At 46.1% G+C, this 230,686-nt stretch carries 148 protein-coding genes (2 of these 148 cut by a window edge); 118 read left to right on the top strand and 30 right to left on the bottom strand.

Going from position 1 to position 230,686, the window contains the following annotated elements:
- Positions 1-803, bottom strand: the 5' portion of a protein-coding gene (locus ACHKAR_RS20780; RefSeq protein ID WP_159582041.1) for a PKD domain-containing protein. The gene continues 106 nt to the left of window position 1, outside the view; 803 of the gene's 909 nt are visible here — the first part of the coding sequence; its start codon is at positions 801-803; its stop codon lies beyond the left edge, outside the window.
- Positions 804-1,734: 931 nt separating this feature from the next.
- Between ACHKAR_RS20780 and ACHKAR_RS20775 the strand changes: the two genes are divergently transcribed.
- The 17 genes from ACHKAR_RS20775 (at position 1,735) to ACHKAR_RS20695 (ending at position 26,779) form a co-directional block, all read left to right on the top strand.
- Positions 1,735-4,755 (top strand): SusC/RagA family TonB-linked outer membrane protein, encoded by a 3,021-nt coding sequence (locus tag ACHKAR_RS20775; protein WP_395419354.1) that lies wholly within the window; start codon positions 1,735-1,737, stop codon positions 4,753-4,755.
- A gap of 46 nt (positions 4,756-4,801) precedes the next feature.
- Positions 4,802-6,418 carry a RagB/SusD family nutrient uptake outer membrane protein gene (locus ACHKAR_RS20770; protein WP_395419352.1) on the top strand — a complete coding sequence of 539 codons (1,617 nt, stop codon included), beginning with the start codon at positions 4,802-4,804 and terminating at the stop codon, positions 6,416-6,418.
- A gap of 453 nt (positions 6,419-6,871) precedes the next feature.
- The gene (locus tag ACHKAR_RS20765; RefSeq protein WP_159582035.1) at positions 6,872-7,609 is read left to right on the top strand and encodes a FadR/GntR family transcriptional regulator; all 738 of its coding nucleotides are present in this window, start codon (positions 6,872-6,874) and stop codon (positions 7,607-7,609) included.
- Positions 7,610-7,783: 174 nt separating this feature from the next.
- The gene (locus tag ACHKAR_RS20760; RefSeq protein WP_395419350.1) at positions 7,784-9,934 is read left to right on the top strand and encodes a heparinase II/III domain-containing protein; all 2,151 of its coding nucleotides are present in this window, start codon (positions 7,784-7,786) and stop codon (positions 9,932-9,934) included.
- Between the two features lie 7 nt (positions 9,935-9,941).
- Positions 9,942-10,313 (top strand): cupin domain-containing protein, encoded by a 372-nt coding sequence (locus ACHKAR_RS20755; protein ID WP_395419349.1) that lies wholly within the window; start codon positions 9,942-9,944, stop codon positions 10,311-10,313.
- 24 nt (positions 10,314-10,337) lie between these two features.
- A complete protein-coding gene (locus tag ACHKAR_RS20750) occupies positions 10,338-11,597 on the top strand; it encodes an MFS transporter (protein ID WP_395419347.1) in 1,260 nt (419 codons plus the stop codon).
- A gap of 27 nt (positions 11,598-11,624) precedes the next feature.
- Positions 11,625-12,392: an SDR family NAD(P)-dependent oxidoreductase gene (locus ACHKAR_RS20745; protein WP_159582027.1), complete on the top strand. Its 768-nt coding sequence runs from the start codon at positions 11,625-11,627 to the stop codon at positions 12,390-12,392.
- A gap of 36 nt (positions 12,393-12,428) precedes the next feature.
- Positions 12,429-13,184: a sulfite exporter TauE/SafE family protein gene (locus ACHKAR_RS20740; RefSeq protein ID WP_395419345.1), complete on the top strand. Its 756-nt coding sequence runs from the start codon at positions 12,429-12,431 to the stop codon at positions 13,182-13,184.
- 35 nt (positions 13,185-13,219) lie between these two features.
- Positions 13,220-13,429: a chondroitinase-B domain-containing protein gene (locus ACHKAR_RS20735; RefSeq protein ID WP_395419343.1), complete on the top strand. Its 210-nt coding sequence runs from the start codon at positions 13,220-13,222 to the stop codon at positions 13,427-13,429.
- Entirely contained in the window at positions 13,426-14,373 is a 948-nt protein-coding gene (locus ACHKAR_RS20730) for a sugar phosphate isomerase/epimerase family protein (RefSeq protein ID WP_395419341.1), read from the top strand. The genes ACHKAR_RS20735 and ACHKAR_RS20730 overlap by 4 nt, the downstream gene beginning before the upstream one ends.
- 102 nt (positions 14,374-14,475) lie before the next feature.
- Positions 14,476-16,749 (top strand): chondroitinase-B domain-containing protein, encoded by a 2,274-nt coding sequence (locus ACHKAR_RS20725; protein ID WP_395419340.1) that lies wholly within the window; start codon positions 14,476-14,478, stop codon positions 16,747-16,749.
- Between the two features lie 122 nt (positions 16,750-16,871).
- Positions 16,872-19,529, top strand: a complete 2,658-nt coding sequence (locus tag ACHKAR_RS20720; RefSeq protein ID WP_395419339.1) for a polysaccharide lyase family 7 protein — start codon at positions 16,872-16,874, stop codon at positions 19,527-19,529.
- A 65-nt stretch (positions 19,530-19,594) separates the two neighbouring features.
- Complete coding sequence (locus ACHKAR_RS20715; protein WP_395419337.1) at positions 19,595-20,464, top strand: hypothetical protein; 870 nt, start codon at positions 19,595-19,597, stop codon at positions 20,462-20,464.
- Positions 20,465-20,530: 66 nt separating this feature from the next.
- Complete coding sequence (locus tag ACHKAR_RS20710; protein ID WP_395419336.1) at positions 20,531-22,417, top strand: chondroitinase-B domain-containing protein; 1,887 nt, start codon at positions 20,531-20,533, stop codon at positions 22,415-22,417.
- A gap of 345 nt (positions 22,418-22,762) precedes the next feature.
- Positions 22,763-24,157, top strand: a complete 1,395-nt coding sequence (locus tag ACHKAR_RS20705; RefSeq protein WP_395419335.1) for a 3-keto-disaccharide hydrolase — start codon at positions 22,763-22,765, stop codon at positions 24,155-24,157.
- A gap of 2 nt (positions 24,158-24,159) precedes the next feature.
- A complete protein-coding gene (locus ACHKAR_RS20700; RefSeq protein WP_395419617.1) occupies positions 24,160-25,506 on the top strand; it encodes a Gfo/Idh/MocA family protein in 1,347 nt (448 codons plus the stop codon).
- Positions 25,507-25,579: 73 nt separating this feature from the next.
- Complete coding sequence (locus tag ACHKAR_RS20695) at positions 25,580-26,779, top strand: Gfo/Idh/MocA family protein (protein ID WP_395419334.1); 1,200 nt, start codon at positions 25,580-25,582, stop codon at positions 26,777-26,779.
- 353 nt (positions 26,780-27,132) lie between these two features.
- Here the strand turns inward: ACHKAR_RS20695 and ACHKAR_RS20690 are convergent, their stop codons facing one another.
- Positions 27,133-28,659 (bottom strand): hypothetical protein, encoded by a 1,527-nt coding sequence (locus ACHKAR_RS20690; RefSeq protein WP_159581950.1) that lies wholly within the window; start codon positions 28,657-28,659, stop codon positions 27,133-27,135.
- A 175-nt stretch (positions 28,660-28,834) separates the two neighbouring features.
- Here ACHKAR_RS20690 and ACHKAR_RS20685 point away from each other — a divergent pair, with 175 nt between their 5' ends.
- From ACHKAR_RS20685 to ACHKAR_RS20560, 26 genes are all read left to right on the top strand, one after another.
- A complete protein-coding gene (locus ACHKAR_RS20685; RefSeq protein ID WP_395419332.1) occupies positions 28,835-30,316 on the top strand; it encodes an SLC13 family permease in 1,482 nt (493 codons plus the stop codon).
- Between the two features lie 37 nt (positions 30,317-30,353).
- Positions 30,354-31,565: an aldolase/citrate lyase family protein gene (locus ACHKAR_RS20680; RefSeq protein WP_395419331.1), complete on the top strand. Its 1,212-nt coding sequence runs from the start codon at positions 30,354-30,356 to the stop codon at positions 31,563-31,565.
- 60 nt (positions 31,566-31,625) lie between these two features.
- Positions 31,626-33,134, top strand: a complete 1,509-nt coding sequence (locus ACHKAR_RS20675) for a citrate lyase subunit alpha (RefSeq protein WP_395419330.1) — start codon at positions 31,626-31,628, stop codon at positions 33,132-33,134.
- Positions 33,135-33,459: 325 nt separating this feature from the next.
- On the top strand, positions 33,460-34,389 hold the full coding sequence (rbsK, locus tag ACHKAR_RS20670; RefSeq protein WP_159581942.1) for a ribokinase: 930 nt from the start codon (positions 33,460-33,462) through the stop codon (positions 34,387-34,389).
- Between the two features lie 24 nt (positions 34,390-34,413).
- Positions 34,414-37,362, top strand: a complete 2,949-nt coding sequence (locus ACHKAR_RS20665; RefSeq protein ID WP_395419328.1) for a SusC/RagA family TonB-linked outer membrane protein — start codon at positions 34,414-34,416, stop codon at positions 37,360-37,362.
- An 18-nt stretch (positions 37,363-37,380) separates the two neighbouring features.
- On the top strand, positions 37,381-38,892 hold the full coding sequence (locus tag ACHKAR_RS20660) for a RagB/SusD family nutrient uptake outer membrane protein (RefSeq protein ID WP_159581940.1): 1,512 nt from the start codon (positions 37,381-37,383) through the stop codon (positions 38,890-38,892).
- Between the two features lie 98 nt (positions 38,893-38,990).
- Positions 38,991-40,895 carry an ADP-ribosylglycohydrolase family protein gene (locus ACHKAR_RS20655; RefSeq protein ID WP_395419327.1) on the top strand — a complete coding sequence of 635 codons (1,905 nt, stop codon included), beginning with the start codon at positions 38,991-38,993 and terminating at the stop codon, positions 40,893-40,895.
- Between the two features lie 11 nt (positions 40,896-40,906).
- Complete coding sequence (locus ACHKAR_RS20650) at positions 40,907-42,565, top strand: ADP-ribosylglycohydrolase family protein (protein ID WP_395419325.1); 1,659 nt, start codon at positions 40,907-40,909, stop codon at positions 42,563-42,565.
- Positions 42,562-44,148, top strand: a complete 1,587-nt coding sequence (locus ACHKAR_RS20645; RefSeq protein WP_395419323.1) for an ADP-ribosylglycohydrolase family protein — start codon at positions 42,562-42,564, stop codon at positions 44,146-44,148. The genes ACHKAR_RS20650 and ACHKAR_RS20645 overlap by 4 nt, the downstream gene beginning before the upstream one ends.
- The gene (locus ACHKAR_RS20640) at positions 44,141-45,745 is read left to right on the top strand and encodes an alpha/beta hydrolase-fold protein (RefSeq protein ID WP_395419322.1); all 1,605 of its coding nucleotides are present in this window, start codon (positions 44,141-44,143) and stop codon (positions 45,743-45,745) included. Before ACHKAR_RS20645 ends, ACHKAR_RS20640 begins: the two co-directional genes overlap by 8 nt.
- A 1-nt stretch (position 45,746) precedes the next feature.
- On the top strand, positions 45,747-47,297 hold the full coding sequence (locus tag ACHKAR_RS20635; RefSeq protein WP_395419321.1) for an alpha/beta hydrolase-fold protein: 1,551 nt from the start codon (positions 45,747-45,749) through the stop codon (positions 47,295-47,297).
- 12 nt (positions 47,298-47,309) lie between these two features.
- Positions 47,310-48,314, top strand: coding sequence for a GRP family sugar transporter (locus ACHKAR_RS20630; protein WP_395419319.1), 1,005 nt, complete (start codon positions 47,310-47,312; stop codon positions 48,312-48,314).
- An 84-nt stretch (positions 48,315-48,398) separates the two neighbouring features.
- Positions 48,399-49,199 carry a hypothetical protein gene (locus ACHKAR_RS20625; RefSeq protein ID WP_395419317.1) on the top strand — a complete coding sequence of 267 codons (801 nt, stop codon included), beginning with the start codon at positions 48,399-48,401 and terminating at the stop codon, positions 49,197-49,199.
- Between the two features lie 573 nt (positions 49,200-49,772).
- Positions 49,773-51,404: a beta-N-acetylhexosaminidase gene (locus tag ACHKAR_RS20620; protein ID WP_395419316.1), complete on the top strand. Its 1,632-nt coding sequence runs from the start codon at positions 49,773-49,775 to the stop codon at positions 51,402-51,404.
- Between the two features lie 94 nt (positions 51,405-51,498).
- Positions 51,499-55,668: a hybrid sensor histidine kinase/response regulator transcription factor gene (locus tag ACHKAR_RS20615; protein ID WP_395419314.1), complete on the top strand. Its 4,170-nt coding sequence runs from the start codon at positions 51,499-51,501 to the stop codon at positions 55,666-55,668.
- A 174-nt stretch (positions 55,669-55,842) separates the two neighbouring features.
- Positions 55,843-58,578 carry a T9SS type A sorting domain-containing protein gene (locus ACHKAR_RS20610; protein ID WP_395419312.1) on the top strand — a complete coding sequence of 912 codons (2,736 nt, stop codon included), beginning with the start codon at positions 55,843-55,845 and terminating at the stop codon, positions 58,576-58,578.
- 65 nt (positions 58,579-58,643) lie between these two features.
- Positions 58,644-61,772, top strand: coding sequence for a SusC/RagA family TonB-linked outer membrane protein (locus tag ACHKAR_RS20605; RefSeq protein WP_395419310.1), 3,129 nt, complete (start codon positions 58,644-58,646; stop codon positions 61,770-61,772).
- A gap of 13 nt (positions 61,773-61,785) precedes the next feature.
- Positions 61,786-63,261: a RagB/SusD family nutrient uptake outer membrane protein gene (locus ACHKAR_RS20600; protein WP_395419309.1), complete on the top strand. Its 1,476-nt coding sequence runs from the start codon at positions 61,786-61,788 to the stop codon at positions 63,259-63,261.
- Between the two features lie 40 nt (positions 63,262-63,301).
- Positions 63,302-64,789 (top strand): aryl-sulfate sulfotransferase, encoded by a 1,488-nt coding sequence (locus ACHKAR_RS20595; RefSeq protein WP_395419307.1) that lies wholly within the window; start codon positions 63,302-63,304, stop codon positions 64,787-64,789.
- Positions 64,786-65,826, top strand: coding sequence for a sulfotransferase family protein (locus ACHKAR_RS20590; protein WP_159581914.1), 1,041 nt, complete (start codon positions 64,786-64,788; stop codon positions 65,824-65,826). Before ACHKAR_RS20595 ends, ACHKAR_RS20590 begins: the two co-directional genes overlap by 4 nt.
- 10 nt (positions 65,827-65,836) lie before the next feature.
- Entirely contained in the window at positions 65,837-67,036 is a 1,200-nt protein-coding gene (gene chrA / locus ACHKAR_RS20585) for a chromate efflux transporter (RefSeq protein WP_395419305.1), read from the top strand.
- Between the two features lie 176 nt (positions 67,037-67,212).
- Complete coding sequence (gene galK, locus ACHKAR_RS20580; protein ID WP_395419303.1) at positions 67,213-68,379, top strand: galactokinase; 1,167 nt, start codon at positions 67,213-67,215, stop codon at positions 68,377-68,379.
- A 1-nt stretch (position 68,380) separates the two neighbouring features.
- Positions 68,381-69,415 (top strand): UDP-glucose--hexose-1-phosphate uridylyltransferase, encoded by a 1,035-nt coding sequence (locus ACHKAR_RS20575; protein WP_395419301.1) that lies wholly within the window; start codon positions 68,381-68,383, stop codon positions 69,413-69,415.
- Positions 69,408-70,409 carry a UDP-glucose 4-epimerase GalE gene (galE, locus tag ACHKAR_RS20570; RefSeq protein WP_395419300.1) on the top strand — a complete coding sequence of 334 codons (1,002 nt, stop codon included), beginning with the start codon at positions 69,408-69,410 and terminating at the stop codon, positions 70,407-70,409. Before ACHKAR_RS20575 ends, galE begins: the two co-directional genes overlap by 8 nt.
- A 171-nt stretch (positions 70,410-70,580) precedes the next feature.
- Complete coding sequence (locus ACHKAR_RS20565; RefSeq protein WP_395419298.1) at positions 70,581-72,863, top strand: GH92 family glycosyl hydrolase; 2,283 nt, start codon at positions 70,581-70,583, stop codon at positions 72,861-72,863.
- 4 nt (positions 72,864-72,867) lie between these two features.
- Entirely contained in the window at positions 72,868-73,839 is a 972-nt protein-coding gene (locus tag ACHKAR_RS20560; RefSeq protein WP_395419297.1) for a glycoside hydrolase family 43 protein, read from the top strand.
- Between the two features lie 188 nt (positions 73,840-74,027).
- On the opposite strand, the gene ACHKAR_RS20555 is transcribed toward ACHKAR_RS20560, so the two are convergent.
- From ACHKAR_RS20555 to ACHKAR_RS20540, 4 genes are all read right to left on the bottom strand, one after another.
- The gene (locus ACHKAR_RS20555; protein WP_395419296.1) at positions 74,028-74,408 is read right to left on the bottom strand and encodes an SRPBCC domain-containing protein; all 381 of its coding nucleotides are present in this window, start codon (positions 74,406-74,408) and stop codon (positions 74,028-74,030) included.
- A 77-nt stretch (positions 74,409-74,485) separates the two neighbouring features.
- Positions 74,486-77,938 (bottom strand): starch-binding protein, encoded by a 3,453-nt coding sequence (locus ACHKAR_RS20550; RefSeq protein ID WP_395419294.1) that lies wholly within the window; start codon positions 77,936-77,938, stop codon positions 74,486-74,488.
- A gap of 371 nt (positions 77,939-78,309) precedes the next feature.
- Positions 78,310-80,184: a helix-turn-helix domain-containing protein gene (locus ACHKAR_RS20545; protein WP_395419292.1), complete on the bottom strand. Its 1,875-nt coding sequence runs from the start codon at positions 80,182-80,184 to the stop codon at positions 78,310-78,312.
- 293 nt (positions 80,185-80,477) lie between these two features.
- Positions 80,478-84,401 carry a hybrid sensor histidine kinase/response regulator transcription factor gene (locus ACHKAR_RS20540; RefSeq protein ID WP_395419290.1) on the bottom strand — a complete coding sequence of 1,308 codons (3,924 nt, stop codon included), beginning with the start codon at positions 84,399-84,401 and terminating at the stop codon, positions 80,478-80,480.
- Between the two features lie 196 nt (positions 84,402-84,597).
- On the opposite strand from ACHKAR_RS20540, the gene ACHKAR_RS20535 reads away from it, so the two are divergent.
- The 15 genes from ACHKAR_RS20535 to ACHKAR_RS20465 all read left to right on the top strand — a co-directional run bounded on the left by ACHKAR_RS20535 (position 84,598) and on the right by ACHKAR_RS20465 (position 112,585).
- Positions 84,598-87,603, top strand: coding sequence for a SusC/RagA family TonB-linked outer membrane protein (locus ACHKAR_RS20535; RefSeq protein ID WP_395419289.1), 3,006 nt, complete (start codon positions 84,598-84,600; stop codon positions 87,601-87,603).
- 13 nt (positions 87,604-87,616) lie between these two features.
- The gene (locus tag ACHKAR_RS20530; protein WP_395419287.1) at positions 87,617-89,077 is read left to right on the top strand and encodes a RagB/SusD family nutrient uptake outer membrane protein; all 1,461 of its coding nucleotides are present in this window, start codon (positions 87,617-87,619) and stop codon (positions 89,075-89,077) included.
- Between the two features lie 19 nt (positions 89,078-89,096).
- Positions 89,097-90,314, top strand: coding sequence for a hypothetical protein (locus ACHKAR_RS20525; RefSeq protein WP_395419285.1), 1,218 nt, complete (start codon positions 89,097-89,099; stop codon positions 90,312-90,314).
- Between the two features lie 68 nt (positions 90,315-90,382).
- On the top strand, positions 90,383-92,035 hold the full coding sequence (locus tag ACHKAR_RS20520) for an FAD-dependent oxidoreductase (RefSeq protein WP_395419283.1): 1,653 nt from the start codon (positions 90,383-90,385) through the stop codon (positions 92,033-92,035).
- A complete protein-coding gene (locus tag ACHKAR_RS20515) occupies positions 92,035-93,378 on the top strand; it encodes a glycoside hydrolase family 2 TIM barrel-domain containing protein (RefSeq protein ID WP_395419281.1) in 1,344 nt (447 codons plus the stop codon). The genes ACHKAR_RS20520 and ACHKAR_RS20515 overlap by 1 nt, the downstream gene beginning before the upstream one ends.
- A gap of 64 nt (positions 93,379-93,442) precedes the next feature.
- Entirely contained in the window at positions 93,443-94,762 is a 1,320-nt protein-coding gene (locus tag ACHKAR_RS20510; RefSeq protein ID WP_395419279.1) for a glycoside hydrolase family 2 TIM barrel-domain containing protein, read from the top strand.
- Between the two features lie 93 nt (positions 94,763-94,855).
- Entirely contained in the window at positions 94,856-97,111 is a 2,256-nt protein-coding gene (locus tag ACHKAR_RS20505) for a glycoside hydrolase family 3 N-terminal domain-containing protein (protein WP_395419278.1), read from the top strand.
- Complete coding sequence (locus ACHKAR_RS20500; protein ID WP_395419276.1) at positions 97,108-99,111, top strand: FAD-dependent oxidoreductase; 2,004 nt, start codon at positions 97,108-97,110, stop codon at positions 99,109-99,111. The genes ACHKAR_RS20505 and ACHKAR_RS20500 overlap by 4 nt, the downstream gene beginning before the upstream one ends.
- Positions 99,108-101,336, top strand: a complete 2,229-nt coding sequence (locus tag ACHKAR_RS20495; protein ID WP_395419274.1) for a glycoside hydrolase family 3 N-terminal domain-containing protein — start codon at positions 99,108-99,110, stop codon at positions 101,334-101,336. The genes ACHKAR_RS20500 and ACHKAR_RS20495 overlap by 4 nt, the downstream gene beginning before the upstream one ends.
- Position 101,337: 1 nt before the next feature.
- Complete coding sequence (locus ACHKAR_RS20490; protein WP_395419273.1) at positions 101,338-102,777, top strand: carbon starvation CstA family protein; 1,440 nt, start codon at positions 101,338-101,340, stop codon at positions 102,775-102,777.
- Entirely contained in the window at positions 102,774-104,306 is a 1,533-nt protein-coding gene (locus ACHKAR_RS20485) for a sulfatase family protein (RefSeq protein WP_395419272.1), read from the top strand. The genes ACHKAR_RS20490 and ACHKAR_RS20485 overlap by 4 nt, the downstream gene beginning before the upstream one ends.
- A 4-nt stretch (positions 104,307-104,310) precedes the next feature.
- Positions 104,311-105,756, top strand: coding sequence for a sialate O-acetylesterase (locus tag ACHKAR_RS20480; protein ID WP_395419270.1), 1,446 nt, complete (start codon positions 104,311-104,313; stop codon positions 105,754-105,756).
- Entirely contained in the window at positions 105,756-107,597 is a 1,842-nt protein-coding gene (locus ACHKAR_RS20475; RefSeq protein WP_395419268.1) for a sulfatase-like hydrolase/transferase, read from the top strand. Before ACHKAR_RS20480 ends, ACHKAR_RS20475 begins: the two co-directional genes overlap by 1 nt.
- Positions 107,598-107,691: 94 nt before the next feature.
- Complete coding sequence (locus ACHKAR_RS20470; protein WP_395419266.1) at positions 107,692-110,835, top strand: glycoside hydrolase family 2 TIM barrel-domain containing protein; 3,144 nt, start codon at positions 107,692-107,694, stop codon at positions 110,833-110,835.
- Between the two features lie 226 nt (positions 110,836-111,061).
- Positions 111,062-112,585, top strand: coding sequence for a carbon-nitrogen hydrolase family protein (locus tag ACHKAR_RS20465; RefSeq protein WP_395419264.1), 1,524 nt, complete (start codon positions 111,062-111,064; stop codon positions 112,583-112,585).
- Between the two features lie 9 nt (positions 112,586-112,594).
- On the opposite strand, the gene hemN is transcribed toward ACHKAR_RS20465, so the two are convergent.
- The gene (gene hemN / locus ACHKAR_RS20460) at positions 112,595-113,989 is read right to left on the bottom strand and encodes an oxygen-independent coproporphyrinogen III oxidase (RefSeq protein WP_395419263.1); all 1,395 of its coding nucleotides are present in this window, start codon (positions 113,987-113,989) and stop codon (positions 112,595-112,597) included.
- 104 nt (positions 113,990-114,093) lie between these two features.
- On the opposite strand from hemN, the gene ACHKAR_RS20455 reads away from it, so the two are divergent.
- The 9 genes from ACHKAR_RS20455 (at position 114,094) to ACHKAR_RS20415 (ending at position 124,235) form a co-directional block, all read left to right on the top strand.
- The gene (locus tag ACHKAR_RS20455) at positions 114,094-116,511 is read left to right on the top strand and encodes a heavy metal translocating P-type ATPase (protein WP_395419261.1); all 2,418 of its coding nucleotides are present in this window, start codon (positions 114,094-114,096) and stop codon (positions 116,509-116,511) included.
- A 105-nt stretch (positions 116,512-116,616) separates the two neighbouring features.
- Positions 116,617-116,823: a cbb3-type cytochrome oxidase assembly protein CcoS gene (ccoS, locus tag ACHKAR_RS20450; protein ID WP_395419259.1), complete on the top strand. Its 207-nt coding sequence runs from the start codon at positions 116,617-116,619 to the stop codon at positions 116,821-116,823.
- A complete protein-coding gene (gene ccoN / locus ACHKAR_RS20445) occupies positions 116,771-118,957 on the top strand; it encodes a cytochrome-c oxidase, cbb3-type subunit I (protein ID WP_395419258.1) in 2,187 nt (728 codons plus the stop codon). Before ccoS ends, ccoN begins: the two co-directional genes overlap by 53 nt.
- 2 nt (positions 118,958-118,959) lie before the next feature.
- On the top strand, positions 118,960-119,151 hold the full coding sequence (locus tag ACHKAR_RS20440) for a cbb3-type cytochrome c oxidase subunit 3 (RefSeq protein ID WP_159581890.1): 192 nt from the start codon (positions 118,960-118,962) through the stop codon (positions 119,149-119,151).
- Positions 119,138-120,028 (top strand): cbb3-type cytochrome c oxidase N-terminal domain-containing protein, encoded by an 891-nt coding sequence (locus ACHKAR_RS20435; protein ID WP_395419257.1) that lies wholly within the window; start codon positions 119,138-119,140, stop codon positions 120,026-120,028. Before ACHKAR_RS20440 ends, ACHKAR_RS20435 begins: the two co-directional genes overlap by 14 nt.
- 1 nt (position 120,029) lies before the next feature.
- Positions 120,030-121,454 (top strand): cytochrome c oxidase accessory protein CcoG, encoded by a 1,425-nt coding sequence (ccoG, locus tag ACHKAR_RS20430; protein ID WP_395419255.1) that lies wholly within the window; start codon positions 120,030-120,032, stop codon positions 121,452-121,454.
- Positions 121,455-121,474: 20 nt separating this feature from the next.
- Positions 121,475-121,912 (top strand): FixH family protein, encoded by a 438-nt coding sequence (locus ACHKAR_RS20425; RefSeq protein ID WP_395419254.1) that lies wholly within the window; start codon positions 121,475-121,477, stop codon positions 121,910-121,912.
- Positions 121,858-122,592 carry a sulfite exporter TauE/SafE family protein gene (locus ACHKAR_RS20420; RefSeq protein ID WP_395419253.1) on the top strand — a complete coding sequence of 245 codons (735 nt, stop codon included), beginning with the start codon at positions 121,858-121,860 and terminating at the stop codon, positions 122,590-122,592. Before ACHKAR_RS20425 ends, ACHKAR_RS20420 begins: the two co-directional genes overlap by 55 nt.
- 152 nt (positions 122,593-122,744) lie before the next feature.
- On the top strand, positions 122,745-124,235 hold the full coding sequence (locus ACHKAR_RS20415; RefSeq protein ID WP_395419252.1) for a glycoside hydrolase family 32 protein: 1,491 nt from the start codon (positions 122,745-122,747) through the stop codon (positions 124,233-124,235).
- A gap of 189 nt (positions 124,236-124,424) precedes the next feature.
- Here ACHKAR_RS20415 and ACHKAR_RS20410 read toward each other — a convergent pair whose 3' ends face one another.
- Positions 124,425-127,079, bottom strand: coding sequence for an Ig-like domain-containing protein (locus ACHKAR_RS20410; RefSeq protein ID WP_395419251.1), 2,655 nt, complete (start codon positions 127,077-127,079; stop codon positions 124,425-124,427).
- A gap of 113 nt (positions 127,080-127,192) precedes the next feature.
- A complete protein-coding gene (locus tag ACHKAR_RS20405; RefSeq protein ID WP_395419250.1) occupies positions 127,193-131,704 on the bottom strand; it encodes a glycosyl hydrolase family 18 protein in 4,512 nt (1,503 codons plus the stop codon).
- Positions 131,705-131,853: 149 nt separating this feature from the next.
- On the opposite strand from ACHKAR_RS20405, the gene ACHKAR_RS20400 reads away from it, so the two are divergent.
- Positions 131,854-134,262, top strand: a complete 2,409-nt coding sequence (locus ACHKAR_RS20400) for an FdhF/YdeP family oxidoreductase (RefSeq protein WP_395419248.1) — start codon at positions 131,854-131,856, stop codon at positions 134,260-134,262.
- A gap of 1 nt (position 134,263) precedes the next feature.
- Here the strand turns inward: ACHKAR_RS20400 and ACHKAR_RS20395 are convergent, their stop codons facing one another.
- Both ACHKAR_RS20395 and ACHKAR_RS20390 read right to left on the bottom strand, forming a co-directional pair.
- On the bottom strand, positions 134,264-135,196 hold the full coding sequence (locus ACHKAR_RS20395; protein WP_395419246.1) for a 1-phosphofructokinase family hexose kinase: 933 nt from the start codon (positions 135,194-135,196) through the stop codon (positions 134,264-134,266).
- Positions 135,197-136,978: a sodium:solute symporter family protein gene (locus tag ACHKAR_RS20390; RefSeq protein WP_395419245.1), complete on the bottom strand. Its 1,782-nt coding sequence runs from the start codon at positions 136,976-136,978 to the stop codon at positions 135,197-135,199.
- A 225-nt stretch (positions 136,979-137,203) separates the two neighbouring features.
- Between ACHKAR_RS20390 and ACHKAR_RS20385 the strand changes: the two genes are divergently transcribed.
- The 4 genes from ACHKAR_RS20385 to ACHKAR_RS20370 all read left to right on the top strand — a co-directional run bounded on the left by ACHKAR_RS20385 (position 137,204) and on the right by ACHKAR_RS20370 (position 144,725).
- Positions 137,204-138,559: a Gfo/Idh/MocA family protein gene (locus ACHKAR_RS20385; RefSeq protein WP_395419244.1), complete on the top strand. Its 1,356-nt coding sequence runs from the start codon at positions 137,204-137,206 to the stop codon at positions 138,557-138,559.
- Positions 138,560-138,820: 261 nt separating this feature from the next.
- Positions 138,821-141,010, top strand: a complete 2,190-nt coding sequence (locus ACHKAR_RS20380; protein WP_395419243.1) for a choice-of-anchor Q domain-containing protein — start codon at positions 138,821-138,823, stop codon at positions 141,008-141,010.
- A 153-nt stretch (positions 141,011-141,163) separates the two neighbouring features.
- Positions 141,164-144,187 (top strand): choice-of-anchor Q domain-containing protein, encoded by a 3,024-nt coding sequence (locus tag ACHKAR_RS20375; protein WP_395419242.1) that lies wholly within the window; start codon positions 141,164-141,166, stop codon positions 144,185-144,187.
- Between the two features lie 319 nt (positions 144,188-144,506).
- A complete protein-coding gene (locus tag ACHKAR_RS20370) occupies positions 144,507-144,725 on the top strand; it encodes a hypothetical protein (RefSeq protein ID WP_395419240.1) in 219 nt (72 codons plus the stop codon).
- 70 nt (positions 144,726-144,795) lie between these two features.
- Here ACHKAR_RS20370 and ACHKAR_RS20365 read toward each other — a convergent pair whose 3' ends face one another.
- Positions 144,796-145,080, bottom strand: a complete 285-nt coding sequence (locus ACHKAR_RS20365) for a hypothetical protein (protein WP_159581862.1) — start codon at positions 145,078-145,080, stop codon at positions 144,796-144,798.
- A gap of 500 nt (positions 145,081-145,580) precedes the next feature.
- Between ACHKAR_RS20365 and ACHKAR_RS20360 the strand changes: the two genes are divergently transcribed.
- The 15 genes from ACHKAR_RS20360 to ACHKAR_RS20290 all read left to right on the top strand — a co-directional run bounded on the left by ACHKAR_RS20360 (position 145,581) and on the right by ACHKAR_RS20290 (position 160,179).
- The gene (locus ACHKAR_RS20360) at positions 145,581-145,880 is read left to right on the top strand and encodes a type II toxin-antitoxin system RelE/ParE family toxin (protein WP_395419615.1); all 300 of its coding nucleotides are present in this window, start codon (positions 145,581-145,583) and stop codon (positions 145,878-145,880) included.
- Positions 145,870-146,157 carry an addiction module antidote protein gene (locus ACHKAR_RS20355; RefSeq protein ID WP_395419238.1) on the top strand — a complete coding sequence of 96 codons (288 nt, stop codon included), beginning with the start codon at positions 145,870-145,872 and terminating at the stop codon, positions 146,155-146,157. The genes ACHKAR_RS20360 and ACHKAR_RS20355 overlap by 11 nt, the downstream gene beginning before the upstream one ends.
- Positions 146,158-146,459: 302 nt before the next feature.
- Positions 146,460-149,672, top strand: a complete 3,213-nt coding sequence (locus ACHKAR_RS20350) for an alpha-amylase family glycosyl hydrolase (RefSeq protein ID WP_395419236.1) — start codon at positions 146,460-146,462, stop codon at positions 149,670-149,672.
- 159 nt (positions 149,673-149,831) lie between these two features.
- On the top strand, positions 149,832-150,398 hold the full coding sequence (locus tag ACHKAR_RS20345) for a zeta toxin family protein (protein WP_255465468.1): 567 nt from the start codon (positions 149,832-149,834) through the stop codon (positions 150,396-150,398).
- Positions 150,388-150,573 carry a hypothetical protein gene (locus tag ACHKAR_RS20340; RefSeq protein WP_159581854.1) on the top strand — a complete coding sequence of 62 codons (186 nt, stop codon included), beginning with the start codon at positions 150,388-150,390 and terminating at the stop codon, positions 150,571-150,573. The genes ACHKAR_RS20345 and ACHKAR_RS20340 overlap by 11 nt, the downstream gene beginning before the upstream one ends.
- A gap of 25 nt (positions 150,574-150,598) precedes the next feature.
- Entirely contained in the window at positions 150,599-151,255 is a 657-nt protein-coding gene (locus tag ACHKAR_RS20335; RefSeq protein ID WP_395419234.1) for a DNA alkylation repair protein, read from the top strand.
- A 325-nt stretch (positions 151,256-151,580) separates the two neighbouring features.
- Positions 151,581-152,162, top strand: coding sequence for a hypothetical protein (locus ACHKAR_RS20330; protein WP_395419232.1), 582 nt, complete (start codon positions 151,581-151,583; stop codon positions 152,160-152,162).
- Positions 152,159-153,187, top strand: a complete 1,029-nt coding sequence (locus ACHKAR_RS20325) for an alpha/beta fold hydrolase (RefSeq protein WP_395419231.1) — start codon at positions 152,159-152,161, stop codon at positions 153,185-153,187. The genes ACHKAR_RS20330 and ACHKAR_RS20325 overlap by 4 nt, the downstream gene beginning before the upstream one ends.
- Positions 153,188-153,217: 30 nt before the next feature.
- A complete protein-coding gene (locus ACHKAR_RS20320; protein WP_395419229.1) occupies positions 153,218-154,144 on the top strand; it encodes an NAD(P)-dependent alcohol dehydrogenase in 927 nt (308 codons plus the stop codon).
- A gap of 87 nt (positions 154,145-154,231) precedes the next feature.
- The gene (locus ACHKAR_RS20315; RefSeq protein WP_395419228.1) at positions 154,232-154,558 is read left to right on the top strand and encodes a hypothetical protein; all 327 of its coding nucleotides are present in this window, start codon (positions 154,232-154,234) and stop codon (positions 154,556-154,558) included.
- Positions 154,559-154,663: 105 nt separating this feature from the next.
- Positions 154,664-155,254 (top strand): hypothetical protein, encoded by a 591-nt coding sequence (locus tag ACHKAR_RS20310; protein WP_395419227.1) that lies wholly within the window; start codon positions 154,664-154,666, stop codon positions 155,252-155,254.
- 243 nt (positions 155,255-155,497) lie between these two features.
- Positions 155,498-156,118 carry a hypothetical protein gene (locus tag ACHKAR_RS20305; protein WP_395419225.1) on the top strand — a complete coding sequence of 207 codons (621 nt, stop codon included), beginning with the start codon at positions 155,498-155,500 and terminating at the stop codon, positions 156,116-156,118.
- A gap of 1,094 nt (positions 156,119-157,212) precedes the next feature.
- Positions 157,213-158,151 (top strand): hypothetical protein, encoded by a 939-nt coding sequence (locus ACHKAR_RS20300; protein WP_395419223.1) that lies wholly within the window; start codon positions 157,213-157,215, stop codon positions 158,149-158,151.
- 153 nt (positions 158,152-158,304) lie between these two features.
- Positions 158,305-159,450: a hypothetical protein gene (locus ACHKAR_RS20295; RefSeq protein WP_395419221.1), complete on the top strand. Its 1,146-nt coding sequence runs from the start codon at positions 158,305-158,307 to the stop codon at positions 159,448-159,450.
- 132 nt (positions 159,451-159,582) lie between these two features.
- Positions 159,583-160,179, top strand: coding sequence for a hypothetical protein (locus ACHKAR_RS20290; protein WP_395419219.1), 597 nt, complete (start codon positions 159,583-159,585; stop codon positions 160,177-160,179).
- Positions 160,180-160,326: 147 nt separating this feature from the next.
- On the opposite strand, the gene ACHKAR_RS20285 is transcribed toward ACHKAR_RS20290, so the two are convergent.
- The 7 genes from ACHKAR_RS20285 to ACHKAR_RS20255 all read right to left on the bottom strand — a co-directional run bounded on the left by ACHKAR_RS20285 (position 160,327) and on the right by ACHKAR_RS20255 (position 169,291).
- On the bottom strand, positions 160,327-161,709 hold the full coding sequence (locus ACHKAR_RS20285) for a DUF4832 domain-containing protein (RefSeq protein WP_395419218.1): 1,383 nt from the start codon (positions 161,707-161,709) through the stop codon (positions 160,327-160,329).
- A 94-nt stretch (positions 161,710-161,803) separates the two neighbouring features.
- Positions 161,804-163,258, bottom strand: coding sequence for a hypothetical protein (locus ACHKAR_RS20280; protein WP_395419216.1), 1,455 nt, complete (start codon positions 163,256-163,258; stop codon positions 161,804-161,806).
- Between the two features lie 3 nt (positions 163,259-163,261).
- Positions 163,262-165,316, bottom strand: a complete 2,055-nt coding sequence (locus tag ACHKAR_RS20275; protein ID WP_395419214.1) for a glycoside hydrolase family 36 protein — start codon at positions 165,314-165,316, stop codon at positions 163,262-163,264.
- Complete coding sequence (locus ACHKAR_RS20270; protein ID WP_395419212.1) at positions 165,288-166,358, bottom strand: amidohydrolase family protein; 1,071 nt, start codon at positions 166,356-166,358, stop codon at positions 165,288-165,290. The genes ACHKAR_RS20275 and ACHKAR_RS20270 overlap by 29 nt, the downstream gene beginning before the upstream one ends.
- Position 166,359: 1 nt before the next feature.
- Complete coding sequence (locus ACHKAR_RS20265; RefSeq protein ID WP_159581812.1) at positions 166,360-167,178, bottom strand: class II fructose-bisphosphate aldolase; 819 nt, start codon at positions 167,176-167,178, stop codon at positions 166,360-166,362.
- Positions 167,179-167,185: 7 nt separating this feature from the next.
- Entirely contained in the window at positions 167,186-168,124 is a 939-nt protein-coding gene (locus ACHKAR_RS20260) for a carbohydrate kinase family protein (protein WP_395419210.1), read from the bottom strand.
- Between the two features lie 12 nt (positions 168,125-168,136).
- Positions 168,137-169,291 carry an SIS domain-containing protein gene (locus ACHKAR_RS20255; RefSeq protein ID WP_395419209.1) on the bottom strand — a complete coding sequence of 385 codons (1,155 nt, stop codon included), beginning with the start codon at positions 169,289-169,291 and terminating at the stop codon, positions 168,137-168,139.
- A 182-nt stretch (positions 169,292-169,473) separates the two neighbouring features.
- Between ACHKAR_RS20255 and agaR the strand changes: the two genes are divergently transcribed.
- The gene (gene agaR, locus ACHKAR_RS20250) at positions 169,474-170,256 is read left to right on the top strand and encodes a transcriptional repressor AgaR (RefSeq protein WP_159581809.1); all 783 of its coding nucleotides are present in this window, start codon (positions 169,474-169,476) and stop codon (positions 170,254-170,256) included.
- A gap of 2 nt (positions 170,257-170,258) precedes the next feature.
- Here agaR and ACHKAR_RS20245 read toward each other — a convergent pair whose 3' ends face one another.
- The 3 genes from ACHKAR_RS20245 to ACHKAR_RS20235 all read right to left on the bottom strand — a co-directional run bounded on the left by ACHKAR_RS20245 (position 170,259) and on the right by ACHKAR_RS20235 (position 175,004).
- Complete coding sequence (locus tag ACHKAR_RS20245; protein ID WP_395419206.1) at positions 170,259-172,940, bottom strand: DUF4832 domain-containing protein; 2,682 nt, start codon at positions 172,938-172,940, stop codon at positions 170,259-170,261.
- Positions 172,941-173,029: 89 nt separating this feature from the next.
- A complete protein-coding gene (locus ACHKAR_RS20240; protein WP_159581807.1) occupies positions 173,030-173,950 on the bottom strand; it encodes a PKD domain-containing protein in 921 nt (306 codons plus the stop codon).
- A gap of 190 nt (positions 173,951-174,140) precedes the next feature.
- Positions 174,141-175,004: an EamA family transporter gene (locus ACHKAR_RS20235; RefSeq protein ID WP_395419204.1), complete on the bottom strand. Its 864-nt coding sequence runs from the start codon at positions 175,002-175,004 to the stop codon at positions 174,141-174,143.
- A gap of 164 nt (positions 175,005-175,168) precedes the next feature.
- Between ACHKAR_RS20235 and ACHKAR_RS20230 the strand changes: the two genes are divergently transcribed.
- Together ACHKAR_RS20230 and ACHKAR_RS20225 are read left to right on the top strand one after the other, a co-directional pair.
- Positions 175,169-178,147: a SusC/RagA family TonB-linked outer membrane protein gene (locus tag ACHKAR_RS20230; protein WP_395419202.1), complete on the top strand. Its 2,979-nt coding sequence runs from the start codon at positions 175,169-175,171 to the stop codon at positions 178,145-178,147.
- An 11-nt stretch (positions 178,148-178,158) separates the two neighbouring features.
- Positions 178,159-179,628, top strand: a complete 1,470-nt coding sequence (locus ACHKAR_RS20225) for a RagB/SusD family nutrient uptake outer membrane protein (protein WP_395419200.1) — start codon at positions 178,159-178,161, stop codon at positions 179,626-179,628.
- Between the two features lie 106 nt (positions 179,629-179,734).
- On the opposite strand, the gene ACHKAR_RS20220 is transcribed toward ACHKAR_RS20225, so the two are convergent.
- Positions 179,735-179,932, bottom strand: a complete 198-nt coding sequence (locus tag ACHKAR_RS20220) for an SET domain-containing protein (RefSeq protein WP_159581802.1) — start codon at positions 179,930-179,932, stop codon at positions 179,735-179,737.
- Between the two features lie 262 nt (positions 179,933-180,194).
- Between ACHKAR_RS20220 and ACHKAR_RS20215 the strand changes: the two genes are divergently transcribed.
- Positions 180,195-181,007: a universal stress protein gene (locus tag ACHKAR_RS20215; RefSeq protein ID WP_395419198.1), complete on the top strand. Its 813-nt coding sequence runs from the start codon at positions 180,195-180,197 to the stop codon at positions 181,005-181,007.
- Positions 181,008-181,034: 27 nt separating this feature from the next.
- Positions 181,035-181,961 (top strand): universal stress protein, encoded by a 927-nt coding sequence (locus tag ACHKAR_RS20210; RefSeq protein ID WP_395419196.1) that lies wholly within the window; start codon positions 181,035-181,037, stop codon positions 181,959-181,961.
- Between the two features lie 137 nt (positions 181,962-182,098).
- Here the strand turns inward: ACHKAR_RS20210 and ACHKAR_RS20205 are convergent, their stop codons facing one another.
- Complete coding sequence (locus ACHKAR_RS20205) at positions 182,099-183,361, bottom strand: lamin tail domain-containing protein (RefSeq protein ID WP_395419194.1); 1,263 nt, start codon at positions 183,359-183,361, stop codon at positions 182,099-182,101.
- Between the two features lie 344 nt (positions 183,362-183,705).
- Between ACHKAR_RS20205 and ACHKAR_RS20200 the strand changes: the two genes are divergently transcribed.
- From ACHKAR_RS20200 to ACHKAR_RS20175, 6 genes are all read left to right on the top strand, one after another.
- Positions 183,706-184,134: a hypothetical protein gene (locus tag ACHKAR_RS20200; RefSeq protein ID WP_395419192.1), complete on the top strand. Its 429-nt coding sequence runs from the start codon at positions 183,706-183,708 to the stop codon at positions 184,132-184,134.
- 4 nt (positions 184,135-184,138) lie between these two features.
- The gene (locus ACHKAR_RS20195; RefSeq protein WP_395419190.1) at positions 184,139-184,459 is read left to right on the top strand and encodes a hypothetical protein; all 321 of its coding nucleotides are present in this window, start codon (positions 184,139-184,141) and stop codon (positions 184,457-184,459) included.
- Positions 184,460-184,667: 208 nt separating this feature from the next.
- Positions 184,668-185,096, top strand: a complete 429-nt coding sequence (locus tag ACHKAR_RS20190; protein WP_395419188.1) for a hypothetical protein — start codon at positions 184,668-184,670, stop codon at positions 185,094-185,096.
- 253 nt (positions 185,097-185,349) lie between these two features.
- Complete coding sequence (locus ACHKAR_RS20185; RefSeq protein WP_395419187.1) at positions 185,350-185,775, top strand: DUF1330 domain-containing protein; 426 nt, start codon at positions 185,350-185,352, stop codon at positions 185,773-185,775.
- Positions 185,776-186,181: 406 nt separating this feature from the next.
- Positions 186,182-186,547 (top strand): hypothetical protein, encoded by a 366-nt coding sequence (locus ACHKAR_RS20180; RefSeq protein WP_395419185.1) that lies wholly within the window; start codon positions 186,182-186,184, stop codon positions 186,545-186,547.
- 169 nt (positions 186,548-186,716) lie between these two features.
- On the top strand, positions 186,717-187,940 hold the full coding sequence (locus ACHKAR_RS20175) for a C45 family peptidase (protein WP_395419184.1): 1,224 nt from the start codon (positions 186,717-186,719) through the stop codon (positions 187,938-187,940).
- A gap of 198 nt (positions 187,941-188,138) precedes the next feature.
- On the opposite strand, the gene ACHKAR_RS20170 is transcribed toward ACHKAR_RS20175, so the two are convergent.
- The gene (locus ACHKAR_RS20170; protein WP_395419183.1) at positions 188,139-188,603 is read right to left on the bottom strand and encodes an SRPBCC family protein; all 465 of its coding nucleotides are present in this window, start codon (positions 188,601-188,603) and stop codon (positions 188,139-188,141) included.
- Between the two features lie 504 nt (positions 188,604-189,107).
- Here ACHKAR_RS20170 and ACHKAR_RS20165 point away from each other — a divergent pair.
- Positions 189,108-192,536, top strand: a complete 3,429-nt coding sequence (locus ACHKAR_RS20165; protein WP_395419182.1) for an alpha-amylase family glycosyl hydrolase — start codon at positions 189,108-189,110, stop codon at positions 192,534-192,536.
- A gap of 289 nt (positions 192,537-192,825) precedes the next feature.
- Here the strand turns inward: ACHKAR_RS20165 and ACHKAR_RS20160 are convergent, their stop codons facing one another.
- Complete coding sequence (locus tag ACHKAR_RS20160; RefSeq protein WP_159581772.1) at positions 192,826-194,076, bottom strand: cation:proton antiporter; 1,251 nt, start codon at positions 194,074-194,076, stop codon at positions 192,826-192,828.
- A 633-nt stretch (positions 194,077-194,709) separates the two neighbouring features.
- Between ACHKAR_RS20160 and ACHKAR_RS20155 the strand changes: the two genes are divergently transcribed.
- From ACHKAR_RS20155 to ACHKAR_RS20145, 3 genes are all read left to right on the top strand, one after another.
- The gene (locus ACHKAR_RS20155) at positions 194,710-196,230 is read left to right on the top strand and encodes a serine hydrolase domain-containing protein (RefSeq protein WP_395419181.1); all 1,521 of its coding nucleotides are present in this window, start codon (positions 194,710-194,712) and stop codon (positions 196,228-196,230) included.
- 69 nt (positions 196,231-196,299) lie between these two features.
- Positions 196,300-197,178 (top strand): polysaccharide lyase, encoded by an 879-nt coding sequence (locus ACHKAR_RS20150; RefSeq protein WP_395419180.1) that lies wholly within the window; start codon positions 196,300-196,302, stop codon positions 197,176-197,178.
- Positions 197,179-197,268: 90 nt separating this feature from the next.
- Positions 197,269-198,141 carry a hypothetical protein gene (locus tag ACHKAR_RS20145; protein WP_395419179.1) on the top strand — a complete coding sequence of 291 codons (873 nt, stop codon included), beginning with the start codon at positions 197,269-197,271 and terminating at the stop codon, positions 198,139-198,141.
- Here the strand turns inward: ACHKAR_RS20145 and ACHKAR_RS20140 are convergent.
- The gene (locus ACHKAR_RS20140) at positions 198,131-199,129 is read right to left on the bottom strand and encodes a Gfo/Idh/MocA family protein (protein ID WP_395419177.1); all 999 of its coding nucleotides are present in this window, start codon (positions 199,127-199,129) and stop codon (positions 198,131-198,133) included. The two genes, ACHKAR_RS20145 and ACHKAR_RS20140, sit on opposite strands and share 11 nt — an antisense overlap.
- 154 nt (positions 199,130-199,283) lie before the next feature.
- Here ACHKAR_RS20140 and ACHKAR_RS20135 point away from each other — a divergent pair, with 154 nt between their 5' ends.
- The 7 genes from ACHKAR_RS20135 to ACHKAR_RS20105 all read left to right on the top strand — a co-directional run bounded on the left by ACHKAR_RS20135 (position 199,284) and on the right by ACHKAR_RS20105 (position 214,884).
- Positions 199,284-200,582: a T9SS type A sorting domain-containing protein gene (locus ACHKAR_RS20135; RefSeq protein WP_395419175.1), complete on the top strand. Its 1,299-nt coding sequence runs from the start codon at positions 199,284-199,286 to the stop codon at positions 200,580-200,582.
- Positions 200,583-200,587: 5 nt separating this feature from the next.
- Positions 200,588-202,249, top strand: a complete 1,662-nt coding sequence (locus tag ACHKAR_RS20130; RefSeq protein WP_395419174.1) for a hypothetical protein — start codon at positions 200,588-200,590, stop codon at positions 202,247-202,249.
- Between the two features lie 68 nt (positions 202,250-202,317).
- The gene (locus ACHKAR_RS20125) at positions 202,318-206,484 is read left to right on the top strand and encodes a hybrid sensor histidine kinase/response regulator transcription factor (protein WP_395419173.1); all 4,167 of its coding nucleotides are present in this window, start codon (positions 202,318-202,320) and stop codon (positions 206,482-206,484) included.
- Between the two features lie 210 nt (positions 206,485-206,694).
- Positions 206,695-209,682 (top strand): SusC/RagA family TonB-linked outer membrane protein, encoded by a 2,988-nt coding sequence (locus tag ACHKAR_RS20120; RefSeq protein WP_159581758.1) that lies wholly within the window; start codon positions 206,695-206,697, stop codon positions 209,680-209,682.
- A 23-nt stretch (positions 209,683-209,705) separates the two neighbouring features.
- Entirely contained in the window at positions 209,706-211,268 is a 1,563-nt protein-coding gene (locus ACHKAR_RS20115; RefSeq protein WP_395419172.1) for a RagB/SusD family nutrient uptake outer membrane protein, read from the top strand.
- 7 nt (positions 211,269-211,275) lie between these two features.
- Positions 211,276-212,463 carry a glycoside hydrolase family 88 protein gene (locus ACHKAR_RS20110; RefSeq protein ID WP_395419171.1) on the top strand — a complete coding sequence of 396 codons (1,188 nt, stop codon included), beginning with the start codon at positions 211,276-211,278 and terminating at the stop codon, positions 212,461-212,463.
- Positions 212,464-214,884 (top strand): glycoside hydrolase family 2 protein, encoded by a 2,421-nt coding sequence (locus ACHKAR_RS20105; RefSeq protein WP_395419170.1) that lies wholly within the window; start codon positions 212,464-212,466, stop codon positions 214,882-214,884.
- An 87-nt stretch (positions 214,885-214,971) separates the two neighbouring features.
- Here the strand turns inward: ACHKAR_RS20105 and ACHKAR_RS20100 are convergent, their stop codons facing one another.
- Positions 214,972-215,385, bottom strand: coding sequence for a 3D domain-containing protein (locus tag ACHKAR_RS20100; protein ID WP_395419169.1), 414 nt, complete (start codon positions 215,383-215,385; stop codon positions 214,972-214,974).
- Positions 215,386-215,462: 77 nt separating this feature from the next.
- The gene (locus ACHKAR_RS20095) at positions 215,463-217,334 is read right to left on the bottom strand and encodes a 7TM-DISM domain-containing protein (protein ID WP_395419168.1); all 1,872 of its coding nucleotides are present in this window, start codon (positions 217,332-217,334) and stop codon (positions 215,463-215,465) included.
- A 453-nt stretch (positions 217,335-217,787) separates the two neighbouring features.
- Between ACHKAR_RS20095 and ACHKAR_RS20090 the strand changes: the two genes are divergently transcribed.
- The 3 genes from ACHKAR_RS20090 to ACHKAR_RS20080 all read left to right on the top strand — a co-directional run bounded on the left by ACHKAR_RS20090 (position 217,788) and on the right by ACHKAR_RS20080 (position 222,580).
- A complete protein-coding gene (locus ACHKAR_RS20090) occupies positions 217,788-219,764 on the top strand; it encodes an endo-1,4-beta-xylanase (RefSeq protein WP_395419167.1) in 1,977 nt (658 codons plus the stop codon).
- 71 nt (positions 219,765-219,835) lie between these two features.
- A complete protein-coding gene (locus ACHKAR_RS20085) occupies positions 219,836-222,037 on the top strand; it encodes a PKD domain-containing protein (RefSeq protein WP_395419166.1) in 2,202 nt (733 codons plus the stop codon).
- A 216-nt stretch (positions 222,038-222,253) separates the two neighbouring features.
- Positions 222,254-222,580, top strand: coding sequence for an SdpI family protein (locus ACHKAR_RS20080; protein WP_395419164.1), 327 nt, complete (start codon positions 222,254-222,256; stop codon positions 222,578-222,580).
- 85 nt (positions 222,581-222,665) lie between these two features.
- Here ACHKAR_RS20080 and ACHKAR_RS20075 read toward each other — a convergent pair whose 3' ends face one another.
- Positions 222,666-223,934, bottom strand: a complete 1,269-nt coding sequence (locus tag ACHKAR_RS20075; protein ID WP_395419162.1) for an IPT/TIG domain-containing protein — start codon at positions 223,932-223,934, stop codon at positions 222,666-222,668.
- Positions 223,935-224,220: 286 nt separating this feature from the next.
- Here ACHKAR_RS20075 and ACHKAR_RS20070 point away from each other — a divergent pair, with 286 nt between their 5' ends.
- The 6 genes from ACHKAR_RS20070 to ACHKAR_RS20045 all read left to right on the top strand — a co-directional run.
- Positions 224,221-225,432, top strand: coding sequence for a DUF4861 domain-containing protein (locus ACHKAR_RS20070; RefSeq protein ID WP_395419161.1), 1,212 nt, complete (start codon positions 224,221-224,223; stop codon positions 225,430-225,432).
- Positions 225,433-225,512: 80 nt separating this feature from the next.
- The gene (locus tag ACHKAR_RS20065; RefSeq protein WP_395419159.1) at positions 225,513-226,361 is read left to right on the top strand and encodes an SDR family oxidoreductase; all 849 of its coding nucleotides are present in this window, start codon (positions 225,513-225,515) and stop codon (positions 226,359-226,361) included.
- Positions 226,362-226,370: 9 nt separating this feature from the next.
- Positions 226,371-227,558, top strand: a complete 1,188-nt coding sequence (uxuA, locus tag ACHKAR_RS20060) for a mannonate dehydratase (protein ID WP_395419157.1) — start codon at positions 226,371-226,373, stop codon at positions 227,556-227,558.
- 82 nt (positions 227,559-227,640) lie between these two features.
- A complete protein-coding gene (locus tag ACHKAR_RS20055) occupies positions 227,641-228,969 on the top strand; it encodes a GntP family permease (protein ID WP_395419156.1) in 1,329 nt (442 codons plus the stop codon).
- 2 nt (positions 228,970-228,971) lie between these two features.
- A complete protein-coding gene (locus tag ACHKAR_RS20050; RefSeq protein ID WP_395419155.1) occupies positions 228,972-230,111 on the top strand; it encodes a glycerate kinase in 1,140 nt (379 codons plus the stop codon).
- 343 nt (positions 230,112-230,454) lie between these two features.
- Positions 230,455-230,686, top strand: the 5' portion of a protein-coding gene (locus ACHKAR_RS20045; protein WP_395419154.1) for a type II toxin-antitoxin system Phd/YefM family antitoxin. The gene runs 20 nt beyond the window's last position; 232 of the gene's 252 nt are visible here — the first part of the coding sequence; its start codon is at positions 230,455-230,457; the stop codon falls past the right edge of the window.

Here is a 230,686-nt window from a genome sequence, read left to right as displayed (position 1 = left end):
AATTCCATGGAATAAGTTTGGAACTCACCCTTAGCTGCAGTAGGGTAGCTGGTTACCGTGACCTTGGCCATGGTGTTAGCCTCCGTGATAGCCGCCTCTGTTTTAATTTCCTCAGAGAGAATATAAGCAGATACTAAGTCAACAGCTGGCTCGTCAATTACTTCAGTTGCTGCTTCGAATGTAACTACGTAAGTAGCGCCTGGAACCACATCAACTACCTGGTATGCGCCTCGCTCTGGGCCGTAAATTTTAAGACCATTGGTTTTAGTGCCATCCTCAAGCTTTTTACCGTCAGTGGTCATACCACCAGCTCTGAAGCCTTCACGTCCTGTCCAGCCATCATCTGCAGTTGGTGGTTCCCACATGTCATTGTTGGCCTGGTACATTTCATGGTCAGCAGGATACAGATCAAAATCACCATTTTCAAAAGATGACTCTGGGATAACGATTGACACTACTTCTTCAGCAGTATCTGTGTCTTCAGCTTCGCCTGTTACGGTTAGTGTTACAGTGTAGTCACCTGGTGAGGTGTAAGTGTGCACTACATTAAGCTCTGTCGAGGTGTTGCCATCTCCAAAATCCCAAGCAGAACTTACAGCGCCAGTAGACGAGTTAACGAAGGTCACCTCGAATACATCCACTTGAGCGACAAAAGACGCTGCTGCGGGTACTGGAGGATCGACTTTCTCATCTTCTCCACAAGATGTTGCGAAGGTAAGAGCCCCAAAGGCCAATATAGTTGCCGCTAGGCCTCTTGAGAAAAAGGCCGTTGCCTTCTTGCCGGATAGAAATGTTCGTTTCATAATTAATTTGAGTTTAGTAGGAAAAAAGATAATTAATGGTTCTCCAATAATTGGTTGACCAATATAGAGTATTGAAAGTTGTATTGCAAGAAATCAATCAAAATGGTGTTGAAATTCTTTTTTTAATAATTTTTATACTGTCAGCGTTGAGTGATTTGTTGAATTTTTATTTTAATGAAATGCAACAGGTTGCAGATTCTGAGGGCTTTTGGGATTTTGAATGGTAATAATTCCCTTTTCACCAGTTACTTCTTCATTCATTTGAATCCAGTATGCATTTGGTCGGGTCTTAAAATAAGGTGCCCATTTCCATTGAATTCATCCTTTTATGTGCCCATTCAGAAGAATGAAAAAGCGAATTTGCTAATTATCAATTGGTAAATTAAGCAATTTTAAATTGGTAGACCAGTTTTTGGTTAAAAAATTCTATTTTGGTAATTAATCGCTGGAGTGATCTGCTGGGCTTTCCTTTGCTCAAAGGAGTAGATAAATGCCGCGATTAAATGGGGGCGTCAGTAGTCTGGTGGGTTCGGTCACCGGGGTAACAGGGGTGTGCGTCAAAATCTAAAGAGATTGTTGGGGATTAGTTTAATATGTGCCGTTCTGGGCATATTAGACGCCTATATATCAATATAAGTGCCTTGTAAATCCAGGTTTATGGGATATAGTATTACGGGAGAGTCAATAAAAAAAGTTTGGTCGACCAATTATGAGATTTCTTAGGTGAGAAATCCCCCTGAGAGGTTCAGGAATAGTTAATTATCATATTTATAAAATAAAATGCTTTTGTGATCTCAAGACTGAATTATTTTCAATTTTCTTGTGATCTTATTGAAAATAGTTATCTTGCTCCCAAGTGCAATTGGTTGACCAATCAATTGACCGATCAATCAGTTCAATTTTTTTTTCTATTGTTTAGTTGATTTAAATTATGAGAAGACTATTACTATTGAAGATTAAGAGCAAGTACGTAGCGTTATTAGCGATGTGCTTTGTGTCGTATTTAGCGTCTGCACAAATGACTGTGTCCGGCGTTGTTGCTTCGGCCGAGGACGGTCTCGGCATACCGGGTGCTACGGTTCTCGAGAAAGGTACTTCCAATGGTACCATTACTGATGTGGATGGACGCTACTCAATTACTGTATCCGACCCTCAGACTGCTGTTTTGCGTGTGAGTTTTGTTGGGTATGTGAACACTGAGGTGCAGGTGGCTGGAAGGTCTGAGATAGATGTGTCGATAGAGATGGATCTACAGCAGCTCAATGAAATTGTGGTAGTTGGGTACGGATCAGTGCGAAAAAGTGATAATACAGGGGCATTATCTTCGATAAAATCCGAAGAATTAAACGCTTTTCCTGCGTTGAGCGCTGTACAAACACTTCAAGGCCGGGCAGCCGGTGTGCAGATTCAATCTACCAACGGAGGTGAGCCAGGAGCTAACTTCAGCCTGAAAATAAGAGGAGGAAGTTCTATCAATGCCAGTAGTGAGCCACTTAGAGTAGTCGATGGCTTTGTTGGCGGTGAAATGCCACCTCCACAGGATATTCAATCCATGGAGATTTTGAAAGATGCGTCTGCCACTGCTATCTACGGATCACGGGCAGCCAATGGTGTGCTATTGATCACTACCAAAAGTGGTGGAGAAGGTAAGATGAAGGTTGACTTCAATAGTTCTTATTCTTATCAGGAGGCCAGTGACCGTTTGGATTTGTTATCAGGAGAAGACTTCAGAGATTATATTCTGGAGGTCCTTCCAAATTATGATTACAATCCTGATGTAGATACTGACTGGCAGGACGAAATTTTAAGATCAGGTCATATTTGGAATAATCAGGTGTCTGTAAGTGGAGGGAGTCCTTCATCGAAATATTACATATCTGCTACGCATTTTGAGCAGGAAGGTGTCGTGGTGAATTCAGATTATGAGCGCTACTCGATTACCAGTAATTTGTCTTTTAAGGCATCTGAAAGGGTAAATCTCGGAGTGAATCTTTATGGTAGAAGGAGCATCCAAAATGGTGTGCTTACCCAGGAAACTACCGGAGGATCAAGTAACACAGGCGTGTTAGGAGCAGCAGCCAGGTTGGAACCTGACACACCGGTACGTGATGCAGATGGCAATTATACTCAATCCAAACTGGGAGATAATATTGACAACCCGGTAGCCATTGCCAATGGTATTGATCGTGAAAGAATTACTGACAGGTTTCAGGTCAATAGTTTTGCAGAGGTTAAGATCCTTGATTGGCTTAGTTTCAAATCTACACTGGGAGCTGGTGTTACTTCTTATAGAGAGGGCACTTTTACTTCCTCACAGCTGGGAAGAGGAGGCAATGGTGGTATCGGAACACTGGAGTTTGATAAGGCCATCAATTTGCTGACAGAAAATTACTTCACTGTAAAAAAGGATTTTGACGGACACCGAATCAACTGGGTGAATGGTTATTCTTATCAAAAATCACAGGACGAAGATCTACTGGCAACATCTAGTGACTTTGTTTCGGAGGCAGTGAGCTACTGGAACTTAGGCGGTGGTGCTACATGGCCTGCACCAAATTCAGGTACTTCTACCAGAATCTTGAAATCATACTATTCCAGATTGAACTACACTTTGTTTGACAGGTATGTTTTTACTGTCACTGGTAGATATGATGGTGCTTCTAATTTCGCTGCCAACAACAAGTGGGCATTTTTCCCTTCTGGTGCGATTGCCTGGAATATTGGTGATGAGGCTTTCCTGAAAAACTTTAACCCGATCTATTCCATGAAACTCAGGACCAGTTACGGTCTGACAGGTAATCAGGCCATTGGTGCTTATGGTTCTTTGGCAACCTTGCGTTCACAATATTCAATCAGACCAGGTGAAGGTGCGTTTATTTTGGGCACCTTGGCAAATCCTAACCTGACATGGGAGACTACTTCTCAGCTAAACGTTGGACTAGATGTTGGATTGATCGATGATAGAATCAATTTTACGGTGGATTACTACAATAAACTTACCAGTGATCTTTTGTTTGATCGCCCCATTCCATCATTTCTCGGTGTAGCAGGAACGGCCACGCAGATTCAGAATGCTGGCGAAGTAAGAAACAAGGGCCTTGAAGCCGCTATTACCACTCGGAATATACAGCGAGCAGACTTCTCCTGGACTTCCAATTTCGTCTTCTCCATGAACAGAAATGAAATAGTGTCCTTGGCCGATACGGTTGGGATTAGGTATGAAGACGCTCCGGGTCATTTCAATATAGCCACTGGATTTCAACTCCTGGAAATAGGACAGCCTGTGGGTGTCTACTACGGCTTTGTTTATGAGGGAGTGACCCAGCCAGGTGATCCTCTACTGGAGGGCTCAGATGGAAAAATAGGCGGAGAGCAGTTTGCAGACCTTAATGATGATGGAATATTGAATGACGATGATCGAAAAATCATAGGTAATCCACACCCAGATTTTGTGTGGTCAATGAACAACAACTTCACTTACAAGAATTTCGATTTGAATATTTTCCTTCAGGGTGTTCATGGTAATGATATGATGAACCTTACCAGAATGGAATTGGAATCTTTTAGAGGTACGTGGAACGTGTCAACAGCCGCGCTTGATCGCTATCATCCGATAGACAATGCCAAAGGGACTATTCCATCTGCAGATACAGACAGAACCCTTAAAGTAACCTCTCGCTGGATAGAGGATGGGAGCTATGTGCGTGTGAAGAATATTGCCCTGGGCTATAATGTGCCATCATCCTTACTTGATAAGATCAACGTTCGATCATTGAGGTTTTATGTAAGTGCACAGAATCTTTTGACATTCACTGATTACTCTGGGTTAGATCCGGAAACTGCCTACAATAATTCAACAAGTAATGCAGACTCCAACAGGAATCTGGGATTGGATTATGGTAGTTACCCTAACGTGAAAACCTATACTGTGGGTCTAAACCTGGGTTTTTAAACAATTGACAGTTGTTTTATTTGTCAGTTTCTAAATAAAAAAGATAATGAAAAGAACATATTTAAACTCAATATTATTCGCGCTGATCATGGTGTTTTCAACCATGTCATGTGAAGATTTGGAAGAGCGACCAGTGGGGACATTAAGTCCTGAGGGTCTCTTTGTATCAGTGAAGGAGTTAAAAGCCGGAGTTAATGGGGCCTATGGCCAACTTGCACGTGAGGATTTTCACGGACGTAAATTGACTCTAGCACTTCTGTTGCGTTCGGACATGGTGGGTATTGGAGATCCAAGTACCCCTACCAGACGACATGCCTGCGATCTCATGCAAATGGAACAGGACAATGGCCTGGTAAATGCATTTTGGACCGTGGGATATAGAGCCCTGGCAGCTGCCAATGAGGTGATTAATGCTAAGGATAATGTAGACGGATCAGAAGCAGAAATCAATGCAGTTGCGGCACAGGCATACTTCCTGCGTGCTTATGTACATTTTGTATATGTGCGACTATTTGGTGAAATCATCTACATGGATGGTCAGCCAATAGACGATCCATATGCCGTTCAACAGTCTTCTGTATCAGATATCTATGAGGGGATAATTGCGGACCTGGATTTTGCCAAGGAATGGCTGGCAGATATTCCAGTAGATAGATCTCATCCGGGTAAAGCGGCAGCTTATGGCATGCAGGCGTCAGTTTACATGACCAGAGCTACCTCTGAGGCGGCACAAACTGATGATTGGCAAAATGCTTTTGACAATGCCAAACACGTGATCGATAATGAAGGCAAGTATGGTGTGGCTTTAGATAATAATTTCTATGATATTTTCGCACCTGATTTCGCTTCTTCTGAGATCCTGTTCAATATCACTTTCATAGCTAATGACAATCATAACATCACCCCGGGAGAACTGGGAGGATCTAATGCGGGTACAGATCAGGTAACCTCTGTTACAGGTCCTCGTGGTGACGAAAGGTTTGCAGCGCTTAATTCAGATGCTTTTGGATGGAGTGTAGCCGTGCCGGAGCTCAGTGTGTACAATACCTGGGATGGCAGGGATTATCGTAAAGCTGTGAGCTTGGATACTGCCATTACCTATCTGGGTGAGCCAGATTACCGATTTACCGAGTGGGATGGAATTAGTCAAAATGTTGCAAGACCACACATTGCAAAATACTTCAGAGCTGTAGGAGAAGCTGGTTTAAGGACAAGCACACCTCAGGGAGCAAGTTTAAGGGATTCTAATTCTAAGCAAATCATTTTACGCTATGCTGAAGTGCTCTTAATAGCAGCAGAGGCGGCCGTAGAATTGGGTAACAACGGAGCGGCTGTAGAATATATCAATAGAGTACGGGCGCGTGCAAGAAATGCAGCCGGTGCTGGTGATAGCAAGTATCCCCCAAGTCCTGTTCCAGCCGACATTACAGGTGCTGTGACAGTTCAGGATGTGATGGAAGAGCGCAGATTAGAGCTGGCTTTTGAGGGCGTGAGATGGTATGATATTGTGCGCAGAAAAATGGGTAACGTATACAGTGGTGCTGCACCTGCTCTTGAGAATAGAGATTTTGATCCTAATGTGGATTACCTATGGCCTAAGTACTACGTAGATGTGGATTTACTGGAAGGACTTAAGCAAAATGTGGGCTACGAAGGATTGTAACACATAGAGCATTGATAACTAAAAGAGGCCATCAGAAGGTGGTGGTCTCTTTTAAGAATTCAATTTTGAAAACCACATGGTACCAGAGAATAGTAACAAAAAACAGGAATGATGAAGTTGGTTGGTATCTGAGTATGGAAGGTTCAAGATTGAGATCTGTGATGCGGAATCGAAGTACTTTTGGTAAGTTTGCGCAATGTAGTCACTAGCCATCCAATGTTTGGTTAACCAAATATTGAGGAGGAATATATCGATCGAGTTCGTTAAGTTATTTGGCTTAATGATCTGATAATGAAAGAGTAAAAAGGAGTTTTGACTTCTTTGTTTAATCGTGTGTTTTTAGGAGCTGGGGGCTAATCAGACTATGGGAAATATTTTGTTCAATTATTTTGACCTGCAATTGTGACGCTCTAAATTGGTCGACCAATTGTTGGGTACAACCGATTACTTATTATGGAAATACTTAGCAACTTTAGTCGTATTAAAATTGAAACCCCAGTTGATAAGATCATCAATCAAATCAAGGAATTGATTACGTCTGGTCAGCTGAAACCCGGGGACCGACTCCCTCCAGAGCGTAAGCTTTGCGAGAAACTTGGAGTAGGTCGTACCCACTTAAGAGATGCGATAAAGAAGCTAGAGTTTTACGGTATTCTGAAGACTTTGCCTCAGAGCGGAACGGTAGTAGGCGGAATGGGGATTACAGCTCTGGAAGGTCTTATTTCGGATGTACTAAAGTTAGAAGCTAATGATTTCCGTGCTTTGGTGGAGACCAGGGTTTTGCTTGAAGTTAACTCAGCCAAGTTCGCTGCAATGCGCCGTTCGGATGCTGATCTTATTCATATGTCGAAAGCACTGAGTGACTATGAAAAGGCCGTCTCAAAAGGAGCGGATACTGTTGAGCATGATTTAATGTTTCATTTGAAGATTGCCGAGGCGAGTAACAATACCGCTCTTAAATCTCTGATGTTGATTATATCTCCAGACATACTCACACATTTCAAGGAGAACAATATATGTGGTGGAGACAGGCCAGTATGTGCTTTGGAAGAACACTACCAAATATTTGAGCACATAGAAAGTAGAAATCCGGAATTGGCCTCTGAAACCATGGAACACCACTTACAAGATATTTTGAGTTTTTCATTGGAGCAGAGTGGGTTCATCAACGGAAAAACTAAAAAGAGTTGATCAGGGTGGTGTAGCCCGGTACTCGTGATTCAGGTGTTCCTGATGAGTGTTTGCTTCTACCATCATGGGGGCAAAAACATTGAAGTAACTAAATAGATAGTGAGATTTAAAATTTACATAACAATTGTTTTCTTCTTCATACTGTCAAAATCGGATGGGCAAACGAGCCCATCCTTGATTTTGACGAAAGACGGAATCAAAGAAATTCGTCAGGGGCTTGGTCAGGTGGCTTTATTTGACCAGACACTGGCTACTGTACAACTTGAAGTAGATGCGGAGATCGAGAAAGGGATAGATGTACCTGTACCCAAAGATTTAGCTGGTGGATATACACATGAACAACACAAGACTAACTTTTTCACCTTACAGAAAGCGGGTGTGTTATTCCAGATCACCGGGGATGAGCGATATTCTGTTTATATCAAGGACATGTTGTATGCCTATCTGGATCTATATCCTAATTTAGATCGACATCCTGCTGAGCGCTCCTATGCCAGAGGAAAGTTATTCTGGCAATGCCTCAACGATGCAAACTGGCTGGTCTATGTGAGTCAGGCTTACGATTGTATATATGAGTGGCTTTCTGAGGAAGATCGTCAGGCACTCAATGGCGGCCTTTTCAAGCCGATGGCTGATTTTCTTTCTATAGAAACGCCGCAATTTTTTAATCGAATTCACAATCATAGTACATGGGGTAATGCTGCCGTAGGGATGATCGGATTGGTCATCGATGATCAGGAATTGGTCGATCGGGCATTGTACGGAGCAAGATCAGTATCGGTAAAAGCCGGCGCTGTGGACAATGATGGTGGAAGCATTATTTCGCAAGATCAAGAAATGGGTTTCCTGGCACAAATCAACCATGCGTTCTCTCCTGATGGATATTATACAGAGGGCCCCTATTACCAGCGATACGCCATGTACCCATTTTTGATCTTTGCGGAGGGTTTGTCTAATAAACGCCCAGATCTCAAGATTCTGGCCTATAAGGATTCTGTATTGATCAAGGGGGTCTACGCCCTGCTTAATCAAACTAATTCCGCGGGTGAATTTTTCCCGATCAATGACTCACAGAAAGGTATGTCGCTGGCATCGCGTGAGCTTGTGAATGCCGTGAGCATGGCTTATCACTATGGTTCACAGGACCCCAGCTTATTGTCGGTCATAGCTTCTCAAGGTAGAGTTCCGCTCAATGATGCCGGATTTGATGCGGCTAAGGCCATCGGGGAGGGGCTTGCCATGCCATTTATTAAACCAAGTATTGAGCTCAGCGATGGCGCCAATGGATATGAGGGTGCTATTGGTATCCTCAGAGGGGGTGACCTTACACTGGTGATGAAGTATGCCAAGCATGGAATGGGACACGGACATTTCGATCGGCTGGGGTTTATGCTTTATGATGAGACTGGTGAGGTCATTCAGGACTATGGCTCAGCTCGTTGGGTTAATATTGAACATAAGGATGGGGGTGGATACCTCAAAGAAAATCACAGCTGGGCTAAGGAGACTGTTGCCCACAATGCCCTGGTAGTGAATAAGGATTCGCATTTTGATGGCAAGGTTAAGGAAGCCGATAAGACGTCTGGCACTCCTTATTATTTAGCTGCCGGTGAAAGCGTTCGGATTGTAAGTGCCAGAGAAACCAAGGCCTATGATGATGTTGAGATGCATCGGACCATGGCTATGGTTGATCTTGAGGAACTAGAGCACCCATTGGTGATAGATTTATTATCGGTACAGGCGCCAGCAGAAACCAGGTATGATTTACCACTTTATTATGTGGGTGAATTCATGTCCTCAAATCAGCAACTTCAGACTAACAATGACCTGACCCCAATGGGCAAAGAGTCCGGGTACCAGCACTTATGGGCTGAAGCGCAAGCAGACCTCACGGGAGACTTGTATAGCATGACATGGTTTAATAAGAAGAGATTCTATACCCTAACCTCCGTCATTCAATCAGGTGACCAAATGATAATGACGAGGATAGGTGCCAATGATCCTAATTTTAACCTGCGACGTGACCCGGGTATTATTCACCGCAGGACAGGAGGCAATACCGTTTTTGCCAGCTTATATGAAATACATGGGAGTTACGATTACTCTACTGAACGTCCTTTAAACCTGTTCACTTCCATTGCAGATTTAAAAGTGCTGCATCAATCAGCAGAATATGTTGTGGTTCGATTTCAATTGAACAGTGGTGAGGAATACCAACTGGCCTTTTCACTCAAAGATGAAAGCGAATCAAGTCAGCATGCTGTGAAATCAGCCAAAGGACAGTGCACGTGGCAAGGAGTTTATGAATTTAAGAAAATAAAATAATTGAGAAATGGGAAGAAAAAGCGAAAAATACATTTTAACCAAGGAGATGGAATGGGAAGAGCTTGGCGGTGGCGTCTCTCGAAAGATGCTGGGCTGGGATAATCAGATCATGATGGTACAAGTGAAGTTTGAAAAGGGAGCCGAAGGCTCACCTCATCAGCACTTTCATACCCAGACGACCTACTGCGTTTCTGGCAAGTTCGAGTTTGTGATCGATGGCGTGAAACAGATAGTTAGCGGAGGCGATGGCGTGTACATCGAACCTAACCTCCTTCATAGTGCGGTCTGTCTGGAGGCGGGAATGTTGATTGATACTTTCAGTCCGGTGAGAGAAGACTTTCTCGACGGGTCGGGGGTTTCGTACTTCGGTAATAAATAAAATAGACACATAACAAAGGATAAGATGAAGGTTAAGGGACTTAGGTGGTGGATCATTGGACTGATATGTCTGGCTACCGTAATCAATTACATTGATCGGTCGGCGCTGAGCATTATGTGGCCGAGTATTTCAGAAGATCTGGGCATGTCGAAAAATGACTATGCGCTCATTCTGAATATATTCATGATAGCCTATGCAGTAGGGCAATCAGTATCTGGTCGAATGTTTGACAAGATTGGTACACGGCTTGGGTTCATAGTATCCATTTCGGTGTGGGGCGTGGCCACCATGCTGCATGCTCTGGCCAGAGGATTGTTCTCATTTTCTGCCTTCAGGGTGCTATTGGGATTAGGAGAAGCTGGAAACTGGCCTGGGGCTGTGAAAAGTAATGCCGAATGGTTTCCTGTAAAGGAACGAGCCATGGCTCAGGGCATATTCAACGCCGGAGCAGCCCTTGGATCTGTAGTCGCACCACCTTTGATTGCCCTCCTTTGGGTTGCTTTTGGTTGGAAAGTCACCTTCATCGTGGTTGGCGCCATTGGTTTGTTGTGGGTATTGCCCTGGGTACTCGTGAATAAAGCCAAACCAAATAAACATCCATGGATTACCGAAGAAGAGAAGAAATACATACTTGCAGGACAATCAGAGGCGGACAATAATCCTTCAGCAGAAGGTTTGTCAATGAGGCAAATACTCAGCCATCGTGAATCATGGGCTGTGCTGATATCCAGGTTTTTTGTGGAGCCGATCTGGTGGTTGTTTGTAGGGTGGATGCCCATTTACCTGGCAGAGACTTATGGCTTCAATGTAAAAGAAATAGGTTTTTTCGCTTGGGTGCCATACGTAGGAGCTGCGCTGGGTAGTTTGTCTGGCGGTTATTTTGCGGGACGTTTGATGCTCAATGGGGCATCTGTAGACCGGGCAAGAAAGCTGACCATTACCATAGGCGGAGTGATCATGTTTTTGGGACTGTTGGCGACCATCCTTCTGGCGGATAGTCCACTGATTTTTGTGGTAATTGTAGCTTTCGTACTGTTTGGCTTTCAGTTTATCATTAGCAATATTCAGACCATGCCAAGTGACCTGTTCAGCGGGAAATCAGTAGGATCATTGGCCGGTTTGGGTGGTACAGTAGGTGTCTTTTCGGTCATCATCATGAACTTTCTGGTTCCTATCATTTCAGAAATATCCTATACACCAATTTTTATCATGATCGCGGTATTTGTACCACTGGGAGTAGCGTCAGTGTACTTTTTCGCGAAAGAAATTAAACCAATTGATTAGATATAAATAATAAACGAATAATTAGACATGGAAGAAAAACGAGAAAATAAAGTAGCAGTAATAACGGGTGCAACTGGAGGGATTGGTTTCGAGGTTGCCAAGAGATTAGGTAAAGATGGGTTTACTGTTGTTCTAAATGGCATCGAAGATGAAGCAGGAGCGAAGAGAGTAGAGGAACTTGCCAGCGAGGGAATCACCGCAGAATATTATGGCTTTGATGTCACAAAGGACGAGGAAGTAACTTCAAATATTAAAGCAATTGGTGAAAAGTACGGTAAAATTGATGTGCTGGTAAACAATGCTGGTGGATTAGGAGGCAGATCTCGATTTGAAGAGATGACCACTGAGTTTTACCGATTTGTGATGGCCTTAAACCTGGATTCAGTGTTTTTTGCTTCGAGAGCAGCCATTCCTTACTTGAAAAAAGGAGAAAATGCTTCAATCATCAATTACACCTCAAACGCAGGGTGGAATGCTGGTGGACCAGGAGCGGGCGTTTATGGTACATCCAAAGCCGGAGTTCATGCCATTACACGAGCGTTGGCCAAAGATTTGGCTGAATACGGAATCAGAGTAAATGCTGTTTCTCCTGGAACAATCGATACGCCATTTCACTCTGAAATCAAATCGACTAAACCTGAGGTATTTGCTTCGTGGAAGAATAATATCATGCTAGGCCGATTGGGTCAGCCTGAGGAAGTAGCGTCTGTAGTGTCTTTTCTGGCAGGTAAGGATGCATCTTTCATCACTGCTGAGACAATACAAGTGGGTGGTGGTCAGGCCTTAGGAATATAATGAAAATTGGATTGTAGCTAGCGAACCGGAGCAGGGATGATGAGTTTATTTGAGTATTTGCTCCTGGTTCTTGCTGGTATAGGCGCGGGATTCCTGAATGTGGTTGCAGGAGGAGGTTCTATGTTGACCCTACCCTTATTGATCTTTCTGGGGTTGCCGCCGGCCATGGCCAATGGCACCAACCGGATAGCAATCCTTTGGCAAAATGTGTTTGCCATAAATAAATTTAGAAGAGCCGGGATCATTGATTATCCCTACAGTATTTACCTGGGACTGGCAGCGATCCCAGGGGCGGTGTTGGGCGGGTTTTTAGCAGTTGATATCAGGGGTGAGTTGTTCACCCGAATTTTGTCAATCATCATGTTGGCGGTAGGGTTGATGATTGTGTTTGATTCCGCTCGGAAGCCAATTAGTATCCACACCGGAGGTGAAAAAAGAAGCCCATGGGTAGAGATATTGATTTTCTTTCTGATAGGGATTTATGGTGGTTTTATTCATGCGGGAGTTGGTTTTATTATCATTTTCGTGCTGGACAGGCTACACCACTATCCCATGGTAAGAATCAATAGCATCAAGGTCATTGTAGCATTTGTGTACACGCTGGCGGTGGTGATGGTTTTCATTTACAATGATTTGATTCAGTGGCGATACGGATTGACCCTGGCAGTGGGGACTTCATTGGGAGGATGGCTGGGAAGCCTTTTTTCTATCAAAAAGGGTGACAAATGGATTAAGGCATTGTTGCTTGCCACGATAGTGGTTCTGTCAATAAAGCTATGGTTTTACTATTGAAGCAGGTGAAACAGGCGACATTGTAACCTGGACTGATGGGTACTTATTCTAATGAGGACATCATCTTCACTGATTCTGGAACACAAAGCAATTCCATTATCCTCAAAGCTGAGACCCCGGGAGGAGTTATACTGAATGGTTCTTCCAAACTAAACATCTACGGTAGTTATTTGATTGTAGAAGGCTTCTTTTGGGATGGTGGAGAAGGGGAGAGCAAGAGGTCATTAGACATGATGAAGATATGAGAATTTCAAGAAGAAAGTTTTTACAAAAGTCAGGAACCGTGGCTCTGATGGCTCCTTTTTTGCCATCCCCTGTTGGCGGATTCCATCCGAATGGCTCTGACGATCCCTTGAAGGTGCATATATTTTCCAAGCATTTGCAGTTTTTAGACTTCAAAGAAGCTGGTCAGATCGCCGCAGAGCTCGGGTTTGATGGCATTGATCTGACTGTCCGTCCCAAGGGTCATGTGCTGCCAGAAAATGTGAAATCCGACCTGCCTGCAGCTATTAGGGATATTAAGCAGTCTGGTTCTACCTGTGAGATGATCACCACGGCCATTACCGATGTGAACAACGAATATGATTTGGACATCATCAAAACCGCAGCCAATGAAGGTATTGGGTTTTATCGCATCAATTGGTTTGAATATCATGCGGACAAATCATTGCAGGAGTCTATCAAAGTCTACCAGCAGAGAATCAAAGCGCTTGCCGAACAGGGTAGGCAATACGATATCATCGGCTGCTATCAAAACCATGCCGGAACAAGTATCGGATCTTCTTTTTGGGAAATAGAGCAACTGCTTGCAACCGTGGACCCTGTTTATTTTGGGACCCAATATGATATCCGTCATGCCACAGTGGAGGGAGGACTTTCCTGGACAAATGGATTACGGTTGCTCCGTGAGCGTATAAAAACGATCGTACTCAAAGATTTTCAATGGGCAAAGGTCAATGGCCAATGGGAAGCCGTGAACGTGCCAATAGGTGAAGGAATGGTGAACTTCAAAGACTATTTTAAATTATTGAAAACCTATGGTTTGAATCCGCCAGTGTCCTTGCACCTGGAATACCCCCTGGGTGGAGCAGAAAAAGGTCATTATGAAATCACTGTAGATCGAAAAATTGTTTTTGATGCGATGAAAAAAGACCTGACTACTGTCCAACAACTATGGAAAGAAGCATAAAGAACCTGAACGCGAATGATTAAATTATCTATCAAGATTGACCCAATTAATATTAAAATGATGAAGAATATACTTTTTTCACTTACGACAATTTGCCTTTTGATGAGTTGTCAACTCAAGGAATCCAATGAAGGAATCCTGGTTTCTAACGCAAAGGAGCTGCAAGATGCAATCTCAAAAGCCCAACCAGGCACCAGTATTGTCATGGCCAATGGCCAATGGGAGAATGTTGAAATTCGCCTGGTAGCAAAGGGAACTGAAGATCAACCCATCACACTTCGTGCTGAAACCCCCGGCGAAGTAATCATCCAGGGACAATCTGACCTGAAACTGGGTGGAGAATATCTGGTGGTGGATGGGCTCTATTTTACCAACGGAGCGTCTCCTTCAGAATCCGTCATCCAGTTTTTCATCAATAAGGATACCCTTGCAAATAACAGCCGTGTGACAAACTGCGTGATCAAAGACTTCAACAAAGCCCAACGGAACATGACTGACCTTTGGGTGCTGTTCAAGGGAAAGTATAATCAACTCGATCATTGCTATCTGGAAGGAAAATCCAACAGAGGACCCACCATAAGGGTGGATCTGGAAGGCAATGAAAGTATACGAAACTACCACAAAATTAATGACAACTACTTTGGTCCCCGACCACCAAAAGGGGGCCCAAGTGCGGAGACAATTCAGATTGGGAACAGTAGCACGTCCATGACACCCAGCTACACGTTGGTGGCTAATAATTTGTTTGATCGATGCAACGGAGAAGTGGAGGTCATTTCCAGCAAATCCAATTTCAATGAGTTCAGAGGCAATGTCTTTTACAAAAGCCAGGGGTCACTGGTCACCAGACATGGAAATTACTGCATTGTAGATGGGAACTACTTTATCGGTGATGAAGATTCCCCACAGGTGGGGGGAGTCCGACTGATTGGGACTGGTCACCGGGTCACCAATAATTATTTCTACAACCTCCATGGGGAGATTTTCAGAGGCCCATTGGCTATGATGAACGGAATTCGACAACCGGCTGTCAACAGATACTTTCAAGTGACTGACGTGGTTGTTGCTTACAACACCTGGGTCAATTGCTCCTCACCCTGGCAATTTGGTGTTGGATCAAATGTGGATCAGAAAGAGGTGCTGCCTCGTTCGGAAATCAGATCTGAAACGCCCATTCGGACCCTAGTCGTCAACAATGTGATTTACAATTCGGAAGGAGATGAAATGCCCATTATACGTTACGATTCCATTGATGGAATCGATTTTAAAAGCAACGTGATCAATAACCAGGGTGTGGCCTTCAGAGGCGTGAATGGTCTTGAGAAAAGGGACTTCTCCATGCGGGAATTGGAAGAAAATATTTGGGTTCCAACCAGTGATCTGTCCGAAATCCAGGCCTATTATGGGTTTGAGTTTGATCAAATCGACAAAGACCTATTCGGGAATTCACGCTCTGAAAGCAGTTCGATAGGAGCCACTAATGGAGCCAGGCCGGAAAAACCTAACATTATGGATGTGTCCAAGTACGGTCCGGATTGGTACAATCCCTCTGCTGACGATTCAGCGAAGGAAACACATGCGGTCAGTACTGCAGCGGATTTTGCCAAAGCAATGAAATCCGCGCAGGATGGCGATATAATTGAGCTAGCATCGGAGCGTTTTGAATTCAATTATTCCATGGTCATCGACAAGAAACTGACCATCAAGTCGGCGAAGCCAGACTCTAAAGTATCGCTTGTCTATGCTGGCCCTGCCGGTACCCCGGCTTTCGAAATGAATCCGAAGGGGAAGCTGACTTTGAATGCGATCATTCTTAGTGGGAGTGGGGAGAATTACGCCTTTGCTACCTTGAAAGAAAACATGTCCGGCCTTTACAATTTGAAGGTGAAGGACTGTGAGTTATCTGACTTTGATTATGTCCTTAAAGCCTACAAGTATTCGTTTTCTGAATACATCAGTTTCGAGTCTTCGTTGATAAAAAATTGTAACAACGGCATTGAGCTTTCTGCAGAAGACGATGATCGCGGTGAATACAATGCTGAAAATGTCTACATCGTGGATTGTCAATTTGATCGGGTCAATAAGAACGTCATCGATTATTACCGAGGCGGATATGACGAGTCCACAGTAGGAGGCAATTTGTTAGTCAGAGGGAGCACATTTACCCAATGCGGAGCGAGTGAGGAGAATGGGATTTTGATCAACACATACGGGATCATCAATGTGGATATTTCTGGCAATAAATTTCAGAATAACCCGGTAGAGCAAGTGGCTCGACTCTGGGGTGCCAAGAACAATTCACATGCTGACAATGTAATTACAAACTCTGGAGCGCTCATTGTTGAGGAAAATCTTCCTCTGAAGTTAATGTATTAGCAAAAGTGTTGAGATGATACGTTGGTTGATTTTTGAATCGATGATCGTCTCTTCTCAAGATTATCCAGGAGTGCCGAAAAAGGCATTTTAATACGATTTAAGTACTAGTAAATTTTTACAATATGAAAGCTACAACAACCAGGGAATCCGAATTTTCATCATCAATAGGGAATATATTCTCTTACCTGATCATGTTTGTCCTCTTACAGTTTGCATCGGTTTCAGCAAGCTGGGCCCAGGATCCTGATTTACCACCAAGTGGAAATTTTGATCTTACGGATTGGAAGATCACGTTGGAGGATCAGTCGGAAGTTCAGGAAGCTGATCTATCCAATGGTTTTGAAAGACCAGCTCAGTTTTATACAGACCCCAATACCGGGGCGATGGTCTTTAGATGTCGGAATGATGGAGAAACCGGCGGGAGCTCTTACCCCAGAAGTGAACTTCGGGAAATGCTGCGGGCTGGCAATACCAGCTTCAACACGCAGGGGATCGGCCCCAACAACTGGGTCTTCGCTTCTTCCAGTCAGGCCAATCAGGAGGCAGCCGGAGGAGTAGGTGGAACGCTGACGGCTACAGTTGCCGTGGATCATGTGTCTACCACAGGAGAAGCCGGCAAAGTTGGTCGTGTAATCATCGGGCAAATCCATGCGTCAAGTGATGAGCCGTGCAGGTTATACTACCGCAAATTGCCACGAAACACCAAAGGGGCGATTTACTTCGCTCATGAGCCTACCACCAGTGCAGAGCAATGGCACGAAATGATCGGCAGTAGAAGTGACGATGCTGCTGATCCTGAAGATGGGATTGCTCTGGGGGAGAAGTTTAGCTACGAAATCAAAGTGGAGGGCAATGACCTTACTGTGACCATTATGAGACCTGGAAAACCCGATGTACAGAAAGTGGTAGACATGACCGATAGTGGCTTTGCTGATGACTGGATGTATTTCAAAGCAGGGGTATATAATCAAAACAATTCGGGAGAGGATGGCGACTATTGTCAGGCATCATTTTTTGCTTTGAGCAATGCTCATTCAACGGCCAGTAACAAGGCTCCTACATCGAGTATCACCGCTCCGTCCAGTGGCGCAACTTTTAGTGCCGGAGAGAACATCACCATTTCAGCCGATGCCTCTGATAGCGATGGATCGATTGCCAAAGTAGAATTTTTCCACGGTTCAACCAAACTGGGTGAAGTCACTTCACCCCCCTATGACTATACCTGGAGCGACGTGCCTGCGGGGCGTTACCTCCTTACTGCCACGGCTACAGATGATGGTGGTATCTCATACACTGCTTTGGGAGTGAGTATTGCCGTCAATCCTGTAGCGGAATACAATGCTCCTTATGATATCCCAAGATTTAAGGCGTTCATTGGGGAGTGTAAATTACAGGCACCAACGAGCTCCACCATTGCCACTCAAACTCAGCTCAAGGATGGCTATACAGATGATAATTTCTATGTCGTGGACGAGGATAAAGTTGCTTTTAATCAGTCCGGATCCAGCCAGCGCACCGAACTGCGGTATCTGAACAACTGGACCCTTTCCGAAGGTGATCGTTCACTGCATGCCAGAATACATATTGTTGAGATGACCTGTGATCAGGTGACCGTGCTACAAATTCATGATGACGCCAATACAGGGAGCGGACCAAATAAGCCATTGCTAAGAATCTATAAACATCAAACCAAGGAACCAGTCAATCACCTGTGGGCTGCCATAAAAACCGATAATGAAGGTGTGAATACCACACATGTGGATCTGGGTGAAGCGCCTGCCGGATATTTTGACTGTGACGTTCGATTGGTAGATGGAAGCATGATCATTGATGTAGATGGAGCCGAAAAAGCCAATATGGATGTTTCATACTGGACATTCCCCAGCTACTGGAAAGCCGGAGTTTATCTGCAGGATGACGGGGAGGCTACTGCTTACTTCGATGAGCTGTATGTCGCTGATGGATCAGGAGGAAATGTTAATCCTGTCGTCAGTATTATTTCTCCTGAGAATGGTGCGAGTTTCGTGAATGGTGATGACATCACCATCGTAGTTGATGCTTCCGATCCTGACGGTACGCTCTCTAAGGTGGAGTTTTACAATGGGCCAACCAAACTTGGTGAGGATTCGACTATCCCTTATTCATTTACCATTCCATTTGCGGTTACAGGTAGCTACATTTTTACCGCAGTAGCTACAGACAATGAAGGAGCTACAACGACCTCTTCGGAAATCAACATTGCGGTCACTGCCACCCAGACATATACTTTGACCACTTCTGCAGTCGGAAACGGGTTTGTGAGCTACAATCCCTCAGGAGGGGTCTACGAAGTAGGAACGCTCGTGTACCTGACGGCCAAACCCGATGATGGAAATCTATTTGATTATTGGAGTGGGGACGTGACCGGGACCTCTGCACAAACGACCATCATCATGGATGCTGACAAGTCAGTCACCGCTCACTTTAGTGAGGAAGAAGTTACGCTTAGTGTTGATCCAAATACGCTCGAGGCTTCCAATCATGAGATGATTGTCTATCCTAATCCGATCCATTCCAAAGCCACCATAGAGTACAAAGTATTAAAACCTGCGCTGGTAGAATTGACGATTTTCAATGTGTCCGGCCAGAAGATTGTGAATTTGGTGAATGAACTTCAAAATGCGGGAACCCAGAAAGTGGAATGGACACCCGACAATCTGCCCAACGGCCTGTATTTTGCCAAACTGAGAATTGGCAGTGAAATGAAAACTCGAAGGCTGATTATTCAACCTTCGAAGTAGAAAATTAAGGACTTGTTTTCCCAGGGATCAAACTTTTGAGGCAAGTGAAAAGTAAATAGCCAATCATGAATGTATTGAAGATTTTAAAGAAGAAAGGCATTGGAGTTTGTGTAATCATGGCAATCATTCTGTCGTCTTGTGCTTCAGGCCCGGGCTCACCTGAAATTGTTGTTCAGGATTTGCAGATGAAAATACCGGCAGGCGAGCAGGTTTTTAAAGAGGAATTGCTGGCAGGTGAGATTGCCGAGACCAAGATTGAGCACCTCGCTTATGCAGGGCCTACCGAGCAGACCATCTCGCTTTCGGGTGAGTATGTCAGCATGTTTCTGTTTGTGAGTGGGAATGGAACCCTACAGGCTGATTCAATGGTGTACAACCTGGTGCCTGAGTCCATTGCCATTCCAATGAATGACACGGATCAAGTGCGGTTTAAGGTGCCTGAAGGGGAGGAACTTCATTTTCTACAGTTTACCAAAAGGCTGTCCGCTCAAGACATGGAGGACCTGAAGAACTTCCCTGAGGAGAATAAATATGACCTGTTTTTTACACGGTTTGAGGATTGCGAACCTTATACAGAAAAGATAAAGAGTCCGAATACCGTCAGTAGAACGGTGCTCCCTGCTGATATCGTTCCTCGTGTTTCGCTGGGAACTGTGGAAGCCATGGGGCCGGATGAGGTGGGTGCTCATGAGCACCCTATGCTTGATCAGCTGTTCTTAGGGCTATCCAATAATGATGTGGTGGTTCACGCTGATGCAGCTTCTACGGCCTTTAAGGAGTTCTCGCTTTTGCATATTCCAATTGGTTCGAGCCATTGGGTCACAGTGGGTGAGAACAAGAAGATGTACTACTTATGGATGGATTTTTTCCTGACTAAAGAAGGACAGGAATGGCTGAAAACGCACAAGCCGATGAGTACCGATAACGGTGAATAGTCTCGGGAGGACGATTCATCAATAGTGCCGAACGAATGAAAGTTACTTTTTCAAAGATTGATTAATATGCGAATTGCAGCCTTTTTAGTGATTTTACTTGTTGCGGAAGTGACGCTGGCCCAAACCAGGTACAATGTTTCTTCCCTGTCAGAATTCAAATCTGCTCTTAATGAAGCAGTGAATGGAGATTCTGTTGTTTGGAGATCGGGCAGATACGAGGATGTCTTTATGGACATCAATGTGGAGGGTCTTGTGGTTACCGCAGAGAGCTATGGGGCTGTCATCTTCACTGGGGAGTCAAAAGTGGAAATAGATGCCGACAAAGTAGTCTTGTCGGGGTTTCAATTTGTTGGGGGAGATATTGGTACGGATAATGTAATCAGAAACTGGGGGAGTGATGTGCTGATTACCCAAATCAACATTCTGGGTTATACAAGTTTTAAATATTTGATAGTTGATGAAGATTCGAGACGTACTACAATCAGCCATTGCAATTTTGAGAGCCGAATCAATCTGGCCGATCAAAACATCCTATCCATTCTGGTAGACAACGAGCCTGGTTATCACAAAATTCAACATTGCTCATTCAGAAACTTTCGGGGCAGCGGCGGTGACATGGGGGTGGAGCCTATTCGCATAGGTGTAAGCAGTCAGGCGCACCTGGATTCCCGGACCATTGTGGAGTATTGCTATTTTGAAAACTGTGACGGTGATGGCGAATTGATTTCAAATAAAGCCGCGCAAAATGTCTTTCGGTACAATACCTTCGAGAACAACACCAAAGGCGAGCTGGTGCTTCGCCACGGAGATGAAGCCATAGTTTATGGCAATTTTTTCTTGAACAACATGGGCGGTGTACGCGTGCGTGAAGGGCAGAACCACTTCATTTACAACAACTACTTTTCCGGGTTGACCAGCCGCGCCATCTATTTGCAAAACGAGTCTTCGGATCCCCTGGACTCCATCCACGTGTATTTCAATACCATTGTGGATTCTGAGGAGGTGAAGTTGGGTGGATCAGGAAGTTTTCCGCCTCAACATGTTGTATTTGCCAACAATATTTTCAGCAATCCAAAGGGTGTGATTTTTGATGACCCGACAGGGACCGAGCAATGGCTGGGCAACCTCTCTTTGGGTAGCCTGGGAATAGATCGACCATCAGGTATAAGTGATCTGGATCCAAAGCTGATTGAGAACGATAAAGGATTTTTTCAGTTGGACTCAGAGAGCCCTGCCATTGATGCCGCAGTTTCCGGATTCCCGCCCATTCCTATGATTGATGGGTTGGAGTTTGATGACTTGAAACTGGACATTATGAAACAAATCAGACCTGATGAAATTGACCAAAAAGATGTAGGAGCTTCCGAATTTCCTCATACTGTAGATGTGCAGCCCTATGCCACCACATCCAATACCGGCCCGGCTTATTCCAATGACGAGTCCATATTTTCATTATCGTCTTCTGTTGTAGGGGAGGGTAGTGTCACCTGGTCTCCCATAAAGGACACTTACCGGCTAGGAGAGATCATTACCCTCACGGCTACTCCGGCAGATGGCTACCAGTTTTCCAAATGGGCTGGTGATTTAGACGGGACTGACAATCCGATGATGATTTCTATCACTGAGGATATGAATGTTATTGCTGAGTTTGCTTTGCCTGTGACGCCACCCCCACTTGGCACAGGGAGTAAGGGTGCTATTGAAATATTCCCCAACCCGACCTGCGACCTTGTACGGCTGGTACTGCCTTCCGGTAGTCCTTCGCAGCTTTCGCTCCTCGTTTATGATGTCGAAGGTAAAATCAGGTTGTCCAGACAAATGACTGTTGTTCAGGATTATCTGGAAGTGGATGTTTCAATGCTTCCCGCAGCTATTTATTTTCTAACCCTCAGGAATGCCAGGAATGGTGAGGTGGTAGAGGAGGCTGGAATACTTAGGTTGATAAAGAATTAGATTTTCCCAATATTCTGAGGTAAAACTCGAGCCAGCCAACTCATTACCAGACTGATCCCGGGGAGTAAGAAAGCATGAGCCAGCACCCCGAATTTTACTTGTCCATCACGCGAATACCATCCCAGATTACACATCTTAGATGAAGATGGTGTGCCGCACCTGGGAGTCTGCACCGAAAGGTATGAGCAATTGAGAATTGGAAATAAAGTTAATTTCTTACCTTGACCGGAGAAATATCGAATATTTCCATTTCTGACCATGTTTTTGAGTAAAAAATCCATATTTGAATATAGCGTACATGCTAGTTTCGAAATTATTACAATTATTTAACCAGACTTATTTTATATGATGACAAAAACTAACACACTAAAAATCATACTTTCATTTTTAGTTTCGGCGAGTCTTTTCGGATGTCAAACCGAAGCAAAAGATTCCACCCCTTGGGTTGATTTGTTTGATGGTGAAACCTTGACCGGGTGGTCCAAAATTGGCGGTGATGCCACATATAAAGTAGAGGATGGAGCCATAGTGGGAACCACTGTCTTGAATACACCAAATACCTTCTTGAGATCAGATGAATTGTATGGAGATTTTATCCTGGAGCTGGAGTACAAAGTGGATCCATCGATGAACTCAGGTATTCAAATCAGAAGCAACAGTTTTGACTATTATCTCAATGGCAGTGTGCACGGGTATCAGATAGAAATTGACCCATCAGAAAGAGCATGGAGTGCAGGTATTTATGATGAGGCCAGAAGAGGGTGGTTGAATACCATGGAGAACAATCCGGAAGCACAGAAGGCCTTCAAGCAAAATGAATGGAATCATTACCGAATAGAAGCCATCGCTGACACCATTAGAACATGGATCAATGGCGTGCCGGCAGCTTACCTCATTGACGATAAAACCTCCACAGGATTTATCGGATTGCAGGTGCACAGCATCAAAGAAGATAGTCAGGAGGGCAAGCAGATCATGTGGAGGAATGTTAAAATCCTCACCTCGGATTTGGGCAAGTATGCTAAAAGCTCGCCTTTGCAGCCGGTCGTCACCAAAAATAATCTGACGATTGACGAAGAGAAGAAAGGATGGAAGTTGCTTTGGGATGGTAAAACATCCAATGGTTGGAAAGGTGCTAAGTTGGATGCTTTCCCGGAAAAAGGTTGGGTAATGGAAGACGGGGTATTATCCGTGCTGTCATCAGGCGGTGCTGAGTCCAGAGCAGGTGGTGATATCGTTACAGAGGAGTTGTTCAGTGATTTCGAATTGAAGGTGGATTTTAAACTCACTCCGGGCGCCAACAGTGGCATCAAATACTATGTAGATACGGAAATCAACAAAGGGCCGGGCTCTTCGATCGGGTTAGAATATCAGATACTGGACGATGAGCTGCATCCGGATGCCAAGTTGGGCAATCATGAAGGAAGCAGAACGGTGTCCTCTCTTTACGACCTGATTCAGGCAGATACCAACAAGCCAATAAAGCCAATAGGGGAGTGGAATACAGCTCACATTAAGTCCATTAACAACCATATTGAGCATTGGCTGAATGGTGTGAAAGTGCTGGAATATGAAAGGAAAAGCCCGGAATACAGAAAACTGGTTTCAGAAAGTAAATATGTGAAATGGAAAGATTTCGGTGAACTGGACAGAGGGCAAATCCTTTTGCAGGATCATGGTGATTTGGTGTCATTTAGAAATATTAAAATTCGTCCTTTAGATAAAAATACAGCTGAGTAATGATGAGAAAAGACAGAAGAAACTTCATAATAAAAGCAACTGCAGGTGCTGCTGGTATTGGACTGACTAGCCAGCTAAATGCGATGAGTGCAAAAAGCTATTCCAAAATTATCGGTGCCAATGATCGCATTCGTGTGGCTCTGCAAGGCCTGGGACGAAGGTTTCCGGCATACAAAGACGCGATTGCTGATAAGAACAATAACATAGAGCTCACTTATCTCTGTGATGTCATGAAAAGCCAGCGGGAAAGAGCCGCTGCGATGTTTGCGGAGGTAACAAGCGATAAGCCAAAGTTGGAAAATGACATTCGCAAAGTAATAAACGATAAAAAAGTAGATGCCATATTCATGGCCACACCTGACCACTGGCATGCACCAGGAGCGTGTATGGCGATGCAGGCAGGTAAGCACGTGTATTTGGAAAAACCATGTAGCCACAATCCAAGGGAAGGTGAGTTGCTGGTGGCTTATCAGAAAAAATATGATAAGGTGGTTCAGATGGGAAACCAGCAGCGTTCTTCTCCACAATCTCAGGAAATCATCAAAGACATTCATGATGGAATCATTGGTGATGTTTATCAAGCCATTGCCTTCTACACCAGCAGAAGAGGGGCCGTACCGCATCAAACACCCGCCAGCCCACCAGAGGGACTGGATTGGGAGTTGTTTCAGGGGCCGGCACCAAGAAGACCATATACTGATAATACCTGGGATTACAACTGGCATTGGTATGGGTGGAATTATGGTACAGCAGAGACCGGAAACAATGCCACACATGAACTGGACATTGCCCGCTGGGCACTGCAGGTGAAGTATCCGGAGCGTGTAGAGGTCAATGCAGGCAAATACCAATACAAAGACGATGGTTGGGAAATGTATGACACCATGGAAGCCACTTTTAAATTCTCAGGCAATAAGGTGATCAAATGGGACGGTCAGAGTAGAAACGGATATTATAAGTTTGGTGCTGGCAGAGGTACCATCATTTACGGATCTGAAGGTTCGGTTTTTATTGACAGAGAGGGTTACAAACTCTACAGTCTAAAGGGTGAGCTTATCAGGGAAAATCTTTCTTCGGGTACGGAAGCGGGAACTGCCCTTGGAGGAGGTGGAGACATGTCTACCATGCACACAAAGAATTTCTTTGACGCCATTCGCGGTAAAGCAGCATTGACCTCACCCATTGATGAGGGCGCCATCAGTCAGATGTTGACACACTATGCCAACATCGCTTACAGGATTGACGATGCCTACGAAGTGGATGAAAATACGGGTCGGATATACAATAGGGAGGCCATGAAATTATGGTCCAGAACGTACGAGCCCGGTTGGGAGATTAAGTCAGTTTAGGTTAATTTAAGGGTTGTTAGGGTCACCTTTGATGCTTAGTGTCAAAGGTGACTTTTTATTAAATAGTGTTACTATGAAGAGACGGGAATTTGTAATCAAAAGTGGTGTGGCGGCAGCCGGAATAGCAACTTCTACATTAACAACAGCAAAAATCATTGGCCTGAATGACGCCAACAATAAGATAAAAATAGGTGTGATAGGCACCGGATCGAGGGGGCAGGGCTTAATACCCAATATTAATAGCATTGATCATTTTGATGTGGTGGCTTGTGCGGATATTCTCCCCTTTCGCTTAGAAGAAGGGTTGAGCAAGGTGGCAGATCAGCAGGTGAAAGGGTACAGTGATTATAGAAAAATCCTTGATGACAAGGACATTGATGCCGTACTAATCGCTACGCCTTTTAGTATGCATGCAAAGATTGCTATGGATGCCATTGATGCGGGCAAGCATGTGTACTGTGAAAAGACCATGGCCAAAGGCTATAAGGATATACAGGACCTGGTGAGTGTGGCCAATCGGTCCAAAAAGGTATTCCAAACAGGTCATCAATACCATAGTTCCAGATTGTACACCCATGTAGTAGACCTGATCAAAAAGGGAGGGCTGGGCCAGATACAGGCCTTTGAGTGCCAATGGAATAGAAATGGTGACTGGAGAAGGTCTGTTCCATCTCCTGATTTGGAAAGGATCATTAATTGGAGAATGTACCGAGAATATTCCGGCGGACTATTGGCCGAATTGTGCTCACACCAATTGGATTTTGCCAACTGGGTTTTAGATGCTACGCCCAACAAGGTAACTGGTTTCGGTGGAGTGGATTATTGGAAAGACGGAAGGGAAACCTACGACAACATCCATCTGATTTATGACTATCCGGAGGGTGTCAAAGCAAAATTCACCTGCTTAACGGCCAATTCAAAAGATGATTACCAAATCAAAGTAATGGGAGATAAAGGCACCCTCATACTGAGTTATGACAAGGCCTGGTTTTACCCGGAAGGAAAACTCAATAAAGAACTGGGAGAGGTAGACGGGGTGTCCGGAGCCACAGTCTCCTGGGACGAAGGAAAGGGCATTCCCATCGTTGTGGATCATATCGAACCAAGCAAGCAGGCCTTAATGGATTTTCGGGACAACATTGTCAACAACAAAAGACCAGCTTCCAATGTCATATCCGGAGCGAAGGCCGCGTTATGTGTGCAAATGGGCCTTGATGCTATGTATGATCAAAAAATTGTCCATTGGAATCCTGATTTTGATAAGCTGGGCTGATAGCCGTTTAAATCAACTTTACCCTGCCTCAGTCATCCATTTGACGGAAGAAGATTGGTCACTACCTGCTGGGTAAAACTATTCTGATATGGAAAAATATATCGGAAACTCACTGAACTGATAGATATGTAGCCCAATGAGTTTATCAGGACTATTCGGTTGAAAAGAGGCTTCTCTTTTAAAAACCAAAAACTTCAATGTTTCCGAAGTGGCCAATAAGGGTCAATGATTCACTCTACTTCAGTCGGCGATTATTGAAAAAACAATTTGGCTATGTGTCAAGTGATTTGATTAAATAATTAATCTTGATGGATGTCAATGGCATGTAAATCACAGGTTTGTCGGGCTGACTTTTAGTGTTCCTGAGAAACCCGGTTGTTTAAGATTTCCGCCAGAGGGATTCTTCTCACCTTGCTCTCAATCCAGGCAGAGAAATCAAAGAGTCGAAGTGTTTGTTGCTCATAGACATCATGATTAATGATCTCAAAATCCTTCTTTAAATTTTCCCAAAGTCGCTTTCTTTTGACTATCGAAACCGGAAGGTTAGTCTTATTGACAAAGCTGATGATTTTCTTCTCGATTTTGTATTCTTTCCCAGCGGCATTGATGTCCCTTTTGATAGATCGGGATTCATACTTTATAAACTCAGTATCCTTCAACTCATAGAGGATCATAAGATTGACCAACCGAATAGTTCTGAAGACGGGTAGGTAAGAGTAATCTCTATTGGTGAATATGATTTTACTCAAACACTTCTTTGCTTTTTGAAAGTCCCGCAAGCCAAAATAGATCAAAGCAAGATAAAGGTGTAGTTCAGCATTGCGAGCAAGGCTTAGGAGTTGAACCTTTTTGAGTAATTTGGCATCATATTTTTTCATGAGCTGTTCACAGGATCCAAAATCACCACGATCCAGGAATGGAAAAAGCTCATATAGAAAGATTAAACAAACAACATTGGTATTGAAGCTTAGAAAGGGTGTGTCGATTTTCTCTAGTTGCTGAACAAAATGACTCATCCCCTTGTACTCACGTAAACTTCTCAAGCTATCCAGTACTCCTTCGATGGATAACACATAGTAAATGGGTGGATTAGACCATAAATGTTTATTAGCCTCGTGTAAGTTGTTGAGTTCATTGAAGGAATGAAAAGCAGATTTATAATCTCCAACACTGATCAGGTAGTTTGCCTGAAAAAGCTGATGCAGCTTGCTGATTTCAAAATTCTGAATGTTTGATGAAGAAACGATGCTCATCTCGCTTACTACCAAATCATTCAACTCGGTTTTTTGCTTCTCTGATCGAGCATTACCTCGATGAAGCATGCGGTATTTCAGTAGCTCATACAGTGCTGATTGTTGATGAATCTTTTGAATGATGCGTAAGGTCTCGCTTACCTTGAAATGCTTGTGTAATAAATCTTTTTCATCCAGCCCTGGAAAATTCAACGCAAGCTGATACTCCAACTCGAGTCTGGAAGAGATGAGCAGGGCGTAGTAATTTTCATATTTGGTGGCATTCTTTTTGACTTTTTTTAGTGTGTCAAAGCACTCCTGATACAAGGATTTCTCAAAGAGAATCCGGGCTTTTAAGATCATGTCAAATAAGGAATAGTAGCTGTCCTGGTCTTTGCGCAGATCTAGCATGGTATTCAGAAGCGTCTTATAAAGGTGGGTGGCGGAGGTGTCAAATGATGCTTTTGGGAGCTTAATTGAGAACTCTTCTTTTAGCTGCTCAGAGGTTATTTCCTTGTTAGAATCAATCAGGTCATAGAGTTGGAGGTAATATGCTCCATCAGAAGAATCGGTAGCTATCCTAAAAGCTTTCTTTTCAGGTTTCGTCATGGAGTTGACTAAGTAGATTAAGGCTTCCGATTTAATCATTTGTTGTGATTCTTGTTTTATAGTTATCAAATATTGGGAATATTCATTGTTTTATATCAACTAAAGGCTGAAAAATTAAAAATGTCAAAATTTTGAAAATGTGATTTTGAACGATTATTGATCATTTTTGAATGCTTGGATTGCATAGGTTTGATTGAATTTAAGCGGGAAAGAAATGCTATCTAAGAAATCAATTGGTGCTTTAACAGGAATGGCGGTGTTTGGAATAATCTTATTTCTCCCCACTCCTGATGGTATGAATCCAGAAGCTAAAGGAGCTGCAGCGGTAGTGGCGCTTATGAGCGTCTGGTGGATAACCGAAGCAATTCCTGTTTATGTCACTGCATTTATTCCGTTGGTGCTATATCCCTCTATGCACATACTATCGCCAGCAGAAACTGCAGCTAATTATGGGCATAATTATGCACTCATGTTTTTGGCGGTTTTCTTTCTGGCAAAGGCCATTGAAACACAAAATCTTCATAAGCGAATTGCACTTACAATTATTCATGTCTTCGGCACAAGTCGACAAAAAATCGTTTTAAGCATGATGATAGCAACAGCTTTGGTCTCTATGTGGATCGCAAATGTCACTACAGCCTTAATGATGTTGCCTATTGGTCTTTCCATCATTGGTAAGGATGAAGACGTTGAAAAGAGCAATAGATTTGCGCCGGCATTAATGCTTGCTATTGCCTACTCAGCGTCTATTGGAGGGCTTGCCACGCTTATTGGCTCCCCAACCAATATGATTTTTGTGGGGATTTTCGATAAAATGTTCCCCGAAGCTCCACCAGTTAATTTTTTTGTTTGGCTAAAGATTGGAGTCCCAATACTTGTGATATTGATCCCGGTGTTTTGGTATTTCATTATTAACTACTTTAAAATAGATGGAGACCTAAGTAAAAACCTGACAATTATCAAGGATGAGCTGGATGCATTGGGTAAAATGAGATCAGGTGAAAAAAGAGTTTTGTATATAGCAGCGGTTACCGTTTTTGCCTGGGTTTTCAAAAACGACCTAATCTTTGGTTCATTGGTTATTCCCGGATGGACTGGTTTATTTGGGATTTCTGGTCAAATACATGATAGTACCATTGCGATGGCTTCAGCTATTATATTATTCTTGATTCCGGCAGGTGACGATAAGCGATTAATAACCTGGAAGGAAGCTAGTCAGGTACCTTGGGGTGTTGTGATGATCGTAGGAGGTGGATATGCTGTGGCCGAAGGTTTTGTGTCCACAGGATTAGCCGATTGGTTAGGAGGGCAGCTTTCATTTATTAGTGGCTTCTCTTTTTTCTACATTTTAATAACTGTAATGGCCTTTGTTTTGGTTTTCACCGAATTCAATTCCAATACAGCCAGTGCTAATATTTTGTTGCCCGTGTTAGCAAGCACGGCCATAGCGGCGAGTGTTAACCCACTTTTGATAATGATTCCCGCCACAGTGGCATGTTCCTGTGCTTTTATGATGCCCGCTGCTACGGGGCCTAATACTGTGGTGCTGGCAAGTGAAAGAGTTTCAGTTTCTCAGATGGTTAAGACAGGGTTTTGGCTAAATCTGATTACTTTATTTCTTCTGACTATGATTCTATATTTCATAATCGTTCCTTGGTTGGATTTAGAAATGACTTTACCGATATGGGCAAAATAATAATGGTTGTTTTCGTAAAATTTTTAATGGGTTCAAAATGATTGCAACGGCAGGGAATAATGGTGAAAAGGACAGGTCGGACTGCTTGGTAACTTTAAAGTTGGTCCAATCTGGAGGCATCCGGATCGAGGTATTGAGCAAGGTCAATGCGCTTTATGGAGAAGACATCAGGCTTCTGTGTAAATCCATTCTTGATTTTTTCTCAATAGAACACGCGGTTCTTGAGGTATCAGACAAAGGTGCTTTGCCATTTGTAATGGCGGCGCGTGTAGAAGCAGCGATAAAGCAGTTGAAACCAACTGATGAGCAATACCTCTTGGAGATGCTGCCTGAAAGCCTATACCATACTGTAGCTGATCAACCTCGAACTACACGCTTGTACCTCCCTGGAAACACACCTAGTTTGATGATCAATGCGGGTATCCATAAGCCAGAGGGAGTGATTTTAGACTTAGAAGATGCGGTTGCTTTTCATAAAAAAGGAGAAGCACGTTTGCTGGTCAGAAATGCGCTGAGAAACCTCAGTTTCATGGGGGTCGAACGGATGGTCAGGATCAATCAAATACCTGCAGGGCTGGAGGATCTTGACTATGTGGTTCCGCATAATGTCAACCTTGTACTGGTGCCGAAATGTGAAAGTGCGGCGCAAATTCATTCAGTAAATGAAAGGATTGCCCTGATTCAAAATAAAAGGGGTACACAGCGTCCTGTCTGGTTAATGCCAATCATTGAAAGTGCGCTGGGCGTTTTGAACTCTTTTGAGATCGCAAAAGCTGCAGAAAACGTTGTGGCGATGGCCATTGGCTTGGAAGATTATGCCGCCGACATGGGGGTGAATAGGACAAACGAAGGAGTGGAGTCGCTCTTTGCTCGTGTTCAGGTAGTTCATGCATGTAAGGCGGCAAGGATACAGGCCATTGATTCTGTATTTAGTGATGTGGGGGATATGATCGCTCTGAAGGCCAATGTGCAGGCGTCAAAGGCTTTGGGTTTTGAAGGGATGGGTTGTATTCATCCACGCCAGATTTCAATAATTCGCGAAAATTTTGCGCCGAATGAAGTCGAAATTGAGGCCGCGAAAAAAATTGTTAAGGCCTTTAAAATAGCTTCTGAAAAAGGACTGGGGGTTGTTTCTCTTGGCACAAAGATGATTGATGCGCCTGTCGTGAAACGAGCAATGCAGACGATCGATCTGGCAGTTGCGCTTGGTCGACTAGAAAAAAATTGGAGCGATAAGGAATTAGAATAGCAAATTATGAAAGGTAAGGATGCAATGGTGGTGAATGCGATAGGTAGATCGGTGCCTACGTTGGTTAATGGCAAATCAGAAATACCATATAAAGGAATTGGGAAACATCGCCCCAATGGCAGAAAATTCGGGCCACTAATTTCATCTTGTGCGGACTTTCCTGCTGATGGAAACAAGCTTGTGCCTACATTAAAGCAAGCATTAGTCGATGCGGGGTTGAAAGATGGGATGACTATTTCGACACACCATCATTTTAGAAATGGGGATCTTATCGCCATTCAGATTTTTGATATTGCCGCAGCATTGGGAGTTAAGGATTTGGTATGGTTTCCATCCGCTTCGTTCGATTGTCATGCGCCTTTGATAAAGCATTTGGAAGATGGCACTATTCATCACATAGAGGGTAGTATGAATGGGCAACTTGGCAGGTTTACTACGGCTGGTAAAATGAAAGGTGTGGGGGTGTTGCGATCTCACGGCGGGAGATATCAGGCGGTTCAGGATGGTGAAGTTGAAATCGATATTGCAGTGATTGCTGCTCCATCAGCAGACTCATTTGGCAATGCCAACGGTGTGGATGGCCCTGCTGCTTGTGGGCTGTTGGGCTTTGCTCTGGCAGACTCACAATATGCAAACAAAGTGATTGTAGTAACCGATAACCTGGTTCCGTTTCCATGTGTGCCCTGGCATATTCAAGGGAACTATGTGGATCATGTTGTTCAGCTTGAACAGGTAGGAATTCCAGAAAAGATTGTTTCGGGCACCACGGCAATTACCAAAAGTCCGGATCGATTGTTTTTAGCCGAATTGACTTCAAAGTTCTGTGATCAGGTTGGGATTATTCGTGATGGCTTTTCTTTTCAGGCAGGAGCTGGAGGGACAGCACTTTCGATTGGAATTTATTTTGCTGAAATGTTAAAAGCAAAGGGAATGAAGGCACGTTTTGCACGTGGTGGAAGCAATAAGTTTCTGGTTGAAATGTTGGAAGATGGTATAGTTGAATATATCCTCGATGGGCAGACTTTCGACTTGGAAGGTGTGAAGTCAATGCGAAACAATCCGAACCATGTCAACACCAGTCCTTTCACCAGTTACAATTATCATGGTAAGGGTAATTTCGCTCAATTACTGGATGTGGTGATATTAGGTGCAACAGAAGTGGATGTGAACTTCAATGCAAATGTGGTGACACACTCTGATGGCGCTTTATTGCATGGTATTGGTGGGTGGCAGAATTGTTTATTTGCGAAGTGTACCATACTCCCAATTCCACTTTTCCGGGATCGGATTCCTGTGGTTCGTGAGGAGGTCACCACCATTTGTGGTCCGGGTGAATTAATAGATGTGATAGTAACCGAGCGAGGTATTGCGATTAATCCATTGCGCACCGACCTGTTGGATAAAGTTAAGGATTCGGGTTTGCCAATTAGAACCATTCATGAGCTCAAGGAGGAAGCCGAAAGAATTTGTGGTGTTCCTCAAAAGCAGGTTTTTGACGATGAAATTGTCGCTGTGGTAAAGTGGGTGGATGGTACCATCTTAGACTCCATCAGAAAACTGCGGAACTAAGCGTTCGTTTGCTCTTCTTCCTCACCTTCTATTTCAAGAAGGTTTGGTGTTAGTGCAGAAAATTTCAGAGTGTAATTAAGTAATTCCAGTAGTTCTAATCATCTTGTCCAATACACTCCTTTAAATTCAGAACAGTCAATGAATGCTGCTAAAACCTCTTTGTAAATGCAGAATGGCATTTTTAGGGAAATTACAAATAATTAAATGTCAGGTGATTATAATAGGAATAGTGTAATTGTAAATATGATTTTAGGGCATTTATTGACAATTTTCAATCGTTTATAATATTACCTTCACTTCAATAAGATAGATACAAACAACAAACATGGGCAATAAAAAAATTCTTGTTATCGGAAGTTGCAATACAGACATGGTAATAAAATCGGATCGACTACCTATACCAGGAGAGACGGTCATCGGAGGAACTTTCCTAATGAATGCAGGGGGTAAGGGAGCCAATCAAGCTGTGGCAGCAGCTCGTCAGGGAGGTAAAGTCACATTCGTTTCTAAAACTGGAAACGATGTGTTTGGAAAGCAATCCATCGAGCTTTATAACGCTGAGGGAATCAACACTGACTTTATATTTTCCGACGCTAAAAACTCATCTGGGGTGGCGTTGATTATGGTGGATTCTCATGGTGAGAATTGCATAGCGGTAGCTTCAGGCGCAAATGGCAGTTTGGTTCCCGACGATATTGAAAAGGCTAAAAACGAATTAGATGCGGCGGACTATGTCTTAATGCAATTAGAGATTCCCATGGAGACTGTAGAGTATGCAGCAGAATTGGCCTGGAAAAAAGGCACTCCTGTAATCCTAAATCCGGCACCAGCCAGAACCCTGTCAGACAAATTACTCAAATGCCTCTTCCTTGTGACACCAAACGAAACCGAGGCGGAAATCCTATCTGGAATCAAGGTATTTGACTTTAATAGTGCTAAGCAGGCTGCAGATATAATTAGCAACAAGGGTGTACCCAATGTGGTGATTACCATGGGTGCTATGGGTGCTTTTATCAAGGAAAACGATGAGTATTCTTTGGTGGAGGCCACCAAAGTGGATGCCATCGACACTACTGCTGCTGGTGATTGTTTTAGCGGTACACTTGTGGTTGGCCTTTCAGAAGGTAAAACCATACAAGAGGCTGTAAGAACAGCTTCAAAAGCGTCCTCAATAACTGTAACTCGCATGGGTGCTCAGTCATCCATTCCGTACCGCAATGAATTACAATTGATTGAAAACGGGCTATCTAAATAATGTAGTAATACTAAAAGAAGGACTATGAAATCACATTCTAGGCAACATTCTATACTTTTTGTTTATCTGTTTCTTGCAGTATTTGTGACCTACCCGATTACTAAAGTGATGGCCCAATCAAGTGGTGAAATCATCATTAAGGGGAAAGTTACGGATGAAACAAAAAATTCAATCCCGGGTGTCAGCGTGTATGTCAAAGGCACACAGACGGGCACAATTACTGATATAGATGGCGGCTATGCCTTATCCGGGCCATCAGAAGGGATTTTAGTTTTTTCATCGATTGGCTTTGAGACTGTCGAAGTTTCAGTGAATAATAGAAGTGTGATTGATATCCAAATGAGCGTGTCAACTCAGGCCTTAGATGAAATTGTGGTAATAGGATACGGTACAACGACTAAAAAGGAAATTACCGGAGCGGTCACCACTGTGAAGTCTGAAGATTTTAATAGAGGAGGATTCAATGATCCAATGGGCTTAATTCAGGGGAAGGTAGCAGGCTTGACCATCACCAAACCGAATGGTGCAGACCCAATGTCTGGCTACCAAATCCTTTTGCGTGGAGTGAGTACACTTACATCAGGCCAGGGACCATTGATTATTATTGATGGAGTCATTGGAGCTGATTTGAAGAACATTAATTTTCAGGACGTTGAATCATTTGATGTACTTAAAGATGGTTCGGCAGCAGCCATCTACGGCACAAGAGGTACAAATGGTGTTATCATCATCACTACCAAAGCGGCAAAAAAGGGACAGCAAGTACTGGAATACTCAGGTCAGGTTTCGGTGCAAGTGGCACCAAGAGGTGTCAGAAACTTATCTGCCAAAGAATTTAAACATGCCATAGAAACTTATCAGCCTTCTAAAACAGGTAGTCTTTTTGGTAGCGAAACAGATTGGTTTGATGAAATCACCAACGATCTTCCGGTCAGCTACCAGCACAATATTTCGCTCTCTGGAGGAAGTGAAAGTTTTTCTCATCGTACGTCCCTAACGCATAGTACTGATCAGGGATTGTTGCGAGATAATCTTTCAGAGAGGATTCTTCTTAAGACTAACATTAAACAAAAAGTATTTGATGATAGGTTACTGTTGGATTTCAATTTCACTAACAACTTAAGGAAATATAGCCCAGCCAACTACGACCTATTCAGTCAGGCATTCATCCAGAATCCTACACAGCCTGTCTATGATGATTCTGATCCGGCTACAGGAGGCTATTCATTCAAACAAGGCCTGGGTTATTACAATCCTGTTGCCATGCTGAATGAGAGAACGCGAGAGGGACAAACGAATGACATAGTCCTAAACCTTAGAGCAACACTAGAGATCACAGGTGATCTTTCCTGGAGCAACTTCATCTCAACACAAAAATCGGAATGGGAAGAGAATTCCTATAAGACGAAATATTATCCTACTATTCTCGGTATAAATGGGGAAGCAGAAATATCAAATGGCCGCAATAGTAATACGCTATACGAAAGCATGTTCAATTACCAAAAGGAAGTAAACGATCATGATTTTCAGGTAGTTGCCGGATATACCTTTCAAGAGTTCGAAATGAATAGCTCTTATGTGGGAAATTACAATTTCGATACGGATGTGTTTCTTCACAATAATATTTCTGCAGGCTCATTCTTTAGAGAGGGAAAGTCCGAAATGGGTTCTTACCAGGAATCAAGTAGGCTTATAGCTCTCTTTGGAAGACTCATGTACAATTATGATGAAAAGTACCTTGCGTCGATCTCCTTGAGAAGGGAGGGCTCATCTAAATTCGGAGATAACAACAAATGGGGGTTGTTTCCGGCTGTGAGCTTAGGCTGGAGACTGAGTGAAGAATCACTTTTCAAAAACATTAGCTGGATAAATGATTTGAAACTTAGGTTGGGTTATGGGGTTACAGGTAATCAGGATTTCAGTCCTTACAGATCATTGATTTTGTTGGAGCGCGTGGGTAGTTTGTTTTATAATCAGGAGTGGATCAATTCTTACGGTCCAGGGCAGAATCCAAACCCTGACCTGAAATGGGAGAAGAAGCAAGAGTTAAATGTTGGTGTTGACTTTTCAGTGTTTGAGCGGCGGCTCAGCGGCAGTGTTGAATATTACCTAAGAAAAACCAGCGACTTGCTTTGGGAATTTCAGGTGCCAGTCCCACCTTATTTGTACCCATACTTATTTACCAATGTTGGAACCATTAGTAATCGGGGGGTAGAACTTACGTTGAACGCTATGCTTATGAAAAGGGGCAACTTTGCTTGGAGTTCTACTTTCACCGCCAGTCACAACAAGAATTTCCTGGACAAAATTTCAAATAGCGAGTTTACGCAATCAACCTACGAAACAGCTTTTCTGGGAGGTACCATAGGCGTGTGGTCACAACGAATCAAAGAAGGGGAAGAACTCGGTACTTTTTATGGACCCGTTTGGTTAGGTGTTGATGAGCATGGTAACGACATATTTAAAAATCAAAACCCCGTTGGAGAGGTAGATAAGAGTAAGTGGGAGAAGATCGGCAGTGCTAACCCCATTGCAGTGCTTGGCTGGAGTAATGCTTTGACCTACAAAAACTGGAATCTAAATCTTGCGTTTCGCGGGGGGATCGGAGGCAAAGTGTTGAATTCTAACAGGTTATATTATGAATCCTGGACCGCCATTGGATTACGCAATATTGTACATACACAATTGGAGAACCCGGAATTTATTAGAAACGTCACCTATTCATCAAAGTATATTGAAGATGCTTCCTTCTTAAAACTGGACAACGTAACGCTTCAATACGGTTTTGACTTGAATTCAAAATACATATCCAGGTTAAGTGTATCAGGGTCGGCACAAAATGTTTTTTGGATTTCGGGTTATAAGGGGATCGATCCTGAAGTTAATCTTGGGGGCTTAGAGCCCGGCATTGACCGATTATCCTACTATCCAAGAACGACCGCTCTTACTCTGGGAGTAAACGCGACCTTTTAATTTCTAATGAATCGAATTATGAAAAAGTATACACTTACTATAACATCATTCATCTTGTTAAGTCTCCTTACAGTTTCTTGTTTCGACTTATCAGAATCCGTTTATTCCGAAATACCGGTTGATGATTTCTTCAATTCTGAAAAGGATGTTATTGCTTATGCAGGACGCGCATACGTAAAGCTTCAACCCTATCCAGAGGAGCAGCGACTCTGGTCACTCGGGCAGAATGCCTCTGATGAAATGGTCATTCCACAAAAGCATAATGGGGAGTGGTATGATCAGGGTAGATGGGAGGAGATACAAAAGCATACACTCAACAGTGCTACAGCGGGAAACAAAATATTGACCAAATCATGGGATATGGTTTTCGAAGGCATCACAGCGTGCAACGAAACTCTCTTGGTAATTGATCCAATAGAATTTGAGAATAAGGAGCGAGTGCTTGCCGAGATAAAAATTCTGCGCGCTTTCTATTACTACTGGGCCATGGATTATTGGGGTAATATCCCATTCTCTATTGATTTCAGTGAGAAAGATCCGCCACAGCAAAAGGACAGAGCGTTTGTATTTGATTTTATAGTTCAGGAGATATTGGACAATGTAGATGCAGTGCAAGATGTGCCTACGGCAGAGTATTATGGTAGGGTTACCAAAGGAATGGCCTATACCTTTTTAGCTAAAATGTATTTGAACGCTCAGGAATGGATCGGCCAAAATAAATTTGCGGAAGCCGTATTGGCCTGCGACCAGGTGATAGCATTGGGGGCATATCAAATTGAACCCAATTACTTTACCAATTTCGAAGTGCACAATGAGGGTTCGCGGGAGAATATATTCGTTATCCCATACCACCCACAGCTTACAGATGAGCATTTCTATTGGCAGAATCTGACGTTGAATTCTGCAAGTACTGCTACGTTTAACTTGGCAGGCGTGCCATGGGATGGATTCGTCTTGCAGCCAGATTTTTTCACGAAGTATTCTGAGAATGATATTCGTAGAAATTCTTTCCTGTTTGGACAGCAAAATGACATCAAAGGTGATCCGATTGTAATCGGAGGAGAGCCCTTCATATACAGTCCTACCATTCAAGATTACAATTCGAGAGGTGAGTGGGAAGGTGCGCGATGTGCAAAGTATGAATATCAGGAAGAGCTCAGCTATGACGTGGTGGATATGGAAAATGATTTCGTGCTCTTCAGATACGCGGATGTGCTTTATACAAAACTGGAAGCGCTACACCGTCTGGGGAGAGCTGGTGAATTCATTGATGATCCGGATCTTCAGTTGATTAGAACACGCGCTGGACTCACTCCTTATACCGTAGGCGATCTCACAGATTCTGAATTATTGGACGAACTAGGGAGGGAATTTGCCTGGGAAGGTCACAGACGACAAGATCAAATTCGATTTGGAGTATGGGGAAATTCCTGGTGGGAAAAACCCGCTTCAGGTACGGCTAAAAAGCTTTTTCCTATTCCTCAAAGTGCCATCAACACTAATCCAAATCTTACTCAAAACCCCGATTGATGATGAATAGAAATTTAATATTAGTAATCGCGATTTCAACCTCATTGCTATTTTCAGCGAAAACTTCGGAAGCTCAAAGCGGCTCCAAAAGTATTTCAGTGAAAGAGCTGAGGGATAAGATAGCAGGAGCTTGGGTAGGTCAGATGATTGGTAATATCTATGGTCTTCCACATGAAAATAAGTATGTGAGCGCACCCGGTGACGAAAGTAAATGGCCATATGGGTACACCAAAAATCTGGACAAGCTTAGAAAATACAAAGGAGCCTTTTCAGATGATGATACCGATGTAGAGTACATGTATCTGCTCAATATGGAAAAGTATGGGTATGAACCTACGTATGAGCAAATGCGTGAAGCCTGGATGTACCATATTCGCGACAGAGTTTGGCTCGCCAATCGTGCTGCCTTAGGTCTAATGCATTTCGGTTACACCCCACCATTCACAGGGGACAAGAATATCAATCCGCACTGGTTTCAAATTGACCCTCAGCTAATCAATGAAATATGGGCATATACCGCTCCGGGGATGGTGCAGTATGCTGCGCAGAAATCTGATTGGGCTGCTCGTATCACTAGTGATGACTGGGGTGCCGAGCCAACAGTTCACTACGGAGCAATGTACGCAGCGGCTTTTTTCGAAAAGGATATTCGCAAGCTGATAGACATAGGGTTAAAAGAGCTCCCTGCTGATGGTCGCTATGCACAAACCATTCGTGATATGATTGCATTGCACAAAAAGTACCCTAACAAGTGGCAAGATGCCTGGAAGGAGATGGCAGAAAAGTATTATGTGAACGAACCTGACCTCACCAAAACCATTTGGAATGCAAACCTCAATGGAGCATGTGGAATATTAGCAATGTTGTACGGAGAGGGTGATTTTCAACGAACCCTTGACCTTTCTTGCGCCATGGGTTTTGATGCGGACAATCAGGCCGCAACTGTTGCCGGTCTTTTAGGAATAGTATACGGTTTTGATGCGCTTCCTGAAAACCTGTACCTACCAATAGAGGGTTGGGTAAAGCCTTTTAATGACACCTATATTAATATAACGCGTCATGAATTGCCAGATGCAAGTATTGAAGATCAAATAGACAGGATGTTGGCTATGACCTTAAACCTGGTGAAAGGTAAAGGTGGAAAGGTGACAGGAGAAGCAGGGCAGGAGAAAGTGATTATTAACACCAAAGCCACTTTTGATGTGCCACTTGAGTTCTATATAGGCCCTGCTGCAGTTTTAGAGGTCAATAAAGCAGTGGACTTCACCTTCTATAGTGAGGCAAATAAAAATTACAACTGGACATTGGTCCAGGGTGATTTGCCCAAGGGTACATCTTTCGAAAAAGGGCGACTCACAGGAGTGCCTGAGATACCCGGGAAATATAAGATCACCATCCAATTGGATAATGGAAAGAAATATTTAAAGAAGGATTTTGAACTCCTGGTCCGCAATGAAAACCTGGCGAACTCAGCTAAATCGGTACTGGCAAATGTGAACACATTGAATAGAGACGTCCTTGACTCGTGTTGGACAACATTCGGTAATTCAATGTATTCTGATACTCCGGAAATTATTCGCGATGGGAAATTGAATGGTGCAGGATCAGTTTTCTATAGTTTGGCTGCCAAAGCAAAAATCCCCAAAGTGGATTATTATGGATATGAGTGGGAAGAAGATCAAGAGATAGATATGCTGGTATTTAATACTGGCGGAATGGAAGAGTTTGGTGGGTGGTTTACCTCCCTGAATGTCCAATACAAGAATGAAGAGGGAAAGTGGGTAAGCGCAGAGCGGACGAGCATTCAGCCGGGTTTACCGGATACGGATATTGTCTTCTTCCAGCCCCATTTCGCGGAATATGTCATCACCTTCAAACCAGTAAAAACTAAATCAGTCCGGATCATTGGTGATGCCATGATTCAGGATCATTGGAACAAGTACACCAAAAATGTATCGGGCTTTACGTCCATTGCCGAATTGGGTGTTTATAAATCAAAATAAAAAACAGTAGCATGAACTATATATTGAATCCAATAAGTAAAATATTTTCTCTGGTCACCGCACTTGTGTTGTTAGGTTGTGGCAGCACTACTGCACCAGCAGATGTGAAGTCGGAAGGTGTTCTGGCTGAGAGTGATTTTAGCATTTCAAAGGATGACCTACAGAACAAGATCAAAGGTGGTTGGGCAGGCCAGACCATTGGTGTGGTATATGGTGCACCTGTAGAGTTCAAATACAATGGCTCTATGATTCATGATGCTCAAAACATTCCCTGGAATGAACACTATGTGAAATACTGGTGGGATAAGAAACCAGGACTTTTCGATGATATCTATACCGATCTCAATTTTGTACAGGCATTTGAGACCCATGGTCTTGATGCTTCCGCAGATTCTATAGCCAGGCATTGGTCCAATACTGCCTACCACTTGGCTCATGCTAATCAGGCGTCTCGTTATAATATCCTGAACGGCATCATGCCACCTGCTTCTGGTCATTGGAAAAACAATCCCCATGCAGACGATATAGACTTTCAGATCGAAGCAGATTTCATCGGCTTGATGGCACCGGGTATGGTGAACGAAGCAACAAAAATCGCGGATCGGGTAGGGCATGTGATGAACAGTGGAGATGGCTGGTATGGAGGAGTATTTGTTTCCGCTTTGTACTCACTTGCGTTTATCTCGGATGAACCCACTTATATCGTTGAGAATGCCATCAAGGTGATTCCCGAAGGGACCGAATTTTATGAATGCATCAGCGATGTGATAAAATGGAAGAAAGAGTTCCCGAATGATTGGAAGCAAACATGGTTTGAAGTTCAAAAGAAATGGAACCATGATACCGGCTGTCCAAAGGGAGTCTTCTTAGGGTTTAATATTGAAGCAAAAATTAATTCAGCATACGTGGCAATTGGTATGCTGTATGGAGATGGTGACTTTTCAAAGTCAATAGATATTGCTGCCAGATGTGGACAAGATGCGGATTGCAATCCGGCAACTGTCGGTGGTGTATTAGGTGTGATGCTTGGCTATGATCGTATTCCGGACTTTTGGTTAAAGCCACTTCAGGAAATCGAAATGGATGATTTTGAAAACACCACAGTTTCACTCAACAGGGCTTACGGATGGAGTATGAAGCACGCTCTGGGAATGATTGAAAAGGCGGGAGGATCCATTGATGGAAGTGAAGTCAAAATACCTCTGGCCGAACCGATTCCGGTGGCATTCGAACAGAATTTCGAAAACACTTATCCCATAGAGCGAAATAAGATTGACGAATCATTTACGGATGAGATCAACTTCGAATTTACTGGTAATGGATATTTACTATATGGGAATATGGCCAAACGATCTAAGGTGGATGTGGCATATATAGATCGTGTTTCTAAAAGAACCTACGGATCAGAGTCATTTGGATTGGCCGAGCCAGATGATCCATATGTTGCCATTATGGAAGTGTACATAGATGGTGAGCTGGATCAAACAGTGAAGCTCCCTATGATGAATTCTGCCCGCAGATTGGAGCCCGCTTGGAAATATCAATTGACAGAAGGTAAGCATACCCTTAAACTGAAATGGGTGAACCATGATCCTAAATATGAATATAGGATTAATGATTTGATTGTCTTTTCAGAAAACGAACCATCAAGTAACCTACCGATACAATGAAAGTGAATTTATCCTATATCTGTTTAGTAGCGATTTTGCTTGTTTCAATCAATGCTTGCAAGGAGCAAAATGATAATCAAGGACTTTATTCTCAGGAGTATGCTATTTCAAAAGAGGACTTAAAGGATAAAATCCGTGGCGGTTGGGCCGGGCAAACGATAGGAGTGACATTTGGCGGACCTACAGAATTTCGATTTAAGGGCACCATGATTCAGGACTATCAAAACATAGTTTGGCATGATCACTATATCAAAGAAACTTATGAATTGGATCCCGGATTATATGATGACGTATACCTTGATTTGACCTTTGTAAATATCCTTGAGAAAGTTGGCCTTAATGCCCCCACAGATTCATTCGCAGTGGAGTTTGCCAATGAGGACTACAAGCTTTGGCATGCCAATCAGGCGGCTCGATACAATATCTTGAATGGCATCATGCCTCCGGCCTCTGGTCATTGGATGAATAACCCACATGCCGATGATATAGATTTTCAAATAGAAGCAGATTTTGCCGGAATGATGGCTCCGGGTATGACCAATACTGCATCTGATTTTTGTGACCGTATCGGGCATATCATGAATTATGGTGACGGTTGGTATGGGGGGGTGTTTATCTCGGCCATGTACACGTTGGCATACACTTCGGATGATCTTGATTTTGTCGTTTCTGAAGCACTTAAGACCATTCCTTCACAAAGTATGTTTTATCAAACAATCGCTGATGTAATCAAATGGCACAAGCAATATCCAAATGATTGGAAAGAGACCTGGTTTGAAGTTGAAAAGTATCACTCATCCGATAAGGGTTGCCCAGAGGGCGTATACAATTCCTTCAACATTGATGCGCGATTGAATGCTGCATATGTGGTAATTGGATTGCTGTATGGGCAGAAGGATTTTTTTGAAACAATGGATATCTCTACCCGGTGTGGTCAGGATTCTGATTGCAACCCTGCTACAGCGGCAGGAATATTGGGAGTGATGATGGGGTATAAAAACATTCCAGACTATTGGAAACCGGCATTGGAGGAGGTTGAAGATTTGAAATTCCCGTATATGGAGATCACACTGAATGAGGTGTATGATTTAACCTTTAAGCACACACTTCAATTGGTGGAAGAAAACGAAGGCAAGGTCGATGATGACAGTGTTTTTATAAAAGTTCAGCAGCCAGAGACTGTGCCATTAGAACAATCATTTGAAGGTATGTACCCGAGTGAAGAGAGGTACCTGCGTCAACATTTCACCGATAAAAATATCAATATCGATTTCACCGGAAACGGAATAGTGGTTCTTGGGAATGTGAATAGCCTCTGTGCTCGATCTTCCAGCGATTATGTTGCGCTATTGGATATCTACATAGATGGAGAGAAAGTGGATCAGGTCAAAATGCCTTACGACTACATTGTGAGAAAGTACGACATCTACCATAAGTATCTATTAGAAAACGGCCCTCACCATGTTGAGATAGTTTGGGTCAATAAGGATGCTGATTATAGCATATACATGAAATCAATTGTGATCTATGCAGATGCTCCGGCGAAACCGCTCAACTCTAAAAAAGTAGCATTGAATGACTAGAATGGAACGATATAGCGCAAGTCTGCCATTCATGCTATTGGTACTCATCTTGATGCTGAGCCTTTTCGGCTGCAAAGGTGAACCGATCATGGTGGATGAGCCTATTCCGTTTTCCAGATTACTTGAAAATCAAAAAATGTCAAGCCAAATTTTTAAGGTAGACATTAATTATGCAGTGCTGCTTCCTGAGGATTACAATGAATCCACTGACGACTATCCTGTTGTCTACCTATTGCATGGCTTTGGAGATAATGAGAAAGCATGGTACACCAGTGGCAGTATCAAGTACTATTCAGATCTCTACAATGATCAAATAGTCCCTATGATCTATGTGATGCCAATAGGATATAATACCTATTATGTAAATAGGTATACTGGTAGCTATCCATATATGGATATGATTACCACTGAGTTGGTGCCAACAATCGATAGCCTGTTCAGAACAATGCGGGATAAGACTGCAAGAGCGGTAATGGGCTATTCGATGGGTGGTTATGGAGCATTGATACTTCCAGCATTGAATCCGGATGTTTTCACGATCGGTGTTCCATTAAGTATGTCATTTAGGACAGACGAACAGTACATCAGCGAGCCACAGGGTGTATTTGATTACCAATGGGGGACTATTTTTGGTGGGAAAGGTGCGAGTGGTGAGGCAAGGCTTACCGACTATTTTAAGCAGCATAGTCCCTTTCATTTTTTTTCGTCTTCCAATAAGGATGAGTTTGCCGGATTGAAATTTCTAATAGACTGTGGTGATGATGAGGAGACATTGACTATTACAAATGACGCCTTGCACGCCCTGATGCGTGACAATCAAATACCCCACGAGTATAGGGTACGTAGCGGTGGTCATTCATTCGACTATTGGAAAAAATCCTATCCTGAGGCACTAAAATTCATCAGCAATTCTGTTCAGGGGATTCCGCACCCTTCTAATCCAGAGCCTGTCACAATAGGTGAGCGTATCACGAGCAGCGATTTTGAATCAGTAGAAATCTCCGGTGTTGAGATCAATATATTGAAGCCCGTGGACTATGCGACAAGTACTGTGGACTACCCGGTTGTGTATGTGATTCATGATTACGAAGAAGGTCAGCGGGAATCGAACGTTACGGAGATCTTTTCTCTTTTGCGAAATGGCATGACAGCCGGCACGCTGAAAAATTCTATGGTGGTTGAGATTCCGGTTTCTGAAAGCATTGAAAGTGATCGCATAGCGGAGATCCTCTCATATGTAGATACTCAATATCGTGCACTCACAGATAGGGCCAGCCGGGTCATTTTAGGAAACGCTTTAGGGGGGTTGCATGCTGCAAATCTTGCTGCAGAAAACTCAAGTCTATTTGGCTCATGCTTTTTATTTGACGCACAACTACAGGAAGAAGGCGTTGATCCTCAGACAGACATTTTTTATTACCTGGACATTTCGGATGATGGCGATAGCTACAGAGGCTATCATCATTTCTATGTGAAAATAAGAGAGACAGATATTGGGTATGAATATCGGGTGAGGCAAGGAGCGGAGTCCTTCCAGTCGTTTCTAAATGGTTTAAGTGAATCCTTTCCTTCGTTGAGGAAAAGTTTGAAGAATTAGTATGAAAAAGATGCATTCTATATTGATCGTTCTTTTGCTAAACTTTTCCATAGGTTTTGCACAGGAGAACTTACGAATTATCGAAGGGCTCTCGATCGAAAGCGAGATATTGGGACAAACCGTCAAGTATTCGATCATTCTTCCAGAGGAGTACCACGCTACCAAAAAATCATATCCTGTGGTCTATTTACTTCATGGTTTGGGAGATGATGAGTCTTCATGGTTAGAATACGGTCGTGTCAATCAGTATACAGATGGAGCCGTGAAGCAGGGAGAAATTCAGCCGATGATTTATGTGATGCCGCAAGGGTTCCGAAATTATTATGTGAATGACTATGCGGGTACATTCCTGTATGAGGACATGTTTATCGATGAGCTTGTTCCTTTTATTGATAATACCTACAGAACAATTCCAGACAGGGATCATCGCGCAACGATGGGTTACTCCATGGGCGGGTACGGGGCCCTCATCCTACCGCTGAAACATCCTGAGGTTTTTACTATTAGCGTTCCGCTAAGTATATCTGTTCGCACAGATCAACAATACATGACAGAAGACGCATCAGGATGGGATGATCAATGGGGGAGACTTTTTGGCGGTGTTGGTGAAACAGGAGAGAAGCGCATCACAGATTACTATAAGCAACATTCTCCCTTCCATATCTTCAAAGCGCCAAACCTCACAAAGTTTAGTGACCTTAAACTCTACATTGATAATGGTGATGACGAATATACGCTTTGCAGAAGCAATGAAGAGTTGCATATTCTACTTCGAGATCGCAATTTCCCACATGAGTTTAGAGTTAGGGACGGAGGTCATGAATTTTCGTATTGGCGGGAAGCATTGCCCAATGGCCTGCGCTTTATCAGTGATGCTTTTGATGGAAAGAAATACAGAGGTGATATAAGAGCGGTAGAGGATACTATTCCTACGAACGCTGATATAAGGATAATTAAGGAGACACAATATGAGATTGTACTGCCTGATGAGTACAGCATATCAAATCGTTTGTATCCGGTGGTTTTTTTTATTGGTGACTTCCAATCTCAAGAGAAGAAGGACATTATTGAGAAAGTCCAATATGGCATGGAGACAGGCCACTTAGCACCAATGATAGTAGCTTTTATCAATGAGGATGAGAAAGGGCTTCTTCAGACAATCATACCTAATATTGAAAGGAATTACAGAGCAAGAAGTGGCTATCGATTTCGGGCACTGATAGGCTATAACAAGGGCGGAGCAACAGCTCTGGAATATGCACTTAACCCGGAAGTCTTTACATCCTGTGTTGTTTTTGATGCGCCATTGGATTGTAGCTCCCTGGAAGAGGCATTTAGCAAGAATAAAAAGGCGCTTCACCGAACATGGTATTTCATCAATACAACAGAGAATAATCCAAATTATCAAGCCAATGGCTGTGCTCATGTTTTTTTACGTGAGGAAGACGTCTACCACGAGTATCGTGTCAGGGAGAGCACAGGAAGGGACGCCAATGATTTAGTTGGGCTCTCTGAAGCATTAAGGTTTACTCAAAGAAAAATTCACAGATAACCAAATAGACCTATGTACATTATTAGTAGTTACTCGATTGCAGTGTTCTTTACCATCATCACTATGCTGTGTTGGGGGTCATGGGGCAATACTCAGAAATTGGCGGCAAAGACCTGGCGCTTTGAATTGTTCTATTGGGATTACGTCATAGGAATCCTCATCCTATCCGTTCTTTTTGGTTTGACATTGGGAAGCACAGGTGATCAAGGTCGGGGATTTGTTGAGGACTTGGGACAGCTGAGTAGCAGCACCATCTGGAGCGCAATTATAGGAGGTGTTATTTTCAATGCTTCCAATATTCTTCTTTCAGCATCCATTTCAATAGCCGGCATGGCGGTGGCATTTCCCCTGGGTGTCGGAATAGCCTTGGTGTTGGGGGTGATAGTGAATTACGTGAGTGCACCCAAAGGCGATCCTGTTATGCTTTTCATCGGTGTGGCATTGATCATGATTGCTATCATTTTGAATGGAATTGCTTCAGGAAAAATGACAAAGGATGGTAAAAAATCATCGTCAAAGGGAATCTGGCTTGCCTTAATCGCAGGAGTACTCATGTCTTTCTTCTATCGGTTTGTTGCTGCTGCTATGGATGTCAATAGTTTTGAAGCACCATTGGCAGGATTGGCAACGCCTTATACTGCCTTCTTCATTTTTGCGATCGGTATTTTCATCAGCAATTTCCTTTTCAATACAATCATCATGAAAAGGCCCTTTGTCGGACAGCCTGTTACCTACAATGAATACTTTAAAGGGAGCTTCTCCACACATCTGGTAGGGGTAATCGGTGGATTGATCTGGGGGCTTGGAATGATTTTAAGTATTCTTTCTGCCGGTAAAGCAGGTACCGCAATATCCTATGGACTCGGACAAGGAGCTACAATGGTTGCGGCGCTTTGGGGAGTATTTATATGGAAAGAATTTAAAGGAGGTGGCAGGTCAGTGAATATGCTTTTGTTCTTAATGTTCCTGCTCTTTATTTCCGGACTTGTGCTCATCATACTGTCTGGAGGAAATTAATATAAGTATTGATGAATCAGCTTTATATGGATAATAAGTAGCGTGTATTTAAAATAATTTTTAACCCGATTAAACGATTAAATTATGAAAAAGTATCTGATGTTTATGAGTGCTATTGTACTTGGAGCTAGTACAATATTTATGAGTTCGTGTAAAGATGACGAAGGAGGGGATCCTGTCATTGTAGAACCATCATTAATTAAGACAATCTCTATTGATTATTCAGGAGGTGCTGGAGAGGAGGTTGAGTCGTGGCAATTTAACTATGACGACAATGATCGTATAGCGAGTATTGATGTTTTTTGGAATGGAGAGTCAGATGGAACAACCGTTTATGACTATTCTGTTGCCAATCAACTCACTATTACCAGAGGAGAGAGTTCAACCGTATATATTCTAAATGCTGAAGGATTGGTAATCAAGGAGCTATGGAATGATGAGGGAACCGAATGGGAAGGTTACGAATACAACTCAGATGGACAAATGATCAAGGTTGTTGAGCACTATGGTGGTGTCGATCATTTGAAGTATGACCTGGTGATTTCGGAAGGAAATGTTACCAACAGAATCCGCTACAATGATGACGGTACGGTACGAGAAGACCGTGAATTCACGTATACAATTGGTGACAACCTGAGTGGCATCCATCAAATCTATCAAGTGGACTCAGAGTGGAAAAATGTGGGCGGTACATTCGGTAAGCAGAGTGCCAAACTGGCTGATGGCTACCTTCGTAAGATTGCCGAGGATCCTTCCTCCGCGTTTACAGCAAAGTTTGTGTATACTTTTGATGAGCAAAACAGAGTCGCCACACAGACCAAAAATGGCACTAGCAGTGGCGGTCCTTTTTCAGAGTCATGGGCATATACTTATTATGAGGATTAATTACTCAACCATTACTAGCATCAATGAGGTTTGATTTGGAGGGAAGTTAATGGGATGAATGTATTTATGTTTAGTCCGGTTTATGGTTGTCATTATCCCCCAAAGTCACTCCTTTTGAATTGAAAAAAGTTCTACAAAGGATATGTAGCTACTTAATTATCGTAGTAAAGCATAGGTCCCTTCATAGTACAAAAAGCCACTCTCAGGAGTGGCTTTTTTGTTTGGGGAGCCTTATCGAGCCTATGGTCTCGTTCTAACTTATTCTGAAGTTTCCTGAAATAGTCAGCGTTTCATTTTAAAGAGGCGATCAGGTTTTTCACTTCTTTGAATTGAACTTACGCTGATCCAGGCCTTTCGCAGCCTTATGTTTCTCGCGCTCGTAGATGAGAGGGTTAAACACATGTTCACGCTGTTGACCACAATGGTATTCCAGGATTTAATATATTTATTGGATCGATCAATCCAAAAAGAAACATCCCCCCCTTATAAACGCAACACTTACCCCCTTCAATTAATGGTCAATACCCCGTTTTTTGTTAGAAATAATTTTCAACTCAATTTTAAGAAATCATCATGGGGAACCACACGCTAAACATATTCAGGGGTCATCTATATGCGTATCTCATCCTACTGTCAGGTCTATGCTTTGGACAGGTAGCTAATATTTTACCCTATCCCAATAAAATAGAATTGCTCAAGGGAGACTTTTTGTTGGATCAGACTACCGGGATCATATCTGGTAAAGAAAGCAAAGGGCTGGCTGAAGATCTGCATGTTTATCTGCAGGACGTGGGGGTGCCTGTGCTGCAGGTCAAAGCAAGTAAAAATATAGTGTTTGAAAAGAAACCGGCATTTGGTCGGGAGGAATATGAGATTAACATCCAGAAAAACGAAGTGAAACTTATAGCATCAGGTGCCACAGGGTGGTTCTATAGCATCCAGACCTTGAAGCAATTGATTCCCGATAACGTGAATTCTTCTCAGGGAGTTGTCCTTAAAAATATGCGCATAGTTGATGGTCCCAGATTTAGCTGGCGGGCGTTCATGTTGGATGAGTCCAGACATTTTCGTGGGAAAGAAGGGGTGAAAGTTCTTCTGGATGAAATGGCACGACTGAAAATGAATGTTTTTCACTGGCATCTGGTGGATGATCAGGGCTGGAGAGTTGAAATCAAGAAATACCCTCTGTTAACACAAATTGGAAGTACCCGGTCGAGTACACAGGTGGGTCCTGAAAAATATGACAGTCCTATACAAACAGGGGAGCGTCATTCCGGATACTACACCCAGGAGGAGATCAGGGAGATAGTACAATATGCCGCTGAAAGGCAAATTACTGTGGTGCCAGAGATCGAAATGCCCGGTCATGCCAGTGCCGCCATTGCGTCATACTCCTGGTTGGGGGCCTCCAAGGAGAAAATTGATGTACCCACCACCTTTGGGGTGTTCTACAACGTCTACGACGTGTCAGATCCTAAAGTTATTCAGTTTTTGCATGATGTGCTCGATGAAATTATGGACTTGTTTCCTTCTGAAGTCATTCACATTGGTGGCGACGAGGTAAAATATGATCAGTGGAAAGAATCCCCCTCCATTCAGGCATATATGGCAGAGCAGGGACTTTCAACCCCGGCAGAATTACAGGTGCATTTTACCAACAACATATCGGCTTACCTTCAGAGCAAGGGTCGTCGTATGATGGGGTGGAATGAGATTTTGGGATTGAATTTGCATCACTATCAGGATGAATCAGACACTCAATCCGACCAGGAGCTTGCCAAAGAGTCGGTGGTGCACTTCTGGAAAGGAGATCTGGCTATGGCTACCGAGGCGGCTTCTTCTGACTATGACATTGTCAATTCATTGCACTCCAATACCTATCTAAATTACGCCTACAGAAATATCCCTCTGCAGATGGCTTATGAATACAATCCAGTTCCGGATGGTCTGCAGCCCCAGTACCATGATAAGGTTATTGGCCTGGGCTGTCAGATGTGGACAGAATGGGCTCCGAGTAAAGGGCAATTGCATTATCAGATTTTCCCGAGGATTGCCGCCTATGCAGAGGTAGGGTGGACCAATGTGAAGCAAAAAGATTACACCAGATTTCTCTCCAGTTTGGAAGTGTACAGCAAAGGCTGGGAGGGGAGAGGAATTTATTTTGCCCCAATCCCGATAGCCCAGTCCGTTGAGAAAAGCAACTAGTCTAAGAATTGACCTAAGCCATATTACCTCACTTTAATAAAAATGATTATTTTATGATGTGATGAACCTGTGTGAGGGCTTAACTGAAAATGGAATGGTCACAATTGACTTGGTAATTAGCGGGATCAACAAAGCACTACAGCAAATGCTCCTTGCCTTTGGCATGGGGCTTTTTGTATTGGAGCTAGGTGCACAGCCTGATATTAATCGCATTCATACCCTTGATCAACCGGTGACCGATGTGTCCGATCTGATTCAGGATGAGGCTGGGTTTATCTGGATTGCCACTTACGAAGGGGTAATAAAGTATGATGGCTACACACTGATGCCTTTTCACCCCGTCAATGAGCCGGATCTCCATCTAAGGATTCAGGGCATTGAAGAAATTGTAAGATCATCCTCAGGACACTTGTGGATTGCCCACCAAAGGGGAGTTTCGTGCATTGATTTATCTAGTTCCAAATACGTTCTGTTTCAGGGTGTCGATGGCAGTAGTACCTACTCTCTGCTGCAGAATAAGTGGGCCTATCGCCTCACGGAGGATCAGGGTGGCGATATTTGGGTGGGCACTTTGGAAGAGGGGTTGACCAAGATATCGTGGAGTCATAACCTGGAGGATCGGCCCCTGCTAAGTACCTATTTTGAGAATTCTACCATCGAGTCACTGAAGACTTCAGAAGATGCGCTATGGGTTTCGATTAAGGATCTTGGTGTCTATAGAATGGCCTCAGACGATGTTTTTCGACACATTTGGCCCATCAGAAAGGAGAGTGCTGATGTCAAAATCCGATATTCAGATATTGAAGTAGATCAGAAAACCAAGTCAGTCTGGTTGACGTCCTGGGAGGATGGGCTGTCCCGGTTACAGATGGATACGAAGTTTTCTGAGGTACTACAGTTTCACAACTGGAAAGCCCAGGATAGTCAGCCAAGTGCGTTTTACAAGGCGGTGCGGACCAGTGATGGGATCATTTGGATCGCTTCCTACGGGTTGGGGCTCTATAACTTTGATCCGACCACTGAAACCTTCCAAAATTTCCAATACAATCGGGACAGCAAGAACAGCATCCCAAATGATATCATCATTTCACTCTTTAAGGACAGACAGGAAAACATCTGGTTAGGCACCTTCGGTAATGATATTGCTGTAGTGCATCCGGGCAGAAATCAGTTTATGAGGCCCACACTGCTCGATGATGAGGCTGATATGAAAAGCCAGAAGAGCGTGGTGTCGATAGTGGAAACCCATAACCAAACTATATGGCTAGCCACTTCACGACGCGGGGTTTACCGATCCACCTACCTGCCCAAGTCAGGCGTGCGGGAGGAATTTGAAAAAGTAAGAGAACTCTCAGGTCTGGGCCCTGTGGATTTTTTGTTCAAGGACTCCAGGGATAATCTGTGGATCAATATTTCGGTAAAGGGTTGGTACAAATACGACACACGTGAGGGGCACCTGAGTAAGATTACCTGGATTGAAAATCAGTCTGTCGACAGAATAGCCGATGCCATAGAGACTCCGGATGGTAATTTCTGGATGGCCACCAGAACGAACGGTTTACTCAAGATCAATAATCAGGAAAAAACCACCAAACGATACAGGAATATAGAGGGGGATTCTTCTTCGCTGAATAGCAATGCGGTTTACTGTTTGTTTTCCGACAGTTCAGGGCGGCTATGGGTCGGGACCAACAATGGGATAGCCGTCAAAAATATAGGAGTCGATTCCTTCGTGCGATTGCAACATGATCCTGACAATGATCATTCATTATCCCACAATGAAGTCAATCAGATAGTAGAAAGTGATGGAGTTATCTGGGTGGCTACCATGCGAGGACTTAACAAAATCTCCTACAGTTCGCCACTCGGGGCAGACCGGTTTTTGATTTATGATCAAACCGACGGACTGGCGGATGATAATATTAAATCCATCATTGCGGCAGACAATGGACAGATCTGGATGGGAACCAAATACGGAATTTCGTGTCTGCAAAAGCAGACTGAGCGATTTTACAACTTTGATCTTACAAACAACCTACAGTCATACTCCTTTAATCCCCGATCCATACTCAAAGATCGGGAAGGCTTTATTTATTTCGGGAGTATTCTCGGGCTAAACATCATTCATCCTGATAGCATTACGTTCTCGGAAACTAATTTTCCGGTGAGGTTGACCCAGTTTCGGTTGCTAAACCAAACGGTCAGTCATGGAGAAGTCATAGCTGGCAGGGTCCTCCTCGCAGATGATATCTCTCAGACTGAAAGAATTGAACTGGCCAGTGACGAGAATTCGATTTCGTTTCGTTTTTCCACCCTCAACTACAAGAGCAATCACATTGACCACTTTCAGTATAAGTTGGAGGGATTTGATAAACAATGGATCAAAACCAACAGCAACGAGGCATCATATACCAACCTGGACCCTGGAACATATCGGTTTTTGGTAAAAAAGGAATCACAGACAAGCAATAACGGGGCTGAGGTAGAAGTGATCATCCTTCCTCATTTTTTGCAATCCACAGAAGCAAGGATCATCTACATTTTGGCTTTAATAGGGATTTTGTACCTGATCCACCGGATCATAAAATCTAACAATGAGTTGAAAATAGCCAAAATAGAGAAAGCCAAAGAGCATGAACTCACACAAACCAAACTCAGGTTTTTTACCAATATTTCCCATGAGCTAAGAACTCCGCTTACCTTGATTAAAGGTTATTTGGATGAACTGGTAGTAGCTAAGGCCACAGATGTGAGATGGGGTAGCCCACTCAATGCGATCTATCAAAACACACAAAAACTCCTCATGCTTATCAATCAGCTTTTGGACTTTCGAAAGATCGAGAATGACAGCCTTGGAGTGAGTGTTTCCAAAGTAGATGTCAATGAGCAAATCGATGAAGTCATTAATTTTTTCCGCTATTCTGCCGAGCGCCAGTCCAAAAAAATAGAGTTCCACAGTGACTTTTCAGGTCAGTACTGCTGGTATGATGAAGATAAGCTGGAAAAAATTCTATTTAACCTGATTTCAAATGCCTTGAAATTTTCAGATTCCGGAGGCACAGTCAGAGTGACCCTTCTGGTGACGGATAATAAGGGGCATTTAGGCAATAAAGAAATCAAGAAAGTAATGATTTTGGAAGTGAAGGACACCGGACGAGGCATAGACAAGGCAAATCTCGAAGGAATCTTCAGGCGGTTTTATCAGGTAAACTCGGAAGGAGAAGAACACTTTCAGGGTTCAGGAATCGGGTTGGCCTTTACACAAAGGCTTGTGGAAATACAGCAGGGGATGATTTCTGTAGAAAGCGAACTCGGTCAGGGTACTACATTTAGGGTTGTTCTTCCAGCTTCCAAAGACCACATCGCAGATTATATACCAGATGAAAACATGGAACTCACCGAAGGGAACCAGCATCGTGAGCTCAATGGGTGGCCGGATCTGTTAGAAACGGAGGTGCACGAAAATGATCCAGGCGATGTTGAGCTGGTTTTTACCGTACTGATTGTTGAAGATAATGCGGAGGTTCTCACCTTGCTCAAGCGGGTATTCAATACTGACTACAGGGTCTTTATGGCTAAAAATGGTCAGGAAGGTCTCGAATTGGCCCGGGAACTCCAGCCTGATATAGTGATTAGCGATGTGGTGATGCCGATCATGGACGGGTACGAGCTATGTCGACAGTTGAAATCCAATTATATCACCTCTCATATACCGATTATTCTATTGTCAGCCAAAACCTCTGATGAACATCAGGTTGAAGGTTATGAATTTGGTGCTGATGCCTATATGACCAAGCCGTTTAACGGAGAAGTGTTAAAAAGCCATATCAAAAGTATCATTACATCTCGCAAGATTCTACGGGATCGCTTTGCGATGGAACCTCATGTGGAGCCGAAAGACATTACAGTCAATTCTGAAGATGAGCGTTTCCTCCAGCAAGCCATAGATTTGGTAGAAAACAATCTGAAAAACGAATCATTCACCACAGAGATGCTGGCGGATCAATTGAATCTGAGCCGCACTGTGCTCTTTCGAAAGATGAAGAACCTGACCGGTTGTTCGGCTAATGCTTTCATTAAAAAAATCAGAATGAAACAAGCAGCCTATTTGATAGAGAAGAATTTTGGCAACCTCACGCAAATCTGCTATGAGGTGGGCCTCAACGATGTGAAACATTTTAGAAACTCCTTTAAGGAGCATTTCGGGGTTACCCCATCCGATTATAAGGCGGGGAGCAAACCCTCAGAGCTGAATCGCAAGTGAAAACCTATTGTAAAGGCTTTGTGAAGGGATTACAGAAACATTTACCCCTTATTTTCGCAACAATGCCCCCCAGCTTTTCCCTCGTTTTTTGGCGTAGTTTGTTCGGTGAACGGATACCAAATGGTGTCTGTCTGACTCCCTCGGGAGTGACTACCAAACCAAAAAAACTAAAGTATGAGAAAGTATTTATTTTACCTCTTTTTAGCATTAAGCACTTATGGCGGTTTCGCTCAGAACACCGCCCACAATGACTGGGATTTGTTGGATAAGTCAGTTCGCCGTGGACACTGGTCCTGGCGAAATCTTGGAACCTCCAGTGCTGAGGTTCAGGATGCTTATTTGGATTTCTGTGCCAATAAGTCCATCTCAGAAGTGTACATGTATTGCATACCTGAGTGGCAGTGGTCATCTTCTCTCAAGAATGACTCTGAAATTGGATCTCTGGCTTACCAGGATTCCCTGGCGGCTTTTATTACCAAAGCAAATGCCAGAGGAGTCAAGGTTTGGGCGCTCTATTATAACTGGGCGTTCATAGAGACTGATGAGGAAGGTAATTATCTGTATAGGCCAGATGGATCTCTGATGGCCTCAGTGGATACTATGGGCAATGTGCCCAATAATGAACATATCACAGCGGCGAACCAGATCATGGATGCTGTTGGTAAATTTAATCAGCGTCATCCCAATGGTGGGTTTCATGGGGTTCAGTTTGACCAGGAGCCCAAGAGTGAGCGGTTCCATGTTCCTTACCTCGATTATTGTAAGACGGCCACTCAGAGAGCAGATGCCTGGAATGTGGTACTCAAAAGTCAGGGTGCGCGTCCGTTCTATCATTCAGCGGCACTCCGTCCATCATGGGTAAGCTATGAGACGATCACTTATGAAGGTGAAAATAATTATGTGGCTTATCACTACATAAAAAATGCTCATCATGCGGCCATGATGAATTATACCAGCAACAATAACAACTTCATCTTTTTCGGGTCAAGACTGCTACATTGGGCAGATTCCTTGCCGGGTAAAAAGTTTGTTTCCGTTGGTATAGAAACAGATGACATCCTTGGGCTGTGGGAAGGTTCTGAGTATGAAACCTATGCTGACGAGATCTATGCCGAAGATGACAATACCCGGTTCAACTTGTTTGAGTCCGACATGGACAGTGCCCGGGGGGTATTCGAGCAATATGCCTCTTTTGATCGGATAGCCATACACTCAGATGGGTACATTGCACATTGGTTTGATGGTGCAGGCATTGATAGTGTGGGGCCTCCTCCCGGAGGGACAAATTTTGTGGACCTAACTGTAGATAGTTCTCCCAATGCCAATGCTGGATGGTGGGATACAGGTACCAATCAGTCCAATTTACTGGCCAATGGCGGCTTTGAGGATGGTGACTCACCGTGGGTTTGGGGTTACCTGGGCAATGGACGTGTTTCCAGCAATGCACAAACAGGCACTTATTCTGGTAAGATAGTCTATGACAATCAAGTAGCCAGGACCGTTACAGGTCTGAAGCCCAATCAGCAGTATGTACTGTCAGTAGGTGTAAAGGCTGCGAATATCGGGTCAGTGTCTTACATCATCTTAGAAGATTATGATGGAGCTAGTGCTTATCAAAGTACCACAGTGAATGCGGGCACTACTTATCAGACTCAGTCGGTGACCTTCACCACTGGCGCCAGTGACAATTCCGTTGCTATATCAGTTTATAATGAATCTGCCGGCAATGATCTGTTTGTAGATGATTTCGAACTGACAGAGGTGCTGCATTCGCCTGGATTAGTGGCGGCAAATCTGGGTTTCGAAGAGGGTGATAGTCCCTGGACATGGGGTTACCTGGGCAATGGAAGAGTGGCAGAAAACCCGTATTCAGGCACCTATGCCGGTAAGGTCGTCTATGATAATCAGGTGATCAGGACGTTTGGTGAGTTGAAGCCCAATAGCACCTACAAAGTGTCGGCTTATCTCAAGACCTCCTCCTCGGGCGGTACGGCATACCTCATTGCCAGTGATTTTGACGGAGCCAGCTCTCAGATCAGCATCACGGCCAGCACTGACTCCATTTACAACATCTTCGAAAATACCTTCACCACAGGGGCTTCAGATACATCAGCCCAAATCTCGGTATACAATGAATCCGTGGGAAATGATTTGTTTGTAGATGATTTTGAAATAATGGAGATAGTGGGGCTCGTGGAATACCAGTTTGATAACATGAGTTTCGAAGAAGGTGATTCCCCGTGGGTTTGGGGCTATTTAGGAAATGGCCGAATTTCCGGCAATGCCCGTACTGGAACCTACGCCGGTGAGATCGTTTATGATAATCTCGTGCAGCGCACTTTTACAGGACTCCAGCCAAATACTGAATACACGATATCGGCATTTGCCAAGGCGGCTTCATCTGGTTCTACAGGATACCTGATCGTTGAGGATTATAACGGACCCTCCTCTGAATATAGCGTGACCATCAATGCCGGAACCAGCTATTCGTTAATTCAAAACACCTTTACCACTGGTGCAAATGACAACTCTGTGGTAGTTGTGGTCTACAATGAGAGTCCGGGAAACAACCTTTATGTGGATGATTTTGAACTGGTGGAAGGCTCCGGTAGCGCCCGTAATGCCGATGTGGTGCCCATTCCGTCCAAGGAGGTTGCTGCTCTCACGATTTATCCCAATCCGGCAGATAACTTCCTGAGAATTGATCTGGAAATTGAGTCCCAAATTCACGATCTTATGATTTATGACATCAATGGTAAGGTGGTTTTGATCAAAGACGGTGAGGATTTTACATCCCTCGAAGTGAATCAGGTGGATATATCAGGACTCAAAAACGGAATGTATATGGTATCCGTGATCTTGAAAAATGGCGAACAGATTGGTCGAAAGTTAGTGATCCATCGCCAGTAGAGGAAAATCAGAACTCACTAAGAACCAGCTCTGGTAAAGTCTATTGTCGATAAAATATTGAAATCATGAAAAGAAGAATACAAAATATAGTCATACCCATCAAAATGGTGCTGACCTGCATCATGTGCCTGCTGTGTGGTATAGGGTTAGCTGAAGGATTACCGTCAGTTGAGGGAGAGAAGATCAAGGTACCTGCTCAGGTGTTGGATATTTCGGTATCTGGCCGAGTAACCGACTCAAAAGGAGAGGGACTTCCTGGGGTGAGTGTGGTGGTGAAAGATGCCAGTTCAGGGACCATTACTGATGTAGATGGTAATTACCGACTCCAGGTACCAGACAATGCTGCCCTGATTTTCTCCTATGTGGGGTTTATTACCAGAGAGGTTAAGGTTAATTACAGGTCTGTAATTGACGTTGCTCTGGAGGAAAACTTACAGGAGTTGGATGAAGTGGTGGTCATCGGCTATGGTACCCAACAGAAAAAGGATCTTACAGGGGCTGTGTCATCATTGAGTGAGGAAGACTTCAATGTGGGAAGTATTTCCAGTGTGGAGCAGCTGGTGCAGGGCCGTACCACCGGGATACAGATTTCTACTCAGAGTGCAGAGCCAGGTGGGAATTTCGTCATCAGGGTTCGCGGAAATAACTCTATTCAAAACGACAATCAGCCAATATATGTGGTGGATGGCTTCCCTATGGATAACCTGGATAACAGCATCAATCCCAGCAATATCAAGTCGATAGAGGTACTCAAAGATGCTTCGGCCGCCGCTATTTATGGCACTAGAGGTGCCAATGGAGTGATCATTATCACCACCAAGCAGGGTAAATCCGGTGCAGTCAATATCGACTACAATGCGGAGTACGGTCAGCAGGTGGTTTCTAATCTGGATGCCTACGAGTTTCTAGGCACCAGGGCGTTTACAGAAAATGATAACCTCATCCAGCGTGTAAATGGTGCAATGGAGATGTATTCACCATCCAGAATAGATTCATTAGAGCAGTATTTTGGAAGCACCAATTGGCTCCAGGAAGCTTTTAGAGATGGAGCTACGGTCAACCATCAGCTGGGAATAAGCTCTGGCAAGGAGAATTCTCGGGTATATTTTTCTGCTGGATATTTCAACCAGCAAGGTGTAGTGCCCAGCACTGAGTTTTCAAGATACAATACCCGGATCAACTTAAACCAAAGGATGTTTGATGATAAGTTGACCTTTGGTCTGAACACAGGTATCACGTACACCAATACCAACTTTCTGGGATTCAATGCCAGCAACCTTCAGACAAATATTCTTAGAAATATTTTCGCTGATGCTCGTCCATTCGTCCCCAATAGACTAGATAACCTCACCGAAACGGAAATCCAACTACTGGGTGGTACCAGGCCCATTAGTCCACTACAAACGATAGAAGCATCAGACAATGAGGCCAAGTCGACTTACATCCTTTCTACTGGATTTGTGGAGTTGGAAGTACTAGAGGGGCTGAAAGTCAAAGCGCTGGGGGGCAGCCGCATGTTTAATGGCAAAGAGTATGGATACCTCTCTCAGGAAAGCCACATAGTGGCAGGCACTTTGCAGCCAGGAGAAGCTGCCCTTACTAATAACCAGTCTTATGATTTGTTGTTTGAAGGGACGATAAACTATCAAAAGCGCCTCGGTAAACATGGTTTGAATTTACTGGCAGGTTATACCAACCAAAAGGTTATTTATGAGAGTTTCAGAGCAGGAGCTCGGGATTTTACCACCAATACCCTCGGATGGAATGCCCTGCAGGCGGGAGCCATTCCCACTACGCCATCTTCAGGAACCAGTGAGCGCAAATTGATTTCCTATTTGTCCAGGGCCATTTACGATTATGATGATCGTTACTTACTGACACTTACCTTTAGACGAGACGGATCATCTAAATTTGGGGCGAACAATAAGTGGGCAAATTTCCCGGCTGCTGCCGTAGGATGGAAAGTTCATAATGAAGCCTTTATGTCCGGTCAGTCCCTGTTATCCAACCTGAAGCTAAGGGCCAGCTATGGTATCACTGGATCTGAAAGGTTTAGAGTAGGTCTGGCACAGACTCAGTTTCAGGCCAATGCCCCCGTGACCCTTGATGGCGATAATCAATCCATTGGTACGGTGCCAAGTGTTTTGGGCAATGATAACCTCCAATGGGAAGAGACAACTCAAATGGATCTTGGTACAGATATTGGCTTATTCAAAGATCGGATCGTTCTTGAGTTTGATTACTATGTGAAAAACACTGACAAGCTCATTGTCACCAAGTCGTTGCCTCCCTCACTGGGGTTTGGATCCATCATCACCAATGTGGGGCGTATTCAAAACTCTGGGGTCGAAATACTACTCTCCAGCAACAACGTGACCTCCAAAAACTTTAGCTGGGTGACAGACATCAACGTGTCTTTCAATAGCAATGAAATCAAAGAAGTACTGCTTCCTGAAGGATCAGAGTTTCTGGAAGGAGCTGAATTGAAGCCAATCGGTCAGTTGGATCGGGCACCCTACACCATTATTCAAAAAGGCATTCCCGTGAATTCATTCTATGGCTATAAAGTGAGAGGAGTGTTGCAAGAAGGAGAAACTGACGATTTACAACCATCGGCGGTTCCTGGTGATGCCTTGTATCATGACATAGATGGAGACAGTGCCATCACATCCGCCGACAGAACCATTCTGGGCCATGGTTTTCCAAAATATCTGGCCGGACTCACCAATACCATCAGCTACAAATCCTTCCAGCTGTCCTTTTTCTTCAGTGGTGTATTTGATGCCGATGTACTCAATGTCAACAGAGAGATAGGCTACAGAACCAACCGCCTGGAATCAGCTTTGGAGCGCTGGACCCCTGAGACACCCGATGGTACCAGACCATTTAGAAATCACTCAGGTCAGTTCTGGGTCAATGATGATCTGGTGGAAGACGCAAGCTTTATTCGATTGAAAAACATCTCCCTCTCTTATGACCTTCCGGTCGATAAAATGGGATTGAAATTCGTGCAAAACCTGCGACTATATGCCTCAGCTTCAAATCTATATACCTGGACTAATTATTCAGGTTTTGATCCGGAAGTGAGTGCCAGGGTCAATTCAACCACCAATTTGAACATTGGTTCAGGGGTGGATCTATATTCATACCCGCTCCAGAAGTCTTATGCAGTAGGGGTAAAAGTGAAATTTTAAAATCGTGTCAATCATGAAATGCTTAAGAATTAAAATACTATCAATATTGCTCGCTTTGACCTGCTTGTCATGCGAAAATGACCTTACAGAAGAGCTCAAGGGCAGCCTGAGTGCCAGTACGCTGGTATCAGAGTCTGACGCGAGAGCCCTGGTGGATGGTATCTATAACCAGATGCTGACCGGAGGTTGGTTTTATTACGGATCGGGTCAGATGGTCAAGCTTAATGATGGGATTACCGATGTGATGGTGGAAGGCCGAACCTCTAATCTGGAGCAATATCACTGGACCGAGAGCCATGCCGACATGGTTTGGTCATCGGCCTATGTGTTGATCAATCGAGCCAATACAGCACTGGAACTCATAGAGGGGATGGATGAGTCCAGCTTTGCCTCGGCGGATGCCAAAGCAGCATTAATGGGTGAAGCGCTTTTCCTTCGTTCACTTGCATACTTTGATCTGACAGGGCTGTTTGGTGCGGTACCACTTAGGCTGGGAGCTACCAGTGATCCAAATGAGCTTCCAAGCCGCACACCCGAAGGAGAAGTCTATGCACAACTCATCTCTGACCTGGAAACTGCAGCAGAGGATTTGCCTCCGGTACAGGATGGTGTGGGCAAGGCCACTCGTGGTGCTGCCCTTACCCTGTTGGCTAAGATTGCGTTTCGTCAAAAGGAATGGTCTTCCGCAGAAGGGTACATTGATCAGGTGATCGATCTTGGAGTTTACGATTTGTTTGAGGGGCAGTATGGAGCGCTTTTTTACGAATCAAACAGAAAAGATAATGAGTTTATTTTTGTAGTGATGTCCCTGGGTGCGGAGTACAATAAGTCCAATCACCATATCAAGTTTTTTACCCCTTGGGGCTATGATACCGGATGGTCAGAGACGGGTGTCCCCCTCCAAATCTACAACATGCTAGACCCCTCAGATGCAAGAAATGATGTGATAGAGAATGACTTGTCAGGAGCTTACTACGCTTATGTTCGGGATTATGGCACTGCCGCAGATTGGAAAGGCTTTGCCCTCCTCACCAAATACAGTGGATTTCGCCGGGATGTCACTGCACCTAATAGCATATGGGCCAATTACGCATCTTCGGCCCTTAACCAGCCGGTGTTCAGATATGCGGATATACTGCTGATGAAGGCTGAGGTAGAAAATGAGTTGAATGGCCCCACGGGAGTTGCCTACAATGCGATCAATGCAGTGCGAAATCGAGCAGGATTGGAGGGCTTGCCTACTGGGCTTGATCAGGGAGCATTCCGAACGGCCATTTTGAATGAAAGAGCGCTCGAGTTGGTCGGAGAAGGCCATCGCAAGGATGACCTCATTCGACATGGAGTGTTCGAAAGTACCATGACCCAATATCTGGTGGATCAGAATTATCCCAATCCCGTGACCGTCACACAGGACTATCGGGTGTACCCAATTCCACGACAGGAGTTGGACCTCAACCCTAATATGGAACCCAACCCGCTAAATAAATAAACCAAAACAAGGAGCCCCGACAAGGGGCTTCTGCTGTACCATGCTCAGTAGACTATATATTTTCGCTTTAGCCCTGTTGATACTTGCCTGCGCCCGAAGAGGTGAGGAAGGGGTGTGCTTTATACCTCATGAGATTGGCACTATAGAAATATATCAACGACCGGATAATTCTCTCCGTGTCGGAATAGATGTGCAGACCAATCCAGGCAAAGATGTCTACGTGACCTATTGGGAAAAGTGCGATTCTCGTTTGGAATGTAATGACAAGAAGTACTACTCAGACCTATCCTCAGCAGACACCCTTCATCACCTCGTGTTGGTGGTTCTTAAGCCTGCTACCACTTATGAATTCCAGGTGGTGGTGCAAGATGAGCTTTGCAAGACACTGAGCAGCACCTACGAGTTCACTACCAACCTCCTCTCCCCCTGGGTTCCGTATTTCCCAAAACCAGATAGCATGAAGCAGGTATCCTTTTCTGGGTATGTGGCTTTTCAGGCCAGAAAGGATCAGGGGTACCTCCTGATGATCGACGATACCGGCGAACTGGTGTGGTATCAGAAAGCACCAATGAATGTGAAGGTTTCCAAATACACATGGAAGAATACTTTCTTGTCTATCCTGAGTGACGATACGCTCCGTTTTTCTTCGGGCAATCACATCGCAGAGGTAGGCTTGGATGGAAATGTGCTGTTTGAGGTAGAGAAAGGTGAAGGGGCTTTTAATAAGACAGTTCATCATGAGATTGATTTCGATGAGAATGGGAATATCATGAGTCTGACTTATGAGCAGGAGGTTGTGGACCTCTCTTCAGTAGGAGGAGGGAAGCAAGACATAGTTCGTGGTGATGGTATTCTTATTTATGATCCTGTCAAAAATGAAAAGGTATGGGAGTGGTCCGTTTTCGACGTATTTTCCCCACTTGACTATGCCAATATTTTGAATGAACGCGGAGATTGGTTACATGCGAACGCCCTGGTGAAAGACACCCTCGGGAACTACCTCATCTCCTTTCGAAACTGTAGCCAGATTTGGAAAATAGATGGAGTAACCGGCGCGCTCATTTGGAGGTTGGGCAGAGGAAGTGAAGATTTGTTCCTTCCTGAAGATTTCCTGTTCAATGGTCAGCACAATATTCATTTTGATACGGAGGGTTACCTTGTGATTCTGGACAATGGAAACAGGCATGCTCAACCCGGGGTAAGAAACGCAAATCCCGACTACCCAGCCAGATCAAAGCCGGTTTCCAGAATGCTCACACTCCACATAGACGAGGAGACCCGAAAGGTAGATGTTGTGGGAGAAGTAGTGTTCCCAGAGGTGTATATGACAGAGTCTCAAGGCAGTGCCGGGAGAATTTCAGATGAACTTGTACTTTTCAATAGCTCCACCAAGAATATCCTCTCTTTTGTTAATTCGAAAGGAGAGGCTCTGGGGAGTCTGCTACTGGAGTATCCGTCTTATCGGGCACAGTATATTCCGGATTTGAACCATTCAAAAGCTTATGTGAATAAATTTATTGAAGAATGACTAAAGACAAAATAATACCTATTCAACTGATTGGAACACAAAGATCTGGGTCCAACCTACTCAGGCTTATGCTCAATCAGCTCACGGAGATCACTGCACCGCATCCTCCGCATATATTGAAGACCTTTGTGCCATTGATGGATCGATATGGAGACCTTTCCATCAATGTCAATTTTCAAAATCTGATCAACGATGTATGCAAGTTTGTAGAGTTAAATCCGGTAAAGTGGAATGATTTGTCTCTTGATCGGGATCTTATCTTTGACCAGCTTCAGCATTCCAGAAACATATATTCCCTTTTCGAACACATCTATGCAAGATATGCATCTTCCAAGGGAAGCAGGTTCTGGTGCTGTAAAAGTCTGACGAATGTTCATTTCGCTGAGGAACTGCACAGCCACGGAATCAAACCGTATTATATCCACCTTTATCGCGATGGTCGTGATGTAGCTTTATCATTTAAAAAAATCATGGTGGGTGAAAAACATACTTATCACCAGGCGAAAAGCTGGAAACGTGATCAGGACCAGGCGCTCGCCATAGGAGAGAAGCTGGGGTCTGAGCGGGTGATCAGGGTAGCTTATGAAGATCTCATCACCAATCCTGAAGCGCAACTCTCCAGAATTTGTGCCTTTTTGCAGATCCAATTTAAGCCACAGGCCCTTGACTACTTCTTGTCAAGAGATTCGCAGGAAACTGCTTTGTCGGGCAAAATGTGGCAAAATGTCACCAAACCTGTGCTTCGTGGCAATATGTGCAAATACTTAAAGGAGTTGCCCAGGGAAGACGTCCTTATTTTTGAGGCAGTGGCTGGTACTACACTTGACCGACTAGGGTATCCACTTCATTATGGTGACACAGCCAGAGCGGTTACTTTTTCAGAAGTTGATTTGATCAACTTCGATCGGGAGAATGAGTTTCTGAAGAAACGGGCAGTGGAGCACTCGGATCCACTCGATAGAGCTAAAAGAATGCCACAGGAGCAACTCCTCTCACGGATCAAATTGGCTTTTGAGCCGGTCCCTCTAACTGATTAACCAAGCTCCTTTGAACCAACTCTCAGAAAGACGAATAAGCCTGTGGCAGCTATTGATTTCCGTTCTAAAAGTGGGGAGTATATCGTTTGGTGGATATATGGCACTGGTTTCCATTTTACGTGATGAGCTGGTAGACCGCAGGCGGGTGTTGAAAGATGAAGTGATTATGGATGCAGTGGCACTAGCTTCTATTTTTCCTGGCCCCTTGGCTGTCAATATAGTGATATACGTTGGTTATAAGCTGAGGGGAAAAGCGGGAATGCTCATTGCCTTTACCGGTATCATTTTACCTGCTTTCGTGTTGGTTTACATACTCACCTACCTCTATTTCGAATATGGAGATGTCCTCAATGTAGAACCCATCTTTAAAGGAGTCATGCCGGCGGTCGTTGCCATTATCCTATCCGTGGCTATTAAAATGACCAAATCGCACATCAGACACAGGGTGCAGGTGCTATTACTACTGATTTCTATTGCGACTTTGTTGACCTTTACCGGTTTCAAAAACATCATTGTACTCGTGGCAGGAGGAGCCATTCTAGGCTACTTATTTTTTCGGCATGAGGTTCAGGGTTCTAATGATTTGAATGAAATACCGGTCTCACGATTCAATGGAAAAGATGTACAGGTAGTGGCTCTGGCCTTGGTTGCTGTAGCCGGGGTGCTACTGGCTTTAGCGCTCTTTGGTGAGAAGAGTATGGTTCTCCAGCTGATCTCGGTTTTCAGTGCCATGAGTCTGAGTCTGTTCGGTGGCGGGTATGTGTTTATCCCTATGATGCAGGAGGTAGTGGTAGAGTCACTGGGATGGTTAAGCAATGCGGAATTTATTGATGGCATTGCTCTTGGACAGGTGAGTCCGGGGCCCATCATGATTAGCTCGGTTTTTATTGGCTACAAAGTGATGGGGATTACTGGGGCCTTGGTAGCCACAGCTGCGATGTTTTTGCCCTCTGGTATTCTGATGGTGGCGGGTTCACAGATGATATTGCGCCATTCGGATTCCATACTATTTAAATCCGCTATGAAAGGGGTCTATGCGGTCACCATCGGGATGATCTTCAGTGCTTGTGTGAAGATCGGAATGGGCCTGGAAGTAGATGTGGTTCCAATCGCTATTTTCTTTGTGGGTTCTCTGTGCCTGATCAGGTATAAGATGAACCTTATCTATGTAATATTGAGCGCGGGCTTGGCCGGGAGTTTTTTTATGTAACGACCGAAGAGACTTCTGAATAGTTAGAGAAGCTACTGATGCCATGTTATGACCATCAAGGGATGGTTCTAATGTTTTTTACCCAAAAATTAATAAACGTCAAATAAACGTTTATTATATTTGTGAGGTGGAGTGAGCAGTAGATTCATTCTTAAACACCGACTTAAACCTCTTCTATGAACGATCTATCTCAAAGGGTAAGCAGTCATTTTGCGGAGCAATTTGGAGCCAAACCAGTGCTGGTTCGCGCTCCCGGCCGCATTAACCTCATTGGTGAGCATACTGATTATAACAATGGTTTTGTCCTGCCTGCGGCTGTGGAGCACGCCATTTTTTTTGCCATTGGTAAGTCAGATAATGCAGACAGGTGCAGTTTGATTTCTCTTGACTTTGAGGATCGATATGATTTTGACCTGGCAGATATGCAGCCACTGCCGACTGACTCCTGGCAAAACTATATCCTCGGTGTGGTGGCAGAAATACAGAAGTCGGGCCGCCAAGTGGCCGGGTTCAATTTGGTGTTCAGTGGGAATGTGCCTCGAGGATCGGGTATGTCGTCTTCAGCAGCCCTCGAGTGCGGCACTTGTGCCGGGCTCAATGAGCTGTTTGAGCTGGGTATTCCCAAAGTGGATATGGTGAAGATGTCTCAGATGGCTGAACACCATTATGCCGGAGTAAAGTGTGGGATCATGGATCAGTTTGCGAGCATGATGGGCGCCAAAGATCAGGCCCTGCTACTGGATTGTCAGAGCCTGGAGTACAGGCATTTTCCCATCGGGCTGAATGACTACTCACTGCTCCTTTGCAACTCCAACGTGACGCACAGTCTGGCGAGCTCCGAGTATAATGTGCGCAGGCAACAGTGTGAAGCTGGGGTGTCAGGCCTTCAGAAGAGATTTTCAGGAATCAGTTCATTGCGGGATGTGAGCATGGACCAGTTGAATCAGGTGCAGAGCCAACTGGATGAGGTAGTCTATCGCCGCTGCAAATATGTGATCGAGGAAAACGCCCGGGTGAATGAATTCACCACAGCACTGACGCAATCAGATCTGATAAAAGCAGGGGAAATCCTGAAAAGTGCTCAGAAGGCCATGAAGGATGAGTATGAGATCACTTGTCCGGAGATAGACTTTATGGCCGATTTTGCCAATGCACATGAGGACATACTGGGCGCACGAATGATGGGGGGTGGCTTTGGTGGATGCACGCTTAATCTGATCAAAAAGGGTCGGGAAGCCGCTTTCATCGAGGCGCTTAATGAGGCGTATATGGATCAATTTAATCAAGAGATCACACCCATTCAGGTTAATATCTCCGACGGGGTTTCTCTAATCAAGGTATGATATGAAAGCATTTGACAAGCCACATAAAAGATACAATCCACTCACTGATGAATGGGTGCTGGTATCACCCCACCGGACCAAGCGGCCCTGGCAGGGAAAGACGGAGGAGGTAGAGGAGACGCGCCGACCCACACACGATCCATCCTGCTACCTGTGTGCTGGCAACGAGCGCATGGGAGGACAGCACAACCCGATGTATGAAAGCACTTTTGTCTTTCAGAATGACTTTGCAGCGCTACTGGAGGGAAATGAGCAAATGGAAACCTCCAAAGGGTTACTGCGCATGCAGGAAGAAACGGGTCTTTGCAAGGTGATCTGTTTCTCCCCGGATCACTCACTCACCATGCCCGAAATGACCATAGAGTCGCTGACGGAGGTGGTGAAAGTTTGGAAGCGTGAGTTTGAAGCGCTGGAGCAGATTTCTTATATCAGGAATGTTCAGATTTTTGAAAATAAGGGATCCATCATGGGCTGCAGCAACCCACACCCACATGGGCAAATCTGGGCACAGAGCTCGGTCCCTAATGAGATTGCCAGGAAAACCCGGACACAGCAGGCCTATTATGTAAAACATAAGCGGAGCTTGCTGGAAGATTACCTGGAACAGGAACTGGAGGATGGTTCACGAATTATTTGCAGGAATGAGCATTTTGTTGGTCTCATTCCATTTTGGGCCGTTTGGCCATACGAAACGATGATTATTCCAGCCAGGCATTTTCAGGCGATCACGGATATGACCATCGAGGAGGAAGTTGCTTTTGCAGACATACTTTCAAAAATCACCATCCGCTATGATAACCTCTTCAAGTGCTCTTTTCCCTACTCGGCAGGCATGCAGCAGCGGCCTACCGATGGGCAATCACACGAAGGATGGCACTTTCACTATTCTTTTTACCCACCACTGCTCAGGTCTGCCACAGTGAAGAAATTTATGGTGGGTTATGAAATGTTTGCCAACCCTCAACGAGATATTACCGCTGAGCAAGCGGCCGAAACCTTAAGATCACTTTCTGAAAAGCACTACAAAAATGGATAACACAAAAACGATATTGGTCACCGGCGGAGCTGGTTACATTGGTTCACACACGGTGAGGTTATTAGCTGGGCTGGATTATCACATTGTGGTCCTGGACAATCTGGTGTATGGGCACAAGGAGGCAATTGTCAATGACTCGGTAGAGCTGGTTCAGGGGGATATTGGGGACGAGGAATTATTGCAGGAGCTGTTTAAGAAACATCAGTTTTCGGCGGTACTGCATTTTGCGGCTTATGCGTATGTAGGGGAGTCGGTATCTGATCCTCACAAGTATTATGTGAACAACGTGGCCAGACCACTGACCCTGCTCAAAACCATGGTGGATCATCAGTGCCTGAAGTTCATCTTTTCTTCCACCTGTGCTACTTATGGCAATCCGGAGTATGTTCCGTTGGATGAATCACACCCACAAAACCCTGTGAGTCCCTATGGAAAGAGTAAGTTTTTGCTGGAGCAAATGATCAAAGATTATGAGACTGCCCATGGGTTGAAATACGTGTTTTTACGCTATTTCAATGCCAGCGGTGCATCAGAAGATGGGTTGATAGGAGAAGACCATAACCCGGAAACTCACCTGATCCCGCTAATCCTGGATGCAATCACTGGAGATCGTGCCGCTATCAAGGTGTTTGGTACGGATTACCCCACGCCGGATGGCACCTGTGTGCGGGATTATATTCATGTTAATGACCTGGGAAATGCTCATATCAAAGCCCTGGAATACCTCAACAAAGGAGGGGAGTCGTTGGCTTGCAACCTGGGCACCGGGTTTGGCTACTCAGTGATGGAGGTGATCAAGGCTGCCGAGGAGGTGACAGGGATGCCGGTGCCTTATGAGCTGGCAGAAAGGCGGGCCGGGGATGCAACTGAGCTGGTGGCTAATGCCAAGCTAGCACTGGAAAAGCTGGGCTGGGATCCAAAATACAAAGAGATTTCAGACATTATACAGACTGCCTGGAACTGGAAAACCGGAACAAGAAAAGGGAGGTTTTGAGGAGATCAGCAATGGCGAAGGAAACACCGTGAAGTTATGGCTCATTCAAGGAACAAAATAGAGCTGGTCGAAAACTTGATTTCTAATGGATAATGTATTTGAATTGCATCATGATGTTTACAGAATTTGTGAGCAGACGAACGTATTTCTTCTCCATTCAAAAATAATCAGATGTTCAGACAGATGACAGCCGGGTTTGCCCTGGTTTTGGGACTTTCAGTACACGCGCAGGACCTGTTGCAATATGTGGATCCAATGATTGGAACCGCGCGAATGGGGCACACCTATCCGGGAGCCACAGCACCTTTTGGGATGGTACAACTAAGCCCTGATACTGACACTATACCGTACGCTGTGGATGGCAAGTATACGGGGGATGTTTACAAGTATTGTGCAGGTTATCAGTACGAAGACAAAACTATCGTGGGGTTTAGTCATACCCACTTCAGTGGTACGGGCCATTCAGATTTGGGGGATTTCCTTATTATGCCCACTACCGGAACCCTACAGCTCAATCCAGGTACGGCTGATCACCCTGAGAACGGTTACCGATCAATTTTTTCTCATGAAAATGAGATGGCGGAAGCGGGATATTATAAAGTCAAATTAGATGATCATGGTGTTATCGCAGAGTTGACAGCCACTACCAGGGTAGGGGTGCATCAGTATACTTTTCCGGAAGTAGCTGAAGCACATATTATCCTGGATATGATGTATGGTATTTACAATTATGACGAGAAGACCACCTGGGCTTTTATCCGAATGGAAAATGATACCCTCATCACGGGCTATAAATCCACGAATGGTTGGGCGAGAACTCGCACGGAATATTTTGCCATGGCATTCAGCAAACCGGTAAAGTCCTACGGATTTAAAAGCTACGAAAAGCACCCTTACAGAGGTTTTTGGGGACGGTTTGATCAGGAAATGAATTTCCCAGAGGCTGCCAATGAGAAAATCAGGGCGCATTTTGATTTTGATGTGGCAGCTGGTGAGAAGATACAGGTTAAACTGGCTCTTTCTCCTGTGAGCACAGCTGGTGCATTGCGCAATCTTCAGACTGAAGTACCCGGATGGGATTTTGAAGAGGTCAAAAGACAGACGCAGGCCAGTTGGAATCATGAGCTGGGCAAAGTGACGGCTGATTTGGGAAATGATGATGACCTGACCAGTTTCTATACCGCCATGTATCACGCCTTTCTGGGCCCCACAGTCTATATGGATGTAGACGGGCAATACAAGGGATTGGATCAGAATGTGTATCTCGCAGATGCTTATACTAACTACACGAGCTTTTCACTCTGGGATACTTATAGGGCGCTGCATCCATTGTTTAACATACTACAGCCGACTAGAAATCAGGACATGATCCGGTCTATGATGGCGCACTATGATCAGAGTGTTCATCATATGCTTCCTATCTGGTCACATTATGCCAATGAAAACTGGTGTATGATTGGCTATCACAGTGTGTCCGTGATAGCAGATGCAGTGATCAAGGGGAACGCGGATTTTGATGTGGAACATGCATTGAAGGCTTGTGTGCAAACGGCGAATACCCGATATTTTGATGGCATTGGGGAATACATTGATCGGGGGTTTGTGCCGGAAGATAAGAGCAGGGCATCCGTCTCCAAAACCCTTGAGTATGCTTACGATGATTGGTGCATAGCGCAGATGGCTAAAAAGCTCGGGAAGAAAGATCTCTATCAGGAGTTTATCAGGCGTTCTGAAAGTTATCAAAATGTCTTTGATGAGAAGGCAGGGTTTATGAGACCGAAGCTGGCCAGTGGTGAATGGGTGGAAAAATTTGATCCGCTGGATACACACTGGCAGGGGTTTATAGAAGGGAATTCCTGGAACTACAGCCTTTATGTGCCACATGATCCAAAGGCGATGATAGAAATGATGGGAGGTAAGGCAAGATTTACTACTCATTTGGATTCACTGTTTTCAATGGAGCTGCCTGATCGGTATTTTGAACATACTGAAGACATTTCCAGAGATGGGATCATTGGTAACTATGTACACGGGAATGAGCCATCTCACCACGTGGCATATCTGTATAACTGGACTGATGAGCCCTGGAAAACACAGGATAAGATTCGAATGATTTTGAAGGCTATGTATCAGCCAGCAGCTAATGGGCTGGGAGGGAATGATGATTTTGGGCAGATGAGCGCCTGGTATTTGTTCAGCTCTATGGGTTTCTATCCTGTGGCACCAGGTTCGGATCAGTATATGCTGGGGAGTCCCGCTGTGCATTCGGCTACTATTCACCTAGAAAACGGCAGGGATTTTTTTATAGAAGCCAAGCATCAAAGTGATCGTAATGTTTTTGTGAAGAAAGTAGAACTCAACGGCAAACCTCTTGGAGTGCAATACATCACTCACGAACAAATGATGGAAGGTGGTAAGCTGACTTTTTATATGACCTCAAAGCCTAATCAATAACCCGATGCAAAAAATACAATTGACCTTTTTGATCGCATTTTTCACCATGGGCCAGCTGGTTGCTCAGTCCGGAAACCCCCTTTTTGAAGGATGGTACGCTGATCCCGAGGGCATCGTATTTGATGACCTGTATTGGATTTTCCCTACCTATTCGGATGCGTATGACCGGCAGGTATTTATGGATGCCTTTTCTTCTCCGGATTTGATTGCCTGGCAGAAACACGAACGGATCATTGATACCGCAGCCATTGCCTGGGCCGACAGTGCGATATGGGCGCCTTCGATCATAGAGAAGGGTGGGCAATATTTTCTCTTTTTTGCCGCTAATGATATTCAGAACAATGATGAACCAGGCGGTATTGGAGTGGCGGTAGCGGATAACCCCGAGGGCCCCTATAAGGACTATTTGGGAGTGCCTCTTCTGGGAAAAATTGTCAATGGAGCCCAACCGATCGATCAATTTGTTTTCCAGGATATAGATGGTCAGTATTATATGATTTACGGTGGATGGAGGCATTGCAATATTGTGAAGCTCCAGAATGATTTTAGAGGTTTTGAGCCGTATGCGGATGGAAGTATTTTTAAAGAGATAACCCCTGAGGGGTATGTAGAGGGGCCATTTATGTTTATCAGGGGAGGTAAGTACTACTTTATGTGGTCTGAAGGAGGCTGGGGTGGCCCCAACTACAAGGTAGCTTACGCGATGGCCGACTCACCGTTTGGGCCCTTTAAGCGAATAGGAGTGGTATTGGAGCAAGATCCAGAGATAGCTACTGGAGCGGGCCATCATTCACTGATCAAAATTCCGGGCCAGGATGAATGGTACATAGTTTATCATCGCCGACCACTTTCAGAAACTCACCACAATCACCGGGTGACCTGTATAGATAAAATAGAGTTTGACGCTGATGGATTAATCAAACCAGTGAAGATTACCTTCGGGGGAGTGGCCAGGCGCCTGTTGGAAGCCAGATAGTCACTGTGGAAATAAACTACTCAGGTGGCCATAATCGTATCCTATTTTTTCTGACAGGAAACGAGATTAGTTAATGGTCAGATCAAACAGATCGTGATGATGGATGGTATCGATATTTTTGTGATCGAAATCGAATGAGTTTTCATTTGGGGTTGAGTTGTTGACAAGATGAATTCAATTGATTGTTGTTACTCCTGGTAAAACTCGGTGAGTTCTTTCATATACACTTCATGCCATCCATCCACTATGTCATCATAGTCCTGATCGGGGATGTTGGTGTGATTGACCTCTATGGAAGTGCCCTTTTTGTGAGGGTGAAATTTCAGCGTCACAATAGAGGGCGTGTCCTGCTCCCCAAAGTACCACTGCTGACGGATCATTTTGCCCTCTTCAAACTCCAGATTTTTACCCAGGATGCTTCCATCCCAGAGTGAAAACTCTGAATCCACCTCAGGTTTGAAAATAGCCGGGGATCCTGTCCATAGTTCTATGGTTGGTTTGAAGGTAAGCGCGGCATACACTTCTTCGGGTTGTCCCGCTACAATGAAATATTTTTTAAAATCCGCCATTGATGACAAAGGTAGGGCGTAAATAAAAAAAGGATGCCTATTGGCACCCTCTTTTCACTTAACCAGTTATTTCTTCTTTACTTCACGAGCATTCTTTTGATCAAAGCGCCCTCACTGCTGATGATTTTGTAGAAGTAGATTCCAGGCTCAAATTGATCTGCGTTCAGGATAAACCGATGTTTGCCGCTGGTGAGTTCGTGATCTACAATGGTCATCACTTCTTTACCATCCATGGCATATACCGAGAGTCGGACATTTTGGGTCTTATCCAGGCTCATTTCTATGGTGGTAAAGTCGGTAAAGGGGTTGGGGTAGTTTTGACTGAGCGAAAATCCAGCGTTTTCCACTTGTGGGAAACCTTCAGATGTTCGGGCAGAGCCTGACCAGCCATTGTCATACCAGCCCTCTCCGCACCTGGACAAGTCCCCGGTTTGTGCGCCTCCATTGTCATTGAAGACGATGCTGGCACAGGTGGCATCCGCTATGGTATATGACCACCAGCCATTGCCATCGTTGGTCATTTGTGCGCCAGGCCAGGTGGTACCAGCCACGGAGGATGGCGTCACATTCCAGTAATGCATTTTGGCAGTGCTCCAGCCGGAGGGCTTTTGATAGTGAATGGTCAAGCCGGCAGAAGTGCCCGGTAGATCATCATACCAGGTGCCATCCATGTACCAGCCTTCTCCACACCGGTAGAGATCTGCGGTTTGGCTGGCGCCATTGTTGCTAAAAATCAAATTGGAACAGGCAGCATTACCTATGGTATAGCTGTACCAGCCATCGGCCTCTGCTGTCATGGTTTCTCCAGGCCAGGTGGTCGTCTGGCCGGAGGGAGTCGCTCCCCAGAAATAGACCTCAGGGCTGGTGTAGCCATTCGGCTTGAAGTGCACGATGAGCCCGGAAGCGGGGGGCTCAAAAGTAAAAGCTGCACTCACTACTGTGGAGCTGGCACCCTGACTGTCCACTGCCAGCGCCTTGATGGTAAGGTCATCAGAGACTGAAAGGGCTGTGCTGTATACGCTGGAGGCAGTGGTTGGTGTACTACCATTCAGGGTATAGTAGATGGTCGGGTTTGGATCTGAATCGTCAGTAGCCGAGAGGGTCACACTCACATTGTCGCCATCCGTGAAAGTGCCACCCTGCGGGGAAATGGAGACTACCGGTGGTTGATTGGTGGTGACCCGGGGATCCGTATCTTTCCATACTCCATTGATGTCATACCACCCATCTGAGGAGCGGGAGAGGTCTGCGGTTTGTGCGCCACCATTGTCATTGAATACTATATTGGCACTGCTGGCATTGGTGAAATCATATCGGTACCATCCATTTCCTTCTGAGGTCATGGTCGGGCCAGGCCATGTGCTGCCGGCACCGGAAGGTGATAGGTTCCAATAGTGGATGTTGGCGGTAGACCATCCGGAAGGTTTCTGAAAGTAGACCGTGATTCCTTCTACTGCCCCAATGGTATAAGTGTGCGAAAGCACGGTTGATTGTCCACCCTGATTGTCCACTGCCATGGCCTTCAGTGTGGAGGTGGAGCTGATGGTGAGTGCGCCACTGTATACTGCACTGGAAGTAGAAGGCGTAGAGCCATCTAAGGTATAGTAAATGGTATTTGGCGCATGCTGTGAGCTTGCTGAAAGCGTGACTTGCACGGGGTTGCTATATACACCTCCGGAAGGGTTAGCACTCACCACAGGCTGGCTGGGCCCTGAGCCTGCCTGGAAGAAACCTACGCCGTTTTCGCCGATCATTCCTGGTCCGTTGAGTACATAGATACCCGCCGACCCTGACTGTACAGTGAAGCTCAATGATCCATTCGAAACGTTCTGTTCGTTGCCGGTGACCGCATCCCGATAGATACCATTGGTAAGGCCGGAGAAGTTGAAAGTGGCGGAGCCATCCTTAGCCAGTCCTACGGCTACTTCACTGCTACCATGGGTTCTTACATAACCCACACCATTTCCTCCTGCATTTCCATCCCACCTCCAGGCGCCCTTCTGCAAGGCCGGAATCGCCCTGCGCATGGCATTCAGTTTTTTGATGTGCTGATAGATAATGTGGTTGGGTGCGTTGGCAAATTCGGCTCCATAGTATGCGCGGCCCGTTTCGTCAATCGATTTTTCTATACCTGTGGCATCGTGGATGTCTGCGTATTCTCCTTTTTTAAACTGGATTTCTGTGCCGTAATACACCACCGGAATCCCTCGCCAGGTAAACATAAAGTTCATACAGGCGGCGAGGTTCTCGGCACTGCCACCATATCTTCGGTTCCAGTCGTTATTTGGGCCAAAGTCATGGTTGTCCAGCCAGGTGAGCAGGGTAGATGGGTCGCTGTACAAGTGATCGTATCGGGCCGCGGCCTGCACATTGGCAAAGCTTTCTCCTGACTCGAATACACCATGGAAGGTGGCCTCCGCATAGAAATCCAACACAGCGATATCCGAGTTTTGAGAAGCGCCTACAGCACCTCTCCAGGTGTACCAGTGTGGGTTGATTTCTTCCACATTATGGAGTTCATGTCTTTTCTGAGCTACCTCTCCGAAAATGAAAAGGTCTGGATTCACTGCATGAAAAGCATCTTTGAAAGCGAGCACATCGTCTTTGCTCATGTGTTTCATGGTGTCCCAGCGGAAGGCATCCACCCCCATATTGATGAAGGTGGTGTAGGCGGCGATCAGGTAGTTTTGGACCACAGAGCTTCCGGTATTCAGGTCGGGGGTGTCTCCCGCCAATGCCCGGTTGTACAGGTTCTCCGTATCATCCCAGCCTTGTGCGAATCCGTTTCCGGAGTGATGGTACCAGTTGGGATCTGAAGTGTCTACGTAGGATTGGGTGCTCGGCCAGTTATAGTTTTGCAGGTTTTGATTGTAAGGTGCGGGCATGGTAGGGATGTTGGCCCGGCTCCAGATCTTACCGTCGTCCGGATTGGGAGTGATACCATCGTACTCCCAGTTGGGGTTGGGCTGGAGCGTATTGCCATTGGAGTTCTGCCCCCATGGCTGGTTGGGGTCGGTGTTGTATTTGATTTCGGCCTGACCTTTGATTCCAAATCTGCCCGCATGGTTGGTCACAATGTCGAGGACGATCTTCATGCCTCGGGCATGTACTTCATTGATCAGATCCTGAAAGGTGGCGCCTGGTGACTCCAGTCTGGGGTCTACCCGGGTGAAGTCCCATGCGTGGTACCCGTGATAGTCCAGCGGGCTCCTGTTGTGGACGATGGGCGTGATCCAGATGGCAGTGAAGCCCAGGTCCTGAATGTAATCGAGTTTTTGGATGAGCCCTTTGAAATCACCCCGCCAGGTAACGTCCTGAGGATCGGTAATGGAAGGACGCACATTGGGGTCAGGGTCATATGAACTCCACTCATTGGGTGCATTGTTGGATGGATCTCCGTCAAAAAATCTGGAGGTAAGGAGGAAATAGATCGTTTCCTCCCGGAAATCCACCTGTCCGAAAGAGAGATGAGTAGACAGGCAACTCATCAGAATGATCAAAGCAAGGGTTGCTTTTCGCAAAGTGTACATAGGTTGTTGGTTTGGTTGAGAATAACTTTTGAGCCCATGAGTTTCCTCACGGTACAACACAAGCTTACCCACACCACATTTCCCAATCGGCACATGTTATCACTTGGGCGCTATCAGTCCTTTGGTGAAAGTATCATTTCATGTTTTAGCACTTGGTTCATTTCTCTAACCAGCTAGTATACAGTTGATTGGATTTGATAAGGAATAAGCCATTTATCCAATGAAAAATCTGAGGGATTCATAAAGTACCACCATCTTAAAAGTGTTTGGTGGTACTTTATTGGTGAATTATGAGATTGGGAATACGGTAGGGTTATGAGAGCCTTTTATTAATATATTGAAAATCTATCATGTGTTTTATTGAAACTACCTCAAACCCATTTCATTTCCTCGGTAGTTCCTTCATGGATCATTTGCTTGTGGTACTCGCGGGGAGTATGTCCTTCCAGCTTTTTAAAAGCCCGGTTGAAGGTGGTTTTGGAACTGAAGCCTACCTCATAGGCAATCGCCAGAAAGGTGAGGTTTTTATGGTCTGCCTGATTCACCAGCCGCTTAAATTCCTCCACCCGGTAGAAATTGACAAAGTCATAAAAATTTCGGTCGAATCCTTCATTGATCACCCGCGAGAGTGCATGGGTGTTGGTCTCTATCATTTCTGCCAACTCCAGAAGGGTAAGCTTGGGATTGAGAAAGGGTTTCTCATTGAGCATGAGCTGGTGAAGCTGTTCTTTCAGGTTGTTTACAGACTCATCACTCAGACTGGAAAAACGATATTTTTCTGAGGTTTCGGAGATCCTGAAGAGCTCTGGCTGGCTGAGTGCAAAGTAGGCCACCAAAAAAGGGGTGCCTGCGAAAAGGATCCAGGTGAGGTCTGAAGTGGTATCGGTAATCCTGATGGTGTCCATCTCTCCGAACAAGCCAGCTCCACCGATGAGGTATGTGGCCAGCCAGGTGAAGAGGCAGATGCTGTAGAGGGTAAGTAGGCTGTTGAGGTAATAATGACTTTGATCGAACGACTGTGTGTTATCCATTTTCTCCGTGTAAATCTTGAGAACACGCAGACTTCTGAGCCAGTAGATGAAGTTATAAATCAGGCCGATACCTGCAGTCAGAGCAAACAACCAGTGAAATTCCCGATTGACCATTTTATCTATGAAGGTCTCCCGATCCAGGACGAAAAGCGGAATATAGGTAAGCATGAGAATACCGGCCGGAATGAAACTGATCCACTTGCTCATGGAGATGCGTGGCCTCACGGCCAGAAGCGACTGAAAGTAAAAATACAGGAGGGGAGCAATGGTAAAATAGACCATGTCTGGCAGCAAAACGAGCCGGGGCTCCCAGTGAAACATTTGGCGATAGTTCATGAGAATCCTGGCTGCAGAAGCGATAATGAACAGGGCCAGGGCCAACGAAAGGAACCTGTTGGCTTGCACATTGGCATTGACCATCCAGTTGAAGGCAACCAGCAGCAGGAAGGCGATTACCGAAGCAATGATGAGGATGAAATCATAATAATTCACCTTTGATCCTGAGAAATCTTCCCAGGTTTTGATGGTGGCATAGAGCATCACTGGTCCACCTTCGGTTCTGCGGTATTGTCTGTTGCCAATGGCTCGGCCGTCGCTACCTCCTTCCACGGTCTCCCAGGTGCCTCGGGTAAATTTATATTCTAAGTGATCCGGAGCACCCTTGAGGGTATACGTGTAGGTATTGTCTTCGAGTTTGCTGAATTTATAATCAGGGTTGCCGGGCTCCCATCGGTTGAAGTTGCCGGTGAGGTAGATGGTAGCGTCTATGGGTGTATTTTCCGGTAGGGATTCGATCACAAAAGTGTAAGTGTCGCTGCTATCCAGGTCTTCCCAGGTTTTTATTTCATCCTCCACAGAGGTGATGGCGTTTCCGGTGTGTAGCAGCTGCCTGTTTTTTTTGATTTGACCAAAGTCATCCCCCTCTACAGATGGCCATGTGCCGCGGGTATACTTGTATATCAGCGTATCCAGAGGCGTGGAAATTTGTAGGGTATAAACACCTTCCGAATTGGGGTGTAGTTGATACATCCTGTCTCCGGCTATCCAGTTGTTGAAGTTTCCGGCAGCATATAGTTCCGCATTGGCCGGGGTATTGGCGGGCTGCGAGATTACCTGAAGTTGATATTTCCTATCCGTTTGCGCATCTGCTCGGATGGTGAAGAGTAAAAATACCAGCGAGACCAGGAAAACTTGAGGCAAATGAGTTGGGCGCATTTGGGGTTGGGGTTGAGGCTGTGTGGTTAATTCAAACGATTGAAAAAACATGACAGGCTGATTGTTATTTATTTTGAACTCATCACTGGATTGGCCATGCCAAATCTGTCAGATGAATATAACTAAAATCACAGGAAAGTTAAGCGGAGGCTATACGACTTGCTATTTTTTCGTGGCAGAGCATTCCCGATAAATTTGAGAGGAGTTCACCATTTTCTTCAATAAATGATCGAAGGAACGGGGCTCTTCTTTTCAAAAAAGGAGTGCCTTTTTTCAGATAGTCTTTTCAGTTTTCAACTGACCTGAGAGGGATTCTTGCCGAAGTGTTTTTTGAAGCTTGTGGCGAAGTAGTTAGGATCAGAAAATCCTGTTTTGTAGGAGACTTCACTGACCGAAAGATGCTCTTTAGTGAGGAGTTCGTAGGCAGTATTGAGTCTGTAGGTTCTCAGAAATGTCATCGGTGTGATTCCGGTGAGTGCTTTCACCTTTCTGATCAGGCTGGATTTGCTGCAATTCATCACCTCGGCCAGTAGTTCGATTGACAAATCAGGGTTCGTCAGGTTCGCTGTGATAAAATCTCTCAGTTTGTTCATGAACTCCTGATCGTACCTGGTGATGGTTTCTTCTGGTTCATTGATTTTTTGCAGACCCCGAAACTTCTCACGAAGTTTCTGTCGATTCTCTAAAATGGAAACCGCCGATGCCAGAAGAAATTCGGTTTTGAAGGGTTTGGTGATGTATATATCTGCCCCATAGCTCATGCCTTTTATTTGCTTGTCCAATGAACTGTTAGCGGTTAATAGTATGACTGGGGTATGAGAGGTGTCTATGTTCGACTTAATTTTTTTACAAAACTCATAACCATCCATTTTCGGCATCATTACATCACTAATGATGAGGTCAGGTGTCTTTTTTAGCGCGAGACTCAATCCTTCCTCTCCATCATAGCACTTTATGACCTTGTAGTCTTGCTCAAATATTTGCACCAGAAATTCGTTGAGCTCGGGATTGTCCTCGCAGATCAGCACAGTGGGTAAATTGTACCGACCAGACGCATTTGTTTGTACCGGCTGACGGCTATTTAATATTGGAGGCAGATACCTGTAATTTCCTTTAGGCTTGGTGTTTAGTTCTGTGGGGGAGTAGGATTCTTTCTTCCATGGCAATTCAATGTGGAATTCGGAGCCGGTTCCTGGTTGAGAGACTACATTGATCGTTCCCCGATGGCTATTGATTAAGCCTTTGACGATAGCCATGCCTAACCCGGTGCCAAATTCCTTGTTTTCCACTTCATGACCTGTCTGGTAATAGCGATTAAATAATAATTTGACTTCATCTTCGGTCATGCCTTTACCTGTATCTGTAATGCCAAGTAGCATTTTGTCTCCATCAAGGCTACAGTTAATATTGATCTTTCCGTTTCTTGGGGTGAATTTAAGGGCGTTTGACAGGACATTCCAGAGGATGCGCTTGACTTTTTCGGTGTCTATGAAAACGGGTGTTAAGCACTGGTTGTCGAGTGTCAATAGGATTCCCTGCTGTACACATGCACTGTGGAAGGGTGCATACAAATCTTGTAAGAACCGCACCATGTCCGTTTCTGAAACCTCGAGTTGAAGCGTGTCAGGGTTGTTGATCTTTCTGAAATCAAGGAGGTCAATAATGAGGTGATACAAACGATCTGAATTCCTCTTGATCAACCCCAGGTTGTTTTTTCCCCGATCACCAATCGTTTGATCCTGTAGTAGTTCTTCGAGTGGGGCTGATATCAGGGTAAGAGGCGTTTTGAAGTCATGGGTGATGTTGGTGAAAAACTGCAGTTTCTTTTCATTGAGGTCTCGTATGGTTTGAATCTTGTATTCAGAAAACTCCAGTTCCTTTAGCATGTGTGTACGGTAGAGCATAATTCTATAAATGATATAGCCCAGGCCAATCCCTACAAAAAGGTAAACCAGATATGCCCACCATGACATGTACCAGGGAGGCGAGATGAATATCTTTAATGTAGTTGGCTGGTCATTTTGCGTGCCGTATTTGTTGGATGAGCTTACCTGAAACTGATAGCTGCCGGGGGATAGATTAGTGTAGGTGGTTTGTGTGTTTTCTTCCAGGTCAATCCAATCTTTCTCAAGCCCGAGCATTCTGTATTTGAACTTATTGAACTTTGGAAAAGAATAGTCATCATTAAAGAAGTGAATCGTAAATGAATTCCTGTGAAAGGGTAGTTCCAGGTTAACCAATGATTCAACAGGACTTGTCAGTAGTTCATCTCCCAGGGTTTTAATGCTTTGATTTTGAAAGGTAATATCTGAGATAATGGTTTTTGGTGGAGGTGATCCCTGGGGGTGTGTGTTTGTAAGGGTTAGCACGAACCCCTTCACTGTACCAAAGAGGAGGTTGTTGTCCTGTAGTACGGTGGAAGTAAATGGGGTAAACTCTCTGGAAGGGAGTCCGTGCCTATGGTCAAAGGTAGTTACCTCACCGCTGGTATCTATTTTGGAAAGCCCGGAGATGCTACTGATCCACAGATGATTTGTATGTTCTTTTTCTACTCTTAGTAGAAAGTTGGACGGAAGTCCTCCTTCTATATCTATTTGTCTTATTATTTCTCCGTCGGAGGAAGTGAGTATTAAGCCCTCGCCGCGTGTGGCCAGCCAGAATGTCCCATCGCTGTTCAGGTAAAAATCATTGATGGGTAAAGGAGGAGTCAGCACAAGCTCGAGTGTTGCTTCGGCGGTGTTTATCCGGTATAATGACTTTCCAAATACATAAGCGTAGAGTTCGTCATTAAACTTCCGAAGTGCCTGGGATTGAAATTTGAACACTTTTTCTCCACTTTCCTTGAGAGCGATGGGCGTTGCGGACCCTGTCTGCAAATCCATTGCCACCATTCCTTTATACATGGAGTTTACCAGTACCCGATGGTCTGGTAGGTTATACAGAAAACTAATGTTTTGTTCCTGTCCTTCTATACCGAACGGGTAGAAGGTTTTAATGTGCTCAAGGTTTTTGGTGAAATATCCCATTCCACCGTCGTAGGTACCTATTAGGAGGTGTTCATCATGGGTCTCCAGAATGGATAATACCTTGGAGCCACTCATTAGTTTTTGACATTGGTCAAACCCTATCTCCATACTTTGGCCACTGGATGGGTCTATTTTCACAAATCCAGCTGGAGTTCCCAATAGTAAATTACCGGAGTGATCCTGATAAAAGGCTGTGGCACTTTCTGAAAGATTTACTAAATCCGTTGAATAAAGATCCTGAAGCTTTTGAAACTGTAGCTGATTGGAGGATAGGGCATAAACCCCGGCATCATATGTTCCTATCCAGATGCTTCCCTTATCTATTGACAATATGCTTTGTATGTTATTACTGCCTATGAGGTTTTTTTCACCTTGATTGTGGGTGCGGTGAGCCAATATTTGCTTCCTATCATCTATAATGAACACACCATTTCCATCAGTGCCCACCCATAGCTGATTATTGTGGAGCACTATATCTTTAACAGGGTGGTTATTTTGAAGTACTACTGGCATAGCGGTATCAGCTGTCAGATGGTAGAGTTGACCATCTGATGTGCCAGCCCATACCTGATCGTTGATGGTCTTTAGGCAAGTAATTACCTTGGAGTCCAGGAGGTGTTGTTTGATGACAAGGCGTCCTTTTATGATCTCTCCTATGACGAGCCCGTGGTTCTTGCCTTGCCCGAGGTACAGCTTGTTGTTCTGAAGCACGACCTGCCGTAGATAGGATTCTTCATCTAACTCAATTGCAGAAACTTTACCATTCCGAAAATTGTACATTTTGTCTGGCGTGATAAAGTATATCTCATCCCCCGATGCAGTAAGATGTCTGATATCACCCAGTGATACTTTGTCAAAAACATCATGAGTTCTGTCCAACAAGAATAAACCCTGGTGTGTCCCCACCCAAATGTCGTTTTGATCTGACAGAAAAATAGAGGTGATCTCGATACCATTTAGAGCAGCGTAGGTTTTGAATCTATATCCATTGTACTGAGCAATACCATTTTGTGTGCCGATCCATACATAACCGAGCGAATCCTTTACAATACTTTTGATTTTGTTCTGAGGTAGCCCATCTCTGTCGGTGATATTGACAGAATTAAAATCAGCTTGAGCCCAGACAGTTTTAAGGCATAAAATAAGGAAGAGGATTAAGCCGAATTTGTAAGTCGAACTGTTGGAAATCATACCGGTCAATATAAGCGAAATAGCTTATATAATTGATTATTTGGCAAATTGAAGCACTTTTAATGATGTAGATTGACACTTATTCAAAGAAATGTGCTCCTTTTTTAAAGAGGTAATTGATAACTCCTTGCTTGCTTTGTGACAGGACTATTAGGTGCTCATGCATGCCTTTATCAATCAACCTAAAATGAAGTATATGAAAATAGTAAAACGATGTTGGGTTTCTCTGGTGCTACTCTGTTTGGGTAGCATGCAGGTGCTGGCGCAGGAAGCCAGAATTTCAGGCAGGGTCATTTCTGCTGAAGACAAAGGATCACTCGTGGGAGTGACTATCCAGGAAAAGAACACTATGAATGGTACCATCACCGATATAGATGGCAACTATACCTTGACTGTCGCATCAGAAGAGGCCGTCCTGGTTTTTAGTTACATAGGGTTTCTCGCTCAAGAAGTTTCCCTGAACGGGCGTTCTCAGGTGAATGTCACCCTACAAGTAGATATGTCTGAATTAGAGGAAGTAGTGGTAGTAGGCTATGGTACTCAGGATAAGAAAGATGTAACCGGAGCGATATCTTCAATCAGAACAGAGGAGATACAAAACCTTCCACTACGTAGTGTCGATCAGGCATTGCAAGGCAGGTCAGCCGGTGTGTTTTTCGTACAGAGTTCGGGTATGCCTGGAGCAGGCTCTTCTGTGCGAATTAGAGGAGGGAACTCTATAAATGGAAGCAATGAGCCCCTGTACGTAGTAGATGGAGTGCCCATATCTTCTGGGCAGGGGGATGCCAACTCACTGAATCCACTCAATACCATCAACCCCAACGATATCCAATCAATAGAAGTGCTCAAAGATGCCTCAGCCACATCCATATACGGATCCAGGGGAGGTAATGGAGTGGTGTTGATTACGACGAAGCGTGGCAAAAGTGGTGAGGGAAGAATAAGTTTCAATGCTTATCATGGATTTCAGAAGGAAACCAACCGATACGATTTGCTCAATGCCAAGCAGTTTGAGACGCTGGCCAATGAGGCAAGCCTGGCAGATGGAGGTCCCCTTTTATATGACCCCAGTCTGAATCCGGTATCTACAGACTGGCAGGATGCCATGCTAAGAGACCTGGCACCAATGACCAACTATAATGTCTCAGCTACAGGAGGTGACAATGGTACCAATTATCTGATTTCTTTTGATTATTTCAATCAGGAAGGGGTTATCAAAACCTCCGATCTGGAGCGATACTCATTCCGACTCAATTTGGATAAGGAAGTCAAGCAAAACCTGAAAGTAGGGAATAGCTTAACAGCTAGCTATGTAAAAACCAACCGGGCTAACAGTGGCTCTATCTTCTCCATGCTCACGACTGCTCCAAATCTGCCTATCAAGCAGCCTGATGGGAGCTACACCCAATACAACAATCAGGGAATTGGGTTTAATAACCCCATTGCATTGCTGGATGGGTATCAAAACTTAAATAAGACCTTCAGAACTATAGGAAATGCATTTGCTTCATGGGAGATCATCGAGGGCCTGACAGCTCGCACATCCTGGGGACTGGATGCGAGTTTCAATAAAAACGACACCTACATGCCTCAGAGTGTGTTTTCAGGTTCTCAGGTAGGTGGTGATGCATCTGTATTCACAGCGCAGACTTATACATGGCTGAATGAGAACACCATTAACTATAAGAAGACACTTGGTGAGCACAGCCTGGATCTACTGGGAGGATTCACTCAGCAGTCGTCCAGATACGAATCTTTGGGAGCTTCAGCGCAAGGTTTTCTCAATGATGTGACAGGTACATACGACCTGGGGCTGGGTAACCCGGATGCAGCGCAGCTGCCAAGCTCATTGGTAGCAAATTGGGTAATACATTCTTACATAGCCAGAATCAACTATGGATTTAAGGATCGGTATCTACTAACACTTACAGGTAGAGCGGATGGGTCGTCGAGGTTTGGTGCCAACAATAGATTTGGCTACTTCCCCTCAGCGGCAATTGCATGGAGAGCCATTGAGGAAAGTTTCATTCAGGATCTGAATGTATTTACCGATCTTAAATTTCGTGCGAGCTATGGTATTACAGGAAACCAGGATGGCATAGGAAACTATCCTTCATTGGACCTTTGGGATGGTACCAAGTATGTGTTTGGAGACCGGATAGTGACAGGGATCACTCCCTCTCAAGTGGGCAACAGAAACCTGAAATGGGAGCGAACCTCTCAAGCAGATGTAGGACTGGAAATGGGCTTCTTTAAGAATAGACTCACGTTTGTTGCTGACGCGTACTACAAAAAGACCAATGACCTATTACTTAGAGTGACTATTCCTACCACTTCAGGCTTCAGCTCAGGAATGAAGAATATTGGAGCTGTGGAAAACAAGGGTGTGGAGTTCTCGGCTAATGGAGTGATTCTGGATCGGGGCTTTAAGTGGACATCTGGATTCAACATTACCTTCAATGAAAATAAGATTACAAGCCTCGGAGGTGAAGACGAGATCATACCTGCCTCATCTCCGACAGTCCTGAGGATCAATCAGAGCTTGGGCACATTCTACGGTTATGTTTCTGATGGATTGTTCCAAAGCACTGAGGAGGTAGCTGCTTCAGCTCAGCCTTCAGCAAAGCCTGGTGATGTGAGATTTGTGGATTTTGATGAAAATGGAGTCATCAATGAAAGTGACCGGCAAATTATAGGAAATGCTCAACCGCAGTTTTTCGGAGGGTTTAACAACACATTCTCTTATAAAGGGTTTGACTTGTCGGTCTTGCTGCAGTATGTATACGGCAACGACCTGTATAACCTGAATCTTCGCACACTGGAGAACCTGACGGGTAACCAAAATCAGCGGACTACAGTGCTGAATAGATGGACTGCCGAAAATACAGATACCGATGTGCCCAGAGCCACGGCAACCAAGCCAACTGATGTGTCTTACGACAGGTATGTAGAAGACGGATCTTACCTCCGGGTAAAAAATATACAGCTGGCTTACACCATACCTTCAGGTGCGCTGGACAAGCTGGGTGTGAGTGTCATGAGAGTATATGTCAACGCCCAAAACCTCTTCACATTCACCGACTATACTGGCCTTGATCCAGAGGTGAGCAGGTACGGTTCTGACAATATTAGTCAGGGCTTTGATTCGGGAGCATATCCTAATACCAAGGTGTTTACAGCAGGTTTCAATCTATCATTCTAAATAGAGTAAAACGATGAAAAAAATATTCTATACGATTCTTACAGCAATGGTTTTGAGCGCATGCTCTGACCTGGACATAAAGCCAGACGGTATCAACACAGCGGAAAATCTCTTTGAAACCGAACAGGACGCGGAGGCCGCGGTGAATGCCATGTATGCGTCCATGCAGACGCATGATGTATACAACCAATTTATGGAAGTGGTGCAGTCACAGGGGACTGATGATGCGGAATGGGGCTACGGCCGCAATACAAGTAACATCAACAAACTGCAGATGGATAAATTCCAATTTGATGCATCGTCAGATCTCATATACCGATTTTGGGAAAACCATTATAAGAACATCAACAGGACCAATATTGTATTGGATCGGGTGGCCGATATGTCTATAGATGAGGAGGTTAAGTCCAGGTTTTTGGGTGAAGCTCATTTCTTGAGAGCCATGATGTATTTCAATATGGTTCGTTTGTTTGGCAAGGTACCTCTGGTTACCAAACCCACTACCACCCTGGAAGGCCTTCAGGTACGGCGCACTTCTACCGACTCTGTTTATCAGCTCATCATTAGTGATCTGATGGCTAGTGAAAGCAGTTTGCCCACCCAGTATAGCCCTGATGATTATGGCAGACCCACCAAAGGTGCGGCTACGGCACTGCTGGCCAAAGTTTACCTGACCAACAAGGAATATGATAAAGCCAAAGAGTCAGCTCAAGCAGTGATGGAAATGGGACAGTATACACTGTGGCCTACTTATAAGCAGGTTTTTGATATCGCCAATGAGAATATTGGAGAGTCGATTTTCGAAATTCAGTTTGTAGGTACCGGAGGCACGGATGCTTCAGTTAGCTCTTCTTATCAGGGATTTTTCAAACCACCTGCTTCGGTAAGGGCTCCAGAAGAGGGCGGTTTTTCAGGATATGGCGATAATCCAGTTACCGAGAATCACTACAATATTTATTCGCCTGGTGACAATCGCAGAGGTGTGAACGTATTATACGAGCCCGGCGCTCCTTCTTCGATTCAGTTTCCATACTATGTAAACAAATATCAAGACCCGCAGGCGACCAATGTTTCAGATGGAGGCAATAACTACTATATCCTGCGCTATGCTGATGTGCTGCTGATGTACGCAGAAGCAGAAAACGAACTGAATGGACCTACGGCATTGGCTTACGATGCATTCAATCAGATCCGAAGAAGAGGTTTCGGTTATCCATTGGAGGTGCCGTCACCTGCCGATCTCACTGCTGGTCTGTCCAAGGAGCAGTTTTTGGATAGCCTCATGGTAGAGAGAAGGCGTGAGTTTGCTTTTGAGGGGCAGCGGAGGTTTGACCTACTAAGATGGGGGAAACTAAAAGAAGCTGTAACCGCACAAGATCCATCCATTTTAGTGTTGGACAAACACTTACTGTTTCCGATACCGGAGCAGGAACGACTTGTGAACGATCTCCTGGATCAAAATGATGATTACTGATACCCAAAAGATGAAAACCATGAAAAATATTCAATACATCATAGCATGGGTTCTTGCACTTTGTGTGCTTGCGGCATGCGAATCAGAGGCAATTGACGAAATTGGCAACCCCGAATTTTATGTTCAGGTACCCACTACAGCCCCTGAGACGGCCTTCCCTAATAAGGTGATAAGCTTCCCTATCGAAGTATATGCAGATGCGGGCTTGGAAAAGGTGGAGCTTAAAGTCGACTTTCAAACTTTAGATGGATCTGAAATCACATCATTTGATGATCCAAAGCATTATCAGTATCAGTTTAGCTATATGCCGACTAATGCCGAACTGGGAAGCACACAGGAGTTTGTGGTGGTAGCGCATGATAAGAGAGGATTTACCTATGACGTGAGCTATTCGGTGCAGGTTGTTCTGGAGCCGGTAAATATGGAGTTTACACTTCCAGAAGTTTTACCGGATACACTTGAGGTGGGCGATACGTTGGACTTTGAGGTTCAAATCAAATCTGAAGATGAGCTGGATAAGATAGAGACTCTGCTATATGATAATGCGATCGAAGGACTTACCGTATCCTCTTTCGAAAATCCATTTGCTCATACATACCATTTTCAATATGTACTCGTGTCCGAGGATGGAGGTAAGGACGTCACCTTTACGTTCCGCGCCACCGATGACGAGCTTAAGTCTGATGAGGTAAGCTATACCTTGTTTGTGATAGGTGAGCGTGTGCCATTGGCAATAGACACACACCTGGATGTGGTACTGGGAATGCAGGGTAATTCTGAAGTGGGACCATTCATAGACCTATCGGAAAATGTAGTTTATACAGTTCCGGAGGCAAAGGCCAATAGTGCCAATGTGGATATGGGTACGTTTAGAAGTGGTTCTAGTGGTATCAATCTATTCGCTCCTACTTACAGTAATGCGGCTCAATTTATCTACAACAGCACCAATTGGGGTGACGACTGGTTGGGTAACTGGACGGTAAGAAACAGTCTTGAAATCAGGAGGGTGTCAGCGGAGTTCATGACATCCGAAGACTTCTATGCCATAGAGAATGATAAGCTGATTCTGGAAGCCTTTGAGGCCAGTGAGCCTTCTGCGGAGAACATTACTAAAACAGAGGAAGGGGAGATTCTCGCCATTAAAACTACCAATGAAGAGTATGTGCTCATTTTGGTAAAAACCCTGGTAGCCAGCTCATCAGGTTCGATCACCTTCGACTATAAAGTGCAACAATAAGAGAAATGGAGGGGAGCCAATTGGCTCCCCTTTTACCAAAGTATTATATGAAATTAGAAAACCAAGTTATGTTTCGATTGAAGACATCCCGATTTAGAAACAGCATTTTTGTAGCCCTGATTTTTTTAAGTCTGAGTACTTATGCCCAGTATGACATCTGTGTATATGGAGAGACCTCTGCTGGGGTAACGGCCGCCGTGCAGGCAGGTAGAATGGGCAAAAATGTTGTACTCATTTCCAATACCAATCATGTGGGAGGTACCACCACATCAGGGCTCACTGCCACAGATATCAACTCCCACCTTTCTATTGGGGGCCTCTCCAGAGAGTTTTATCAGCGTATCTATCAGTATTATCTTCATCCGGCTGCCTGGAAAAATCAGGATAGAGAGGAGTATTTCGAATCCATCGTGAAGCGGGTATTCCAGGGCAAACGTGATTCACTGTCCATGCAATGGGTGTACGAGTCTCATGTGGCGGAAGATATCATGCGCACTATGCTACTGGAAGCAGGTGTAAAGGTAGTTTTCAATCAGCGACTTGATCTGGATAATGGAGTGTTTAAGAATGGCAAGTCCATAGAGCGCATCAAGATGGAGAGTGGAGAAGAATACACTGCTCAGGTCTTTATCGATGCTACTTATGAGGGAGACCTGATGGCCAGGGCCGGAGTATCATATGCCTATGGAAGAGATTCGAATAAGGATTTTAATGAAACTTATAATGGGTTCCGAATGAATGACATCATTGGAGTGCAGAGTGAAAGTGGGGAGATTTCTGTGGATCCTTATTTGAGAGAAGGAGACCCATCTTCTGGTCTGCTGCCTTTTATTGAGAACAATCCGGACATCAAACCCGGAAGTGCTGATAAGCGCATGCAGTCTTATTGCTATCGTCTTACCCTTACTGACGATCCAAACAATATGTTGCCCATAGAAAAGCCGGAAAATTATAATCCGCTTTGGTATGAAGTGCAGGCCAGACAACTCGAACTGGATCCCAACATCCCATTGAGGAAAAAGCTCATTACCCTTACTCCAATGCCTAACAGAAAGACGGATACCAATCATTTGGATTTTGTAGGCGCCAATTATGACTATACAGAGGGTGACTATGAAACACGAGAAAAAATTGCTCAAATGCATAAAGATTATGCACTAGGCAAGCTTTGGTTTTTGGGCAATGACCCCAGAGTACCGGAGAACATCCGTGAGGAAATGCAAAACTGGGGACTGGCTAAAGATGAGTTCATTGACAATGGCAATTTCCCTCATCAGCTCTATGTACGGGAAGCCCGCAGAATGATGAGCGACTATGTGATGACAGAGCACAATTGCACCGGAAATGAAATTGCTCCTGAGTCAGTAGGGCTGGCCACGTATTGGCTCGACTGCCACTATGTATCTACAGTAGTAGATGAAAAAGGTCAGCTGAGAAGAGAAGGAACCTATTGGATGGGTACGCCAAATTACCCCATTAGCTACCAGTCGATCCGTCCTAAGAAAAAAGAATGTGACAACCTGTTGGTACCCGTTTGTTTGTCAGCTTCTCATGTGGCTTTTGGATCTATTCGCATGGAGCCGGTCTACATGGTATTGGGGCAGTCGGCGGCTACAGCAGCTGTGCTGAGTATAGAGAATGGACAAAGTGTACAGGACGTTCCTTATGAGCAGCTGGAAGAGAGGTTGATTCAAGATGGTCAAATCTTAAGAAGAGATTGATGTATAAGCCACTAAAAGCAACAAGTTTATTGATCGGGTTCCTTCTGATCATGGCCTGTGAGCAAGAGGTGGTAAACAAGCCTGGCCAGGTTGATGATCTACAACTCGGGCCAGCCAAAGTTCAGGTGAGCAAGGCAAGTGGCACGTGGAAGATGTATAAGGATGGTACGCCTTTTTTTATCAAAGGAGTGGCAGGAGGTCAGTATTACGATCGGATAGCGGAATTGGGTGGCAACACAATCAGAACCTATGGGATCAACGACTCCACCATGACCATCATGGATAGTGCACATGAGTCTGGTCTGTCCGTAGCGTTTGGGTTATGGCTTCAGCAGCCCGAGTATGGTTTTGATTATACTGATTCTGTTCAGGTTCAGGAGCAGTTGGATATCCTTACCCGGCAAGTACGTGAATATAAGGATCATCCGGCATTGCTTTTTTGGGTTCTTGGAAATGAGCTGGACGGACATTACGATAGCAATGTAAACAAACAGGCGATGTGGGAGGCTGTAAATCAAGTGAGCGAAATGATACATCGTGAAGACCCGGATCACCCCACCACTATAGCCATTATCAATTCCAGTGTAGAAAAGCTGCTTGATATGCAAAAATGGGCACCGGATCTTGATTTCTTTTCCAGTAATGCCAAGTATCCACAATCTCGTTTGGTAGTACCGCACCTCGAAGAGGCTGGATGGGATATTGGCTTCATACTGAGTGAATTTGGAAATAGGGCTCTTCCTCAAGGATTCCCTGAATCTCCGGCTCTGTCCTGGGGTGCATTAGTCGAGCCCACATCTACCGAAAAGGCTCAGTTCATTGACGAGATTTACAGTAATGATGTGCTGCCTAACATTGCTTATGGCTGCATGGGGTCATTTGCTTTTTTATGGGGTGATCAGGCCTCTCATCAATCAGGCAGTAGACGCAATTGGCATGCTTTTTTTAATGAGGAGGGTTATACATACGGTGCAGTAGATGTCCTGCAATATGGATGGACGGGCGTCTATCCGAACCATAGGGCTCCCGTTATTTCCGATCGCACTGAATTTCTGCTGAATGGGAAACAGGCGTTCGATGGGATCACGCTCGAACTAAACAAAACTTATCAGACAGTGGTCAATGCCGAAGATACAGATCCTCTTACCTATCAGTGGGTAGTCGTACAGGAGGGAGCACCACAGGGCAATCGTCCTCCGGGTCTTGCTGGCTGGGTGGTTGCCGATAATGGCAGCAATGCTGAAATTAAAGCCATTAATACCGGCCAGTACCGATTGTATGTTTTTGTGAAGGACAATTTCGGCAAGGTAGCCAATGCTGTGATTCCATTTATTGTAGAGTAAAACTTAAGAAACAGGTATGAATCAAACGTCAAGATCACTTTTATGGATTGTTTTTTCAATCGCCATGTCACCAATATTCTATGCCTGTCAGGAAGAATCCATCGACAAGGAAGATGAGGGTCAGAATCAGGTTTCAGAAGATTATCCCACAGATGGTCCTGTAAAGGCCGAAATCATCTACGAAGGTGAGATACCCCGGCTCTACCGAAACGGTCAACCCTATTTTATCAAAGGGGTTGCCTATAACAACTTCCTGGATTTGGTACCAGCATATGGTGGCAATTCTATCCGTACCTATGGGGTCAACGAAGACACCCAGATCGTACTTGATAGTGCGCTGGAGTACAAGCTCACTGTTTGTCTCGGCATATGGGTCAACAGGGAAACCGACGGCTTTGACTATGACAATGAGGAAGAGGTAGCCAAGCAAAAGGAGCGCATCAGGCAAGAAGTGTTACAATTCAAAGATCATCCGGCGGTAATGATCTGGGGGATAGGGAATGAAGTAGATTCCAGATACACAAACTATAAGGTGTGGGATTTTATCGGTGAGGTTTCGGACATGATTCATGAGCTCGATACCAACCACCTGACTACCACGGTGCTTGCTGGGGCTGATCCTACTGACATTGAAGAAATCGCGCTGCGCGCACCCTCTTTGGATATCTTGAGTGTGAATACCTACAATGCCATTGGTTTGGCTCAGGGCAAAATAGCCGGAGCAGGTTGGACCAAGCCCTATATGATTACCGAATGGGGCCCAAACGGTACCTGGGGTAACGTACCCATGACACCCTGGGGCGGCATTTATGAGCTGACCAGCACAGAGAAAGCTCAGGTCTATACGGATGTTTATTCACAGCACATCGCCGCAAATATCAACAAAGGGTGTATCGGCTCTTATACCTTCCTGTGGGGGTATCAGACCCATGGAGCGGTAGCTACCTGGTATGGTTTGTTCACCACCAAGAAGAAACCACTGGCGGCTGCACAATCAATGTACTACTCATGGAAAGGAGGATATCCGGCCAACCGGGCACCCCGCATTGAATCATCTGAAAGCCTGACGCTAAACGGGAAAACCGCATTCGATGACCTTGTGCTCAAAGTGGGAGATGAAAATTACGCCAGTATCAAAGCAGTTGATTTGGAGGCTGATCAGTTGACCTACGAATGGCAGATAGTGCGGGAAGGGCTGGTGATTTCCAAAGATCAGCGTTTCGAAGGCTCTTTGCCTGGTTTAGAGGGGCTATTTACATCCAACGATCAGAAATCAGTGAAGTTTAGCATGCCCGGTGAAGGTGAGTACAGATTGTATGCATTCGTGCATGACAGCCATGAAAATGTAGCGTTTGCTTCGATTCCATTCAAAGTAGAAAAATAAGCTTATAAGATGAGACTATATTATAATAAAGGATTAGTGAGTTGTCTCTTAATTTCGTTAGTCGCAATTTATTCATTGAATAGTTGCCAGCACGTGGAAGGACACCAAAAGAAGGACTATTTAGATCCAGATGCTTCAGTGGCACACCGGGTAGAAGACCTGTTGTCCAAAATGACTTTGGAGGAAAAGGTGGGTCAAATGAGTCAGTATGTTGGTTTGTTTCATCTAAAGAAGTCTGCTGCTCTCAACACTCCGATCGACCTAATGGCCGATGACGCCAACGCATTTTATCCCGGTTTGAGTGGCAAGGATCTCTATGACTTGATTAAGGCGGGCAAAATTGGTTCGTTCTTACATGTACTGTCAGCCAAAGAAGCCAACGAGTTACAAAAAGCTGCCCAGCAAACCCGGCTGAAGATCCCATTGCTTATCGGCATAGATGCTATACATGGAAACGCACTATATGAAGGAGCAACTGTTTACCCCACACCACTAAGTTTGGCATCCACCTGGGATACTGATCTCATCAAGAGAGTGGCGCAGCAGACTGCTAAAGAAATGCGTGCCACGGGATCACATTGGGCTTTTTCTCCCAATGTGGATGTGGCTCGTGATCCCAGGTGGGGTAGAGTGGGCGAAACTTTTGGAGAAGATCCTTATCTGGTGGGTGCTATGGGTGTTGCCATGGTGGAGGGGCTTCAGGGAGAAGATTTCAGTTCACCGGACAATGTGCTGGCCTGTATCAAGCATTTTGTGGCGGGAAGCGAACCTGTGAATGGCTTGAATGCTTCACCAATGGATGTGAGTGAGCGGACCCTTCGTGAGATTTACTTCCCCCCTTATCAAAAAACCATCGATGCGGGTGCTTTCACAGCCATGGCCGCACACAACGACATCAATGGCGACCCTTGCCATGGCAGCAAGTACTTGCTGACTGATATTCTCCGAGGTGAAATGGGATTTGATGGATTCGTGGTGAGTGACTGGATGGACATAGAGCGACTCAAAACAGTACATCGCGTGGTGGATTCTCAGAAAGAGGCCTGCTACCTTACCGTGGATGCGGGCATGGACATGCACATGCATGGCCCCGATTTTCTGGAGCCGGTAATGGAACTGGTCAACGAGGGCCGACTAAAGGAAGAACGTATCGATCAGTCGGTACGCAAAATTCTCGAGGCAAAATTCAGGTTGGGCCTTTTTGAAGACCCTTTTGTCAATGAAGACAAGATTAGTGAATCCATTCACACCTCGGCGCACACCTCTATGGCGCTGGAGGCGGCTCGCAAATCTATTGTCCTGTTGAAAAATGAGAATGTTTTGCCTTTATCTACAGATAAAGTGAAGAGCATCTTCATCACTGGCCCCAATGCCGGCAACCACACCTTGATGGGAGACTGGAGCTTTGAGCAACCAGAAGACAACATCACCACAGTGCATGAGGGCTTTGAATTGGTCAAACCACAAGGTATAGACCTGAACTACTACAACATGGGTAAGCAGGTGATTGAGATCACCGACCAGCACATCGCAGAGGCTGTAAGCAGGAGCAAAAACCATGACGTGATCGTGGTGGTGGTAGGCAGCAATTCTCTGAGGTATGAAAGTAAGCTTAAGACCAATGGTGAGAATGTTGCCCGGGACAACCTGGATTTGGTCGGCAAGCAGCAGCAGCTGGTAGAAGCACTACATAAGACAGGCAAGCCTCTGGTGGTTGTTTTGGTAAACGGGCGACCGCTCGGTGTGGAGTGGATTGCGGAAAACGTACCAGCCGTAATAGAGGCCTGGGAGCCGGGAAGTGCCGGTGGGCAGGCCATTGCTGAGGTTATTTTCGGACAGGTAAATCCCTCAGGGAAACTTCCCATCACCATTCCGCGCAATGTGGGGCAGGTACCCTCTTATTACAATCACAAGCGTGCACATTATGTCAAAAAATACAAGTGGTCCAAAACTGGAGCCCTATACCCTTTTGGTTATGGTCTGAGTTACAGCAAGTTTACGTATGGTGATCCAGTGCTGTCAAAAGCCGAAATAGCGGCTGGTGATGTGGTGAAGGTCAGCGTTGAAGTGACCAATACAAGTAGTTTGGAGGGAGAGGAAGTGGTGCAGGTGTATATAAGTGATCTCTATAGCTCGGTTACCCGACCTATGAAAGAACTCAAGGCATTCGAACGAATCAGTCTGGCTCCCGGAGAGACCAGGAAAGTGACCTTTGAGTTGGACGAAGAGGCTTTCGCTTTTTATAACCTGGACATGAAAAGAATGATAGAAGCTGGAGAGTTTTTGGTGTCCACCGGAAGTTCTTCTGCCAATGAAGATTTGAAATCAGCTAAACTTATCATCCAATGAAAATTAAAATATTCGCATTTCTCATCCTTTTTGGGTCAATCATTAATGGATGCAATACCTCCAATGAAGGAATAGGTACTTATGATTTGATTGTTTACGGGAGTACTTCATCTGGTATCATAGCTGCGTACACCGCTAAGATGAAGGGGCTCGAAGTGTTACTGGTTTCTCCAGATAACCATCTTGGTGGCTTGACAACCGGAGGTCTTGGATATACCGATATTGGAAATAAATATGCCATTACAGGACTGGCTAAAGATTTTTATAGAAGAATAGGTGCGAAATACGGCACGTTTGAACGCTGGATATTTGAGCCACATGTTGCTGGTGAGGTGTTTCAGGACTACATAAAGGAAGCTCAAATCCCTATTCTAGCAGGGCATAGACTTTCCTCGGTGAATATGGAGGGAGCGGAAATCAAAGAGATTATCCTGGAGAATAATGTGAATGCGCAGGAGCTTAAAGCGTTATCAGCGCGGGTCTTTATTGATGCTTCTTATGAAGGGGACCTGATGGCCAAAGCTGGAGTGTCATATACAGTGGGGAGAGAAAGCAACGAACAATACGGTGAAACCTATAATGGAGTACAGCTGAGAAAGCGTCACCAGTTTCCTGACTTTATAGATCCGTACAAGGTCAAAGGCGACTCATCAAGTGGTTTGCTCTGGGGAATCAGCCCCGAGCTTGTTGCAGAAGATGGCACAGGTGATCAAAAACTGCAAGCTTATAATTTCCGAATCTGTTTGACCAATGAAGCAGACAATAAGGTGGAGATCACACGTCCGGCAGACTATGATTCCTCCAGGTATGAGCTGTTGCTCAGGTTGTTTGAGGCACAGCCAGACAAGCGGTCGCTCAACGATTATTTTATCTGGAGTAAGATGCCTGGAGGCAAAACAGACATCAACAATCGTGGAGGTTTTTCTACAGACATGATAGGCATGAACTATGACTATCCTGAGGCCTCTTACGAGGAGCGTGAAGCCATAGTGGCAATGCACGAAAGTTATACCAAAGGATTGCTTTACTTCTACAAGGCAGATCCACGCGTACCTGAGCAGCTTAGAAAGGAGATGCAGGAGTGGGGATATCCCAAGGATGAATATACTGATAACAATCATTGGTCACCCCAGCTGTATGTAAGGGAAGTTCGAAGGATGGTTGGCCAGACGGTCATGACACAGCATCACTGTCAGGCAAAGGAAGTTGTTTCAGACCCTATAGCTATGGCAGCTTACACCATGGATTCGCATAACTGTCAGCGTGTGGTGGTAAAAAAGGATGGGGTGGCCATGGTGAAAAATGAAGGAAATGTGGAGGTCGGCGGTTTTGGGCCATATCCAATTAGTTATGGTGCTATTATTCCACAAAGGGCAGAATGTCAGAATTTGTTGGTGCCAGTGGCTATGTCTGCAAGTCACATCGCTTATGGATCTATCAGAATGGAACCCGTTTTTATGGCTTTGGGACAAGTAGCAGCTTTGGCCGCAGATTTAGCCATATCCAACGAGACAGGAGTTCAGGAGGTTGATTATCGGGCGATACAGCAGGAGATTGCGTCGGACCCATTATCCAATGGAGAGGTTGCGGAAATTCTCGTGGACAATACCGATCAATCTGTGAGTGCTACAGGTAATTGGGAAGCCGTAAACAGCCATTGCTATGGAGCAGATGCTTTACAAATTATGGGTGAAGGTATGGCCAGTTTTAAGCCCTCTATTGCTACGTCAGGTCAATATGAAGTCTATGTCTATTTTAGTAAAATAGAAGGCGTGGCACCTGTCACCAAAATAGGAATAACGAGTGGTGATCTTTCCGCCAGCGTGGACATAGTAGCCGAGGAAATAGAAATAATTGGTCAGACTTCTGGTGAATGGGTGGCTGTTGGGAAGTACCAACTGAATGCTGATCAAACCAATTCTGTGACCATTTATGGAAATAAGGAAGGACTTGTAAGAGCAGATGCGGTATTGTTAGTTCCAGAAACCTTAGCCAAATGATAAAACATCTTTGGTTTATTGGATTCGTCGTTTTTTTCCTTAGCAGGTGCAGTCAACCTACTGAAGACGGTACCTCGCAAGGAGGCGTTGTAGCTAAAGCAGATTCGCTTCTTGCCCTCATGACATTGGAGGAAAAAATCGGTCAGATGTATCAGTGTTTGGGCAGAGGGCATGCCAGGGTGGGAGATGGCGAAAAGGCACGTGATCTTATTGAGTTGGTCAAGGCTGGTGGAGTAGGCTCAATACTCGTGCCCGGGGATGTACATGATGTGGAGGAGATGCAGCGCTTTGCGGTAGAAGAAAGCCGTCTCGGGATTCCACTCTTTTTTAATTATGATGTAATCCACGGCTTCAAAACCATCTTCCCTATGCCATTGGCCATGTCCTGTTCCTGGGACACGGCATTGGTCAAAAGAGCACACCGCATTGCAGCCATAGAAGCGTCAGCAGCAGGGATTAGTTACAATCATGGGCCAATGGCCGATGTGTCGCGCGACCCACGTTGGGGACGGGTGATGGAAGGAAATGGCGAAGACCCGTTTCTTTCATCGTTATTTACTGAAGCCTCCGTTGATGGATTTCAGGGAGATGGGATAAGCCATGCAAATACGATTATGGCTTGCGTGAAGCATTTTATCGGCTATGGTGCCGTAGAAGGTGGTCGTGACTACAACACCGTGGATATTGGTGAGGAGACTTTGCGCAACATCCATTTACCTCCCTTTCAACATGCCATAAAAGCCGGTGTGAGCTCCGTGATGACCTCCTTTAATGTGGTTGGTAGTGTTCCTACGGTTGCTCATGCGCCCTTATTGCGAGATGTACTTCGTTCGGAGTTGGGATTTGAGGGGATTGTGATTTCCGATTTTGGAAGTGTAGGGGAATTGATCAAACACGGTTATGCCAGAGATGCAGCTCAAGCTACTTCGCAGGCGCTGGACGGGACGGTAGATATTGAAATGCAATCGCGTAATTACCATGAAAATATAAAGCGGCTTGTTGAAGATGGGCTCCTGGATGAGTCAGTCATCGATGAAGCGGTAAGGCGAATAGTGATTAAAAAGTATGAACTGGGCCTGTTTGCTAATCCCTATCGCTTTGCTACTGAAAAGTATATCGATAGCATCACCTTGTCAGTACCACATCGCGAAATCGCTAAAGAAACAGCCATGAAATCCATGGTATTGTTGAAGAATGATGGGGTGTTGCCCATTTCTTCTAAAGTGAAACGGATTGCTATACTTGGCCCTTTTTCCAACTCCCAAGACATATTGGGAAGATGGTCGGCCAAGGGAGATACCAGCGAAGCTATTACCCTGCTGGCCGGAATGAAAAAGCAGTTTCCGGAAGCTGAGATTAACTGGTTGAATGTGGGCGATTTTTGGGAAAACTCGCCCCTGCCAGAAAGGAAGATTAAAGACCTGACCAGAGACGCCGATTTGATTCTGTTGGCTATGGGCGAGCCAAAGGAAATGTCGGCCGAGGCTGCTAGCCGAGCCACGCTGGGCATTCCTGGCAATCAACAACGTATCGCAGAACTAGCTCTTGAATCGGGCAACCCAACAGTTTTGGTGTTATTTAATGGACGTCCGCTGACTATTCCCTGGTATCAGGAAAATATGAATGCCATTCTTGAGGTCTGGTTTCCGGGAACCGAGGGAGGCAATGCCATAGCAGAAGTTTTGGCTGGTCATTATAATCCGTCAGGTAAACTCACGATGACTTTTCCTCGGGATGTGGGTCAGGTGCCATTGTACTATAACCACTACAGCACCGGTAGACCGGCCGCATCTTCGCAGTATTCTTCTAAATACATTGATATTCCTAATGGCCCGCTTTATCCATTTGGTTTTGGTCTGAGCTATTCTGGTTTTGAGTTTTCTGATTTAATAATCAGCCGGGATAGTATGAAGTTGAATGAGCAAATGGAGGTTTCTGTTCGGGTAACGAACATAGGGGAGGTCTTTGGAGAAGAAGTTGTGCAGCTCTATTTGCGGGACTATGTTGGCGAGGTGGTCCGACCAGTCAAAGAATTGAAAGGATTTAGAAAGATAGGACTTGAGGCTGGAGCATCAGAGAAGGTTACTTTTTCGGTTACACCAGACATGTTGAAATATTGGTCTCCAGTCAGTCGTGATTACATTGTGGAGCCCGGCCAGTTTGCGGTAATGATAGGTGCCAATAGTGCGGAGTATTTGGAGAAGGATTTTGAACTGACAAATTGATATGATTACACTTTGTGTTTCAATTATGGTTTTAGTGGTTGGGTACTGGTTGTATGGTAATCTGATCGAACGAATTTTTGGAGTGGATGAAAATAGGGCTACTCCGGCCACTTCCAGAGCAGATGGAGTTGATTTTGTAATCCTTCCACCCTGGAAGATTTTCCTCATACAGTTTTTAAATATTGCGGGTTTGGGCCCCATCTTCGGGGCAGTGGCAGGAGCCATGTGGGGGCCGGTAGCCTTTCTTTGGATTGTGCTCGGGAGTCTCTTTGCCGGAGGCGTTCATGATTACTTCAGTGGTATGCTTTCCATCCGTCATGGAGGTCAGAGTATTTCTGAGGTTTCGGGATATTATCTAGGAAGCTGGGTGAAACAATTCATGCGTGGGTTTACTGTTTTGCTCATGATTATTGTAGGAGCTGTTTTTCTACTTGGGCCAGCTAAAATACTAGCTGGTATGACCGATTCGATTAGCCTCTTCGGATGGGTGATGATCATCCTCGGTTATTACATTCTTTCTACCATCTTACCGATTGATAAAGTGATCGGTAAGCTATATCCCGTGTTTGGGATGGCGCTGATTTTCATGGCTGTTGGGCTTTTTATTTCCATGTTCACGCAGGGTATGGTCGTGCCGGAGTTGTCTATGTCCAGTTTTTCAAACTTCCATTATACTCCTGATTCTTTTCCCGTATTTCCGATGCTTTTTGTGACCATCGCTTGCGGTGCTATTTCGGGGTTTCATGCCACGCAATCTCCACTCATGGCTCGCTGTATTTCCAATGAAAAACAAGGAAAGCAAGTGTTTTATGGCGCCATGGTTACTGAGGGAGTGGTGGCGCTGATTTGGGCTGCCATCAGTATGAGTTTCTTTGGTGGGGTGGAGGAACTGAACCTTATGATGCTTGAGAACGGAGACAATACTGCCCTAATGGTGAATCGAATTTCCAATGGCGCACTAGGAACCATCGGTGGTTTGCTGGCCATTTTGGGCGTAGTAGCGGCACCCATTACTTCAGGAGATACCTCATTCAGAAGTGCTCGCATCATCATCGCGGATTTTATGAAAGCGGATCAAAAATCGATCAAGAATAGATTGTTGATTAGCATTCCACTTTTTGTTGTTGGGTATCTATTAACCCTTGTCAATTTCGGAGTAATCTGGAGGTATTTCGCCTGGACGAATCAGACATTGGCCACTGTGGTTTTGTGGACGGTTACCGTATATCTTATGCGAGAAAAGAAGAACTTTTGGCTGGCTTTGATTCCATCAACTTTCATGACAGCCGTGGTGGTTTCCTATATTTTACTTGCGCCTGAGGGGTTTTCGCTCCCAGTAGAGATGTCAATTTTTGCCGGTATGACCGTAAGCGTTGGGATAACAGTTTTTGCGATTTTCAAGAACGCTCGAATTAAAAGAGTAGAGATAAAAAGAATATGAAGAGACTAACAGCCTTGATTCTTTTTGTTGCCTTAGTAGCATCATGCGATAGAAAAACCGCTACTAAGGTGGAGCGACCTGAGAAACCAAATATCTTGTTGATTATCAGCGATCAGCTCAATTGGGACTTCTTTTCCTCCATGGGAAATCCATATGTGAAAACGCCCAATATAGACCGGCTGATGGCCAGTGGGGTGCGTTATGATCGAGCATATGTAGCCAACCCAGTGTGTATTCCATCACGGGTCAGCATGTTTACGGGTCAGCGCCCAACATATTTTGGTTTTCATGTGCCAAAAGGAATTGAACACAATACGGTCGCTGTAAAAGAGTATGTTGCTGTGAATCCCATAGCCACACAAATGCAGCAGGCTGGCTACAAAACGTACTATGGAGGTAAAGATCATTTTGGATGGAAAGAAAATTCCTTTAAGCCTCAAGATCTTGGTTTTGAAGTCTACGCCAATGGCAAAGAATATCGAGGAGTGGATTGTGTGCCAAAGGCGATTGAAACACTTAAAAACCATAAGACAAACTATACAGATCAGCCATTTTTCATGGTCACTTCACTAATGAATCCGCATGACATCTGCTATGCGCATATCAAGGACAATAAGTTTGATATGGAAAAAATAGAAGATCGAACTGATGGAGGGGGCTGGCAAGATTTGCTTAGAGAGTCAGTTCTCGCCAATCTGCGCATTCCTGAAGGTGAAGAGGGAGCTGGTGGATTTGAGCCAACCGATTATTATTTGAGGAATTCACCTCCATTGCCGGATAATTACATGCCCCAATCCAACGAACCAACTATCATTTCAGGTGAAAATGGTGAAGATGGAATGGCAGCTTCATTCGGTCGATACAGAGGACAATACGATTCGACTGATTGGAAACTTCACCGCTTTGCTTACGTCAAGTTTGTAGAGGAAATTGATCGGGAAGTTGGCCAGTTGTTGGATGGTTTGGAGGCAAGCGGAATGGATAAGAATACCGTCATCATATTCACTAGTGATCATGGCGAGATGAACGGCGCACACCAAATGGCCGGCAAGGGATTGTTCTTCGATGAGGTGTGTCATGTGCCTTTTGTGGTGACCCATCCTTCACTGGCCGGTGGCCGAGTGGATGACTCCAACTTGGTTTCCAATGGCCTAGACTTGGTGCCAACTCTTTTTGGCCTTGCGGGTGTTAGTTCCGCGAGGCAATTCGAAGGAAAAGATTTGTCCGCATTGTTTTTTGATGCCGATGAGAAGCTGGACCGAACGCACATTCCTGTAGAGGTTTCAACAGGTATGGGGCTTGTCTCTTCTGATTTCTACTACGGTATTTATTTCAACGGAAGTGAAAATAATGAGCAGCTTTACGACATGCGAAAGAAGCCTCTGCAAATGGAAAACGATGCTTTGGATGCTGAGTATGAAGAATCATTAAATGCTAACAGGGAGGTTTTCAGAAAGTTGAATAAGAATACGCTAAAATCATTCGATTTTCCAGAAGGCTATATGAAATTTTTGAATCAGGAAAATTGATATCATGAAGAAGATACTTTTTAGAGGCTTGTGCCTGTTTTTCCTTTTTGGAGCCGAAGCAAAAATCACTTTGCCGGCTATTGTTTCGTCAAACATGGTGCTTCAACGAAATACCACAGTGGTACTTTGGGGCTGGGCTGATCCTAAGGAGAAATTTACGCTGGAGGCGTCATGGGTTGAAGAGCCAATAAAGGTTATGGCGGATGCTGAAGGAAATTGGAGAGTTGATGTTGTCACAACCGGAAGCAAAGAAGAACAAACCATTGAGATCGAGTCTCAGGATCAAACCATAATCCTTGAAAACATACTTTTTGGAGAGGTTTGGCTATGCTCCGGCCAGTCCAATATGGTCATGCCTGTGCGAGGCTTTAACGGTCAGCCCACCTTTGGTAGCAATGAGGCTATTGCCAAGTCAGCAAATGCTAAAATCCGCCTATTTGTAGTCCCGCAGATCGGAGCAAAAACACCACAAATTGAAATTGGGAAAATGGCTAGCTGGGAGATTGCTTCTCAAGAAAGCGTATGGAAATTTAGTGCCATAGGATATTTCTTCGGACAGCAATTGCAAGAGATTTTGGATGTTCCTGTGGGGCTTATTCAGTCAGGAAGAGGTGGTAGTCGTGTGGAGGCCTGGATAAGTAAGGAAGCGCTGAATGAGTTTCAGGAAGTGAACATTGAGAATGCAGATATGTCCAAATCGAGGATCGTTCCAACCGCCCATTTCAATGGAATGATCAACCCGATTACTCCTTATACAATAAAAGGAGCTTTGTGGTATCAAGGGGAGGGGAACTTCACTAACCCTGAGAGATACAAAACGATTTTTCCGGCCATGGTTGAGGACTGGAGAACGCGCTGGGAGATGGGGGACTTTCCATTCTACTTTGTACAAATCGCCCCATACTTCTACAACAAACCAGATGCTTTTAACACGAATACCAACTCCGCGTTCATGCGAGAGGCCCAACTCGAGTGCGTGGATTTAATTCCCAATTCGGGTATTGCAATCGCATTGGATGCGGGTGAAGAATTGAATATTCACCCGGCTAAGAAAAAAGAAGTGGCTGATCGGCTGCTTTATAATGCCCTAAGTCAGACCTATGGATATGCGTTTGTAGATGGAACATCCCCGGTCTATGATTCAATGGAAGTAACTGCGGAGGGACTTCTTTTGAAATTCAAAAATGTGGATAGAGGCCTATATGCTTTCGGTGAGTTGAGTGGGTTTGAGATTGCTGGAGAGGATCATGTGTTCTATCCTGCTCAAGCGAAAATTGTAAATAGAAGGGATGTGCTCGTTTCATCAGAAGAAGTAAGCCAGCCATTAGCTGTGCGCTATGCCTGGAGTAACTGGGTGGAAGGAACTTTATATGAAGACAGTTTTCTGCCAGCTTCATCATTTCGTACAGACAATTGGGAAGATGCTTCCAGAGCTCAAAAAGAAGAATAATGAGGTTTTTTCCACTAGTCTTGTGTGCTTTTATCTTACTGGTTGAGCGGTCAGAAGCACAACAATTACCCAACATCCTATGGATTGTAAGTGAAGATAATAGCCCATATATCGGGTGCTATGGAGATAGTCTGGCTACCACTCCCAACATTGATCAGCTCGCGAAGGAAGGCCACCTTTATACCCATGCCTACGCCAATGCTCCAGTTTGTGCGCCTGCACGAAATACCATCATTACCGGAGTATATGCCAACTCCAATGGCAACCAAAATATGAGAAGTAATTATCCGCTATCGGATTCCGTTCGGTTCTTTCCCGAATACCTCAGAGCACTTGGTTACTACTGCACCAACATGTCCAAGAAAGATTACAATACTTCCACCACAGATACCTTTTGGAATGAGTCTTCCCTCGAGGCACATTATGAGAACAGGGAGGAAGGACAGCCGTTTTTTCATGTGGTCAATACCAGCATTTCACACGAAAGCTCGCTGCATAGGTTCACTCCTGATTCATCGCTAATGCACCGGCCGGAAGAAATGGTTTTACCTCCTTACCACCCCGATACCAAAGAAATCCGGCATGATTGGGCACAGTATTATGATCGGATCACCCTGATGGATCACCGTGTGGGTGAGGTGCTTAAGGAATTGGAGGAGAGTGGACAATCCGAAAATACCATCGTCTTTTACCTCAGCGATCATGGGGGCGTACTCGCAAGAAGCAAGCGTTTTGTATATGAAACAGGCACGCATGTTCCCTTTGTGGTTCGAATACCTGAAAAATTCAAAACGCTGCGGCCGTCAGAGGTTGGTGAGGCTGTAGATGAGCTCATAAGTTTTGTAGATATGGCACCAACCATGCTGAGTATTACCGATCAATCCATTCCTGGGTACATGCAGGGCCGACCCTTTTTAGGTCCGAGAAAAACGGAAGAACCTGAGTTTGTCTTCATGTTTCGAGACAGGATGGACGCCAGTTATGATTTAAGTCGGGCAGTCAGGAGTAAGAAATATCGATACATCCGAAATTATCTCCCGCATGAAATCTATGGGCAGTACATCGACTATTTATGGAAGGCTCCATCCGTAGGTTCCTGGGAGCAGGAATGCACCAAAGGAAATTGCAATGAAATGCAAATGGCTTTCTGGAAGCAAAAACGGGCAGAGGAACTGTATGACACAGAGAATGATCCATGGGAAGTGAATAATTTGGTAGACAATCCCGAATACGCAGATGTTTTGGTAGAAATGAGAGCGGCCAATCGATCTTGGATATTGAATATTGGAGATGCGGGATTTATTCCGGAGCAAATGCTTTTGGATCTTGTTAATCAGACAAATAAGGCCGCCTATGACCTGATGAGAAACGACACATTCGATCTGGAGGCTATTTTGAACATGGCTGAAAAGGCCACCGAAGGAGGAAATATTGACCTGTGTTTGAGGGGGTTGAAATCGGAAGAAGCTGCCGTTCGCTTTTGGGCAGCTGTTGGTTTGAGAATTCGTTGCGACCAACTAACGAAGAAACATAAAAAAGCGCTGAAAAGAGTTTTAAACGATGAGTCTCCTGACGTGGCAGTGTTAGCAGCGGAAACCCTATATCTCCACGGAGAGAATGACTTAGCCATCAATGCCATCGTAAGGGTTCTCAATCAAACGGCCAGGCCTTTTAGCAGGGCAAGAGCGCTGAGCTTTATCCGCGAATTTGAAATAACCGATGAAACCGTTAAGGCAACGGTGCGCTCTACCTACAACAATTCATTTGAGAAAGATCGATTTAGGTATGACTTGTTAGCTTCTGAGGTGCTGATGAGTAAATGGAGCGATACCGCCAGGTAATGCCATTATTGGCAATTATTTCATGATTTCTGACGCTTTATTGAAGGTAGTTTTATCATTTAATGAATTGATTTGAACTTATCCAAATGAATAAATGATGAAAAAACTTTTACTAGCATTCGGAGCACTATGCTCTTTTTTAGTAGTTCAATCTCAAGGTGTGGAAGTCTACATCGAAGAGAGCGGCGGAACCTTTCAGCTATATCGTGATGGTAGCCCTTATTACGTTAAAGGGGCTGCTTTTAGTGGTCATTTTCTTGATTCACTTTCAGTATATGGAGGCAATTCCATTAGAACCTATTCCACGGATTCATCCACGATTGATTTGTTAAACAAAGCGGATTCCCTGGGGATTACAGTCACTATGGGACTCTACGCAGGGCGTGAGGAGGATTTTTTTAACTACAATGATACTGCGGCGGTCAATGCACAACTAGAGGATTTTAGAAATTTTGTGAGAATGTATCGGGATCATCCGGCAGTACTGATGTGGTCCATCGGGAATGAAGCAGATGCCAGCTATACCAACTATCGGTTGTGGGATGCTGTCAATGACATTGCGGCAATGATCCATGAGGAGGACACACTGCATCCTACCATGACGGTATTGGCCTCTGCCCATGATGTGGACATTATTGAGATCAAGGCAAGAGCTCCGGAAATAGATGTACTGGGGATCAACGTTTACAAAACCCTTGATAATTTGGAAAATCAGCTGACTACCAACGGGTGGACAAAACCCTATATCGTCACTGAGTGGGGAGTGGATGGCACCTGGCAAACGAATGAAACGGCCTGGAATGCTCCCATAGAGCTTAGCAGCACAAGTAAAGCTTATATCTACCGAACACGTTACAGCAGCTATATAGCTGCTAACCCTATGGGGCAATGCCTGGGGTCCTATGTTTTTGTCTGGGGTCATCAAAACCACGGAGAGGTAGAGTCATGGTATAGCCTGTTCACGGTCAATGGAGAATCCACTGAAGTAGTAGAGGCTATGCAATACTCCTGGACAGGTAGCTATCCGGCAGAGCGCGCACCTCGCATTACCCAGATGGTGTTGAATGGGCAGGAGGAAACTGATAATGTACGTCTTTCAGTAGGAAGTATGAACTGGGCCACTGTGGATGCGTATGATCCCAATGGTGATGGTATCAGCTATGAATGGTATGTGGTCAAAGAAGGATATGACCTGGATGACGTAGCCTCCGGTGAAAGCCTTCCCGGATTGGAAGGGTTGATTACTTATCAAAGTGGAGATAGTATTGCGTTTTCGGCTCCCTCTACAAAAGGGGCATATCGCCTTTATGCGGTGGTGCATGATGGAAATAGTAAAGTCGCTTTAATGAACATACCCTTTCAGGTACAATATGCCACAGATCTTTTGATGGACTATGAAGGGACGGGTTCGTTGCTTTTAGACTCTTCCGTGGGGACGTACAGCGTGATAGTCAACCCATATCAGGAAACAGGTAATTTGACAGACTCTGTAGGACGATATGTTGCTCCTGGGTCAGATCCTTATGATAAATTCACCTTTTCCAGTGGAGTGGCAGTAGAGGATGCCGGGAAGTTCAAGAATGGTGATTTTAAAGTAAAGATGGAACTGTACACTAACGCGCCGGTAGGTACACCATTGCAGCTCAACTTTCATAATGCAGATGCAGCTACAGGCAGTTATCCGGCTGGAAGAAACAGCGTTTATAAAACCACGGTACCTGCACAGAACGAATGGAGGTCTATCACATTCGACTTCTACAACATTCCAGATCCGTCTATCGGAGACCATTTGGTGGATCAGCTCGTATTTGCCTTTGATGCGGGCACCAGCTCTTCATATACTTACTACTTTGACAATATCAGGATTGAAAAAGAATCTGAGGATAAACTGTCCTCCGATATCGTTTTTGAGAACTATGAAACGACCAGTGTCATCTCTCAGTTCAGTGCAAGTGGGAGTTACTCTGTGGTGTCCAATGAGTGGATTGAGAGCGTAAACAAAACGGACTCAACTTCCATGTACATCAGAAACGGTGCATCTACTTATGATGGGCTTACGTTTGTCAATGAGGCAATTGAAGATGCTTCCGAGTATGAGTTGGAAGCCAAGGCATTTGCCATTAATCTCAGAACCGCCGCACCAGTGGGCACGCTGATGCAAATTCAGCTTAGAAATGATTCTATGCTGGGCAGCTCACCTGCAGGTAGGCACAGTATCTATGAAGCCAGAACGCTAAAACAGAGTGAATGGCATAGGGTAATCTTCAATTATGTAAGCTCACCTGACACTAGTGTTCCAGACAATCTCGTAGACCGGATGGTGTTTTTGATGTCACCTGGAGTAGCCACAGCGGATACTTTTTATATAGATAATATTCGGGCAATAGGTGTGAATGCTGTTGTTCCGTCATTACCAATACCCTGGGATAATGCTGATATTGGGTCTGTAGGGCTTGCTGGTAGCACGGTAGATAAGTATTCTGGTCAGGTCTTTGTGATTCAGGGTTCGGGTAGTAATATATGGGGAAGTTCCGATGAGTTTCAGTACGCCTATCAGCCTTTTTCTGGAGATGGAGAAATCATCTGCATGATTCCCTCAATATCCCCGGATGTGGATGATTATATGAAAGCCGGATTGATGTTTAGAGAGACGCTAGATGCTGACTCGAAGCACGCTATGGCATACATCACTCCAGAAAATGGAAATGCCTATCAGGCCAGACAAAACACAGGCGGAACTTGCACAAAAAGTTCTGATGCAACCAGTATAGATCGCTGGCTGAAGCTAAAACGATCGGGAGATTTATTTGAAGCCTACCAATCTAACGACGGAAACACCTGGGTATTAATAGATAGCTCCAGCGTGGTTATGAGTAGTGATCTCTATGTTGGCCTGGCTGTGACTGCTCACGACAACACCAAAAAAGGAAAAGCGACATTCAGGGACATATCCATAAGCTCAGCTGGTGGTGCTCGTATAGCTGCCACATGGAAAGCAATGGAATCCCCAAAACTGAACATTTACCCTAATCCTGTAGAAAATTACCTTCATGTAACTATGGATGGAGTAGTGGATTATCTGGATGTTTTCACACTTCAGGGTGAACGAATCCCCGTAAACCAACAAACATCGGAGGGCATTACTCAGATTGATATGAGTCAATTGAAATCGGGTGTTTACTTATTGAGATTAAGTGTAAATGGTAAGTACTATAACCGCATGGTGATTAAGAGATAATGGTCTCGAGAAAACACCAATGACGGAATATTAATTGTCCCATACGAACGACAAAAGCCACTCGCAAGAGTGGCTTGTTTTGTGTTCTACACACAATGATTTTGGATCAGGAATAAAAAGTTTTGGTCCATTGCACAAAGCATCATTGAAACAGGATATTTTACATCTGATCAGAAAAGTGTGACCGATCAACAAACTCACGTCTTAACCTGAAAATCGATCAGCTATGAAAAAAATCAAACAAGTAGAGGTAAGAAACATCCGAATGGCTGACTATCAGGAGCTCAAGGATGCCATGATAGAGGCCTACAGCAGCTGGCCCGGCATTTTCTGGGGGGAGGAATACATCAACAAGCTTCTGGAGATTTTCCCCGAAGGTCAATTTGGAATCGTGGCAGATGGCAAAGTAGTGGGTTGTGCACTGGCCATCATAGTTGATTATGGCAAGTTTGGAGACGAGCACACTTACAAAGAGATCACCGGCAACTACTCCTTTGACACCCATAGCCCTACGGGTGATATTCTGTACGGGATAGAGGTCTTCATCCGACCAGACTACCGGGGGTATCGATTGGGCAGGCGCCTCTATGATGCCCGAAAGGAACTTTGTGAAAAATTGAATCTCCGTGCGATCATTTTCGGTGGCCGAATCCCGAATTACCACAAGTATGTAGATACCCTGAAGCCAAAGGAATACATCGATCGGGTGAAGTTTAAGGAGATTCATGATCCCACACTGTCCTTTCAGCTCTCCAACGATTTTCACGTAAAGAAGCTCCTGACCGACTATATGCCAGGTGATGAGGAGTCCATGGAATTTGCTACCCTCTTGCAATGGGATAATATCTATTACAAGCGAAAAGGAGCCAATAAACCTGAGTACAAGCCAGTGGTCCGCTTGGGGCTGGTACAGTGGCAGATGCGACCGTACAATACCATGGATGAGCTTTTCCAGCAAATAGAATTTTTCATCGATGCAGTCTCCGGGTACAAAAGTGATTTTGCCCTCTTCCCGGAGTTTTTCAATGCACCACTCATGGGGCAGTGGAACAATCTCAGCGAGCCTGCTGCTATTCGTGAGCTGGCCGCTCATACCGAAAGCATTCGTGATCGGTTCGTCCAGCTGGCCATTAGTTACAATATCAATATCATCACTGGCAGTATGCCTTTGATGCGTGACGGCAACCTCTACAATGTGGGCTATCTCTGCCGAAGAAATGGGGTATGGAGTCAGTTTGAAAAAATACAGGTCACTCCAGATGAAGTGAAGTTCTGGGGGATGTCGGGAGGCAAAGGGATTCAGGTATTTGATACGGATTGTGGTAAGGTGGGTGTTTGCATTAGTTATGATGTGGAGTTCCCCGAGATTCCGAGGATGATGGCTGCCCAGGGGATGAAACTGCTTTTTATCCCCTTCCTGACAGATACACAAAACGGATACTCAAGGGTGAGAAACTGCGCTCAGGCACGGGCTATAGAAAACGAATGCTATGTGGCCATGGCCGGTTCGGTGGGCAACCTGCCCAAAGTGCACAATATGGATATCCAATTTGCTCAGTCTGTGGTGTTCACTCCATGCGATTTTGCCTTTCCGGTCAATGGTGTGAAAGCGGAAGCCACACCTAATACAGAGATGATCCTGGTAGTGGATGTGGACCTGGACTTACTCAAAGAGCTGCATGAATCGGGGAGTGCACGCAATCTGAAAGATCGGCGAACAGACTACTACGATTTGGTACTGAAGGACTGACTCTTATGATCATAGGGTTTGGCTGAAGGAGGTTTGCTGGCTGGAGCGCCAAAGTCGGGCGTCCAGCGCCATGCATATATTTCGGATAAAGGGTTTGCCAGCGTCATTGATTTTGATCCCGGTATCAGTCCATTGAATAAACCCATCTGTTACCAAAGTAGCCAGGAGGTTGGTATTGAAGCCAAACCCAATCTCCAATAGCTCAGAAACCTCCCATGTGGTTTCAAAATTGCACATGAGATTCAGAATATGCCGCCGGATGATCAAATCTTCCGTGGTGAGCTGATGGCCTCTGGAAATGGGTAGTTCATTTCGGTCGAGGCGCTCGTAATACCTGCTCAACAGTTTTTCATTTTGACTAAATGCCGTCCAGCTATCGCTGATGGAGCTCATGCCCAGCCCAATCAGCAGATTGGTGTCTTGGGTGGTATAGCCCATAAAGTTGCGATGAAGTTTACCGGTGGCAAAGGCTTCATAGAGGCTGTCTGTAGGCAGTGCAAAGTGGTCCATGCCAATGTCATGATAACCATGGGTCATCAGTGCCTTTTTGCCGGTTGCATACATTTTTTGTCTCTGCGCTGGGCTTGGAAGGTACTGTTCGTAAGACTTTTGAGCAGCTTTGACCCAGGGCACATGGGCGTAGCCATAGAAAGCAATGCGGTCTGGCTTTAAGGCAATGGTCTGAGCGATGGTTTGAGCAATCCCTGAGATTGTCTGCTTAGGGAGACCATAGATCAGGTCGTAGTTCAGACTGGTGAATCCATAGGTACGAGCAAGCGCTGTGATCTCTTTCACCTGAGAGAAGGATTGTTTCCTGTTGATGATTTTTTGCACTTCCGGATCGAAATCCTGAATGCCGAGGCTCATCCTGGTAAAGCCCAAGTCAGCCAGTGTCTTCAGGTGTTCCTCTGTCGTGTTATTGGGGTGTCCTTCAAAGCCAAATACGAAATCGTCAGAAAGGGTGGCCTCATGAGTGAGCCCGTCGATCAGGGTTTTGAGGTTTTCTGCTGAGAAAAAGGTGGGGGTACCACCTCCCATGTGAATCTCCCTGATGATGGGTTGACCTCCGAAAGTGGCCAGATAGAGTTTCCATTCTTTCAGTAAATAGGTGATGTATTTGCTTTCTACTTTGTGGTTTTGGGTGATCCGAGTTGTACATCCACAGTAGGTACATAAGCTTTCGCAAAATGGGAGATGAATATACAGGCTGATTTCTTTACCATTTCTCCAAAATCCATCACTGACCGCTTGCTTCCAGCGACTTTCGGTGTGGTCTTCTGTATGCCAATGGGGGATGGTAGGGTAGCTGGTATAGCGTGGGCCTGGGACGTTGTATTTTGAAATGAAATCTTGCATGTAACAAAGAAACTCTGGCGAAAGAGGTTTATTCCTGACAATCATCATTACCAGTGCTGATTTTGGTTGTTTCTGTTTTCAGGGCTGCTGCTGGCTTACACCAGATGATTAATGTCAGTTATGAGCCTGAGTACTGTCAGACCCTGACCTGTTTGAGCAAGCTAGTTTTGAGGGTGCCTGAAGTATATATGACATCATCTGCCCGGATTTCTCCAAAATTACGCTGCCATCATTGCGGTACCTCGTGTGAGGAAGACCACATCGAATATGAAGACAAGGATTTTTGCTGCCATGGCTGCAGGGCGGTTTATGAGTTGATCGAGCATAACAATCTGGGAGCATACTATCAAAACGGGGAGCTGCACGCTGGTAGGGTAGCCGAGGAAAAGGAAATTCACCGGAAATACTCATTTCTGGATCAGAAAGAGGTGAACGAGGGGCTGCTGCATTATTCAGATGCCAACCAGTCTGCAGTCAGGTTTTCTCTGCCGGGCATTCATTGCAGCTCTTGCATTTATCTGCTGGAGCACCTGCCCAAGTTAGAAAGCCGTATTTTCTCCGCCGAGGTTAATTTTCTCCGAAAGGAAATCACCATTCTCTTCTCTAAAGCAATTACCCTGCGGGAGGTGGCCATCGTCCTGGCCACATTGGGGTATCCGCCTGCCATTCATCTGGACAGTGTGGAGGCGCCCAAACCCAGAAAGTCAAATAAGCAGATATTGCGAATAGCAGTGGCGGGTTTTTGCTTTGGCAATAGTATGCTGATGAGCCTGCCTGAGTATCTGGATTGCGCATTTCAGGCCGAGGAGTCATTCAGGCACTTGTTTGGTTGGATCAATTTGTTTTTATCGATTCCAGTGGTCTTTTATGCGGCTCAGGAGTACTATAATAGTGCCTGGAGAAGCATCCGGCATGGATATATGAATATAGACGTACCCATTACCCTGGGTATCTTCACACTTTTTATCAGGAGTGGATATGAGATACTATGGGCTGCGGGTCCGGGCTATGTGGACTCCCTGGCCGGTCTTGTCTTCTTTCTGTTGCTGGGCAAATGGTATCAGAGCAAATCATATGAGGCCCTGTCTTTTGAGCGGGATTATAAGTCTTATTTTCCCGTTTCGGTAACGCGGGTGGTCAGTGGCCAGGAGGAGCAGGTATTGGTGAGAGATTTGAAGCCAAATGACTGCATCGTTCTTCACAATCAGGAGTTGATCCCTGCCGATGGTATTTTGCAATCCGGTAAAGCCAAAATTGACTACAGCTTTGTGACGGGAGAGGCTGACCCCATACCTGTAAGTGAGGGGGAGCGCGTGTACGCGGGAGGCAGGCAGTTGGGTGGGCAGATTGAAATAAGTCTGGAAAAAGCCGTGAGCACCAGCAAACTCACTCAGTTGTGGAATAATCAGACCTTTGCCAAGATTGCCAATCCCTATGACAACCTGATAGACAAGGTGAGCAAGTACTTTACTGTGGTGATCCTCCTACTTGCCCTGGGCACAGGAATATACTGGAGTGTGGCAGATCCTTCCAAAATATGGGATGCCGTTGCTTCCGTGCTGATTGTGGCTTGCCCGTGTGCACTGGCGTTGGCCTTGCCCTTTGGCCTGGGACATGGCATGCGCATACTCGGTCACCAGGGTGTTTATCTGAAAAATGCCGGTATTATTGAGCAGATGGCTAAAACCGAAACGATTGTCTTTGACAAAACGGGGACGCTCACCAAAAATAATCCCTCCAAAGTAAGTTATCAAGGTGCGGAGTTAAACCCTATACAACTATCCCTTCTCAAAACGGCCTGTGCCAATTCTGCCCACCCTATCAGCAGGCTTATATTAGGCACCATTGCGGAGAGTGTAGAGAAGATGGCCATCACAGATTTCAATGAGCAGGTAGGAAAAGGCTTGCGGGCTGAGATAGCTGGTCATGTAGTGAAAGTGGGATCGTCGGCATGGATCAATCACTCCTCCAATACGGTACAAGAGACCACGGCCTACGTGGACATAGACGGTGTTTTTATTGGGTTTTACAGCATCAGGGCAGAGTATCGTGCCGACATATTTTCTGAACTGAAACATCTGCGGAACGACTACAGACTTTGTTTGCTTTCTGGAGATAATGCGTCTGAGGCACCCACTCTGGCTCCATATTTTGACCAATGGGCATTCAATCAAAAGCCAGAAGAGAAGCTGTCCTTTTTACAAGGGCTTCAAGGTCATACGCTGATGATTGGTGACGGGCTGAACGACGCTGGTGCACTCAAGTCTGCCAGTGTGGGATTTGCAGTGTGCGAAGACATCCATCAGTTTAGTCCGGCCTGTGACGCGCTGGTGGAAGCTGACTCACTGAGCCGAACGGGCAGCATCCTTAGGTTTTCCAAAGTGGTCATGCGTGTAATTGTGGCCGCATTGGTGATCTCTTTTGTGTACAATATTATAGGGCTGTCCTTTGCCGTTTCGGGCCACCTCACCCCGGTGGTCTCGGCCATTCTCATGCCCATCAGCTCAGTTACGGTGGTGGCATTTATCACGCTGGTGATAAATGGCATCTCCAAAAAGTACTTTCGGTGAGGTTTTTTTGAGGGTTTCTTTTTCTCCACTGACAAAAATCAGTCGAACGATTGAAAACGCTCATAAGATGGGGTGACTCATCCTCGTAATCTTGCTTTGATAATTATGAGTGTAATCATCGTCTTAATCGGATTCAGCATCACAGTAGCCTTAGGGTTCTTGCTCGCTTTCATATGGGCTTCCGGAAGCGGTCAGTATGATGATGACTATACCCCTTCTATCAGGATACTTTTTGATGACGAACCAAATCAAACTTTCTATGTCAACAACGACTCTCACCAACCCGCCCGAAGAAAAGGGGACGGTAAATAATGGCCTGGATACGTTTTACTATGACAACTCAATCGTAAGGATGTTCCTTATTGCCACCACTATTTTTGGGGTGGTGGGGATGAGCGTTGGGTTGCTGGCAGCGTGTCAGTTTTTCTGGCCAGAGCTCAATTTCGGATTGCAGTACACCACTTTTGGGCGGATCAGGCCTTTGCATACCAATGCAGTGATTTTTGCATTTGTGGGCAATGGTATTTTCATGGGTGTTTACTATTCCCTGCAGCGACTTTGCAAGGCCCGGATGTTCAGCGACCTGCTGAGTAGAATCCATTTCTGGGGGTGGCAGTTGATCATACTCGCTGCGGCCATCACCTTGCCATTGGGATACACTACAGGCAAGGAATACGCTGAGCTGGAGTGGCCGATTGATATTGCCATAGCCATCATCTGGGTGGTCTTTGGGATCAATATGTTTGGTACCATCCTCAAAAGAAGGGAGCGCCATTTGTATGTGGCCATTTGGTTTTTCATTGCCACTTTCGTGACCGTAGCGATGCTCCATATCGTTAATTCGTTTGAGCTGCCTATCAGTTTCATGAAAAGCTACTCGTGGTATGCTGGTGTGCAGGATGCATTGGTACAGTGGTGGTATGGGCACAATGCGGTCGCATTTTTCCTGACCACCCCATACCTGGGATTGATGTACTATTTCATCCCCAAGGCGGCCAATCGTCCGGTTTATTCCTACCGCTTGTCCATTATCCACTTTTGGGCACTCATATTCATTTACATCTGGGCAGGCCCCCATCACCTGCTGTACAATTCCCTGCCTAACTGGGCTCAGTCTTTGGGTACGGTTTTTTCCATCATGCTCATTGCTCCGTCGTGGGGCGGGATGCTCAATGGACTGCTGACACTGCGCGGCGCCTGGGACAGAGTGCGCGAAGATCCTATTCTGAAATTTATGGTGGTGGCAGTTACCTGCTACGGTATGGCCACGTTTGAGGGGCCAATGCTTTCCCTGAAGAACTTCAATGCCATCGCTCACTTTACTGACTGGATCGTGGCGCACGTCCACGTAGGGGGACTCGGATGGAATGGCTTCATGACTTTTGCCATGCTCTATTACCTCATTCCCAGGTTGTACGGTACGCAGCTGTTTTCTAAAAAACTCGCCAATGTACACTTCTGGGTAGGAACCATGGGCATTATCTTCTACACCCTTCCTATGTACTGGGCAGGCTTTGTGCAAAGCCTCATGTGGAAGCAGTTTGCGCCGGAAGGCACCCTGGTCTATAGCAACTTCCTGGAGACTGTGACTCAGATCATGCCTATGTATATGCTGCGGGCATTTGGTGGCGCCCTGTACCTGACAGGGGTTTTTGTGATGGTTTATAACCTGATAAAAACCGCGCAGGCTGGTACGTTCATAAGAGAAACAAAGGCTGAGGCAGCCCCACTTACGAAAAATTACCGTCCTGCGAAATCCGAACATTGGCACAGACGAATTTTTGAATGGAGGCCTATTACCCTGCTGGTATGGAGCCTTGTGGCAGTGGCTATTGGGGGGATTATCGAGATTGTTCCTACATTTTTGGTGCAATCCAATGTGCCCACCATCACAAGTGTGAAGCCCTACACCCCATTGGAACTGAATGGTAGGGACATCTATGTACGTGAGGGCTGTTATACCTGTCACTCTCAGATGGTGAGGCCTTTCCGATCAGAAACCGAGCGGTATGGTGAGTATGCCAAAGCGGGAGAGTTTGTTTATGACCACCCGTTTCAGTGGGGGTCTAAGCGTACCGGGCCGGATCTCCTGAGAGTCGGTGGTAAATATCCCAACAGCTGGCATTACTACCACATGCTGGATCCCGCGAGTATGTCTCCGGGTTCTATTATGCCACCTTATCCATGGCTCTTTGAGCAAGACTGGGAAAAAGAACTCCTCCCTAAAAAGATCACCGCGATGCAGACGCTGGGAGTGCCATACGCCGAAGGCTTTCAGGATGAAGCCGTAGCAGATGCTGAGCAGCAAGCCAAATCCATCTCGGATGACCTGGCGACTCAGGGAGTCAGGGTAGTTCCTGACAAAGAAATAGTGGCGCTAATTGCTTATTTGCAACGGGTGGGTACAGATATTAAGAACATTGGTGAAACCAAAAACGAACAGTAATCATGCTAAAATTTGTAAAACACCATATGGAGACCATTGCGGGAATTGAAGTATTCCCCCTGATCTCACTGATCATTTTCTTCGTTTTTTTCCTGGGGCTTTTTATTTACGTCCTTAGGTCAAACAGAAAGCAAATAGATGAAATCTCCAGGATACCACTGAATATAAACGATGAAAGCGATGAACTACTCTAAATCCGTATTGATACTCCTCTCCATACTGGGCGGGCCGGTGATGGTGCAGGCACAGGATACTGCTTCAGATTTTTATACCTTATATCAGGTGGAAATCGTGCTGACCGTAGGGGCACTGGTGGTTGTGGTAGCGCTTTTGGCGCTCTACACTTCCCTGTATGCTTTGTCGGCCATCATGGGAGCCAAGCACCAGTCTGCTCCGGTAGTGCCCGCCGAGGGATTCTGGAGCCGCATATGGCATAGGTTGAATAATGCTGTGCCTTTGGAGGAAGAAGCTACGGTAATGACCGACCACTCCTATGACGGAATCAGGGAGCTGGACAACAAACTTCCACCATGGTGGCTTTATGGTTTTTATCTCACCATTATTATCTCTGTCGCCTACATACTCCATTTTCATGTGTTGGGAACAGGCGCCCTGCAGGACGAGGAATACTACACCGAGATGGAGAAGGCCAATGCGGAGGTGGAAATGTATCTCGCGTCCCTGGATAATCTTATTGACGAATCCTCAGTGACCATGCTCAATGCATCGGAAGATCTTGCTGTGGGGCAGAACCTGTTTGTGTCGAAGTGTGCAGCATGTCATGGGCAGCTGGGTGAAGGTGGTGTAGGACCCAATCTTGCGGATCAGTATTGGATTCATGGGGGTGATGTTCAATCCATTTTCAAAACCATCAAATATGGTGTGCCGTCGAAAGGGATGATTTCATGGCAGGCTCAGCTAAGTCCGAAGGAGATGCAGCAAATTTCCAGCTATGTGTATACTCTGGAGGGCACCAATCCACCCAACGCTAAAGCACCTCAGGGTGAGCTTTTTGAGCGGGAGGCGAGTGTTCCATTGGATAGTGTAAAGGTGGCCACTGCCGGCAGCTGATATGACACCCGATATCACAGATTTATATAAAGAACAAGAAGAAGAGGCCTCTTATCGAGACCACATTTCTACCGTGGATGAGGCTGGTAAACGGGTGTGGGTCTATCCCAAAAAGCCCAAAGGGAAATTCACCAATTACCGTATGCTGGTCAGTATACTGCTGCTGGTATTTCTTTTGGCTGGTCCCTTTATCAGTATAGATGGAGAGCCACTCCTTTTGATGAATATCCTGGAGCGGAAGTTCGTTATTTTCGGTCAGGTTTTTTGGCCTCAGGATTTTCATCTGGCCGTGATCGGAATGATCACCACTGTGGTTTTTATCATCCTGTTTACCATCGTTTTCGGTCGGATTTTTTGTGGTTGGCTGTGTCCGCAGACCATTTTTATGGAATGGGCCTTTCGTCGGGTGGAGTATTGGATAGAAGGCGATTATATGAAGCAAAAGAAGCTGGATCGCCAGGCTTGGGATGCTGAAAAGATTTGGAAAAAAGGGAGTAAGCACTTCGTTTTTCTGGCCATCAGTACAGTGATCATGCACACCTTCATGGCCTATATCATTGGGGTGGATCAGACCTGGCAGCTGATCCAAAGCGGGCCTGCAGAAGAGCCAGTGGCTTTTGTGGTGATGGTGGCACTTACGGGAATGTTTTATGGGGTTTTCAGTCGCTTGCGGGAGCAGGTGTGCACCACCATATGCCCATATGGCAGGCTGCAGGGCGTGTTATTGGACCGCAAGAGTATAGTGGTGGCCTATGACTATCAGCGTGGCGAAACCAGGGGTAAATACCGAAAGGGAGAAGACAGGGAGGCACTGGATAAGGGAGACTGCATTGACTGTAAGCAATGTGTGTATGTGTGCCCCACGGGCATAGATATCAGAAACGGGACTCAGCTGGAGTGTGTGAACTGCACGGCGTGTATGGATGCCTGTGACTCCATTATGGATGCTATCGGTAAGCCTAAAGGGTTGGTGAGGTATGATTCGGAGGATCATATTGAGACAAAGACCCCCTTCGTGTTTACGGGAAGAATGCGGGCGTACTCCCTGGTATTGCTGGCACTGATGGGAGTGTTGGTGACCTTGTTGATGATCCGTTCGGACCTTGAGACCACCATCCTGCGCACACCGGGCATGATGTATCAGGAACGACCAGATGGTGCCATTTCTAACTTGTATCAGCTAAAAATGCTCAACAAATCGAATAACATTTATCCGGTGAAATTGGAACTAATGGAGCCTGCAGGAAGCATAGAAATGGTGGGCGAGGATATTGTGCTCAGGAAGCAGGGCATGGAAGCGGGCGCATTTTTTATCATTATAAATCCCGAAGAGTTGGATGGACTAAGCACTTCAGTTGAAGTGGGTGTGTTTTCAGACGGAAAATTATTAGAAACGGTCACGACAAGATTTTTGGGACCTTCCTGAACTAATTAAATGAAAAAGTTATGAAATGGAATTGGGGAAAAAGTATAGTGTTGGCATTCGTGCTGTTTTGTGGATTTATCAGCTCCATTGTGGTAGCGGCATTTCAGCAGGATTTTGATCTGGTATCTGATACCTATTATCAGGATGAGCTGGTCTATCAGGAGCGGATCCAGGAACATATTAATCTTGCTCAAAGTGGAGCAAAGGTTTCGATTACTCAGGAGGGTAGGAGTGTGGTTTTTAGCTTTCCTCAGGAGTTTTCAGGAGCGAAGGGAGAGATTCACTTTTATCATCCATCCAGATCTATTTTTGATCGGAGCTTCAGTATCTCACTCGATGAGAACAGACAGCAGACCATCTTTGGAGAGGAATTAACCAAGGGGCGGTACAAGGTGAAGCTCACATGGACCAGTGGCGGGGTAGACTATTTTCAGGAAGAAGGAATATTCATCAGATGATCGTGGCGTTTGTGATCGGGCTATTTGGGAGCGTTCACTGTGTGGCCATGTGTGGGCCACTGATGCTCACCTTTACCGGTACGAATGGGAAGAACACGTTTATTTCCTTTGGTTTATATCACTCGGGCAGACTTCTTTTCTATGGTTTTATTGGAGCCATATTCGGATTGTTAGGCCTTTCTGTGAGGTTTTTCGAGGTGCAGCAGTATCTGTCCATCCTCCTTGGTGCCACCATTCTTATAGTTTACCTCTTTCCCAGAATCAGAACCAGGATAGAAGGGGCCTATCACCGCTCATGGTTTTTTCAGTCTTTGAAAAATGTGCTGACCAAGTATTTCAGCACACGCATGCGCTGGTTTGCTGCCGGACTTCTCAATGGCGCCCTGCCTTGTGGTTTGGTCTATCTGGCTGCTGCCGGAGCACTCCTTTCTGGGGGATTGACGGAAGCTTTTTTCTATATGATTTTATTCGGATTAGGCACGCTCCCCATACTGGCGGCTTTTCGCTTCGTCTCCCACTATGTGCCTGGGTTGTCCCATCGGTTGAACAATCTGATCACTCCGGTGGGGCTGCTCGCCGGGATTGTATTGATCTCCCGGGGGGTTCTTGCTGTGGCGCCGGATGTGAACCAATTGATCAAGGCGCAAATCATGCAGGTGATGACAGCCTGCGGGATTTGATTCCCTTAGGGAGCTGATAAAACTGGGTGGATATCAAACACCAGCCACAGACATAGGCGCGTACAGTCTGATTTCATGTTCAAAAGTGATTATTGGTCAAGTCGCTTCCATTTGTATATATTGAAGATCGAATCTTATTACACCCTATTCCAATGAAAGTTACCTACCTCCTGATGATTCTTTTTTTGGCAACAGCCTGTCAGAAACGCAATGAATCAGCAACTCCTTCGCTCATGAAATATGATGAAAAACTTCGTCCGCAGTACCATTTTACACCCCCCACTCAGTGGATGAACGACCCCAATGGGATGGTTTTTTATGAAGGAGAATATCACCTCTTTTATCAGCATTACCCTGACAGTAACGTTTGGGGCCCTATGCACTGGGGGCATGCGGTATCAGAGGATATGGTCAATTGGGAGCATCTGCCCATTGCGTTGTACCCGGACACTTTGGGCTATATTTTCAGCGGTAGTGCGGTGATTGATTGGAAAAATACCAGTGGCTTGGGCACCGCTGACAATCCGCCAATGGTGGCCATCTATACCTATCATGATCCGGTGGGCGCAGAGGCTGGAAGAAATGATTTTCAAACGCAGGGCATCGCCTTTAGCCTGGATAAAGGTCGTAGCTGGACAAAATATGAAGGCAACCCCGTGTTGGCCAATCCAGGAATCATCGATTTTCGCGACCCGAAGGTGAGCTGGGACGAAGCGAATGAGAGGTGGATAATGATTTTAGCCGTTTTGGATCATGTGAATATTTATACTTCGCCAGACCTCATCCGATGGGAGTTTCAAAGTGAGTTTGGACATACCATAGGTGGGCATGGTGGCGTATGGGAATGCCCGGATTTATTTTCACTCACAGATCAGTATGGTGATGAGAAATGGGTAATTCTGTTGAGTATCAATCCGGGAGGCCCTCAAGGCGGCTCTGCTACTCAATATTTTGTGGGAGATTTTGACGGGACGGTTTTCACTCCGGTGGACTCCGTCACCCGATGGATCGACTATGGTGCGGATAATTATGCCGGTGTTACCTGGGCCGACATTCCTGAAATAGATGGAAGGCGCTTGTTTTTGGGCTGGATGAGCAACTGGCAATATGCCAATGTGGTGCCCACTTATGAGTGGCGAAGTGCTATGACCATCCCCAGGGAGTTGTCGTTGCATAAATCGGAAACCGGATATCTGCTCCAGTCGAAGCCTGTGCCGGAGCTGGAGACACTGATGGGAGAGGCCGTTGTTTCACATGAGTCCACAATGGATTTATCTACTGAATCCTATCTGGTGGAGCTTACCAATGTCAAGGGACAGAGTCTGGATATCACATTCTCCAATGAACAAGGTGAACGACTGGTGGTGAAGCTTACTGCTGATCGATTGGTGATCGACCGCACCAAGAGCGGCGACACTTCATTTAGCGAAGATTTTGCAGCCATTCATGAAGCCCCACTGGGCGGAATAAGTGTATCGGACATTCAGATCTATATGGATCGATCTTCGGCTGAGGTTTTTGTTAATTATGGAGCAATTGTGATGACCGATTTGATATTTCCGACCACTCCCTATACGAAAGTATCTGTGAGTGCTTCAGAGGTGAAGATGAGTCTCACGCCCATGGCTTCTATCTGGAAGTAAGGGGATAATAAAATACAGGCTCTACCCGATTTGCTTTTGATACCTTTTTCCAATGTTATCATCAGCAAACTCAATCTTTGGGTGGTGTACCTATCTGTCCAGCCGCAGATTTGAAGGTAGAGGCCTGCATTTCATTTCCATCAATTTCAAGGTTATAAAAAAGTGGCTGCCTCAGGGCAGCCACCCGATTTATTTTTTGATCAGCTTGATGATCCGTGTTTGCTCACCCTGTATCATTCGGGCAAAGTAGAGACCGGGATTGGCAGAGCGAGTATCCCACTCAAATGTATGAGTTCCTTTTTGCAGGGTGCCATGATGTAAGGTTCCGATCTGTTGACCTACCTGATTGTAGATCACCAAACTGGTTTCCTGTGCCTCATTCAGGGTGACAGTAATTGTAGCCCAATCAGAAAAAGGATTGGGAGCACTGATAAATACTTCTTCCAATACCTCAGGCGTTTGCGTAGGGCTTTCAGGCGTCCATCGGGCGGCAGGCAGTGCATCCAGATAGGCTCGGTAGTTATTCGAAAACTCATATCCGTAATTGATGTCCCAGTTGATGGACCAGGTCATCATTCCCCTGAAACCGGAATAGCCATTTCCATTGATAAGGGTATAATTACCGCCATACGAAATGCCTTTGATCAGGTAATCCAATGCGGTTTTTACGGTGTTTGGATTGGTATATCCACCTCCAGCAGCAGAGGGTGAAGCAGGGAGGCCTATGGCCACCTGGTCTTCACGGAACGCAGGGAAGGATGTGGGGTTGCCTGCCACCGAGAATCCTCGAAGTAGCATTTCCCCCATGGCTACCTGAAAGTCTGCCGTTCCCTGAGAATAGCATTGGTTATCCAGCCCCAGCATACAGCCCGTGTTGTAATGCTGCACATGGATTAAGGCCATTCGATCTTTCAGCGCATAGAGCACCGGTAAATAGGCCCCGTATATTCCTCCATAGGTACTGTAGCCACCTTGTACATAGGCCGTTTCGGGCGCAGCTGTGAGAACAAAGTCGGAACCAAAATTGGCCAGTACGGCCTCCATGCCATTGATGAAATTGACCACACGAGGGGAAGTGGGGAAGCGAAAATCATTGTCTCCGGCTCCCAGCGAAAGCGAACTTCCCTCCAGGTCAATATCCAATCCGTCAAAACCGTATTCATTGATGATGCTGGTCATTGTACTGCTAAAGTTCTGAGCGTGTGTGGCGTTTTCCAGATGGATCGTCCCGTTGGCACCACCGATGGAGATGAGCACTTTTTTGCCCTGACTTTGGAGGAGGGCCACATCATTCTTAAACTCCTGAGTAGTGGAGTAAATGGAGTTGTCAGGGACGAAGCTCATGGAGGAGCCCCCCTGCACAGTAGGTTCAGCAAAGGCGATATTGATCACATCCCATTTGTTGGAGATGTCTCGGAGTTTCACTACTCCCGAACCATTGTCAAAGTTGTGCCAGTAGCCCACCAGAACTCTGTCAGGAAGATCACCGCTGGGATTTCCCCCTGATGTTACGCTGATATATACCTGTGTGGAAGTGGTGCTGGCGCCTTCATTGTCTGTGACTTTGGCGGTAAGTGTATAGCTGCCGGCAGATACGTTCACCCAGGAGTAGGTGTAGGGGCTGCTGGTATCCTCAACCAGGAGGTTTCCGTTTTGAAAAAACTCTACTTTAGCAACAGATCCATCCGGATCTGAAGCCGACGCTGTAAGGTTGATGGTACTTCCAGGGGTGAAGGTACTACCGTTCGACGGAGAGGTGATATTTACCGTTGGTGAATCATTACCTCCTGTGCCACCGCCACACTGCCCTATCAGGTTCCAGGCATCCTGCCAGTTGGTTCCCGTACCCGGGGCATAAGCCTGAGCACCCCCATTGCACCAGCCAGAGTATGGCCACTCTTTGCACTGATAGACGCTGCCCACATTTTGAACCTCACTACCCGCATTGTAGCCACCACCTTCAGTGTATTGAGGGATGCCATTACAATCCCCTCCGGTCGAACTTTGCACCGTGATAGAAACACTGCCGGGTGTGGTGGTAGCGCCCAGGTTGTCGGTGATGACGATGCTGAGCGCATAGCTGCCTTGCGAAACGTTATTCCATGTGTAGCTATACGGACTGGAGGTGTCCTCACTCAGGTAATTTCCATTCTGAAAAAATTCAACTTTGGAAACCGAGCCATCCGCATCCGAGGCAGAGGCGGAGATGGCTATGTTGCTTCCCTGTGTGAATGTAGCTCCATCGGATGGAGCTGTGATGCTGCCTGAAGGGGGATTATTGCCCGCGCTTTGCACAGTGATGCTTACAGCCGATGAGGTGGTTGAAGCATTGTCATTGTCCGTAGCCACGGCCGTGAGGTTGTAATTACCTGCTGCCACACCAGACCAGGAGTAGCTATAAGGACTACTGGTGTCTTCCCCGAGCAGGTTGCCGTTTTGATAAAAAGCGACTTTGGTTACAGTCCCATCCGGATCGCTGGCCGAGGCATTGATGGTGATCGTAGCGCCAGCAGTGAAGGTGGCACCGTTGGATGGACTCGTGATGGAAGCACTTGGGGGAGTGTTTCCGCCTGACCCACAGGCGCCCAGATTGATCCAGACGTCCCACTGACCAGAGTGTGTAGCCGGATCTTCATTTTGAGTCCACCATTTGGCTTCATAGCCGGTGTTGTTATGCTGCACCTGATCCCCCTGAGTATAAACTGCGGCAGAAGACCAGGCTGGTAAACCGGTGCAATTGACCTGAGCCTGTGCAGATTGGATGAGGAATAGGAGTACAATCAGGATGGATACTTTCCAGAGACAGCTGAGAAAAATAGGTTTAGGTTGGTAAAAGGTGTTCATAGGTTTTTGGTTTGGTTGGAAATGATTGAAAAAAAGCGGCCACAGCGGAAAGTAGGTTGGTTGGACTAAATGGTAATGAGACCTTCGCTGCAGCCACTTTGAGAAATAAATTGTTATTGCTTGATCATCTTACGAATAATCAGTTGATCACCAATGCTCACATGACAGAAGTAGATCCCTTCTGGCAGCTGAAGTGCATTGATGGAGTGATGATGAGTTCCTTTCCCAAGAATACCCAGAGATTGCTCATGAACCAACTGACCCGCCGTGTTGTACACAATCACTCTGGTAGGAGCAGACTCATGCACTTCCAAATCAACAGTGAATGACTCAGTGAATGGATTGGGGTAGGCAATGATCTGCTGATTCGTTTGAGACACCTTCACATCGGTCATTCTGGCTCCTGATCCACAGGCACCCTGGTTTTCCCAAACATCCCATTGGCCTGAGTGGGTAGCGGGATCTTCATTTTGGGTCCACCATTTGGCACGGTATAGTGTTCCATTGTGTGATACCTGGTCATCGGCATTGTACACGGCAGACGACTGCCAGGCGGGAGCGCTACAAGTGGATGAGGAAGCCGTGACGGTAATCTGTTGGGAGCTGGTATTGCTCTCGTTGTCCGTGGCTGTTACAGTGAGCGTATAGGAGCCGCTTGACGCTGGTGTCCAGCTGGCTGTATACACACTTCCCGATCCAGAGGCTGTTAAGTTTTGACCCCCGGCATTAAACACCACACTGGCGATGCTGCCATCGTCTGTGGCATTGGCTGTGAGCGTAATGGCCGAGCCTGTGGGGATAGTACTCCCATTGGTCGGATTGGTGAAACTAACGTTTGGGTTGCTTCCGTTTGGGTCACAATTATCTGGTGCCGCCTGATAGATGGCATTCAGGAGCGAGAGTGATACATTGTTGGTAATGTCCTGAGACAGTTCCCATATCATGATACCGGAGGCCTGACTTTCGGCCAATGCCGTTTTTTGCTGGATGGTGGTGATCCCATTGTAGTAATCTCCATTGTAAGTATCCGCATACGGGTCCGCACCCTCACTTACCAGTGTGGCGTAGGATTTCCAGGAAGGTCTCGCATAAAAGGGAACCCCCAGTACCGCTTTGGAAGCTGGCAAACCCCGACCCAACCAGTAGTTGAGAGTAGATACTGCGTAGCTATAAGGCGAATGGGTGGAGCCACTGCCGCCATCATAGGCCATCAGATTCAGAAAATCTACATACTGGAACACACCACTCAAAATGCCATCTGCATAGTATCCCTGTGCCGCTACAGCAGCTGTCAGCAACTTGCCATTGGCGTGCATGGTCTGGCTCAGTACCTGCATCATGGCTTCATAGTCCTGAGGCGTATTGCCCTCACGCGGGTATTCCCAGTCAATATCCACGCCATCAAGCCCATACTGATTACACAAGTTGAGCAGGTTGGTTGCAAAGTTGTTTCTGCCCGTAGGGGTAGAAGCCATTCCTTCAAAATCCGCATTGTTAAAGTCGGACCAACCACCTACGGCGATCATGACTTTCACTCCCTGGGCATGACCTTGAGAGACTATTGATTGCAGTTTGGAGGGCTGTTCTACTGCAGTAAGTCCGCCACTGGAGGTAGGTCGGATAAACGCATAGATGATGTGACTCACTTTATCATATTGGATGTCATTGGCTGAGCCACTCCATGAAGGCATATAGCCCACAATTTTAAAATCGGAAGTACAACCACCCACCGTATTGACTGTAACATTCACGGCGGTAGAAGTGCCAGTAGCACCCTCATTGTCTGTGACCACCGCACTGAGGCTATAGCTGCCCACAGCGGCTGAAGTCCAGGCATAGCTGTAGGGTGCGGAGGTGTCTTCACCGAGCTTGGTGGCACCAGCGAAGAACTCTACCTTGGACACCGAGCCGTCATCCGAGGCACTGGCGCTGATGGTAATGGTGCTTCCTTCATCATAGCTGGCTCCATTGGCCGGCGAGGTGATGCTGACCGTAGGTGGGTTATTTCCCTGGTTGGCTACTGTGATGGTTACTGCCGAAGAGGTGGTGGTGGCACTTTCATTGTCCGTGGCCACCACGGTGAGGCTATAACTACCAGCTGCCACATTGGTCCAGGTGAAACTATAGGGAGCGCTTGTGTCCTCTCCCAGTAGGCTGCCATTTTGGAAAAACGCTACTTTGGTGATACTGCCGTCCGCATCTGTGGCACTGGCAGAGATGGTAATGTCAGCTCCGGTCGTGAAAGAAGCGTTGTTGGCAGGACTGCCAATACTGGCAGTGGGTGGGGTGTTACTTCCGCCTGTACCACACTCATCCACATAGGTCCACGCATCCTGCCAGTAGGAGCCGGTACCAGGCTCATAGGCCCAGGCAGCGCCATTGCACCAGCCGGAGTAAGGGTATTCCTTACATTGATAGACGCTTCCATCATTTTGTACCTGACTTCCTGCGACATAACCACCATTTTCAACGTATTGAGGTGTGTTGTTGCAATCACCGCCACCTCCGCTGGTTTCTACCGTGACACTAATGGATGCGTCAGTTGTGGCATTTTCATTGTCATAGGCCCGTGCAAGAAGTGTATAACTGCCTGCTGCTCCGGCTATCCAGTCGTAACCATAGGGAGCGGAAGTATCTTCACCCAGCAGGGAGCCATTGGCATAAAAAGCTACTTTACTGATGCTGCCATCAGAATCAGAAGCGCTTGCTGTTATGCTCACGGATGCGCCTTCTGTGTGGGTAGATCCTGATGCAGGGCTGGTGATGGATACTGTAGGAGATTGATTAGGCACTGTACCAACGGTGATGTTTATACCCGATGAAAAAGCCGTGCCCCCTTCATTGTCGGTAGCTTTTGTTTGTAGTGTGTAGCTTCCCTGAGCCACATTGTTCCAGGTGAAGGAATAAGGAGCGTTATTATCTGATCCGAGAAGGGTACCTCCTGCATAAAACTCGACCAGCGAAACACTGCCATCTGCATCACTGGCAGAAGCAGAAATGGTGATATTATCGCCCACATTATAGGGGGCGCCGTTGGTTGGGGAAGTAATGGAAGTGGTAGGATTCGTATTTCCTCCGGTACCGCCGGCTGCAAATTGCTGGTTGACAGTGTTGATCAGTGGTGCATTTACACTTGACCATCTTTTCAACTTTGTACCAAAGTTGGTGGCAGTTCCACTGAACTCCAGATCGCCATAGACAGTCCACACTATCGCTCCCGCCAGGTTATGGTCTACAATGTAGTCGGCTTTCAGTCCTATCGATTCCTCATCGTCATAGCTAAGGAAGTAATTGTCTTTTACCAGATAGGGTACTTTCGCCTGATCATCCCAGTGGCGTGTCCATCCACTGCCTGCCCCCAATGCCTGCTGCTTGATGTAGTAGTGATTGGGCGTGCCATCATAGACATCCTTTGGCCAGTTGGTAAAGTCTGCACTGGTGGAGATGGGGCCGTCAGGCTGCACGGTTTCTTGTCTCTTGAGCGTAGGTGCATTCAGATCAGCTGCACCGTCGGTCACTACTCCACGCCCATAGAAAGGCACTCCAAAATTGAGTTTGGAAGCAGAAACCCCATAAGACATGAGCGCATCATAAGTAGACTGCCAGTTGAAGGTAGGTGACTCAGCGCCATCGTAGGAATAGATGGGTGAGTTATGACCAGCGATGTTTGAAAATCCACCATTGAAGTCATAGGTCATCATATTGAAGTAATCCATCGTGGCGGATAGTGCGGGCCAGTTGAAGTCTGCCAGCTTGACCGGGTCAGCCGAAAAAGCTGCGGTGATCAGTTTGTCTGGTCCAATGGCTGTTCTGATTTCCTGAACGAGGGTTAAGAAGTTGCCATAATCGGCCTGAGTGCCGGTGAAGTTCATTCCAGAGTAGGGGCCCGGATACTCCCAGTCAAGGTCGATCCCGTCAAAGCCTGTATTGATCAGTTTCTGGCAGTCTGCCACAAACTTGGCCCTTTTCACCGGATCTGCAGCCATTTCAGGGAAATGCTTGCACATGCTCCAACCCCCAATGGAGGCCAGCACTTTCACACCATTTTGATGGGCGAGTTCCAGCAAGCCCGGAGCGCCATCCTCCTTATGGAGAGGCACAGGAAGAGAGCCGCTGAGTCCCCAGGTAGGATGCGACCAGGAGTTTCCACCCACGGTCACATCAAATCCCTGAGCAGCGGCCCTGTCGGCAGCCTCCTGGTTGATGTATTGGATGGGATCGATCTCTCCAAAAATGATGTGCATGTCCCAGCTGCTGTAGATATCTGTGAAGAAGATATCTCCCGGTGCCTGCACGGCGCCTGGCTGGTAGATGTTTTTATTGCGGAGATCACCACTGTGCAAAGATCCGTCCTGTGCTACTCCAAAGAAGGAGTAGTTGAGAATGGTGTATTTGGCATAATCAATGTTGAGGTGCGTGAGAGCTCCCTGTGCCGGTAATCCGGCGTTGGTGGCCTTCCAGGCATCCCAGTTGGTGATGTAGCCCACGATTTGTTTATTATGATCAGCAGTGGTGGCCGTCCCGCCAGAATTCACCTGGGCTTGAGATAAGTAACCAATGGACATAGAAAATCCTAGTAAGAAGACTTTCCAGACCCCTTTTATTGTAGCATAGAGATTATACATAGTAGCTTTTGCTTTTTTGTTTTGAAACAAGGTATTAGCTACACGTTATCGCGATAAATGAGCCAGTCGGAGGAAAAAGGAATAGTAATATATGATTACGGCCTGTGGGATAAAAAAAAAATAGCTGAACGACAATACTTCGGCGCTAAGTGGATACATGTGATATAGGAGTGCTGATTTGTACAGATGGATTTGGGCTCTATCCATCAGGAGAAGCCGTGGTATTTTTTATATTACCTGATCTTAAAATCAAGAGGATGGAGAAGGACTTTAAGCGAGCGCTATCTATCACCGGTACGATCCGGTTTGAAGACCTGAAGGTTACCCCCAGGGCGGAATATGCAGCTGGTGTGCCCGCTGTGGCGGTAGCCTTGAAGCACGCCCGGATGGAAATGGGACTTTTTCGGGGGCTGAAGACACTTGCTCATATGAATCAGAAAGACGGATTTGACTGCCCGGGATGTGCCTGGCCAGATCCCGACGACCGATCCCAGCTGGGAGAGTACTGCGAGAATGGCGCCAAAGCGCTGGCGGAGGAGGCCACACTGAAGCGTGTGGATGCTGATTTTTTTCAGCGCTATTCTGTTGAAGAGTTGTCAAAATTGACGGATTATGAGATAGGGAAGAGCGGTCGACTAACACAGCCCTTTATTTTGGATAAGGGATCAGTTCATTACCGCCCCATCAGCTGGCAGGAGGCTTTTGATCGCATCGGAGATCACCTTCGTCAGCTGGAGTCGCCGGATGAGGCTTTGTTTTATACCTCAGGTCGTTCCAGTAATGAGGCAGCATTTCTCTACGGACTTTTTGTCAGGGCTTTTGGTACCAACAATATGCCGGATTGCTCCAATATGTGCCATGAATCCAGCGGTGTGGCGCTCACGGAGACCCTGGGAATTGGTAAAGGGTCCGTGACTTTGGAGGATTTCGGAAAGGCAGAAGTGATCATGGTTATTGGCCAAAACCCGGGTACTAACCACCCCCGAATGCTTTCCGCTTTGCAGCAGTGCAAGGAAAATGGAGGGAAGATCATCACTGCAAACCCTATTCCAGAGGCGGGATTGGTTCGTTTTAAGAATCCGCAGGAAGTGAAAGGTGTATTGGGTGGAGGTACCGTACTCACAGATATTTTCCTTCAGGTGAAAATCAATCAAGATGTGGCGCTGCTCAAGCTCATCATGAAGAGATTGCTGGCTTTGGAAAGGTCAGGTCGGCCGGTCTTTGATCAGGAATTTATTCAGGAAAAAACCAACGGATTGGAGGCGCTCACGAAAGATTTGGACAGCCATGACGAATCTACACTGCTGGCTGCATGTGGAGTGCCTTCTGGGAAAGTGGACGAGGCGGTGGAATTACTGGCTTCTCACCAGAAAATCATCATCTGCTGGGCGATGGGGTTGACGCAGCACAAAAACGGCGTGGATAATATCCGGGAGTGTGTGAACCTGCTGCTGTTGAAAGGAAGTATAGGCAAAGAGGGGGCAGGGACTTGCCCGGTTCGGGGACATAGCAATGTGCAGGGTGACCGGACGGTGGGTATCGTTCATCACGTCTCTCCGTCCTTCAATCAGGCCCTCAAAGACACATTTGGTTTTGATCCACCGGAAAAGTCCGGCTATGATACCGTGCATGGTATACAAGCCATGCATGCCGGAAAGGTGAAAGTGTTCATGGGTCTGGGTGGCAACTTTGTTTCGGCTGCTTCCGATACGGCTTACACAGCCGCCGCTTTGCAGCAATGTGACCTCACAGTGTCCATCAGCACTAAACTCAATCGTACTCACCTGATCACCGGCAAAACAGCGATTATTTTACCGACGCTGGGTCGATCGGAGCAGGATGTCAGAGAGGGGGTGCCCCGGTATGTAACGGTGGAAAATAGTATGGGCAAAGTACACCGGTCTCGAGGAAGGCTGACACCAGCCAGCGAACAGCTTAGGAGTGAGGTAGATATCGTATGCGGTATTGCACGGGCTTACTTTGGTGACACGGGCAATATACCCTGGAAGGCGTTTTCGACCAACTATGACCTGATCAGGGAGAAAATAGAAGCCGTAGTGGCTGGATTTGAGGCGTATAGCAAACGGTCTGAAGCTGGCGGGTTCTATTTGCCTAATAATGCACGTGCGGGAGATTTTTCGAAACTCCCCGGAGGGAAGGCCCGGTTTAGCATCAATCGTTTGGCTGATCATGGTTTGAGCCAGGAGGACTTTGTGCTGATGACCATCCGATCACATGATCAGTTCAATACGACGATCTACGGTTTGGACGACCGATATCGTGGGATTTTTAACGAACGACGGGTGGTGTTTATGAATGCGCTGGATATGGAAAAGTTGAAGCTTCAACAGGAAGATGTGGTGGATCTGGTGAGCCGGTACGATGGTGTGGAGCGACGTGCAAGCCAGTTTAAGGTGATTGCTTATGATATTCCCATGGGGAATCTGGCGGCTTATTTTCCTGAAACAAATATGCTGGTACCCATCAATCATTTTGCGGACAAGAGTCACACACCTATCAGTAAGTCTATTGTGGTAAGGGTGTTGAAGTGTCAATGAATCAATTCTGCTCAGCCATTACAGCCAGTAACCTTTCCACATCTTCCCTATGGAGCATCCCCAGGTCTGCGCGCATGCAGTTGGCCGCCCCACAGGCCGCTCCCAGATTGGCAATGGACTGATGCGGGAGGTTTTGCAGTACACCGGCAATGATTCCGGCCAGCAGGCAATCGCCAGCACCTATGGTGCTGATGACTTCTTCTATTTTGGCCAGTGCATGGTGCATTTCATTTTCACTGATGAGGTAAAGACCCTTTGAGCCATCGGTGATGGCCGCCAGATCACAGTACTCCATGATTTGCTTTTTGGCAGTATCAAATTCAACCTGAAAATACTCAGTGATCTCTTTTCTGTTGAGGTGAAGACCGTAAGGCTGTGCTTTCAGCGCATTGGCCAATTGGGGGCCTGTACAATCCAGAAAACTTCTGACGGAAGCCTTTTTGGCCAATTCGATCACCTGTTGATAACCATTTTCCGGGCTTCCTTTGGGCCATGAACCGCAGAGGGCTATCAGCGCGGTGTTGGGAAGCATGGTTTCTATGTTATCCATCAGATGCCTGAAGTTTGAATCAGTCACCACCGGACCTGGACCCAAAATTTCCGTATCATCAAAATCACCCCTGGATTTGAAGGTATAACAGCTTCTAGACCATTCGGAAATCTCCGGACCAATGAACTCAATGTTAGGATAATACTTGTTACAGGCTCTTTTGATCCAGATACCCGCTTCACCGCCCCAAAACCCTACAATGGTCACCGGAATACCCAGTTCGGAAAGGGCCATACCTACGTGTAGCCCTTTACCACCAGGATAACGCGTCTCTTTTAGGATTCTATTGGGTACTCCCTGAGTAAATCCCTCCACCCACGCGAAAATGTCGATGGCTGGGTTGGGGCACAGAACAAGAACCCTTTTTTCTGCTGTTGTCATCATTTAGCTAAGTCTGCTCCAGAATCTTTTTAAGACCACAATGGAGACAACCGTCACGCCCATCAGAATGATCGCATTGAGGTATCTACCATAGATGAATAGCCCTGTTCCCATCAGGAAAGCATATATTCCAATGGTGCCGGCAATCATACAGAGAATACCGATCGGCACCTTCCACGGCCCGGAGGGCTCAGAAAGTTGCAGGCCATCTGCCTTGGCTTTGTTGATGATTTTTGTCCACCCGGGTCCGCCAGGACTTACCTTATTGATAAAGCTGATCATCACCTCCATGCTGGTAGGCTGCGAGGTGTAGGCCACAATGATCCAGCCCACGGTGGTGATGCCTACTCCAATGACCAGCTCCATCCATGACGCCAATGGCTCAAACCCCATCATCTTATGAAACACCCCAAAATAAATAGCCACCAGAAAGCTGATGATCATTGCGGCCATTTCGCTGGCAGCGTTGATACGCCACCAAAACCAGCGGAGGATAAAGATCAGTCCGGTGCCAGCACCTATCTGAAGGAGGATTTGGAACGCACCCAGGGCATTGTCCAGCAGTAGGGCGAATATCATGGTGAGCACCATCAACAGCACAGTGATGATCCTGCCTACGTTCAGCATCTCTTTTTGAGTAGCGTCGGGTTTGGCAAAACGCTTATAAAAGTCATTGACGATGTATGAGGCGCCCCAGTTGAGGTGGGTGGAGATGGTGGACATGTAGGCTGCAATGAGCGATGTGACCACCAGCCCGAGGAGTCCGGATGGGATGAATGTGAGCATAGCCGGGTACCCCATGTCGTGGTTGATAATGCTTCCGGCATTTGGAAAGGCCGTACGGAAACTTTCCAGGTCAGGGAAAACCACAAGCGAACAAAGCGCAACGATAATCCATGGCCAGGGGCGCAGGGCGTAGTGCGCTGCATTGAAAAACAAAACGGCCTTAATAGAATGGTCTTCATTTTTGGCCGCAAACATCCGCTGTGCGATGTATCCACCACCACCAGGCTCCGCTCCCGGGTACCATACACTCCACCATTGTACCAAAAGCGGGATTAGTAACAGCGTGATGAAAATTTCGGGATTGGAAAACGAAGGGAATAAATCCAGCTTATCCACCACATTTTCATGCTTTAGGAGATTGGAGAGGCCTCCTACTTTGGGATGCTGAAGCGAGACAACTGCAGCGATGATGGCTCCTCCGATAGAGAGAAAAAACTGGACAAAGTCGGTGATCAGTACGCCTTTCAGCCCACCAAGCGAGCTGTAGATGACGGTAACTGTTCCGGCGATCACGACTGTTTGGAGTGGACTCAGCCCCAAAAGGACTCCTCCTATTTTGATGGCGGCCAGAGAAACGGTGGCCATGATCATTACATTGAAGAGTAACCCCAGATAAATGGCCCGAAATCCGCGAAGAAACCGCGCGATTTTCCCGCTGTACCTTAGTTCGTAGAACTCCACGTCGGTGACCACACCGGATTTTTTCCATAGCCGGGCATATATGAAGACCGTTAGCATCCCCGTGAGCAGAAAGGCCCACCATGCCCAGTTGCCAGATACCCCGTTTTGGCGTACAATGTCCGTGACCAGGTTGGGGGTGTCTGTAGAAAAAGTAGTAGCGACCATAGAAACCCCCAGCAGCCACCATGGCATCTTCCCTCCGGCTGTGAAATAATCGGAAGCATCTTTATTGCCCCATTTGGCTGTCCAGATGCCAATACCTAAAGAGATGATGAAAAATCCGATCACAAAGGACCAGTCCAAAGTACTTAATGCCATAATTAATAACTTTACGAAAGATAAAATTCGCTTAAATATAGAAATATCATTCTAAAACTTTGTTTTTTGAAAACAAAAAGTTTCATTTACTTATTATTTGGAAATTTAGGCTAATCAGTGAAGTGAATTGAGCGAATATTTCCGGCACTAAGATCTCCATAAAGTGTACAATACCAGCCGGGGAATGGAGAATATATAGGGATGAATTTATAATTAATGAATAAAATGGATAGAAGAAATTTTGTACTAAAAACAGCCGCGGGTGCATCATTGGCCATGATGGCTCCTTCATTTGCGTTTGGTCTCGGTAAGGGCCAGGATAAGATCAGGATCGGATTCATTGGGGTAGGAGCGCGTGGTACTGGTCAGTTGGGGCTTACCCTGCAGCGAAAAGATATTTTGGTCACTGCTGTTTGTGATATCGATCAGGAGCGCCTGGCGAATGCGTCCAAAATGGTGCAGGATGCTGGGATGAAGAAGCCGGCCACCTTCGGTGCCGGACCGTATGACTATCAGAAATTGTTGCAGCGCGAGGATGTGGATGCGGTGATTATTTCTACACCTTGGCTTTGGCATACGCCTATGGCCATAGATGCGATGGAAGCTAAAAAGGCTGTAGGGTTGGAGGTAGCTGGTGCTTTCGATATTCAGGAGTGCTGGGCCCTGGTAGATGCCTATGAGAAGACCGGTACACCTTTTATGATCCTGGAAAATGTAGCTTACAGGAGAGATGTGATGGCTGTACTCAATATGGTGCGTCAGAATCTGTTTGGAGAGATTATTCACCTGCAGGGTGGTTATCAGCATGACTTGCGCCATGTCAAGTTCAATAATGGACAACAACTCTATGGTGGTGGCGTAGAGTTTGGGGAGAAAGGATACAGTGAAGCCAGGTGGAGAACGAACCACTCGGTGAACCGAAATGGGGATATTTACCCTACCCACGGACTGGGGCCGGTGGCCAACTATATCAATAACAACCGAGGTAACAGGTTTGTCTACCTCACCAGTACCTCGTCAAAAGCCAGAGGTCTGCATGAATACATTGTGGAGCACCCGCAGGGAGGGAAGTCTCACCCCAATGCTGATGTGGAGTTCAAGCTCGGGGACATTGTGACTACAGTTATTAAATGCGCTCAGGGCGAAACCATTGTTTTGAGTCACGACACCAATTTGCCAAGACCGTATTCGCTCGGATTCCGGGTGCAGGGTACTGATGGTATCTGGATGGATGTGAATGATGGTATTTATATAGAAGGCAAAAGCCCTGCACATGAGTGGGAGAGTGATGCTGCTTATATGAAGCAATATGATCACCCGCTTTGGAAGAAGTATGAGTCTGACTCAGCTGGTGCTGGCCATGGAGGGATGGACTTCTTCGTAATTCATGCCTTTGTAGAGGCTCTTAAGCGAAACGAACCCATGCCAATGGACGTCTATGATTGTGTGTCGTGGGCGGCGGTTACCTGCATGACGGAGCAATCCATAGCCAATGGTAGCGCACCGGTTCAGTTTCCAGACTTCACCAGAGGTAAATGGCTGACCAGAAAGCCCATCTTTGGGTTTGATGACCGGTACTAGGTTTTCATAAAATTTTCCAGGTAAAAAGCTCAGGTTTCAGACGAGGCCTGAGCTTTTTTGATTCATAACGGACAAAATAGGTGCTTATTTCATGGAAAGAAAACGTTATAAATACTTAGCGTCAAGTAAAGAAAGTAAAAGAAAGATTATAAACTTTCAAAAAGTTTACTAAATTAGACTATTCAGTTTTGATAAGATAAGGAAAGGGTTGAGGCGATATGCTGAACACATGAGCGGTATTCAACCAAATATTTTATACTTATGAAAACCATTTTTTTCCAACCAACCTATTCTTTCTTAAACCGGAATACTTTCCGAAATGCTTGCAGGGCGGGTTTCCTGTCCTTACTGTTCTTTCTGACGTATGCGGTGCAGGGCGCCAATGTTTATGTTTCTACCAGCAGCGGACTCGCCAGCGCATGTTCGGGTGCATCTTCGGGGGATGTTATATTTATTGCTGCGGGTAACTACACCGGTCCGTTCCTATTGAGTGGCAAGAATAACGTCACACTCAAAAGCTACAACGGTACTGTGAATCTGGAGGGGAGTTCCAGTACGGGCACCAATGGGATCAATATCCTGCACATTACCAATTCAACCAACATCCTTGTGGATGGTCTGGTGTTTCGTAACAATTGGGGGAATACCGGAAATGGTATCATTGTCAATGGCACCGGTAATGAAATTGATATAGTGAATTGTGAGTTTTACAACATTGGCTGGACCAATTCGAAAACGACTATGCCTACCTCCGGGGAAAATGCCCATGCCATTGTGGTGGTGGGAAGTACCTCCTCAGCCATTCAGAACGTGTTTATAGGCAATAATAGCGTTCATGACTGCATTACCGGATACAGCGAGAGCATTACTCTGGTGGGTAACGTTCAGAACTTTTTAGTGGAAGGCAATACACTGGATGGTAACACCAACATAGGGATTGATGCGGCTGGTCATTTTTCTTGGACCGGGGCTCCTGCCAGTGTTAATTACGCCCGAAGCGGAATCATTCGTGAAAACGTGGTGAAAAACTACGCCGGTCCTGCAGCGCTGGATGCGGCAGGTGGTATCTATGTAGATGGAGGTAGTTACATTACCATAGAGAACAATATTGTATTCAACTATAAGGTAGGGTTCTCTGTGGGCTGTGAAGTGGCCGGAAAGTCCAGTACTGGCAACATTGTCAGAAATAACCTGGCTTACGACTGCACCTTGTCCGGGTTGTTTCTGGGTTCGAATACCACAAGTACCGTAAGTGGGACTCAGGTCTATAACAATACGTTTTACAAATGCGGTACCGGAACCTATGACAATGGTCAGATTGCGCTACAGAACAACACCAGCAGTGTGATCAAGAATAACATTATGTATCCTACCGACTGGCGGTATGCCATTGTGCAGATGGGAGGGACGACCACCACCAGCCACACACTGGCTTATAATTTATACTGGCGCGACAATGCCAATACCTCCAGCTTGTTTTATAACGTATCCGGAGATGCCAACTCAGTTAAGCAAAACCCACTTTTCGTGAATGCCGGAAGTGATAATTATTCGATTTCATCGTCTTCTCCGGCGGTGGATGCGGGGGATCCGTCCTTTGCCGGCTCTGGTCAGGAAGATCTGGCGGGCAATACCAGAAAGCAGGGGAGTGCAGTGGATATCGGAGCTTATGAAACCGCTGGGGCTTCACTGAATATTACGGTGGATGGTGCTACCAGCGATTGGTCATCAGTGTCCACTATTGCTACCGGGGGCACTAATCTTACCTCCCTCAAAGCTGCTGACAACACCTCTAATTTTTATGTATTGGCTCAGGGAAGCTTTTCAACTAATTACCAGGTTTTTCTGGATACTGACAATAACTCAACCGGCAGTAATGAATACACTAGTAGTAGCTGGTCTTCAACGGGGTTTAATTATATGATCGAAAATGGGACGCTGTATCAATATACAGGCACCGGCAGTAGCTGGTCATGGAGTAGTTTTGGTGGTATCACTGCGGTGAAAAACAGTTCGGTGTTGGAGCTGTCTGTGCCCAAATCTTCTCTGGGGATATCTGGCTCCGTGGTCAGAGTGGCTGTGGCTTCTCTTAATTCAGGGTATAGCATGGTGGGGTCTATTCCTTCCGGTACCAGTGGGGCGGCTTATACCATCGGGTCAGCCGGTAGCAGAGTGGCAGTGGAAGCTCCCGTTGCTTTATCTAACATGCTATCAATTTTCCCTAATCCTGCAACGGACTTTCTTAGGGTAGCGCATGTGCAGGACCGTGAAGGCGTGGTTGTGATCGAGGTGATAGGTGTGGATGGGAAGCAATATGCTGAGTGGAGTGAGTTACTTCCTCCGGGATCCCATCAGTATGAATTATCCTTAAAGGGAATGTCAAAAGGAATGGCCCTGGTGAGAGTAGCAGTCAATGGAGAAACCATGGTAAGGAGGATTATCATCAGGTAAGGTGTAGTGCTGCCAGATGATTATTTGGCCAATCTGTGTCTTTTACACACAAAAGAAAGTAAACGAAAGAAACAATAATATATTATTGTTTCTTTTGCTTTTTAAGTGAAATTATATACTTTCGTTAGGTAACCAAACCTAACCTTATATCTCATGAATCTCAAAATTTTACTTTCGTTTAGTTTTTTGGTGCTGATTACCGTGTTCCCATGGTCAGGCAACGCACAGTCCAGATCCACTACGCTCTATGTGGATGCCAGCTATGCTGGAAGCTCTTCTGACGGATCATCCGATGATCCGTTCAAAACCATCAAAGAGGCACTTGATTATCGTCAGTCCACACTTGGCCTGGCAGGAATGGTTTCCGATGAGGAAATCATTGTTCGTGCGGGTGTGTATGCACCGGATTCCAATGGCATGATTGTTTTGACCCAATACAATGGTGGAACCGGTAGCTATTGGCTTACCCTCAAGACAGAGGGTGAGGTGATTATAGATGGTGAAAATCTTTACAATAAGAAATTTGCAGCACTGATAACGATCACTTCAGCAGCTAAAAATGTACGTGTGCAGGGATTCAAATTGCGTGACCACCGATGCAATCAAAGCCTGGCCACTACCGAGACGATCAATGGCACCCCCACACTGGTGAAGGATACCAAATTCGGAATTCAGGTAGCCAACAGCGGGGAAAATATTGAGATCATTGGCAATGAAATCTATGATTTCTCCTGGACGGTCAACGTGGATCCGATGAAAGACCGATTGGATTTCACCGCGGCAGAGATCGATACTTTAAAGTCGGCGGCACCCAATGACAATATCGGGCCCATTAGTATTGTGGGTACCGATTCGCTTCCCTTGCTGAATGTGGTGGTTAAGAATAACCTCATACATCACGTGATTCCGGGCTGGACAGAGGGTATCCAGTTGAACGGCCACCTCGATGGGTTTGAGGTTTCTAACAACACCATCTATGAAGTCCAGAACATCGGCATAGTGGCAGCTGGTCATTATACCTGGGTGCCCGACATCCAGGGAGCTACCGTTTCTTCTGCTGAAAACTATGCACGAAATGGCGTGATCAAAGACAACAAAGTATGGAGTTGTCGATCACCAATAGCCGCTGCCGCTGGTATTTACTGTGATGGCTCGCAGAATATTACGGTTGAAAATAATGAAGTTTCCGATTGTCAGGTGGGCTTTTCCATAGGCAATGAAAATAGCGGAGTGCACTCCGGTGGTCATATTGTGAGAAACAACCTCTCCTTTAACAACTCATGGACGGGTCTGGTACTGGGTGTGCCTTCTGCAGCCAGTGGTAGCTATATCAACAATGTTTCGATTACCGGAAACACCATTTATGGCAATGGTGGTGTATCAGATACCTATCTCGGAAGTTTGGGTTCTTCTCAGCTGATCATTCAGAAGAATATTAAAAACCTGACCATCAAAAACAACATCATCTATGCTACCGCCACCAACAACCTGGTGACGTTTGCCATGGCTTTTGATACCACATCCTATTACAGCACGATAAGCTTTGATTACAACCTGTACTATACCAACTCCACGGCAGATCCTGCGGTGGGTATTTTCGATTGGTCACAGCTGGGCAGCGGATATGATTCTTATGGCACCTTTGCCTGGTATCGTGTGAACCGTACCGATCAGGATGAACACTCCAGTTTTCAGAATCCCGTGTTTGAGGACATAGTGTCTTCCACTCCCGATTTCAGGCTGCAGTCTACCTCCCCAGCCATAGACGCTGGTGACCCAGGGTATACCGTGGGCACTGGGGAAACTGATGTTTTCGGAAATGAGCGTGTTTTTGGTGATACCGTTGATATTGGAGCTTTTGAATCTTCCTCTGTGGCGGCTGGTGACATTGCTGCTACCATCGATGGAGTGAAAAGCGCGAGCGAAGGGTATGATGCCCTTCAGACCGGCGTGACTACAGGCGTTTGGAGAAATATTCACGCCTATGACGACAATCACTTTATCTACATCTATGGTGAGTATGAGGGGACCATGGCGGAGTACAGCATTTTTGTGAATACCAACTCCAGTACGGGGTATGACTACATCTGGACTGAAAAGTCTGACTACTATGTGGATGGTACGCTGAACCTGCTCAATGTTTATTATACGGCTGCCTCACCTTCCTGGCCATTTACTGCCGAAAATTCGGTGATGACCATTCGCTTTGTGAAGACAGACTCTACCATAGAAGGCCGAATACCCAAATACGCTTTGGGCATAGGGAGTACCGGTACTGTGGGGCTGGGCATAGAAGGACACACGAGCGGTTGGTCGAGTAGCCTCGGCTCCATCCCGGTGGAAGATGCTGCCATGGTTTACCTGACACTCGATGGCGGCTCTGATGCCGGCAGCTTGGCTATCGATGGCTATAAGAGTCCGGTAGAGAATTACTCAGCGCTCATCACAGGGGTGACAGGTAGCTCTTTCAAAAATATTTATGGCTATACTGATTCGGATTATATCTATCTCTATGCTGAAATAGACACGTCTGCACTGTGGGAATACAATGTATACATCAATACCAACGGAGCTACCGGCTATCAGTATTTGTGGACGGATAAATCTGACTTTTATATAGATGCTAACTACAATCAGCTCAATGAATATACCGGCAGTGGCGGGTGGCCTTTTGAAGAGTCTACCAACTCCGCGGGTATCGAATTTGTGATGACACCCCTGGCCGTGGAAGGCAAGGTATTGAAATCGCTCATTGGTGTGGGAAGTAGTGGCACCATCGGCATAGGCCTTGAGGGGCATACCAAAAATTGGGGAGCCAGCCTTGGTGGAGTACCTACCTCAGGAAGCATGGTATACCTATCGTTGGCAGGTACAGGCTCACGGGTGGCGCAGGAGACCATTGTGGAGCTTCTGGAGGAATCGGCCCGTGCACAGCTGGTCATGTATCCCAATCCGGCGGTGGATCAGCTCACAATCAGTCATTACCTCAATGAGGATGGGCCTGTGTCTGTAAGTGTGTTTGGGTTAGATGGTCGCAAGTACCTGTATCAAGAGGAGTTTCTGCTCAAAGGGAGCCACCAGCAGGTGCTGGATGTATCCGGTTTGCCGAGAGGAATCGCCCTGGTGAGAGTAGAGAGTCTATCAGGTGTTACCACCCATAAGGTGCTGATGAAATAGACCGTTTATAGACATTGTTCAGTTAAGTTTGAGTCATCCCGGTTTTCGGGGTGACTTTTTTTATTTATGACCTAGAAATTTAATGAACGGCTTTTTATCTGATTTTCAGGCAGGTACGATTTATTCACGATTGGGTAACAGAGAGGAAAAATCTTTGAGCGAAGATTAATCTATAATTGCTGTGTGAATATGACACAGAAGTCATTTTTTTTTAGTAATATTAATAAACCAGCGATCTGAAAACTATCCGGACTCCATCCCGCCTTGGAAGGTTCCGGAAGTGACAGGATCTTATCCGTAACTCACTTAAATGGATATGATGATGAATACACAAGTACGAACAATTACCAAGGCGGATTACCACACCGAAGTGCGCGATCTTGCTAAAGGAGAACACCTCCAGAGTATTGCCTGTATCGAAAAAATAATGGAGCATGCACAGAAACTGAAGACCAATGGGCCCAATACCCAGCTGGCCGAAGTACGCCTGCAGATGCTCCAGGAGATGCTTCAGATTCACCAGGGACTCATGTCCTGAGGAAGTCTCCGATTACCTCTTTGTTGTTGACCTACAGGATAGGTGCGTTGCCAGGAGCCATGTGGTGAACTTAATATCCACCAATGAAAGTGCCGAAGATGCCAACCGCAAGCTCGGCCCACACCAGCAGGAGGAGGATCAGCAATGCTATTGAAAATGCTATTCGATAAAGGGTGCTTTTTACTTTTCTCAGGATGAGATCCAAAATGAATCCGGCACTGAGCAGGATGATGGCTGCTACCAGAAAGTCGAACACCGACCAGGTGACCTCATCTGTCAATTGCATGGCGATAAGTGGGATCAGCAGTAGGAGGGCTACGACTATGACGATTTTGAGTGGTCGATTGTTTTTCATGGTCTTGGGGGGTTGGTAGAACACAGGTTAAAACAAATATACTTTCTGGGGAGATAACTTGCTGGTGGTTAAAGGTGTGTCCCAAATTCCTATTCTTTATTGCACAAATGTATCCAAGTGAATACATTTACCGTATGTATTCCATTGAGAAGACTGACGTATTTGACAAATTGGCGGATCAAGCAGAATTCCTGTGGGGAGATTGCATTAAAGATGGATAGTGGGGTCGTGATCTGATAACTTATATACATCAATCCATTTGACTGGCTACTTGCTCTTCATTTTCTTTGCTTGCCCAAAGAAAACGAAGCAAAAGAAAAGGCACCAACGCAAAAAATCATTTTGACCAATCGTGTTAGGGCTTTTTTAGGAATTGTTAAAGTCAAAATGATTCACGCTTGCCTTGGATGCCCCGCCCGCCTGAACGTTCCTACTTTTCTAAATTCACGGCCCAGTAATCGGCTTTACTAAATATAATTATATAGAGTTACACCACACTAATATTCCTTGATCCCAAATGGCTAAGAAAGTTGAAGGACCAAAGGGCGAAAGCTAAAATCCTGTTCAGAATTCAAAGAATTAAGGAGCAAGGAAATTTTGGTGATTGTGAACCAGTCGGTCAAGGGATTAGTGAGCTGCGAATTCATTACGCCAAGGGCTATCGAATTTATTTGAGAGAATACAATGGCAGAGTTGTGATACTTCTTAACGGCGGGACAAAATCATCGCAACAGAAGGACATAGATAAAGCCAAGGTAATATGGTTGAACTATAAAGACGAACTTGAAGATGGCAACTAAGGAGATAACAAAATTCGATATTGCAGAGTATCTGGAAGATGACGTAATGATTGCGGAGTATTTGAACACAGTACTTGAAGAAGGTGACGCTGAAGACATCATAACAGCTCTTGGGCATGTCGCTAAGGCCCGAGGAATGTCAAAAATTGCTGAGGAAACGGGGTTGAGCAGACCAAGCCTCTACAAGGCATTATCTCAAGGATCAAAACCTCAATTTGACACAATTCTTAAAGTGCTTCGAGCAGTCGGTGGTAACTTGAACGTTTCCACTCCTTAACTATACGCCTCACAACAAGCGGTAAAAATGCATGTGGCTACTATCTTACCTGGCCTTCTCAGAGGGTCTCCACCAGCGAGACACGGTAGAGAGTTGCGCTAGTCTAAAATCGGAATGAGGCAACGGGAAGAGACGTCATCCATGTTTCTGATGGTTGACACCCCCCCTGAAAACGGCAATAAAGGCGACCATTTGCAGGTGCTTGTTGAGTTCCGATCCATTGGAAAAATATTCATTTTCATATCATCATTTTGTATCCGAAAAGACTCTACTTTCGAGCTTGACGATAAGCAGATGCATATATGAAGCGAATAGGAACAACAATTAAAGGGAAATCAAACGTATTCAAAGGGTTCCTACTTCTTATGTGCCTTTTGACCGGCACTACTGGTATGGCTCAAGTGCCTGTTAAACTTTATTTAGACTCACCTTATGGATACACAGAGAGTGTGTATTTGACGGGAAATATCAACGGCTGGGCCTATCAAAATGAGGCTTATCAAATGGTGGGGCCGGATGCAAGAGGCCTGTTTTCTATTACGCTCGATCTGGCCGAAAATAGTGATCTGACTTATGCTTTTGATGTGGATTCGGGCCCGTACCTCTCGGATCCTTTCAATTCCCTGGATCCCGTTTATGATGGTTTCTCTCAGCTGGCCATAGCAAATCCAATGATCACGTATTTACTTCCACAAGCACGCGGACAGCAGGTGCCCACTCCGATGGATTCTATCTGGGCACTCCTGGCTTTTAAGGACAGTCAGCCAATTACCGAAAGCTCCATATCACTCAAATTGAACGGTGTGGAAATTCCCGATGCAAGTCAGTATTATGATGCGGTCTCTCGTGAATTTGTCTACTACCCGGGAGACCTTCCGGCTGGGGAATATGTAATCGAACTATCGGTTTCATCCAGCGCCGGTACCGCCGTTCGATCAGTCACCGTGCAGCGAGCTCCAGCCATCATGATCAGCAATAAAATCAGTCGCTACTTTTCTGAAGAGATTACTTTGTATGGAAGGGTGACTTCCTCGGAGATCACTGAATTTGAACTTGAAGTGAATGGAGCCATCACTACCGTGAGCGTAACGGATGGTGAATTCAGAGCTCCTGTTACACTAGTGGAAGGTGTTAATTCTATTGTGGCTGCTCCGGGTACGAGCAACAGCGTAAGTAAAGAGATAGAATATGTTTCCCTGAACAAACCTCAGCTAGCCGTCACGGCGGCTGTTACAGCCGATTTGCAAGTGGATTTGGATGTGAACGTGACCAATCAAGGTGAAGAAACGCTGACCTATGAGTGGACACAAGTATATGGTCCTGAGCCGGCTCAATGGTCAACTACCAACGCAACAGCTACCCAGGTGACGCTATCGGTGCAGGATGGTGACTACCATTTTCGGGTTACGGCCACCAATACCCGAGATGAAAAGTTCATTGCCGGACAATTGGTCAGTGTGAGGGAAGGAAAAGCATCCCTTATTAGCCGCTTTGACCCCTCACCATGGATGGAGAAGATGGTTATTTATGAGATCAATCCCAGGTCATTCAGTAATGCTGGCACACTAAGTGGGATCACGGCAGGTTTGGATGAGCTGGTAGATTTGGGCGTAAACACCATTTATTTGATGCCCATATTTGAGTCCAATGAGTACTCCGGGTATTGGACAATCGACTACTACGAACTGAATGAGCTTTTTGGAACGAAAGAGGACCTCAAAAATTTGGTAGACGTGGCCCATGAAAAGGGGATTAGGATATTCCTTGATTTATCGAATAGCCATACTTCCACTTTCAATCCCTATTTTGAGGAGCCTGTCGCCATCGGTTCAGATTCGCCATTTAGCAATTTTTACAACTGGTCAGGGCCCCCGGCACTGGACAATTACACCTTTTCATTGAGCTATTCGATTCCCGATATTAATTACAATGATCCATTGGCCACTAACTACATGCTTTGGGTTTCGGAATATTGGATTAGGGAGTTTGATATTGATGGCTACCGTGGTGATGTGTCCTGGGCCATTTACAAGCGAAATCCAGCATTTTGGCAGAAATTCAGGGAGCGCATGAAGAATGTGAAGCCTGATCTTTTTATGGTTTCAGAATCCTTCCCACCCTATGATCAGGTGTTCAATGACGGGTTTGATGCCGTCTTTGACTTTAACCTTCGGGGGTATGGATATGAAGATGCAAACATCATCACCAATCTCTTTAATGGCAGTGGGTCATTGGATGAGCTGGATGCTGTCATCCGATTCGATTACCCCAATGCCGGGCTTCCGGTCCGTTTTGCAGACCTGCACGATTTCGATAGAGCTACCATGTCTTTTGGTTTGGCGAAAGCCAGGCTGCTGCAGTCACTCATATTCACCGCCAGAGGGATTCCTTTTATCTGGTCCGGGTCTGAGTACGGTGTTGATAAGGGGGCCTATAATTATGAGGTTTATGCAAGAAACGACCAGTTTGGCCTTCGGGAGTACATGAAGAAACTGATGGACATACGTGCTCGCTATATCAGCAACTATTCCTCAATGGATCGCATTGAAAACTCGAATAATACTGAGGTGTATTCCACCGCCATCAAAACGGACCGTGACTTTGTGATTGCCGTTCACAACTTTTCTGGAAGCGAGAAAACCGGCACCATGGATATTTCGGATTTATCACTCAATTGCAGGAGCAGTTTCATCTTAACCAACCTGCTGGATGACAGCCAGGAGGAATTGACCTACGATGAATTACAGTCCTATGCCTATTCCGTTTCAGCCTATGGAAGTCTGCTTTTTCACATTGGAGAAGGAGATCCATCTGCAGTAGCTATTGAGGGAGCCAGCGAGGCCTGTCAGACCAAGTCTTTGGCTTATTCCATAGTAGACGGCTTTGATTCTTATCTCTGGTCTGTGTCGGGTGGTGAGATCTTATCCGGACAGGGTACATCGTCGGTGGAGATCAATTGGTCAGACGAAGGGGCGGGCTCAGCTGAGGTTGACTTCACGATGGGGGGAGGATGTGTGACATCTACTTCCTTGGAAGTGATGATTGCTCCGGCTCCAGTCGCAACGATAACCTTAGAGGGTGATCTGCTGGTAGCCTCAGAGGGGGCCAGTTATAGATGGTTTCAGGATCAAGTTGTAATGGCCGCTACCACCCGGCAAATAGAGTGGGTACATGGCGCTACGTATCAAGTGGAAGTAACCAATGGAGCGGGTTGTTCTACGCTTTCCGGCGAAATAAGCCCAAAGGTATTAGGGCTAGACGAGAGTGGGTTTAAGGCCATTCTGTACCCAAATCCCACAACAGACGAGGTGAACATTCAGCTGAATTCTTTGGGTTCCGAACCAGTGGTTATTGCGGTACGAAACTTGGCCGGGCAACTTATTCAGTCCAGTGTCTTTCAAGGCAAAGACCAGGCAACTTACCGCATGGATTTCGCGGGCTATACTCCGGGCATCTTTGTTCTGGATATCCAGGCAGGCGGTTTGCACCAAGTTTACAGGATAGTGAAGCGATAAATGAGGGCGTTTGAGTCTATTGTATCCATAGCTGGTGATGATTTGTTCGAGAGTCAAAATCCACTAGATTTGGTATGAGGCGGGCTGGAAGCCAGGAGGGAATAGCCTGTTCGGATGTTAACTAATACTGAATACCTCTATATTTGTCTTGTGAAGAAGATGTACATCATTGCAGGGCCAAACGGAGCAGGTAAGACAACTTTATCTTATACTATTCTACCTGAAATCTTCGAGTGTGATGAGTTTGTTAACGCTGATGAAATTGCAAGAGGGATATCTCCATTTAACCCCGAAAGAGCTGGCATCAGAGCTGGTCGCATAATGCTTGATCGGATCAAGGAACTGGTCTCAAAGGGAGAGTCTTTTGCATTCGAAACAACTCTTTCTACCAAGTCATACAGGAGCTTTATTAAAAAGGCAATGTCTTCAGGATATGACACCACATTGCTTTTTCTTGCTTTGGATTCCATAGAACTTGCAAAACAGCGTGTAAAAACCAGGGTGTTAGAAGGTGGACATAATATACCGATAGACACGATTGAACGACGGTACTCGAATGGACTTTCTAACTTTTTCAAAATATACAGGTCACTGGTCAATAGATGGATCTTGGTGGATAATTCAACCGAGAACTTCGAATTTATTGCTGAGGGATCTGGTACAGATGTCATAATTCGTAGTGAAACAAAGTGGTCACAATTAAAAGACGCATACAATGGGAATTGATGAACAACTCCGTGAACTGGAAGAGAAAGTGAACCTTGGACTTAAAGAAGCCTATCGAAAAATGGCGGAATTCAAAAAAAAGAATAACAGCCCGTTAGTTGTATCCCGCGATGGGAAGGTAATCTCAATACCTGCAGAAGAAATACTCCCTACAACAAACGCTAAAAATGAGTAGCAGGGGGGTGTTAGCCGAAGGTTCCATGAAATTTCAGAAGATGACTGCCAAAGAATTTATTGAGACTCTGAATATTATTGGTCAGGAATATTCTGACACCATTCCAAAAAGGGAGATTTTTTCTTTGGCGAAAGAATTCAAACTCATGCCTGTGCGTGAAGTCGTGAAATTGCTGAATGCCCAAAATTATGACCATCGACTGGGTGCTGTATCCATATTGGACTGGAAGGCCCGAAATAAGGGGACATCGGCAGAAGAGAGGAGGGAAATTTACCAGGCCTATATGGATCACCATAAGAGTATTGACGACTGGGGGATGGTAGATAGGGCTGCGCCATACGTAGTGGGGGGATATTTATTTGACAAGGACAGATCTCCGCTTTACGAATTGGCAAGATCTGCCAATCCAATGGAACGGAGAACGGCCATAGTGAGTACCTATTTTTTTATCAGACAAGATCAAATAGACGACACTTTTAGGATTGCTGAAATGCTAGTACACGATCCTGAGCATTTCGTACAAACTGCAGTGGGTAGTTGGATCAGGGAAGCCGGCAAAAAAGATGAAGTGAGGTTGAGGGCCTTTTTAGACAAGTATGCCCAGGGTATGCCCAGAGTGGCGTTAAGGTATGCCATTGAGAAGCTAAGCCCGGAGCTTCGCAAACACTATTTAAACCTTTAGGGGTAACAGCTGCTCCAATTAACCAGAAGATTCCGGTATTTGTCCCTCGCTGCGCTGGTTCAAAACCAAAATGACGTAACGGGAAGAGAACGTCATTCCGGTTTCTGAGGCAGGAAGAATCCCGGATAGAAGACCTTTAAATCTTGTAACCCTTTCCTAAAATATTGTAACAATCCGCTCCCTCATCATTCTGATGTTTGTGCTATCAAAAGTTTAAACTAATGGTTCACAAATAGCTGATTACAGTAATGACCTCTTCAAGAACTGAGTGGACATCACCATTAAATGTGGATCGAATTCATTTCAAGGAATTAAACAGAGAAAGATGAAAGCATCTCAAATGCCACTTTTAATCCTACTACTGTGTTCCCTATCCGTTTTGGCTCAAGAACAGGACAGATCGAAGGCAAAATACGGGGAAAGAACTGCACTCAAAGTAGAATACTTCGGAGAATTGGTCCTGCATCCAGGCCTTAGTCTGGGCTTGGATTATACCATGGTCAGAAACAGTTGGGTCACCTTACATTGGGACACTGACCTTGGTGGTTACTGGCATCGCTGGAACAACACATCCGTTTTTTTGAAAACATCCTTCGGCTCGCGGTTTGCGGTGGGGCCTGTATTTGCAGATATAAACTTGGGTGTTGGCTATATGCACTCCTGGGCGGCTGGTGTCATGTATCAAAGAACTGAAAATGGTGGTGTGGAAAAGGCGGCCAATTTGGGCCATCCTCACTTTATGCCAAACGCATCATTTCTGCTGGGTTGGGATGGAAGCAGAAGAAATGCCCTGCCATGGACGATTCACATTGGCCCAGAAGTTTATTTACAGTATCCCTACAATCATATTTTCCTTCCGCATGTTGCCGCTAAAATCGGTTTCACTTACAAATTCAAACAACGATGAAAAAATTAGAAATACTTCTGACTTTCTCGCTGCTCATGCTCCTTGTCGCATGCAAAAAGGAAGATTTTTATCAAGGAGATCACTTCTTTGTGAAAAATGCAGGTGCGGAGATGCCTGTATATGTTAAGGGCAATATCCAATCCGGTACTTTCATTTTGTTTTTGCACGGAGGCCCGGGTGGGAATGCCTCGCTTCCTTCATTCATGCCAGTATCCAAAGAGCTCGAAAGCGACTATGCGTTTGCCTATTGGGATCAGAGAGGATCTGGTCTCTCCATTGGAAACCCCGATCAAAAAACGTTTACTGTTGAGCAATTCGTTGATGACCTTGATCTTGTGGTGGAGGCGATAAAACTTAGATATCATCATCCTCGCATTGTGTTTTACGGTATCAGTTGGGGAGGAGCTCTGGGTTGTGCCTATTTGAGTACTAAGGACTATCAGCAAAAGGTTGATGGATTTATCTGCATGGATAGTGGTCATAATCTCGTAGACGGACTTCCAAAATCTGTGGTATTTGTAAAAGAATATGCCCAGCGTCAGATCGACCAGAGCATTGATGTCGAATACTGGACAGAAGCGCGTGATTGGTGTGCAACCCAACCAGACATGACCAAAAAGGAAAACTACTTTAAATATGATGGTTACCTCACCAACACCAATGCTTACCGCAAAGACCCAAACCAGGTGGTTCAAGGCCCGGAAGTGGGTGCTACGGGCACAATGAATTCCTATCTGTCGCTCGCCATTTTCTTCAATGGTCAATATCTGGTGCCGCGCTTCAATATTTTAGAATTGAACCTCAGCGAAGACATGGCCAAAATCAAAACCCCATCGATTGTAATTTGGGGAAGACATGATGGTGTAAATACCATTGAAATGGGATATGACGCCTACCACAGTATTGGAGGTCCCGACTTTCAGGACAAGGAGCTCGTCATTCTCGAAAACAGTGCACACGAAGGATATATCGAAGAACAGGATTTGTTCATTCACACCTTCCGAAGATTTGTAAACGGACTTTAAATCAACTCATACGCTAAAAGAAATCAAACCATGAAAGCAATTGCCTACACCACCTACGGTCCACCCAGTGTGTTAAACATGGTGGATATTGAAAAGCCAACACCCCAACCTGACGAAGTACTGGTGAAAATCCATGCAACGACTGTCACTGCGGGAGATGTCCGCCTGCGCAGCTCAAACTTCCCTCCAATTGCCTGGATTTTTGTCCGACTTATTTACGGATTGTTCAGGCCGAAAAAGGAAATATTAGGCCATGAATTTTCTGGAACTGTTGAAGCCATAGGTAAGGATGTTGCCAGGTATAAGGTGGGCGATGAAGTGGTTGGCACTCCTACCATGCTCGCCACTGGTTCTTATACCGAGTATTTAAGTATTCCAGAAAACAGGAAAAAGGGTGTGCTGCGGTTAAAACCTAAAAGCCTTAGTTTCAATGAAGCCGCTGCTCTGCCTGTGGGAGGAATGACAGCTTTATTTCTTCTGGAAAAAGCAAAGCTCGGTAGAGGTCAAAATGTATTGATCTATGGCGCATCAGGAAGCGTAGGGACCTATGCCATTCAAATTGCTAAGGCGCAGGGCGCCAGGATAACAGCAGTATGCAGTGGTTCCAATTTGGACATGGTGAAATCACTGGGGGCAGATGCTACACTTGACTATAGGAGTCAGGATTATTCTTTGCTTGAGGAAAAATTTGATATCGTGTTTGACGCAGTTGGGAAAACCTCAAAATCAAAAGCTTCAAAAATTCTAAAACAAGAGGGACGCTTTGCATCGGTTCAGGCGCTCACCAGCCCTGGCCAGAGGCATCTGGAGGTACTCTGCGAACTTGCTGACAAAGGAAAACTCAGGCCATTTATCCACAAAACCTTTCCCCTGCAGCACATGGTGGAAGCTCATCAGTATGTTGACAAAGGGCGGAAAAAAGGGAATGTGGTTATCGAAGTGGACAATGACGGATGACTTCATCAAAACATGACAATAGAGGTATCATGGAAGTAGTGATATACCTATATGATGGAATGACCATGCTTGATGCCATTGGTCCCTATGAACCGTGCAGAGCTTCAAGACATCCGTGCAGCGTTCCAAGATGGCCGTGCAGTGGTTCAAGAGGACCGTGCAGTGTTTGAAGATAACCGTGCAGAGCTTCAAGGCAACCGTGCAGCGTTCCAAGAAGGCCGTGCAGAGCTCCAAGGCAACCGTGCAGCGTTCCAAGAAGGCCGTGCAGAGCTCCAAGGGAACCGTGCAGAGGTTCGAGACAACCGTGCAGTGCTTAAAGATAAGCGTGCAGTGTTCCAAGAAGGCCGTGCAGTGTTCCAAGATGGTCGTGCAAAGTTTCAAGATGGCTGTGCAGCACACTCCTATAGCCGATAATGGTTTGTTTGAAATTTAAAAACGGTTAGATTTGGTAACGTTGTAAGGCTTAACAACCATTGGTGGTTGTTAGCCTGTTGTTGAGGCCCATTGTAGCCAGATCAAATGAAATCAGAACTAAAAGAAAAACTCTCTTCGCTTCCTAACGACTTTTTACCAATTGAGAGATTTGTTAACAAATACGCTGAACGAGAATCCCGAATTGATAATCTTGGAACGATCCAACTAGCAAAGAATCCTGAATTTACTGAAGCCTATTTTATAAACCTTTTTGAGGGAGCCCAACAACTCTATTTTGACAACTTCCTAACTCAGTATAACCATGTAATTCCTGAACCTATAAAGAGTTTCTTACGAATTATGAATGGTTTCCATTTCTGCGATTTCAACATTTACGGTCTAACTCCAAGTCTTTATAAATCAACTGATGGACTTTTGGACAGAACAGTACTTCAACCATTGGATATAGGAACGGCTAACGAAGATTGGAAGCATGAATTCAAACGGTCTGACTTCCATTTTGGAAGCCGGTATTTTGACGATGAACAGAATTGCGGTTACTTCTTAGAGGGTGATATCATCCGAAGTTGCCTGACAACAGGCGAGGTTGTGGGAACTTGGACGAATTTCTCAGACTTTCTAACATCTGAACTGACGACTACCGAACAAAACGAAACAGGCCTCAACAATCACTAGCGCGAATATGCCTGTGTGCTTTCTGCCAGTCTCAGTGCAAATCGACCGCTTCACCGCCCATTCTGCTACTTTTATTTCCCTTCCCTCCTTTTCGTCTTTCTGGCTTCAGACTTGCGGAACGCAGTGCTTCGTAGATACTGTTGCGGGGGTTGGTCAGTTTCGCTAGTTTAGTGCTCTTTACAACTGGTGGGCATACTCTCGCTAGTTAGACGTTGGTATCCATTACAGAACTAGCAAATGAATTTGAGAAAAGCACTAATATTTCTGGCTGTATTAACAATTCTTGGCGGTGCAGGATACTTTTTAGTAACCATAAAAAGCTTTGCTGATGGCGTCATTGAAGACTCAAAAAGAATCGAGGAACTAAAAAAATCAGGTGCATTCGATGAACCAATAATTGTCTCAAAGGATTCCTTAACTCAAAATATAGTTGATTCAACTTCTCAAGAAGAAAGTGATCCTAAGGAATGGTTAACAACTACCATCACTGAGTTTTTTGATCAAAACTCTCATCATCATTTCCGGGAAATAACTACTGAAAAGTACGCTAAATATAAGCAAGATGCACTTTGTGTTGTTTATGACTGTGATAACTCTCTAACTGAAGAGGAATTCAAACAAAAGTGGAATGACACTTACGACATTACTTATGCTGGATTTGGAACAGGCTTTCTAATCGATCAACAGGATTGGTACAAGATTGTAGTAACGAAGTGCGAACTAACTGATCAATCAATACGGGGAACATATATTTTCAATACAGAAGTAACTGACACAGGTTTCGAACTAACACACTCGAACGAAATAACGGTCGTACTAACTGCTAACGGATTCAAAATTGATGATGTAAAGAGACAAAAATAGACGGATGCCAACAAGCGTAGCTGTTGCACAACCCCTCCAAAATCTAAACAAGATCGGTAGACTCCTTCTGTCCTTGTTGAAGTTGCCCCAACGAGCGAGATCCGCCGAGCGAGGGCTTCTCCCCACGATGGGCCTACACCTCTATAGCCGATAATGGTTTGTTCGGGATTTAAAAACTGCTAGATTTGGTAGAAAGCGGCTGGCAGCCAGGGTGGTTGTTGCCTGTTGTTGAGAGCCATTATGCGATACCTCATAGTTTTTCTGATAACACTGAATATTACTGAACCCTCATTTGGGTGTGTTTGCGAACCGATTGATTCCACGAATGTCCAAGATTGGATTAACGAAGCAGATTTTGTCGTGGTTGGTGAGTATTTGACGAACATCAACCCGAACATAGAATTACGCACTAAACGGAACGAACAGAATTTCGGGTTCGACATTTTGTTTAAAGTAACTTTATTAATCAAGGGAACACTTTCATCGGATACAATAGCATTGATTCAATTTGACAATGGTAGTTGTACCGAAACATTCGAACTTGGAGAGAGGTATGTAATCCTTGGAACTCAAATTAACGAATTCATTTGTCGAGACAATGAACTACCAGAAGTTGAACCTGATTCAACGGGCGAATATCCACCTTCGAACTTCCCACCTCCTTCTGGTTCAATAGACGAACAAGGGACTATGGGCTATTACTATTGTGATAACACAGAATCAGAATACTGGAATTCGATTGCAACGAACTATGCAACTGCATACGTATCGCACTGCACAGCCATATATGCGAACTCGAAAACCGGTAGACTAATAAAGAAGAATTAAACGGCTCTCAACAGGCGATATAGCGAATGGCCAAACTGCCTCTTTGATACTTCAGTGCGACTCGACCGTGAAGCTGCCCATTCTGCTGGCTTTTGTGCCTCTAACTACTTTTTTCTTTCTAGACTTTGACTTGCAGAACGCAGTGCATTGCGGATACTGTTGTGGGGGTTGGGCAGTTTCACTACTTTAGAGGTGTTTACAAAGGACATGGCCACTCGCCATATCTGATCGATATCAATTTCTCCCAGATCATAAATTTTGCTAAAATGAAAAAAATAAGAATCACAATTCTTCTACTTGTAAGTTGCTCGGTAGCTTGGAGTCAAACAAATACTTTTCCATCTTCAGGAAATGTTGGGATTGGTACCACTAGTCCAAATTATCATCTTCATGCTGTCGGCTCGGATAGAGCAAGATTTGAACAAACAGAAGGGGTAATTGATATTGTAGCATATGGATCTAGCGGGAATGATTTTGACAATACGGCTGGATTGTTTGCTTCTAATAGGAGTGCTTTATTAATGACTGGGCTTTCAGGGTCGGGTGACATCAAGTTCATAACCAGACCAAGTGGATATGTGGAACGGATGACAATAAAAAGTAATGGTAAAATAGGCATTGGAACCTCGAGTCCTAACTATCACTTTCATGCTGTCGGCTCGGATAGAGCAAGATTTGAACAAACAGAAGGGATAATTGATATTGTAGCATATGGAGCCAGTGGTAACGATTTTGACAACACAGCTGGATTATTTGCTTCAAATAAAACAGCGCTAATAATGACTGGACTTTCAGGTTCCGGTGACATTAAATTCATAACTAAGCCTAGTGGTTACTCAGAACGAATGATAATAAAGAGTAATGGCAACATAGGAATTGGAACTTCAAGTCCTGAGTCCAAACTAGCTGTAAATGGCCAAATCCGTGCAACAGAAGTAAAGGTTCTTGCTGACATAAGTGTACCAGATTACGTTTTTGAACCTAATTACGAACTTCGAACTCTTAAAGAGACTAAAGAATACATTGCGGAGAATAAACACCTTCCTGAAATTCCATCCGCTACTGAAATCGGTGAGAATGGAATTGATCTTGGTGACATGAATATGCGGCTATTGAAGAAGATCGAGGAATTAACGCTCTATCAAATACAACTCATGGAGGAAATGGAAGCCATGAAAAAAGAACTGCAAGAGCTTAAAAAGTAAAAGAATATTACAAGGGCTAAGGGTGAATGTGTCAAGGTGCTTTCTGGAAATTGCAGTGCAATTGGCTATGTTCAATGCTTCTAACTGAGGTAGGACACACTCACCTTAGCTGATTGTTATGATCAATTTCTGAACTTCAAAAATCACCTCAATATGAAAAAGACAGTTTTAATTTTTGGTCTAGCATTGACCACAATGACAGTTCGAGCTCAATGGACAGACAATGGAGACTACATGACAACCAATGACAAAGTTGGCATTGGTCTTAACCCGTCTGCGCAGTTTCAAATAAGGGCAGGGACATCAACAACAAGTTATTTTAATGGTGTGGCGATTTACAATAATCCGGGAAATGCCATAAGATCTTCTTTATCTGTCACATCAGACGACAATGGTCGAATCAACCTTTATAATAACGCAACAAGTCTAAAAGTTTTAATTAACAGTTATGGCGATTCATATTTTATGGGAGGAAATATTGGGATTGGAACATCTTCACCAAATTCCCCATTATCTATTGGCTATAATAATGCATCCAATCAATTAGCGTTCAAAAGAGCGGACGGCAATGAATCTTTTTTCATGAATATAAACTCTACAAATCAAATTCTTTTTAAGAATACTTCTGGAGGAGGGAGTTACGATTTTCAAACGAATATCAGTGGGCTAGGAATGTTATCTGCTCTTTTCATCGAAGGAAGCAATGGAAACATTGGAATAAACTCTAATGCCCCTTCAGAAAAACTCGATGTAAATGGAAATATTAAACTTAATGACTCGGGCAATAAGATTTATTGGGATTGGCCGAATAGAACCATTGAACAATATTCCTCAGATGGACAAAGTAGAATGATTAGGTTTCGGAATAGTATGGATCCTGGATCCAATCCTGATGGAGGTTTCGACTTTGCGAATTATGATGGAACATCGGTTATGAGAATTAATAATCATAAAGTTGCCATTGGAACAACTGATTTTTCAGGAAACCATAGACTTAGAGTTGAGGGCTCAATTGGAGCAAGAGAAATTAAAGTAGAAGGTGGACCGGGTTGGTCTGACTTTGTATTTAAGAACGACTACAAACTTAGGACTCTGGAAGAAGTTGAACAACATATAAGTGAGAAAGGTCACCTCCCCGAAATTCCAAGTGAAGCCGAGGTAGCTGAAAACGGTATCAACTTAGGTGAGATGAACGCCAAACTGCTTCAGAAGATCGAGGAACTGACGCTTTATTTAATAGAACAAAATAAGGAAATAAAGGAACTGCAAGAAAAAGTTAGGAGCCTTGAAAAGGAATAAAGATCATAACAGACAATAAAATTAAGCGCTTACCTTCTTCGTAGAAATTAGATGCAAGAATCGAAAGAAACACACCTTAAGCAAAGTTTGAGCGCACTCATTTTATTTGGGCGATATCTATCCAGTTAATCAATGAGAACAGCAAAACAAATACTAAATTTTCTCCTCGGTCTGGGAGTTCTCTTAGGATTGCTTTATCTCGTCTATAAGGCGATGATATATTTTGGAAGCAATTTGGGGGCAATTGATGCCAATGTTTTAGTTGCTATGATAGCCGGAACAGTTACTATAACTGGCTTTTTCGTTACAAGATACCTAGAGAAGAAAAAACTCATTGAACAACAACTAAGAGAGCAAAAACTTCCAACTTATGAAGAATTTATAGAATTCATTTTCAAAATTCTGAATGGTGAAAAGCTCAAAAAGCCCATGTCTGATAAACAGCTTCATGAACTCTTTTGGAACCTAAACAAGAAATCAATTCTTTGGCTTTCAGATCGATCCCTTGACTCATATGTGATGTGGAAATCAGCTGTCAATAACTACTCTACTAACCCCAATCCAACTAAAGAAGATGGACTTAAAATTCTTCTTCTACTTGAACAACTCTTTTTAGACTTTAGAAAGGATATTGGTCACAAGAACGCTAATCTAACTGAGGGAAAAATTCTATCACTTTTTATCAATGATTGGCCATTGAGAGATAACACGAACCAAGAAGGAAGCTAACAAATCCGCTAGGACAAATCCCCAAACTACCTTTTTGTTAGCTTCATCGGGACCGGCCCACGGAAGGGCACCTTCTGATGCCTCACCGCTTTTGGTCCCGATAGCTATCGGGATCTATGGTTCTGGATTTTTACTTTAGGAACGCAGTTATTCAGTGATCTCTACGGTTTGAAACAAGTCATTCCATCCGGTATGGCCGTCCCAAACATTTTCATTGGCCAGACGCACCGAATATTCAGGTCTTTCGGCAATTGACTCAAACTGATCAGCTATGTGAAGATGCAGCGCATACGTGCCTGTAGGTACATCTGACAGGTCTATGGTTTCTGCAATGTTGAATGACGCTCCTGGCCGGGCTTTGCGGATATCCACATCCAAAACCATGCGCACCGGGTCTCCGGACGCCGGGGATAGTACCACCGATACCGTCTTGTGATTGTATATGGGTGCCCATCCATGGTTGTACAAATAGAGGGCGATATCCAGTGGCGTGGATTTTGACACCACAGTATCGATGGTTGTGGAGTCCAGGGCCAGCCGGTAGCCCATATCCCGTTCAAACTCTTCAAAACAACCTTCACTTTTCCATCCGTCAATAATGGGTTTGTACCAATCCAGGTTGAGATAGCTCCATTTGAGTAAAGACATGGTCTCACGGGCTTCCTCACAGTCAGCTGCATCTACTCCGGAAGGAGGGCAGGTTTCACCACCAGTGGGCACATAAAATGCCTCCTGGCTGATGTAGTTTTTATCTGTGTTGGGGTTGTCGTAGGTACCATAGTCATCATAGCTGGCCATGAAGCAATCATTGTGATGACCTACACGTGCAATGTCTGCATCCGAATAACCTACCTCATCGGTCATGGCAGTTTGCTCCCCAAATATGTCACGCTTTTGACGTGGGGTTCTGAGTTGTATTTTTATTTCCGAGGGGATTACTTCCAGTAGTTTCGTGACTATGCGCTTTTGATTGGCCAGGTCCGTCAGGTTGTTGGTGGAGCTATGCCATTCACCCCAGAGCCCTACGAAACCAGCATTGACAAAGGCGATTACGTCTGCATTGGCTTCAAATAAAGGTTGCAGTTGATCTAAATGCCTTTCCACCACCTCGATAGGTGCATCCGTGCCATCATCAGAGTTGTTGGTGTATGCAAATCTCAGCACGCATTTTAACCCCACCGATCTAAGGTTATCCATGTCGGTTTGTATCAGGTCAAGTTGTGCCTGACTGAGGTCAATTTGTTTGAATTTCTCGAAATAGTAGAGCCGCCAAACCAGGCTGATATTGTCATTTCGAAGGCTTTGAAGCGAGCTTTGAGCAAGGGGTGACCCTTCGGAGAATGCTGCGGTCAAATGCAAAAATCCTCTTTCGGGATTGGGAAAAGACTCCATTGACGGAGTGTAGTGAACCGTGTTTGAGATGTTGGTATCAGGGTTTGAAGCCGGTGAGGGATTCTTGTCTTTACAGCCCACCAGGATACTTAAAAGAAGCAGCATCGTAGGTAGAATTCTGTTATATAAATTGGTCATGGTCTTTTTTTTAAAAGTTTAATTTCATTTGACTCTTCCTCTGTTGGTGTTGTCATCAACAGAAAGGTCAGCACTCGCCTGAATCAGGGGGGTATCAATACTCCACCATTATCGCCCCGATTTCTCCCTGAATGTCGTGGGCCTTTGCTTTGATCACCAGCATATCCCCTTGCATTTCCCAGCGCAGGATGCTGATGGCGGGGTTGTTGCTCTCCACCTGCTCCGGCTCGCGGGAGCTTCGCAGTTTGAGCTCCTGGGTGCCGTACAGGCACAGGTCTATTTTGGTCAGAGCCTCGCGCACCGTCAGCTCGAAGATCGTGCAGGTGTCTTCATGCCAGATTACCTGCTGCAGGGGCGCAGTGCCTGTTTCATACCTCAGCTCATAGGACTTTTGCAGGAGCTGCGGCAGGTAGAGGTGGCCGTAGCCCTCATGTTCGATATATGCCGGGATGGGCGCCCCATCGATGGTGGCTGCCGAGACATGCTCACCGGGTTTTAGGGGCACCTTCAGCACCATGTTGGCCGGGAAGTAGCCACGATATACATGGTCTGGCATCCGGGTGTTATCAATCTGCACCACACCGGTGCTGCGCTCCGTTACCTTCGTGTAGGTATTGTAGAGCCATTGCGAATGCATCTGGGCGGTGTTTTTGGCGCAATATCGATCTCTGGTGGCTTGCACGGCCTGGTAGTAATCAGCCCAGCGCTGAGTGATGTCTTTTTGCAACTCACCTTCGGCTGCCAGCAGGTTGGGCCAGTGGGTTTCTATGTAGTCGGTGGGCTGCGCCTCCAGCGGCGTGGTAGGCAGCTTGCCCATTTCATACCAAAGGTTGCCGTAGTTGTAGCGGTTCATCACATGCACCCGGTGATCAAAACCGCCACCATTGGGTTCGGCAGGCGGGTTGCATTCGGGTATTTGTGTGAAATCCGTGTTGGCATAGCGCACGCCATAGTCACTCAGGATACTTCCCGAGCTGTAAGGCCCCTCCGGGTCCCAGTGGTAGCTGTAGGCACAGGGTACAAAGCTTTCAGGGAAGGAATGACCATTGTCCTGCGAGAGTCCGTACTGCTTCAGGATGCGGATGTAGCATTCCACATGGGTGCGAATCTCTTCCTCCGGCCAGGGGTGATGATCCACGGTGTTGTACCATTCGGCACGTCTGCGTTTTCCGGCTTCCGGCCAAAACTCATGTCCCACTCCATGCAGTCCAAACTCAAGGTGGGCAGCTTCCTTTTTTACAAATTCCATGATGTCCAACTGCAAGTCGGAGATGAGTGCGTCGTTGTTCCACTTTTCACGCATGTGGGTGGTGGTAGGATAGGCGCCCAGAAAGTTTTCCCGGTCCATCTCACTCAGGATGAACAACCCCTGCAGGCGAACACCCGCTTTTTGAGCCAGGTCCACCACTGCCTCATAGTCCTTCAGGGTGATGTTTCTGTTCATGCCCAGCCGGTAGGGCCCGTAGCCACCTTCTCCGTCATTCTGGCCGTTGATCCAGCCCAGGTCGTCTATAGCGATAGCAAAAGGTCTAGGGAAAATGATCTGCATGGATTATTTCGGATAAGCTTCAATTAAAATAAAATTGCTGAATTTCAGCTTCAATTCGGGTGCTTCTTTGGTGACCGTGCCTAAAGAAACCTCGTGGAAGTAGTCGTTGATCACATAAGTGTCTGCCGTCAGTCCGCGAAGAGTCACCGGCCCGTCCCACGCTGCGGCATAGAAGGCATAGTGGAGCGTGTCTCCCTTTTGGATCACGTGTGCTTCCGGCAGGTCATACCCTATGTCGTACAAGCCGCCCAGGTAAGTTTCTTTGGAGAGCATTTTTTGGTTGTAAAGGTCAAACCACTGAGCCCATACGCGCTCCTTTTCGGGGGTGAGCAGATAGCTCGCCGAGGCAGTAGGATTGTCTGCAGGCCAGGTGAATTTGGTGCCCAGCACGGCGCCCACTCCAAATGAGCTGGCAAAGTCATTGCCGCCATCGCTCAGCTCCACATGATCACCGTAGTAGGCCGTTTGCGGAATTAGGGCCTTGTAGGTTTTGCCTTTCAGGCGAATCTGCCAGGAGGAGGTAGGGTCAGAGGATACCGCCTGATTCATATGTGGCATGTTGAAAAATGACATACAGGTACCACAGGGGCAGTTTTCAACCACTGCATCGGGTTTGATGTCACGGGCTTGCTCATAAATAATCTTGAAGAACTCGGGGAGTTTTTCGGGTGCCAATATCGGGTCTTCCAGCCCGCTGAGCGGGTTGTGGTTCGGGGCCACGGCATTCATGTGCTGGCCGTCCATTTTCAGCCCGTCAAAGTCCCATTCATTCAGAAACAGGTTCACGACTTCCTGTGTGTGGGCAATGGTCTTGGCATGGGTGGGCGAGAGGTAGTAGGCATCCCACCAGGTGATGTATTGGGGTGCCCAGTCTTCAAGGTAGAGTCGCATATCGGGGTGGTTGGTCAGGAGCTTGCTGCCCGGGTCGGCGGCCAGGGGTGCCCACCACAGTTTGGCTTTCAGCCCATGACTGTGAATGGTTTTCACCAGGTCCTTCATTTGTTCGTCGCCACCGGGAAACTTCTGTTGGTTGGTATGCCAGTCTCCCTCTGCCTGCTGAAATCCATCATCCAGCACGGCCCATTTGATCCCCAGGGCTTTCACTTTCGGTAAGGTGCCCAGCACTTCTGCGAGGGTAAAATCCCGCTCATACCCCCAGGCACACCAGATGGGCTCAAAGGCCGCTGGCTCTGCCGGTGGAAAGCTGATGCCCTTGGCCTGCATCACCTCGGAGTATTGCTGCAGGCCGTTGTAATAATCCCCGGAGTGCAGCATCACGAAAGTTTCGAGTGTCTGGAGCGTATCTCCAGGCGCCAGGTAGCTGGGGTAGTCAAAGTCCTCGCGTACACCTACCCGGAGCGATCGTTCGTTCACTTTCATCTCTGTGGGCAGCGACACCAGCTTGGGTGTGGTGGCCGTATGGCCTATGGCGATGCCTGCGCTTCTGTTCCAGACGTCCGTGACGGGGATGCCCCCACCATAGTCTGAGCTGTTCATGCCCAGGTAGTTGTCCTGATAAAAACCGGGATTCACCGGCTTGATCCAGTCTGCCCGTGCACCGGAGCTGCTCCCCTGAAAAGCCCAGAAAGGAGGTTCGTCCTGCGAAAAGAGGTGGTAGCCATTGTTGACCCAGCTTTTGTAGGTAAGTGGCTGATCTGATTCATTGATGTAGCGCACTTGTGTGGTGATGAAGTTCGGGAAAGCTTCATAGACGGTCAGTACAAGCTGTTTGGTGATGCCCGTGCCTGTGTTTTTACCGGAAAAGGAATGCCTGACCCCTTCCCCAAGGGAGGTGGTGATGGATGTTTCTTCGTAGGCCGAAAGGTCAAAGTCAGTCAGCTTTTCTTCAGAGAGAATCAGGTACTCAGTTGGCTGAAAGCCCTCCATCAGGTCTTTGACGTCCGTTTTGGTGGATTGTAAAGACGTATGCAGTTGGTGGTTGACCCGCAAAGTGAGGTCACCGCTACTGATGATGGTCTCCTTTTCGGCACAAGACCATGATCCGCTGATCGCCAGGAGGAGGAATGTCTTAGTCCAGTATTTTTTGAGCGTTTTCATAGTAGAGCTTTTTGAGGATGGAATCAGACAGGCCAAAGCCATAGAGCGGCCAGTGGTAGTTGAAGTATGCTGGCTGGTAGAAATGCTCATCTTCCGTTTCCAGGATTCTGAATACAATTTCATACATCTCAGGTTCGCTACCCATGTCGGTACCAAAGAGGAGGCGATCCTGATATTGAGTGTAAAAGGCAGCCATAGTTCGTGGGATCGTGGCGGTTTCACCATAGCGGGCCGAGATGTCTGCATGCAGGTTGGGGAAGCGGTCCAGAAGGCTGCCCAGTATGGATAGGTCTGCACTGCAGTTGGCAAAATGGCAGGCGATAAAAGTCGTCCCGGGATTGGCCCTGAGGGCTTCTGCTAAGGTCTGAATTAGTGCTTCGTGTAGCAGGATGCCTTCCCATTGCTGATCGATGCGCCATTTGAAGCCGTTCATGAGACCGTCGTTGGTGGCGTCCATGGGTTCATACATCCAGGCGGGCTCAGCCACGTGGATATTCACTGGCATGCCCAGTTCGCCGCATCGTTTTAGGAGCGGTTGCATTCTGGGATCGTTGATGTGCATTCCGTAGGCAGGCGTGGGATGCGAATAGGTGAGGCCCAGGCCTTTATCTCCCAGTTCGCCTACGCCGATAGCTCCCAGGCTGTGGCATCGCTCCAGTTCTTTGATGGCCTTTTCCGTCCATCCCGGCTCATTGTAGCCCGTATAGTCAAACCCGCACCACAGCTGAAAGCGCTCCCCAAAAGCCCCATAAACCTCCCGCAGGCTGTCAAATTCAGCACCAGTGGCATAGGTGAGGATCATGGTTTGTTCGATTCCGGCACTATCCATGCTGACGATCCACCGCTGCAAATCAGCAGCCGTGAGTGCGTACGGGTGTGAGTGCATATCGATCACCGGGAAACGGGCCCTGGTAACTTTGCTTTCCGGAATATTGAAAATAGATCTGGGCTGGTAATCTTTGAGCAACAGGCTATCGGGAGATTGCGCCAGTAGCTGGCCCGAGATCATTGTCCAGAAAATGATCCATGCTGCCCGGCCCATATCAGCTGAAATTGATGACTTTGAGCTTTTCACTTACCAGGTCCGTAGCTGCCTGTGTCGCCTTTGGAAAGACTTTTCTCAGGTCAATCTCATCCGAATCGGCGAGGACTTCCTGAAGTTTCTTCATGAAAATGTTTTTGATCTCTGTGGCCAGGTTGATTTTGGTAATCCCTCTGCGGATGGATTCCTGTACCTGATCGTGAGGGATTCCCGAGCTGCCATGGAGTACCAGAGCGGCTGAGGTGGCTGCGTTGATTTCTGCAATCAGATCCAGCTGGAGTTTCGGCGTTTCTTTGTAGAATCCATGCGCCGAACCCACAGCTACTGCCAGGGCATTGATGCCGGTTTCTTCCACGAATCGGCGGGCTTCATCTGGTTGGGTGTAGATCATGTCCTGTCCCTGTCCCAGCTTGGCGATGTAGCCGAGCTCCGCTTCCACATTGGCACCAAACTGCTCTGCATAGCGCACGATTTCCTGAGTGATTTTTACATTTTCAGCAAAAGGCTTCTCACTGGCATCGATCATCACAGAATCAAAACCAGCATCCAGACAGGCTTTCACCAGGTTGACATCTCCACCATGATCCATATGGAGCCACGCCTGTACACCATACTGTGAGATGGCACTTTTGGCCATTTGAGCGGCCACTTCCAGGCCCATATAGTGGAGAGAGCTCTCCGAAAGCTGGAGAATGAGCGCCGAATTGGTCTCTTTGGCCGCAGTGAGTACGGCTGACAAGGTCTCAAAATTGTAGAAATTGGTAGCCAGTAGGGCTTTGCCTTCTTTTTTATTCAGGGCTAGTTGATCCTGTAGTTTCATAGGTCGTTCAAATGGAAAATGAAAACCGCTCTTTGGCGATTGATTTTACTTTGTTAAGGTCTTGAAAGGCGGCGGTACCTCCGGCTTCTGTGGTGTTCACGGCGCCCACCAGGTTGGCAAAGTCCAGGCAGGTTTGCAGGTCTTTGCCTTGTATGTACTGGGAGATAAAGCCGGCATCAAAGCTGTCGCCGGCACCAATGCAGTCAGCCACCTCTTTGTTGAGGTAAGCTGGCTTGCGGATGGTTTCCCCATCGTGGTAGAGGATGGCACCATTTTCTCCGTCTTTTACAGCTACGATATTGGCAAAGTCCTTGATGGCGTCTATGCCGTGGTGTACCGAGTTGGTTTTGGTGAGGTGCTTCAGCTCCGATCGGTTGGGCAGGAAGACATCCACTACCGGCAAAAGCTCCTGCAGGTTGAGGTCCCACTGCTCTGCCGGATCCCACTGCGGATCCAGGGAGGTGGTGAGGCCAAATGACTTGGCCCGCTCCATGAGCTGTACCAGGTTCTTTTTCAGGTTGGGCTGCAGAAAGACGGAGCTCACGTGCAGGTGCCTGGCTTCCGTCAGGATGTCGTTGCGCACTTCTTTTTCTGTGAGGTGCTCCATCGCGCCGGGGTAGGTGACCATGGCACGGTCCATGTCATAGTTGAGTACCACTGTTGCGCCCGTCTGGTGGTCATTTGTATGAACCAGAAATTGTGTGCCCACTCCTTTTTGTTTCAGGGAGGTTTCTACCAACTGACCAAACTGATCCTTGCCTATTTTGCCTACAAACGCCACCTGAGCGCCCAGGGTAGCCAGATTGCTGGCGAAAATGGCCGAGCTGCTTCCCAGAACCACCCGCAGGTCTTTCGAAAGCTTCTCTTTGCCTACCTCCGGGAAGCCATCGATCCGATTCAGGATAATGTCCACATTGAGTTCACCTACCACTAATACATCGTACATCAGAGACTGTTTTTAAGGTAAATCATAAATATTCACACCCTGCACCACCCGGGAGATGGCTCCACTGGTGGAGGGTTGGTCGGGCATCAGTCCCAGGCTCAGTGATTTGAAGAAGCCGAGCAGCTGACCCGGTACCACACCAGGCAAGGTCATAAAATCTTCCTCCAGATGCAATCCGTTTTGTGTGTGACTGATTTTGTAGCCCACCGGGATGTCGAAATCTATCCGTTCCGCAATCGCGACCATAGCGAGGGCTTTTTTGCCTTTGTCCATCGCAAACATTAAATCATGCTCATACTTGCTGGCATAGGTACTGTTGGAAAGGATGAATACGATCAGTGTTTCATTATCCACTACAGCCTTTGGTCCGTGGCGAAAGCCCAGAAACGATTCGTGCTTGCAGATGATGCTGCCATCGGTGAGTTCCTGAAGTTTCAGCTGAGATTCTGTGGCCGTACCCAGTAGAGGCCCTGATCCCAGAAAGACAGCTCTTTTGAAAGGAAGGTCTGCGATTTCTTTGATTTCGTTGAGGTGATCGGTGAGGATACCTTTGGCGTAATCGCTCGCCAGCTGCACTTGAGCCTTGAGCTCATCCAGCTCATTGAGTCTGGAAAGGAGCAGGCCTGAAAGTAACATGCTGGTGTAGCTACTGGTCATGGCCAAGCTCTTGTCGTTTGTTTCTTTGGGCAGTAAAAGAATGTATTTTTTGTTTTTGGACTCGTAAGTGGCCAGGTCCCCATCCATGTTGCAGGTGATGATCAGATGGTGGCAGGTCTTACTGATGTTGTCTGCAAGTTTCACAGCGGCCTTACTCTCCGGGCTGTTGCCCGACCTTGCGAAAGAGATCAGGAGAATGCTTTCATTCCCAGATAAGTAATCATAAGGATGTGAAACCAAATGAGTGGTAGGGATGGCGGTTACATTGTGGTGAAGGTTTCGATAAAAAGTGCCTTCCAAAGATTCGCCTATGTAGGCACTGGTACCAGCTCCGGTCAGGATGATTTTATCATATTGATGATCCTGAATGAAGGAACTAAGTGCTTTTTGCTGATTTTTTATTAAGTCCCAAATTTTTAACCAAATCTCTGGCTGTTGACTGATTTCCCTGGCCGTGTCGATGGCGCCCAGTGACTTCAGATTCTCTATTTCTAGTCCTAAATATTGCATATATTCTATGGGATGAAATTCTTATGTAAGCTTTTATAATACCTGAAATCAAAAATAAAAATAAAACTTAAACTTTCAAATACTTATTTAATATGTTTTTAATCTTTTGAAAAGTTTCATTTGTTATTGAAGCTTGCTTTAGCATGCGAATATTTTCTATCTTGCTTTAAACCCATATCAAAATGCCTATCAATACCAGAAATTCAACCGTGTCTCGCAGAAATGAGATCTTAAATGCCATCAATAGTGAGGGGCAGGTCTATGTAGATGAGTTGAGTGCCAAATTTGGAGTGAGTGAAGTTACTATCCGCAACGATCTGGATCAACTGGAGCAGAAAAGCCTGCTGATCAGAGCGCGAGGTGGAGCGATGAAAATTGAGGGACGGGTAGGGGTAGATTACAACCTCTCAGAGAAAGATAAGATCAACTATCAGGAGAAGGTACGGATCGGAAGGGCTGCGGCAAAGCTGATTAAGAACTCGGAGATTGTCTTGATTGACTCTGGCACCACCACTGCGGAGATGGTGAAGAACCTTACAGAGATAGAGGACCTGACAGTGATCACTAATGCTTTGAATATTGCTACGCTTTTGATTAGCCACCCCGGGGTGAACCTGACCATTCCCGGAGGGTACCTACGAAAAAATTCCCAATCGCTGGTAGGGCCACTGGCAGAGCGGAGCCTTAAAAACTTTTATGTGGACAAGGCATTCCTGGGTGTAGATGGATTTGATACCAAAACAGGACTTTACACACCCAACATAGAGGAGGCTCACATCAATGAACTCATGATTGAGATCGCCAATGAAGTGATCCTCCTGGCTGATTCCAGTAAGTTCAAAAAGAAGAGCTTCGCCTTCATATGCCCGATCGATAAGATTGACATTGTGGTGACAGACGATAAGCTCTCTGATGATGACCGAAAGCGGCTGGAAGATGCCGGGGTAAAGGTGATTATTGCCTAATCTTATTTCCTCACAAACTTTAGTTGCTTGCTTCCCTCTAAGGTTTGAATGTGCAATACGTACATTCCGGCCCGCAGCATGCTCACGTCTATGCTTTTCTGGTAAAGACCTTTAGTGACCAGTGCTCCATCCAGGGAATAAATGGCAAATTGATCGTACAGCGTACTGATGAAAAGCCTGTCTTGCGTGGGGTTGGGAAAGAGGACTGGAAGCTCCGGCTGAGTACTTAGCTGGATAACACCAGTAGTGGCATCCACTGTTTCAGAGTATCCGGATGTTCCAAGTTCATTGTAGGACGCTATTCGATAGTAGTAAGTCACCATGTTGGTGAGGTTATCATCTCTGATGAGGCTCACAGAAGTATCGTAGGTCCCGATGAGGTCAAATGTTTCACCATCCTGAGATCGCTCCAGCGTATATCCCAGGCAGTTGGCACAGGTACTCCATGAAACCACCAGTCGTGTTTCGGGGAGTTCTGTAGAGTTTCTCACAGAAAAATCGCCGGGAATGGCCGGTGGTAGTGCTCTGTAAAGGTTGGTCGGCTGACCCTCGGAGTTTGATAAAAGCGCAGTGCCATTGTTGAGGGTGGCATAGATCCGCAGGTTTCGGTTATCCCCCAGGTTTTCCAGTGCATTGAGTGGTATGGACAGCTCGGTGGTTTTATCACCGGTTGCTTTGTTGATGCTGGCATTGGTGGTCGCCCATTGATTGGAAGAATGCATTGATAGTCCATTCTCTGTCAGTTGATAATCCATTCCCGAAAGTGGGCCTGTGTTATCCTGAAATCCGGTAGAAAGATCATTGTCAGTATCCAGGTAGATGCTGTAGTCATTTGCTTCACCTTCCAGAAGTACAAAGGCACTCTGTGCCCCAAAAAAGACCCTTAGGACTTTGGCTTCAGCATCAGATACGGTGCTGCTCACTGGAGTAATGGTGTTCCAGTCTGATGATTCACCATCAATCGCAATGGTGGGATAGCTCTCCTCACTCAAGGTCAGGGTGATTTCAGCCGAAGGTGACGTGCTGCCTGTGGCGCTGCTCAGATGGTAGCGATACGTGTAATTGGTTTCCGGGGCAACATTCAGATCAAGAAAGTAATCCTGAGCTGCACTGATGGAAGCAATGGTTTCGAAAGATCCAGTACCTGTGGACCTTTCTATTACTCGCATCAGGTCGTTGCTCTGTCGGCCCCAATAGGTGAGAATGGCATTGTTGCTGGCAGCACCAAATATTTGGTCAGCGCCTTCCACCTCGATGGTGCTTTGGGTAAGTCTGGGGGTAAAGTATTCCGAACCTGTATAATCTTCGGAGCTGTTGCTGGCTGAAATGGAAACAGTGCTGAGTAGGTTGTTGTACCCGGTTTCGCTGTCCCAGGTGCTTTCATTGGCCAAACGGATGGCGTAGGCCGGGTTTTTGTAAAGTGAGGGATAAGGATCCGGCAGGTTGAGATAGAGTTGGTAATCACCATCGGCCATATCCGCCGGAATGCCCGCCTCAAAGGTGAGGTTAAAGGCTTCATTAAGTGGCCAGAGTTTAATGTTCTCATCCGGCTGTATGAGGTACTCTGCATCTGTGGTAGTGTTTTTTAAGATCACTTCAATCAACCGGGGATTATAGGGATTGCTGAAGCCATCGTTTTGCAGGGTTAGTGAAAAGGCAAATTTGCCATTTGGCTTGGTGGCGGTAGTGAAAGTGCCGGCGATCATTTTGAAGCGATAGCCCAGGCGGAGTTCTACCTCGTCAAAGCAGCCTTGATTGTCCCATTCGCTTAATACCTGACGGTTATAGTCAATGTTCAGGTAAGACCAATGAAACTGCTCCAGGTCCGAAAGACTGTTTTCGCAATCTGAGTAGGGGGAGGCCAGGGCGCATGTTTCACCGCCCATAGGCGTGAAGCGGGTTTCTTCCCGCAGGTAAGGCTTTTCTATTCCAGGGTTCACGTATGTGCCAAAGTCACTGGATGAAGCGACAAAGCAGTCATTGTGATGACCCACCCTGCTGGCATAGCTGCCGGAAAAAGCAGTGGTTTCGTTGAGTGGTTCCTGGCTGTCAAAAATCGTGAATTTGTATCCCGGGGTTCTCAATTGGACCATTCGGTCATCTGGTAGGGCGTCCAGTAGGCTGTAGACCACCTGTCGTCGGTTTTCCCAGTCTTCGGCGCTGATTTGACCGGGAGAGTTTGCGAAATGGTCAGTGTAATACCACTCTCCCCATGTGCCGATAAATCCTGCCTGCATTACGGCAATCACATCTGCGTTTTCGCGAAGTACGGGTTTGAGCTGATCGATATGCGTTTGGACAAACTCGGGTCGCGCGTCGTTGTAGGGCGCCGTGGTTCCCTGCGAATAGGCAAATCTGACGATTACTTTGATTCCCGCTGATCTGGTGATAGCGAAATCCCGACGCATGTTATTCAGGTAGTCACCTGAAATAGGACTTTCCCGAAAGTTCTCCAGGTAGAACACCCGCAGGATTTGCGTGATGCCCTCATTGGTTCGGTATCCTTTGAGTGTTTCGGTGTTCAGGTTTTCATACTGTCCGGTGTGTACTTCGGTATGATGATAGAAGCCTCTTTCCGGGTTAGCAATCACACTTTCGTCTGAAGTATAGGTGACCGTCTGGCTATAACCTGTGAGGGCAATGAATAGAAGTGAACAAGTAACTATTCTCTGAATCGGGGACATAGGATCTATTATAAAAAAGAGGCTATCTCAAAAGCCGATGAATATTCGGTTACTTCAGAGACAGCCTCAAATATGAAAACTGGAAAAAATTATTTCAATGTATAAGTGAAGGCTGCAGAGGTTTCTTCACCATAGCCAGCTGGAGCGTTTCCTAACCATGCCCAGTCAGAACCGGCACCATCAGGAGCATCCACATCGATCAGGAAGAATTTCACAGATCCTGAAGCTGCGGCTGCAGGAGGGAATTCTGACAGATCCACTGAAAATTCATAGGCTTTGTTAGCTCCTGCAGACTGTAATTCTATGGTCTTAAAGAAGTTGGCGCTAGGTGTAAGAGCAGTCCATGCCCAGGCAGTCTTGTCCTCACCAGCGGTAGCATCATCGTAGTTGCCAAAGAACAACTCCGCTTCAACAGCACTCTGAGAAATGGCATAACCTTCTACCAAAATGTCGAATCCTGGAGTAGTAGGATACATCCATGAAGCAAAACCCGTAGCATCATCGTTATCAGAGTTCATGAATAGATCAATGAATCCGTTTGACGCAGAGGTGGTTTTCACATAGATGAAAAGCTTGTCATCCTCCAGGTTTTCTACTTTCACTTCCAGGAAAGATCCAGCCTCACCATCACCATAAGTGGCCAGTGCGGGTACATCGTCCCAGTCACTAAGGTCACCATCAATTTGGATGTTGATCACTTCCAATACCTCACTTTTGTCATCCGAACCGGTTTCGTTGGTTACTGTGAGCTTAACGATATAGCTACCATTAGCTTCGTACGTATGTGAAGGGTTGAGGTCGGTAGATGTTGCGCCATCACCAAAATCCCATGTTTGTGTTTCCGCGTCAGTAGAAGCATTTACTACGGTTACTGTTTTGCCTTCAAGCGTGAAGGTGAAATCGGCCACAGGCAAAGGAGTCTTGGCTTCATCTTCACCACAAGAGAACAGACCAGCTAAGCCTGCTGTCAGGCCCAGAAGCATTAGTTTTTTAAAGGATTGAGTCTTCATTAGTTTTTAAGTTTTAAGGTTTAATACACTTCAATGTTTCCCTTCTATTAAATTAAATGATTTAAATAGGTTTCGAAAGTTATGTACTTTTAAAAACGAAAGCAAACGAAATATAAAAAAAGTTTATAGCTATTATTCATTTTATTATTGAGAAGCATCTTTCTTTTTATGATCAAATCATAAGGAAATGTTACTCTGAGATTAAATATATGGCTACTACAGCGAAGGCAATACCGACCAGCAGGGTGGTTTGTGGCCAAACAGCATAAATCAGTAGTGAAAGGATAATGGTAATCACCGGGGAGAGCCCGGTCATGGGTACCACGATGATCGCTTTGCCATAACGAAGGGCATACACCAGTGTGAGCGCGCCGATGGAGTTGAGGAAATGAATTAACAAAGCCATGCCACCACCAGAGAATCCATAATTGATAGCTGTGGCAGGGTCAGTCATGGCAAAGGCTACAGGACTCAGCGCCACTGCAGCGGTCATCATATAGAAAAAGATGCTTTCGGCTTTCATTCGTTCATTGGAGAACTTCATCACAAAGGCCTGCAGACCCCAAAGTACAAATACACAGGTGGAGAGCAGTAGCCATGCGTATCCCACCATGCTGGTGGTTTCTCCGTCGGAGTAGGACAGCAGGAATATGGCGATCAGGGCTGTGACTATACCTATATATTGTTTAGTCGTGGCATTTTCTTTCAAAATGGCCATGGACAGCACGATGGTGAGTACCGGATATAGGGAGACGATAGGAAAGATGATGTATGCGGGCCCTTCTCTCAGTGCCTGAAAGAGTAGTAACTGACCACCTGCTCCGGCTAGCCCTACGATGGAGCCTAATGCGATGGCTGAGAGGCTGGTGTCCAGCTTCCATCTGATGAGACGCAGGGCTACGAACGCGCAGGGGATCATGGTGATGGCCCAGGCAATGTAGCCCATGGTAGCCGGAAATCCGTTTTTTTCGGGGATTTCAATGATGGCACCCCAAACTCCCCAGAAGATGGTGGTGACGAGCGCATAGAAAAACCAGGAATTTTTGATGGTCATATAAGGAGATAGTTAGGGTGAATTGAACTCATTAACATTGTAATAATAGAAAGAAAAGACAAAATGTATAAATCTTAATGAAAGTAATTGAAAGTTAATTATTTATTTATTAATTTGCTTTTACGTTAAAAATAAGGAATTGAAAGTATCTAAAATATTCTCAAATGATTAAGCGATTTACTCTAAAGAAAGGTCTGGTGATTTCGGCATTGTTGTTTGTCTCGTTTTTGGCAGGCGCACAGTCGGTGATCAAAGGCAAAGTGATTGCTGAGGATGGTGAAGCCATTCCGGGAGCAACGGTGTTAATTGAAGGAGGCACTACAGGATCTATTACTGATCTGGATGGTAATTACACCATTCAGGCAGAGCCGGACGATGTGCTGATCTTTTCGTTTGTAGGCTTCGAGTCACAGCGGGTGTCTGTGAATAATCAGTCCAGGATAGATATGACGATGACGGTGGATATCGCTGAACTGTCGGAAGTGGTCGTGATGGGGTATTCGGAGAAATCCAGAAGGGAGCTTACAGCTTCTGCCACTACCATTGGTGAGAAGGATCTGAAGAATGTGACCAGTTCGAATATTGAAAGCATGCTACAGGGCAAGGTGGCAGGTGTGAGCGTGACCACCAGCAGTGGCTCACCCGGGGAGCCTGCTGAGATCAGGATCAGAGGAGTGAACTCGCTCACTGCCGACAGGGCTCCGCTTGTAGTGGTAGATGGGATCATCGGGGGTACTTATCAGCCCAATGATGTGGCTTCTGTGACCGTATTGAAGGATGCCGCTGCTACTTCACTTTACGGATCGCTGGCGTCAGGTGGGGTGCTGATTGTGACTACCAAACAAGGAAAGGGAGATCCGGTGATTGAGTTTTCCACGTCTGTGGGAGTCAAAGAAATCACCACAGGCAATTTCAGTATGATGAATGGTTCTGATCTTTATGACCTGCAGGAAATCATGTGGGGAGACGAACGGGTCAATTTCCTGAAGGTGAGACCCGAGGACTTGAGAGATAGGGATTTCAACTGGCTGGATGAATCATTTAAGCGTGGGGTACTGCAAAATTACTACCTGTCTGCTCGTGGAGGTACTGATAAAATGACCTACGCGGTGTCCGGTGACTACTATCAGGAGGATGGCACGCTGCTGGAGACTGGTTATGAGCGCATGAGTTTACGTACCAACCTCAATTTCCAGCTAAAAGAAAATGTATCTCTTAAAACCAATCTTTCCCTGATCAGCAGTGAGCGTAATCAGGATTTTTGGGACTGGAGATACGATCCTTTCCTGTACCTGCCCTGGGACAGCCCTTATAGTGATGATGGATCGATCAAGTACATCGATAACACCAGCTCTGAGGAGTGGTACGGACGTGATAGCAAAAATGTGCTTCACTCTGCACAATACAACTACAACAATTCAAAAGGACTGGATTTTTCGGGTAATGCTTTTCTGAACATAGACCTTACAGACTGGCTCTCTATAGAGTCCAGAAACAGGGTTTCGATTTCCCATGGACGCTATGAGTCTTTCTATGATCCCAGAACCCGTGAGGGGAAAGCCTCTAAAGGGTCTATCAGCACCTCTACTGCTGCTTCCAAGGATGCCATTTCCACTTTGATTTTAAGAGGCGAGAAGAGTTTTGGTAAACATACTGTAGGCGGCTTTATCGGTGCAGAGGGCAATTATTATTACTACGAAAACCTGGGAGCGAGCGCCCGAAACATACCTATTGGTCTGAATGTGATCGGGGCGGCATCCGAGCCTGTGAGTATCTATGGAAATAACGTGACGGGAACGAGACTTTCCTACCTATCTGAAATGAGTTACTCATACGGAGGAAAATACTTCGTGACAGGAGTATTTAGAGCGGATGCTTCTTCCAAATTCGGACCCGAAAGCAGATGGGGGTATTTTCCCGGAGCTTCCGCTTCATGGATTGTTAGTTCTGAAGACTTTTTTGTCTACAACAATGTGATCTCCTTTCTGAAGGTGCGGGGTAGCTATGGGGAGGTAGGTAATGATAATGTGGGTTCCAATTCGTTCCCATACCTGTCTTACTACGACCTTTCAGACCAGTACAATGGCATTCCTGCGGCCACTATTCCCTTGCTGGCCAATAACAATATCACGTGGGAAACACTGGTTTCGAGAAACATCGGTGTGGACCTTACTTTCTTCAACAGGATCAACGCCACCTTTGATTACTACAATAATACCACAACCGATCTCCTGCTAGACGTGCAGTTGCCACTGTCTACTGGTTTTGAAATACAAGCAAGAAATGTGGGCGAGATCAGAAATCAAGGAGTGGAAGCGGCTATTTCTGCTGACATTTTTAAAGGCAATGGAATCAACTGGACCTCTTCGTACAACGTGGCCTTCAACCAGAGTGAGAACCTGAAGTTTGCTGATACTGATCAGTTGCTTTTCGGTACAGATGTGAATCAGATCTCCGCAGTGGGAGAGGAGTTGCGACAGTGGTATTTGCCGAAATGGTTGGGTGTGGATCCGGCCAATGGTGATCCTCTTTGGGAAAAAGTCAACCGTGACGCCAGCGGGGATGTAGTGTCCAGAGAGGCTACGTCTAACTATAATGAAGCGGAGTTTCAGCGAGTGGGAAGCGTACTGCCCAAACTGTATGGCGGGTGGACCAACTCCGTGAGCTACAAAGGATTTTCGTTGAGTGTGTTACTCAGCTACCAGTATGGAAATAAGGTGTACCACAGTGCCCGACAGCTTTTTGACAATGACGGAGCCTATACCGAATACAACATGATGGAGCTGCAGGATGGCTGGAGCCGCTGGGAAAAGCCTGGAGACGATGCTACCCATCCATTGCCTAAGCGTGGGGGAAATAAACTCTCCAATGCACCTTCGTCCAGATACCTGGAAGACGGCAGCTACATTAGGTTGAGAAACGTGTCGCTGACTTACAGCTTCCCACAGTCAGTATGCAATGCGCTGAAGTTGCAGAGCCTTAACCTGGGTCTGAGTGGTGATAACCTCTATACCTGGACCAAATTCTCAGGATTGGATCCTGAAGCAAGGGTTTCTGTGGCCGCATTTGAACTTCCTGGTTTTCAGGATTTCAAATACCCTATCAGCAAGCAGTATTTGATGAAATTGACCGCAAGATTTTAAAAAGAACAGACATGAAACGATTTTATATATTGCTCATCTCCCTTTCGATATTGACCGCCTGTGAGCTGGATCAGCTTCCCAGCGATGGTATTGTAAACGAGTCACTGGCTAGCAACTATGAAGGTCTCGTGGCCGCCACCAATGGCAACTATGCCATGCTCAAGAAATTGATTGTATATGACAATAAGGAATATACGGCTAACTACTGGGTGCGCAATGACCACCAGCTGTCGGAGTTTCCTAGTGACAATGTGATGATCAGCGGGTCTACCACAGATCCACTCTTTTATGCTTTCACCAGAGAGCATATCGCTACCATGGAAAACACCAGCTATGTGTGGTTTTCCTCCTACCGGGCCATCAATGGCTGCAATCAGATTATTGGTGCCGTAGATGAGTCTTCGTCTGACAATTTCCGACAATTGCTCGGAGAGAATTACTTTCTCAGAGGCTTGTTGCACCTGAGTCTGTTGAAGCTGTTTGCACTGCCTTACAGTCATGGGGTGGATAACCCGGGGATCATCCTCAAGACCTCTCTCGCTGATGAGCCAACCGAAGCCCGATCTACCGTGGGCCAGTGCTACGCCCAGGTGGAGGCAGACTTGCTAAAAGCTGAAGAGTTAATGTCTGGCGGTCGTGGATCAGCCTATGCGTCGGAAGGCGCTGCCCAGGCCTTGCTTAGCAGAGTGTATCTGCACATGGAGCAGTGGCAGGATGCCATCGACTATGCCGATAAAGTGATCGATGGTGATGATTTTTCACTGGTTTCCAGAGCCGATTATCTCAATTCATTCTGGAATGGGTCGGAATCTGAGGAGGCCATCTTTCTGGTGGCACACCTGCTGCAGGATGATCATGCTTCGGCTTCTATTGGCTCCATGTATCTTACGGATCAGGGGCAGGGTTGGGGCGAGGTATACGCCTCTGAGCCACTGAGAGATTTCCTTTCGCAATATCCGGATGACATTCGTAATGACTTTATTGTGCCGGACCTTGAGCCGGATGGAGTGACGGTGAAGGAACGCAATGGATTTCCCAAATACTTCATCACCAAGTTTTCTTACCAGGACGGTGTGGTTACCCTCAACTCCCCGCAGCTGATTAGACTGGGCGAGGTGTACCTAAACAGGGCAGAAGCTTATGCTCATCTGAATAATGCTGCTCAAGCCATAGCGGATGTGAATGTGATCAGAGAGCGTGCCGGGCTGACAGGTACAGCGCTCTATACCACCACAGACCTGAAGGGATTTGCATCTGCTTTGGAGGTGGTCTTGCACGAGCGGAGACTAGAGTTGGCCTGGGAGGGTTTTAGGTTGACCGATCTGGTCAGAAATAAGTTGAACATTGATCGAAGCTATCCGGGGATGCACCTGGATGAAGGGCAGACTACTCAGGTGATTCCATGGGATGATCCGCGAAACATCTACTTCATTCCATCCAATGAAATAGCTAACAATCCATTGATCAAGCAGAACCCTTAACATTCATTACTTCTTCATATTACTTTTCATGGTGTTAATGGAATGCCGGGCTTTGGCCCGGCATTTTTTTGAGCTGTGTTTGTCTGATTTTTGAGATGAGCGATTTTTAGAATTTTGCTAAGTGAGTCGCCACTTTTGGGTGATCATAACTGATGAAAGTGGCGCCAATGACAAACTCTGTGGCAGCGACATGTTCTGCGGCGTACAATCCGGCAAAATGGGTCCATTTATGAAGTTTATGCTTAGGAACTGGTAGCTGTTCCTTTTCCATTTGCTCGTATCGCTCAAATTCTGATGGTATCATAGGTGTTGGATTGGTTCGCGCAAATTAAAGATAATTTTTTTGAGGAGGAGCTGGCCTTCCAACATCAATCTCCCAATGAATCAAGGTACTATTAAAAATTTATTGATCTCTTTTTTAAACCTTCACCCTGTGTCCGAGACTGGTTTGACTGTGATCAGTCACCTGATTTATCTCATAACTAGATAACAGTTAAAATCATGAATTTTCAGGGGGTTTGCCTTTATCATTGGATTTTCAGATTATTCACTTAACGGCTTCAATCATGAAAACACTAAAAAACATTCTAGTACCTACAGATTTTTCAGAAAGAGCAGGAAATGCCTTGGAACAGGCGATTTACCTGGCGGACCGGATGGGTGGTCGATTGCTCATACTGCACGTGTATCATCGCCTCATCGCTGAGGAAGACTATGAAGATCACCCCGATAAACTTGAAAAAAGCATTGACAGAAAGTTCGCAAAACTCCTTAAAGAGCACCCGGGGTTGAACAGGGTGCCTCATGAATTCAGAAAAGAGCGGGGCCTTTCGTTGGATAACATTGTGGGGACTGCTCAGAACGAAGCGATTGATCTACTGGTCATGGCCACCAAAGGAGCTAAGGGTTTTGATGAAATCTGGGGAACAAAAACAGCAAAGATTATCAAAAGAGTAGACGTGCCCGTATTTGTCATTCCAGATAAAACTTCACTCAAGCACCTGAAGAAAGTAGGCCTGGCCAGTGACTACAGTACTTCCACAGTGAATAGGGAAATTCAGTTTTTGATTAGTTTGGCTAAGGAAATGGAGCTGACTGTGGATGTGATTACATTGAATCGTGATGCGAAAAATATGATCAGGCAGGAACTTGATAATCGAGAGGTCATTCTCAAACAGCTGGAAGAAGTGAAATCAGACTTTCATTTTACCTACCACCACAGTGTGGAAGAAGGCCTGGTGGAATACAGTCTGGCCCATAAGGTCGATCTGATCACCATACTCCCAAAGAGTTATTCTTTCATCGAGCGACTTTTTAACGAGAGCTTAACAGAAAAAATGACCTTTCACAGCCCCATACCTTTGCTGATATTAAAATAATGGTTGTACAACGAATCTCTTAACACTATGGAAGCTTTCAAACATCATTCTTACCAGGTAGCACTCGTTACCCTCGATCTTACAGAAATGGATGAACATGTGATACGGTATGCGGCCATGATCAGCAAAATCCTCCCTATTGAGCGAATTTTCTTTTTGCATGTGGCCAAAACCCTTGAATTTCCGGAGGAACTTATCCAAAAGTATCCTACTTTGATGGCCCCGCTTGATGAAAGTATTCAGGCAGAAATAGAGCAAAAGGTTGGCCAGTATTTTCAGGGGTCTGAAGTTAAAACAGAATGCATCGTTAGGGATGGGGCTCCTATTGATAAGATTTTGAAATTGGCCAAAGTAAAGTCTGTGGACTTGATCGTGATGGGAAGGAAGAAGAGTCTGAAAGGTTCCGGCCTGGTTTCCAGTCACATCGCCAGAAAGTGCCCATGTTCGCTTTTACTCGTACCCGAAAACTTTAGACCTGAAATCAAAAAAGTATTGATCCCTGTCGACTTTTCAAGGCATTCTGCACTTGCGGTGCATCAGGCAGAAGTGCTGACTAAAAAATCACCGAAAGACATGGCTTTGGTGCATATCTACAACGTGCCTACAGGATATTATAAGATCGGAAAAACGTATGAGGAATTTGATGAGATCATCAGAGGTCATGCCAGGAATGAATGTGCCAAATTTCAGAAAGATCATCAGTTTTCGGGTGACCTGGAGTGTTCCTTCCTTTCTTCAAAGCTGGATGAAAATGAGAAGCTGGTACATGCGCGAGCTATTGAGTTTGGGGCGGATATCATCGCCATAGGCTCCCGGGGAAGAACCACTGCTTCTTCTATTTTGATCGGCTCTATGGCGGAAAAACTGGTATTTCATGAGTCGGACATTCCGGTGCTTATCGTGAAAAACAAAGGCGAAAATATGGGTTTTCTGGAAGCGATATTGCGTGTTTAAAGAGGATTGACCGATTTTGCCACCTGGCAGCTGGTATTCAACTGAGTGCAGGGAAAACAAAAAAATCCCCGACTTGTCGGGGATGGGAGTGTGATGCAGGAGCGTCTTTCGAGGACTAAAGTAATACGCTTCAGCCATCATTGATTGGCCTGGCCCGGTGTGGGGGTAGCCTGCGCTCCCCAGGTGTCGCCACCATCTGTGGTTCGTCCCCATGAGACATTCTCGCTTTGGGCGCCAAAGGTGTAGGCGTCAATGGTACGTCCATCGATGTAAAACAACCCGATATCCTCCCCATCTGCACTCAAGCTAAAATTGAGGTGAGTGGGTCCCTGGCTGGTGGATCCGTCTGCCCAAAACACCAGATAACCACCCGCAGGAATGGTAGTGGCAGCAGCGTCATCATCACTGATTTTATCGCCGAAAGGATTGTCTTTATCGTCTGAGAAATACATGTCTGCAAGATTCACTGCAGTAGCGCCCAGGTTGTGGATTTCTATCCAGTCGTCAAACTCATCTTCTCCACTATCGGTATCCGGACAACAAGCGGTATTGCTGGCCATAAATTCATTGATAACCAACCGGGGCAGGGGATCAGTGTTCAGTAAATAATCGTCAGTATTACCCGGCGCAGAGGCAGGCTTGAATGAAGATGATCCGTTAGTTCCTACTGCTTCCACGTAATACTCCACAGTCCCTTCTGTGGCCATTCCCGGGATTGTGCCAGTGTAAGAGGTTCCGCTTTGAAGCGTCATGGCCACCTCCGAGAAGGCACTGCCATTGAAGCGATGAAACAACTTTACTGAAGCCACTCCGGTGGTTGAAATCAACTCGGCAGTGACGACCACATTTTCATTCAATGCTGGCACCAGCGGAGATCTGGAGATGGAATTGATGGCCGGAGCTCCATCCGATCCGTTGGATTCGCCCTGGGTGGTAACACCGGTGATCTGCCAAAGATCAGCACCATCCGGGAATCTGGCATAGGACTGACCATTGTCCAGATTGGGAAATTCCACTTGATCAATAAGAGTCCCTGCGGCATTTTTCAGGGACACCGATTCTCCACTTGACGAAAGCTTGAAGTTGGTATTGAGGCCTGTTCCGAGATCATTGCAGAGCAGCACCACAAATCCCCTGGCCGCAATGGTGGTGCCGGCAGGCAATTCATATTCATTGCCGCTATCCGAAATAGTATAGCCACTCAGGTCTTTGCTGGTTTCCAGCGCGTTGTACAATTCAATCCAATCATCACCGGAGGCCACTATTTCGTTGATCAAAATGCCTTCTGCGGTTGGCTCCGGTTCGTCATCCCCATCACCGCCGCCACAGGCGATGGTTAGCAGGAGGGAGAAGAGGCTGAGTAAGAAGGTGAATCGATAAATCTTGGACGAAATAAGCATGGATTTAATGAAGGTAAAAGATTGAAATAAGTCGAAATATACTGACGAAAAGGCAAATTATGGGATTGACTACCTGGGTTATGGATTTATATTGAAAAATACCTCTCCCTTAGCCATCAGTTCAGGTAGGCTGCCTCTGTGGCCGATTTATACTTTTGGCAAGGTACATCATCAGAGGCGCCCTCCAAAGTAACCGATTAACCACGGCGAGTGATGTTTTCCCGATGGACTCGTGCACCTATAGCCGACAATGGTTAGTTCAGGATAGAAAAACTGTTAGATTTGGTAGAAGGCGGCTGGCAGCCAGGGTGGTTGTTAGCGGGTTGTTGGGCTTCATTAACTACATGACAAAAAACGAAATCATAATAAAAGTAATAGCTATTGATGGTGGAGATGATACTATTCAATTCCAACTTTATGTAAGTAACGGAACATGTTCCTCGACAATTGAGGTATACGGCTATTCTGATCTAGTAACTGATTTCGGTAAGGAGCTAACGGAATTTCCAGTTGATATCAATCACAAAGTAATATTCGAACATGGTGAGAAAGATAGGAACTGGGCTTGCTTTGTTAGTTTGACAGCAAAATGTATCGAACCAAATGGGAAATCAATTTTGGATATTGAAATGATAAATTATGGAGATCAAACTGTCAAGCATTCGAGTGCATTCACTATGATTGTTGAGCCTGCTTCAATTAACAATCTAGGAACTCAACTTGCTAATTGGAATCCAAAGAATAATTCCGAATTAAGTTGGCCAAATGTCTAAGCAAATGACGGACTCACAAGTTATAGCATGGATATTCTTTTCAACTTCGTTAGCTAGCGAACACGAACCTGTGAACTTTGAATCAATATCACAAGTGGCAGATGGAGTAAACCATGCTGTTCCAACTCATAAAGAGCTTCAAACATCCTTGTCTTGGCTAACGAATCACAGGCTTGTAGAACAGACGGGCAAGAAGTATAGTCTTACGAACGAAGGAACTGAATTAATCGAAGAAGCAAAATCTCGAACGAACAACATAATCTTGAACATTTGGGATGAACTGACGAAAGAAATTGAAAAAACGAAAGCCCAACAAATGCTATGAATGAATGGGATTTTATCGGTCAGGAAAGTTTGCACTTGTAAAGACCACTACAAGTTTTAAATTTGAATCAAGGCGTGGCTATGTGCGAGACGAGAGGCTAGTGCTTTCTAATCCCCACTCATCATAGCTGGTCGTTCATCTGCTCTATATGAAGAGTATTAGATCCATCGTTTATTTTATCTGCCTAATTTTCTTAATCATCAAGTTTTTGAATATTTCAATCGGCAATATTAACGCTGTAATTGAATTGAACGGCTTGGATTTTGCCTTTGATGAACTATATCCAATGGTTGTTTTTCATGGATTGTTTATTGAGCCAATCATTATCCTAATTTCAATTCTTGGATTTGCGGTAAGGAAACGCATAGGATTTGTTTTGGCTATGGTCTATCCATATTATATCATCACTTTAACTCTTCTTGAAATTTTTGAATTACCGAATTATTTCGGAGCAATTAACCTACCAGTGATTTCTTACGCCATATTCATATTGGTTGGGGCTAATTATACTCGAACAACCCAAGTATTGGTGAAATCCCCTGACTTTCGTTTCAGGCTATACGGCAACTTAATTTCACTAGCTATTGGGTTAGCAATGAACATCGCATTGGCCAACTCATACCTCATCAACCAGTAGGAAAGCGAATGCTAACAGTCGCAGCTGTCCCCCCTCCAAAATCCAAATACGATCGGTAATCTCCTACTGTCTCTATTAGTGGCCCAACAATTAAGCGTGCCAGGCATCCTGGATGTATACCTCTATGGCTAGCAATGGTTTGTTTGATATTCAAAATCCATTAGATTTGATTGAGACAGGTAGCTGATGCCAAAAAAGGGGTTTCAGACTGGCTGTTGAGTGTTTTTTGAACCAAATTGTAATAGGTAAAAGTATGCGCAAATACATGGAGGCAAGCCCTGAAGCGGGTAAGGAATTTTATCAACATTTTCACAACAAAGGAAAGGTGGTGATGCTGAACTTGCTGAAGTTTAGAGCCACGGCTGACTATACCAACCTAGGGGCATTGAAGCCCGCAGAGGAAATCAGCGGAGAAGAAGCTTATCAATTATACATGAAGAGCACACTGCCCGAATTAGAAAAGGCCGGAAGCCGTGTAATCTATTATGGCAAGAGCAAAAGCTTTCTAATTGGGCCCGATACTGAAAAATGGGATGCTGTATTGTTGGTAGAGCACGAGTCTGTTTCGAGGTTTATGGAATTTGCACAAAATGGAGATTATCTAAAAAACGCGGGGCATCGTACTGCGGCATTGGAGGATTCGAGGTTGCTGCCGACCAATGAAATGAGCTTTACCTGAGCTGCCAGCTGCTCCAATGAACCAGAAGATTCCGGTATTTGTCCATTGCTGCGCTAGTCCAAAACCGGAATGACGTAACGGGAAGAGAACGTCATTCCGGTTTCTGAGGCACGAAGAAGACCGGAATCTTAGGCAATAATGATTAAGTATCTATTTCGTGCCCTTCTCGGAGTGGTCCGCAACCAGTGAGACGCAGATGACGAGTTACGCATCTTCCCGATGAACGTACACCCCTATAGCCGATAATGGTTTGTTCAGGATTGAAAAACTGCTAGATTTGGTATAGGTAGGTGACGGTCATTGATGGTTTAGTCGGTGGTTGTACCATTATCACATTTAATTAAAATATAGGATGGTAGAATTATCTTTAGAGTATTGGAATAAGCTTTCGAGTCAATTCATTCTAATGTCAGTATTTCTAGGCGGATTTTCCATAGCACTTACAGCCAATTTGCTGATTAGTAAATTGGAAACCCGGCTTCTCAATATCATTTTGAAACTGGCTACCACTTCTTCTGGTGGATTTCTTACCACTGTATTTGCAATGACAAATATCTTAATGAGGACTACAGATGGTTATCCTGGTGCTATCGCTGAGAGTGGATTAAATACACCAAGAATAATTGGGTTTTTGGGCTATATAGTTGGGGTTTTTTCACTCTTGACGATCATAGGATTGTCTGGATGGACAAAGTCTAAAGGGACAGGGATTTTCACAACCGTAGTAAGTGTAATTACATTGATTTTCTTTTTAATCTCTGCCGTTTCATAAAGGAGGGCTATTGCGACAGCCTTGCTAGCGCTAATGATTTCGTCTTGCTACTTGCAGGCAACCGTGCAGGATGCCTGTATAGCTAACAATGGTTTGTTTGAGATTGGAAATCTGCTACATTTGGCAGCTAACAACCATTGGTTGTTAGCTGCCAAATGGATCCAGCATAATGATCAAAAGACTTAGTATTATTCCGATATTATTCTTGACAACTACAGTGTGCTGGTGTTGCACCATTTTTTGTGCACGAGACCAGCATGGCCAAATGTGGGCTGGCAACAATGAAGACTTTTATTGGTATAATTTTTCAACGCATATCCAAATTGTAACAGAGACAGATTCAACTTTAGCTTTCATATTTTTCGATTATCCTAACAACAATTTTCCCCAAGGTGGAATAAATGAAGCTGGTTTGTTCTTTGATATCAATTTGGTTGAGGCATCAGAAGTAAAAAATGTTCCTTTTAAGAAAGTGTTCCCAGGCTCTTCAAGTGATCTGATGTTGCATATGCTAGGACGGTGCAAATCAGTTCATGAAGTAATTGAACTTTTTGACTCTTACTCCCTATCTGAAATGAATACTGCACAAATCCATTTAGCTGATAAACAAGGAAATAAAGGCATAATAACAGCTGATAGTAGTTGGCTATCTACTCAGAGTTTTCAAGTTTCCACTAATTATAATCTTTGTCACAAAGATGATGACTACAAAAGATGCTGGCGTTACCCTATTGCAACTTCATTGCTGAAAAATTCTGAACCAAGTTTTGAGCTATTCAGTCAGATTTGCGACTCAACCGCCCAGCGCCAGGGTGCCTTCACCATTTATTCCAATGTTCATAATCTCACTACTGGAGAAATCTGGTTGTACTATGCGTGGAATTACAATAATCCATACAAAACATCATTTAAAGAGATGACTCAACTGGGTGATACCACCATTTTGTTTCGAGACTTATTTCCTGAGCAACCTGTCGTGCAAGCCTACAATAAGTACAAATCGTATGGTTTCAAATCAGGTTTAGACGTTTTGAAAAACATTAGAAATTTAGCATTAAGAAAGGAAAAGCTTAAACTGATTTCGCTTGATGCCCTTTTTTTATTTGATTTTCTTCTACAATCTGGTAGAATAGAAACGACTGATGATGATGATCTCATTTCTGAAATTATTGATGCTTCCGATGATACGGAATTACTCATGTTAATAACGAATCAAAAAGTATCTCAACACAACAAAGAAATGGCAAGGAAAAAGTTGGAAAGCATACAAAAATCCAGATTTAATGACACCTTGGCTTTGCTCGCGGTTGCAAGCATTGGATTTATCGTTATTCTAATTTTTGCATTCAAACGAAAAACGAATAAGCAGCTCACAAATGCTAAAAATGAATAGCCAGACGCTCCCATGCAAACAGAGCTTTTTGATATAACAGAGCAAAACGGAGCTGCCGTGCATCCAGCAAACTAGGGCGCATACTCATTTTAGTTGAGCGTTGTCTTATCGCCTTATTGATTCCCACCACCACGACCCGTCTAGTGAGCGCATCACAATAAAAATTCACAATCTATCCTGAACCGTCCGGAGGTAAGCTCACTCCGGACGCTGGGCAAACTTATCTCCTGTCAGGTGGAGCTGGATGCCGTGCTCCAGGTAAGCCTTCATGCCGTCCAGCAGGGTAGTGAACCCCCCGGTGCTGTCCTTCAGCGCCGCGATGAGCGCATCGCCGGTTTCATGAAACCCAAAGTGCCGGATGACCACATAGGTCTGATCAGGGGCGTAGGCCTCCAGCTCAAAGACCACCGAGGTGGAGGGCTCTCCCCACGCTATGGCGATGCGCCGGTTTTCGATGATCTCGCCTACGCTTACCTCCGCTGTGACATTGTACATTTCCCACGCCCAGATCACCGTCTTACCGGTTTCCAGCCTACCACTGGATTTGGTAAACCAAAAGTTCACCGTGATTTCCGGGTTGATGAGCGCTTCAAATACAACCTTCGCAGGTTTGCGGATGAGCATTTGGCATAATACAGTGTGTGCGTGGTTTTCGGTTGTCATAGCATTCTTATAGTTGTGAGATGCGCCTTTACGTGATCTTAATATTTGTAATTTTCAAATTCGAGTGATTGTTTTTTAAAAATACCATCAAAACGAAAGGTATTATTTCGCTAATAAAATGATTTTAATAAAAATCGAGTCATTTTTTATCAAATACCCCCTTATATGCTTTCTATATTTCTAAAAGGATCCCGGGTGTCTAACTATTTGTTTTTCAACTGAGTAAGCATTTCTGCCGGGGAGTATTTTCTATATCCCCGACGCGTTTTTTTGGTTTGCCTCCATTCGTGACTTGCTTTAGGATTATGAATTGTAGTGGGGCCGCCTCCACATGAGCGGCACTCACATTTGTTTCACCTTAACCAAAAGCGAACATGTTAATGACTACCAGCTTCAGAGATCGCAGACAAATCCGCCACTGAGATTTCTCCACGGTTCCCCTTCGATAGGCATTTTTAAAATCACTCCACGCTGAAGAAGTATTTAAAACCTAAAACTATTAAAATGATGAAAACTTTATACAGTCGTTTGGCCGGTCTTTGGCTACTGATCCTGATGACCATTTCCCAATTAGCACTGGCGCAGGATCCTGCTCAGTACGGCACCCCATTCGCAGGAGTACCTGACCGGATGGATGCCAATATCTACCAAATGAACCTGAGGGAATACAGCTCCTCGCGAGATATTGCCGGAGCGCGTGCCAACCTCCAGAGGGTTCGGGATCTGGGCATCAATGTACTCTATCTGATGCCGATCTTCCCGGTGAGCACAGACAGCCAGGCCTCAGGTTCGCCCTATGCCAATTCGGATTACAAATCGGTGGCACCAGACCTGGGTACGCTCAATGACCTTAGGGGCCTGGTGCAGGATGCTCACAATATGGGCATGGCCGTGATTCTCGACTTTATTGTAAACCAGACCGGATGGGATCATCCCTGGGTGTCGCAGCATCCTGACTGGTACATAAAGGATGGCAGTGGAAATACGACCTCCCCATGTCCGGCACCAGATTTTTGCTTCGGTGATGTGGCAGGCATAGACCTCACTCAGAGCGGAGCTGCCAATGCCATGGTGGACGCGATGCGCTACTGGATCTTTGCAGCCAATGTTGATGGCTTTCGCTTCGACTGGGCCGACCAGCCACCGCAGGCGTTTTGGAACAGTTCCATCAGTAATTTACGGGGAATCAGCACGCATGATTTGCTGCTTCTGGCGGAAGGGTCAAATGAGGGGACCAACTCAGGATGTACTACCTGTGGACAAAACCAGCCTGGGGCGCATTATGCTCAGGGGTTCGATTACATCTTCGGCACCAACTTCTACTGGAATGTGATGAAGAAAATCTGGAACTCGGGCGAACCCGTAACCAATCTGGATGGTGTGACAGCCGGTGAATACAATGGAGCCAGCTCCACACAGCTGGTGGCGAGATTTTTAAGCAATCATGACGATTACAACGCCGATGGCTCACCGTTTTCATTCCTCAATGGCGGGAGAAATGCCGTCATGTCTGCCTTTGCACTGGCGACTTACCACCGGGGGGTGCCTTTTGTGTACAATGGGATCGAGGTGGGCAACACCAATCCGTTGACATATCCATGGAATTCAGGAAACATCAACTGGTCGCAGGACTTGACAGTTTACACTGAGATGCAGAAGATCCTCAATGCCCGAAACAACAGCGTGGCACTCAGGAGGGGACAGCCTACCTCTTACATCGACCCGGCCAATACCAACCCGAATGTGATTGCCTTTACCAAAGAAAGCGGAGGAGAGAAAGTAGCCGTATTGATCAACCCAAGAGGAAGCAACAGCACATTTACCATCCCATCCGGTATGGCTGGGTCCTACACTGACATTTTCAATCCGGGTACTTCTGTGAGCTGGACCACCGGCCAGAATGTTACCCTCACCCCGTATCAGTACATTGTAGTGTCCAATGGAAATGTACCGCAGGTAGACGTGACCGGTATCGCTGTGAATCCGGCCAGTGCCAGCATCAATGCCGGGCTGACCACTCAGCTTTCGGCATCCGTGCAGCCATCTAACGCCACCAACCAAAACGTAACCTGGTCTTCCAGTAATACCAGTGTGGCTACCGTGAATACTTCCGGACTGGTAACGGCGATCGCTGCGGGTACGGCCACCATCACTGCTACTACTCAGGACGGTGGCTTCACGGATACTTCAGTGATCACCGTGAATACCGCTCCGAGCTTTACCGTGCATTTCTACAGGCCATCCGCATGGGGTACCGGCATCAATATCTACTGGTGGGCTGCACAGCCGTCAGGGGTTTTGGCAGACGGATCCTGGCCGGGTGTGGCCATGACCAATGAGGGTGGAGACTGGTATGCCCACACCTTCACCAATGTGACCACTACCAACCTGATCTTCAATGATGGCACCAGCCAGTCGGCGGATTTATCCAGAGGTTCAGATGGCTGGTATCAGAATGGCATCTGGTACAACAGCAACCCCGGAGCCTGCAGCCCTACAGCAATCACGCCCTACACACAGGTGAATGGTGGTGCGTGGAATCAGACAGCCAGTGCCACCCTGGATGCAGGTGGATCGGTGGCTTTCGGCCCACAGCCTACCTCTGGTGGATCGTGGAGCTGGTCCGGACCCAATAGTTTCTCCGCGACTACCCGTGAGGTTACCCTGACCAATGTACAGGTGAGCCAATCCGGTAATTACGTGGCCACTTATACCAATGTGGGTGGATGCACCAGTACACAGACCTTCTCCCTTACGGTCAATTCCATTGGGCAGACACCTTTCGGAGGATCGGCGCGAGCCATCCCCGGCACCATCGAGGCAGAAGACTTTGACAATGGAGGTGAGGGTACGGCCTTTCATGACAATGACGCCAGCAACAATGGCGGTCAGTATCGTACCTCAGAAGGGGTAGACATAGAGGCATGTTCTGAAGGGGGCTATAGTGTGGGCTGGACCAATGCTGGTGAATGGCTGGAGTATTCGGTCAATGTATCTGCAGCAGGTAACTATGATATTGCCGTGAGAGTGGCAGGTGCAGTAGGTGGTACGGTTCGGCTGGAGTTTGATGGCGTAGACAAAACGGGCAACCTCACAGTGCCAAATACCGGGGGATGGCAAAGCTGGCAAACCGTGACTGCTACCGGCGTTAGTCTGAGCGCAGGCAGTCAGATCATGCGTATTTACATGAATTCAGGTGGTTACAATCTGAATAGTGTGACCATCACCACAGCATCAGGTGGCGGTGGTGGTAGTGCCTACCGTATCAAAAACAGATGGCAGGGCTCCTATTTGTATGACAATGGTAGTCAGGCGGCCTATGGCAATCCTTCGGTCGGAGACCAGTCGTCTCATTGGACATTGGAGAGTGTGGATGGTCACACGGCGATCAAGAATGTGGCTACAGGTGATTACCTGAACATAGAAACCCTGCAGAGCTATGTAGAGTGTACAAATATTGGTACCGGTGCCTGGAGTGCGCAGTGGGCGCTGGAGGACTTTGACGGTCACAAGCGCATTCGCAACAGGTGGCAGTCAGGTGACTATGTCCACATTGAAAACCTCACAGGCTATGCGCAGCACGGTTCGGTCTACAATGGTGCATACAGCGGGCATTGGACACTGGAGGCTGTGAGTGGTTCCAGGTTAGGAGCTGAGCTGATCCCTACACAGGTTTTCAGTTCATCGGTAGCGGTTTATCCCAATCCGTTTACCAGTCAGGTACAGATCAAAATTCAGTCTCAGGAAGGAAAGGATCATCAGATTTCCGTATGGGACATGTCTGGTAAGCAGGCGCTTTATCAGGTCGAAAGCGCTGATGAGCATGGGGTTGTCAATCAGTTATTGAATACAGCATCCCTCAAGGCGGGTATTTATTTCTTCAAGGTGCAGTCTGGTGAACAGTTGAAAACCTTCAAGATGATCAAAGATTAATCTGAGTTTACTCGGAATTTTGTTAAGCCGGAGCCCTTTTGGGTTCCGGTTTATTTTTTTGTAGGTGAAAATGTCTGATGCTTCGACGGAGCTCACCATGACAGATGGGAAGAAAATGCCTGCTATCGAATCTGAGAGCCTCTGACTGGATGAGATTCCCGCCTGCGCGGGATGACGGTTCCAAACGGCGATACTCATCCGCTTTCGGATTACAATTTGGGCACAAGAAATGGGATTTTCTTTTCGGAGGATTGATGTGTGCACCTCTATGGAGAAAAAAGGAAATCTATTAATCAGGTTCCGAACCCTTCAAAACCTTCTTCACCAAAGGAGCGATGGTTAACCCCTGAACGATGATAGAGAATACCACGATCACATAGGTGACGGTAAGGAAGAGCTCACGCCCCATCTGAGGTTCCAAGGACAAAGCCAAAGCTATAGAAATACCCCCTCTGATACCGCCCCAGGTCATGATTAGGTTCGATTGGGGGATGAAGTTCAGTTTGTTTTTAAAAATGGCCACAGGGCCAGAGAGCGCAATATACCTTGCCAAAAGTGCCAGAGGAATAGCCATCAAGCCAAACAGGAAATAGGCACCATTCATAGTGACAACCAGTAATTCAAGTCCGATCAACACAAAAAGAACGGCATTGAGCAGGACGTCTATGAGCTCCCAAAATTTGTCAACATACAAGTGCGTATTGTCTGACCAGGCGATTTTTGGGGCTTTGTTGCCAAGAAAAATCCCGGCTACCACTACAGCGAGTGGTCCGGATACGTGTAAGTAATGGGCCAAAGCAGAAACGCCCATGACCAACGCCAAAGTAATGATCACCTCCGTTTCATAATGATCTATGACTTTCATCAACCGGAAAGCACCCCAGCCTGCCAGTAAGCCAAGTATAAGCCCCCCAGCTACTTCCGACACAAACAACAAACTCACATCGGTAAAACTCATGGAATCCAGTCCTTGTTGAGCGATTTTGAAAAGTACAATGAAAATGACCACACCCACGCCATCGTTAAACAACGACTCGCCCACAATCTTGGTCTCGAGCTTCTTGGGGGCATTGGCTTCCTTCAATATTCCCAAGACCGCAATGGGGTCGGTAGGAGAGATGAGGGCACCAAAAAGAAGACAGTATACGTAATCGATGGGATAGCTAAAGGCCATGAATAAATAATACATCATGGTGCCGATCAGAAAAGTAGAGAGTACTACGCCAATGGTGGCAAAAAGAGCAATGGGCCCTTTTTGCTTTTTGAGAGCATCAAGTTTGGTGTGTAAGGCCCCGGCAAACAGCAAGAAGCTGAGCATTACATCAAGCAGTGCCGTCTCAAAATCTACCGATTGGATCAGTAGCTTGGCTTCATCCAGGATGTAATGATTAAAACTTCCCAAAATGGTGATCCCTACAGTGAAAACAATGGCAATGATCATCAGGCCAATGGTAAAAGGCAGTTTCAGGAATTTGGTATTGATGAATGCAAAAATGGCCGAAAGGATAATCAGGATTGTGATAATGTTGAAGATACTCATGATGCTTTTTACAAGTAATAGTTCGGATGATTCGGCAATATACGGTGTAATTGCCGTGTGTGTCGGTTTGGTGTATTGGGAGGTGTGTCTGCACACCTACATGGAGCAAATAGGATAAGAAATGACCTTTTCACGCTGATCCAGGCATTGTCACTCTTTCGATAGCTTATATCAGAAAAGTGAAAATGTCTTACTCTTCGACGGAGCTCAGCATGACATTTTCGATCGACGTGTCTCTGGCATTATCACGCTGAGTCTGGCATTTTTATTCTGATTTTAGCATGATATTTTCAAGGCAAAGCGTCTATGGGCATTGTCACTCTGATCTCCGTCGAAGAGTAAGACAATGCCTTATTATATCGATCTACCTTGCCATCTGTCTGATGGTTAGACAGGCTCACCATGAGAGATGGGAAAATCAAGTTTACTATCGGATCGTCTCTGGCTGGATGAGATTCCCGCCTGAGCGGGAATGACGGTTATAATTTACGAGCTTCCTATTCGTCTGAGAGAAAAGGCATCGACCGTTTTATATTTTGAAAATACCCCAATAAAACGTACTATTTTATACCTATTTGTGAATTTTGGAGTATAAAATACCGGTCAAATTGCGATGAACACAATATCGCAATTATGGTACTTGATAGAAGAATCTGCTCACTCGTCTTTTTTTGCCTCGCACTCACCCAATGCAGCCCGGTGCAGGATGCTTCCTCTTATGAAGCACGCCTGGACATTCCGGCACTCAAAAGTTTTACCCAATCAGTAGTTCAAACCTATCCGCTGCCCGGTATGGCAGTAGTGGTGGTCACACGTGATACGGCCTATTACCTTACCACTGGCTACAGTGATCTGGCCAGGAAGATACCATTTACAGATTCCACGGTGTTTTTCGCCGGAGGCTTCTCGGAGCTGCTGGTGGCGAGTACAGCACTTCGTCTGCAGCAAGCAGGCAAACTCAGCTTGCAGGATCCGGTGGTCAGGGAGCTGCCCTACTTTCAGATGCAGGGGGACTACCAGCGCATTTCAGCACATCATCTGCTTACCCACACTTCTGGTATACCTCATTTCAACCCGGCCTGGGATATGCCGGCCTATGAGGAGGACGCATTGGAGGCCACCACTCGCAGCATTATTTTTCAGGATGTAATGTTTGCGCCCGGCACCCAATGCAAAAGGTCGCCATATAACTATGATATCCTGGCCGATCTGATGGCCAAGTCTGAGCAGAAGTCTTTCGAAGAGGTGGTACATGCCGAAACGCTGGCGCCTCTTGGGATGCGCCACTCCAGCTTCTTTCCTGATACTTCATCGGCAGAGCTGGCCCGGCCACATGAGATCCTCAACTGGATCAGCTATGACCTCAGGGAATCGGACATTTATCCATATACCCGCGAAAATGCAGGGAGCTTTGGCTTGCATACTACAGTGGGCGATATGGCCAAATGGATGCAGATGGTTTTGAGAATAGACACGGTTCAGGGAGGTCTTTCATCGGCTTCTATTGATCAGCTCATGACTGCCCATTACAAAACCGGAGAAAATACCTACAAGGGTTATGGCTGGGAGATCAGAGACTCGGAAGGCGTGCGGGTATTTCAAAACAGCTGGAATGCTGGCGGCTTCAGTGGTGACCTCAGTGTGATTCCCGCACAGGAAATGGCAGTGATGGTACTCTCCAACACCTCTGACGATTTTAATCCCTCTGTCATTAGTGAGCACATTCTGGATCACCTGCATGGGGCATCGCTGAGTACAGTGAAATATCCCATTCACATCGCTATGAGCCGAAGACTCAATGAGGGGCGCTGCCTGGAGGAAGTATTGGCCTGGCACGACAGCCTGATGATAGCAGGCGGGGGCGATTACCTGATGGGGCCTGCTTTACTGGGTCAGCTGGGGGTCAATCTTCTGCACAGGCTTTCCCGAATGGAAGATGCCACCGAGGTATTTCTGCACGCTGTTCAGCTTTATCCTGAATCTCCTGAGGCACATCTCAATTTGGCTGAGGCCCTCCTTACCTCGGGTCTCCTGGCCGAGGCAAAAACACACTTTGAAGAGGCCATGAAACTGAGGCCGTCCATGAATTCTCCCTATGTAAGCTTTCTGCGAGAGCAGCTCGCAGTGGCTCAGGAGAATCAAGCTTCATCATAAAGAAATTTTCCAACCACGATTCTTTGACAGGATCATTTATTTATTTCTAACCAATTAAAAACGATTACCATGATCAACAATCAACACCAATTGAAGGCCCTGAGCCTGTGTACTATTCTGGGCTTCGGCCTGCTCTTTACGGGCTGCCAGGAGGACGTCACGGAGCCCTCGGCCATCATCGATGCAGATGCAGCCACTGAGGCCCGGGCGATCTATTCCAGCCGTGAGGTTTATTTTACCCGCTCCAATGGGCAGGTTTCATCCTCCACCGCTTCTTCCGATTTCGGGAATGTTTCCGGCTGGGATGCGGGGGCTACCTACATTTCTTCTAATACCCTTCGAATCACCCTGGCAGCGAATGTCGTGGGAACCTCCGGGGGTATGGAGTCCAGAATTGATGTTTCGGACGGTACAGAGTACTGGCTGGAGTATAAAGTGAGATTCCACAGCCAGTTTGACTGGAGCCGTGGTGGCAAAGTAGGCTGGGGCTTTCAGGTAGGCGATGGAGTGACAGGCTGCAGAGCCAGTGATGCCCAGGCCGGAAACGGAGGCAGTATGCGCGCCATGTGGTATTCACCAAACTCTAGTGACAGCCGGGTGTATTTCCAGCCCTATCTGTATCATCAGGGCATGACCAGCAACTGTGGTGAGTCATTTGGTGCTACATACCCGAGCTCCGGAGCATTGTCCAGAGGTACCTGGTACACCATTGGTTTTTATATGAAATCCAATACAGGAAGCTCCTACAATGGCACCGCCGAGATGAAAGTGAATGGAAGCACTGTTTTGAGAAGAGACAACATCAAATGGGCTTCTTCTGACTCTAAGCGAAAAGTAAAGGGACTATACTACTCTGTGTTCAGAGGTGGAAGCCAGAGTTACTGGGGTTCAGGTAGCACAGGTTACATCTATTTTGATGACTTGAAATGGGCAAGAATCAGTAGCTAAACCCAGGGTACTGTCCCGGGGAGGAGGAGAGCAGATCACAGGAGCTTGTCGGATGGACCTCTCCAAGGCACTGGGACAGTGCTTGTTTTTATGAAACTAAGACTCATTATATTCTTCAATTTGTTCATGGCAGGACTTATGGCTCACGGACAGGGCCAACTGACCGCAGGGGTGAGCCATACCCGGCAAAACCTCACCTGGTCCATAGCAGGCAACCTCAATGGCACCTCGCCCAATATTTTTTCAGAACTGAAATGGCAACGTGTGATGGGAGCAGGAGCCCTGGTGGCCTACCAACACCCCATCACAGACAGGATAGTAGCTTTCGCTGAGTACCAGCATCAGGTACTGGTGCAAGGGAGCGTCACCGATAGTGACTATGAGGGGGATGATCGTACCGGACGTGTGTTTTTTGCCAAAGAGGATGCCGGAAAGGGATATACCCTGGCCAGTCAGTGCGGCTTATTATATCGGGTGTTTAAAAGAAAAAGCATGACCTTCACCCTTGGTGGGGGCTACGGACTTATGAGCCAGCGCTTTTTTCTGCTCAATGAAAAGATGGGATTACGTAGCTCTTATACCAATCAATGGTATGGACCGCTACTCACAGGTAGGTTGCAATTGCTGGCCGAAAGCGCCTTTGGGATCACCCTCAAAACCACTTATCATCAGGTGCGATACCATGCCACCGGCAACTGGAACCTGATCGAGCGCTTCCAGCATCCGGTGAGTTTCAGGCATCGAGCCAAAGGTTTCGGACTTGAAAATCAATTGGTCATGTCTTACAAAATGTCTGGGGGATTGTGTGTGGAGGTACGACCTTCCTACGGTTATTGGACCACCGGCATTGGGATCGATACCGTTTACAAAAAAGACCAGTCCACACCCAAAACACGACTGAATGATGTCACCAGTGAGGTGCTGGGGGTGGAAGTGGGAGTGGTTTGGAGACTTAAAAATTAGCCATCCATTCCATCACATGGTTGGTACGTGCTCCGCTTACACCTGTGCTCACACACCTGCCATTGCCCAATAGGTCGTCCACCACCTGCTGAATGAGTGGCTGCTGTATGTGTTTGGGTAAGTCGAAGGAAAAGACCTTGTCTTCAGAAGTATCTCTCCTCAGCGTCACTTCGGCCTTTCCAAAGGACACATAAGAAATCTCCCCTTTGGAGCCTACAATTGTAGTAATGTCTTTGTCACTCACTTCTCCTGAGGCGAAGCACCAACTGCCCGTTCCGAGCACCCCTTTGGTAAACTCAAAGCTGGCGGTTACGATATCCTCGGCTTTGTATTGCCCGCCCTGATTGGCTGAATATCCGCTGGCCTTTCGGATGGGGCCAAAAAGGAAATCCAGAAAATCCAGCTGATGGCTGGCCAAATCATAAAAGTATCCTCCGCCGGAAACCTCCGGATTTACCCGCCAATGATTGGTTTGATGGGTGATAATGTCTGGTACCAATGGCTTACACATCCTCACTTCTACAAACCGAACGTCTCCGATGGCACCCGATTCTATCAGTTCTTTGATTTTCAGAAAATGGGGGAGGGCCCGGCGGTAGTAGGCTACGTAGAGTGGTACACCCGCTTTTTCACAAACGGAGATCATTTCCTGACACTCAGCATGGGTTCGGGCCATGGGTTTTTCCACGTACACAGGCTTGCCAGCGTTGGCCGCTTTGATGGTGTATTCCAGGTGTGCATCTGGGGGAGTGGCGATGTAGATGGCATTAACTTTGGGATCATTGATCAGCGCATCGGCATCACTATACCATTTTTCGATCTGGTGACGCTTGGCATAGTCCTGCGCTTTGTCGGCATTTCTTCGCATGACCGCCTCTATCCGCGAGTTGGCGACCAGGTTCATGGCTGGTGCACTTTTGACTTCACATACATCACCTACCCCTACGATGCCCCAATTCACCTGGTTTTCCTTGATTTTCTTGTTCATTCTCTGTTTTGTGTTCCTACATGCAAATTACAATCATTTATCGTTTAAACACTCCTTTGAGCGATTTTGGACGATTGTACCCCCAGTTTCGGACGCTGATTACCCGGGCTCTTAATAGGTTTAGGGTCTGAAATTTTTTGGCAACCAACTTCATATGATGAACAACTACCTGAGACTCGGGAAGCAATACTTATTGATTTTAACAGGTGCATTTTTTTACTATCCATCCATCGCACAAGACACCACGGTTACTACCATATCGGCCGATGGTCCGGGAGATACCTATAGTTTGCTGGAGAGTGCTTTGGGCGGCTCGCCCCTGGAGGTGCCGGATTGTGACCATACTGAAGTTTTCAAACACATAGAAGAGTTGTATGATGACGAGCTCGAACGGAACGTGTTCAAGTTTTACATTCATAAAGACATAGATACTGACCGATGCGAAACGAATGTGGATCGTCAAAGGAATGAAATCAAAGCGTATGACCCTTCTCCCGATTATTTGAAAGCCATTCAGCGTGAGGTGGTCACTTATGAGTGGTTTTTTAAGATTGATGAATTTTTTCAGCCTTCGACCAACTTCACGCATCTCTTTCAGCTGAAAGCTGTGGGTGGTAACGATGCTGCGAATCCGCTGCTGACCATCACACCACGAAAGGGTGATCCTGAGCAGCTTCAGCTCATTCATGGCAGAGGGAGCAACAGCTACACGACGGTCACATACACCGATCTGTCGCTCGTCAAAGGCCGATGGGTACAGGCTTACTGCAAAGTGGAATATGCAGACAATACAGGTACCCTGGATGTCAGTCTGAAACTGCTGGATGGTACCGAAGTGCTGAGCTACACCAGCAACGAAATTGACATGTGGAGAACAGGGTCTTCATTTGTGCGGCCCAAGTGGGGCATCTACCGCAGTTTGAATGACATCAATTCTCTCCGCGATGAGGAGGTGCTTTTTGCGGATTTTAAAGTAACAGAAATAGGCGCTTGCCCTGCATGGTATGAGGATGCCGATGGGGATGGTATGGGTGATCCCAATTCTTTTGTTTACGCCTGTGAGCGACCTGATGGGTATGTGCAGAACAATGTAGATACCTGCCTGGACTGGTTTGAGGATGCGGACGGCGATGGCCTGGGCAATCCTGAGGTGAGTCAATATGGATGTGCGCAGCCAGCAGGGTATGTAGACAATGCGGATGATCCTGATGATACTAAAAATGCACTGGTCCTGAATGCGACTATTGCGCCGAAACCGGAGGTGTACCCCAATCCTGCTACCAACACGATAAAAATCCTGCATATGGAGGGAGCAGAAAACTACCGTGTTTTGGACATGGGAGGCCGTGTGGTTCGGACGGGTAGCGGCTCCGAAATTTCCATTGAGTCATTGATGCCGGGTGTTTACTTTCTGCATACAGAGGGGCGGGTTTTTAGATTTATCAAAAAGTAAGAGGGATGGAGCTATTCAACAGGACTTACACACTGATTTTAGGCATTTGGGCATGCTCAACCCTGACAGGACAGGCGCAGGATTTACCCGACTTGTTATCCAATAGAGCCATTGCCCAAGCGAATTATCTTCCGGATTTTTCCTATGCCGGGTATCATTTTGGAGAAGATCCACTCCCGGGTTTAACTGAAGGTGAAGTGCTCTACGCCACTGATTTTGGAGTGATTCCCAATGACGGACGGGACGATAGTAAAGCGCTTCAGCAAGCTTTCAGCGCAGCCCATGAGGTGCCGGGGCCCGTGACCTTGCAGCTTCCTCCCGGACAAATCATCCTGAGCGAGGTGCTGTATATTGAGCGGAGCCACATGGTATTGAGGGGAAGTGGAAGTGGTGCCAATGGTACCACTATTTACTGCCCCAGGCCCATGAGCTATTTTGCCGATCCTCCAGCGTTATCAGAGCTCCGGGAATATTTGGTGGAGTTGGATAAGCGCCAGCGAGAACCAGAAAATAATCTTGACTTACCTTTTTCACAATATGCCTGGGCGGGTGGGGTGATCTGGACCCGCCAGCCCGGAGTGCGCACCAAGGCCTATCTGGACAAGTACGATGCAGAGCCTGTAGTGCTTTGCAAAGTCCTGACAGGAAAAAGAGGGACACATCAGCTGACCGTCACTTCCTCCGAAAAATTAAAAGTAGGGCAGGTGGTTCAGATAGAATGGTACAACACCGAAGGGCAGAAGGGCTCATTGATCAAGGCCTTGTATGGCGAAAGCCCATTGAAAATAGGTACTCATCACTGGAACTATCCCACCCATCCACTGGTGCAGCAGCGTGCGCTCATTACAAGGATCGCGGGGAATAAAGTGACCATCAAGGATCCACTGCTTATGGACATCAGAGAAGCCTGGGCTCCGACTATGGTGGAGTGGCTCCACCTGGAAGAAGTGGGGATCGAGCACATCCGAATCGCCTTCCCGATGGCACCCAATATCGCCCATCATGTAGAGGAGGGGTATAACGCCATTTACCTCACCCGCCTATTTAATGGATGGGTGACAGACGTGAAGATTGAGAATGCAGATAGTGGGATATTGACAGAAGAAATTGCCAATGTGACGGTCAGTGACATAGAAACCTCCGGGGAGAAAATAGCCCACTACTCAGTGGCGATGAGTGGGGTGTACAACGTGCTCGTGCAGCGGTTGCGGGTTCGCAATGTGGTCAGACATCCGTTGAGCTTCAATACCTTTTCTACTAAGAGTGTCTATGCCGACTGCCAGGTGGAGGTGGCTCCCATTCTCGATCAGCATGCCGGGGCTAACCACCAAAATTTGTTTGACAACATCAGGGTGAATGTATCTTTAAACGGAGCAGATGAATACCCCCTGTTTGCAGGCGGAGGTGCTGGCTATTGGAAGCCTGCACATGGCGCTTACACCACTTTTTGGAACATTGGTGTGACCTTCGGAGATGGGTTTGAAACCACCAGAGTGGTGACTTTAAATGGCATGGCAGACGGACCCATGGCCCGTTTGCTGGGAATATATGCGAACAGAAAAATAGCGGTAGTTTATGGGCCTGATGCCTATATTGAGCGAGTAAACTCGCGGATCAGTGACATTCCTTCGCTTTATCAGTATCAGCTGGACATGAGGACCAGGTGATGGCAATAGTATGGAGAATATTCCGTAATTTTTACATGTAGGCGTACCCCGAAATGATGAACATAAAGTTGAAAAATACTTTAATTGAGTACAGGAGAGTCTTTTTTGTGATCTCTTTACTGCTGGTCGGAGGGCTGGGTTTTAGTCAGGAAAATCACAGATTTCGACATCTTTCCACAGCTGATGGGCTTTCGCAAGGCTCAGTGATTGCTATTGCTCAGGATCAAAAGGGATTGTTATGGTTTGCTACACGAGACGGTCTCAACACCTATGATGGCAATCAGTTCACGGTTTTCAGGAATGATCCCCAAGACTCTACGACCATCAGCAACAATGATGTACTGGAAATACTCACCGATCAGTATGGGGACCTATGGGTGGGCACATACAATGGACTGAACCGATACAGCTATAGTCAGGGCCGGTTTTACCGGTTTTATAATGACAAGAATGATCCCACCTCCCTGGCCAATAACAGTGTATGGGCCATTCATGAGATGGATAATGGGGAGATCTGGGTCGGCACGGGTGGTGGACTCACCATTTATAAAGATGGGAAGTCGTTCAGAGTGCAGCATGACCCGGCAGATGATAAGAGCTTATCCGGCAATTATGTGGTGGAGATTTTTCAGGATAGCCGTGATGATATCTGGATAGGCACTTCAAAAGGCCTTAACCGGGTGTCGGCTCGTGTGGGAAACAAGATATCCTTTGATCGCTACCTTTCGGATCCCGGCCAGCAGGGTACTCTTAGCGATAATTTTGTGCAGAGCATTGCGGAAGGCCTGGATGGTACACTTTGGTTTGGTACCAGAGGTGGCCTGCATAGACTGGAGGAGCAAGATCGATTTGCTGCTTTTCACCACGATCCGGCGGACCCCGCGTCCATTAGCAATGACGATGTGAGGTCATTGACCTTTGATGAGGAGGGAAATCTTTGGATAGGTACTTACCGCGGGCTCAATAAAATGAGTACTCCGGGCATTTTCTTGCCAATCCTCAACGATCCCAATGATGCTCAAAGCCTAAGCAAGAACACTATCAAATCCACCTTTATGGATAAGAAAGGCTCCCTATGGGTGGGGGTGTACTATGGCGGGATCAATATGCTGGATGAAACCAATAGTAACTTCAGAAACTACCAGCAGCTGCCAGCTGGCAATGGATTGAGCTATGATGTAGTGAGCTCCATCGTGGAGGATCAGTTTGGGAAGATATTCATCGGTACGGAGGGTGGAGGGATTAATTTTCTCAATCCTAAAAACGGGAAGATTAGCCATCTGAAAGCCACCGGTAAATCTGCAGCCTTGTCCAGCAACAACATCAAGGCGCTGTATTTGGAGTCTGGGAAAAATCTATGGATAGGGACTCTGAACACCGGGATCGATGTTTTTGATACCGAAACGGGTACGTTCAAAGGCCATTTTGATAAAGACCTGGGACTAAGTCACAATAGTGTATATGCCATTTTGAAGGAAAATGACTCACTCTTTTGGGTGGGTACTTTTGGGGGCGGCCTTCATCTGCTAAATACCCACTCCAAGACCTCAGAAAACATCCTGTATGACCCGGCAGATGCCGGAAGTCTGAGCGATAATCAGGTACGGCTCCTTTGTAAGGATGCCGATGGCAATCTGTGGGTAGGCACCCAATACGGACTCAATAAATTGCCGGCTCGAAATATCGCCGACCACAAGTACACCTTTGAGCGGTTTTTCTACAACGAACAAAAGAAGTCTGGTGAAGATGTGCTGGTGATTTTTGAAGATCACCTCAGACGCATTTGGGTGGGTACCTATGAATCCGGGCTGAGCAGGTATGACTCACAGCGCAATGAATTCATTTCATTCCCCATTTTTGATTCTTCCGATGGCAACAGCAATGTGATTCACGGCATTTTGGAGGACAGCGAGCATTACCTTTGGGTGAGCTCCAATCAGGGCATTAGCAAGGTTAATCCCGAGAATGGTAACACCCTCACCTTTGATGAGTCCGACGGTCTGGTTTCTAACGAATTCAATAACAACGCCTGTTTCAAAAGCCAGTCCGGTATGATGTACTTTGGTGGGCCTCAGGGACTTTCGGCTTTTTTTCCTGACAAAATCAGAACGAATAGATACGCTCCTTCCACGGTGATCACCGATCTCAAGCTTTTCAACCAGTCGGTGAAAGTGGGCGCAGCAGATGGTATTTTGAAGACGTCCATCATGGAGACGCATCAGATTACACTGGATCACGATCAGGCCATTTTCTCATTGGATTTTGCCATACCCAATTTTATCAACCCGGATAAAAACCTCTATGCCTATCGACTGGCCGGGCTGGAAGAAAACTGGAACATCACGCATAAGAATACGGCTACTTATACCATTCAGCGTCCGGGGACGTATGTTTTCAAAGTGAAAGGGGCCAATAATGATGGTATCTGGAGCGAGGACATTACTTCTATGAAGATTGTGGTGAACCCAGCGCCATGGCGTACCTGGTGGGCATTTTCGATCTATTTCATTATCGTGGTGGTGGCTTTGTATGCACTGAACAACATCATGCTGTCACGCTCCAGGCTCCGGCATCAGCTGGAGCTGGAGCACTTTGAAAATGAGCGGCAGAAGTCCGTAAACCAGATGAAACTCCGGTTTTTCACCAACATTTCTCATGAGTTTAGAACGCCACTCACCCTCATACTGGGGCCATTGGAGCAGATTCTGCAAGATTATAAAGGCAGTAATAAGGTGTACAAGCAGCTCAAGGTGATGGAGAAGAACTCTGTTCGATTGCTCAAGCTGGTTAATCAGTTGCTGGATTTCAGAAAGTTTGAAAACAAACACGAGAAACTCCACGCCGCTGAGGGGAACATGGTGAAGTTTATCGAGGAGATCGTGCTGTCATTCAGGCAGTATGCCAAGATCCATCAGATCAATTATGAGTTTGATAAAAGCTCCGAAGAAATCAAGGCCTGGTACGATCGGGACAAAATGGAGCGGGTTTTTTATAATCTGATCTCCAATGCCTTTAAGTACACCAACGAAGAAGGGAGTATCCATATCAAGGTCTGGCAGGAGGACAAGCAGTTCTTTTTCAGGATTACTGATACAGGCATTGGGATGGAGCGTGAACACCTCGAACGCATTTTTGATCGGTTTTATGAGGTGGAGCATACAGAGGCCAGCCCAAAACATCAGCATCAAAAGGGGACAGGTATCGGATTGGCCATCGCCAAAGGAGTGGTAGAAATGCACGGTGGCCTCATCGCAGTAGAAAGTGAAAAAGGAAAGGGCACGGCATTCACGGTAAGTATGCCACTAGGCAAAGATCACCTTCAGGAAGACCAGATCATCAAAGACTTTAAGGACAGTGAGGATGTCTCCACCTATGTGAAGATCAACATGGTGGAAGCCGAGCTGATGGAGTCAGAGGATTCCATCGAGGAGGTGACCCATACAGTGGATGAGGATAAAATGCCTTGCATACTCGTCGTGGAGGACAATCCATCGGTGCGCCGGTTCATTGTGGACGTTTTCAGGGGAGAGTATCGGACAGAGGAGGCCGAAAATGGAATGGAAGGGTTCAAAAAAGCCGTTCAAATCGTGCCGGACCTCATTATCAGTGATGTGATGATGCCCAAAATGGATGGAATTGAATTTTGCTTTCAGGCCAAATCAAACCTCAAAACAAGCCACATTCCCTTCATGTTGCTGACCGCCCGTACTTCGCTGATTTTTAAGTTTGAAGGGTTGGAGTCTGGAGCCGATGAGTACCTCAATAAGCCCTTCAATGTGAAGGAACTCAAGCTGAAGACCAGAAACCTGATCAATACCTACAACAGGCTGCGTGAGAAGTTTGCCAGTGAGTCCATCGTGAAACCCAGCGAGATTACCGTTTCGTCGCTGGACGAAAAGCTGCTGAAGCGTGCACTGGAGATCGTGGATGAAAACATTTCTAACGAGTTTTTTAATATTCAGCTGTTCAGCACCGAACTGGGTGTGAGCCGTACCATGCTCTTCACCAAAGTGAAAGCGTGGACCAATCTCACACCGAACGAATTCATTCATTCGATGCGCATGAAGCGGGCAGCTCAGATCCTCGAGCAAAACAAAGTCTCCGTGGCAGAGGTGAGTTATCATGTGGGATTCTCCAATCCCAAGTATTTCAGCAAGTGCTTTCAGAAATACCACTCGGCCACTCCTACCGAATATGCAGGAAAATTCTCCGTGGCAGAGGTGGATGAGGGCTAAATCTTCGTTTTTAGAAGCTGAAATCACTTTTTAGGACTTCTTTATACCTACTTCTGGATTTTTGTGACCAGCCAAAGTCTTAAGATTGACCTTGAATTAACAAACGAAAATTTTGTGAAACATCGAATCAGTTTTCTTGAGGTGGCGCTAAGTCTTTTGATCGCTTTTATGGTGCTCCTGATGATATATCTAATCTAAACCAAAAAATGTATGAGAATGATTTTTACTTTGAACAAATACTATAAGACCCTGCTGTCTGTAGTATTGATGAGTGTGACATCCTGGGCGATCGCTCAGGAGCGGACAGTGAATGGTACGGTGACTTCTGCTGAAGATGGTACCGGTTTGCCGGGTGTGTCTGTGTTGATAGATGGTACCCAGAGTGGTACCATTACAGACATAGAAGGTAACTATAGTCTGACCGTACCAAATGATAATTCGTCACTGATTTTTAGCTTCATAGGATTTGAGCAGCAAAAGATCAACGTAGCCGGACGTAGTACTGTGAGTGTGGAGTTGGCCGTGGACCTGATGTCCTTGGATGAGGTGGTCGTAGTTGGATATGGCGCTGTGAGGAAGAGTGACCTTACGGGTTCGGTCTCTTCTGTCAAGGCAGCGGAGATCAATGCTTTCCCGGCACTATCTGCGGTGCAGACGCTGCAGGGGCGTGCTGCCGGAGTGCAGATCTCTTCCAATAACGGAGGTCAGCCAGGGACCAACTATAGCATCAGGGTACGGGGAGTGAGTTCTATCAACTCTTCCAGTGAGCCTATTCGCGTGGTAGATGGTTTTGTGGGCGCGGAGATGCCTCCGCCACAGGACATTGAGTCTATTGAAATACTGAAAGATGCTTCGGCTACTGCCATATACGGTTCCAGAGGATCCAATGGGGTAATACTCATCACGACCAAAAAAGGGAGCAGCGGCCAGATCAAGGTTGATTTCAACAGCTCTTATTCTTTTCAGAATACGACCAACAAGCTGGAGCTTTTGGACGGACCGGAATTCGCTTCTTACATTCAGAATTTCTCACCCAATTATGAGTATTTGGGCTCAAACACTGACTGGCAGGACGAAATCTATCGTCAGGGAATGATTGCAAACAATCAGCTGTCGGTGAGTGGTGGCACAGATAACGTGCGATACTACCTGTCAGGTACCTACTTCGATCAGGATGGTGTAGTCATTGGGTCTGAGTACAACAGATACTCGCTCAACGCCAATATGGACGTGAAGGCCAATGAATACCTCAAGTTTGGTTTGAACCTCTACGGCCGACGAAGCAAAGACATGGGGATTCGAACTCAGGAAGGCAGTGGCGGATCGGGCCAGGCCGGTGTAGTGGGTGCAGCGATGCGTTTCAACCCCGATCTGGGTATTTACAATGAAGATGGCTCCTATACGGTAGCTCAGGTGGGTGATCAGATAGACAACCCATATGCCATGGCCACAGAATATGATCGTGAGCGCATTACAGACAGATTTCAGTCTAACACTTTTGCAGAGCTGGATATCACAGAGTGGTTATCATTCAAAACCACCCTCGGTATAGGCGTGACCAACTGGCGTGATGGGGAGTTTTGGCCTACCACACTTATTCGTGGAGCAGGCTCGGATGGTCTGGCATCCATCAGTGCACAGAAACAAACTTCCCTTTTGAGTGAAAACTACTTCACCATTCACAAGGATTTTGGACAGCATCGCATCCTTTGGGTCAATGGTTATTCTTATCAGAAAAACAGCACCGAGTCATGGGGCGCTTCTTCTTCTGGCTTTATCAATAATGCCGGGCGCTTCTGGGCTTTGAATCAGGGGTCTACTCCAAGTACTCCTTCATCTGGTTATTCTCAGTCGTCCATTAAGTCCTTCTATACCCGACTGAACTATACCATCATGGATCGCTACACCTTCACCTTCACAGGCAGAAGAGACGGGGCGTCCAATTTTGCAGCCAACAAAAAATGGGGATTTTTCCCTTCAGCGGCCTTCGCCTGGGATGTCAAGGGAGAGTCTTTCCTGAAATCTGTGGATGTGATCGATCAGCTGAAAATGCGCGTGAGCTATGGTTCTGTAGGAAACCAGGCCATCGGACCTTACCAGTCGTTGGCCACCTTGTCTGTACGCAACCCACACATCGCTGGCACCAATGCGCTCGGAGTGGGGTCACTTGCCAACAATGTGTTGAGCTGGGAAACCACCGATCAGTTTGATGTCGGTGCGGATATTGGACTGGTCAAGGGCCGTGTGAATCTTACAGTGGACTACTACAACAAGCAGACTAAGGACCTTTTGTTCAACAGGCCGCTGCCTAGCTACATAGGCGTGGGCTCGCAGTGGCAAAACATTGGAGTACTGGAAAACAAAGGATTTGAATTCTCTGTGAATACTAAAAACCTGGTGGGAAAAATACAGTGGGAATCCAACTTCAATATTTCGGCTAATAGAAATAAGATAGTGGAGCTGGCAGACTCAGTGCAGATCTACGGTGCCTCACCCGGCCATATGTTGTTGGGTAGCTCACAGCTCCTGCTGGAGGGAGAGTCCATTGGTGTTTTCTACGGGTACGAGTACCAGGGAATCTATCAGAATGGTGACACCTTTTTGCCGGGTTCCGGCTTTGAGCAAGAGGCTGGCGGAGAGAAGTTTGCAGACGTGAGCGAAGATGGCGAGCTGAGCAATGATGACCGTAAAATCATCGGTAATCCTCACCCTGATTTTATCTGGGCTTTTGGCAACACCGTGAGTTACAAAAACTTTGACCTGAATGTTTTCTTTCAGGGTTCACATGGCAATGACATGCTCAGCTATACGCAAATGGAGTTGGAGACCCTTTCGGGAAAAGCCAATGCATCTAAGATTGCATTGCGAGCCTGGACACCTGAAAATCCCAACACTGACATTCCCAAAGCTTCAAGCGGCAGGACCTACAAAGTGTCTTCCCGATGGGTGTATGATGCCAGCTATGTCAGGTTGAAGAACATCGCATTGGGCTATACTTTCCCTACAGCATTGCTGAACGGATTGCACATCAGGTCATTGCGGATTTATGCCAGTGCTCAGAACCTCCTGACCATTACGGACTATCCGGGACTGGACCCTGAGGTGAACTATCAGAATAGCAGCAGAAATATTGGGCTGGATTACGCCAGTTATCCCAATGTTCGCACCTATACTTTCGGCATCAATCTGGGACTATAATGAAGGCTTTAAAACATAGAATCATGAAAAGATCATATATATTATCAGCATTTTTTGCACTGGGTATGTTGTTCGCATTTTCCTGCGACGACCTGGTGGAAGAGCCCGTGGGGCTGTTGTCTCCAGAGGGCTTTTTCAAGACACCAGCAGACGTACAGATAGGCCTCAATGGCGGCTATTCAGCCATAGAGCACGAGGCATTCTGGGGTCGTAAGCTTTTCCTCACGCTCATCCTTAGAGGGGATATGGTGAGCATTGGTGATCAGACCACTGCAGCTCGTAGAATCGAAGTGGACAAGATGAACATGAGTTCAAACAATGGAATGGTGAGTGAGTTTTGGCCGAAAGGTTATGAAGCACTAGCAGCCATTAACTATGCCCTGGAGGGTGCCAAAAGTGTGGATGCGCCCGAGGAGGAGCTCAATGCTGTGGTGGCAGAGGGTCGCTTTTTGAGGGCCTTCATCCATTATCACTTTGTGCGCTTGTTTGGAGAGATTCCTTATATAGATGTGGCTTTCTCTGATCCGGCTTTGGCGTATACACTGCCTCAAAACCCCGTGGCAGATACCTATGCTGGCATTATTGCGGATCTGGAGTTTGCCAAAGAGTGGCTGCCAGATGCACCGGCATTGCGCTCCAGACCTGGCAAGGGTACGGCAGCAGGTTTGCTGGCCTCAGTACACCTTACGTTGGAAAATTGGAACGATGCGTATGATGAAGCAAAATGGGTGATAGACAATAGCGGTTCATTTCAGTACGCACTGGAGGGTGAGTTCGCAGATTTGTTTGATCCATCTATCGGTGCACCATCTAACGAGCTTTTGTTTGAGATCGATTTTTCGGGTAACGATGCTGCCGGAGCCATTGGTGGATCCAATCCTTCCACGGATTATTTGGCGTCTGTTACAGGGCCACGTAAAGACGAGCGCTTTGGCATGGGCGAAGGCTGGAGTGTAGCAGTGCCTACCTTGGCTGTGTATGATACCTGGGATTCCAGAGACTACAGAAAAGCGGTAAGTTTTGATACCCTGATGACCTACCTTGGAGAGGATACACCATACACCGAGTGGGGAAGTATCCCATTGAATGTGGCACGTCCTCACATAGCCAAGTATTACAGATCCCTTGGAGTATCAGGCGCACCTTCGGGCCTCAATGGCCGGGATTCGGAAATTGATCAGCCTGTGATGAGGTATGCTGAAGTCTTACTGATCGCTGCAGAGGCCTTAAATGAGAAAAATTCAGGCCCCAATGCAGAAGCTGAAGGTTACGTGAATCAGGTGAGGTCCAGGGCACGAAGGGAGTTGGATGGAGATCCGAGCAATGATCGGGCATTTCCCGCTAATATCGCCTCAGGGATGAGTCAGGCGGATTTCCGCACGGCAGTACTGGAAGAGCGTCGGCTGGAGCTTGCTTTTGAAGGAGGCAGATGGTACGATATTCAGAGAAGAAAAATGGCCGAGACGGCATTTAGTGCAGGAGGACTGGAGCAGCAGGCATTTAACCCTGCGCGTGACTACTACCTGCCGAAGTATCAGAACGACGTAGATAAGAACGAAAATCTTACTCAGAACCTCAATTACTAATCGCGGAATGAATAGGATATTGTTAATGTGCGGATTGGTAGGGATGTGGATGAGTGCATGTAATCAAGGGGGTGCGCAGCCAGAGGAGACAGACGTGGAGAACACCCCAACAACAGTTAGCGATTCGGGCCTGAGTGCCCGAATCGCTAACCTGCTTGATTATCCGGCAACAGCCGGTAATTTCCCAAGAAGTCTGGAGCCCAATGGTCAAATACGTGGGGTAGCCTCACGCGACTGGACCAGTGGGTTTTACCCGGGCGTGCTTTGGTATGCCTATGAGTACACTGGTAATGAGGCTTATAAAAAGCTGGCTCAGGAATGGACGGCTCTGGTAGAAGATCAGAAAACCAATGCAGGTACCCATGATATGGGTTTCAAAATCAATTGCAGCTTTGGCAATGGCTATCGGATCACGAATGACCCAAAGTATAGGGAGATCATGGTCGAAAGTGCAAAGACCCTCAGCACCCGATTCAATCCGGTGGTGGGCTGTACCCGATCATGGGATTTCAATAAAGATGTCTGGACTTTCCCAGTCATCATCGACAACATGATGAATTTGGAACTGCTCTTTTTGGCCACAGAATTTACCGGAGACTCCAGCTATTATCGAATGGCACGTGAGCATGCCATCACCACCATGGAGAATCATTTCAGAGAGGATAACAGCTCATGGCATGTGGTGGATTATGATCCTCAGACCGGCGCAGTTCGGGGTAAGCAGACCCATCAGGGGTATTCCGATGAATCCTCGTGGGCACGCGGGCAAGCCTGGGGATTGTATGGCTATACCATGGTCTACCGTTTCACTGGGGAGGCTCAGTTTTTGGATCAGGCCCGAAAGATTTATACCTACATGATGGATCATCCCAGTCTGCCGGAAGACCTCATTCCCTACTGGGATTATAATGACCCTTCCAAGAGCAAGCCCAGAGATGTTTCTGCAGCCAGTGTGACGGCTTCAGCACTTTATGAGCTGAGTGCTTATGCGTCTGATCCGAAAATGATCGAACAGGCCGATGCCATTCTGGAAGCCCTGCAATCAGAGGTTTACCTGGAAGACGGAACCAATAATATGTTTATTCTGACACACAGTACCGGAAATATGCCCAAGGATGACGAGGTGGATGTGCCTCTCATCTATGCGGATTACTATTTTATGGAGGCGTTGCTCAGACAAAAAGAATTGAAATAGATGAAAAGACAGTTAGCAAGGCCGATAATAGGCGGGGTGTTATATTTCCTGTTGATTGGATCAGTTCTCAGCCAATCATTTTCGGATCGTAAAACCAATATCAACCAGGGCTGGTCCTACCTGGAAAATCCGGAAATGAACGTGGAAAAGGCACGAAACATGGATGGGTGGGTCTCAGTAGACCTGCCACACACCTGGAATAATCTGGATGCCACGGATCTGGACCCCGGCTACAGACGCAGTGCGAGCTGGTATCGGAAAGCCCTCAACTTCGCTCCGGAGAAAGGAAGTAGGTACTTTCTCTACTTCGAAGGGGCCAATAATGTCACGAACGTATACGTCAATGACACCAAATCTGGTGAGCATATCGGCGGATATGTGGGTTTCGAAATCGAGATCACAGGACAGCTGATCGCTGGAAAAAATGAGATACTCGTTCGGGTAGACAATGGCTATCACCCTCAGTTGATCCCGTCTCACCAATCAGACTTCTTCATTTTTGGGGGTATTACACGAGATGTTTGGCTCAAGAAAACGGCCGAATCTTATCTTCAGGATATCACCATCCAAACACCGAAGGTGAGCGCCACATCAGGTAGCACACGGATCGTTGTGGAGACTCAATCCACAGGAAGCACCAAAGGGTTGGAGGTAAAGGTGGAGGTGAAAAATCCGGCAGGGGAGATTGTATTTAGCAAACAATTGGATGTACAGGACGGACAGGCGGAGATGAGTTTCACATTGAAAGACCCTGAGCTGTGGGGGGTGAAAAACCCTGTGCTGTATACCGCTGAAGTACAGCTGCTGCGGGGCAAGAGAGTCGTTGATGCTGTGGAGGAGACCTATGGTTATCGCTGGTATGAGTTTAAGGAGCACGGCCCCTTTTTCCTCAACGGCGAGCGGTTGATTCTGAGAGGGACACACCGCCACGAGGAGTATGCCGGATATGGAGCGGCCATGCCCAATGCACTGCATCGCCAGGACATAGAAGACATTAAAGCCATGGGTGCCAATTTTGTGCGGTTGGGTCACTATCCGCAGGATCCCGAAGTTTACAAAGCTTGTGATGAGCTGGGTATTTTGGTCTGGGATGAGCTGCCATGGTGTCGGGGAGGCGTGGGTGATGAGGTTTGGAAGGAAAATACCAAAAGGATTTTGGTAGAAATGATTGATCAGAATTACAATCACCCAAGTGTGATTCTATGGTCATTGGGGAACGAGATCTACTGGCTGCCTGAGTTTGAAGATGGAGATAATCCAGAAAAGATTAATGCCTTTTTGCGGGAGCTCAATGACCTGGCCCATGCTCTTGATCCTTATCGGAAAACCGCGGTGCGCAAGTACTATGAAGGCGCCGATATTGTGGATGTTTTTAGTCCCTCCATTTGGTCGGGGTGGTACTCTGGTACCTATAAAAACTATCAGCATGCCATTGATAACTCACTGAAAAAGTATCCGCATTTTGTACACATGGAGTACGGCGGATCCAGCCACCTGGGCAGGCACACCGAAAGTCCGGTGACCGGGGATGGGCTGATCAATGCCAACGAATGGGAGGAGCCCATCAATCAGGTGCAGATTGCTAACATCGCTCAAAATGGCGACTGGAGTGAAAACTACATTGTAGACTTGTTTGATTGGCACCTGAGGGTATCTGAGACGCACCCTGATTTTGCGGGTAATGCACAATGGGCCTTTCGAGATTTTGGTACCCCCTTGCGACCGGAAAATGACATCCCCTATATCAATCAAAAAGGGTTGGTGGATCGGGCAGGCAATCCCAAGGATGCCTACTATGTCTTTAAAAGCTACTGGTCGGAGGAGCCTTTTGCCTACATAGAATCTCACACCTGGACAGAGCGATCCGGCCCGGCGGGAGTGGCGCGCAATATCAGTGTTTTTAGCAACGCCGATAGCGTGGAACTCTTCATCAGGGGGCAGAGCCTGGGAATGAAAACACGTGATATCACGCAGTTTCCCGCTTGTGGACTCAACTGGGACGTGTTGTTCCCTGCGGGTGATAGCGAGTTTAGGGCTGTGACTTACATTGGCGGCAAATCGGTTGCCGAAGATACCCTCACCGTAAATTATACTTATGAGAAGTCGGGCATTCCGGAGGCTCTGGAGTTGTCATATAAGCTTTTAGAAAATGGGAATTACCTGATCACAGCCACGGCGGTAGACAGTAAGCAGGGCAGGTGCCTGGATTACGAAGAAAGGGTCTATTTTCAATGCCTGACAGGAGGCACGTTGGTAGAACATATGGGCACACCCACCGGTAGTTCTTCTATCAAAATGGCGAATGGAAAAGCGGCCATTGAAGTGATGCCAGGGAAGGACACCAGGGAGTTTATTATGACAGTGCTCAATCAAAATTTTAAAGGCACTTTTCTCAAGGTACCCATTAATGTGACCCCTTAATCTTTGAGTTTTTCATCCTCTTCATAGTTGGTGCCCCGGTTGTTACAGCCGGGGCATTTTTTTGAGAAGTGGTGGGGTGATTTTGGATTACTTCACTTCGTAGAAAATCTTCACCGGACGTACCCCCCAGATGAGGGCCTTTTGGATGTCCTCCCCCATGTAGATGTCAATTTTTTGGGTCCACCGGGGGTGCATTTTGTCTTTGACCAGAAAGACCCCTTCCATTCCCTCAATTTTCACCCGGGTATTGTGGGTGAGCCCCAGCGCAATCAAATCCCTGGATACGGCGATCGCCTTCATTCCTGGCACCAGCTGATCTCCCCAGGCCGCTGTGGTGGCATCGTTGGGCTTTGTCTGCGCCGTTACCGAATTATAGGCAGATGCCTTCACCTCCAGCGTGTCCCATCTGGGTGGCTGTGCCATCACATAGACCGATGACAGTAGCGCGAAACTCAGGAATAACCAGAGATGGAATCTGTGGAATGGTGTAATTAAAGTCATAGAAGTGCAAACGTACTTCGTCCGTTGGAATTATTTCATGACTCCAAAATAATGAGTGATCAAAGTCTTAGTCGTACTTATTCCAGGGAGATCAGCGTAAGGGTGTCCCAACCACTCAAGTCCTTATGATGATCGGACTTTTCGATGGCAGTCAATATCTTCTGCTTGAACGCCCAGCAGGTTTCCCGTCTCAGTTCCAAAAGCTCGGAGAGTTCGTTCAGGGTATAGTCCGCATCTTTCCTGTTGATCAGATAGACCATATAGAAGGCTTTTTCTATCGGAAATTTGAGTTTGTGAAACAGTGTGAACGTGGTAGGGGACTCGTCATAGTTGCAGTTTTTACAACGCCTGCCGAATGGGATTCTACCTTCACCATGTTTGTTGTAGCCACATTTTTTACACTTAAACCCATCCTTCCATTTGATCTCTGAGAGAAATTTGAAGCACTCTATTTTGTCAGAAAAGATCTTTTTGAATTCCTCAAAATCCACGCCCTTCATCAATACCCGCGCACGGCTTACTTCATCTATATCAGTTTTAAGTTTTTTGTTGTCTCTGCTCAGTAGTTGATTCATTTCTGAGACTTGGGCATTGAGATCCTCCAGCCGGATATTATTGGCTTCCAGTAGCTCATTTTTTTCGGCCAGGTCTTCCAGCAGATCTTCAATTTTCCTGGTGCGTTCTGCCACCTTCGCCTCCAGGCGAGTGTTCAGTTCATCTTTTACCCGGTTATGCTCCTGCAGGATAAGAATTCGCTCCTTGTTCGCTCGTTCATTTTGTCTTCTCAGCGAAACAATCTGGCTGATGATCGAGAGGGAGAAAAACGAAACCTCCAGAAAAATTCCAGCATTGAAGAGGTACCAGTTGATGACCAGGTTGCTGATAATAGTGATGTCACTGGCATAAACCTGCACGAAAGATAGAAAAAGACACAGGAAGGCAATATTGCTGAGCCATAAGAACTGATTTCTTCTGATCTGTGCGATCAAACCAGCCACAAAAGGTACTCCGAGTATTCCAAGACTTAGAATGAACCCAAGGTCTGATGAAATGGGAGTTACTATTTCTTCGTAAAATGAAATGCAAAACTTAAGGCCGATGGCCGTCCATGTGAGTAGCCTGATTCGGTGATAGTCGCCGGTGTTATTTAGGAATTTGCTGGAAAAAGCGAGTGTACTAATGATGAGGAGGAGTTCGGCTATTCGCTGCTTCGCAAAGTAGTTCAATGCCGGAAAGGTGGGCCAGAGAAACTGAAATCCAAGCCCATCTCGGCTAAAGGAATACCATATGGTAGCCGCTATGAGTAGCGAGAAATATACATAAAGTTTATCGCGAAGCTTTACCGTGAGGTAAAGGCTAAAGAACATGATGATGAAAAGAAATCCATAATACAGTCCTAGAAAAAGGTATTCATTGAGTGCATGAAAAATGAATGCCTCATTGGTTCTGATGTGAAAGGAGAATTGGAGAGGATATGACCTTTTTATTTTGATGAAGTAGGTCTTGGTTTCTCCCGGGTGCACATCCAGAAGGAAGGTGAAGTTTTTGTGAAAGATGGGCCGCGTATTGAAAGGGAGATCATAGCCCATTTCGCGCACCTGAAAATTCCCACTATCCGTCGGGATGAAAAAACTGATTTCATCAATGTCAAATCCCCAAGATTCGAAATACCAGCTTTCGTTGAGATCAGACCTTTCATTTTTCACTGTAAGTCTCAGCCAGAGGTAATCATCCAGATGATCAGGCACCACATCGGCTCTTAGGATTGGCTGAAAAATTTCTGGTCGTGTAGATAGATCGGTGACGGAAAAGTGTTGTGTACTATCAATCAGATAGTCCATGTGTTCCTGCACCACATAGTGTTCCTGTTCGTCTGTCAAATAGACCAGGGTCTGCGCATGGAGGCTACCCAATACAAAAACCATCACCAGATAGAAGGTACTTCTCATTCATTTGCATGTTTAGGTTGCTGCATACTAGCCAGAAGCATTATATGCAATGTGTAAAGGGCGGTGAATTCCGGAGCAACTGGTTCCAAAATGGAGGATCGTCCGGTTTGTCAAATATGCAATAAACAATCGGTTGAAAACAGGATTTTTGAAAAATTGATAATTATAACTACCTATCAATCAATTATTTGCATTAAGCGCAATAAAAAAAACCAAAGTGCGGCTCCCGGCGATCGATTGTGAGAAGAGCAGAAGTGGCCTTTTCTTGCTGAGAGAGGCATTTGGTTAGGCGAATGATGCCTCCTGTCTGAAAATGAAAACGTTTCCATTAATCGTAAAAATTGATCTAAATATCTGATTATAAGGGAATTGTATTCTTGTGTGTTTTTTGATCCTAATCAGTGGTGTCCTTATCATTGGATTACATTTTTTAACCAACAACCACAATTCAACATGAAGAAAGTCAACTTACAAATCAATTTATTAGTATCAATGGCACTCTTGCTGGTGTCTGCATTACAGGTTCCTGCGATTGCCCAAATGGCATCTGGTGAGCCCAAATTTGTAGGCAATATTTTCCGCAGTGAAGTGCCTGCAAGTTTCAATACTTATTGGAATCAGATTACTCCCGAGAACTCAGGGAAATGGGAGACCGTGGAAGGTGTGAGAGACGTGATGAACTGGACCGATCTGGATCTGGCCTACAATCATGCGCAGGCCAATGGCTTTATCTTTAAGCAACACACCTTTGTGTGGGGCATGCAAGAGCCTTCCTGGATTGCCGGTTTAACGCCTGCCGAACAGGCCGCCGAGGTAGAAGAGTGGATACAGGCTTATGCCGCTCGCTATCCCAATACGGATATGATTGATGTGGTCAATGAGCCACTCCATGTGATTCCTTCCTTTTCCAATGCGATTGGCGGAAGTGGATCTACAGGATGGGATTGGGTAGTATGGTCCTTCCAGAAGGCCAGACAGTATTGCCCGAATGCACAGCTTATCCTCAATGACTATGGCATTCTTGGCAAGCGCAAGGCCACTGGTGACTATATCAAGATCATCAATATTCTGAAAGCCCAAAATCTGATCGATGGGATAGGAGTGCAGGCTCACGGATTGGAGTTTGGCCAAAATAGTGCCATCCTCAGTAGCCTGAATGATTTGGCCGCTACCGGACTACCTATTTATATCTCTGAGCTGGAGCTGGACTTTGCAGATGACAATGAGCAGTTGAGCAGATACCAAAGCCTGTTTCCTTTGCTATATGAGCACCCGGGAGTGGCAGGAGTAACCTTGTGGGGCTACATAGCAGGTCAGCATTGGAAACCAAATGCGTATTTGCTGGGAGAGGTTAATTCATTGGGCAGCAACACAGTTTCCACCACTTTTCAGGACTATACATTTACAGGCTCAGGAGACATACAGGTACACCTGACCAATGATGATGTAGATAATACCAACGATCTGGAAGTCGATTATGTGATTTTGGATGGGGTCACGTATCAGGCTGAAGACATGGAAATAAACACTGGTGTATGGCAGGACAACTCATGTGGAGGTTCATTTAGCCAGGTTATGAATTGCAATGGTTACATCCAATTTCCAGGTGCTACCCAGAACGTAACTGTGAGAGCCCGTGGAGTGAATGGAACCGAAAGTATGGAGGTTCAGGCAGTGGATATGAGCGTGGAACGACCGGCCCTGCAATGGCTCGTCAATGATTATTTTGGCAGTGGCAGCGGTGGAGGCACCGGTGGCAGTGGGGTAGCTGCTGAAGCAGAAGATGGAGTGCTGAGTGGAACCGCTGTGGCCACTACCCGATCGGGATATAGCGGCACCGGATATGTCACCGGTTTTGATAATGCAGGGGATGATGTTGTGATTACCGTTAATCTCAGTCAGGCAGGTAACTTCCCTCTGGATCTCACCTATGCTGCAGATGGTACTGTGAAGCTATCTGTTGCCGTGAATGGCGCATTAATTCGCAAGAATTTTGCGTTTGCTTCTTCCAGCTCATTTACCACCACAGGCTTTACCGCGGACTTCACTGCGGGTACCAACACCATTCGGGTGTATGTAGACAATGGTCCGTCCGGAGGGCCTTTGGACTTGGATAAAATCAAAGTGCAGGACGGATCTACAGGAGCCAGAACTGCTCCGCAAAAGTCCATTGTGAAAAGTGATGCGAGCTTTAGTGTATTCCCGAATCCTTCTCCTGATGGCAGATTCTCGCTGCGGTTGCCAGATGCTCAAACCAGCCAGCCATTGGACATGACGATCTACAGCCTTCAGGGGAAAATAGTGTACAGCGAAAAACTGGATGCCTCCCTACTTACCACAGAGGTAAATGCGTCCTTGCCAAAGGGTATGTACCTTCTGAGATTGAGAAATTCAGAGATCAAGTACGAATCCAAATTATTGGTTAAGTAAAAAGTGCCCGGCTCATGCTCCCTGGAGTAATGAGCCGGGTTTTGTTAATCAATTGTCAAAACCCAACTATCATGAAAACAATAACAAATCTGATATTATCCTTTTGCCTGTCACTGATGGTGATTGGTTCAGCTTTCGCTCAACTGAATGTGTCGCCCATTTTCGGGTCCGACATGGTCTTGCAGCGTGGTACAACAGTACCTGTATTTGGTACGGCTACCCCCGGGGCTTCGGTTTCCGTTCAGTTTTTAAGTCAGAATAAATCTGCCGTAGCAGATGGCAGTGGCAATTGGCAGGTAGACCTGTCCAGCATGTCAGCCAATGCCTCCCTGAACACTCTCACCGTGTCATCTGGTGGTGATGTGGTCAATTTTACCGGTGTACAGGTAGGAGAGGTGTGGGTCTGCAGTGGACAGTCCAATATGGGCTGGTCTTTGGAAAAAGCGGACAACAGCGCCGCCACCATCGCTGATGCTGGTAATCACAACATCCGGCTTTTTCGGATGACGGCAGGCAATGGCCCGGCTACTACCACCTGGCAGGTGTCCAATTCCTCAACAGTAGGCAGTTTTTCGGCAGTAGGCTACTGGATGGGACTGGAGCTGTCTCAGTGGTTTGGTAATGTGCCTATCGGGTTGGTTCAGGCTACACATGATGGCACAGCCATCTCCGCATGGCAGCATACCAATGGCGGTACAGGTGATGACTATGATGCTATGGTCAAGTCAATTCAGCCATTTGCAGTGCAAGGTGTAGCCTGGTATCAGGGCGAGAGCAACGGCGGTAGCAGTAATTACGACGTGCTTCTGAGAGATATGATTCAGGAGTGGAGAGCTGACTGGGGTCAGTCCAGCCTTCCCTTTGGGATCATCCAACTGGCATATCGTTCTGGATGGAACAGTGCCAGAAATGCCCAGCTCCTGGTGGCGGATACTGAGCCAGAGTGCTTTTTGGTAGTAATCAGAGACCTTCCTGGAGGATCATTACATCCCACCACTAAGCAACCCGTTGGGCTAAGAACTGCCATTGGAGCAAGAGGATTGGTATATGGAGATAACATTACCTATTCAGGTCCTATTCGTGATATTGAAAACTCATTCGTTAGCGGAAGCACAGTCATTCTGAATTGGAAGCACGTAGGCAATGGTTTATTTACGGACGATGGACAGGCTCCTGGTGATTTCAAGATTGCCGGAACCACCGGTCAGTTCAAAAGTGCTACTGCTGTCATCGTAGGCAACACCATTCAGTTAACAAACTCGACAGTTCCTGACCCGGCGCGTGTACAGTATTCCTATAGCGGTGTAGGTAATTTGTACAATATGGTGAATATACCCACCGCTGGTGGATCCGTAATCGTGGACCGACTGAAGGCTTCTGAATTTGAATTTACCATCGGTGCTGGTGGTGGCAATGTTGCGCCTACGGCCTCATTTTCCTACAGTGCCACCAACCTGGCAGTCAGTTTCGATGCGTCTGCCAGCTCAGATAGTGATGGCACAATTACCAGCTACGCCTGGGATTTTGGCGATGGAGCTACAGGCTCAGGTGCCAATGCCAGTCATACGTATGCAGCTTCTGGTAGCTACACAGTGGAGCTTACTGTGACCGACGATGGTGGAGCCACCGGCACCCAGTCGCAGGTGGTAAGTGTAAGTGATGGTAGCGGTGGCGGTAGCAGTATGCACGTGCAGGCCATCATTACCTATAGTCAGAGTGCCGGCCAAGGCAATAAAAATGGTGTGGCTCAGGTGACCATCCATGATGATCAGGAAAACCCGGTGGCAGGAGCCACGGTGAGTGGAACCTTCTCTGGCTCATTTTCTGAGTCCGCTTCAGGTCAAACAGGGTCAGATGGAGTGGTCACTTTTGTGACCAATGGCACTGCAAAAGGAGGCGTAGTAGTCGACTTTTGTGTGGACAATGTGACCGGTGCACTCACCTACAATGCTGCGCAAAATGATATCACCTGCACAGGAGGCGGGGCACGTACCAGTCCTGAGGCAGGTGTAGCTCAGTCCAATGCTGCGCTACAAGTCTTTCCTAATCCTTCACCTAATGGGAAGTTTTCCGTTCTGTTGCCCGAGGGTGCTCAGCTGAATGGCGAAGTGAGCATCAGTATTCTGGATCTCCAGGGCAAGCTGGTTTATCAGTCTACCCAAGCCAACGTGGGCACCCTGCTTTCTGTAGATACCCCACTCCGGCAAGGCTTGTATTTGCTCAGATTGAAGCATCCTGATCTGAATTTTGAAAGCCGATTGTTGATCAAATAATATTAATCTGAGGCTCCATGAGCCCGTCTTAAAGGCATTGCATCTTGCAATGCCTTTTTTTTTGGCCTCTCACTAAGCCAAGTCACCTCATATTGATACGCTATGTTTGATGCATTCAGGGAGTTCTGGCTGTCCGGTTACTGCACCCCGATCTCTGAAAATTTACCAGACGCCAACCCTTGATAGTTCTTGCCAATACATTAGATTTAGTCCGCTATGGACACAATGCCTTTGGAGTATAAGTTGGTCATTATTTTTATTGTGGCTGGTATTCTGAACCTCCTGCTTAAGCGCAACAGAAACTGGGTGCTGGGCTACAGGTCTACAAGGTGCCTCAAGAGTCACGATCGCTTTGCTTACGCCAACCGTATATTTGGATGGGGACTCATTATTCTGGGTCTGATGTATTTAGGGACACTGGTTTATCTGGCGCATGGTGGAGATGAACTCACCGGGTGGGAGAGTGCCTTCATCATTGTGGGTTACCTGGCACTTCTTTTCATCCTTATAGAGTATAAACTGTCCAAGGCTTTCAAAGAGTGAAGCAACGGACTTGGCTTTTACTGATGAGAGCAAAAAAAAGGCAGGAATTAATTCCTGCCTCTTACTAGATGGTTGGGATCAAATGTTATTCAGGGAAGCTGTAGGGTCCCCCCACTGAAATACTCACATTGTCAAAACTCTGTGAGTAAAAAATACCTCCATCCTCGGCGGTCACTTGCTGACCTGCAGTGCCACCTGTACCGTAGTCTCTTCTCACTGCCACGGCTATTCGCTGCATGTCAGTGAACTGGAAGGTCCCCAGAGCTGCGTCATCATCAAATGCAGAAGCCGGAATAGATAGACTATACCAGCCTTCCTCGTTGGGAGCAAACCCCATGTCTGCCAGTTCGGCTGGTGTAGGCACAAATTCATAGTCGTCTCCATCAAATCTCATTCTTAGACCAAATAATGCTCCATCATAGTCAGCCGGAAGATCACCTACATGGATTTGCAGATTGAAGTAGATGGTTTGATCTGTAGCTCCTGAGAAAAATTCCGCATACGTACCTGCAGGAAGTGCTGAGCTGTTTTGCACAATGGTGGCATAGTTTCCTGAGATCGCGGTGCTGCTGAATCCTTCAAACTGGAAAAAGTTACCGTCGATGGCTGCTGGCAGACTCTGCGCAGAAGCTATCACAGCAGCATCATCCGAAGTACCATACACGGTGGATTCCTCTGGGTCTGGTGATCCGGTGAAAGTGCCTGTTTGCTCTCCGTCAAAAGTCATGGTGAGGTCTGTATGAAGCTTAATGACATAAAATTTGACAGCCTCTGTTGAGGTGGTGTTGGTACCCCCATCGTTTACTATGGTTAGGGAATTCAAACCTGTACTTACGCCTTCAGGAATGGTGATTTCCACAGAAGTGTCTGTGGTGCCCACTATCGTGGCTTCTTTATCTCCTACTTTCACGGAGGAGACGGTGGTCATTTCGGTGCCAGTGATCGTTACATTTCCTCCAACTTGCGCGGAGACAGGGCTGACACCAGATACAGTTACGGCTCCTATCACAATGACTGTAAAATCAGCGCTGCTCTGGCCCAATCCACCTTCGGTTCTCACGGAGATTTTACCTGTAGTCGCTCCTTCTGGTACCGTGGCCACAATCTCCGTGGCAGTATTCGATACGATCGTCGCATCTGCACCGCCTATGGTTACTGCCGTAGCGTTGTCCAGGTCAGTTCCGGTGATGGTTACATTGTCTCCGGGTTCGCCACTGGCTGGTGAGAAAGAAAGTACTACTGGGATCTTGGGGTCACTTCCCCCCTCATCTTCTCCACATGATACAAGGTATAGCCCGGTAAGAGCCGTCAGGCAGATCAGCCCCAAAGTTCTAAAGCGTTGTAGTTTTTGCATAATCTTAAGTAGTTAGTTTTTTAAATCTTGACTAATGCATATTTAGAAGGAACGCCCAATCTGATCATCCGAAAAAGGGGGCATTAAAGTACAAAGCAGGCTCAGACGCTACTCAGCGTGGTAATGCTGTGGTAGCGTCACTTAATTTTACCAGTGCATACTAATAGATGCTGATTATGTACGGAGTGAGTGGATTTGAATAAAATATGCCAAAATGAAGTTGAAACCCGGCCGCATAATTGCGAAATTATTAAACTGTGTATAAATTACACAGAAAGATCTGATTATGATTTACCGTACCCTCTTCTTATTGACCTGTGTGGTGTGTCTGGTGGCATGCCAAGAGACCACCCCATTGAAATTGACCAGCGACTCGAGTGTTCCTGTCAGTGGTAAAAGAATTGTACTGAAAAAGACGGATTTTCCCGATTTGAGGGCGTCCTATTTTACTTTAAAAGACCCTAAAGGAGAGCTGATTCCTGTTCAGTTTGATGATATGGATGGAGATGGCATCTGGGATGAAGTAGCATTCGAATGTGATTTTGAACCTGATGGCGTTTTGAGCTTGGAACTGACTGAGACGGAGGATCTGCCTGATTTTCCCACGAATACCAACGTGTATCTGGGTTACAGTGCGGAACGGAATAATCAATTTACATCCGTATCGGCCAATTCACGTCCGGCAGATCATGTGGCATTGAGCACTCCATACCTTTATCAGTATGAGGGACCTGGCTGGGAAAGCGAATTAGTGGGATTCAGAACCTACTTTGATAGTCGGAATGGGAAGGACATTTTCGGAAAAGCGAAACCTCAGCTTTGCATAGAGCAGATTGGGTTGGGTGAAAATTATCACGAAATGCAGGATTGGGGGATGGATGTGCTTAAAGTAGGCTCATCCCTGGGAGCAGGCGCCCTGGCCATGTTTCGGAGTGATTCTATTTATCGTCTTGGGGACACCGAGACTGCTGATTTTCGAATCATTACTGAGGGGCCTGTGAGGGCTGTACTCCAACTGAAGTATGGCGGATGGAATGTGGGCGGAGCCACCTATGGCCTGACTGAAACCATCTCCATTTGGGCCGGTAAGCGCAGCTATGAGAGTCAGGTGCTTCTGGAAGGCCGTGAGGGAAATGAAAAACTGGTCACGGGGATTGTGGATCTGAAAAAGGTGGCTAAGCGAGAATTGGAAGTAGGCGGTGTGCAGATCATGTACACCTATGGGAATCAGAGTGAAAACCACGACAACCTGGGGATGGGGATTTTGGTAAAGCAGGACGGATTGGCTGGCTTCAGCAAGGCTCCCGAGGAAGGCGAAGGAGTGATCAATACCTATACCGCATTGCTGAATCCTGTGGATGATTTATACAGTTTTCACTTTTTCGCTGGCTGGGAAGTAGAGAATGAGGCCTTTGCCAACCAGACTGGGTTTGAGGAAGCCCTGATAGAGGCTGCCAACGAACTCAATGCGAATATTTCAGTGGAACTGGTTAAATAAGCAATCAAAGCGGTTGAGAAGCAGCGCTTTGCAGGCAATGCTTTCCTGACCATTTTTAATATCAACCAATAAGAAAATTTATGTATCCGAAATTTGAGGAACTGGCCGGAAAAGTGGCTGTAATCACCGGGGGTGGTGGTGTGCTCTGTAGTACCATGGCTGAGATGTTGGCCGCCCAAAAAGTGAAAGTGGCTATCTTGGATTTGAAGCTGGAAAATGCCCAGCAAGTGGCAGATAAAATTGTGCAAAATGGAGGGGAAGCCATTGGGGTAGAAGCCAATGTATTGACCCTGGATAGCCTCAAAAGGGCACATCAGACAGTAGTGAGTCAGCTGGGACCCTGCGACATTCTTATCAATGGAGCAGGAGGAAATCATCCCAAAGGGACCACCTCCAAAACACATTTGCACCTGGAGGATTTGGAAGCCAATGATGAACTGAAGACCTTTTTTGACCTGGATCCTGATGGAGTCCAGTTTGTTTTCAATCTTAATTTTATTGGCACCCTGCTTCCGACGCAGGTATTTGCCAAAGATATGGTGGGCAAAAAGGGATGTTCGATCATTAATGTTTCTTCAATGAATGCCTTTACTCCACTGACCAAAATTCCGGCCTATAGTGGAGCAAAAGCCGCTGTGAGTAACTTCACTCAGTGGCTGGCAGTGCATTTTGCCAAAGTAAATATCCGGGTGAATGCCTTAGCGCCAGGTTTCTTTTTGACAGATCAGAACAGAGCACTACTGACCAATGCAGAAGGAAGCCTGACAGATCGGGGCAATACCATCATAGATCATACGCCTATGGGTCGTTTTGGCGAACCGGAAGATTTGCTGGGTACTTTACTGTGGCTTTGCAGCGATGGGTCAAAGTTTGTGACTGGCGTGGTAGTGCCTATAGATGGAGGTTTTAGTGCATTTAGCGGAGTTTAAACAAAGGATATGAAAGGATTAGAACAAACCTGGAGATGGTATGGCCCGAAGGACACCATTCCGCTCTCACACATCAAAATGGCCGGGGCTACTGGTATTGTTACCGCACTTCACCACATTCCGAATGGAGAAATCTGGACCAAAGAGGAGATTCTGAAGCGGAAATCGGAGATTGAGCAGGCTGGACTTACATGGTCAGTAGTGGAGAGTATTCCGGTACACGAGGACATTAAAAAACGAACCGGAAAATTTGAGCAGTACATTGAAAATTATAAAACGAGTATCCTGAATTTGGGTGCTTGTGGGATTGACACGGTCTGTTATAATTTCATGCCAGTATTGGACTGGACCCGTACAGACCTTTCCTATGAGATGCCTGATGGTTCCAAAGCTTTGAGGTTTGATGCAGCTCAGTTTGCCGCATTTGAGCTTTATCTGCTGAAGCGCCCGGGGGCAGAGGCGTTTTATACACCAGAGCAAAAACAACAGGCCGCCGAGACTTTGAAAAACCTGTCAGCTGCCGATCAGGAATTGTTGGTGAAAAACATCATTGCCGGCCTGCCAGGAGCAGAAGAGGGATATACCCTGGATCAGTTTCAGACGGTTTTGGATACCTATTCGTCCATTGGCGATCAGGAATTGCGAAACAATCTCTACGCATTTCTCAAAGCAATTATACCAGCCGCTGAGCAAGCAGGGGTATTGATGGCCATTCATCCCGATGATCCGCCGTTTCCTATTTTGGGCTTGCCCCGGGTAGTGAGCACCGAGGCGGACGCTAAACAGCTTTTGGAAGCATGTGATAGTCCCAATAATGGCTTGTGCTTTTGCACAGGGTCTTACGGAGTACGTGGAGACAATGACCTGCCTGGAATGGTAGAAAGACTCGGGCATCGCATCAATTTTATTCACCTGCGCAGCACAAGGCGAGACGCAGCTGGCAATTTTCATGAAGCTGATCACCTGGATGGGGATGTGGACATGTATGCCGTGATGAGTGCTTTGGTAAAGGAGCAGGACAAAAGAAAAGCTGCGGGAAGAACGGACTTGCGTATGCCTATGCGACCAGATCACGGGCACCAGATGCTGGATGATTTGGGTAAGCAAACCAATCCTGGCTATTCGGCCATTGGTCGCTTGAGGGGGCTGGCGGAGCTGAGGGGACTGGAGTTGGGAATCAGAAGAAGTATTAAGTAGCCAATTGCTCAGATCAGGAGAATTTCGAGGTTTTGATGGCCAACGTTTTGGAGACAGCCACGGCACACCGTAAATTCCCTTTATGATCAATAGTTTTTTGTATGTATTCCTATGGCTCCTGGCGGGCATAGCAGTGATTGTTTTGCTCACCACCCGGTTCAAAGTGCATCCGTTTTTTGCCTTGATCATTGCGGGATTTGTAGTGGGCATAGGGGTGGGTATGCCGGTGAGCGAGGTGCTTACCCATGTCAAAAATGGGTTTGGTAATATTTTAAAATCCCTGGGCCTGGTCATTGTGTTGGGGATTACCCTCGGGGTGATACTGGAGCATACGGGTAGCACGCGAGTGATGGCTGGTTTCATCCGAAAACTGGTCAATGAAAAACGAGCAGCGCTCGCGATGAACCTCACAGGTTTTTCCGTGGGGACCCTCATTTTTTGTGATTCAGGATTCATAGTGTTGGATGGGCTGAATAATTCGCTGGCTCGGAAAACCAAGGTGCCCATTGCGACCATGGCGGTTTCGCTGGCTGCCGGCTTATATGCCATTCATTGTATGATTCCCCCGCATCCCGGAGCGGCGGCCGCTGCAGAGATCATCGGAGTGGATTTTGGTCAGTTGATCATGGCTGGTATTGTCGTGGCCATTCCCACCAGTCTGGTGGGTTTCTGGTGGGCTACGTATGCGGGTAAGAAAAACCCTGTGGTTCTGGCAGATGAGGAGGAGCAGGAGTCTGATTTGCCCGATCATTCAGTGATCAGGGCATTTTTGCCCATTATAGCACCCATTCTTTTGATAGCCATCAGATCATTTATAGCCCTGGATGCCCCGGATCAGAACTGGGTCATTTCAGTGTTAGTAACCATAGGCGATCCCGTCATAGCACTTGCTATTGGTGTGTTGCTGGCTTTCAATACCAAACGCGGCTGGCAAAAGAACACGGTGTCTCATCTTATGCAAGACGCAGTGCAAAAGTCTGGGGGCATATTGGTAATTATTGGCGCTGGAGCGGCATTCGGAGCAGTGCTGGTGGCGATCAATATAGGGGAGTACGTCAATCAGGCCATCCCACTTGAAGGGCTGGGAATCTTGTTTCCATTCCTATTGGCGTTCATTTTGAAGACTGCCCAGGGGTCTTCTACTGTGGCAGTGATCACCGCTGCATCCATCGTTCAGCCACTTTTGCCAAACCTCGGTATCACTACCGAAATGGGCTATTTGCTCTGCGTTCTTTCCATGGGAGCAGGGTCCATCATGATCTCGCATGCCAACGATTCCTACTTTTGGGTCATCAGTAAGTTTTCCGGTGTGGGCATGAGGGAAATGCTCCGGGTTTATTCAGTGGCCACAATTCTGATGGGGCTTACTTCGTTTATAATGGTGTATCTTTTGTCCCTAATTTTATTGTAGAAATGCACATTCTCATAGCTCCCAATGCCTTTAAAAACAGCCTGTCTGCCGGAGAGGTAGCCAGTGCCATTGAGACAGGCCTCATCAATAGTCAACTTAAATGCACCACCGAGTGCTTTCCCATAGCCGATGGGGGCGATGGCACAGGTGAGCTCATTGTACAGAAATGTGGTGGTGAAATGATGAATGTAATGGTCCACGATCCACTAGGAAGAAAAATCAATGCTTCTTTTGGTTTGATTGAAAATGGGCATACTGCCATCATCGAGATGGCCAACGCCTCAGGGATTCGGCTGCTAAAACCCGACGAACTGAATCCATTAGAGGCGTCCTCATTGGGCACAGGTGAATTGATATTGGCAGCTCTGGATGCCGGAGCCAGGAAAATCATCCTGACACTCGGTGGCTCTGCGACTGTGGATGGAGGGATGGGTATTTTGAGCGCATTGGGCGTGCAGTTTTTAGATGAAGGTAACGATCCGCTGACTTCAGCGGAAACGTTGGTGGATTTGGCGCATATTGAGATCAATCAGGTGGATCAGCGCATTACCGATTGTGAGTTTGTGCTGCTTTGTGATGTGGACAATCCGTTGTTGGGTGAGGAGGGCGCTGCTTCCGTTTTCGGACCCCAAAAGGGTGCCACACCCGACGAAGTGCTGATGTTGGAGGAGTCATTGACCAGTCTCAGAGCCGTAGCCTTACGGGAGCATGGTCTGGAAATGGACGTGCCTCATGGCGGAGCTGCGGGAGGTGTTTCGGCAGGCCTTCATGCTTTTTTGGGAGCCAGTCTTGTGAATGGGATCGATGAATTCATCAGGGTGACCTCTTTTGAAGCGGCAGCACAAAAAGCCAGCCTGATCATCACCGGCGAAGGAAGTCTGGATGAACAAACCCTCCGCGGCAAGGGCCCCATGGGAGTGGCTGTCAGAGCAAAGGCGTTAGGCATCCCTGTAATTGGGCTGGCCGGTAAGGTGCCATTGAATACACCGGTAGAGATGAAGAAATATTTTCAGGTATTGCTGTCCATTGGGAATGGCCCCGGAGATGTAGAATCTGCGATGAAGCAGACCCGCGAGAACCTGATCCGGATAGGCGAGCAGATTGGTCATTTGTTGTCAATGGGTCAGGGAGAGCTAGGGTGAGGAGTCAGTTGTAACTGTTAAATAAAGAAGGATGGGAAAAGCTTCAGTTGCAAACTGAAGCCAGTGGAGGGATATTTTCGTTTACCGTCATTGCGAGGAGGACCACAGGTCAGACGAAGCAATCTACCCATGTGGATGCACTCATCACCAAAGTAGAAGAGCGCCGTATCCATTTTTTTCGGTTGCACCACCAATACCCTGACAATCTGTGTTGTAACTCATTCAGCTCCAGTTGTAAACCGAAACCAGAGGGAAAGAGCATATCCTTTCCACTCGGGATTAAAACATAGTAATGGAAGATATCGTATATTTGTACCATTATGGTACGCCAAATAATATCGATATGTTAGTAATAAGCAGCAGAGAGTTTAGACAGAATCAAAAGATGTACTTTGAAAGAGCAGACCAGGGAGAGCAAATTATTGTTCAGAGAGGGAAGGATAAATCCTATGCTTTGACTCCTATTGGAGAAGAGGACATTTACTTCAATGCGGAAATGGTCAAGCGGATAAAGGAAAGCATGGATCAGGTGGAGTCAGGAAAAACTAAAAAGATTACCACTCCTGAGCAGATTA

The organism is Marinoscillum luteum, from assembly GCF_044005705.1.
GTDB lineage: Bacteria > Bacteroidota > Bacteroidia > Cytophagales > Cyclobacteriaceae > Marinoscillum > Marinoscillum luteum.
This window is presented reverse-complemented; position numbering and strand designations above follow the sequence as displayed.

Coding starts and splice junctions, on each gene's coding strand:
- ACHKAR_RS20630 (WP_395419319.1), top strand. CDS start 47,310: ATGTACATTATTAGTAGTTACTCGATTGCAGTGTTCTTTACCATCATC.
- ACHKAR_RS20230 (WP_395419202.1), top strand. CDS start 175,169: ATGATTAAGCGATTTACTCTAAAGAAAGGTCTGGTGATTTCGGCATTG.
- ACHKAR_RS20420 (WP_395419253.1), top strand. CDS start 121,858: ATGGACCAGTGGCGGGGTAGACTATTTTCAGGAAGAAGGAATATTCAT.
- ACHKAR_RS20680 (WP_395419331.1), top strand. CDS start 30,354: ATGATTGCAACGGCAGGGAATAATGGTGAAAAGGACAGGTCGGACTGC.
- ACHKAR_RS20330 (WP_395419232.1), top strand. CDS start 151,581: ATGAAAGCATCTCAAATGCCACTTTTAATCCTACTACTGTGTTCCCTA.
- ACHKAR_RS20140 (WP_395419177.1), bottom strand. CDS start 199,129: ATGAACAAGAAAATCAAGGAAAACCAGGTGAATTGGGGCATCGTAGGG.
- ACHKAR_RS20280 (WP_395419216.1), bottom strand. CDS start 163,258: ATGCAGATCATTTTCCCTAGACCTTTTGCTATCGCTATAGACGACCTG.
- ACHKAR_RS20660 (WP_159581940.1), top strand. CDS start 37,381: ATGAAAAAGTATACACTTACTATAACATCATTCATCTTGTTAAGTCTC.
- ACHKAR_RS20545 (WP_395419292.1), bottom strand. CDS start 80,184: ATGCGCCCAACTCATTTGCCTCAAGTTTTCCTGGTCTCGCTGGTATTT.
- ACHKAR_RS20730 (WP_395419341.1), top strand. CDS start 13,426: ATGAGAATTTCAAGAAGAAAGTTTTTACAAAAGTCAGGAACCGTGGCT.
- ACHKAR_RS20640 (WP_395419322.1), top strand. CDS start 44,141: ATGACTAGAATGGAACGATATAGCGCAAGTCTGCCATTCATGCTATTG.
- ACHKAR_RS20685 (WP_395419332.1), top strand. CDS start 28,835: ATGCTATCTAAGAAATCAATTGGTGCTTTAACAGGAATGGCGGTGTTT.
- ACHKAR_RS20180 (WP_395419185.1), top strand. CDS start 186,182: ATGTCAGTATTTCTAGGCGGATTTTCCATAGCACTTACAGCCAATTTG.
- ACHKAR_RS20365 (WP_159581862.1), bottom strand. CDS start 145,080: ATGAAAAACAATCGACCACTCAAAATCGTCATAGTCGTAGCCCTCCTA.
- ACHKAR_RS20750 (WP_395419347.1), top strand. CDS start 10,338: ATGAAGGTTAAGGGACTTAGGTGGTGGATCATTGGACTGATATGTCTG.
- ACHKAR_RS20415 (WP_395419252.1), top strand. CDS start 122,745: ATGAAAGTTACCTACCTCCTGATGATTCTTTTTTTGGCAACAGCCTGT.
- ACHKAR_RS20625 (WP_395419317.1), top strand. CDS start 48,399: ATGAAAAAGTATCTGATGTTTATGAGTGCTATTGTACTTGGAGCTAGT.
- ACHKAR_RS20385 (WP_395419244.1), top strand. CDS start 137,204: ATGGATAGAAGAAATTTTGTACTAAAAACAGCCGCGGGTGCATCATTG.
- ACHKAR_RS20440 (WP_159581890.1), top strand. CDS start 118,960: ATGCTAAAATTTGTAAAACACCATATGGAGACCATTGCGGGAATTGAA.
- ACHKAR_RS20055 (WP_395419156.1), top strand. CDS start 227,641: ATGATCAATAGTTTTTTGTATGTATTCCTATGGCTCCTGGCGGGCATA.
- ACHKAR_RS20635 (WP_395419321.1), top strand. CDS start 45,747: ATGAAAAAGATGCATTCTATATTGATCGTTCTTTTGCTAAACTTTTCC.
- ACHKAR_RS20070 (WP_395419161.1), top strand. CDS start 224,221: ATGATTTACCGTACCCTCTTCTTATTGACCTGTGTGGTGTGTCTGGTG.
- ACHKAR_RS20080 (WP_395419164.1), top strand. CDS start 222,254: ATGGACACAATGCCTTTGGAGTATAAGTTGGTCATTATTTTTATTGTG.
- ACHKAR_RS20160 (WP_159581772.1), bottom strand. CDS start 194,076: ATGAGTATCTTCAACATTATCACAATCCTGATTATCCTTTCGGCCATT.
- ACHKAR_RS20245 (WP_395419206.1), bottom strand. CDS start 172,940: ATGTCCCCGATTCAGAGAATAGTTACTTGTTCACTTCTATTCATTGCC.
- ACHKAR_RS20050 (WP_395419155.1), top strand. CDS start 228,972: ATGCACATTCTCATAGCTCCCAATGCCTTTAAAAACAGCCTGTCTGCC.
- ACHKAR_RS20470 (WP_395419266.1), top strand. CDS start 107,692: ATGATGAAAAAACTTTTACTAGCATTCGGAGCACTATGCTCTTTTTTA.
- ACHKAR_RS20465 (WP_395419264.1), top strand. CDS start 111,062: ATGAAAAAAATCAAACAAGTAGAGGTAAGAAACATCCGAATGGCTGAC.
- ACHKAR_RS20605 (WP_395419310.1), top strand. CDS start 58,644: ATGAAAAGAAGAATACAAAATATAGTCATACCCATCAAAATGGTGCTG.
- hemN (WP_395419263.1), bottom strand. CDS start 113,989: ATGATGATTGTCAGGAATAAACCTCTTTCGCCAGAGTTTCTTTGTTAC.
- ACHKAR_RS20620 (WP_395419316.1), top strand. CDS start 49,773: ATGGGGAACCACACGCTAAACATATTCAGGGGTCATCTATATGCGTAT.
- ACHKAR_RS20510 (WP_395419279.1), top strand. CDS start 93,443: ATGTCACCAATATTCTATGCCTGTCAGGAAGAATCCATCGACAAGGAA.
- ACHKAR_RS20315 (WP_395419228.1), top strand. CDS start 154,232: ATGAACCGTGCAGAGCTTCAAGACATCCGTGCAGCGTTCCAAGATGGC.
- ccoS (WP_395419259.1), top strand. CDS start 116,617: ATGAGTGTAATCATCGTCTTAATCGGATTCAGCATCACAGTAGCCTTA.
- ACHKAR_RS20645 (WP_395419323.1), top strand. CDS start 42,562: ATGAAAGTGAATTTATCCTATATCTGTTTAGTAGCGATTTTGCTTGTT.
- ACHKAR_RS20355 (WP_395419238.1), top strand. CDS start 145,870: ATGGCAACTAAGGAGATAACAAAATTCGATATTGCAGAGTATCTGGAA.
- ACHKAR_RS20590 (WP_159581914.1), top strand. CDS start 64,786: ATGACTAAAGACAAAATAATACCTATTCAACTGATTGGAACACAAAGA.
- ACHKAR_RS20145 (WP_395419179.1), top strand. CDS start 197,269: ATGAAACTAAGACTCATTATATTCTTCAATTTGTTCATGGCAGGACTT.
- ACHKAR_RS20175 (WP_395419184.1), top strand. CDS start 186,717: ATGATCAAAAGACTTAGTATTATTCCGATATTATTCTTGACAACTACA.
- ACHKAR_RS20085 (WP_395419166.1), top strand. CDS start 219,836: ATGAAAACAATAACAAATCTGATATTATCCTTTTGCCTGTCACTGATG.
- ACHKAR_RS20715 (WP_395419337.1), top strand. CDS start 19,595: ATGAATGTATTGAAGATTTTAAAGAAGAAAGGCATTGGAGTTTGTGTA.
- ACHKAR_RS20195 (WP_395419190.1), top strand. CDS start 184,139: ATGACGGACTCACAAGTTATAGCATGGATATTCTTTTCAACTTCGTTA.
- ACHKAR_RS20515 (WP_395419281.1), top strand. CDS start 92,035: ATGTATAAGCCACTAAAAGCAACAAGTTTATTGATCGGGTTCCTTCTG.
- ACHKAR_RS20310 (WP_395419227.1), top strand. CDS start 154,664: ATGAAATCAGAACTAAAAGAAAAACTCTCTTCGCTTCCTAACGACTTT.
- ACHKAR_RS20150 (WP_395419180.1), top strand. CDS start 196,300: ATGATCAACAATCAACACCAATTGAAGGCCCTGAGCCTGTGTACTATT.
- ACHKAR_RS20370 (WP_395419240.1), top strand. CDS start 144,507: ATGATGAATACACAAGTACGAACAATTACCAAGGCGGATTACCACACC.
- ACHKAR_RS20435 (WP_395419257.1), top strand. CDS start 119,138: ATGAACTACTCTAAATCCGTATTGATACTCCTCTCCATACTGGGCGGG.
- ccoN (WP_395419258.1), top strand. CDS start 116,771: ATGTCAACAACGACTCTCACCAACCCGCCCGAAGAAAAGGGGACGGTA.
- ACHKAR_RS20075 (WP_395419162.1), bottom strand. CDS start 223,934: ATGCAAAAACTACAACGCTTTAGAACTTTGGGGCTGATCTGCCTGACG.
- ACHKAR_RS20090 (WP_395419167.1), top strand. CDS start 217,788: ATGAAGAAAGTCAACTTACAAATCAATTTATTAGTATCAATGGCACTC.
- ACHKAR_RS20100 (WP_395419169.1), bottom strand. CDS start 215,385: ATGACTTTAATTACACCATTCCACAGATTCCATCTCTGGTTATTCCTG.
- ACHKAR_RS20410 (WP_395419251.1), bottom strand. CDS start 127,079: ATGAACACCTTTTACCAACCTAAACCTATTTTTCTCAGCTGTCTCTGG.
- rbsK (WP_159581942.1), top strand. CDS start 33,460: ATGGGCAATAAAAAAATTCTTGTTATCGGAAGTTGCAATACAGACATG.
- ACHKAR_RS20700 (WP_395419617.1), top strand. CDS start 24,160: ATGAGAAAAGACAGAAGAAACTTCATAATAAAAGCAACTGCAGGTGCT.
- ACHKAR_RS20265 (WP_159581812.1), bottom strand. CDS start 167,178: ATGAAACTACAGGATCAACTAGCCCTGAATAAAAAAGAAGGCAAAGCC.
- ACHKAR_RS20120 (WP_159581758.1), top strand. CDS start 206,695: ATGAGAATGATTTTTACTTTGAACAAATACTATAAGACCCTGCTGTCT.
- ACHKAR_RS20480 (WP_395419270.1), top strand. CDS start 104,311: ATGAAGAAGATACTTTTTAGAGGCTTGTGCCTGTTTTTCCTTTTTGGA.
- ACHKAR_RS20540 (WP_395419290.1), bottom strand. CDS start 84,401: ATGATTTCCAACAGTTCGACTTACAAATTCGGCTTAATCCTCTTCCTT.
- ACHKAR_RS20290 (WP_395419219.1), top strand. CDS start 159,583: ATGAGAACAGCAAAACAAATACTAAATTTTCTCCTCGGTCTGGGAGTT.
- ACHKAR_RS20560 (WP_395419297.1), top strand. CDS start 72,868: ATGCAAAAAATACAATTGACCTTTTTGATCGCATTTTTCACCATGGGC.
- ACHKAR_RS20665 (WP_395419328.1), top strand. CDS start 34,414: ATGAAATCACATTCTAGGCAACATTCTATACTTTTTGTTTATCTGTTT.
- ACHKAR_RS20350 (WP_395419236.1), top strand. CDS start 146,460: ATGAAGCGAATAGGAACAACAATTAAAGGGAAATCAAACGTATTCAAA.
- ACHKAR_RS20255 (WP_395419209.1), bottom strand. CDS start 169,291: ATGCAATATTTAGGACTAGAAATAGAGAATCTGAAGTCACTGGGCGCC.
- ACHKAR_RS20295 (WP_395419221.1), top strand. CDS start 158,305: ATGAAAAAGACAGTTTTAATTTTTGGTCTAGCATTGACCACAATGACA.
- ACHKAR_RS20735 (WP_395419343.1), top strand. CDS start 13,220: ATGGGTACTTATTCTAATGAGGACATCATCTTCACTGATTCTGGAACA.
- ACHKAR_RS20475 (WP_395419268.1), top strand. CDS start 105,756: ATGAGGTTTTTTCCACTAGTCTTGTGTGCTTTTATCTTACTGGTTGAG.
- ACHKAR_RS20390 (WP_395419245.1), bottom strand. CDS start 136,978: ATGGCATTAAGTACTTTGGACTGGTCCTTTGTGATCGGATTTTTCATC.
- ACHKAR_RS20260 (WP_395419210.1), bottom strand. CDS start 168,124: ATGTACGATGTATTAGTGGTAGGTGAACTCAATGTGGACATTATCCTG.
- ACHKAR_RS20225 (WP_395419200.1), top strand. CDS start 178,159: ATGAAACGATTTTATATATTGCTCATCTCCCTTTCGATATTGACCGCC.
- ACHKAR_RS20525 (WP_395419285.1), top strand. CDS start 89,097: ATGAAAAATATTCAATACATCATAGCATGGGTTCTTGCACTTTGTGTG.
- ACHKAR_RS20285 (WP_395419218.1), bottom strand. CDS start 161,709: ATGACCAATTTATATAACAGAATTCTACCTACGATGCTGCTTCTTTTA.
- ACHKAR_RS20535 (WP_395419289.1), top strand. CDS start 84,598: ATGAAAATAGTAAAACGATGTTGGGTTTCTCTGGTGCTACTCTGTTTG.
- ACHKAR_RS20765 (WP_159582035.1), top strand. CDS start 6,872: ATGGAAATACTTAGCAACTTTAGTCGTATTAAAATTGAAACCCCAGTT.
- ACHKAR_RS20240 (WP_159581807.1), bottom strand. CDS start 173,950: ATGAAGACTCAATCCTTTAAAAAACTAATGCTTCTGGGCCTGACAGCA.
- ACHKAR_RS20220 (WP_159581802.1), bottom strand. CDS start 179,932: ATGATACCATCAGAATTTGAGCGATACGAGCAAATGGAAAAGGAACAG.
- ACHKAR_RS20600 (WP_395419309.1), top strand. CDS start 61,786: ATGAAATGCTTAAGAATTAAAATACTATCAATATTGCTCGCTTTGACC.
- agaR (WP_159581809.1), top strand. CDS start 169,474: ATGCCTATCAATACCAGAAATTCAACCGTGTCTCGCAGAAATGAGATC.
- ACHKAR_RS20185 (WP_395419187.1), top strand. CDS start 185,350: ATGCGCAAATACATGGAGGCAAGCCCTGAAGCGGGTAAGGAATTTTAT.
- ACHKAR_RS20165 (WP_395419182.1), top strand. CDS start 189,108: ATGATGAAAACTTTATACAGTCGTTTGGCCGGTCTTTGGCTACTGATC.
- ACHKAR_RS20755 (WP_395419349.1), top strand. CDS start 9,942: ATGGGAAGAAAAAGCGAAAAATACATTTTAACCAAGGAGATGGAATGG.
- ACHKAR_RS20395 (WP_395419246.1), bottom strand. CDS start 135,196: ATGATGACAACAGCAGAAAAAAGGGTTCTTGTTCTGTGCCCCAACCCA.
- galE (WP_395419300.1), top strand. CDS start 69,408: ATGGATAACACAAAAACGATATTGGTCACCGGCGGAGCTGGTTACATT.
- ACHKAR_RS20485 (WP_395419272.1), top strand. CDS start 102,774: ATGAAGAGACTAACAGCCTTGATTCTTTTTGTTGCCTTAGTAGCATCA.
- ACHKAR_RS20575 (WP_395419301.1), top strand. CDS start 68,381: ATGAAAGCATTTGACAAGCCACATAAAAGATACAATCCACTCACTGAT.
- ACHKAR_RS20135 (WP_395419175.1), top strand. CDS start 199,284: ATGATGAACAACTACCTGAGACTCGGGAAGCAATACTTATTGATTTTA.
- ACHKAR_RS20325 (WP_395419231.1), top strand. CDS start 152,159: ATGAAAAAATTAGAAATACTTCTGACTTTCTCGCTGCTCATGCTCCTT.
- ACHKAR_RS20615 (WP_395419314.1), top strand. CDS start 51,499: ATGGTCACAATTGACTTGGTAATTAGCGGGATCAACAAAGCACTACAG.
- ACHKAR_RS20300 (WP_395419223.1), top strand. CDS start 157,213: ATGAAAAAAATAAGAATCACAATTCTTCTACTTGTAAGTTGCTCGGTA.
- ACHKAR_RS20320 (WP_395419229.1), top strand. CDS start 153,218: ATGAAAGCAATTGCCTACACCACCTACGGTCCACCCAGTGTGTTAAAC.
- ACHKAR_RS20565 (WP_395419298.1), top strand. CDS start 70,581: ATGTTCAGACAGATGACAGCCGGGTTTGCCCTGGTTTTGGGACTTTCA.
- ACHKAR_RS20550 (WP_395419294.1), bottom strand. CDS start 77,938: ATGTACACTTTGCGAAAAGCAACCCTTGCTTTGATCATTCTGATGAGT.
- ACHKAR_RS20345 (WP_255465468.1), top strand. CDS start 149,832: ATGTACATCATTGCAGGGCCAAACGGAGCAGGTAAGACAACTTTATCT.
- ccoG (WP_395419255.1), top strand. CDS start 120,030: ATGACACCCGATATCACAGATTTATATAAAGAACAAGAAGAAGAGGCC.
- ACHKAR_RS20720 (WP_395419339.1), top strand. CDS start 16,872: ATGAAAGCTACAACAACCAGGGAATCCGAATTTTCATCATCAATAGGG.
- galK (WP_395419303.1), top strand. CDS start 67,213: ATGAACGATCTATCTCAAAGGGTAAGCAGTCATTTTGCGGAGCAATTT.
- ACHKAR_RS20555 (WP_395419296.1), bottom strand. CDS start 74,408: ATGGCGGATTTTAAAAAATATTTCATTGTAGCGGGACAACCCGAAGAA.
- ACHKAR_RS20095 (WP_395419168.1), bottom strand. CDS start 217,334: ATGAGAAGTACCTTCTATCTGGTGATGGTTTTTGTATTGGGTAGCCTC.
- ACHKAR_RS20200 (WP_395419192.1), top strand. CDS start 183,706: ATGACAAAAAACGAAATCATAATAAAAGTAATAGCTATTGATGGTGGA.
- ACHKAR_RS20595 (WP_395419307.1), top strand. CDS start 63,302: ATGCTCAGTAGACTATATATTTTCGCTTTAGCCCTGTTGATACTTGCC.
- ACHKAR_RS20110 (WP_395419171.1), top strand. CDS start 211,276: ATGAATAGGATATTGTTAATGTGCGGATTGGTAGGGATGTGGATGAGT.
- ACHKAR_RS20065 (WP_395419159.1), top strand. CDS start 225,513: ATGTATCCGAAATTTGAGGAACTGGCCGGAAAAGTGGCTGTAATCACC.
- ACHKAR_RS20690 (WP_159581950.1), bottom strand. CDS start 28,659: ATGATTAAATCGGAAGCCTTAATCTACTTAGTCAACTCCATGACGAAA.
- ACHKAR_RS20695 (WP_395419334.1), top strand. CDS start 25,580: ATGAAGAGACGGGAATTTGTAATCAAAAGTGGTGTGGCGGCAGCCGGA.
- ACHKAR_RS20235 (WP_395419204.1), bottom strand. CDS start 175,004: ATGACCATCAAAAATTCCTGGTTTTTCTATGCGCTCGTCACCACCATC.
- uxuA (WP_395419157.1), top strand. CDS start 226,371: ATGAAAGGATTAGAACAAACCTGGAGATGGTATGGCCCGAAGGACACC.
- ACHKAR_RS20745 (WP_159582027.1), top strand. CDS start 11,625: ATGGAAGAAAAACGAGAAAATAAAGTAGCAGTAATAACGGGTGCAACT.
- ACHKAR_RS20775 (WP_395419354.1), top strand. CDS start 1,735: ATGAGAAGACTATTACTATTGAAGATTAAGAGCAAGTACGTAGCGTTA.
- ACHKAR_RS20340 (WP_159581854.1), top strand. CDS start 150,388: ATGGGAATTGATGAACAACTCCGTGAACTGGAAGAGAAAGTGAACCTT.
- ACHKAR_RS20490 (WP_395419273.1), top strand. CDS start 101,338: ATGATTACACTTTGTGTTTCAATTATGGTTTTAGTGGTTGGGTACTGG.
- ACHKAR_RS20215 (WP_395419198.1), top strand. CDS start 180,195: ATGAAAACACTAAAAAACATTCTAGTACCTACAGATTTTTCAGAAAGA.
- ACHKAR_RS20705 (WP_395419335.1), top strand. CDS start 22,763: ATGATGACAAAAACTAACACACTAAAAATCATACTTTCATTTTTAGTT.
- ACHKAR_RS20375 (WP_395419242.1), top strand. CDS start 141,164: ATGAATCTCAAAATTTTACTTTCGTTTAGTTTTTTGGTGCTGATTACC.
- ACHKAR_RS20770 (WP_395419352.1), top strand. CDS start 4,802: ATGAAAAGAACATATTTAAACTCAATATTATTCGCGCTGATCATGGTG.
- ACHKAR_RS20725 (WP_395419340.1), top strand. CDS start 14,476: ATGAGTTGTCAACTCAAGGAATCCAATGAAGGAATCCTGGTTTCTAAC.
- ACHKAR_RS20520 (WP_395419283.1), top strand. CDS start 90,383: ATGTTTCGATTGAAGACATCCCGATTTAGAAACAGCATTTTTGTAGCC.
- ACHKAR_RS20740 (WP_395419345.1), top strand. CDS start 12,429: ATGATGAGTTTATTTGAGTATTTGCTCCTGGTTCTTGCTGGTATAGGC.
- ACHKAR_RS20500 (WP_395419276.1), top strand. CDS start 97,108: ATGAAAATTAAAATATTCGCATTTCTCATCCTTTTTGGGTCAATCATT.
- ACHKAR_RS20105 (WP_395419170.1), top strand. CDS start 212,464: ATGAAAAGACAGTTAGCAAGGCCGATAATAGGCGGGGTGTTATATTTC.
- ACHKAR_RS20425 (WP_395419254.1), top strand. CDS start 121,475: ATGAAATGGAATTGGGGAAAAAGTATAGTGTTGGCATTCGTGCTGTTT.
- ACHKAR_RS20275 (WP_395419214.1), bottom strand. CDS start 165,316: ATGAAAACGCTCAAAAAATACTGGACTAAGACATTCCTCCTCCTGGCG.
- ACHKAR_RS20270 (WP_395419212.1), bottom strand. CDS start 166,358: ATGGGCCGGGCAGCATGGATCATTTTCTGGACAATGATCTCGGGCCAG.
- ACHKAR_RS20650 (WP_395419325.1), top strand. CDS start 40,907: ATGAACTATATATTGAATCCAATAAGTAAAATATTTTCTCTGGTCACC.
- ACHKAR_RS20495 (WP_395419274.1), top strand. CDS start 99,108: ATGATAAAACATCTTTGGTTTATTGGATTCGTCGTTTTTTTCCTTAGC.
- ACHKAR_RS20405 (WP_395419250.1), bottom strand. CDS start 131,704: ATGTATAATCTCTATGCTACAATAAAAGGGGTCTGGAAAGTCTTCTTA.
- ACHKAR_RS20205 (WP_395419194.1), bottom strand. CDS start 183,361: ATGCTTATTTCGTCCAAGATTTATCGATTCACCTTCTTACTCAGCCTC.
- ACHKAR_RS20610 (WP_395419312.1), top strand. CDS start 55,843: ATGAGAAAGTATTTATTTTACCTCTTTTTAGCATTAAGCACTTATGGC.
- ACHKAR_RS20130 (WP_395419174.1), top strand. CDS start 200,588: ATGGAGCTATTCAACAGGACTTACACACTGATTTTAGGCATTTGGGCA.
- ACHKAR_RS20170 (WP_395419183.1), bottom strand. CDS start 188,603: ATGACAACCGAAAACCACGCACACACTGTATTATGCCAAATGCTCATC.
- ACHKAR_RS20335 (WP_395419234.1), top strand. CDS start 150,599: ATGAAATTTCAGAAGATGACTGCCAAAGAATTTATTGAGACTCTGAAT.
- ACHKAR_RS20380 (WP_395419243.1), top strand. CDS start 138,821: ATGAAAACCATTTTTTTCCAACCAACCTATTCTTTCTTAAACCGGAAT.
- ACHKAR_RS20530 (WP_395419287.1), top strand. CDS start 87,617: ATGAAAAAAATATTCTATACGATTCTTACAGCAATGGTTTTGAGCGCA.
- ACHKAR_RS20155 (WP_395419181.1), top strand. CDS start 194,710: ATGGTACTTGATAGAAGAATCTGCTCACTCGTCTTTTTTTGCCTCGCA.
- ACHKAR_RS20710 (WP_395419336.1), top strand. CDS start 20,531: ATGCGAATTGCAGCCTTTTTAGTGATTTTACTTGTTGCGGAAGTGACG.
- ACHKAR_RS20115 (WP_395419172.1), top strand. CDS start 209,706: ATGAAAAGATCATATATATTATCAGCATTTTTTGCACTGGGTATGTTG.
- ACHKAR_RS20210 (WP_395419196.1), top strand. CDS start 181,035: ATGGAAGCTTTCAAACATCATTCTTACCAGGTAGCACTCGTTACCCTC.